The sequence below is a fragment of the Subsaxibacter sp. CAU 1640 genome (genome assembly GCF_023156585.1).
In the GTDB taxonomy this organism is placed as follows: domain Bacteria; phylum Bacteroidota; class Bacteroidia; order Flavobacteriales; family Flavobacteriaceae; genus JBPOFM01.
In genome coordinates, this window is record NZ_JALNMI010000005.1 from 228,935 (window position 1) to 459,620 (window position 230,686).

General features: G+C 37.1%; 226 protein-coding genes and 1 tRNA gene (2 of these 227 cut by a window edge). 113 read left to right on the plus strand and 114 right to left on the minus strand.

Going from position 1 to position 230,686, the window contains the following annotated elements:
- A protein-coding gene (locus M0G43_RS13450) for an RDD family protein (RefSeq protein WP_248027208.1) crosses the window boundary here: on the plus strand, nucleotides 1-498 show its 3' portion. The gene continues 246 nt to the left of window position 1, outside the view; only the last 498 of its 744 coding nucleotides appear in the window; its start codon lies beyond the left edge, outside the window; its stop codon occupies nucleotides 496-498.
- A 208-nt stretch (nucleotides 499-706) separates the two neighbouring features.
- Nucleotides 707-1,312 (plus strand): trimeric intracellular cation channel family protein, encoded by a 606-nt coding sequence (locus M0G43_RS13455; RefSeq protein WP_248027210.1) that lies wholly within the window; start codon nucleotides 707-709, stop codon nucleotides 1,310-1,312.
- Nucleotides 1,313-1,414: 102 nt separating this feature from the next.
- Here the strand turns inward: M0G43_RS13455 and M0G43_RS13460 are convergent, their stop codons facing one another.
- Both M0G43_RS13460 and M0G43_RS13465 read right to left on the minus strand, forming a co-directional pair.
- Nucleotides 1,415-3,577, minus strand: coding sequence for a M3 family metallopeptidase (locus tag M0G43_RS13460; RefSeq protein WP_248027212.1), 2,163 nt, complete (start codon nucleotides 3,575-3,577; stop codon nucleotides 1,415-1,417).
- Between the two features lie 97 nt (nucleotides 3,578-3,674).
- Nucleotides 3,675-4,154 carry a DUF305 domain-containing protein gene (locus tag M0G43_RS13465; protein ID WP_248027214.1) on the minus strand — a complete coding sequence of 160 codons (480 nt, stop codon included), beginning with the start codon at nucleotides 4,152-4,154 and terminating at the stop codon, nucleotides 3,675-3,677.
- 151 nt (nucleotides 4,155-4,305) lie between these two features.
- Between M0G43_RS13465 and M0G43_RS13470 the strand changes: the two genes are divergently transcribed.
- The 10 genes from M0G43_RS13470 to M0G43_RS13515 all read left to right on the plus strand — a co-directional run bounded on the left by M0G43_RS13470 (nucleotide 4,306) and on the right by M0G43_RS13515 (nucleotide 13,131).
- Nucleotides 4,306-4,680 carry an RDD family protein gene (locus M0G43_RS13470; RefSeq protein WP_248027216.1) on the plus strand — a complete coding sequence of 125 codons (375 nt, stop codon included), beginning with the start codon at nucleotides 4,306-4,308 and terminating at the stop codon, nucleotides 4,678-4,680.
- A 254-nt stretch (nucleotides 4,681-4,934) separates the two neighbouring features.
- Complete coding sequence (locus M0G43_RS13475; RefSeq protein WP_248027218.1) at nucleotides 4,935-5,285, plus strand: SdpI family protein; 351 nt, start codon at nucleotides 4,935-4,937, stop codon at nucleotides 5,283-5,285.
- Nucleotides 5,266-6,108, plus strand: a complete 843-nt coding sequence (locus M0G43_RS13480; RefSeq protein WP_248027220.1) for a hypothetical protein — start codon at nucleotides 5,266-5,268, stop codon at nucleotides 6,106-6,108. The genes M0G43_RS13475 and M0G43_RS13480 overlap by 20 nt, the downstream gene beginning before the upstream one ends.
- Nucleotides 6,101-6,655, plus strand: a complete 555-nt coding sequence (locus M0G43_RS13485) for an SdpA family antimicrobial peptide system protein (protein WP_248027222.1) — start codon at nucleotides 6,101-6,103, stop codon at nucleotides 6,653-6,655. The genes M0G43_RS13480 and M0G43_RS13485 overlap by 8 nt, the downstream gene beginning before the upstream one ends.
- Nucleotides 6,648-7,574, plus strand: coding sequence for a sporulation-delaying protein SdpB family protein (locus tag M0G43_RS13490; RefSeq protein ID WP_248027224.1), 927 nt, complete (start codon nucleotides 6,648-6,650; stop codon nucleotides 7,572-7,574). Before M0G43_RS13485 ends, M0G43_RS13490 begins: the two co-directional genes overlap by 8 nt.
- Before the next feature lie 513 nt (nucleotides 7,575-8,087).
- A complete protein-coding gene (locus tag M0G43_RS13495) occupies nucleotides 8,088-8,996 on the plus strand; it encodes a hypothetical protein (protein WP_248027227.1) in 909 nt (302 codons plus the stop codon).
- 416 nt (nucleotides 8,997-9,412) lie between these two features.
- A complete protein-coding gene (locus tag M0G43_RS13500) occupies nucleotides 9,413-11,092 on the plus strand; it encodes an SBBP repeat-containing protein (protein WP_248027229.1) in 1,680 nt (559 codons plus the stop codon).
- A gap of 145 nt (nucleotides 11,093-11,237) precedes the next feature.
- A complete protein-coding gene (locus M0G43_RS13505) occupies nucleotides 11,238-11,954 on the plus strand; it encodes a hypothetical protein (protein ID WP_248027231.1) in 717 nt (238 codons plus the stop codon).
- Nucleotides 11,955-12,092: 138 nt separating this feature from the next.
- Nucleotides 12,093-12,782: an HNH endonuclease gene (locus tag M0G43_RS13510; protein ID WP_248027233.1), complete on the plus strand. Its 690-nt coding sequence runs from the start codon at nucleotides 12,093-12,095 to the stop codon at nucleotides 12,780-12,782.
- A 112-nt stretch (nucleotides 12,783-12,894) separates the two neighbouring features.
- Nucleotides 12,895-13,131 carry a hypothetical protein gene (locus M0G43_RS13515; RefSeq protein ID WP_248027235.1) on the plus strand — a complete coding sequence of 79 codons (237 nt, stop codon included), beginning with the start codon at nucleotides 12,895-12,897 and terminating at the stop codon, nucleotides 13,129-13,131.
- A 32-nt stretch (nucleotides 13,132-13,163) separates the two neighbouring features.
- Here the strand turns inward: M0G43_RS13515 and M0G43_RS13520 are convergent, their stop codons facing one another.
- Nucleotides 13,164-13,868 carry a peptidylprolyl isomerase gene (locus M0G43_RS13520; RefSeq protein ID WP_248027237.1) on the minus strand — a complete coding sequence of 235 codons (705 nt, stop codon included), beginning with the start codon at nucleotides 13,866-13,868 and terminating at the stop codon, nucleotides 13,164-13,166.
- A 4-nt stretch (nucleotides 13,869-13,872) separates the two neighbouring features.
- On the opposite strand from M0G43_RS13520, the gene M0G43_RS13525 reads away from it, so the two are divergent.
- Nucleotides 13,873-14,520, plus strand: a complete 648-nt coding sequence (locus tag M0G43_RS13525; RefSeq protein WP_248027239.1) for an NUDIX hydrolase — start codon at nucleotides 13,873-13,875, stop codon at nucleotides 14,518-14,520.
- 38 nt (nucleotides 14,521-14,558) lie between these two features.
- On the plus strand, nucleotides 14,559-15,368 hold the full coding sequence (locus M0G43_RS13530) for a lysophospholipid acyltransferase family protein (RefSeq protein ID WP_248027241.1): 810 nt from the start codon (nucleotides 14,559-14,561) through the stop codon (nucleotides 15,366-15,368).
- A 51-nt stretch (nucleotides 15,369-15,419) separates the two neighbouring features.
- Here the strand turns inward: M0G43_RS13530 and M0G43_RS13535 are convergent, their stop codons facing one another.
- From M0G43_RS13535 to M0G43_RS13545, 3 genes are all read right to left on the minus strand, one after another.
- Nucleotides 15,420-16,061 (minus strand): hypothetical protein, encoded by a 642-nt coding sequence (locus M0G43_RS13535; protein WP_248027243.1) that lies wholly within the window; start codon nucleotides 16,059-16,061, stop codon nucleotides 15,420-15,422.
- 4 nt (nucleotides 16,062-16,065) lie between these two features.
- Complete coding sequence (locus tag M0G43_RS13540) at nucleotides 16,066-16,560, minus strand: RNA polymerase sigma factor (protein ID WP_248027245.1); 495 nt, start codon at nucleotides 16,558-16,560, stop codon at nucleotides 16,066-16,068.
- A gap of 174 nt (nucleotides 16,561-16,734) precedes the next feature.
- Nucleotides 16,735-17,403, minus strand: a complete 669-nt coding sequence (locus M0G43_RS13545) for a lysoplasmalogenase (protein ID WP_248027247.1) — start codon at nucleotides 17,401-17,403, stop codon at nucleotides 16,735-16,737.
- 165 nt (nucleotides 17,404-17,568) lie between these two features.
- Between M0G43_RS13545 and M0G43_RS13550 the strand changes: the two genes are divergently transcribed.
- Entirely contained in the window at nucleotides 17,569-19,722 is a 2,154-nt protein-coding gene (locus tag M0G43_RS13550) for a TonB-dependent receptor (protein WP_248027250.1), read from the plus strand.
- Between the two features lie 4 nt (nucleotides 19,723-19,726).
- Here the strand turns inward: M0G43_RS13550 and M0G43_RS13555 are convergent, their stop codons facing one another.
- Nucleotides 19,727-20,932 carry an NAD(P)/FAD-dependent oxidoreductase gene (locus M0G43_RS13555; RefSeq protein ID WP_248027252.1) on the minus strand — a complete coding sequence of 402 codons (1,206 nt, stop codon included), beginning with the start codon at nucleotides 20,930-20,932 and terminating at the stop codon, nucleotides 19,727-19,729.
- Between the two features lie 644 nt (nucleotides 20,933-21,576).
- On the opposite strand from M0G43_RS13555, the gene M0G43_RS13560 reads away from it, so the two are divergent.
- A complete protein-coding gene (locus M0G43_RS13560; RefSeq protein WP_248027701.1) occupies nucleotides 21,577-21,702 on the plus strand; it encodes a four-helix bundle copper-binding protein in 126 nt (41 codons plus the stop codon).
- A 111-nt stretch (nucleotides 21,703-21,813) separates the two neighbouring features.
- On the opposite strand, the gene M0G43_RS13565 is transcribed toward M0G43_RS13560, so the two are convergent.
- From M0G43_RS13565 to M0G43_RS13575, 3 genes are all read right to left on the minus strand, one after another.
- Nucleotides 21,814-22,650, minus strand: a complete 837-nt coding sequence (locus M0G43_RS13565; protein ID WP_248027255.1) for a sulfotransferase — start codon at nucleotides 22,648-22,650, stop codon at nucleotides 21,814-21,816.
- Nucleotides 22,651-22,783: 133 nt separating this feature from the next.
- Nucleotides 22,784-24,058, minus strand: coding sequence for a hypothetical protein (locus tag M0G43_RS13570; RefSeq protein ID WP_248027257.1), 1,275 nt, complete (start codon nucleotides 24,056-24,058; stop codon nucleotides 22,784-22,786).
- A 100-nt stretch (nucleotides 24,059-24,158) separates the two neighbouring features.
- Nucleotides 24,159-24,725 (minus strand): thioredoxin family protein, encoded by a 567-nt coding sequence (locus tag M0G43_RS13575; protein ID WP_248027259.1) that lies wholly within the window; start codon nucleotides 24,723-24,725, stop codon nucleotides 24,159-24,161.
- 42 nt (nucleotides 24,726-24,767) lie between these two features.
- Between M0G43_RS13575 and M0G43_RS13580 the strand changes: the two genes are divergently transcribed.
- Nucleotides 24,768-25,103 (plus strand): tRNA-binding protein, encoded by a 336-nt coding sequence (locus M0G43_RS13580; protein ID WP_248027261.1) that lies wholly within the window; start codon nucleotides 24,768-24,770, stop codon nucleotides 25,101-25,103.
- 55 nt (nucleotides 25,104-25,158) lie between these two features.
- Here M0G43_RS13580 and M0G43_RS13585 read toward each other — a convergent pair whose 3' ends face one another.
- Both M0G43_RS13585 and M0G43_RS13590 read right to left on the minus strand, forming a co-directional pair.
- Nucleotides 25,159-25,560: a PUR family DNA/RNA-binding protein gene (locus M0G43_RS13585; RefSeq protein WP_248027263.1), complete on the minus strand. Its 402-nt coding sequence runs from the start codon at nucleotides 25,558-25,560 to the stop codon at nucleotides 25,159-25,161.
- A 122-nt stretch (nucleotides 25,561-25,682) separates the two neighbouring features.
- Complete coding sequence (locus tag M0G43_RS13590) at nucleotides 25,683-27,443, minus strand: ABC transporter ATP-binding protein (protein ID WP_248027265.1); 1,761 nt, start codon at nucleotides 27,441-27,443, stop codon at nucleotides 25,683-25,685.
- Nucleotides 27,444-27,580: 137 nt separating this feature from the next.
- Between M0G43_RS13590 and M0G43_RS13595 the strand changes: the two genes are divergently transcribed.
- The 4 genes from M0G43_RS13595 to yajC all read left to right on the plus strand — a co-directional run bounded on the left by M0G43_RS13595 (nucleotide 27,581) and on the right by yajC (nucleotide 30,657).
- The gene (locus tag M0G43_RS13595) at nucleotides 27,581-28,681 is read left to right on the plus strand and encodes a Glu/Leu/Phe/Val family dehydrogenase (protein ID WP_248027267.1); all 1,101 of its coding nucleotides are present in this window, start codon (nucleotides 27,581-27,583) and stop codon (nucleotides 28,679-28,681) included.
- 106 nt (nucleotides 28,682-28,787) lie between these two features.
- Nucleotides 28,788-29,732, plus strand: a complete 945-nt coding sequence (nusB, locus tag M0G43_RS13600) for a transcription antitermination factor NusB (protein WP_248027268.1) — start codon at nucleotides 28,788-28,790, stop codon at nucleotides 29,730-29,732.
- Between the two features lie 59 nt (nucleotides 29,733-29,791).
- A complete protein-coding gene (locus M0G43_RS13605; protein ID WP_248027270.1) occupies nucleotides 29,792-30,364 on the plus strand; it encodes a DUF1573 domain-containing protein in 573 nt (190 codons plus the stop codon).
- An 8-nt stretch (nucleotides 30,365-30,372) separates the two neighbouring features.
- Nucleotides 30,373-30,657 carry a preprotein translocase subunit YajC gene (gene yajC / locus M0G43_RS13610; protein ID WP_248027272.1) on the plus strand — a complete coding sequence of 95 codons (285 nt, stop codon included), beginning with the start codon at nucleotides 30,373-30,375 and terminating at the stop codon, nucleotides 30,655-30,657.
- 53 nt (nucleotides 30,658-30,710) lie between these two features.
- Here the strand turns inward: yajC and M0G43_RS13615 are convergent, their stop codons facing one another.
- A complete protein-coding gene (locus M0G43_RS13615; RefSeq protein WP_248027274.1) occupies nucleotides 30,711-31,307 on the minus strand; it encodes a YdeI/OmpD-associated family protein in 597 nt (198 codons plus the stop codon).
- A gap of 3 nt (nucleotides 31,308-31,310) precedes the next feature.
- A complete protein-coding gene (pepT, locus tag M0G43_RS13620; RefSeq protein WP_248027276.1) occupies nucleotides 31,311-32,573 on the minus strand; it encodes a peptidase T in 1,263 nt (420 codons plus the stop codon).
- A 134-nt stretch (nucleotides 32,574-32,707) separates the two neighbouring features.
- Here pepT and M0G43_RS13625 point away from each other — a divergent pair, with 134 nt between their 5' ends.
- A complete protein-coding gene (locus tag M0G43_RS13625; protein WP_248027278.1) occupies nucleotides 32,708-33,724 on the plus strand; it encodes a quinone-dependent dihydroorotate dehydrogenase in 1,017 nt (338 codons plus the stop codon).
- 4 nt (nucleotides 33,725-33,728) lie between these two features.
- On the opposite strand, the gene M0G43_RS13630 is transcribed toward M0G43_RS13625, so the two are convergent.
- Nucleotides 33,729-34,220, minus strand: a complete 492-nt coding sequence (locus tag M0G43_RS13630; RefSeq protein ID WP_248027280.1) for a GNAT family N-acetyltransferase — start codon at nucleotides 34,218-34,220, stop codon at nucleotides 33,729-33,731.
- 107 nt (nucleotides 34,221-34,327) lie between these two features.
- Here M0G43_RS13630 and M0G43_RS13635 point away from each other — a divergent pair, with 107 nt between their 5' ends.
- The 7 genes from M0G43_RS13635 to M0G43_RS13665 all read left to right on the plus strand — a co-directional run bounded on the left by M0G43_RS13635 (nucleotide 34,328) and on the right by M0G43_RS13665 (nucleotide 41,078).
- Nucleotides 34,328-35,191 carry a hydroxymethylglutaryl-CoA lyase gene (locus M0G43_RS13635; protein ID WP_248027282.1) on the plus strand — a complete coding sequence of 288 codons (864 nt, stop codon included), beginning with the start codon at nucleotides 34,328-34,330 and terminating at the stop codon, nucleotides 35,189-35,191.
- Between the two features lie 33 nt (nucleotides 35,192-35,224).
- Nucleotides 35,225-35,941, plus strand: a complete 717-nt coding sequence (locus M0G43_RS13640) for an Insecticidal toxin complex protein (RefSeq protein ID WP_248027284.1) — start codon at nucleotides 35,225-35,227, stop codon at nucleotides 35,939-35,941.
- 54 nt (nucleotides 35,942-35,995) lie between these two features.
- Nucleotides 35,996-37,468: an IMP dehydrogenase gene (gene guaB / locus M0G43_RS13645; protein ID WP_248027286.1), complete on the plus strand. Its 1,473-nt coding sequence runs from the start codon at nucleotides 35,996-35,998 to the stop codon at nucleotides 37,466-37,468.
- A 764-nt stretch (nucleotides 37,469-38,232) separates the two neighbouring features.
- The gene (locus M0G43_RS13650; RefSeq protein ID WP_248027288.1) at nucleotides 38,233-39,480 is read left to right on the plus strand and encodes a TlpA disulfide reductase family protein; all 1,248 of its coding nucleotides are present in this window, start codon (nucleotides 38,233-38,235) and stop codon (nucleotides 39,478-39,480) included.
- A gap of 79 nt (nucleotides 39,481-39,559) precedes the next feature.
- The gene (locus M0G43_RS13655) at nucleotides 39,560-39,973 is read left to right on the plus strand and encodes a hypothetical protein (RefSeq protein ID WP_248027290.1); all 414 of its coding nucleotides are present in this window, start codon (nucleotides 39,560-39,562) and stop codon (nucleotides 39,971-39,973) included.
- A gap of 123 nt (nucleotides 39,974-40,096) precedes the next feature.
- Nucleotides 40,097-40,480, plus strand: a complete 384-nt coding sequence (locus tag M0G43_RS13660) for a hypothetical protein (RefSeq protein WP_248027292.1) — start codon at nucleotides 40,097-40,099, stop codon at nucleotides 40,478-40,480.
- A gap of 127 nt (nucleotides 40,481-40,607) precedes the next feature.
- Nucleotides 40,608-41,078 carry an Appr-1-p processing protein gene (locus M0G43_RS13665; RefSeq protein WP_248027294.1) on the plus strand — a complete coding sequence of 157 codons (471 nt, stop codon included), beginning with the start codon at nucleotides 40,608-40,610 and terminating at the stop codon, nucleotides 41,076-41,078.
- A gap of 376 nt (nucleotides 41,079-41,454) precedes the next feature.
- Here M0G43_RS13665 and M0G43_RS13670 read toward each other — a convergent pair whose 3' ends face one another.
- Together M0G43_RS13670 and M0G43_RS13675 are read right to left on the minus strand one after the other, a co-directional pair.
- Nucleotides 41,455-42,114 carry a hypothetical protein gene (locus M0G43_RS13670; protein WP_248027296.1) on the minus strand — a complete coding sequence of 220 codons (660 nt, stop codon included), beginning with the start codon at nucleotides 42,112-42,114 and terminating at the stop codon, nucleotides 41,455-41,457.
- Nucleotides 42,115-42,120: 6 nt separating this feature from the next.
- Nucleotides 42,121-42,990 (minus strand): 3-keto-5-aminohexanoate cleavage protein, encoded by an 870-nt coding sequence (locus M0G43_RS13675; protein WP_248027299.1) that lies wholly within the window; start codon nucleotides 42,988-42,990, stop codon nucleotides 42,121-42,123.
- A gap of 241 nt (nucleotides 42,991-43,231) precedes the next feature.
- On the opposite strand from M0G43_RS13675, the gene M0G43_RS13680 reads away from it, so the two are divergent.
- From M0G43_RS13680 to M0G43_RS13695, 4 genes are all read left to right on the plus strand, one after another.
- The gene (locus tag M0G43_RS13680; protein ID WP_248027301.1) at nucleotides 43,232-43,681 is read left to right on the plus strand and encodes a hypothetical protein; all 450 of its coding nucleotides are present in this window, start codon (nucleotides 43,232-43,234) and stop codon (nucleotides 43,679-43,681) included.
- Nucleotides 43,682-43,944: 263 nt separating this feature from the next.
- On the plus strand, nucleotides 43,945-44,715 hold the full coding sequence (locus tag M0G43_RS13685) for an alpha/beta hydrolase (protein ID WP_248027303.1): 771 nt from the start codon (nucleotides 43,945-43,947) through the stop codon (nucleotides 44,713-44,715).
- A 6-nt stretch (nucleotides 44,716-44,721) separates the two neighbouring features.
- Entirely contained in the window at nucleotides 44,722-46,134 is a 1,413-nt protein-coding gene (locus M0G43_RS13690; protein ID WP_248027304.1) for a leucyl aminopeptidase family protein, read from the plus strand.
- An 84-nt stretch (nucleotides 46,135-46,218) separates the two neighbouring features.
- Nucleotides 46,219-47,421 (plus strand): acetyl-CoA carboxylase biotin carboxylase subunit family protein, encoded by a 1,203-nt coding sequence (locus tag M0G43_RS13695; protein ID WP_248027305.1) that lies wholly within the window; start codon nucleotides 46,219-46,221, stop codon nucleotides 47,419-47,421.
- 4 nt (nucleotides 47,422-47,425) lie between these two features.
- Here M0G43_RS13695 and M0G43_RS13700 read toward each other — a convergent pair whose 3' ends face one another.
- From M0G43_RS13700 to htpG, 8 genes are all read right to left on the minus strand, one after another.
- Nucleotides 47,426-48,586 carry an alpha/beta hydrolase-fold protein gene (locus M0G43_RS13700; protein WP_248027307.1) on the minus strand — a complete coding sequence of 387 codons (1,161 nt, stop codon included), beginning with the start codon at nucleotides 48,584-48,586 and terminating at the stop codon, nucleotides 47,426-47,428.
- A gap of 24 nt (nucleotides 48,587-48,610) precedes the next feature.
- On the minus strand, nucleotides 48,611-49,810 hold the full coding sequence (locus tag M0G43_RS13705; RefSeq protein WP_248027309.1) for a hypothetical protein: 1,200 nt from the start codon (nucleotides 49,808-49,810) through the stop codon (nucleotides 48,611-48,613).
- A gap of 7 nt (nucleotides 49,811-49,817) precedes the next feature.
- Nucleotides 49,818-50,636 (minus strand): type 1 glutamine amidotransferase, encoded by an 819-nt coding sequence (locus M0G43_RS13710; protein WP_248027311.1) that lies wholly within the window; start codon nucleotides 50,634-50,636, stop codon nucleotides 49,818-49,820.
- A gap of 10 nt (nucleotides 50,637-50,646) precedes the next feature.
- Entirely contained in the window at nucleotides 50,647-51,741 is a 1,095-nt protein-coding gene (locus tag M0G43_RS13715) for a carboxylate-amine ligase (protein WP_248027314.1), read from the minus strand.
- An 11-nt stretch (nucleotides 51,742-51,752) separates the two neighbouring features.
- Nucleotides 51,753-52,715 (minus strand): hypothetical protein, encoded by a 963-nt coding sequence (locus M0G43_RS13720; RefSeq protein WP_262917181.1) that lies wholly within the window; start codon nucleotides 52,713-52,715, stop codon nucleotides 51,753-51,755.
- Nucleotides 52,716-52,745: 30 nt separating this feature from the next.
- Nucleotides 52,746-53,450 (minus strand): esterase family protein, encoded by a 705-nt coding sequence (locus M0G43_RS13725; RefSeq protein ID WP_248027316.1) that lies wholly within the window; start codon nucleotides 53,448-53,450, stop codon nucleotides 52,746-52,748.
- 246 nt (nucleotides 53,451-53,696) lie between these two features.
- Nucleotides 53,697-54,869 carry an LETM1-related biofilm-associated protein gene (locus M0G43_RS13730; RefSeq protein ID WP_248027318.1) on the minus strand — a complete coding sequence of 391 codons (1,173 nt, stop codon included), beginning with the start codon at nucleotides 54,867-54,869 and terminating at the stop codon, nucleotides 53,697-53,699.
- A 501-nt stretch (nucleotides 54,870-55,370) separates the two neighbouring features.
- Nucleotides 55,371-57,281, minus strand: coding sequence for a molecular chaperone HtpG (gene htpG / locus M0G43_RS13735; protein ID WP_248027320.1), 1,911 nt, complete (start codon nucleotides 57,279-57,281; stop codon nucleotides 55,371-55,373).
- Between the two features lie 190 nt (nucleotides 57,282-57,471).
- Here htpG and M0G43_RS13740 point away from each other — a divergent pair, with 190 nt between their 5' ends.
- Nucleotides 57,472-58,482: a 3-oxoacyl-ACP synthase III family protein gene (locus tag M0G43_RS13740; protein WP_248027323.1), complete on the plus strand. Its 1,011-nt coding sequence runs from the start codon at nucleotides 57,472-57,474 to the stop codon at nucleotides 58,480-58,482.
- A gap of 584 nt (nucleotides 58,483-59,066) precedes the next feature.
- Here the strand turns inward: M0G43_RS13740 and M0G43_RS13745 are convergent.
- Complete coding sequence (locus tag M0G43_RS13745; protein ID WP_248027325.1) at nucleotides 59,067-61,553, minus strand: outer membrane beta-barrel family protein; 2,487 nt, start codon at nucleotides 61,551-61,553, stop codon at nucleotides 59,067-59,069.
- Between the two features lie 150 nt (nucleotides 61,554-61,703).
- Here M0G43_RS13745 and M0G43_RS13750 point away from each other — a divergent pair, with 150 nt between their 5' ends.
- Nucleotides 61,704-62,066 (plus strand): CoA-binding protein, encoded by a 363-nt coding sequence (locus M0G43_RS13750; RefSeq protein WP_248027327.1) that lies wholly within the window; start codon nucleotides 61,704-61,706, stop codon nucleotides 62,064-62,066.
- Here the strand turns inward: M0G43_RS13750 and M0G43_RS13755 are convergent.
- A complete protein-coding gene (locus M0G43_RS13755; RefSeq protein WP_248027329.1) occupies nucleotides 62,053-63,522 on the minus strand; it encodes a sodium:solute symporter in 1,470 nt (489 codons plus the stop codon). The two genes, M0G43_RS13750 and M0G43_RS13755, sit on opposite strands and share 14 nt — an antisense overlap.
- Before the next feature lie 137 nt (nucleotides 63,523-63,659).
- On the opposite strand from M0G43_RS13755, the gene recR reads away from it, so the two are divergent.
- From recR to ftsY, 11 genes are all read left to right on the plus strand, one after another.
- Nucleotides 63,660-64,277 carry a recombination mediator RecR gene (recR, locus tag M0G43_RS13760; RefSeq protein WP_248027331.1) on the plus strand — a complete coding sequence of 206 codons (618 nt, stop codon included), beginning with the start codon at nucleotides 63,660-63,662 and terminating at the stop codon, nucleotides 64,275-64,277.
- A gap of 6 nt (nucleotides 64,278-64,283) precedes the next feature.
- Nucleotides 64,284-65,381, plus strand: coding sequence for a glycosyltransferase family 2 protein (locus M0G43_RS13765; RefSeq protein WP_248027334.1), 1,098 nt, complete (start codon nucleotides 64,284-64,286; stop codon nucleotides 65,379-65,381).
- Nucleotides 65,382-65,500: 119 nt separating this feature from the next.
- Nucleotides 65,501-66,886, plus strand: coding sequence for a dihydrolipoamide acetyltransferase family protein (locus tag M0G43_RS13770; protein ID WP_248027336.1), 1,386 nt, complete (start codon nucleotides 65,501-65,503; stop codon nucleotides 66,884-66,886).
- Nucleotides 66,887-66,970: 84 nt separating this feature from the next.
- A complete protein-coding gene (locus M0G43_RS13775; RefSeq protein WP_248027705.1) occupies nucleotides 66,971-67,747 on the plus strand; it encodes a 3'-5' exonuclease in 777 nt (258 codons plus the stop codon).
- Nucleotides 67,748-67,782: 35 nt separating this feature from the next.
- Nucleotides 67,783-68,394 carry a fumarylacetoacetate hydrolase family protein gene (locus M0G43_RS13780; protein WP_248027338.1) on the plus strand — a complete coding sequence of 204 codons (612 nt, stop codon included), beginning with the start codon at nucleotides 67,783-67,785 and terminating at the stop codon, nucleotides 68,392-68,394.
- A complete protein-coding gene (locus tag M0G43_RS13785) occupies nucleotides 68,395-68,736 on the plus strand; it encodes an Hpt domain-containing protein (RefSeq protein ID WP_248027340.1) in 342 nt (113 codons plus the stop codon).
- Complete coding sequence (locus M0G43_RS13790; RefSeq protein ID WP_248027342.1) at nucleotides 68,736-69,983, plus strand: competence/damage-inducible protein A; 1,248 nt, start codon at nucleotides 68,736-68,738, stop codon at nucleotides 69,981-69,983. Before M0G43_RS13785 ends, M0G43_RS13790 begins: the two co-directional genes overlap by 1 nt.
- A gap of 79 nt (nucleotides 69,984-70,062) precedes the next feature.
- On the plus strand, nucleotides 70,063-70,299 hold the full coding sequence (gene rpmB / locus M0G43_RS13795; RefSeq protein ID WP_248027344.1) for a 50S ribosomal protein L28: 237 nt from the start codon (nucleotides 70,063-70,065) through the stop codon (nucleotides 70,297-70,299).
- Nucleotides 70,300-70,325: 26 nt separating this feature from the next.
- Entirely contained in the window at nucleotides 70,326-70,508 is a 183-nt protein-coding gene (gene rpmG / locus M0G43_RS13800; protein ID WP_248027346.1) for a 50S ribosomal protein L33, read from the plus strand.
- Nucleotides 70,509-70,515: 7 nt separating this feature from the next.
- Nucleotides 70,516-70,668 carry a DUF4295 domain-containing protein gene (locus tag M0G43_RS13805; RefSeq protein WP_248027348.1) on the plus strand — a complete coding sequence of 51 codons (153 nt, stop codon included), beginning with the start codon at nucleotides 70,516-70,518 and terminating at the stop codon, nucleotides 70,666-70,668.
- Nucleotides 70,669-70,809: 141 nt separating this feature from the next.
- The gene (ftsY, locus tag M0G43_RS13810; RefSeq protein WP_248027350.1) at nucleotides 70,810-71,763 is read left to right on the plus strand and encodes a signal recognition particle-docking protein FtsY; all 954 of its coding nucleotides are present in this window, start codon (nucleotides 70,810-70,812) and stop codon (nucleotides 71,761-71,763) included.
- 11 nt (nucleotides 71,764-71,774) lie between these two features.
- Here the strand turns inward: ftsY and M0G43_RS13815 are convergent, their stop codons facing one another.
- The gene (locus M0G43_RS13815) at nucleotides 71,775-72,854 is read right to left on the minus strand and encodes a serine hydrolase domain-containing protein (protein ID WP_248027352.1); all 1,080 of its coding nucleotides are present in this window, start codon (nucleotides 72,852-72,854) and stop codon (nucleotides 71,775-71,777) included.
- Between the two features lie 155 nt (nucleotides 72,855-73,009).
- On the opposite strand from M0G43_RS13815, the gene rimO reads away from it, so the two are divergent.
- Nucleotides 73,010-74,317: a 30S ribosomal protein S12 methylthiotransferase RimO gene (rimO, locus tag M0G43_RS13820; protein WP_248027355.1), complete on the plus strand. Its 1,308-nt coding sequence runs from the start codon at nucleotides 73,010-73,012 to the stop codon at nucleotides 74,315-74,317.
- 32 nt (nucleotides 74,318-74,349) lie between these two features.
- Here rimO and M0G43_RS13825 read toward each other — a convergent pair whose 3' ends face one another.
- The 9 genes from M0G43_RS13825 to M0G43_RS13865 all read right to left on the minus strand — a co-directional run bounded on the left by M0G43_RS13825 (nucleotide 74,350) and on the right by M0G43_RS13865 (nucleotide 81,378).
- Entirely contained in the window at nucleotides 74,350-74,739 is a 390-nt protein-coding gene (locus M0G43_RS13825) for a helix-turn-helix domain-containing protein (RefSeq protein WP_248027357.1), read from the minus strand.
- 665 nt (nucleotides 74,740-75,404) lie between these two features.
- On the minus strand, nucleotides 75,405-75,866 hold the full coding sequence (locus tag M0G43_RS13830; protein ID WP_248027359.1) for a hypothetical protein: 462 nt from the start codon (nucleotides 75,864-75,866) through the stop codon (nucleotides 75,405-75,407).
- Nucleotides 75,867-75,971: 105 nt separating this feature from the next.
- Nucleotides 75,972-76,637: a hypothetical protein gene (locus M0G43_RS13835; protein WP_248027360.1), complete on the minus strand. Its 666-nt coding sequence runs from the start codon at nucleotides 76,635-76,637 to the stop codon at nucleotides 75,972-75,974.
- Nucleotides 76,638-76,694: 57 nt separating this feature from the next.
- Nucleotides 76,695-77,330 carry a hypothetical protein gene (locus M0G43_RS13840; RefSeq protein WP_248027362.1) on the minus strand — a complete coding sequence of 212 codons (636 nt, stop codon included), beginning with the start codon at nucleotides 77,328-77,330 and terminating at the stop codon, nucleotides 76,695-76,697.
- Nucleotides 77,331-77,425: 95 nt separating this feature from the next.
- Complete coding sequence (locus tag M0G43_RS13845) at nucleotides 77,426-77,860, minus strand: BLUF domain-containing protein (protein WP_248027364.1); 435 nt, start codon at nucleotides 77,858-77,860, stop codon at nucleotides 77,426-77,428.
- 121 nt (nucleotides 77,861-77,981) lie between these two features.
- Entirely contained in the window at nucleotides 77,982-78,407 is a 426-nt protein-coding gene (locus M0G43_RS13850) for a DoxX family protein (RefSeq protein ID WP_248027366.1), read from the minus strand.
- Nucleotides 78,404-79,282 carry a hypothetical protein gene (locus M0G43_RS13855; RefSeq protein ID WP_248027368.1) on the minus strand — a complete coding sequence of 293 codons (879 nt, stop codon included), beginning with the start codon at nucleotides 79,280-79,282 and terminating at the stop codon, nucleotides 78,404-78,406. Before M0G43_RS13855 ends, M0G43_RS13850 begins: the two co-directional genes overlap by 4 nt.
- Nucleotides 79,283-79,284: 2 nt before the next feature.
- Nucleotides 79,285-80,730, minus strand: coding sequence for an MBOAT family O-acyltransferase (locus M0G43_RS13860; RefSeq protein WP_248027370.1), 1,446 nt, complete (start codon nucleotides 80,728-80,730; stop codon nucleotides 79,285-79,287).
- A gap of 84 nt (nucleotides 80,731-80,814) precedes the next feature.
- The gene (locus M0G43_RS13865; RefSeq protein WP_248027372.1) at nucleotides 80,815-81,378 is read right to left on the minus strand and encodes a DUF4256 domain-containing protein; all 564 of its coding nucleotides are present in this window, start codon (nucleotides 81,376-81,378) and stop codon (nucleotides 80,815-80,817) included.
- Between the two features lie 189 nt (nucleotides 81,379-81,567).
- Here M0G43_RS13865 and M0G43_RS13870 point away from each other — a divergent pair, with 189 nt between their 5' ends.
- Both M0G43_RS13870 and yidC read left to right on the plus strand, forming a co-directional pair.
- The gene (locus tag M0G43_RS13870; RefSeq protein ID WP_248027374.1) at nucleotides 81,568-83,211 is read left to right on the plus strand and encodes a CTP synthase; all 1,644 of its coding nucleotides are present in this window, start codon (nucleotides 81,568-81,570) and stop codon (nucleotides 83,209-83,211) included.
- A gap of 96 nt (nucleotides 83,212-83,307) precedes the next feature.
- Complete coding sequence (yidC, locus tag M0G43_RS13875) at nucleotides 83,308-85,218, plus strand: membrane protein insertase YidC (RefSeq protein WP_248027376.1); 1,911 nt, start codon at nucleotides 83,308-83,310, stop codon at nucleotides 85,216-85,218.
- 101 nt (nucleotides 85,219-85,319) lie between these two features.
- Here the strand turns inward: yidC and M0G43_RS13880 are convergent, their stop codons facing one another.
- A complete protein-coding gene (locus M0G43_RS13880; RefSeq protein WP_248027378.1) occupies nucleotides 85,320-86,714 on the minus strand; it encodes a fasciclin domain-containing protein in 1,395 nt (464 codons plus the stop codon).
- A gap of 54 nt (nucleotides 86,715-86,768) precedes the next feature.
- On the opposite strand from M0G43_RS13880, the gene M0G43_RS13885 reads away from it, so the two are divergent.
- The 5 genes from M0G43_RS13885 (at nucleotide 86,769) to M0G43_RS13905 (ending at nucleotide 92,514) form a co-directional block, all read left to right on the plus strand.
- Nucleotides 86,769-87,476, plus strand: a complete 708-nt coding sequence (locus tag M0G43_RS13885) for a toxin-antitoxin system YwqK family antitoxin (protein WP_248027379.1) — start codon at nucleotides 86,769-86,771, stop codon at nucleotides 87,474-87,476.
- Nucleotides 87,477-87,554: 78 nt separating this feature from the next.
- The gene (gene mnmA / locus M0G43_RS13890; RefSeq protein ID WP_248027381.1) at nucleotides 87,555-88,742 is read left to right on the plus strand and encodes a tRNA 2-thiouridine(34) synthase MnmA; all 1,188 of its coding nucleotides are present in this window, start codon (nucleotides 87,555-87,557) and stop codon (nucleotides 88,740-88,742) included.
- 29 nt (nucleotides 88,743-88,771) lie between these two features.
- A complete protein-coding gene (locus M0G43_RS13895; RefSeq protein ID WP_248027384.1) occupies nucleotides 88,772-90,382 on the plus strand; it encodes a S8 family serine peptidase in 1,611 nt (536 codons plus the stop codon).
- The gene (locus M0G43_RS13900; protein WP_248027385.1) at nucleotides 90,383-91,324 is read left to right on the plus strand and encodes an NAD(P)H-dependent flavin oxidoreductase; all 942 of its coding nucleotides are present in this window, start codon (nucleotides 90,383-90,385) and stop codon (nucleotides 91,322-91,324) included.
- An 11-nt stretch (nucleotides 91,325-91,335) separates the two neighbouring features.
- The gene (locus M0G43_RS13905; protein ID WP_248027387.1) at nucleotides 91,336-92,514 is read left to right on the plus strand and encodes an ATP-grasp domain-containing protein; all 1,179 of its coding nucleotides are present in this window, start codon (nucleotides 91,336-91,338) and stop codon (nucleotides 92,512-92,514) included.
- On the opposite strand, the gene M0G43_RS13910 is transcribed toward M0G43_RS13905, so the two are convergent.
- Nucleotides 92,466-93,401 carry a hypothetical protein gene (locus M0G43_RS13910; RefSeq protein ID WP_248027389.1) on the minus strand — a complete coding sequence of 312 codons (936 nt, stop codon included), beginning with the start codon at nucleotides 93,399-93,401 and terminating at the stop codon, nucleotides 92,466-92,468. The two genes, M0G43_RS13905 and M0G43_RS13910, sit on opposite strands and share 49 nt — an antisense overlap.
- Nucleotides 93,402-93,803: 402 nt before the next feature.
- Here M0G43_RS13910 and M0G43_RS13915 point away from each other — a divergent pair, with 402 nt between their 5' ends.
- Genes M0G43_RS13915 through M0G43_RS13925 form a run of 3 tightly spaced genes read left to right on the plus strand, consistent with a single transcriptional unit; the run spans nucleotide 93,804 to nucleotide 95,989 of the window.
- Nucleotides 93,804-95,180 carry an MATE family efflux transporter gene (locus tag M0G43_RS13915; protein WP_248027391.1) on the plus strand — a complete coding sequence of 459 codons (1,377 nt, stop codon included), beginning with the start codon at nucleotides 93,804-93,806 and terminating at the stop codon, nucleotides 95,178-95,180.
- A gap of 6 nt (nucleotides 95,181-95,186) precedes the next feature.
- The gene (locus tag M0G43_RS13920; RefSeq protein ID WP_248027393.1) at nucleotides 95,187-95,414 is read left to right on the plus strand and encodes a hypothetical protein; all 228 of its coding nucleotides are present in this window, start codon (nucleotides 95,187-95,189) and stop codon (nucleotides 95,412-95,414) included.
- Nucleotides 95,414-95,989 (plus strand): phosphatase PAP2 family protein, encoded by a 576-nt coding sequence (locus M0G43_RS13925; protein WP_248027395.1) that lies wholly within the window; start codon nucleotides 95,414-95,416, stop codon nucleotides 95,987-95,989. The genes M0G43_RS13920 and M0G43_RS13925 overlap by 1 nt, the downstream gene beginning before the upstream one ends.
- Here M0G43_RS13925 and M0G43_RS13930 read toward each other — a convergent pair.
- Genes M0G43_RS13930 through M0G43_RS13940 form a run of 3 tightly spaced genes read right to left on the minus strand, consistent with a single transcriptional unit; the run spans nucleotide 95,976 to nucleotide 98,927 of the window.
- The gene (locus M0G43_RS13930) at nucleotides 95,976-97,598 is read right to left on the minus strand and encodes an ArnT family glycosyltransferase (RefSeq protein WP_248027396.1); all 1,623 of its coding nucleotides are present in this window, start codon (nucleotides 97,596-97,598) and stop codon (nucleotides 95,976-95,978) included. The genes M0G43_RS13925 and M0G43_RS13930 overlap by 14 nt on opposite strands.
- Complete coding sequence (locus M0G43_RS13935; protein ID WP_248027399.1) at nucleotides 97,576-98,214, minus strand: lipid-A-disaccharide synthase N-terminal domain-containing protein; 639 nt, start codon at nucleotides 98,212-98,214, stop codon at nucleotides 97,576-97,578. Before M0G43_RS13935 ends, M0G43_RS13930 begins: the two co-directional genes overlap by 23 nt.
- A complete protein-coding gene (locus M0G43_RS13940; RefSeq protein WP_248027401.1) occupies nucleotides 98,211-98,927 on the minus strand; it encodes a glycosyltransferase in 717 nt (238 codons plus the stop codon). Before M0G43_RS13940 ends, M0G43_RS13935 begins: the two co-directional genes overlap by 4 nt.
- Before the next feature lie 116 nt (nucleotides 98,928-99,043).
- Between M0G43_RS13940 and M0G43_RS13945 the strand changes: the two genes are divergently transcribed.
- On the plus strand, nucleotides 99,044-99,985 hold the full coding sequence (locus M0G43_RS13945) for an NAD-dependent epimerase/dehydratase family protein (RefSeq protein ID WP_248027403.1): 942 nt from the start codon (nucleotides 99,044-99,046) through the stop codon (nucleotides 99,983-99,985).
- Here M0G43_RS13945 and meaB read toward each other — a convergent pair.
- On the minus strand, nucleotides 99,980-101,056 hold the full coding sequence (gene meaB, locus M0G43_RS13950) for a methylmalonyl Co-A mutase-associated GTPase MeaB (RefSeq protein WP_248027707.1): 1,077 nt from the start codon (nucleotides 101,054-101,056) through the stop codon (nucleotides 99,980-99,982). The genes M0G43_RS13945 and meaB overlap by 6 nt on opposite strands.
- A 12-nt stretch (nucleotides 101,057-101,068) precedes the next feature.
- Nucleotides 101,069-101,644 (minus strand): DUF2911 domain-containing protein, encoded by a 576-nt coding sequence (locus M0G43_RS13955; protein WP_248027405.1) that lies wholly within the window; start codon nucleotides 101,642-101,644, stop codon nucleotides 101,069-101,071.
- 188 nt (nucleotides 101,645-101,832) lie between these two features.
- On the opposite strand from M0G43_RS13955, the gene M0G43_RS13960 reads away from it, so the two are divergent.
- From M0G43_RS13960 to M0G43_RS13980, 5 genes are all read left to right on the plus strand, one after another.
- Nucleotides 101,833-102,381: an RNA polymerase sigma factor gene (locus M0G43_RS13960; RefSeq protein ID WP_248027407.1), complete on the plus strand. Its 549-nt coding sequence runs from the start codon at nucleotides 101,833-101,835 to the stop codon at nucleotides 102,379-102,381.
- Complete coding sequence (locus M0G43_RS13965) at nucleotides 102,365-102,928, plus strand: hypothetical protein (RefSeq protein ID WP_248027409.1); 564 nt, start codon at nucleotides 102,365-102,367, stop codon at nucleotides 102,926-102,928. The genes M0G43_RS13960 and M0G43_RS13965 overlap by 17 nt, the downstream gene beginning before the upstream one ends.
- An 11-nt stretch (nucleotides 102,929-102,939) precedes the next feature.
- Nucleotides 102,940-104,481: a hypothetical protein gene (locus M0G43_RS13970; RefSeq protein ID WP_248027411.1), complete on the plus strand. Its 1,542-nt coding sequence runs from the start codon at nucleotides 102,940-102,942 to the stop codon at nucleotides 104,479-104,481.
- A 120-nt stretch (nucleotides 104,482-104,601) separates the two neighbouring features.
- Entirely contained in the window at nucleotides 104,602-105,294 is a 693-nt protein-coding gene (locus M0G43_RS13975) for a peptidoglycan DD-metalloendopeptidase family protein (RefSeq protein WP_248027413.1), read from the plus strand.
- A gap of 73 nt (nucleotides 105,295-105,367) precedes the next feature.
- Nucleotides 105,368-108,010 (plus strand): T9SS type A sorting domain-containing protein, encoded by a 2,643-nt coding sequence (locus tag M0G43_RS13980; protein WP_248027415.1) that lies wholly within the window; start codon nucleotides 105,368-105,370, stop codon nucleotides 108,008-108,010.
- A gap of 17 nt (nucleotides 108,011-108,027) precedes the next feature.
- Here M0G43_RS13980 and M0G43_RS13985 read toward each other — a convergent pair whose 3' ends face one another.
- Entirely contained in the window at nucleotides 108,028-111,573 is a 3,546-nt protein-coding gene (locus tag M0G43_RS13985; protein WP_248027418.1) for a T9SS type A sorting domain-containing protein, read from the minus strand.
- Between the two features lie 444 nt (nucleotides 111,574-112,017).
- Between M0G43_RS13985 and M0G43_RS13990 the strand changes: the two genes are divergently transcribed.
- The 11 genes from M0G43_RS13990 (at nucleotide 112,018) to M0G43_RS14040 (ending at nucleotide 121,026) form a co-directional block, all read left to right on the plus strand.
- Nucleotides 112,018-112,476, plus strand: a complete 459-nt coding sequence (locus M0G43_RS13990; protein WP_248027420.1) for a hypothetical protein — start codon at nucleotides 112,018-112,020, stop codon at nucleotides 112,474-112,476.
- Between the two features lie 167 nt (nucleotides 112,477-112,643).
- Nucleotides 112,644-113,369, plus strand: a complete 726-nt coding sequence (locus M0G43_RS13995; protein WP_248027422.1) for a hypothetical protein — start codon at nucleotides 112,644-112,646, stop codon at nucleotides 113,367-113,369.
- 105 nt (nucleotides 113,370-113,474) lie between these two features.
- Nucleotides 113,475-114,200, plus strand: a complete 726-nt coding sequence (locus tag M0G43_RS14000) for a hypothetical protein (RefSeq protein ID WP_248027424.1) — start codon at nucleotides 113,475-113,477, stop codon at nucleotides 114,198-114,200.
- Nucleotides 114,201-114,344: 144 nt separating this feature from the next.
- On the plus strand, nucleotides 114,345-115,004 hold the full coding sequence (locus M0G43_RS14005) for a hypothetical protein (protein WP_248027426.1): 660 nt from the start codon (nucleotides 114,345-114,347) through the stop codon (nucleotides 115,002-115,004).
- Between the two features lie 150 nt (nucleotides 115,005-115,154).
- Nucleotides 115,155-115,523 carry a DUF2255 family protein gene (locus M0G43_RS14010; protein ID WP_248027428.1) on the plus strand — a complete coding sequence of 123 codons (369 nt, stop codon included), beginning with the start codon at nucleotides 115,155-115,157 and terminating at the stop codon, nucleotides 115,521-115,523.
- Between the two features lie 221 nt (nucleotides 115,524-115,744).
- On the plus strand, nucleotides 115,745-116,209 hold the full coding sequence (locus tag M0G43_RS14015) for a (2Fe-2S)-binding protein (protein WP_248027430.1): 465 nt from the start codon (nucleotides 115,745-115,747) through the stop codon (nucleotides 116,207-116,209).
- Between the two features lie 2 nt (nucleotides 116,210-116,211).
- The gene (locus M0G43_RS14020; protein ID WP_248027433.1) at nucleotides 116,212-118,416 is read left to right on the plus strand and encodes a xanthine dehydrogenase family protein molybdopterin-binding subunit; all 2,205 of its coding nucleotides are present in this window, start codon (nucleotides 116,212-116,214) and stop codon (nucleotides 118,414-118,416) included.
- A 173-nt stretch (nucleotides 118,417-118,589) separates the two neighbouring features.
- Nucleotides 118,590-118,952 carry a hypothetical protein gene (locus M0G43_RS14025; protein ID WP_248027435.1) on the plus strand — a complete coding sequence of 121 codons (363 nt, stop codon included), beginning with the start codon at nucleotides 118,590-118,592 and terminating at the stop codon, nucleotides 118,950-118,952.
- Nucleotides 118,953-119,413: 461 nt separating this feature from the next.
- Nucleotides 119,414-119,824: a c-type cytochrome gene (locus tag M0G43_RS14030; RefSeq protein WP_248027436.1), complete on the plus strand. Its 411-nt coding sequence runs from the start codon at nucleotides 119,414-119,416 to the stop codon at nucleotides 119,822-119,824.
- Nucleotides 119,793-120,239 carry a hypothetical protein gene (locus tag M0G43_RS14035; protein WP_248027439.1) on the plus strand — a complete coding sequence of 149 codons (447 nt, stop codon included), beginning with the start codon at nucleotides 119,793-119,795 and terminating at the stop codon, nucleotides 120,237-120,239. Before M0G43_RS14030 ends, M0G43_RS14035 begins: the two co-directional genes overlap by 32 nt.
- A gap of 118 nt (nucleotides 120,240-120,357) precedes the next feature.
- The gene (locus tag M0G43_RS14040; RefSeq protein WP_248027441.1) at nucleotides 120,358-121,026 is read left to right on the plus strand and encodes a hypothetical protein; all 669 of its coding nucleotides are present in this window, start codon (nucleotides 120,358-120,360) and stop codon (nucleotides 121,024-121,026) included.
- Nucleotides 121,027-121,259: 233 nt separating this feature from the next.
- On the opposite strand, the gene M0G43_RS14045 is transcribed toward M0G43_RS14040, so the two are convergent.
- A complete protein-coding gene (locus M0G43_RS14045) occupies nucleotides 121,260-121,508 on the minus strand; it encodes a hypothetical protein (RefSeq protein WP_248027443.1) in 249 nt (82 codons plus the stop codon).
- Nucleotides 121,509-121,598: 90 nt separating this feature from the next.
- On the opposite strand from M0G43_RS14045, the gene M0G43_RS14050 reads away from it, so the two are divergent.
- The gene (locus tag M0G43_RS14050; RefSeq protein WP_248027445.1) at nucleotides 121,599-122,258 is read left to right on the plus strand and encodes a hypothetical protein; all 660 of its coding nucleotides are present in this window, start codon (nucleotides 121,599-121,601) and stop codon (nucleotides 122,256-122,258) included.
- A gap of 68 nt (nucleotides 122,259-122,326) precedes the next feature.
- On the opposite strand, the gene secA is transcribed toward M0G43_RS14050, so the two are convergent.
- The 8 genes from secA to M0G43_RS14090 form a co-directional block, all read right to left on the minus strand.
- Nucleotides 122,327-125,677 carry a preprotein translocase subunit SecA gene (secA, locus tag M0G43_RS14055; RefSeq protein ID WP_248027447.1) on the minus strand — a complete coding sequence of 1,117 codons (3,351 nt, stop codon included), beginning with the start codon at nucleotides 125,675-125,677 and terminating at the stop codon, nucleotides 122,327-122,329.
- Nucleotides 125,678-125,853: 176 nt separating this feature from the next.
- The gene (locus M0G43_RS14060) at nucleotides 125,854-126,075 is read right to left on the minus strand and encodes a DUF2795 domain-containing protein (protein WP_010177336.1); all 222 of its coding nucleotides are present in this window, start codon (nucleotides 126,073-126,075) and stop codon (nucleotides 125,854-125,856) included.
- Nucleotides 126,076-126,241: 166 nt separating this feature from the next.
- Nucleotides 126,242-126,817: a cob(I)yrinic acid a,c-diamide adenosyltransferase gene (locus tag M0G43_RS14065; protein ID WP_248027449.1), complete on the minus strand. Its 576-nt coding sequence runs from the start codon at nucleotides 126,815-126,817 to the stop codon at nucleotides 126,242-126,244.
- 72 nt (nucleotides 126,818-126,889) lie between these two features.
- Nucleotides 126,890-127,303: a hypothetical protein gene (locus M0G43_RS14070; protein ID WP_248027451.1), complete on the minus strand. Its 414-nt coding sequence runs from the start codon at nucleotides 127,301-127,303 to the stop codon at nucleotides 126,890-126,892.
- 6 nt (nucleotides 127,304-127,309) lie between these two features.
- Nucleotides 127,310-127,825 carry a plasmid pRiA4b ORF-3 family protein gene (locus tag M0G43_RS14075; RefSeq protein ID WP_248027453.1) on the minus strand — a complete coding sequence of 172 codons (516 nt, stop codon included), beginning with the start codon at nucleotides 127,823-127,825 and terminating at the stop codon, nucleotides 127,310-127,312.
- Between the two features lie 25 nt (nucleotides 127,826-127,850).
- Nucleotides 127,851-128,867, minus strand: coding sequence for a COX15/CtaA family protein (locus tag M0G43_RS14080; RefSeq protein ID WP_248027455.1), 1,017 nt, complete (start codon nucleotides 128,865-128,867; stop codon nucleotides 127,851-127,853).
- A gap of 1 nt (nucleotide 128,868) precedes the next feature.
- Nucleotides 128,869-130,278 carry a CCA tRNA nucleotidyltransferase gene (locus M0G43_RS14085; RefSeq protein ID WP_248027458.1) on the minus strand — a complete coding sequence of 470 codons (1,410 nt, stop codon included), beginning with the start codon at nucleotides 130,276-130,278 and terminating at the stop codon, nucleotides 128,869-128,871.
- 68 nt (nucleotides 130,279-130,346) lie between these two features.
- Nucleotides 130,347-130,907: an L-threonylcarbamoyladenylate synthase gene (locus tag M0G43_RS14090; protein WP_248027460.1), complete on the minus strand. Its 561-nt coding sequence runs from the start codon at nucleotides 130,905-130,907 to the stop codon at nucleotides 130,347-130,349.
- Nucleotides 130,908-130,984: 77 nt separating this feature from the next.
- Between M0G43_RS14090 and M0G43_RS14095 the strand changes: the two genes are divergently transcribed.
- A complete protein-coding gene (locus M0G43_RS14095) occupies nucleotides 130,985-132,211 on the plus strand; it encodes a polysaccharide pyruvyl transferase family protein (RefSeq protein ID WP_248027462.1) in 1,227 nt (408 codons plus the stop codon).
- 20 nt (nucleotides 132,212-132,231) lie between these two features.
- Entirely contained in the window at nucleotides 132,232-133,443 is a 1,212-nt protein-coding gene (locus M0G43_RS14100; protein WP_248027464.1) for a glycosyltransferase family 4 protein, read from the plus strand.
- Here the strand turns inward: M0G43_RS14100 and M0G43_RS14105 are convergent.
- The 3 genes from M0G43_RS14105 to M0G43_RS14115 are packed head-to-tail and all read right to left on the minus strand — an operon-like array spanning nucleotide 133,440 to nucleotide 136,207.
- A complete protein-coding gene (locus M0G43_RS14105) occupies nucleotides 133,440-134,351 on the minus strand; it encodes a glycosyltransferase family 2 protein (protein WP_248027466.1) in 912 nt (303 codons plus the stop codon). The two genes, M0G43_RS14100 and M0G43_RS14105, sit on opposite strands and share 4 nt — an antisense overlap.
- Before the next feature lie 41 nt (nucleotides 134,352-134,392).
- A complete protein-coding gene (locus tag M0G43_RS14110) occupies nucleotides 134,393-135,460 on the minus strand; it encodes a glycosyltransferase family 4 protein (protein ID WP_248027467.1) in 1,068 nt (355 codons plus the stop codon).
- The gene (locus M0G43_RS14115; protein WP_248027468.1) at nucleotides 135,461-136,207 is read right to left on the minus strand and encodes a glycosyltransferase family 2 protein; all 747 of its coding nucleotides are present in this window, start codon (nucleotides 136,205-136,207) and stop codon (nucleotides 135,461-135,463) included.
- 109 nt (nucleotides 136,208-136,316) lie between these two features.
- Here M0G43_RS14115 and M0G43_RS14120 point away from each other — a divergent pair, with 109 nt between their 5' ends.
- Nucleotides 136,317-137,039 carry a polysaccharide deacetylase family protein gene (locus M0G43_RS14120; RefSeq protein WP_248027470.1) on the plus strand — a complete coding sequence of 241 codons (723 nt, stop codon included), beginning with the start codon at nucleotides 136,317-136,319 and terminating at the stop codon, nucleotides 137,037-137,039.
- Here the strand turns inward: M0G43_RS14120 and M0G43_RS14125 are convergent.
- Entirely contained in the window at nucleotides 137,031-137,768 is a 738-nt protein-coding gene (locus M0G43_RS14125; RefSeq protein ID WP_248027472.1) for a glycosyltransferase family 2 protein, read from the minus strand. The genes M0G43_RS14120 and M0G43_RS14125 overlap by 9 nt on opposite strands.
- Before the next feature lie 111 nt (nucleotides 137,769-137,879).
- Between M0G43_RS14125 and M0G43_RS14130 the strand changes: the two genes are divergently transcribed.
- Complete coding sequence (locus M0G43_RS14130) at nucleotides 137,880-138,701, plus strand: glycosyltransferase family 2 protein (protein WP_248027474.1); 822 nt, start codon at nucleotides 137,880-137,882, stop codon at nucleotides 138,699-138,701.
- A gap of 3 nt (nucleotides 138,702-138,704) precedes the next feature.
- Nucleotides 138,705-139,523, plus strand: a complete 819-nt coding sequence (locus M0G43_RS14135) for a glycosyltransferase family 2 protein (RefSeq protein ID WP_248027476.1) — start codon at nucleotides 138,705-138,707, stop codon at nucleotides 139,521-139,523.
- A gap of 2 nt (nucleotides 139,524-139,525) precedes the next feature.
- On the opposite strand, the gene M0G43_RS14140 is transcribed toward M0G43_RS14135, so the two are convergent.
- Together M0G43_RS14140 and M0G43_RS14145 are read right to left on the minus strand one after the other, a co-directional pair.
- Nucleotides 139,526-140,098 (minus strand): class I SAM-dependent methyltransferase, encoded by a 573-nt coding sequence (locus M0G43_RS14140; RefSeq protein WP_248027478.1) that lies wholly within the window; start codon nucleotides 140,096-140,098, stop codon nucleotides 139,526-139,528.
- Nucleotides 140,085-141,164 carry a glycosyltransferase family 9 protein gene (locus M0G43_RS14145; RefSeq protein ID WP_248027480.1) on the minus strand — a complete coding sequence of 360 codons (1,080 nt, stop codon included), beginning with the start codon at nucleotides 141,162-141,164 and terminating at the stop codon, nucleotides 140,085-140,087. The genes M0G43_RS14140 and M0G43_RS14145 overlap by 14 nt, the downstream gene beginning before the upstream one ends.
- 108 nt (nucleotides 141,165-141,272) lie before the next feature.
- Here M0G43_RS14145 and M0G43_RS14150 point away from each other — a divergent pair, with 108 nt between their 5' ends.
- The gene (locus tag M0G43_RS14150; protein WP_248027482.1) at nucleotides 141,273-142,046 is read left to right on the plus strand and encodes a lipopolysaccharide kinase; all 774 of its coding nucleotides are present in this window, start codon (nucleotides 141,273-141,275) and stop codon (nucleotides 142,044-142,046) included.
- A 95-nt stretch (nucleotides 142,047-142,141) separates the two neighbouring features.
- Here the strand turns inward: M0G43_RS14150 and M0G43_RS14155 are convergent, their stop codons facing one another.
- Nucleotides 142,142-142,957 carry a 2,3,4,5-tetrahydropyridine-2,6-dicarboxylate N-succinyltransferase gene (locus M0G43_RS14155; RefSeq protein WP_248027483.1) on the minus strand — a complete coding sequence of 272 codons (816 nt, stop codon included), beginning with the start codon at nucleotides 142,955-142,957 and terminating at the stop codon, nucleotides 142,142-142,144.
- A 199-nt stretch (nucleotides 142,958-143,156) separates the two neighbouring features.
- Here M0G43_RS14155 and ruvX point away from each other — a divergent pair, with 199 nt between their 5' ends.
- From ruvX to mazG, 4 genes are all read left to right on the plus strand, one after another.
- On the plus strand, nucleotides 143,157-143,570 hold the full coding sequence (gene ruvX, locus M0G43_RS14160; RefSeq protein ID WP_248027485.1) for a Holliday junction resolvase RuvX: 414 nt from the start codon (nucleotides 143,157-143,159) through the stop codon (nucleotides 143,568-143,570).
- Between the two features lie 76 nt (nucleotides 143,571-143,646).
- On the plus strand, nucleotides 143,647-144,237 hold the full coding sequence (gene def, locus M0G43_RS14165) for a peptide deformylase (protein WP_248027487.1): 591 nt from the start codon (nucleotides 143,647-143,649) through the stop codon (nucleotides 144,235-144,237).
- Nucleotides 144,238-144,297: 60 nt separating this feature from the next.
- Nucleotides 144,298-144,735, plus strand: a complete 438-nt coding sequence (locus M0G43_RS14170) for a DUF5606 domain-containing protein (protein WP_248027489.1) — start codon at nucleotides 144,298-144,300, stop codon at nucleotides 144,733-144,735.
- A 97-nt stretch (nucleotides 144,736-144,832) separates the two neighbouring features.
- A complete protein-coding gene (mazG, locus tag M0G43_RS14175; protein WP_248027490.1) occupies nucleotides 144,833-145,609 on the plus strand; it encodes a nucleoside triphosphate pyrophosphohydrolase in 777 nt (258 codons plus the stop codon).
- Nucleotides 145,610-145,947: 338 nt separating this feature from the next.
- Here mazG and M0G43_RS14180 read toward each other — a convergent pair whose 3' ends face one another.
- The 10 genes from M0G43_RS14180 to M0G43_RS14225 all read right to left on the minus strand — a co-directional run bounded on the left by M0G43_RS14180 (nucleotide 145,948) and on the right by M0G43_RS14225 (nucleotide 159,518).
- Complete coding sequence (locus tag M0G43_RS14180; RefSeq protein WP_248027492.1) at nucleotides 145,948-147,999, minus strand: DUF349 domain-containing protein; 2,052 nt, start codon at nucleotides 147,997-147,999, stop codon at nucleotides 145,948-145,950.
- A 90-nt stretch (nucleotides 148,000-148,089) separates the two neighbouring features.
- Nucleotides 148,090-148,827: a shikimate dehydrogenase family protein gene (locus tag M0G43_RS14185; RefSeq protein WP_248027494.1), complete on the minus strand. Its 738-nt coding sequence runs from the start codon at nucleotides 148,825-148,827 to the stop codon at nucleotides 148,090-148,092.
- Nucleotides 148,820-149,839 (minus strand): DUF368 domain-containing protein, encoded by a 1,020-nt coding sequence (locus tag M0G43_RS14190; protein ID WP_248027496.1) that lies wholly within the window; start codon nucleotides 149,837-149,839, stop codon nucleotides 148,820-148,822. Before M0G43_RS14190 ends, M0G43_RS14185 begins: the two co-directional genes overlap by 8 nt.
- A gap of 1 nt (nucleotide 149,840) precedes the next feature.
- Nucleotides 149,841-150,761 carry a DUF368 domain-containing protein gene (locus M0G43_RS14195; RefSeq protein WP_248027498.1) on the minus strand — a complete coding sequence of 307 codons (921 nt, stop codon included), beginning with the start codon at nucleotides 150,759-150,761 and terminating at the stop codon, nucleotides 149,841-149,843.
- A 151-nt stretch (nucleotides 150,762-150,912) separates the two neighbouring features.
- Nucleotides 150,913-152,325, minus strand: a complete 1,413-nt coding sequence (locus tag M0G43_RS14200) for a tetratricopeptide repeat protein (protein ID WP_248027501.1) — start codon at nucleotides 152,323-152,325, stop codon at nucleotides 150,913-150,915.
- Nucleotides 152,326-152,480: 155 nt separating this feature from the next.
- Entirely contained in the window at nucleotides 152,481-153,674 is a 1,194-nt protein-coding gene (locus tag M0G43_RS14205) for an aspartate aminotransferase family protein (RefSeq protein WP_248027502.1), read from the minus strand.
- Entirely contained in the window at nucleotides 153,674-155,422 is a 1,749-nt protein-coding gene (locus M0G43_RS14210) for an OstA-like protein (protein WP_411039893.1), read from the minus strand. The genes M0G43_RS14205 and M0G43_RS14210 overlap by 1 nt, the downstream gene beginning before the upstream one ends.
- Before the next feature lie 128 nt (nucleotides 155,423-155,550).
- Nucleotides 155,551-156,822, minus strand: coding sequence for an adenylosuccinate synthase (locus M0G43_RS14215; protein WP_248027506.1), 1,272 nt, complete (start codon nucleotides 156,820-156,822; stop codon nucleotides 155,551-155,553).
- Nucleotides 156,823-156,831: 9 nt separating this feature from the next.
- Entirely contained in the window at nucleotides 156,832-157,287 is a 456-nt protein-coding gene (locus M0G43_RS14220) for a Fur family transcriptional regulator (RefSeq protein ID WP_248027508.1), read from the minus strand.
- A gap of 26 nt (nucleotides 157,288-157,313) precedes the next feature.
- A complete protein-coding gene (locus tag M0G43_RS14225; protein WP_248027509.1) occupies nucleotides 157,314-159,518 on the minus strand; it encodes a RelA/SpoT family protein in 2,205 nt (734 codons plus the stop codon).
- Between the two features lie 45 nt (nucleotides 159,519-159,563).
- Between M0G43_RS14225 and M0G43_RS14230 the strand changes: the two genes are divergently transcribed.
- The gene (locus tag M0G43_RS14230) at nucleotides 159,564-159,770 is read left to right on the plus strand and encodes a hypothetical protein (protein ID WP_248027512.1); all 207 of its coding nucleotides are present in this window, start codon (nucleotides 159,564-159,566) and stop codon (nucleotides 159,768-159,770) included.
- On the opposite strand, the gene M0G43_RS14235 is transcribed toward M0G43_RS14230, so the two are convergent.
- The 3 genes from M0G43_RS14235 to M0G43_RS14245 all read right to left on the minus strand — a co-directional run bounded on the left by M0G43_RS14235 (nucleotide 159,767) and on the right by M0G43_RS14245 (nucleotide 162,006).
- Nucleotides 159,767-160,786, minus strand: a complete 1,020-nt coding sequence (locus M0G43_RS14235) for an inorganic phosphate transporter (RefSeq protein WP_248027514.1) — start codon at nucleotides 160,784-160,786, stop codon at nucleotides 159,767-159,769. The two genes, M0G43_RS14230 and M0G43_RS14235, sit on opposite strands and share 4 nt — an antisense overlap.
- Nucleotides 160,787-160,788: 2 nt before the next feature.
- The gene (locus M0G43_RS14240; protein WP_248027517.1) at nucleotides 160,789-161,520 is read right to left on the minus strand and encodes a DUF2490 domain-containing protein; all 732 of its coding nucleotides are present in this window, start codon (nucleotides 161,518-161,520) and stop codon (nucleotides 160,789-160,791) included.
- A 75-nt stretch (nucleotides 161,521-161,595) separates the two neighbouring features.
- On the minus strand, nucleotides 161,596-162,006 hold the full coding sequence (locus M0G43_RS14245; protein ID WP_248027519.1) for an RrF2 family transcriptional regulator: 411 nt from the start codon (nucleotides 162,004-162,006) through the stop codon (nucleotides 161,596-161,598).
- 265 nt (nucleotides 162,007-162,271) lie between these two features.
- On the opposite strand from M0G43_RS14245, the gene M0G43_RS14250 reads away from it, so the two are divergent.
- The 3 genes from M0G43_RS14250 (at nucleotide 162,272) to M0G43_RS14260 (ending at nucleotide 165,394) form a co-directional block, all read left to right on the plus strand.
- Nucleotides 162,272-163,531 (plus strand): putative DNA modification/repair radical SAM protein, encoded by a 1,260-nt coding sequence (locus M0G43_RS14250; protein WP_248027710.1) that lies wholly within the window; start codon nucleotides 162,272-162,274, stop codon nucleotides 163,529-163,531.
- Nucleotides 163,531-164,310, plus strand: a complete 780-nt coding sequence (locus M0G43_RS14255; protein ID WP_248027521.1) for a TIGR03915 family putative DNA repair protein — start codon at nucleotides 163,531-163,533, stop codon at nucleotides 164,308-164,310. Before M0G43_RS14250 ends, M0G43_RS14255 begins: the two co-directional genes overlap by 1 nt.
- Nucleotides 164,311-164,446: 136 nt before the next feature.
- Nucleotides 164,447-165,394, plus strand: a complete 948-nt coding sequence (locus tag M0G43_RS14260) for a lipid A deacylase LpxR family protein (protein WP_248027523.1) — start codon at nucleotides 164,447-164,449, stop codon at nucleotides 165,392-165,394.
- 22 nt (nucleotides 165,395-165,416) lie between these two features.
- On the opposite strand, the gene M0G43_RS14265 is transcribed toward M0G43_RS14260, so the two are convergent.
- From M0G43_RS14265 to M0G43_RS14275, 3 genes are read right to left on the minus strand one after another with little or no spacing between them, the layout of a single operon-like run.
- Complete coding sequence (locus tag M0G43_RS14265; RefSeq protein WP_248027525.1) at nucleotides 165,417-165,974, minus strand: DUF5034 domain-containing protein; 558 nt, start codon at nucleotides 165,972-165,974, stop codon at nucleotides 165,417-165,419.
- A 52-nt stretch (nucleotides 165,975-166,026) separates the two neighbouring features.
- Nucleotides 166,027-167,259: a M48 family metallopeptidase gene (locus M0G43_RS14270; protein WP_248027527.1), complete on the minus strand. Its 1,233-nt coding sequence runs from the start codon at nucleotides 167,257-167,259 to the stop codon at nucleotides 166,027-166,029.
- A gap of 9 nt (nucleotides 167,260-167,268) precedes the next feature.
- Nucleotides 167,269-168,060 carry a TrmH family RNA methyltransferase gene (locus M0G43_RS14275; RefSeq protein ID WP_248027529.1) on the minus strand — a complete coding sequence of 264 codons (792 nt, stop codon included), beginning with the start codon at nucleotides 168,058-168,060 and terminating at the stop codon, nucleotides 167,269-167,271.
- 166 nt (nucleotides 168,061-168,226) lie between these two features.
- Here M0G43_RS14275 and M0G43_RS14280 point away from each other — a divergent pair, with 166 nt between their 5' ends.
- A complete protein-coding gene (locus M0G43_RS14280) occupies nucleotides 168,227-170,533 on the plus strand; it encodes a T9SS type A sorting domain-containing protein (protein WP_248027531.1) in 2,307 nt (768 codons plus the stop codon).
- Between the two features lie 105 nt (nucleotides 170,534-170,638).
- Nucleotides 170,639-171,445, plus strand: coding sequence for a DUF6503 family protein (locus M0G43_RS14285; protein WP_248027533.1), 807 nt, complete (start codon nucleotides 170,639-170,641; stop codon nucleotides 171,443-171,445).
- A gap of 40 nt (nucleotides 171,446-171,485) precedes the next feature.
- Here M0G43_RS14285 and M0G43_RS14290 read toward each other — a convergent pair whose 3' ends face one another.
- The 3 genes from M0G43_RS14290 to M0G43_RS14300 form a co-directional block, all read right to left on the minus strand.
- Entirely contained in the window at nucleotides 171,486-172,802 is a 1,317-nt protein-coding gene (locus tag M0G43_RS14290) for an amidohydrolase family protein (protein ID WP_248027535.1), read from the minus strand.
- Nucleotides 172,792-175,788, minus strand: a complete 2,997-nt coding sequence (locus M0G43_RS14295) for an amidohydrolase family protein (protein WP_248027537.1) — start codon at nucleotides 175,786-175,788, stop codon at nucleotides 172,792-172,794. The genes M0G43_RS14290 and M0G43_RS14295 overlap by 11 nt, the downstream gene beginning before the upstream one ends.
- Nucleotides 175,789-175,871: 83 nt before the next feature.
- Entirely contained in the window at nucleotides 175,872-176,939 is a 1,068-nt protein-coding gene (locus M0G43_RS14300; protein ID WP_248027539.1) for a DUF3810 domain-containing protein, read from the minus strand.
- 71 nt (nucleotides 176,940-177,010) lie between these two features.
- Here M0G43_RS14300 and M0G43_RS14305 point away from each other — a divergent pair, with 71 nt between their 5' ends.
- Nucleotides 177,011-178,471: an aminoacyl-histidine dipeptidase gene (locus M0G43_RS14305; protein WP_248027541.1), complete on the plus strand. Its 1,461-nt coding sequence runs from the start codon at nucleotides 177,011-177,013 to the stop codon at nucleotides 178,469-178,471.
- Nucleotides 178,472-178,519: 48 nt separating this feature from the next.
- Here M0G43_RS14305 and M0G43_RS14310 read toward each other — a convergent pair whose 3' ends face one another.
- From M0G43_RS14310 to M0G43_RS14320, 3 genes are read right to left on the minus strand one after another with little or no spacing between them, the layout of a single operon-like run.
- The gene (locus M0G43_RS14310; protein ID WP_317231461.1) at nucleotides 178,520-179,671 is read right to left on the minus strand and encodes a peptidylprolyl isomerase; all 1,152 of its coding nucleotides are present in this window, start codon (nucleotides 179,669-179,671) and stop codon (nucleotides 178,520-178,522) included.
- 14 nt (nucleotides 179,672-179,685) lie between these two features.
- Nucleotides 179,686-180,231: a gliding motility-associated peptidyl-prolyl isomerase GldI gene (gene gldI, locus M0G43_RS14315; protein WP_248027545.1), complete on the minus strand. Its 546-nt coding sequence runs from the start codon at nucleotides 180,229-180,231 to the stop codon at nucleotides 179,686-179,688.
- Entirely contained in the window at nucleotides 180,228-181,244 is a 1,017-nt protein-coding gene (locus M0G43_RS14320; protein WP_248027547.1) for a DHH family phosphoesterase, read from the minus strand. The genes gldI and M0G43_RS14320 overlap by 4 nt, the downstream gene beginning before the upstream one ends.
- A gap of 88 nt (nucleotides 181,245-181,332) precedes the next feature.
- On the opposite strand from M0G43_RS14320, the gene M0G43_RS14325 reads away from it, so the two are divergent.
- The 3 genes from M0G43_RS14325 to M0G43_RS14335 all read left to right on the plus strand — a co-directional run bounded on the left by M0G43_RS14325 (nucleotide 181,333) and on the right by M0G43_RS14335 (nucleotide 188,049).
- Nucleotides 181,333-181,752, plus strand: a complete 420-nt coding sequence (locus M0G43_RS14325) for a nucleoside-diphosphate kinase (RefSeq protein WP_248027549.1) — start codon at nucleotides 181,333-181,335, stop codon at nucleotides 181,750-181,752.
- 125 nt (nucleotides 181,753-181,877) lie between these two features.
- Nucleotides 181,878-184,442: a M4 family metallopeptidase gene (locus tag M0G43_RS14330; RefSeq protein ID WP_248027551.1), complete on the plus strand. Its 2,565-nt coding sequence runs from the start codon at nucleotides 181,878-181,880 to the stop codon at nucleotides 184,440-184,442.
- A 274-nt stretch (nucleotides 184,443-184,716) separates the two neighbouring features.
- Entirely contained in the window at nucleotides 184,717-188,049 is a 3,333-nt protein-coding gene (locus M0G43_RS14335; RefSeq protein WP_248027553.1) for a T9SS type A sorting domain-containing protein, read from the plus strand.
- 133 nt (nucleotides 188,050-188,182) lie between these two features.
- Here M0G43_RS14335 and M0G43_RS14340 read toward each other — a convergent pair whose 3' ends face one another.
- The 4 genes from M0G43_RS14340 to recF all read right to left on the minus strand — a co-directional run bounded on the left by M0G43_RS14340 (nucleotide 188,183) and on the right by recF (nucleotide 190,262).
- Nucleotides 188,183-188,374: a cold-shock protein gene (locus M0G43_RS14340; RefSeq protein WP_248027555.1), complete on the minus strand. Its 192-nt coding sequence runs from the start codon at nucleotides 188,372-188,374 to the stop codon at nucleotides 188,183-188,185.
- A gap of 99 nt (nucleotides 188,375-188,473) precedes the next feature.
- Complete coding sequence (locus M0G43_RS14345) at nucleotides 188,474-188,770, minus strand: DUF721 domain-containing protein (RefSeq protein ID WP_248027558.1); 297 nt, start codon at nucleotides 188,768-188,770, stop codon at nucleotides 188,474-188,476.
- Nucleotides 188,770-189,186 (minus strand): lipocalin family protein, encoded by a 417-nt coding sequence (locus tag M0G43_RS14350; protein ID WP_248027559.1) that lies wholly within the window; start codon nucleotides 189,184-189,186, stop codon nucleotides 188,770-188,772. The genes M0G43_RS14345 and M0G43_RS14350 overlap by 1 nt, the downstream gene beginning before the upstream one ends.
- Entirely contained in the window at nucleotides 189,183-190,262 is a 1,080-nt protein-coding gene (gene recF / locus M0G43_RS14355; RefSeq protein WP_248027561.1) for a DNA replication/repair protein RecF, read from the minus strand. Before recF ends, M0G43_RS14350 begins: the two co-directional genes overlap by 4 nt.
- A gap of 134 nt (nucleotides 190,263-190,396) precedes the next feature.
- On the opposite strand from recF, the gene M0G43_RS14360 reads away from it, so the two are divergent.
- The 8 genes from M0G43_RS14360 (at nucleotide 190,397) to M0G43_RS14395 (ending at nucleotide 196,802) form a co-directional block, all read left to right on the plus strand.
- Nucleotides 190,397-191,161 (plus strand): tetratricopeptide repeat protein, encoded by a 765-nt coding sequence (locus tag M0G43_RS14360; RefSeq protein ID WP_248027563.1) that lies wholly within the window; start codon nucleotides 190,397-190,399, stop codon nucleotides 191,159-191,161.
- A gap of 1 nt (nucleotide 191,162) precedes the next feature.
- A complete protein-coding gene (gene ribH, locus M0G43_RS14365; protein ID WP_248027565.1) occupies nucleotides 191,163-191,645 on the plus strand; it encodes a 6,7-dimethyl-8-ribityllumazine synthase in 483 nt (160 codons plus the stop codon).
- 134 nt (nucleotides 191,646-191,779) lie between these two features.
- Nucleotides 191,780-192,001, plus strand: a complete 222-nt coding sequence (locus tag M0G43_RS14370) for a hypothetical protein (protein WP_248027566.1) — start codon at nucleotides 191,780-191,782, stop codon at nucleotides 191,999-192,001.
- Between the two features lie 5 nt (nucleotides 192,002-192,006).
- Nucleotides 192,007-192,285, plus strand: a complete 279-nt coding sequence (locus M0G43_RS14375; RefSeq protein WP_248027569.1) for a riboflavin synthase subunit beta — start codon at nucleotides 192,007-192,009, stop codon at nucleotides 192,283-192,285.
- The gene (mutL, locus tag M0G43_RS14380) at nucleotides 192,285-194,135 is read left to right on the plus strand and encodes a DNA mismatch repair endonuclease MutL (RefSeq protein WP_248027571.1); all 1,851 of its coding nucleotides are present in this window, start codon (nucleotides 192,285-192,287) and stop codon (nucleotides 194,133-194,135) included. The genes M0G43_RS14375 and mutL overlap by 1 nt, the downstream gene beginning before the upstream one ends.
- A gap of 19 nt (nucleotides 194,136-194,154) precedes the next feature.
- Nucleotides 194,155-194,904 (plus strand): rhomboid family intramembrane serine protease, encoded by a 750-nt coding sequence (locus M0G43_RS14385; protein WP_248027573.1) that lies wholly within the window; start codon nucleotides 194,155-194,157, stop codon nucleotides 194,902-194,904.
- Complete coding sequence (locus M0G43_RS14390; RefSeq protein ID WP_248027575.1) at nucleotides 194,905-195,777, plus strand: rhomboid family intramembrane serine protease; 873 nt, start codon at nucleotides 194,905-194,907, stop codon at nucleotides 195,775-195,777. It abuts the gene before it with no gap.
- A 5-nt stretch (nucleotides 195,778-195,782) separates the two neighbouring features.
- A complete protein-coding gene (locus M0G43_RS14395) occupies nucleotides 195,783-196,802 on the plus strand; it encodes an endonuclease/exonuclease/phosphatase family protein (protein ID WP_248027578.1) in 1,020 nt (339 codons plus the stop codon).
- Between the two features lie 11 nt (nucleotides 196,803-196,813).
- Here the strand turns inward: M0G43_RS14395 and M0G43_RS14400 are convergent, their stop codons facing one another.
- The 11 genes from M0G43_RS14400 to M0G43_RS14450 form a co-directional block, all read right to left on the minus strand.
- Complete coding sequence (locus M0G43_RS14400) at nucleotides 196,814-197,122, minus strand: DUF6122 family protein (protein ID WP_248027581.1); 309 nt, start codon at nucleotides 197,120-197,122, stop codon at nucleotides 196,814-196,816.
- The gene (locus M0G43_RS14405; protein WP_248027583.1) at nucleotides 197,122-197,742 is read right to left on the minus strand and encodes a WbqC family protein; all 621 of its coding nucleotides are present in this window, start codon (nucleotides 197,740-197,742) and stop codon (nucleotides 197,122-197,124) included. Before M0G43_RS14405 ends, M0G43_RS14400 begins: the two co-directional genes overlap by 1 nt.
- A complete protein-coding gene (locus M0G43_RS14410) occupies nucleotides 197,735-198,967 on the minus strand; it encodes a tetratricopeptide repeat protein (RefSeq protein WP_248027585.1) in 1,233 nt (410 codons plus the stop codon). The genes M0G43_RS14405 and M0G43_RS14410 overlap by 8 nt, the downstream gene beginning before the upstream one ends.
- A gap of 1 nt (nucleotide 198,968) precedes the next feature.
- On the minus strand, nucleotides 198,969-200,270 hold the full coding sequence (locus tag M0G43_RS14415) for an ATP-binding protein (protein WP_248027587.1): 1,302 nt from the start codon (nucleotides 200,268-200,270) through the stop codon (nucleotides 198,969-198,971).
- Nucleotides 200,271-200,274: 4 nt separating this feature from the next.
- The gene (gene lepB / locus M0G43_RS14420) at nucleotides 200,275-201,813 is read right to left on the minus strand and encodes a signal peptidase I (protein ID WP_248027589.1); all 1,539 of its coding nucleotides are present in this window, start codon (nucleotides 201,811-201,813) and stop codon (nucleotides 200,275-200,277) included.
- Nucleotides 201,814-201,937: 124 nt separating this feature from the next.
- Nucleotides 201,938-202,639, minus strand: coding sequence for a 4-hydroxy-tetrahydrodipicolinate reductase (gene dapB, locus M0G43_RS14425; RefSeq protein ID WP_248027591.1), 702 nt, complete (start codon nucleotides 202,637-202,639; stop codon nucleotides 201,938-201,940).
- A gap of 3 nt (nucleotides 202,640-202,642) precedes the next feature.
- Complete coding sequence (locus M0G43_RS14430) at nucleotides 202,643-203,224, minus strand: DUF5683 domain-containing protein (protein ID WP_248027593.1); 582 nt, start codon at nucleotides 203,222-203,224, stop codon at nucleotides 202,643-202,645.
- Nucleotides 203,214-204,131 (minus strand): ParB/RepB/Spo0J family partition protein, encoded by a 918-nt coding sequence (locus tag M0G43_RS14435; protein WP_248027595.1) that lies wholly within the window; start codon nucleotides 204,129-204,131, stop codon nucleotides 203,214-203,216. Before M0G43_RS14435 ends, M0G43_RS14430 begins: the two co-directional genes overlap by 11 nt.
- Nucleotides 204,131-204,898 carry a ParA family protein gene (locus M0G43_RS14440; RefSeq protein ID WP_248027597.1) on the minus strand — a complete coding sequence of 256 codons (768 nt, stop codon included), beginning with the start codon at nucleotides 204,896-204,898 and terminating at the stop codon, nucleotides 204,131-204,133. The genes M0G43_RS14435 and M0G43_RS14440 overlap by 1 nt, the downstream gene beginning before the upstream one ends.
- Before the next feature lie 179 nt (nucleotides 204,899-205,077).
- On the minus strand, nucleotides 205,078-207,930 hold the full coding sequence (locus tag M0G43_RS14445; protein WP_248027599.1) for a M16 family metallopeptidase: 2,853 nt from the start codon (nucleotides 207,928-207,930) through the stop codon (nucleotides 205,078-205,080).
- Nucleotides 207,931-208,073: 143 nt separating this feature from the next.
- The gene (locus M0G43_RS14450) at nucleotides 208,074-208,559 is read right to left on the minus strand and encodes a hypothetical protein (RefSeq protein ID WP_248027601.1); all 486 of its coding nucleotides are present in this window, start codon (nucleotides 208,557-208,559) and stop codon (nucleotides 208,074-208,076) included.
- 247 nt (nucleotides 208,560-208,806) lie between these two features.
- Here M0G43_RS14450 and M0G43_RS14455 point away from each other — a divergent pair, with 247 nt between their 5' ends.
- Nucleotides 208,807-211,575, plus strand: coding sequence for a M16 family metallopeptidase (locus M0G43_RS14455; RefSeq protein WP_248027602.1), 2,769 nt, complete (start codon nucleotides 208,807-208,809; stop codon nucleotides 211,573-211,575).
- A 74-nt stretch (nucleotides 211,576-211,649) separates the two neighbouring features.
- Here the strand turns inward: M0G43_RS14455 and M0G43_RS14460 are convergent, their stop codons facing one another.
- The 10 genes from M0G43_RS14460 to M0G43_RS14505 form a co-directional block, all read right to left on the minus strand.
- Entirely contained in the window at nucleotides 211,650-212,492 is an 843-nt protein-coding gene (locus tag M0G43_RS14460; protein WP_248027603.1) for a peptidylprolyl isomerase, read from the minus strand.
- Nucleotides 212,493-212,561: 69 nt separating this feature from the next.
- Nucleotides 212,562-213,380 carry a hypothetical protein gene (locus M0G43_RS14465; protein WP_248027605.1) on the minus strand — a complete coding sequence of 273 codons (819 nt, stop codon included), beginning with the start codon at nucleotides 213,378-213,380 and terminating at the stop codon, nucleotides 212,562-212,564.
- 452 nt (nucleotides 213,381-213,832) lie between these two features.
- The gene (locus M0G43_RS14470) at nucleotides 213,833-214,228 is read right to left on the minus strand and encodes a DUF1801 domain-containing protein (RefSeq protein WP_248027607.1); all 396 of its coding nucleotides are present in this window, start codon (nucleotides 214,226-214,228) and stop codon (nucleotides 213,833-213,835) included.
- A 244-nt stretch (nucleotides 214,229-214,472) separates the two neighbouring features.
- Nucleotides 214,473-216,596: a methylmalonyl-CoA mutase gene (scpA, locus tag M0G43_RS14475; protein WP_248027609.1), complete on the minus strand. Its 2,124-nt coding sequence runs from the start codon at nucleotides 216,594-216,596 to the stop codon at nucleotides 214,473-214,475.
- Nucleotides 216,596-217,240, minus strand: a complete 645-nt coding sequence (locus tag M0G43_RS14480; protein WP_248027611.1) for a hypothetical protein — start codon at nucleotides 217,238-217,240, stop codon at nucleotides 216,596-216,598. Before M0G43_RS14480 ends, scpA begins: the two co-directional genes overlap by 1 nt.
- Nucleotides 217,233-218,609 (minus strand): methylmalonyl-CoA mutase subunit beta, encoded by a 1,377-nt coding sequence (locus M0G43_RS14485; protein WP_248027613.1) that lies wholly within the window; start codon nucleotides 218,607-218,609, stop codon nucleotides 217,233-217,235. The genes M0G43_RS14480 and M0G43_RS14485 overlap by 8 nt, the downstream gene beginning before the upstream one ends.
- On the minus strand, nucleotides 218,596-218,919 hold the full coding sequence (locus M0G43_RS14490; protein WP_248027616.1) for an FtsB family cell division protein: 324 nt from the start codon (nucleotides 218,917-218,919) through the stop codon (nucleotides 218,596-218,598). The genes M0G43_RS14485 and M0G43_RS14490 overlap by 14 nt, the downstream gene beginning before the upstream one ends.
- A complete protein-coding gene (gene udk / locus M0G43_RS14495; protein WP_248027618.1) occupies nucleotides 218,920-219,528 on the minus strand; it encodes a uridine kinase in 609 nt (202 codons plus the stop codon).
- A 48-nt stretch (nucleotides 219,529-219,576) separates the two neighbouring features.
- Complete coding sequence (locus tag M0G43_RS14500) at nucleotides 219,577-219,978, minus strand: c-type cytochrome (protein WP_248027620.1); 402 nt, start codon at nucleotides 219,976-219,978, stop codon at nucleotides 219,577-219,579.
- Nucleotides 219,979-219,989: 11 nt separating this feature from the next.
- A complete protein-coding gene (locus tag M0G43_RS14505; RefSeq protein WP_248027622.1) occupies nucleotides 219,990-221,096 on the minus strand; it encodes a PQQ-dependent sugar dehydrogenase in 1,107 nt (368 codons plus the stop codon).
- Nucleotides 221,097-221,202: 106 nt separating this feature from the next.
- Here M0G43_RS14505 and M0G43_RS14510 point away from each other — a divergent pair.
- Together M0G43_RS14510 and M0G43_RS14515 are read left to right on the plus strand one after the other, a co-directional pair.
- Nucleotides 221,203-221,277 (plus strand) — tRNA-Pro (locus tag M0G43_RS14510).
- A gap of 164 nt (nucleotides 221,278-221,441) precedes the next feature.
- Entirely contained in the window at nucleotides 221,442-221,870 is a 429-nt protein-coding gene (locus tag M0G43_RS14515) for a peptidylprolyl isomerase (protein WP_248027624.1), read from the plus strand.
- A 52-nt stretch (nucleotides 221,871-221,922) separates the two neighbouring features.
- Here M0G43_RS14515 and M0G43_RS14520 read toward each other — a convergent pair whose 3' ends face one another.
- The 3 genes from M0G43_RS14520 to M0G43_RS14530 all read right to left on the minus strand — a co-directional run bounded on the left by M0G43_RS14520 (nucleotide 221,923) and on the right by M0G43_RS14530 (nucleotide 224,008).
- Nucleotides 221,923-222,393 (minus strand): hypothetical protein, encoded by a 471-nt coding sequence (locus M0G43_RS14520; protein WP_248027626.1) that lies wholly within the window; start codon nucleotides 222,391-222,393, stop codon nucleotides 221,923-221,925.
- A 78-nt stretch (nucleotides 222,394-222,471) separates the two neighbouring features.
- Nucleotides 222,472-222,624, minus strand: a complete 153-nt coding sequence (locus tag M0G43_RS14525) for a hypothetical protein (RefSeq protein WP_248027627.1) — start codon at nucleotides 222,622-222,624, stop codon at nucleotides 222,472-222,474.
- A gap of 19 nt (nucleotides 222,625-222,643) precedes the next feature.
- Nucleotides 222,644-224,008, minus strand: coding sequence for an NAD-dependent succinate-semialdehyde dehydrogenase (locus M0G43_RS14530; protein ID WP_248027629.1), 1,365 nt, complete (start codon nucleotides 224,006-224,008; stop codon nucleotides 222,644-222,646).
- Nucleotides 224,009-224,242: 234 nt separating this feature from the next.
- On the opposite strand from M0G43_RS14530, the gene M0G43_RS14535 reads away from it, so the two are divergent.
- From M0G43_RS14535 to M0G43_RS14545, 3 genes are read left to right on the plus strand one after another with little or no spacing between them, the layout of a single operon-like run.
- Nucleotides 224,243-224,629, plus strand: a complete 387-nt coding sequence (locus M0G43_RS14535) for a YtxH domain-containing protein (RefSeq protein ID WP_248027632.1) — start codon at nucleotides 224,243-224,245, stop codon at nucleotides 224,627-224,629.
- A gap of 10 nt (nucleotides 224,630-224,639) precedes the next feature.
- Complete coding sequence (locus M0G43_RS14540; protein ID WP_248027634.1) at nucleotides 224,640-224,993, plus strand: phage holin family protein; 354 nt, start codon at nucleotides 224,640-224,642, stop codon at nucleotides 224,991-224,993.
- Nucleotide 224,994: 1 nt separating this feature from the next.
- On the plus strand, nucleotides 224,995-225,195 hold the full coding sequence (locus M0G43_RS14545) for a hypothetical protein (protein ID WP_248027636.1): 201 nt from the start codon (nucleotides 224,995-224,997) through the stop codon (nucleotides 225,193-225,195).
- Nucleotides 225,196-225,203: 8 nt separating this feature from the next.
- Here M0G43_RS14545 and M0G43_RS14550 read toward each other — a convergent pair whose 3' ends face one another.
- Nucleotides 225,204-226,235, minus strand: a complete 1,032-nt coding sequence (locus tag M0G43_RS14550) for a helix-turn-helix transcriptional regulator (protein ID WP_248027638.1) — start codon at nucleotides 226,233-226,235, stop codon at nucleotides 225,204-225,206.
- Between the two features lie 499 nt (nucleotides 226,236-226,734).
- On the opposite strand from M0G43_RS14550, the gene M0G43_RS14555 reads away from it, so the two are divergent.
- From M0G43_RS14555 to M0G43_RS14565, 3 genes are all read left to right on the plus strand, one after another.
- Complete coding sequence (locus tag M0G43_RS14555; RefSeq protein WP_248027640.1) at nucleotides 226,735-227,436, plus strand: SOS response-associated peptidase family protein; 702 nt, start codon at nucleotides 226,735-226,737, stop codon at nucleotides 227,434-227,436.
- Nucleotides 227,437-227,578: 142 nt separating this feature from the next.
- Nucleotides 227,579-227,740 carry a DUF1328 family protein gene (locus tag M0G43_RS14560; RefSeq protein WP_248027642.1) on the plus strand — a complete coding sequence of 54 codons (162 nt, stop codon included), beginning with the start codon at nucleotides 227,579-227,581 and terminating at the stop codon, nucleotides 227,738-227,740.
- Nucleotides 227,741-228,087: 347 nt separating this feature from the next.
- Nucleotides 228,088-228,255, plus strand: coding sequence for a DUF1328 domain-containing protein (locus tag M0G43_RS14565; protein WP_248027644.1), 168 nt, complete (start codon nucleotides 228,088-228,090; stop codon nucleotides 228,253-228,255).
- A gap of 97 nt (nucleotides 228,256-228,352) precedes the next feature.
- Here M0G43_RS14565 and M0G43_RS14570 read toward each other — a convergent pair whose 3' ends face one another.
- Nucleotides 228,353-228,763, minus strand: a complete 411-nt coding sequence (locus M0G43_RS14570) for an arsenate reductase family protein (protein ID WP_248027646.1) — start codon at nucleotides 228,761-228,763, stop codon at nucleotides 228,353-228,355.
- Nucleotides 228,764-228,906: 143 nt separating this feature from the next.
- Here M0G43_RS14570 and trxB point away from each other — a divergent pair, with 143 nt between their 5' ends.
- Nucleotides 228,907-229,887: a thioredoxin-disulfide reductase gene (gene trxB / locus M0G43_RS14575; RefSeq protein WP_248027648.1), complete on the plus strand. Its 981-nt coding sequence runs from the start codon at nucleotides 228,907-228,909 to the stop codon at nucleotides 229,885-229,887.
- Nucleotides 229,888-229,962: 75 nt separating this feature from the next.
- On the opposite strand, the gene M0G43_RS14580 is transcribed toward trxB, so the two are convergent.
- Nucleotides 229,963-230,686, minus strand: partial view of a M2 family metallopeptidase gene (locus M0G43_RS14580; RefSeq protein WP_248027650.1) — the 3' end only. 1,097 nt of this gene lie beyond the right edge of the window; the window shows 724 of its 1,821 coding nt (coding positions 1,098-1,821); the start codon falls outside the window, past its right edge — the gene reads right to left on this strand; it ends in the stop codon at nucleotides 229,963-229,965.

The following is a 230,686-nucleotide window of genomic DNA, read 5'->3' on the forward strand; positions in this document are numbered from 1 at the left end:
GAAACCTTGCTCGACGGACAAACCCTTGGCAAGCGTATTTTGAGAATCAAGGTGGTTAAGATTGATGGGTATCAAGCCTCGTTGGCAGATTTTGTCATCAGATGGTTTTTCAGGATTGTCGATTTGAATATGATGTCTGGTGTGGTGGCACTGATAGCAATTATTACAAGTCCGCGCAACCAACGCCTTGGTGATATGACTGCAGGAACCTCTGTGATCACTTTAAAGAACAATATAAATATCAGTCATACCATTTTGGAAGAACTGGAAGATACCTATCAACCGAAATATCCTAACGTCATCAAATTATCAGATAATGATGCACGAATTATTAAGGAAACTTTCAACACAGCAAAAGCATCCAGAGATTATGCAACGCTGATTAAATTGCGAGATAAAATTGTTGAAGTCACGGAAATCAAAGTGGTGAATGAAAATGATATGCAGTTTATTGATACCGTTTTAAAGGATTATAATTACTATACGCAAAGTATGTGAGCAGCGAACCGCTTTAGAACCAAGAACCAAGAATCAAGACAGGTGACCGGTGACGAAATAGCTTTGAGCTTTTAGCTATGAGCAGTGAGCTATTAATAGTTAGATATGATGAAAATTGATAATTTTGTACTCACAACTCACAACTCACAACTCACAACTCACAACTCACAACTCACAACTCACAACTAATCCCTAATCACAAATCCCTTTGTTTTTCCAAGTCATAGACATCCTCGCCACTACAGCCTTCGCCATTTCAGGTGCATCGGTTGCTATGAACAAAAAACTTGATGTATTTGGTGTACTGATTATTGCCTTTGTGACTTCGGTAGGCGGTGGAACTGTTAGGGACGTATTGATTGGCCAAACGCCTGTAGCTTGGATGACGAATATGATGTACGTCTACGTCATCGTGGGTGCCACAATTTTCACAATCATCTTTCAAAATAAAATCAACTATCTACGAATGTCCTTGTTTCTGTTTGATACCATTGGTATCGGACTTTACACAGTGGTAGGCGTAGAGAAAGGTTTAATGATAGGTTTGCATCCCATTATTTGTGTTGCTTTGGGTACAATGACTGCCTGCTTTGGTGGTGTCATTAGGGATATTCTTTGTAATGAAATACCAGTTATTTTCAGAAAAGAAATCTATGCCACAGCTTGTATTGCTGGTGGTGTAGTGTATTTCGCCTTAAGACAATTACCTATTGACAACAACCTTATTTTTGTCATTGCAGGTGCAGTCGTCATCACCATTCGATTGATTGCTGTGAAGTTTAAAATCAGTTTGCCGAGTATTTATAGGTCATAAAAAAACCACGCGAATGGCGTGGTTTTAGAATTCTGTCTGGTCGAGCGCAGTCGAGACCTCAAGATGAAAAGTTCTCGACTCCGCTCGAACGGCCAATGATAATTATTCTTTTGTCACAGGAAAACCTCTATCTCGCATCAAAGCTTCGATTTTGGCATCACGTCCTCTAAACAAACGATAGGCTTCCGCTGGGTCCATTGAGTTTCTTGGTGCAAAGAGATACTTGACCAATTTCGCCGCAACGTCTTTATCATAAAATCCGCCTGGTGCATCTCTAAAAGCTTCCGAAGCATCACTCGTCAAGACATCTGCCCACATATAACCATAATAAGCTGTGGCATATCCTTCACCTGAAAACACGTGTCCGAAATGTGGCGTTCTGTGACGCATCACCAATTCTTTTGGCATGCCAAGTTCGGTCAAGGTTTCACGTTCAAATTTATCTACATCTATATTTGCAGGGTCTGCCAAATGAAATTTCATATCCATAATGGCGGATGCCAAATATTCGGTAGTGGAGAATCCTTGGTTAAAGGTTGATGCTTTTTTGATTTTCTCTACCAAAGATGCTGGAATCGGTTCACCTGTTTTGTAGTGTACCAAAAACTGGTTGATGACTTTATCGGTCGATAACCAACGTTCTAACAATTGCGATTGAAATTCAGTATAATCTCTAACGCCACCATTTAAGGTAGGATATTTAACATCCGCAGAAAAGAAATGCAAAGCGTGTCCAAATTCGTGAAAGAAAGTTGTGGCATCATCCCAAGAAACCAAAACCGCTTCGCCTGGTGCAGGTTTTACAAAGTTGGAATTATTTGAAGCCAAGACATTTTTCTCACCTTCAAAAGAATCTGAACTTCTATAAGTCGTTGCCCAAGCGCCTGAACGTTTTCCTTCGCGAGCATAAGGATCCAAATACCAAAGCCCGATGTGTTTGCCAGAATCTTTATCGGTAACTTCCCAAACTTTCACATCTTCATTAAAGACAGGCACAGACCCTTCTGGTACTGGTGTGAATTTATAATTGAACAATTCACCAGCCGTGAAGAACATCGCCTCGGTCAATTTATCCAACTGTAAGTATTGTTTCACTTCCTCGCTGTCCAAATCGTATTTTTTCTGTCTTACTTTTTCAGCATAATATCTGTAATCCCAAGGTTCGATGGTAATGTTGTCACCATTGGCATCAGCCACCGCTTGCATATCTTTCACTTCTTCCTTAACACGAGCTATGGAAGCTGGCCAAACAGCCATCATCAAATCCATAGCATTTTCTGGTGTTTTTGCCATACGGTCTTGCAAACGCCAATCGGCATAATTCTCATAGCCCAACAATTCCACGCGCTCTCTACGCAATTTTAGAATGTCTGCCACTATTTGATTGTTGTCATATTCATCACCGTTATCACCACGAGAATAGTAATTGTTCCAAACCTGCTTGCGAAGTTCGCGCTCTGTAGAGTAGGTGAGGAATGGGTCCATTGAAGAGCGTGTGTTTGTAATAGCGTACTTGCCGTCCTGACCTTTATCAGTAGCAATCTTCGCTGCCGATTTAATAAACCCTTCAGACAATCCGCCTAACTGGTCTTTGGTCAAATATGTCACATAGTTCTCTTCGTCGTGCAATACGTTGTTAGAAAATTTGGTGTAAAGTGTTGACAATTCTTTATTGATGTCAGCATAGCGCTTTTTCTTTTCGGCATCAAGGTTGGCGCCATCCATTTCAAAACGTTTGTAAGTTAAGTCGAGCACACGCTGCTGGTCTGCTTCTAAAGGTTTGCTTTGTGAAGCATCATAAACCGTCTTGATACGCTGAAACAACTTTTCATTCTGCGAAATTTTAGAGCTGTATTCAGAAAGCTTCGGAGCCAACTCCGCCTGAATATCCCTAAACTCTGGCGTAGAGACATTGCTACTCATAATGCCATAGTACGTAAACACGCGATCCAGTTCTTTGCCAGAACTTTCCATCGCAACAATGGTGTTCTCAAAGGTAGGCTCATCAGGATTGTTGGCAATCTCGTCAATCTCGGCAAGGCTCAATTCCATCCCTTTTTCAACTGCTTCCTTAATGTCTTCGACCTTCATTTTGTCAAAGGCAGGCACTCCTTGGTAAGGACCTGTCCATTCCTGCAATAATACATTGTCATACGTCATCGCTGTGTCTTCTTTTTGTTTGGTCTTTTCTTTACAGTTGGTAAAGGCTATCAAACCACATAGCGCAAGGGCTTTCAGCTGTAACGAATAATTTGTTTTTGTCATTGGTTTCTGTTAATTGAGTTAAGAGCCTCAAGATATTATTTTCAGAATGGAAAATTCTTAATTATTTTATAATTTCTATAGAGTGGTAGTTGGGCTTTCACTTCTCATTTTTCAATCGTTTGATCATCGCTTTCATTTCTTCGATCTCTTTACGTTGGGCTTCAATGATACTTTCTGCCAATTCCTTCACTTCAGGGTCTTGTATGTCAGCACGCTCACTGGTAAGAATGGCGATGGAGTGGTGCGGGATCATCGCTTTCATCCACAATACATCACCTATAATGGGTTTTTGCATACGTACTAGGGCAAAAGCTCCAACACACAATATGAGGCTGCCTAAAAGAATGATCATATTCTTCTTTTTATCCTGATACATTTTTCGCATAAAAAACCACATAATGACAGCCATTGTAGAGATGCCAAGACAGGTCATATAAAAACGAGTAAGACTGAAATATACATGATCAATGCTATAGGTGTTGAGATACATAGTAATGTACATTGCCACGAACGAACAGCCGAGCATGGTAAAAAATGTTCTGTAACTTCCTTGATGGTTTTGGTTTGAATGATCCATAATATATGTGTGTATTGTAAGGTTAATCAACCTCAAGTTACGCAATGTCATACAAAGGTTTTAACGCGAATGCGGTAAATACGTGCTGATGATGTACAAGCGCAGAAATAATTTGCTATTTTAGTAACTCTTGTACAACTACACAGCAACCATGAAGGACATTGATAAATCGGTACGCTTGGCCAACTATCTTGTAGATTTATTGGTGATTTTGATATGCTATATGGTATGGATGACCTTGTTTGATTTGTACCGAATGGAAGGTGTAGTCTTTTATGCCATTATGTTTGTATACTACTTGTTGTTTGAAGCCCTATCGGGGCAGACATTGGGAAAAAAGCTCACCAAAACCAAGGTCGTGTTGAGAGATGGCACCAAGCCAAGTTTCTTTCGAATTGTGATGAGGTCTATCTTACGAATCATTCCATTTGATGGTGTTTCCTATCTATTTGGTTATGAAATTGGGCTGCACGATTTGTTGTCTTCTACAAAGTTAAGTAAGGAAGAAAATAGTAGTACAATTTAAAGTTTTTTACCAAAAACACCCCCGCATTTATCTTCTTTTATAATTTTTTAACTCATCAAGCTTTGGGTATATTTTGCATGAATATGGCTCAAATACGGATTACCGTAAAAATCTTACTAAATAAATCTGAAATCAATCATAAAAAAAAATTATCAAATTGAGGATTACCGTAATGATATGTTTTTTTTTGAAGGTAACTTTGAGAATAATCGAAAATTAGCAAGTGTTTACTTTGCAATAATTAAGTTTTTTGAATGGATTATATTATAAAAAACATCATAGCAACGTTAATAATAATCATTTTGGCTATAATAGGTTTTTTATTTACACCAAAATCTAGAAGTTCTTTTGGTTATAAGAGTCCGAGATCCATGCAAAGTGATGAAACATGGAATTACGCAAATAATCTGGCAAAAAGGCTTTTTATTGCTGTCGCTATTCTCTTTATAATTTTGGAGGTGGCCTTTTACAGCTTTTTGGAAAGTGACCTTGCATCATATAAGTATTCTTTTTTGTCACTCACTATATTATCAATATTAATAATACCAATAGTAGAAATAATGTTACACCTTAAATTTTTTAAAAATGAAAAACCTAAAAAGTAAAATTCGTTCAATTATTTTGGTATCAGCAGCCTTGGGATTGCTGATGGTATCTGCATGCTCTAAAGACGTGGCTTTTGTTCAGCCGGAAACTTCAAATTTTAAAACAGATTCAGAATTTGCCAATAGAGTTGGATCTTATTCTGACAAGCAAATTTTCGAAGGTCTATTTTTTGGTACAGGAGAAGTTGCAAGGCTAATACCTTCTATAGACCATGAATATGTAGATTATATTATGGCATTTTTGACTGAAGAAGAAATTCAAACTTTGGAAGAATTCAAAGAAAAAATATTTGCCAATTTGGTAAATAATAAGCCTGAAGAATTTGCCCGTTTTATTCAAGTCATGAAAAGCGGTGATAATGAACTTATTTCAGAGCAGATCATTTCCTTCAGTAATGTATATTATGATGAATTGAAAGCCTCTGAAGATTATGGTGAATATTTTGTCAAAGCCGAAGAGAGATTAAGAATGATCAATAGAGAAGATGTTCTTGATGAAAATGGAGCTTTTGACGAAGATAAATTAGAAGAAATTTTGACTGCTGATGATGAGAATGATAGCGGAGTGATGACCAACGAGGAAGCTATCACTACTTTGGGTGCTGCTCCGGTAATTTGCCTAACATTGATTGTGTGGAATTATGGTGTGATTGTAAACGCTGCTGCTGCTGTAAATGTTGCTATTGGAGTAAATGTTGTTGTATTATGTTTCTTCGGAGTTGGAGATGATTGTTTCAGTAGAATCAGTTCTGATGCCGACAGAGATAGATTGTTGCAAAGAGAAATGTTAATTAATGAAATTAGTGTAAATCTTTATGAGTAATAGATACAAATTGCTTATAACCTTTATACTGACCACAGCATTGTGGTCAGTATTTTTTTATCTGGTTTTAATTTCTCATTTTCAATATTCTCCAGTTAGACTTTCTAAAGTTTATACAAAAGAGATTTTCAACTTATCTCCTCAAGGATGGAGTTTTTTCACAAAAAACCCTAGATATAGTAGGTTAGAACTTTATGCGATTGAACAGGATGAGCTTATAAAAGTTACACATCCTAATTTTTCGTCACCAAACTGGTTTGGTTTTCGAAGAAAGAATAGAGAGATTCTCAATGAAGCTTTTAATGCACTGGGGCCTGTCATATCAAAGGATTCTTTGTGGTTTACTACTAAAGAGGGTAATGTAAAGGCCCTTGAAAGCATTGACGGTTATTATAACCTGAATAATAAATTTAAAGAGCCGGTGCTTTGTGGTCAATTTCTGGTAGAAATGTATGAGCCTGTGCCTTGGGCTTGGAGTGCTAATCCTAGATATAAAAACAATAAAAAATATTTATTAATTCAAATGAATTGCAAGAACGATGATTAATGATCTTATCAAATCACTTACAAAGTTTAGTGCCTATAATAGCCATACTAATGTTTACGGCTTTGCGCGTTCATTTTTTGCATTGAGTACTCTCCTTACGTTTTTGATCAATCCTAACAATGTTCTCTTTCCCGAAACTGACGGTGCTACTTCTTATGATATGGTATATACTTCAATCTTTAAAGAGATTAATCTATTTATTATATTGGGCGAACACATGATTTTGGCAAAGCTCATTGCCATTGTGATACTTGTCCTTGTATTAATAGGTATTTATCCTAGGTATACTGTTATACTCCATTGGTGGGTAGCCTCAAGCTTTTTGTTGTTGAGTCCAGCAGTCGAGGGAGGTGACCAGTTAATAGCTATTATGACGTTGCTGTTTATACCTATTGGGCTTACCGATGGAAGAAAGTGGCATTGGTCTGTCTCTGATCAACAAATCAAAAATCCACATGTGAGGTTTGTAGTTAATTCATTTTATATTGTGGCACGTATTCAGATGTTCATCCTTTATTTGCAGGCCGCCATTGGCAAATTGGCGGTAGATGAATGGACCAACGGTACAGTACTTTACTATTGGTTTGAAGACAATATTTTTGGTCTTAATGAAAATTTTAAATCTGTGTTCTTGCCTCTTATGTCTAACTTTTATGTCGTGTCGCTGCTTACATATTCTGTTCTGCTATTGGAATTCGCATTAGCATTGGCATTTGTGATGGATGAGAAAAAACGAAAGATATTCCTGTATCTTGGCGTATTTTTTCATTTCTGTATTTGGTTTGTACATGGATTGCCAACATTCTTTATTACCATGACGGGAGCGCTGATTCTATACATTATTCCATTCTATAGACATATTGATACAGATAGATTAGCAAAACTGTTTACACGCAAGCCTAAAAAACAATACGTTTAAAGATTAGAAAAAAGGCAAGATGAAATGGATCCGGCGTTGGTATATTTAGGGTTCTAATTAATAATATTCATACTTCAACTTCCTTCGTGTTTTGTCAATAGTGTCTTTTTTAAAAATGAGAAAACTATCACCTTAAAACAAAGCTTATTTTGATATATTTTTAGTAACTACACCCTCACCTCGCGTTTTTCGCGATTTTTCAAACCCAATTTTTCATCACGTTATTGAATTTTAACACTTTTTAATTGGTTTACACAAGGCTTAAATGTTAAAATTTTATGTATTTCAACGATTTTTCTTCATTTCAAACAATTGTGTTAAAAACGTAGATTTCTTAATCCTGACGTGGGTTATACGTCGATTATTTACAGCACTTTAACGATATAATTTTGATATTATCGACATAATGCAAAAAATATCGATGTACAACGTAAGGTAATTCCATATATCTTTGGAAAAAATTGGAGACGAACAACCGATTTAAAAAATAACAAAACCTAAATTTAATTACTTATGAAATCTAAAACCAAAACTCCAAATCAACAAACTGAAGTGAATGGTGAGTTTACAGAACTTGCTAAAAAAATTGAAAACACTAATGCCCTTGCCCAAGAGGTAATGGAAGAGAAACAGGCCGACCAGCCTAAAGAAGAAACCACCAGCACCGAAGCTTCAGAGCAAAAGCCAAAGGGTGTTATTAAGAAAGCAACTAAAAAGATACGTGCGTTTTATGAAACGGGTTTTGTGCCCACCATCGCAGCCATGCGTACCTTCATCGCAACGGCTACACATTTCACACCAGCTTTTGAACCAGTGTACGAACCCATTACAATACCCGAACTCACCACGGCTTCAGATCAGGCACAAGTGCTCTTCGATGCCGTAAAGGAAAAAGAGCAAGCAGAAAATGCAGCTGTAGGTACAAGAAGAATGAATTTTAAGCTGGCGCAAAAAATTGCCACCAGGTTTTTGAGCCAGTTGGCAGCCTGTGGTGCACCGGTAGATATTATTGAAAACGCAAACCACTGGCGCGATGAGCTTCGTGGCAAGCGTCGTGGCAAAAAGGTCGAAGGCAAAAAACACATCAGTAATGCGCATACCTCTTATCCTAATCAGGCACAGAGTTTCGAGAATTTGCTCATGGTAGGTCTATCTTTTGAAGGCTATGGCTCCAATACACCCGAACTGATGCCTGCAGAATTAAAGATATTTAGCAATACGCTTTACAGCAATAATCAAGACGTGAGAGACACAGAAGCGGCAAGCAAAGCAGCCCGTACGGCGCGCAACCATTTCTTTAACGACGCTGGCGGATTCTGCGATAGAGGCGAACTAGCCAAAAAAACAGTAAAAGCCATGTTCGGTGCCACAAGCCCAGAGTACCGTTCCGTAAGCCACCTGGTCTTCAGAAAATTGAAATAATCGCTCTCCTTATTAAATAAAAAAAATCCCTGCTTTTTGCGGGGATTTTTTTTATCCCCACGAAAGTGGAGATCTTTTTTTGTCATTGCGAGGTTACTCGAAAAGAAAGCACTGCTTTCTTGAGGGTATGTAGCGAAGCTGGCGACGAAGACAAACCTTTAGATTCAGCGTAGCTAATCTCTTTATCATTGCGAGAAGCTATAACGATGCGATCTGTCGTGCTAAACTGTCTTCCCAAGCATTATCGAGAAAAAATATAGATGTTGTTTCGAAGATGGCTTATGCTGCAAGCCGAGGGGTAAGATATCAATAAACAACCATAAAAAGTATAGATATTCCGCAAATGAGAGGTAAAAAACACTATTTTAGTTCAGATATAACAAGTTAGCAATTATTAAGATATTATTACCAGGACAATGCGAACTACATTACTTATTTTTTTTACGTTTATCTTGTACATTGATGTCATCGATGCTCAAACCTTTGAATGGGCTAGAGGTTTTGGAGCAAGTGAAAATGATACGAGCCATTCAATTGCCGTAGACGCTTCCGGAAATATTTACACAATTGGTACTTTTGAAGAAACCGTAGACTTTGATAGTAGTGAAATGGTTTTCAATCTCACTTCCGTAGGAGAAAGTGACATTTATATTCAAAAAATGGATCCATCAGGAAATTTTCTTTGGGCAAAATCTTATGGCTCGTCGTTAAATGATATTGGTACCTCGGTTACTGTTGATGGTTCAGGAAATGTTTATGCCACGGGATATTTTCGCAATACGGTAAATTTTAATCCTTCTGGCGAAAATGGGAATTTCACCTCTGCTGGTAGCAACGATATTTTTATACTTAAATTGGACACTTTAGGTAATTTCATATGGGCCAAATCCTTTGGTGATGCAACGTATGATGTTGGTTTGTCAATCGCATTAGATCAGTTAGAGAATATATACATTGCTGGTAGTTTCTCTGGAACTGTTAATTTTAATTCAGGTGGAGCTGATGGTATATTAGTCGCTGGAGAACAACCTGCATTTGTACTAAAGTTAAATACTTTGGGGAATTTTCTTTGGGCTAAATCCTTTGGTGGGAGAATTTGGGATATGGATATTGACATTATGGGAAATGTATATACTATTGGGAGTTTCCAAGATACTGCGGATTTTGATCCAGGGGAGGATAGTTTTTTATTGACTACACCCACCTATATGCCTGATGTTTTTATTCATAAAATGGATTCGTTTGGTAACTTTCTTTGGGCTAAATCATTTGGAGGCAACGATGAAGATTCGGGACGTGCAATAGCAGTTGATGAATTTGGAAATATATATACCACTGGCTATTTCCGTTATGCAGTAGACTTTGATCCTGGAGATGGAATCAGTGTATTGTCGGCTTCAGGCTATCCAGATATATTTGTTCAAAAACTCGACACTTCAGGATCGTTCTTATGGGCAAAATCATTTGGCGGTACATTAGGTATCGACTGGGGTACTGCGATAACCACTGATATTGGTGGAGATTTTTATCTTGCAGGAACTTTCAGTGGTACAGTAAATTTTATCCCAGAGTCAGAAAACGGCACTCTAACTTCGCAAGGTGCTAGTGATATATTTATACAGAAAATGGATGCCTTGGGTAATGGGATCTGGGTAAATTCTGTTGGAGGTTCTTTGGAAGATTCTCCAGCAAGGATTATTGCTGATTCAAACGGTAATATTTATTGCACAGGGAGCTTTAGTACAATAGTTGATTTTGACTTTGGTTCTGAAATGAGTGTGCTAACTTCTTCGGGCTATAGGGATGCTTTCATTCTAAAATTGAATTCAAATCCATTAGGAATTGATCAATTCAATTGGGATTCAAACATTATAGCCTATCCTAATCCGACATATAGTGAACTAAAAATAAAATCTGAAAAAGTTTTACAGCGAGCTCAATTGATCCTGTCTAATATTCAAGGGCAACAATTATTTTGTCAAACATTTGATGTGCTTACAGAGGCTATTATTAAAATGCCTGATGAAGCAGGAATTTATTTTTTATCGGTAGAAGCACAAGAGAATAAACGTACAATTAAAATTGTAAGAAAATAACATTTGCTAACACCGTATATAAGCTAGGACTTGATTAATCCTCATTTAAAAAATCTTTAGGATTTTTTGAAGCTAGTTTTTTATCATAGAAGGTCTGTGTCGATACACGCCACAGCTCATATAAACAAACGTTATAAGCAATACTATGAAAACAGGCAATAGAGACAACTTTAGTTCAAATATTATATCAATATTGAAGCAAAGAGCAGCATTTATTTGTTCAAATCCAGATTGTAAATGTTTGACTATTGCACCTTCTAAAACTGACCCGGAAAAAGTTGAGTTCAATGGGGTTGCATCTCATATTTGCTCTGCTGCACCTGGTGGACCAAGATATAATAGCGAAATGACTCCTGAAGAAAGAAGTGGAATAAAAAACGGAATTTTTCTATGTTCCAATTGTTCTGTTTTAATTGATAAAAACAATGGTATTGATTACTCTGAAAGTACATTAATTAATTGGAAATTAAATCACGAAAATTGGGTGGCTTCAAACCTCAATAAAAAACTTTTAGATAATAAGTCAACAACAATTAACGTTGTTTCTCATAATCAAATTGGAGGAATTACAGCTGGGGTTGTAAATGTTGGTGAACCTCAAAGAAAATTAACACCTCGACTTAAGGCTGAAACAGACAAAATGTTTCCAGACAATAATGAAAATATTTCAGTTTCTTATGTATCAGGTAACACAGAAGCCCTTAATTTTGCGACTGAAATTAAAGATTATTTGATATCTAAAGGATTTACTATAAAGGGATTGGGCTCCTTTCAAAGGTCTCCAGAAGTTTTTGGATTAGCGATCGAAAATTCTAGACACGAAAATGGTCGTTGTATTTTAGTAGGCTATCCTAAAAAATGAAAATGCATATAACACCGTCTATAATTAACCCGATGGCGCGCATTTCGGAATCCGTGCCTAAACTTTAAATCCATAATACCCGATGGCGCAGATTTCCGAATCCGTGCCACAAACCTTTAATCCGAAATCCAATCAAAATTGAGACAAATAAAAACATTTAGTGACAGTAGATTAGACACTCAATGTGCTTATTGTGGAAAATATCCAGACACGAGAGACCACGTTCCGTCTAAAATTCTTCTCGAAAAACCATATCCTGAAAATCTTCCAGTCGTACCCAGTTGTTGGGAATGCAATAATGGATTTTCATTAGACGAGGAATACTTTGCGTGTTTGATTGAATGCCTAATTTCTGGCACAACAGATTTGGAAATGCTTTCTCGACAAAGTATCGTAAAAACTTTAAAACGGAAAACAAAACTAAAAGCTAGATTAGACGATGCTTTTGTTAATGAAAATGGAAAATCGTATTTTAGAATCGAACCTGAAAGAATTGAAAATGTGATATTAAAATTAGCTTATGGACACGTAAAGTTTGAGAATAGCGACCGACAATGGGAAAAACCTGAACACATAGCTTTTGTTCCTATCGACACATTATCAGAGGACGAATTAAATTCATTCTTTGCAGTAGCGGAATTCCAGAAAGCACCAGAAATCGGAAGTCGAGCAATGCAGAATATGTACCTAACTCAAGACGGAATTCCAATTGAGAATTGGAATATAGTTCAAGACGGAATTTATCAATATTCTGTAACACCAACAATCGGAAATGTAAAAGTAAGAATACTGATTTGGAATTATTTAGCTTGCGAAGTAATTTGGTAAAAAAAACCGCACCTGTCAACGCGTAACCACAATCACAGCCTATCGGTCAAATTGAGTTAAGACCACAAAACCTTCAAAAGCCTCCGTCAACCTTTCAAAAGGTCACTCCAACTTGTCAAAAGGTCACTCCAACTTGTCAAAAGGTCACTCCAACTTGTCAGAAGGTCACTCCAACTTGTCAAAAGGCACCACCAACTTGTCAGAAGGCAACTCCAACTCGTCAAAAGCCTCCGTCAACCTTTCAAAAGGCAACTCCTACTTGTCAAAAGGCACTTTCAACTTGTCAGAAGGTAACTCCAATTTGTCAATAGGTAACGTCAACCTTTCAAAAGCCGCCGCTTACCAATAAGCACCCATACACGAAACACCAAACACTAAAAACTACTTTATAATTTCCACCTTCCTAATATAAATATTGTGCAACGGCCACTCGGCATCGTCGGTGGGCTGGTTGGCAATTTCGTCTACCACATCCATACCTGCTATGACCTTGCCAAAGGCGGTGTAATCACCGTCGAGGTGGGGCGCGCCATTGGGGTTTTGGACTATGAAGAACTGATAGGGCGACGCCATCTTGTAGGCATTCTCAATCTCGCTACTGGGCATACTCACCGTGCCGCGGGTGTGCCTAAAGCCTTTTTTGGTGTCGGGCGGCAATAGGTATTTACCAATCTTGTTGCGCTTGTCGTACAGCTCCATCTCGTCGCTGCTGCCACCTTGTATCACAAAATTTTTCACCACACGGTAAAACTGGGTGTTGTCGAAGTAGTGTTGTTTCGTCAAGAAGATAAAATTAGAGCGATGGTACAGCGTCTCTGGGTAGAGCTGTATGTCGATGGTGCCAAAATCGGTGGTGATGCGCACCTTATCTTCCTTATGCTTCTTGTCATATTCCTGAAAAAACAGCAGAGCGTTCTCATCCGTCAGGTACGGAAATTCACGTTCGGGTTCCTGCACGGTATCCTTGGGCACCTCTATTTTTGTTTCGGTGGAATCTATGGCGATGGGCGTGTTTTTTTGTTTGGATTTTTTATCTTCACAATTGAAAAGCATCACACAGAAGCAACACAATATAAGGAGTCTCATAACAATGAATTTTGAAGCATTTGTAACATCGGTATCAAAAATAGGGCAAATTCCGCTGCCGGGACAAGCATCGCAGTTTAAAATGTCGCCTCCCTTTAGAGAGGAACTGATAGCGCAGCAGCGCGAGGTGATGAAGCGCAGCAAACGAGCGGCCGTCACGGCACTGTTTTACCCAGACGAGACACAAGTTACAAAATTGATATTGATTTTAAGGAAGACCTACAAGGGCGTGCACTCTGCCCAAGTGGGATTCCCGGGCGGTAGGCGAGAGGAAGCCGACGAAACCTTGATGCACGCAGCCCTACGCGAAACGTGGGAAGAGGTGGGCGTGCCTGTGGCAGACATTGTGGTGCTCAAAGAACTGACCGAACTGTACATACCGCCCAGCAACTTTACCGTGCATCCTTTCTTGGGGATAACGCACACAACACCCCGTTTTATCAAACAAGACGAGGAGGTGGAAGATTTGATAGAAGTGCTGCTGACGGACCTGCTAGACGATGGGGTGGTGAGCACCGTAAAAGTGATGACCTCGCTCGATGTGGAACTCGAAGTGCCTGCATTTATATTGAACGGTCACGTGGTGTGGGGTGCTACCGCAATGATGTTAAGTGAGTTAAAAGACTTATTAAAAATGGTACTCTCACTTTGATATTTTCTTAAATTTGCAGTTCGATTAAAGATAAATTAATGGGATTATTCAAACGAAACCCTTTCGGACATATACTTTTTGTTAAAAAATGGCTCATCAGGATTCTTGGAGCCCTAACGCACCGAAGATATAGAGGGTTTAACGAATTGCAGATTGATGGCTCGGAAATCATCAGAAACCTTCCGGACAACAATGTGCTTTTTATTTCCAATCACCAAACGTATTTTGCTGATGTGGTGGCGATGTTCCACGTGTTTAATGCCAGTTTGAGCAATCGGGATGATACTATCAAAAACATCGGATATCTATGGAACCCCAAGTTGAATCTGTACTATGTGGCTGCCAAAGAGACGATGAAAGCCGGTCTGCTACCGAAAATCTTGGCCTATGTAGGCAGTATCAGTATTGAACGTACGTGGCGATCTGAAGGTAAAGACGTGAACAGACAAGTGAAGATGAGCGACATCAGTATGATAGGCAAAGCGCTTGATGATGGTTGGGTGATTACCTTTCCGCAGGGCACGACCACGCCTTTTAAACCGATTCGAAAAGGTACAGCACACATTATCAAGAAATACAAACCGATTGTTGTCCCTATCGTGATTGATGGTTTTAGACGCTCGTTTGACAAAAAAGGTCTGCGTGTGAAGAAGAAAAACATCCTTCAATCTATGGAAATCAAAGAACCATTGGTGATTGATTATGACAACGAAAGTATCGACCAAATAGTCGAAAAGATTGAATATGCCATCGAGCAACATCCTAGCTTTTTGAAAGTCATCTCACAGGAAGAATTGGCCGCACAGGAAGAACTTAACAAGATGCGTCAGTGGAAGACTGATGTATAGTGTTCAGTGGGCAGTGTTCAGTAGGCAGTATTTAACTTCCAACTTCTAGTTTCAGACTTCTAACTTTTTCAACTCTTTATAGTTTCTATTGAGTCTTTTCAGAAGGATTCCGTAGATGAGCCAGTAAAAGAACAATAAAATGGCTATGGCGCCCACCAAAAACACAGCGGTAATCAGGATGAACTTGGCGTAAAACACGAATAAGTTGCCATCTGCTGCGGCTTTGTGCGACATTGTGATAAGATCAGGGTTTTGATCAAACTGAACAAACAGCGCCACACCTGTAGCAATGACCAAATACACCAAATTGAAGGCCACGTAGTGTCTGACGGTTCTTCTGGTGTTTAGGATGTTTTCCATTAGGTTTTTGGCGTTGTCCGTCACTGAAATACGCTTGTAATTTCTGAAGAAAAGGTAGAAGAAATACCCTAAAACCAAATACCCCAAAACGGTTAAGGGAATGATGAGATAATCGGCGTGAAAACTATCAAACTCTTTGATGCTCTTACTATCTTTAAACGCAAAGGCTATCACAGTCCAAAAAACGAACTCTAGGATACTGATGATGAAGATCCACTTCACGATGGAGGAGGACTTCTTGAGAATCATCTTATAAATATCATCATAAGATAATTTGGGGAAGTTCGCGTTGTCCTTCTGCCAGTCTTTCTTTAATAATTCTAATTCATCCATAATCTTACGGATTTAATATTGTCTTTAATTTTGTCTTGACCCTGTTCATCTTCACACGTGCATTCACCTCGCTAATCCCTAGGGTTTCACTAATCTCTCTGTAATCTTTGTCTTCCAGATACAAGAACACCAATGCTTTTTCAATGTCATTGAGCTGGTGTACTGCCTGGTATAATAGTTTTAGCTGTTGCTCTTCAGTGTCGTCATAAGGCTCTGCCTTGATCATAAACTGAACAGGTTCAATATCGGATGTGTTGATGCGTCTTTTGGATTTGCGATACAGCGTGATGGCTGTGTTCAATCCGACGCGATACATCCACGTACTGAACTTTGAATCGCCCCTGAATTTTGGAAACGCCTTCCATAACTGGATGGTGATTTCCTGAAATAAATCATTGTGCGCTTCCTGATTGTTGGTGTACAATCGGCAGACTTTATGCACAATATTTTGGTGCTCTTCAAGCTGTTCAACAAAACTATGTTCTAGTTCTTTGTCCAAATCGATTAGTCAGTTTTAGTTGCTATGTTAGTACACATTTTATAGGATTTGTTACAGAATTTTATATATTTATTTTTAGAAATTGACTGCACTTCCTTGGTTTAATTTATTGTTTAATTCGCTTGTAAAAACCATCTGATTAATAGATTTATAACTATTCACTATAGATAAAATCTATGATGCTTTTTTGATGCCAAACACGATAAAATATTGCGCCATCGCATAGGTGAGCATAATTAAAACGTTCGCCATCGGGACAGCTCCGTAAAATTTATTGACGGCCAAAATACTATCCGACATCATAAACAAAATGGCGCCAATCACCACAAAATAATAACTCGCATTTGAAACCTTCCCTTTCCTCAAAAAGGAGGTTGTTGCCATTGTTATAATAACCAACATATACACCATTACCGGAATGAGCATTTCGCCCAAATGATCTTTCAAAAATAGAAAAAGACACAGCCCGAATAGATCTAAAATGAGGATGGTCCAGTTGAATTTCTTTTGAGAATTTCGATGCTGAAGGAACACCAAAATGTACATCACGTGCGCCAAGAGGAAAGCGACCAGTCCGAACATAAAGTAATTGGGTGAACGGTCTACAAACATCAGCAACACATCACCCAACAACGAAAACAACAAAGCCAAAAGCGTCAACACACGAATGGAACTGCTCAACGTGGCAGATTCTTTCCAAAAGAAAATAATCAAGGATGTGACGATGGCAGGTTTGGTAACGTAATGAAACGGCGCGAGGTCTGGATGGCTACCACAGAGCAACTCCAAGAGAACGAGGATTACGAACGGAATGGTAAAGCGCTTTTCGGTTTTGGTTAGCATACGTAGAAATCAATAGCTAAATATAGTGTTTTAATTGTATTGCTATGCTGGAATATCAGTTCATCCCAGTTTTTCAACAGTTCAGTAAAATGGAATTTCAAAGCCGAGCCTGTTGCCGCAACTTTGTCTCATCAATCAAAAATCGAACAGATAAAACCATCCACAATGAAATCATTAATTACAGCACTTTTTCTTTTTGTAAGCCTTATCGCTTCGGCGCAAACCAACATCAATGGGAAAGTTCAAGATGCCAACGGAATGCCAATTATGGGTGCCAATGTCTATCTTGAAGGCACGTATGATGGCAGCAACACCAACGACGATGGCGAGTTTTCATTCACTACTGATGAAACAGGCACAAAAACATTGATTGTGTCGTTTCTATCGTATGAAACCTATCGGCTTACAGTTGATGTTGCACAAATGAAGAATCTTCAGGTAAAACTTCGTGAAGATGTCAACACGCTTGACGCTGTGGTGCTATCTGCTGGAACGTTTTCCGCAGGCGACAATAGCAAAGTTTCTGTTTTGAAACCTTTGGATGTGGTGACTACAGCCTCTGCTTTGGGCGATTTTGTGGGCGCACTACAAACGCTTCCAGGCACCACAACTGTCGCCGAAGACGGACGACTCTTTGTACGAGGTGGTGAAGCCGATGAAACCCAAATCTTCATTGATGGCATTCGTGTGTTTACACCTTATAGTCCAACGACCAACAATACACCGACGCGTGGACGTTATTCGCCATTTTTGTTTGATGGCATTACGTTTTCTACTGGTGGTTATTCCGCTGAATATGGTCAAGCCTTATCGAGTGTGTTGTTGTTGAATACCATTGACGAACCGGATCAAAACAAAACAGACATAGGCATTATGACTGTAGGAGGAACGCTTGGCAACACCCAAAAATGGGAGAAAAGTTCTTTAAGTGTGAATGCTTCTTACATCAATTTGGCACCTTATATCAATTTATTTCCAGATAGAAACGATTGGGAAAAGCCTTATGAAGGTGCTTCTGGCGAGGCAGTTTTCAGACAGAAATTTGATTCGGGGCTTTTGAAGTTATACACTGCTTTTGATTATTCAGATTTTGAATTGACGCAAGAGAACATCAACATTCCAGAAGGTGCTTATTTCAAATTGAACAACAAAAATCTTTATTTCAATGGATCTTACCAAGGTGTGTTGAACAACGATTGGTCAGTTTTCAGCGGGATGAGTTATACCTACGGAAAAACCAATGTCAACATTCTTGACGGCGTCGTGGATGATACAGAAAACTCCTTTCACGGTAAACTGAAGTTCAAAAAACGCTTCAATAACCGATTGAAACTGTATTTTGGTGCAGAGTACTTCGCCACCAAGTTTGTGGAAGGTTATATGGATGATGTGATTGCACCTGTTGAATTGGGCTTCAACAATAACATAGCTTCCGCTTTTGCGGAATCTGATATCATTTTCTCTAAAAAGTTGGCTTTAAAAGCTGGTGTAAGGGTTGATTATAGCGAGTTGTTTAAAGAATTGACCTTGGCACCTCGAGTATCATTCGCTTATAAGACTGGCAGTAATAGTCAGGTGTCATTGGCTTATGGTAATTTTTATCAAAATCCTACCAATGATATCTTGAAGTTTGACCAAGATTTGAAAGCGCAAAGCACATCGCATTACATTTTGAACTATCAGTATAATTCCGAAGGTAAAATATTTAGAGCAGAAGCTTATTTCAAAGATTATCACGATTTGGTGAAGTATGATACCGATTTTGTGAGCTTTGACAGCAACTTTGATAATTCAGGTGATGGCTATGCCAAAGGATTTGATTTGTTTTGGAGAGATAACAAATCTGTGAAGAATGTCGATTATTGGGTTAGCTATTCCTATTTGGATACCGAAAGAGATTACCGCAACTTCCCGACTGCTGCACAGCCTAACTTTGCCAACACACATAATCTGTCATTAGTTGGAAAATATTGGATTGATAGCTGGAAAAGTCAAGTAGGTTTCAGTTACGGATTTGCTTCTGGAAGAACGTATACAGACCCGAATATGGAAGGCTTTTTGAATGCCAAAACCAAATCGTACAATAGTTTGAGTGTCAATTGGGCTTATTTGATTGACCAACAGAAAATCCTTTACTTTTCTGTGAACAATGTGTTGGGTTTTAAAAACGTGAATGGTTATGAATATGCCAATGTACCAGATATGAATGGTAACTTTGCACGAAGAAGTCTGCGCCCTGCAGCTGATCAATTCTTCTTTGTTGGCTTCTTCTGGACCATCAGCGATAAAGGAACCGATAATCAGTTGGATAAGCTATAGATTTTTACCTTCTGAATTTATAATAAGGCTCCAAAGGATGCGTGTTGCCCTTCAGTAAGTTCGCAATAACATTCGCACCAATCACTGAAAAGGTAATACCGTTACCGCCAAAACCAAGCAGGAAGTAAGTGCTGGGAAAATCAGGATGTTCACCAATATAAGGCAAGCCATCTTTGGTTTCTCCAAACGTTCCAGCCCAAGCAAAGTCGGCACGAAACTCATATTCAGGTAAGAGACGTTTCAATTTCTTTTGGAGCGTCTTTTCTTTTTTGCAAATCAATGAGTCACGCTTATCATCGTCTACAAAATCCTCATCTTCACCACCAATCAAGATACGATGGTCGTCAGTAGTGCGCATATACAGGTAAGGGTCAGCTGTATTCCAAAACAAAGTGTCGCACAAGTGTTTTTGCTTTTTGTCGATACGCTCGCCCACAATGGCATAGGTAGATAAAAGTTTGACAAAATCGTCCTTGATGATTTCAGTACTCTCAAAACCATTGCAATAGATAAGCTTTTTAGCCTTGATGGTGTTACCGTAATCAGTTTTGACCTTAACGCCATTTTTGGTATAGTCCATAGATGCTATTTCCGTTTTATCAAACACTTTCAAGCCTTTTTTGCAATTATACTGCAGCGCATCGTGTGCGAACTTAAAAGCGTCCATACTGCCGCCTTGTTGAGAAAGGATGCCAGCATAAGCGTCTTTGAGATGGTATTTTTTCTGAAGTTGTTCCTCTGTCAACCATTTAACGGGTAAACCAGCTTCTTTTCGTGCATCAAATTCCTTTTGAAGCATAGGAACATCCTTTTTGTAAGCTGCAAAGTAGAGCGATTCTTTTTTGTCGAATCCACAGTCAGATTTGATGTGCTTTACAATACTTCCCAGTTCATCAATCGAATCATAACACGCCCAATAATTAGCTTCAGCGGCGTCTTTGCCAATCATTTCCGTTAGTTCAAACAACGGTACGTCAATTTCATATTGCAACATAGAGGTGGTTGCCGAGGTGCTGCCGTTGGCGATTTCACGTCGGTCAATCAATACGGTGTTGTAGTCTTCGCTGATGCATTTGTGCGCCATCAAGCTTCCGGTGATGCCACCACCAACAATTAGAATGTCGATATCCAAATCTTCAGCAAGGGAAGGGTAAGACTCCAAAAGTCCGTTTTTCACCAACCAGAACGGTTCATTCGATGTTAAATCCATAGTTTGATTACAATTAGAATTGAAAATTAAAGGTTATCTATTTCAATAGTTAATTGAAAAACTAAAAAGATTAACACGGTTAGCACTTTGGGTGCTTTTACAAGAGACTTTTATTTCACGGAAAAATTGTTTAAAAATATCATTTATCAAAGGTTTAAATTTCACAAAAAAACTCACCTTTTGTTCGAGTGTTGTTCGACATTTGTTCGGGTATCCTTCGGTAAAAACGCCTTTTTCCGCACAACACCCGAAGGACACCCGAACATCACCCGAACAAGTGTCAGAGGAAACTGTCAGAAATGTTTAATGTATTTGGTCGCATAATTATTTGAAAAATTGTGCTTTGCTTCCTCTTATTTTCCATTGGCATCAAAACAAATAGGATATGAACAAATTTTTACAATAGACTTTTTAGAACTTATGGTTTGAATTGATTTTAAAAATTACTGATTATGAATAATTCTTATCAAAAATGTATTGAAGCGTGTCAAAAGTGCTTGGTCGATTGCCAAAACTGCCTCATAGAAATGGCTGGAATGAAAAGTATGAACGATTGCCCTAAATGCTGCGTGCAGTGTATTGATGCTTGTCTATCAAGTATTAAAATGATGGCTGCCGATAGCAAATATGCATCACAATATTGTATGCTTTGTGCTTTGGTATGCGAATGGTGTGCCGAGCAATGTGGTGAACACGACCACGAACATTGCAAAGTCTGTGCAGAATCTTGCAGAGTATGTGCTGAAGAATGCCGTAAGATGGCAGCTTAATAGGTTATACAATATGTTCGATGTAACGAGACCTAAAGAACATAGTATTACTTATAATCAAAAACTTTTATAGAAGTTTTTTAATTAGCTCTGATGTTCTCATGCCTTTTTTTACGCTGAATATTTGGATTTGACTAAATCGTATTCAAAGAAATTTAACACAGCGAGATTTTTTGAAAAAACTTGATTAATCGCTTTTATATCTTTTTCTGCGAGCTTATTAATTTTATCTGTATTTAAATTTTCAATTCCCATACTTTTCGACATATAATTATGGGCCGAGAATGATTGCAAATGATTTAAGTCATTTAATTCAGGAATAAATTTTTGAATTCGCTGAATTGTTTCTTCAGGTGTATCTACAAGATGCTCATAAGAAACCTGAATATGGTTTGGTAGGTAGAGAATATTTTCCATTTGATATTTCAAGCATTGAATAGCAAATTCAGCAGCATCACTTGCTGTGTAGTTTTCTCTTCTCATTAAGCTCTCGCAATGCGCATAGGGGTTTCTATAAAAAACGATAAAGAAACTTGGGTTAAACACTTTGAGTAAAGATTTTGTTCTTATAATGTTTGGAGGGCTTTTCTCCAATAAAATAGGATGGGTAATATCCCAGTATTTCAGCCATTGACGTTTTATAATTTTCCAATTAAAATCTATATCTTCATTCCAACGGTTATCGTTGAACATAATTTTGCGAACTTTAGGTAGAGTTTGTCCTTCTCTTGTACCAAAGGAATTGTTAACAGAAACAGCTTTTGAAGTTGAGATAAGTTCATTAAACATGGTAGATCCACAATAAGGAGGAGAAAGAATGAACAAAAACTTGTTGTTTTTCTTCACTGCAAAGGTCCTTTTGACTTTATTCCGTGTTAATGTTGGCAAATATTTCCAAGAAGGTGGAACTAACCGTGAAGCAAGAATCAAGTATGTCTTTTTCTGCAAAACTAAAGTACTGTAATTTGAAACATGTTAAGCAACATGACGCCTTGATCGGGTTTAATGGCGAAAGTGAAGCTTAAAAGAGCTGATTAAAGTGCAAATTAACGGTAAATTAATTTATTTGAACGAAAAGATTTTATTTTTTAATCTCAATACATTCAAAACATTTTAAAAGGTAAGAATTTTCATAGTTTAAATCTTCCGAACCTTTCAACGGCTCGGTGAGCAATGGTTTTTTGTCCAACACTTTTTTAAAGCCTTTGGCGTATTCCACCAAGTGGTCTCTGCGACTTTTGAGTTTTGTTGCAATTTTTTCGGCATCGAGGTCGTAGATGTCCTTTGGCCATTGACGTAAGGCATTTTCGATGACTTCGTCAGTCAGTTTATCTTGTAGAATTTTGGCTTGTTTGATATACACATCTTCTGAAATATTCTGAAGAAAATATACATCAAATGGCTGAACCAGTCCAGGTAAATAATCAATGTCATCATCAAAAGGTCGCATTTCGGGTTTGACGTTTTTATTCGAAATGATATTAGGGATGACACCTCCTAGATTGAAAAAGGCATTATCTCTATCGGCAGGCAACGGAATTGCATTTATGTATTTACCTTGTAGTTGCAAAACCCAGCCCCATTGTTTGGCGTGACGGTCCCAATCACCAATGATTATGTCGAAAAGACGTGCTCTGACCAAAGCATTTTGGTCTATCTGCAAATGTTCTCCGTGCTCTTGTTTAAGTTCTTGTAAATCATCAGTGTCTACAATCTCAATGACGTTCTGGTAATTCGTCCAATTGACCTTACTTTCTGTCTCGTACTCAAAAAGAAACAATTTATTGCCGTAATTATCGCTGTAACCTTCCAAAGCGTCTTGTTTTGGAACAAACACAATTTTTGGTTTGGTGTGCAGAATGCCTACAGCATCTGCCAATTGAGATACCACAACGGCACCATAAGGATGCTGTGCAGAAATACCATCGACTACAATATTCTCAAGTCCCAATGTTTTGGCAAACTCTGGTACCAAAGGTGCAGGATTTTTGTTAATGCCTCGTAAGGTATAGTGGATGCCGCTTGGCCCTTCCAATTCCAAAGATTTGGTTTGTTTGCCACCGCCTTCATCTATCACTTTCAACGTATCCAAAAACATCACAGGAGCTTTAATAGGTGTGGACCAAGCCTTGCGATAATGTTCACCCTGCATCAAACGTTTCAACTCATTGCTTTTATATTGCGTAGTGGCAGCAACACTTACCGAATCTAATTTTGTGAAATCAATTTCTTCAATGTCGTCGAAATTGGCTAGAATTGAAGTCTCGGGTTGCTCTGGCGATGAATTTAGAGACCAATACATCAAAATGATGAAAAGTATGAGGAGTGCTGCGATAAGTCCTAAAACTTTTTTCATAAATAGGTTGTTTGGTTTTAAGTCGAATTTAGAGTAAGCTTTTTAAAAACAATACCCTATATAAAACAAAAAATAACTCTATTCCTAGAGTCATTTGTCTTTATCTGTTTTCGGGTTTCCATTTGATATTGCACCCAATGCTTGGCTTTTGCTCTGGGCTGACAGGCTGGTTATTCAGTAAGGCATTTAGTGCATTTCTGATATCCTTTCCGTCTACTGGAACGCCATTGCTAGGGCGCGAATCATCTAATTGTCCTCGGTATATCAATTTCAATTTTTCATCAAACATATAAAAATCAGGAGTGCAAGCGGCTTTATAGGCTTTGGCAACCTGTTGGGACGCATCATAAAGATATGGAAAGATATAACCTTCGGCTTTAGCAGTTTCCTTCATTTTATCAGGAGCATCCTGCGGATAGTTTTCCACATCATTGCTTGAAATGGCGATAAAATTAATTCCTTTTGGTTTATAATCTTTGGCCAAACGTACCAGCTGTGCGTTGATGTGTTTAACGAAAGGGCAGTGGTTGCAAATAAACATAATAACGGTGCCTTTAAGGCCTTTAGCCTCGTCTAGGGAAACATTTTGTTCGGTTACTGTGTCCAACAATTTGAAATCAGGCGCTTTGGTGCCAAGAGGCAGCATATTTGATGGTGTCTGGGCCATTTTAATGTTTTTTATTTAGGGTTAAAATTATAATTTTATGGAATGAATAAGATAATAACTTTTGAAGACTTCTCCAAAGTCGATTTACGAGTAGGAACCATCATTGAAGTCAATGATTTTCCGGAAGCGCGAAACCCAGCGTATCAATTGACCATTGATTTTGGAGGCTTGGGAATCAAGAAATCATCAGCACAAATCACAACGCTTTATACAAAGGAGCAATTGCTCAACCGTCAGATTGTTGCCGTCGTGAATTTCCCAAAAAAACAGATTGCCAAGTTTATGAGTGAATGTTTGGTAGTGGGAGCAGTAGATGGTAAAGATGTCATTTTATTGAATCCGGAACAGAAAGTAAAAAACGGCTCAACCGTAAGCTAAAAAAAACCGTTGTTTGAAAAACAACGGTTTTTATATGGTATGTCAACTTCAGTTATTAAATATCTTCAAAGCTGATATCTGTAAAATTATCAGTGCTTTTTGCAGCTCCACTTGCTACTGCAGCGTCAGAATCATCAGAGGAATCGTAATCATCTTTTTTGTAATCTTTTTGGTGACGCTCGCTGATGACTTCATCTCCTTTTTCATCAACAATGTAATCTGTCATTTCCCTTAAGATATCATTGAACTCTGCAAAGTCTTCTTTGTATAGATAGATTTTGTGTTTTTTGTAATGAAAAGAACCGTCATCATTGGTGAACTTTTTGCTTTCTGTGATGGTTAGGTAATAATCATCTGCTTTTGTAGATCTTACATCAAAAAAATAAGTTCTTCGTCCTGCTCTCAATACTTTGGAGTATATCTCTTCTTTCTCCATCATTCCATTATTATCACTCATAATTTTTTAATTAATTTGATTTAGCGTCTCAAAAATCTAAAAAAAAAGAATAGTAACCAACTAAATATGTCATTTCTTTTGAATGAAACTAATTGAAGAATGCTTCAAGTAGCCTTATTACTTTAATTGGATGATGATTCCGTGAGCTGTTTTAGGTACAGATTCTTGTAGTAGCCATCGGTATTTATCAGGCTGTCGTGCGTACCTTGCTGTATGATATTGCCATCTTCCAGAACAATAATTTTATCAGCATTTTTTGCAGAAGACACTCGGTGACTGACAATGATGGTGGTTTTATCTTCCGTCACCTTGATGAGGTTTTTAAGTATTTTTTCTTCTGTCTCTGTATCAACGGCAGATAAACAATCGTCAAACAATAAAATAGTCGGTTCTTTGATGATGGCTCTGGCTATGGAGATACGCTGCTTTTGTCCTCCAGAAAGTGTAATGCCTCGTTCGCCCAAAACGGTATCATAGCCATTGGTAAACTTCTTGATGTTTTTATGAACGTCCGCATTTTTTGCAGCATTGATGACGTCCTCTTCAGTGGCGTCTTCTTTTCCGAACATAATATTGTTCTTTATGGTGTCGGAAAAAAGGAAGGCATCTTGTGGTACATAGCCAATGCTCTTTCTTAAATCGTTGAGATTTAATTGGTCTATCTGCGTGCCATCAATGGTGATTTGACCTTGCTGAACATCGTAAAGTCTGCCAATCAAATCGAGAATAGTGGACTTCCCAGAGCCCGTTTTTCCAAGAATGGCCAAGGTTTCACCTTTATTCAATTTAAAACTGACATTTTTTAAGGCTTGAATATTGGTGTCGGGATACACGAATGACACATTTTTGAATTCAATTTCGCCTTGAATATTAGAATGAGTTGAGACTTTGTTTTTGATTTCAGGCTCTTGTTTCAAGAACTCGTTGATACGCTTTTGTGACGCTTCAGCTCTTTGAATGACCGAAGTAACCCAGCCAACTGTAGCCACAGGCCAAGTCAACAAATTGACATATATGATGAATTTTGCAATGACACCAAGGCTTGCAATTTCACCATTCATATATTGAACACCACCTATGTAAATCACGATGATGTTACTCAAGCCAATCAGAAAAATCATCAACGGGAAAAACAAGGCTTGAACTTTTACAAGATCGAGGTTCTTTTGTCTGTTCTCTAAAGAAAGTGTTTCAAAATCAGAATTGATTTGTGGCTCAATTCCATACGATTTGATAACCGAAATCCCGCTGAAAGTTTCTTGCGAAAATGTTGAAAGTTTTGATAGCCAAACCTGTACAATAGTACTTTTTTTATGGATTTTTCTGCTCAATACATAAATAAAATAGGAGAGTACCGGAAGAGGAATTATGGTATAAAGTGTCAGTACAGGTGCTTCTCTAAACATCAAATACAATGCAATGATAAAGAGCGTCAGTGTATTGATACTATACATAATGGCAGGACCTACGTACTCACGGACTTTTCCAACGTCTTCGCTGATTCGGTTCATCAAATCTCCTGTACGATTGGATTTATAGAAATTAAGAGATAGGCGTTGGTATTGCTGATAAACTTCATTCTTTAAATCGTATTCCACATATCGAGATACATTTATCAGCGTTTGACGCATCAAGAACGTAAAAATTCCTCCAATGATAGCTGCGCCAACGATGTATAGGATGTTCATCAAGAGCTCTGTCTTTACAATATCAACATCAGTAATGACACCTTTGCGATATTCATCGATGACATCTACAGAAGAACCTACCAATTCAGGTGTAAATAAGAGAAATATTCGTGCAATAATTGTGATAACTATACCAGATAGCATTTGGTATCGATACTTATAGAAATATTTATTGATGTGTTTTAATTCTTTCATTCCAATAACTTGGGGCGCATTAAGTTTTTAACAATATTGCATTTTAACAGCTATATTTTTGCTAATACTCCAATATTGATTTATTTTTGCAGGCTGTTTTTAGATAATCTACAAACGCTAGTTTAAATAATAATGATATGACTTCAGAGATCATAAGCCCTAAAGAGCTATATAAAGTTGATCCAGTCTTTGGTCAAGTTTCGTTTGATGACCACGAGCAAATCGTATTTTGCAACGACAAAGATAATGGTTTAAAAGCAATAATTGGTATTCATAACACAGTTTTAGGGCCTGCCTTGGGAGGTACCAGAATGTGGAGCTACGGCAACGAGTGGGAAGCATTGAATGACGTATTGCGTCTTTCAAGAGGAATGACTTTTAAATCAGCTATTACAGGATTGAATCTCGGTGGTGGAAAGGCAGTTATCATCGGTGATGCCAAGACTCAAAAAACACCAGAATTGATGCGTAAATTCGGTGAGTTTGTTCATTCTTTAAGCGGAAAATACATTACTGCGGAAGATGTTGGGATGACCACCGAAGATATGGACACTGTAAGAGAAGTAACACCTTATGTTACTGGTATTTCTGAAAGCAAAGGAGGCGCTGGAAATCCTTCTCCTATAACGGCTTACGGTGTTTTTATGGGTATGAAAGCGGCAGCCAAATTTAGATTTGGTTCAGATGTGTTGGAAGACAAATCTGTTTTTGTGCAAGGTATAGGCCACGTTGGTGAGGCTTTGGTAGAACATTTGGTCAACGAAGGTGCAAAAGTGACGATAGCAGATATCAGTCAAGAACGTTTGGAGAATGTACGTTCTAAATATAATGTTACCATTTATGGAGGAAATGATATTTATAGTGAAGAAATGGATATCTATGCACCTTGCGCACTTGGTGCAACGATCAATGACCAAACTATTGATAAAATTAAGGCAAAAATCATCGCTGGAGCTGCTAACAATCAGTTGGCAGAAGATAAACACGGTAAAATGCTTCAAGATAAGGGCATTGTTTATGCTCCGGATTTCTTGATCAATGCAGGTGGTATCATCAATGTATATGCCGAGTTGGAAAATTATGGCAAAAGAGAAATCATCCGCAAAACAGAGAATATTTACAATACCACTTTAGAGATATTGGAACGCGCTAAAGCAAATGATGTTACTACTAATACAGCTGCTGTAAATATTGCAAAAGAACGAATTGAAACACGTAGAAAAGAAAATTCAAAATAAATAGATTTCAATCGGATTTGATTTCCTGAATTATAAAATAACACTATTTTTGCAGGGCGAAAGTTTAAAAAACCTTCGCCCTTTTTAACTGTAAAGTTCTTTGCAAATGCTAAATAGAAGACACATACGTATCAAAGTGATGCAAACCCTGTATGCCTTTGACGGTTCTGAAAGTGATGATTTTAAAAAAGAGGAGAAGTTCTTGCTGCAAAGCTTGGAGCATATGTATGACCTTTATTTGATGCAATTATCATTGTTGATAGAAATACAGAAACGCGCTGAAGATCATCAAGAGAAAATCCAAAAAAAGCATCTTGCCACTCAAGAAGAAAAAAATCCGAATAAAAAGTTTGTAAACAATGAGATTCTTCAACTATTGAAGAATAATGAGCCACTTAAAAACGAGCTGGAAAATCGTAAAATCGATTTCTGGTATCTCGATTTTGAGTATATAGAAATCATTTACAAAGCGATACTTGAGAGTGATTTATATAAGGAATATATGTCTACAAGAACTTCAGATGTTAATCAAGATAAAATCTTTATTGTCGATGTGTTTTCAGAAATCATTGCGCCAAATGACAAGCTTTACGAATATATAGAAGACAAAAAACTCACTTGGATTGACGATTTACCAGTTATCAATACAATTCTTCAGAAATTGCTTCGTAAGGTCAAAAAGAGTTCTACTGATTTTCATTTTACACCGAAGCTTTACAAAGATGAGGAAGATAGAGATTTTGCTAGAGACCTTTTCAAGAAAACCTTGCTCAATCGTTCAAAGTTTAATGAGGAAATTTCAAAGAAAACGGTTAATTGGGATTCGGACCGTATTGCAAATTTAGATGCAATCTTGCTTCAAATGGCTATTTGTGAATTCCAAAAATTTCCTTCTATACCCACAAAAGTGACTATCAATGAGTATTTGGAGATAGCGAAAGAATACTCAACACCTAAAAGTAGTATCTTCATTAATGGCATTTTGGACAAAATTGTAAAGGAGTATACAGAAGAAGGGAAGTTAAATAAAATAGGTAGAGGATTGATGTAGTGATAAAAAATCATTACTTTTATGCCCTCAAATTTTAATAATAATTAAATATTCATACCATGAAAAAAGTAATTTTAGGTTTAAGTGCACTTTGTATGGTCGCTTTTACTTCATGTAAAGACAATGCTGAAAACAAGGTTCAATCGGATAACGTAGCAGCTGCTGCTGAAAGAGATGCAAATTCTGGGAAGTTACCAAAAATTGAATTCAATGAAACAGAACATGATTTCGGGACTATTCCTAATGGTATTCCTGTATCTACAGTTTTTAAGTATAAAAATGTTGGATCATCTCCATTGGTCGTAAGTGATATCAAAAGTACTTGTGGATGTACAGTTCCGTCTAATTGGACAAAAGAAGTAATGCCAGGGGAAACAGGTGAATTCACAGTGGAGTTCAATGGAAAAGGAAACGGTAACCAAGTGAGTAAAACTATCACTATGACTACCAATACTGAAAAAGGTTCTGAAGCTGTTACCATCAAAGCATTTGTAGAAGCAGACCCAAATGCTCCTAAAAAAGAAGCTGGTTCTGCTACAATAATGCAGCAACCCAACCCAACTCCTATGGGAGCTGCAGCAACTGTAAAGAGCAGCACGCAACCCGGACACGAAGGACATAACCACGATTAATTAGTAGAATGGGAGATTTAGGTTCTTTTTTACCAATTATCGCAATGTTCGCCGTGGTGTATTTCTTTATGATCGCACCTCAAATGAAACGCGCTAAACAGGAAAAAAAGTTTGCAAGTGAACTAAAGGTTGGTGACAAAGTAGTTACCAAAAGTGGAATGTATGGTAAGATTGCTAGTTTGAATGACAAAGACAATAGTTGTGTCATCGAAACCTTGGCTGGAAAAATTAAATTTGATAGAGCAGCCATCTCAATGGAATCTAGCAAGAAAATCAATTCCTTATCCGAATAAGTTCAAAATAGAATAAAAAAGAAAAGCCACTTTTTAAAGTGGCTTTTTTATTGCTAACAGTTTTTATACTTGTCATTGAGACCAATGCCTTTCAGAATCATTGGTTTTATTTTTTCCAGTCTTGAGAGTTTGGTATCTTCCCTTTTGGCGGTTTCGATATATTCTGCATACTCTCGCTGCTTTCCAGGTGTCAATAATTTGAAAGCATCGTGAAATACGGAGTTTTCTTTTAATGCAGTATTCAGTTCTTTTGGGATGCTCACTTTTTTGCCTTTTCGTTCCGGTTTAAGTTCTTTGCCCAGCTTTTGATTTTCAATAGCTTCTTTGACATAGCTTAAAACCGCGTTCTTGTCAATTTCAGCCATTGAATTAAATCGCATCTGCCGCAATCCTTTGGTTTTTTCTTGTGCTTGCTCAAGAAGGTTTTGTTCGTCTTTTAAGAATACACCATTAAAAAACCAAATACCAAAATGATTCTTGAATGCACCCAATCCCACCACATTTTTTCCATCAAGAGAATAAACAGGAGCGCTCCATTTAAGATTTTCTATCAGTTCTGTGGAATTAATAATGTCTCTCAATAAAGTCAATTCTTCACCAAAATGTGAGTTGACTTCGATATACTCTTCAACGGAACTTACTTTTTTCATAATCTAATGATCTTCTTCTATGGTTTCAAAATTTTCAGTAGCTGTCAATTCAGCAATCTTACAAATAACTTCAGTAGCTTTTATCATACTTTCCACAGGAACATATTCATAACGACCGTGAAAATTATGGCCACCAGCGAAAATATTAGGACAAGGTAATCCCATATAACTCAATTGCGCACCATCTGTACCGCCTCTAATAGGTTTGATGATAGGCTTCACGCCAACTTGCTTCATAGCTTCTTCTGCAATGTCGATGATATGCATCACTGGCTCAACTTTCTCTTTCATATTGAAATATTGATCCTTGATTTCAATCACGATTACCTCACGTTCGTACTGCGAATTGATTTCATCAGCAAGATTCTGCATCATTGCTTTTCGAGCTTCAAAATGCTTTTTGTCGTGATCACGGATGATATAATTTAAAACCGTTTCCTCAACCTTTCCTTCCACACTTGTCAAATGGAAAAAACCTTGATAATCTTCTGTATGTTCAGGTTTCTCTAGTTCAGGCAGTGAATTGATAAATTCAGTAGCGATGTACATAGAGTTCACCATTTTTCCTTTGGCATAACCTGGATGCACAATCTTGCCTTTAACTTTCACTTCTGCGCTGGCAGCATTGAAGTTTTCAAATTCCAATTCGCCTATCTGGCTTCCATCCATTGTGTATGCCCATTCAGCTCCAAACTTTTCAATATCAAATTTATGTGCACCTCTACCAATTTCTTCATCAGGCGTAAAACAAACTCTAATGGTTCCGTGTTTGATTTCCGGATGTTGAATAAGATATTCCATCGCAGAAACGATTTCAGTGATTCCAGCCTTGTCATCTGCACCCAAAAGCGTGGTGCCATCAGTAGTGATAAGTGTTTGCCCTTTATATTGAAGCAAATCATCAAAATAATCGGGAGACAACACAATGTCCAATGCCTCGTTCAGAACAATATCTTTTCCATTGTAATTTTCAACAATTTGCGGGTTGACATTCGCTCCAGTAAAATCTGGTGATGTATCAAAGTGAGACACAAAACCAATGGTAGGCACCTCGTGGTCCACATTGCTCGGTAAGGTCGCCATCACATAGGCATTTGGGTCAATAGTCACATCCTTCATTCCTATGGAAATCAATTCCTTGGTCAAGGCTTGCGCTAAATCCCATTGCTTCGAAGTACTTGGTGTGGTGTCAGATTTTGGATCAGATTCGGTGTCAACCGTTACGTAACTGATGAAACGTTTGATTATATGTTCTTTGGATATCATAATATGATGGTTTTGAGGGTTCGTGTCAGATAATTTGTAAACCCTTTAGAGTTCAAAAGTACCACTATTTTTCAAATTGAAGAATGGGGTTTTTTATGAAATGAATGGTATTTTTGCACAACACTATCAACATTATGTACAAACTCTTCATTAGACCGCTGCTATTTTGTTTCGACCCTGAAAAAGTCCATCATTTCACCTTCGGAATGATTAGAACCTTGTGCAAATTCCCAGGAATGAAGGCTTTGTTTCGAAGTTTGTACCTCGTCGAAGACAAACGTTTGGAGCGACAATTGTTTGGCTTGACTTTCAAAAATCCTGTTGGACTCGCTGCAGGTTTTGATAAGGATGCCAAGCTGTACAATGAATTGAGCAACTTCGGATTCGGCTTTATTGAGATTGGTACGTTGACGCCAAAACCACAAGATGGCAATCCGAAAAAGAGATTGTTTCGCTTAAAAGCAGACCAAGCGATTATCAACAGAATGGGTTTCAACAATGGTGGTGTCGAGCAGGCTGTTTTAAGATTGAAGGAAAACGAGGGTGTACTGATTGGTGGCAACATCGGGAAAAATAAAATCACGCCCAATGATGAAGCTGTTGAAGACTATAAAATATGCTTCCAAGCCTTGTTTGACTATGTCGATTATTTTGTGGTGAATGTGAGTTCGCCAAATACGCCCAATTTGAGAGCGCTTCAGGACAAAGAGCCATTAACCAAGCTTCTCAACGACCTGCAACATCTCAATTCTACCAAAACAGCAAGAAAACCAATTCTCTTAAAAATTGCTCCAGATTTGACAGACGATCAATTGATGGATATTATTGACATTGTTTCAGATACCAAAATAGATGGTGTCATCGCTACGAACACGACCATTTCACGTGAAGGCTTAAAATCTGAAAATAAATCTGAAACAGGCGGATTGAGCGGAAAACCTTTGACCAATCGTTCCACAGAAGTCATTCGGTTTTTGGCGGAAAAAAGCAACAAAGCATTCCCAATTATTGGCGTTGGAGGCATTCATTCAGCCACAGATGCTCTTGAAAAATTGGATGCTGGTGCTGATTTGGTCCAATTGTACACTGGTTTTATTTATGAAGGTCCGAAATTGATAAAAGACATCAACAAAGCATTAATGAAGAAATAAGCGTCTAAATAGGTTTCTCCATCAAATAATCATCCATAATAAAGCCGTTCCCAATATCTATTTGAATGGCTTCCTTGACGTTAAATCCAAGGTATTTATACCATTCAATGGAGTTGGTATTGTATTTATTCACTGTCAACCAAAGTGTTTTCAAGTGTTTTTCTCTGCCTCTTTCAATTGCAAAATCCATCAGTTGCTTACCTAATCCAAGTCCTCTAAAATCAGCATCCACATAGATTTTACTGATCATCAATTTTTCAGCTGCTTCATCAACTACTAAAGCCAAATACCCACAAAAGTCTTCCTCGTGTTGAATCAAAAAATAAAGATACCCTTCGTCGATTTGTTTTGTAAAAGCATTTGTACTCTGGAATTTATCCACCATATAATCCACTTGATCTTGACCGATGATGGCAACATAATGTTGATTCCAAATCTTCTTGGCCAAGGCGGCAGTGATTTCAATCTGTTCGTCGGTGGTAACAGGAATTATCAATGAATGAATGATTTAAGTTGAAAAATGAAATTACTAAAACAGACCACAATTTAAGTAAACTTTGAAAATAGTTTTGCTCATCACATTCTTTATTATCTTTGAAGCATATGAACGACCAAATAAAGATCATCGAATGTCCGCGTGATGCAATGCAAGGCATCAAGGATTTCATTCCGACGGAAAAGAAAGTGCAGTACATTCAGTCCTTGTTGCGCGTGGGTTTCGATACCATCGACTTTGGTAGTTTTGTATCTCCAAAAGCCATTCCGCAAATGGTAGATACGGCTGAAGTACTCTCGCGTCTCGATTTATCAAATACAAAGAGCAAGCTATTGGCAATAATCGCCAACACAAGAGGCGCCGAAGATGCATCAGTGCATCCAGAAATCAACTATTTGGGATATCCGTTCTCGATTTCTGAAAACTTTCAGATGCGTAATACCCACAAAACCATTGCGCAGTCGGTGGAGACGCTTAAAGAAATCCTTGACATTGCCAGCAAGGTCAACAAGGAAGTGGTTGTTTACATTTCTATGGGCTTTGGAAATCCGTATGGCGACCCTTGGAACGTGGACATCGTAGGAGATTGGACGGAACGCTTGGCGCAAATGGGAGTGAAGATTTTATCCTTGAGCGATACCGTTGGTACTTCAAACCCAGAAAATATAGATTATTTGTTTTCTAATTTGATTCCAAAATATCCTCACATCGAGTTCGGCGCACATTTACATACCACGCCTACCACGTGGCACGAAAAGGTTGATGCGGCTTACAAGGCTGGCTGTTTGCGTTTTGATGGAGCGATTCAAGGCTTTGGTGGTTGCCCAATGGCGAAAGATGAATTGACAGGAAATATGCCTACGGAAAAACTCCTATCTTATTTTACGTCGAAAAAGAACAATAATCTGAATGCCTTGAGTTTTGAAAGTGCTTATAACGAAGCCACGAAGATTTTTACGATGTACCATTAGGTAGAAGGCAATCGTAAAAGAGCATGGATGAAAATGAATTCGATAAAACTTGTAGTGTTTGTAGCGGTTTGCTTATCGTCATTCAAGAGCGTGGCAAAAGAATACAAGTCGCTAAAATCATATCAAAAAGAAACAAATAATAGCACATTACAGCCTCAAGATTGGTTGAAATCTGACAGAAAACATAACACTTTAGTTTGGATGAACGCTAATCGACACAACCTGCTCAACAACAATCCTCAAGAATATCAAACCATCAAGCAGCGAAAGGATTTTTTCCTTTGGATGGACACCGAACTCAATTTAAAAGGCCACGAAGTGGTCTGGCCAAGAATGGCATATTTCATTTCCAACAAATTACGACTCTTGGAATCGTTCCCATATCAAACCTTGACCAGCCGTAAAATCAAAGACTATGCAATGGATGGCAGCAATGCAGTATTCTTCAATTCCTTTGTAATGCTGAAAGAATTATATGAATCCGAAGAAATTTTAAAAGGTACCAAGGCTGAAGGATGGGACAAAGAAATCCTGAAAAAGGAGCAGCATTACTGGATTTCCGACGTCTATAAAACCATTGATGACAAGAGTCTCAAGCACATTGAACGCATTGCCAAGGGAAAATCCTTGTACAGTATTTTTGTACCGAAACAGATTCGCTTTGAAGGTGATATTGCCAATGCGGATGACAGATATTCCTACGCATTCCATAAGCTTCGCGACTACTGCAAATACTTAAAAAATAAATAAAGTTGTAATCGCAATTTTAATCGTATATTTGCATGCAATTAAATCCTAATTGCGATGACATCACATCAAAATAAAATTCTGGGAGAAGGGCTTACTTACGACGACGTCCTTTTGGTTCCAGCATTTTCAGAAGTACTTCCAAGAGAGGTCAATATCCAAACTCAATTTACACGCAACATCAAAATCAATATCCCCATTGTGTCCGCTGCTATGGATACGGTCACGGAAAGCGCTATGGCTATCGCCATTGCACGCGAGGGTGGAATAGGTGTGTTGCATAAAAATATGACCATTGCCGACCAAGCTGCCGAAGTCCGAAAGGTAAAGCGTGCCGAAAGCGGTATGATTACCGATCCTGTGACCTTGCCTTTGACAGCCAAGGTTCTGGATGCAAAACAGAATATGGCAGAGCACAGTATCGGTGGCATTCCCATTGTGGACGACAGCGGTATCTTGAAAGGAATTGTCACCAATCGCGATTTGCGCTTCGAAAAAGACAATTCGCGTCCTATTGTCGATGTAATGACCAAAGACAATCTCATCACGGCGCCTATCGGCACCTCCTTGGAAGACGCAGAAGGAATTCTACAACAGAATAAAATCGAAAAACTTCTCATTGTCGACGACAATTACAAGTTGGCTGGATTAATTACCTTCCGTGATATCACAAAGCTGACCACAAAACCTATTTCCAATAAAGACAGCTTCGGTCGTTTAAGAGTGGCTGCCGCGTTGGGCGTCACTGCCGATGCTGTAGAGAGGGCAGAAGCGCTTGTCAATTCGGGTGTCGATGCAGTCATCATCGATACAGCGCACGGACATACCAAAGGTGTGGTATCCATCTTGAAGTCCATCAAAAGTAAATTCCCAAACCTCGAAGTAGTGGTCGGTAACATCGCTACGGGCGAAGCGGCCAAGTATTTGGTAGAAGCAGGTGCCGATGCCGTCAAGGTTGGTATTGGTCCAGGCTCTATTTGTACCACAAGGGTCGTGGCTGGTGTTGGGTTTCCACAGTTTTCTGCAGTATTAGAGGTCGCTGCTGCCATTAAAGGCACTGGTGTGCCGGTCATTGCAGATGGTGGTATCCGTTACACAGGCGATATCCCTAAAGCCATCGCAGCTGGTGCCGATACAGTGATGTTGGGCTCCTTGTTGGCTGGTACTAAAGAATCTCCTGGCGAAACAATTATCTACGAAGGAAGAAAATTCAAGTCCTATCGTGGTATGGGTTCTGTAGAGGCCATGAAACAAGGCAGTAAAGACCGTTACTTTCAGGATGTCGAAGACGATATCAAAAAACTGGTGCCAGAAGGTATCGTAGGTCGCGTACCTTACAAAGGCGATTTGTTCGAGAGCATCCATCAGTTTGTCGGCGGACTCCGTGCAGGTATGGGCTATTGCGGTGCCAAGGACATTGCAACTTTAAAAGAGAAAGGCCAATTCGTAAAGATCACCGCATCAGGTATCAACGAGAGCCATCCTCACGATGTCACCATCACAAAGGAGTCTCCTAACTATTCAAGGTAACAGAGCGTAACCAAGTAGTACCGTCAGTTCATAGCATCCACCATAATGCAATGATGTTCTCGTATGGATATCGTGTGTTATGTCATATCGGGCGTGTGTTCCGTCTATCCATTCATGTGTTGCGGTACATCGGGCGTGTGTTGTCCCTTACCCGACGTGTGTTGCCCTTATCCCGTCATGTGTTGTCCCTTACCCGACGTGTGTTCTCCTTATCCCGTCATGTGTTGCCCCTTACCCGACATGTGTTGTCCTTATCCCGTCATGTGTTGTCACTTACCCGGCGTGTGTTGTCCTTAACCCGACGTGTGTTGTCCTTCATCTGTCATATGTTCCGTCTTCCCAGTCATGTGTTGCGGTACATCTGGCGTGTGTTGTCCTTCACCCGACGTGTGTTGCCCTTATCCCGTCATGTGTTTTAACTTTCCCGACATGCGTTCTCCTTATCCCGTCGTGTGTTTTGACTTTCCCGACGTGTGTTGTCCTTTACCCGACATGTGTTCTCGCTTTCCCGTCGTGCGTTCTCGCTTTCCCGACGTGTGTTCTCCTTATCCCGTCGTTACAGGACAGTTTCCCGTGGTTACGGAACAAGTTCTCTAAACATATGGTTGAAAAAATCTAGAAAATATCACTTCGTCATCCATCACATCTTCATAAAGAACCCTAAAACCACACTAAAAAACATTATATCCCATTAATTAATCCATTAAATGAGTATTTTAGTGTTGATATAATGAGTTTTGCAAAATTTCTAACCGAGATCGAGAATGAAATTTATTACCAAATTTATTTTACTATTTACAATACTATCTTTCTTGAATTGTTTGTCGGAAAAAGAACAACTACTAAGGATAAGTGGAAAAACAGTAGGAACAGATACAAAATCAATCATTTTAGTGAAACCTAATCAAGATACAAGGTTTGATTCAATAATAGAGATTCCAGTTATAGATGGCAAATTTCATTATGAGTCTAAACTTGATCACCCAGAATATGTAACTCTTTTTCTAACTAAAGATTTAGGAAGGTTTATGCCACTATTTTTAGAGAATGAAAAAATTGATTTAACAATTTATCCCGAAGAAGAGTTTGATAAAAACATAGTCGAAGGTGGAAAACTAAATGATGAATACAGAAAATATAAAGAACGTTTTGATGATAAATTTAACAATAGAATAAAGCCGCTTCAAGATATCATCAAAGCACTTTTTAAAAGTGACGAATATAACAGCGATAAAACAAAACTACTTTACACGGAATTAAAAAAAGCCAAAGATCAAGATGAGAAAGTAGTCATTTACAAAAAGCTTAATGATTTAGAAAAATCAGGCGAAAATTTAAGTCCTAAAGCCAAAGAGCTAGACAATAAAATAAAACCAATTTACGAGGAGCAAAAGATGTTTCAGCAGAATTATATTGAAAGCAATCCTAATCTTGTGTCATATTCCTTTTTATTAGACAACTTAATTTTTAATAAAGAAAATCTTGATGTTAATTCTGCTAAAAAAAATTACAAAATATTGTCAGACGCCAACCCGACACATCCATATAATGAACTTGCTTCAAACTTAATTAATGCAATTGAAAACATAAAAATTGGAAAAAAATATACTGACTTTTCCGCACCTGATTTAAATGGAACCGAAATAAAACTTTCTGAAAAAATTAATGGGAAAATAGCGTTATTAGATCTATGGGCTACTTGGTGTGGACCTTGCATAGCCAAAAGTAGAACAATGGTTCCTCTCTACAACGAATACAAAGACAAAGGATTTACAATTATTGGAGTTGCTGGAGAATTTAAAAATACAGATAGACTTGTAAAATTCCTTGAAAAAGAAAAATGGGAATGGACAAACCTTGTTGAGTTGGACAGACAAAATAATATTTGGCAAAAATATGGAGTCGATGGTGGTGGCGGTGGAATATTCCTAATTGACGAAAACGGACTGATTTTGGCAAAAGACCCGACAGCAGAGGAGGTGAGAATTGAATTAGAATCTCGACTGAATTAAAAAAAACTGGTTACAACAATTACAATATATACTTGCTCATTCTCGCATACTTCTGACACAAGCTAAAACTCACTCGAACTTGAAAAAAAAAACACTGATAGGAATTTTAATAATCGCACTTTTGACGATTATTGGATTTTTTGTTTTAATGACAAACTTTGAGATTTTTGACCAACCGTTCGAAACTGAATTGAAAGCCGAATGTGATTTCCAAAAAACGCGTAAAATTAAATTGACTGAAAGGGATGGAAATGCAGTGACAAATAGATCATTGCACATTTACGCGACATATTGTAATAATATTGATGATACAATTTCAGAACCTATTTTCGTGGTGGATGCGCCATTTGTAAATCGAAATGATGTTAGTTTTAAATGGAAAAGCTTTGATACATTGACAATAAAATATGATAAAAGATTAAAAGTAATTGAGCAAAAAACGGAATCGGAATTAATAAATCCAAGAATAGTGATTAAATACACATCTAAATAAAAAACATTTTACCATAACATATATAGCTCATTGCAGCTGATTCCTAATCAGATACGAGCTATGCGAACTGGCGCAGCAAACCATACATTAACCTCTATACAACATTTAAAAAAAACAAAACCAATGAACCTATTTGGAAATATAAAATCTCTATTAAAAAAAGATGAGTTATGGGGAGAATGGAATTCCGATGATGGAAGTGGTTTTATGATGATTATGGGTTCGTGGATGAAAATTAACTCTGACGGAACTGGGAAATATGAAAGTTGGTCAGAAGGAGATGATGAAACAGGAGGTTATAATTACAGTGGGGAATTTGAATGGGAAAGAATCGGGGAAAAGAATATCAGAATTAGAGAAAACGAAACTGAAAAAACAGAGGAGATTGAGTATAAATTGGAAAGGAAAAATGGGCGAATCGAATTGACCAGTCCTCAACCTGAATTAGAGAAATTCGGAATTGATGCTTTTTGGAATTTTGCCCAAAAAATGTTTAAAAAGGAATAAAAACTACTATCGACACCTTATATAAAATATATTTTTATAAGTCCTCAATTGACGAAATCAAAGCTGAGACAATTAGCAACAATTAAAAATCATAAGATAAATACAAAGCAATTACGATAGATAAACAATGCAGATAAACTATTTAAAAGGAGACGCAACGCAACCCGTAGGACAAGGTAATAAGATTATTGTTCATGTCTGCAACGATGTAGGTGGTTGGGGAAAAGGGTTCGTGATGGCAATTTCAAAAAGATGGAAAGAACCTGAAAAAAATTATAGAGAATGGGCTAGTCACGGCAATGATTTTGATTTGGGAGAAGTACAGTTTGTACAGGTTGAACCAACACTTTGGATAGCCAATTTAATTGGGCAACGAAATATCAAAAAAAGTAAGGATGGATTGCCTCCTGTAAGATATAATGCTATTAGAAAAGGACTTTCAAAAGTTAGTGTTTTCGCTAGAGAAATAAATGCATCCGTTCATATGCCTCACATTGGATGTGGACTCGCTGGAGGTAAATGGGATCAAATTGAACCTTCCATAACTCACGAATTAACTGGAGCAGGAGTTCAAACATATGTCTATGATTTTGAGTGAAGTTCAGTTCTGTTTCTTCCTTATGCAACCCACTGAATCTCACTCAATTCTCCGTCATAAAACCTAGTATTCCTAAATCAGGATGCAATTAAAATATGTCAATTGTACAACATTTCCTATAAATTGTGTAAAACGCTGCCAAGCACTCTAACCTATCTTTGAAACACATTATAAGAGAGAACTTATAATACCTAAAATAAACGAAATGAAAATGTCCCTCAGTAGAATCGTAGCCTTATATTTAGCCTTGTGGTTGGTCAGCGTAGTAGTCGTTGACAATTTCCAATTTATCAATATCGCCTTTCTCGTAGTCAGCATCGTCACCTTACTGTTACTTTTTGCAGTAAAAGGAAAAAAGCTATTCGAAGCCTGGTAATTATTTAAACCTCCGCAACATAAAATGCCACTGAAACTTCTTGAATAACTCGATATTCATATACAGTTTCAAGTGTCTAGAGTTCAGCTTTTCCTTAAATCGAATGGCCGATTTATTAAAATAATTGCTGATACTGTATTTCTTATGGATGCCTTTGTCGTTTAGATAACGGTAGCTCAAATATCGCAGATACGGAGCCAAGTTCTTGCCTCTGAAATCATCAAAAGTATACATGTTGAGTAAATAAGCTTCGTCAGAATTGATCCTAAACAGCTTATTCTTAAAGGTCAAGTCATCATATTTTATAAACATATAGGCAGCAACAGTGCCATTTTGGATGAGTCCTATACATTCCTGTCCATCTGCAATACTGATGTTTATTTTCTCTTGATTCAAATGGTCCGAAGCATTCAATAGGCTTTGCACCTGCGCTTCGTTTAAGGAAGTAAACTCAAAGTCGTCAGACTCCGATCTTAAAACAGGTTTGTCAGATGGCCTTACTTCTTCCGCTACCCAATAATAGGGCATAATGTCAATACCAATTTTTGCCAAGGCATGCCGAAGTCCTTGAAAGAACAGACCATGTCGTATAGTGTTCCAAATGACCGACAGGCTGTAGGAAGACTTGTTTTTTCCGTTATGTGCGATTGCTTGTGGCATGGCTACCTATGTAAAGTCTCGACCATAAGATCCATTCCCTGGATTCATGTTCATTTTCTTCCGGAATTCTTCCGGCGTCATAATACCGCGTTCATTGGCTTCGGCAATCACATGAATACGTTCTATCATCTCATAGTTGGTAGCGAGTTTGGTCCTCGACGTGTCATACCAGATATTATCCTCAATGCCCACACGCACACCACCACCTACAGCGACGGCTAGAGAATTCATTTTAAGCTGATTGTTACCGATGCCTGCCAAGCTCCAAAAAGAATTTTTCGGCAAATCGTTGATCATCACACCTGTGTGAAGCAAGTCAGCCTGTGCACAGGCAATATTTCCAAAAAGAAGATTAAAGTAGTAAGGTGGTTGAATCAGTTTTTTCACCTCAAGGTATTTGGCATAGTTGATCATTCCATTGTCAAAAACTTCCAGTTCGGGTACCACACCGTTCTCTTTCATCACCCTTGCTAAATCCTGCACCATTTGAGGGCTATTGATACTCGCTTGCGTATTAAAATTTAGGGAACTCAAGGTCAAGCTACCCATGTCGGGTTTCAAATCGCCTTTGAGCAATACTGCATCGCTGCGTTGTTCCAGTTCACTAAAGTCGCGTCCGCTTAAAGACACGCATAGCACCAGCGTTGGTGCATATTTTCTAATACCCGCCAGTATATCAGCATAGATCTCTTTCTCATAAGCAGGTTTTCCTGTCACGGCATCTCTTGCGTGCAAGTGAGCCATGGTGATGCCTAATTCACTCACCCGATGAACATCTTCCACTATTTCTGATACACTTACGGGAACGTGAGGTGTCATTTCTTTAGTAGGGATCATTCCGGTGGGAGTGAAATTAATGATTAGTTTCTCTTCCAAAATTAGAACGTTTAGGGTGATTATCGCTTCACAAAATAGGGAAACTATTGTTTATTTTAACTTTTTGTTATGATTATTTTTGATTCTATCTAAAAATATGGCCTCTTTTTTTCAATATTCACAACCTTTAAAAATCATCAAATCTTCTTAAATGGAACAACAAAAAGCATTAATGTCCTCAAAAAATATTGTCGTAAATAATTATATTTATGCTAAATCCAACCATTAATAGCAAAATCATTTGGACACTATAAAATTAATTCCAAGAAAACTACCAGGCAATACCAAAGAAAGAATTATTGAACGAAACGTATTTGATATTGTTATAAATGGTAAATCTCTGACTGATAAACTAATTGAAGGTAAATTAGACACCATCCCAGTATTTGGATTCTACGGTCAAACTAACTATGAATTGGAAACCATAATGGAATTTATGCTAGAAAAAGATTCTGATTTGGACTCTGAAAGAATTAAATTATTCATTTGTAGAGAATGCGGAGATGTTGGATGTGGAGCTATCACAGTAGAAATTGAAAAAACCGATAAAACATTTAAGTGGAATTCATTTATGTGGGAAAATGGATTTGAAAAAATGAAAGAGCATGATCGTATTCAAACTGAACCTCTAGAGTTTATGAAATCTCAATATGAAGATGAATTCAATAAATTAAGGGGCTTTTGGTTGTAAGACCTGCTCCTCAAAACCTCCCAACCTCATATCCACTAATACCAAAACAAAACCATTAGTGTATTCGTGGTACTCTTTTCAACCATAAGTCATAAATAGCAAATCGACCATCATCATTATTCATAATTGTTAATTATTAATTATTCATTATTAATTGAGAAAACCAATGTCAACAAATCATCACTCTATTGTTAATATATAATCAATTTTCTGTGGCATTTAAAAGCATAAAAATGTATGTTTGTTTTCTTAAAATAGTTTAAATGACAGTGACGGAGTTCGAACCTATCATAAAGGTCATTGAGGAAGCTTATGAGATACCACACCTCAATGCCACACGCAAAATATCAGCCCTTCTACCACACGATTATTACCAGTCAGATAAAAGATATCCAGTACTCTATCTACAAGACGGACAAAATTTATTCAATCCCTATGCGCCTTTTGGAGATTGGGCGATTGATAAATCATTGGGCAAACTAGCCCAGCAAGGCATGAGCGATATCATCATTATTGCTATAGATCATGGTGAGCAAGAGCGTATCAGTGAGTATTTGCCATATTATCATCCACGTTTTGGTGAAGGAAAAGGCAATTTTTACATTCAGTTTATGATAGAAAAATTGATACCTTACATCAATAACAACTATCGAACGCTGCCCGATTTTCACAACACAGGCATTGGCGGTAGTTCAATGGGAGCGCTGATTAGTCTGCACGCAGGCTTGTCAAATCCAGGCGTGTTCGGTAAAATGATGGTGTTTTCACCGAGTCTCTGGATTTCAAAAAAGATTTTCAAGAACATCAAATCCTTTAAACCTCTTGAAAAATCCAAGATTTACATGTATTCGGGTGGTCAGGAAAGCGCAGAACACCTGCCGAATGCGCGTAAACTTGAGAAAATTATCAATAAAAAAATGGGGAAAGGTCATAATATAGAGTTCCATTTTTCTGTAAATGAACATGGCAATCATTCAGAAATGCATTGGAGGGAAGAATTCCCAAAAGCAGTGGAATGGCTATTTTTTAAATAAAAACCAATGGACTACAAACACATTCAAAACATAGACAAAACCAAGGATTTGATTGTTCCTGTTAAAAAGAATGATTCAAAATCCTTGAAAAAATATACTTCGGTAAAAGACGTGAACTTCAATGGCGACTTCGGCAGCATTTCAACGCTGTATGGCGCCAAAGGAAATAAGATATATCTGTTGGGCATTGGCGAAGACAAAGACAACGTAAAGCTGGTCGAGGCCTTCAGAAAACTGTGTTTTGAAACAAAAAAGTATTGGAGCAAAAGCATTCAGTTGGTAGGTGAGGAGCTGTCTGAAGACGATATCCGTAAGGCGGTGACAGGCTTGGAATTGGGAACCTATGACATAGGCCAATTCAAATCAAAAAAGGAAAAAGCTACCAAATTCACGGTGGAAGTCTCCTCATCAAAAAACATCATATCCCAGTTGCAAGAAGGCAAACTGACAGGCGAAACGGTCAATCGCATCAAAGCCTTGGTCGATGCACCTGCCAATCATAAAACCCCTGAATTCCTTGGTAACTGGGCAAAAGAGTCTTCAAAGGCGTCAAATTACAAATGCACAGTGTTGCATCAAGATGAACTGAAAAAACAAGGCTTCGATGCGGTGATGGCTGTCGGTCAAGGCAGTGCAAATCCGCCTGTGGTCATCATCAATGAGTATATGCCGAAGAAAGGCAAAAAGGTCGATATTGGCTTGGTCGGTAAGGGCATCACCTTCGATACGGGTGGTCTCTCCATCAAATCCTCCACAAATCTGCACTATATGAAAAGTGATATGGGTGGTGCAGCTGTGGTGTTGGGTGTGGTGGAATTGGTCGCCAAACTAAAATTGAATGTCAACATAGTAGGAGTCGTGTGCTCTGCCGAAAATGCGGTAGACAGCAACAGTTACCGTCCTGGTGATGTCATCAATTCGTATTCTGGCAAAACCATCGAAATCATTGATACCGATGCCGAAGGACGTTTGGTCTTGGCAGATGGCTTGAATTACATCATCAAAAAGTTCAAACCAGAACAAGTAATTGACTTGGCAACCTTAACGGGAAGCGTGGTGCAGACCTTGGGCTATTTTGCAGCAGGTATGTTCTCAAACAATACCGAAATGTCCAATCAAATGTCAAAAGTAGGCTATGAAACCAACGAGCGTGTGTGGCCATTGCCATTGTTTGAAGATTACGAAAGCGACCTGCACAGCGATGTGGCCGATTTACGCAACTTCAGTGGCAAACCAATTGCAGGTGCCATCACGGCTGCAAAGTTTTTGGAAGCCTTTACAGAAGAACACAAAAGTTGGATGCACTTGGATATCGCTGGCGTATCCTTTGGCGATTCACCCTATGCAAAGATGAAAAGCGCATCAGGCTATGGCGTACAATTGATTACCAATTATATTAAAACAAAAGTTGCGGAATAACTCGATTTATTTTCCTATTTTTAAATCAATCAAGCTCATCTTGAGTCTAACAGCGTAGCTGTCTAACTTTCTAACAATCTAATTATGTCTAATAACCATCCTCTCAACTTCCTTTGCATTACCACTTACCATAAAGGTCAGGATTTTATGAAAAGCTGTAAAGCTGAAGGCAATAATGTTTATTTATTGACGAAAAAGAAACTCGAAAACGAGATTTGGCCTTGGGAATCGATTGATGATGTGTTTTGGATTGACGACTGGAATCAAAATGACGTCGTAAAGGGAATTGCCTATAAGTTCAGAAACATTAAGTTTGATCGATTTGTGGCATTGGATGATTTTGATGTGGAAAAGGTAGCAATGCTTCGTGAACATTTCCGAATGGCTGGAATGGGTAGGACCACCGCACATTATTTCAGGGACAAGTTGGCGATGCGTATGAAGGCAAAAGAAGAAGGCGTTAATGTGCCTGCATTTACATCTTTATTTCACGATGGAGACATCAATGAGTATGCAGATACGGTAAGTCCACCTTGGCTGTTGAAACCGCGTATGGAAGCCTCGGCAACAGGCATCAAGAAAATTCACAGTAAAGATGAACTGTGGCAAATTGTTCACGGATTGGGCGATGAGCGCGATAATTATTTGGTGGAAAAGTTCGCACCAGGTGATGTCTACCACGTGGATGGATTGACTGTAGATGGAAAAGTAGTATTCTCTCGAGTAAGTAAATATTTAGACACACCGTTTGAAGTGGCACACGGAGGCGGCATTTTTCGTTCGGCAAGTTGCGAGATAGGAAGCAAGGTCGAAAAAGGATTGACCAAGATGAATGCTGACGTGATGAAAGCCTTCGGAATGCAATTTGGCGCGTCGCATACAGAGTTCATTCAAAATAGGGAATCTGGAGAGTTGTTCTTCTTGGAAACATCGTCTAGGGTAGGAGGCGCCAATTTGGCGGAGATGGTAGAGTTTGCCTCTGGCATCAACCTTTGGGGCGAATGGGCAAAAATCGAATCAAAAAACCTTAAAAAGCAAAAATACACACTTCCAAAAGCCAATAACAAATACGCTGGAATCGTAGTGTCCTTAAGCCGTTATGAGCATCCAGATACCTCCAGTTTTATGGATAAGGAAATCGTGTGGCGTATGCAAAAACCTTGGCACATTGGTTTAATCGTAGTATCCGACAGCAGCGAGCGTGTTATGGAATTGCTGGATAATTACACAAAGCGTATTTCAGAAGAATTCCACGCTAGCTTACCTGCACCGCCAAAGTCGTTGTAAAAAATTACTCTTTATCTGCCCAGTAGGAGATTTCAAATTCAAAGGAACTTGTCTTTTCGGGGTTGATGTAGACATTATCAGAGCCACCATTCAATTTTACGCCGCCTTCAGTTTCCCAATTGCCTCGGGTAAATTTAAATTCAGCTGGAGATTTTAAATTGAGTTTAATGCTTCTCTGAAAATCAGATATACGTTGCATTTTAACTTCACTAGGGTTCCAATTCCCTAAAGCCTGTTGATTTCCTGTGATATAAACATCATCTTCCTTATTCAGGACTTTCAAGTTAATTGTGACTTCATAAGATTTTGAAGAAAGATTCGGAAGAAATTCATCACGCATCTTAAAATAGGATTTGAAGCCATACATTAAACTTGGTGCAAAAGTAGGCCAATGGCTTTCTTCTGGAAATTCTTTGATGACGCTAGTCAATTTGTCTGATGGCACTGAATTATTTAAAAATTCATAGACTTTATTTCTTGCAGGCAACCATTCTTTCCAATAATTGATACCTTCATCAGCATTACTTAAATAAACAAAGTTTTTATGAGCTAGTTTTTGATAATCAAATTGTTTAAACTCATCGACCATCCGTTCTTTATCAAATGCAAAATTTGGTGAAATTGCAAAGTAAGCATCAAACAGATTTGGGCTTTTAAACATTGAATATAATATGAATGAGGCACTTAAGGAATGCCCTATAGCGATACGGCTATGTTTGGTTCGATAATGACTATACATATAAGGAATAACTTCTTTTTCTACGTATCCTAAAAAATTGTCAGCATTGCCACTGTATCCGTTATAAAAAGTCTTTGGGTCTTCGTGTAATGGAGCAGGCAACATATCATTGTTTCTGCTATAATCCAAACTTTCAATATAGGTTGACATAATACCAACAACTATAAAATTGCTGGAAGGAGCAGTAAAATTCAACAATGAATGTACCAAATCAAAAAACTCCCTACTTTGAGCATCAAAAACATAGACGACTTCATAATGTGTCAATGAATTATCATCATAATAACTAGGTGTGTAAATCAACATATGCCTTTGTTGATTCAATTGCTTCGAATCAATGGTAATCTCTTCGATGCGAGGCATCTCTTGGCTGAAAACAGAACTGAATGCTAGAAAAAGCATCAAAAAGAAAAAACGGAAATTCATAAGCGATATATTAAAAATGGAAATTTATCCTTCAAAAAACCCAGTACTGCCGCCTACCCAAGTTTTGTCTTTGTTGTATTTGACACCGACCATTTCGCCTTTGCTCAAGCGCATTAGATTACTTACGATTTGGGTTTTGTTGGTTTGAGAATTGTGAAGCAACATCATTCGGATTTCACATTTGGCTGGCACATCCATTGTTTCAATGATAGGAGCGTAAGCCACCTTTTCTTGAAGCAAGTAATTCGATTTGTCTTTGATGTCGTCAATCATTTCCTTGGTAACGTGAATCTGTACACCTGCACCAGCAAAGGAATATAATGGCTTCAAAACATAATTTTCCAAGTCAGAAGGGATGGTTTCGAGTTTGTTGAGGTAATAGGATTTCGGCACATAATCGCCTTTCAAAAGAGGCATCGTGTATTTACTAATACGGAAGAACCAATTGGGATGTCCTACCCATTCAATGTCCACATCATCCTGAAAACTGAATTCCGTCTTTAAATCTTGTCGCTGATTCAGTTCGTCAAAAATGATTCGGTTGTAAACTCTTTTAATTTGAATGTCATTGCCATTATCATCTTTGTAAAACAGATTTTTGCCACGTTTGATTAGTTTGGTAATGCATAACACCTTGATGCCAAGCGCTTTTTCTGTCGCAAAGAAATCGATAGCTGTGGCTTGTTTTTCTGGTTCTATCTCAAGCAATACGACTTGTTTTGGGTCAGCATCGCCTACAATTTCCTGTCGTAATAATTCCACATAATCAGTACTGGTCATTCCATATAAATGCTGTGAAAAATCCTTTGGAATACCATCATAATGCTTGCGGTACATACGTCCCAATAACTCCTGAAAAAAATATAGGGAAGGAAATCCTTGAAGCTCTATCAACTTCGGTGTTGGGTTGCCATCTTCATCAAGGCAGATTCCAAAATCCAGCTGAATAAATTTGGACTGTGCATCTTCATTGGGAACACGCATACTGTCCTCAAAAAAGGCACCTTCGGTCAATTCTTTAAAATTCGGCTGATTGATGACTTTCATAATATCATCACAAGCCGTTACCAGTCGCTCTTTCAATTCCTTCGGAATAAATGCAGGCGTTTCACAAATCTTAAATGCGGGTTTGTAATTGTAAGTCGTTACAATATCATCTTGAAGATTTTGGTATTTTTCTTCAGAAAACTGTGCATTAAACGCTTTGCGAATGGCTGGTATCATCAGTAAATCAAGAAATTAGTTGATGTGTGTTGTGGTGAATGGCTTCGGTGATGAATTTTGGCAAAATCACACTATAAGTTCTGATGATTTTATCCTCATCATCCATTTTGTCCATCATATCATTGTATTTGGCTTCGCCATAATTTGTAATCACTTTTTGGCGATTGACTGCTTCCGAAAAATGGGCATACATACCCACTGGGTCGGCTTCCGGATGGAATTGCGTACCGACAAACTCTTCAGAAAATCGAACAGCCATAATGGCACGTTCATACTCCACGTGTGTTCTTATTTTTTCAAGGCTCAAAATCTTACAGCCTTTTTCCTTAAAAACTTTCAATCGAGGTTGAATCAACTGCCAACTTCTGGAATCTACTGCCCAAAATGGGTCGTCCAGTCCGTCAAGCATTCGGTCTTTAATACCTTCTTTAGTTTTATGTACAGGCATAATTCCGAAAGACGTGCTCTTTCTTGGTTTCATCTCACCCAATTGAAAATAATCACAAACCACTTGGAATGAATAGCAAATCAAGAAGACATATTTTTTCTCTTCGGATGAATTCTTATTGAAATCCCATAGATTTTGAATCAAATCTAGATAAGGCTGCCTCCAAGTGCCTTCTTCTAAAGGGCTTCCTGGTCCACCACTGGAAATATAAATGTCATAAGATAAATCGGGCAATTCATTCTTTGCCCTTACATTGTAGATTTTAAAATCAACTTCCTTGTTGAATGATTTGGCAATATCCGCAATACAACGCAACCCTTGGTTGGGCTCATCGTTGTTCATATCCAAAATTGCCATTTTTACTTTTTGCTTCTGCATCTTCTCTTTTCTATGTTCCCAAAATAGTTTGCTCTACAATGTAGTCAACCACTTTGGTCAAATCTTTTGTCTCTGCAAAGATAGCCAATTGTCGGTCAGCACCTGTACCATTTTTGATCATAGTTTTAACGTGCTCAATCTCTTTTCTGGAACCTAATTCATCTACCACATCATCCACAAAATCAAGAAGTTCTTGCATCAATTCTCGAGTATCAACTTCACATTCCTTACCAAAATCAATCATCCTGCCATCAAGACCATAACGGCTGGCACGCCATTTATTTTCGTTGATAAGTGCTCTGTGGTACAACATAAAATTGAGGTTTTGAGTGCGCAACTTATACAGTTTTGCCACCAATGCCTGTATCAATGCCGAAATGCTCAAAGTTTCTTCAATGGTCATTGGCACATCACAAATTCGAACTTCCAAAGTCGGAAAGAATGGATGCATACGAATGTCCCACCAAATTTTCTTCGGATTATCGATACATTTTGTTTTGACAAGCAAATCTATATAATGATGATATTCTGCAACCGTCTGAAAAACGCCAGGTATACCGGTTCTAGGGAATTTATCAAAAACCTTCGAACGAAAGGACTTGAAACCTGTATTTCGACCTTCCCAAAATGGTGAGTTAGTTGACAATGCATACAAATGGGGTAAAAAGTAACGCATAGCGTTGGTCAAATGCAGGCACATTTGTTTATCCTCAATCCCAACGTGCACGTGCAATCCGAAAATCAAATTGGAACGAGCCGTATCCTGCAATTCATTGACAATCTCGTCATAGCGTGGATTGGGTGTAATGAGCTGTGTCTCCCATTTGGTAAAAGGATGTGTTCCAGCAGCTCCAATGTTGAATCCCAAATCTTTGGCAATGCTCGATATGGATTTGCGAAGATGAGTAATCTCTTGGCGTGCTTCGGTGATGTCGTTGCAAATATTAGTACCTACTTCCACCACAGCTTGGTGCATTTCAGCCTTTACTTGCTCATTCAATACTTTCGCCGCTTCGGTAACAATCTGCTGGTCGTGAGATACTAATTCTCTGGTATTCGGGCAGATGACCTGATACTCTTCTTCAATACCTATTGTGAAGTTCATAGAGAAATCTATTATTTAAAAGTTGTCTTTTTGCCAGTAATTTGGTCTTTTACAAAAGTTCCCCAAGTAAGGTTCATTTTGCCTTTTTTGTACTGTTTTGCTTTTTCAATGGCCATATTGGCTGCATTCTCAACAATCCAATCAAAATTTTCTTGACCTACTGAATTGACATCAGCATCTGGCGCAGGATTACAGAAATCAATCGCATAAGGAATGCCATCTCTTACGGCAAACTCTACGGTATTGAAATCATAACCCAATGCTTTATTTAAGCGAATGCAATACTTTCTAACCGTATCAAGTAATTTCTTTTGAACCGGTGGACCATCAATCACATATCTTAAATGATGCGGATTTCTCGGTTCATACTGCATAATATGTACATTTTCAGTATTTAAAACATAACATCTGAAATATTCGGTAAAGATGATTTCCTCTTGAAGCATCATTACCAAATGTTCAGTTTCGCCGTGTTTTTTCCATAAATCCTCTGGGCTTTCAACTTTATAAACACTTTTCCAACCACCACCATCGTGTGGTTTCATATAGGCAGGAAAACCGATGGTTTCAAACATATGTTCCCAAGCAAAAGGGAATTTCATATTTCTAAATGATGTTTCTTGTGTATTTGGCGGACGATGGGATGTTGGTAAAATAAAGGTTTTCGGTACAGGAACACCAACGGTTTCTGCCAATCCGTTATTAAAGAACTTTTCATCAGCACTCCACCAGAATGGATTATTGATGACAGCAGTTCCTGAAAGTGCAGCATTCTTTAGGTATGCTCTATAAAAAGGCACGTCTTGGGAGATTCTATCAATAATGACTGCATAATCGGTAGGTTTTGCTTGCTCAACCATTTCGATGGAAACAGCTTCTGCCTTTATGTCTTTCAAACCTTTTTCATTGACTCTATCTATAAATGCCTGCGGAAAGGTATTCTCCATTCCGAATAAGATGCCTATTTTTTTCATAATGTATTAAGATGTAATGTTAGTTGATGATTATAATTTTGATAAATAGTGTGGAAACATATCTCTCCAAATGGGCCAGTCGTGTTTGGCCCATTTGCGTTCGTCATACCAGAAAGGAATGTTTTTAGAGCGTAAAATATCGGCCATTTGCTTATTGGCGTCCAAACAAATATCCCATTCGCCTACGCCAAGAATGATTTTCATATTCCAAAGGTCCGGATGGTCATTGCCAGGCATAAAATCAACAGGATTATTAAAGTAAGCATTGGTATCATAATAACCATCCAGAAATGATTTGATGTCAAAAGCACCACTCATACTGAACATATGACTGACACTTTCGGGATGTCGAAATGCGAAATTAGCAGCCTGATAGCCTCCAAAACTTGGTCCTGCCACAGCTACTTTTGGTATTTTTTTCTCCTCACGAATGCGATGTACAAGTTCATTCATAATGAATTCATCATACCACATATGATTTCTTATTCGGTCAGCAGGATGGATATTTTTATTATACCAACTTAACTCGTTGATACTATCTGGGCAATAGATTTGAACAAGACCTTCGTTGAGAAACCACGCAACAGAGTCTATCAATTTCATATCATAACATTCGTTGTGTTTCCCCATTGTGGTAGGGAACAAAATCACTGGATAGCCTGCGTGCCCAAATACAAGCATTTCTATGTCGGTACTCAAGGTTGGTGAATACCATTTAAAATGTTCTTTTTTCAAAAAAAGTGAGTTTTTAGTTAATTAATTTAAAATCAAAGCAAATTTGAAAATGTGCCAGCTTTCTCTTTTCTCTATCAATTTATGATTATTTAGTTTCTAATCAAAATATGTAGAACAATATAGGTTTTTTAACTGAAATTGTAATTGAATGGCAATGCTTTATTTTAGAATTATGAAAAAGAGAATAATCAACTTTAAATAGATTGATTTTTTAGATAGAAATCAATAAATGTGGATATTTCTTCCTTAATCTTCAATTCTGTTTTCGTCAAATGATGATGGCAATAGTTTTGGAATGAACTTTACAAAGAGAGGCAAAAGAATGGCACCACCTGGCAGCATAAATATGGCAAGACTTGGAATGGACTTGATGATGTCTAGCAACTGTTCATTTACCTTTTTTTGTTCTTCAGGAGAAAGCGTCTTGGTTGTGGATTTAGTAAGTAGGTACATCAACTCTTTGCTTTCTCTCAATTCCTTTAAAAGACGTTTACTGTTTCTATTTATTAGTTTTATGACCATTTTACTCGAATTGTCATAAAAACTTTGGGCAAGATTTTTTTTGGTCAACAATGGGATTTGGTCTTTATTACTGATGTAAAATATGTTGATGTCATTAATGGCGTGCAATATGACTTCTTCTTTCAACTCTAAATCGTTTCCTAACTGATTCAAAAACTCAAGTTCTTTGTGGTCAATCTCCTTATCCGTCCACGAAGCCATACAGGCGATGTCTAAAGCATAATATTTTTCTAATGGATTCTGGATATATTTTATTACATCATTATAAGTGGTATTTTCAGCATATTGATAACGAAGCGATGATTCAAAAAGTTTGATGAGACTCTCATCATATTTGGTTTTATTGGTTTTCAGTTCGAATAAAGTAAGAGCAATTGTTTCAATGGTCAATTCCATATCCTTTAAATAAGTGTCAGAAATGGAACTAGAAGATAAATACTTTTGATATGCCAAAATATCTATAAATAACAGAGCATTTGTGATAAAATAGCTGAAGTTTTTGGTCAATAAATTATCGTCAATATGAATCCTTTTATTGATAATGCCCTCCAGCAACATTGATGATTGTTTTTTACCCAATAGCCCTTGGATAAACGATTCTTTATATTCTTCGATGGCATTATAGAATTGGATGACGGATTCTACAAAATTCTTCTCTGAAGATTGTGAATTATGTATATAAAGAAGTGCCAAAATATGATTCACCTTACATAATTCTTCATCGGTCCAATCATTTTTATCAAAAACTTCATGCACAACAGCTACATTATTTCCATAGATGTAACCGCTCAACTTTAGATGATGATAAAAAGTATTGATTGGTAGTTGAAGAAAAGTTTCGTTTTTGGAAACGTCTTTGAGAAGTTTTTTTATCCAGCCGTCAGCAGAAGGATTCATTTTGTTATAAAAAGTTTTGGCAAAGATACTTTTAAAAAGGTTTATGGTGAAAATGCCACATTTATAATTTTAACATTTTTTACAAAACTGCATCGGCATTAAGTACGTAGGTATTTTAAAACTCGAAACTTATAGTTTTGATTTTTGTTTGAATTAGCTGAAAAATAAGGCTTTAGGGGTTTTGATTTGGTAATGAATTCGCATTCAAGGCCTTATTTTTCTTTTAATAAAAAAATATAATGAAAAATCTAGCTGTTAATTTAGAGGGAATTGACTGATTAGTTGCTAACAAAAAGAATTTCGCTTGAATCCTACATTCAGCGACAAGAAACCACGAGTGTGGTGGTAGTTTTTTTAGAGTTTTTTGTTAGTGGAAGGTGTCTAATTGTACTATGCAATTGGGCACTTTCTTTTTTCTAATATTTAAGACTCACAAAATAAGTTTATAAAAAAACCACTTCGGAAGTCCAAAGTGGCTTTTAAATATATAATTGAAGGGGATTATTTGATCATCTCGTAAGAACGTTTTATGAATTCACTCAATTCCTTACCTTTCAATAAACCTTGAGAAAGTCTTGCCAAGTCGAGACTTTGAGAAATCAATCGTTCTTGTTTTTTCTTTGTTTTGGTATTCAAAATTTCGCCCACTAGTTCTGAATTAGTATTCACTACAAGATTGTACATCTCTGGAAAGTTACCCATTCCGAACATTCCACCGCCACCAGTAGCTTGCATTTCTTTCATACGACGCATAAATTCTGGTTGCGTGATGATAAACGGTGAAGCGTTGCTATCCATAGCTTCCAATTGTACCATAAACTTTTCTGATGGAATGACTTCTTTCAAAACGTCTTCAAGCTCTTTTTTCTGCTCATCAGATAGCTTCGAAATCTTGGTGTCTTCTTTTTTGATGAGGTTATCTATATGGTCTGCATCCACACGGGCGAATGAAATGTTCTCTTTGGATGTTTCCAGTTTTTGCATCAAATGGCTCACAATCGGCGAATCGAGCAACAACACCTCATATCCTTTCGCTTTTGCAGCTTCAATGTAGCTGTGTTGTGCATCTTCGTTTGAAGCGTAAAGAATTACGGTTTTGTTATCTTTATCTGTTTGGCTGTCCTTGATTTTTTCAATCAATTCATCCCAAATGTAATGTTTGCCATCAACTGTTGGATACAATGCAAAAGCATCAGCTTTTTCAAAGAATTTATCTTCTGACAACATTCCGTATTCGATAACTATTTTGATATCGTCCCATTTCTTTTCAAAATCTTCGCGATTTTCATTGAAAAGCGATTTCAATTTATCGGCAACTTTACGAGTAATGTAAGATGAAATCTTTTTCACGTTGCCATCAGCCTGAAGGTACGAACGCGAAACGTTCAAAGGAATGTCTGGTGAATCGATAACACCACGTAGCATCGTCAAGAATTCTGGTACAATGCCTTCAACATTGTCAGTAACGAACACTTGATTTTGATACAATTGAATTTTATCCTTTTGAATGTTTAAATCATTCGTCATTTTAGGGAAATATAAAATTCCCGTTAGGTTGAATGGATAATCCACATTTAAATGAATGTTGAATAATGGTTCCTCAAATTGCATAGGATACAATTCTCTGTAGAACTCTTTATAATCTTCATCTTTTAGATCCGTTGGTTGTTTTGTCCAAGCTGGATTTGGATTATTGATGATGTCATCAACAGTGATTTTTTTGTGAGGTTCTTTAGTTTCCTTTCCATCTTTGTCTTGTATGGTTTTTGGTTCAAAGTCTGGGTCGTTGATCTCCTTGGTTCCAAACTTGATTGGAATAGGCATAAACTTATTGTATTTCATCAACAAACCTCTGATTTTTGATTCTTCCAAGAACTCGGTTGAATCATCAGCAATATGAAGGATGATTTCTGTGCCTCTGTCAGTTTTGTCAGAAGGTTCAAGTGTAAATTCTGGAGAACCATCACAAATCCAATGCGCAGCTGGTTCATCTTTGTAAGATTTGGTGATGATTTCAACTTTATTGGCAACCATGAAAGCTGAATAAAAACCTAAACCAAAATGTCCGATGATGCCTGCATCTTTTCCAGCATCTTTGTATTTATCCAAAAACTCTTCTGCTCCAGAAAAAGCGATTTGATTGATATATTTTTCAACCTCTTCTGCAGTCATACCAATACCTTGGTCGATGATGTGAAGTTTTTTACCTTCTTTATCAATTTTAACTTCGATCATTGGCTTGCCATATTCAACTTTAGCTTCGCCAATGCTGGTCAAATGTTTAAGTTTTAAGGTTGCATCAGTCGCATTACTGATAAGCTCGCGCAAGAAAATTTCGTGGTCACTGTAAAGAAATTTTTTAATCAGCGGAAAGATGTTTTCTACCGAAACGTTGATATTTCCTTTTGTCATGATATATATGTTTATATTAAATTTTAATGATTTTTCCTGTAAGGACAAAAAAAGTACCAATGACAAAAATGTGACAAACTGACATTTTTGGGTCAAAATTTTATGAACATTGCATTATTCATTAACTTGAGAAGCTTATTTTTACGTCATTCACAATGAATAAAGCTTATATTTATTAAAACTAATAAGGATGTACAATTCTAAAATAATCGGTTTAGGGCATTATGTGCCTGATAATGTGGTCACCAATGATGATTTATCCAAGCTTATGGATACTAATAATGAATGGATTCAGGAACGAACAGGTATCAAAGAGCGTCGTTGGGTAAAACCAAATTCTGATGATACAACAGCAACCATGGGTGTCAAAGCTGCAAAAGTAGCTATTGAGAAAGCTGGCATCGATAAAGATGATATAGATTTTATTGTGTTCGCTACTTTGAGTCCTGATATGTATTTTCCTGGCCCTGGAGTACAGGTTCAACACGCCTTGGACATAAAAACTGTAGGCGCCATCGATATCAGAAATCAATGTTCCGGATTTGTGTATGGCTTGTCGGTCGCGGACCAATTCATCAAAACTGGCATGTATAAAACCGTTCTGGTTATTGGTAGTGAATTACATTCTCGTGGTTTGGATAAAACTACCAGAGGAAGAGGAGTATCTGTGATTTTTGGTGATGGAGCGGGAGCAGCAATTTTGACCAGAGAGGAAGATACATCCAAAGGGATTTTATCTACACATTTACACTCACAAGGAGAACACGCCGAAGAGTTGGTTGTTAAGGCTCCAGGAATGGGCACACGCTGGGTAACTGATATTTTAGAGGATGATGATGCCAACGATGAAAGCTATTTTCCATATATGAATGGTCAATTTGTGTTCAAAAATGCGGTGGTTCGCTTTAGTGAAGTCATAATGGAGGGTTTGATAAAAAATAATTTGAAGAAGGAAGATATCGATATGTTGATTCCTCATCAAGCCAATTTAAGGATTGCACAATTCATTCAGAATAAATTTGGGTTGAATGATGACCAAGTATTCAACAATATCCAAAAATATGGAAATACCACAGCAGCTTCCATTCCAATCGCTTTAACGGAAGCTTGGGAAGAAGGCAAAATAAAAGATGGTGACAGTGTAGTACTGGCGGCTTTCGGCAGTGGTTTTACTTGGGGAAGTGTGATTATCAAATGGTAAAATGAAAAAAATCCGAAACATAAATGCTTCGGATTTTCCTACTATTAATCAACTTAACTAACACTTAAACTAATTAACTATTAAAACTTATCACTTATTATTAGACGTTGAAATCTTTTATTTATTATACTGATTTTCAACTTTAACTATCAATTAACATAACAATAGAAAACCCGAAGAACTTCTTCGGGTTTTCCTCTTTTGCTATCAATCAACTTTAATCAAATTATTAGGGCATTTATGAAGTTGATAGGTTATTAGTCGGTAGATATAAAATTCGATTACGCTCAAAAATCAACTTTAACACAGTTATAACAAAAGTCCGAAGCAAACGCTTCGGACTTCATATATAAAACACTTTGTAGGACTGAACTTTAATTAAAAAAGAAGGCTAATTCAAATTAATTTAAATTCGTTAGGAGTGCTTATATAAAAGACGGGTCAGAATTAACTTTATTACAGTTGTTTAAAAACTTTAACACTTTTTGATTAAAAACCCGAAACGGTGAAGCTTCGGGTTTTCTATTCGATAACCAAACATTAACACTAACCATCAACTATTATGTTAGCTATCAAATGTAATTTTACATAAAGCCTCCGCCTCCAGAGGCTTCATTGTCATCTCTATTTTTTCGCTGTAAAGCTCTGTATTTGTTGCCTCCAAAACGATACGAGAAACCAATATTCCATGCATTGCTTTCCCAATTAAACTGTCCTACTTGTGGTGTAGGTCTATCGCCTTCAAACTCAAACTTCATAGTGTTGAAAATGTCACTGTAGTTGAAGCTAAATGTTGCTCTCTGGTCTTCCATAAAGGAATAGCGCAGTCCTGTATTGACCATAAACATTGGTTTTCTGTTGAATTGCAGCCCTTCTTCGCGTCCACGATACATTCCAAAAATAGATAGATTGAGTTTTTTAGTGACGCTGAAATTATTGAACATTCTAAAATTATAAACCACATTGTCCGCTTCGACGGTTTGTCTAATGATGTCGTCTGCAGTTGCAACTTCTGTTGGAACGGTCAATACCTCTGCAATACCTTTTTGTTTTCTTGAATAAAGGTCAAAACTTGCATTGAAATTCCACCATTTGGTAGGCCTCATATTTCCACTTAATTCCAATCCAAAAGCAGTGGTATTGTCAAAATTATCATAGGTCAAGATATTCTTATTGACATCCAATCGGTCGATAAACACGGCTCTATTAATTTCATCTTCCACAATTCTGTAAAAAACACCTGCTGTGATGGAACCTTTTTCAAGTTTTCTGGTATAATTCGCCTCCATAGAGTTGGTGAATTGTGGCTGCAATTCTGTATTTCCAAAAGATGAGATAAGCGGTGTGCTCCATTCTCTAATGGGATTCACTTGTTGCAGACCTGGTCTATCGACACGGCGACTGTAGCTTACTTGATATGAATTTTTTTCACTAGGATTATATGTAACAAAAACCGATGGATATACCTGAAAGTAATCATTTTCAAAAGGAACTATATCTGTAGAATTTTCAAGAGTTCTTACGGCATTCGCATCTTCCATAACACTTTCGGCTCTTAAACCTACTTGATAACTCCACTTCTCAAAAGTTTTGCCATATGTGGCATATAATGAATAGATATCTCTTTTATAATCAAAATCAGTTTGAGGCGTTGGGATATATTCGTCTCCGTTGTTTGGAATATTGTCCTGATTTTCGTTTACAGAAAGTCCTGTTGAAGAATAATCGATTTTTGTGTCAAACAATCTAGCTTCTCCACCAAATTCCAATTTCGCTTTTTCAGATAACGGGTTGACATAATCCACATTGATTGTGGTTTGATCTCTCTCTGTATCAACGAAATCTTGATAGTTCGGAGGAAAAGAGAAATTTACAAAGCTGAAATTAGAGTCTTCATTTTGTTCAAACACATTATAGTCAACTTCAACATCTAGTTTTTCGCCTTCTTTCTTGAACTTATGATTGTATACCGCATTATATTGAGACGAAATATTATCTGCGACGTTATCAAACAATTGATATTGCAATGGTTCGTCTACGTATTCTACTGTTGTTAAACCAGTAGCTTTACCATCATAAATATTCTGATTTGTAAAAAACGAAATAGTGTTGTTGTCATTCATATAAAAATCCAATCCAACTTTATATAAGTGCGATTTGTTGTTGTTGAAGAAATTGAAACCTTGCACAGAATTATCATCTAGACGTTCGATAGTACCAAAGTTGTCATATTTACCTGTATTGTTTCCATAGTTACCATAAAGATTGAACTTTCCATTTCGGTAATTTACATCGACAGAACCATTGAATTTTGCATAAATTTCTTTTGTGAGGCCCAAATTTACGTTGCCATTAAATCCAATATTGGTGTTCTTGTGAAGAATGATATTGATGATACCACTCATTCCCTCTGGATTGTATTTGGCTGAAGGATTGGTAATCAATTCAATTTGTTTTATGGAGCTTGATGGTATTTGTTTGAGGAGTTGCGCTACAGGAACATTTGATAGTTTCCCGTCGACCATAACTCTTACATTTTCATTTCCTCGAAGACTGATGTTCCCTGTTTGTTGGTCGACGTTTACAGACGGCAGATTGTTCATAATATCTGAAGCTGATGCACCAGCAGTTGTCAAGTCTTTTCCTATAGTTATAACCTTTCTGTCTACCTTTTGTTGAATAGTACTGACTTCGGCTACAACGGTCACTTCATCTAAACTCGCAACATCTTCTTCCAGAAGAATATCTCCTAAATTGATATCATAACTCTTATTCCCAATTTCAATAGCTTTTGATATAGTTTTAAAACCTATATATTGAATGCTTACAGTAACTTTTCCTTCTGGAATTTTCTTGATTTCAAATGTTCCGTCATCTTTGGTAATTCCTCCAGTAATGGTCTCATTGGAAGAAGATTTAATAATGACATTTACGTAAGGAAGCGGCTCGTTTAAAGAGGCATCCATAACACGTCCAGAAACTGAACCATCTCGAAGGTCTGTTTGAGATGGTGGTTGCGCGTTCATGATAATTGAAAACATAAACGCACACAAAAGAATAATTTTTTTCATTTTTTGATTGATAGTTAGTGCCATGAGGTCGGTCAAAGCAAGTTAATTTTAATACAACTGATTAGGTTGTTACTTCATAGACGCTTAAATTTGAATCGTGTTACTCTTTTTAACAGAACTTAACACGCTTTTAACATAGCTTACTATTTTATGAAAAAGAAAACATTGGTTTTTGGAGCCTCAACAAATCCAAGCAGATATTCTTATTTAGCAATTAATAGATTGGTAAATAACGGTCATGAAGTCGTGGCATTTGGCTTGAAAGAAGGAACGGTTGCAGGGACTTCGATTGATATCTCATTGCAACAATATAATGATGTTGATACCATAACACTTTATATGAATCCGCAACGTCAGAAGGAATTTTATAAGTATTTAGTTTCATTGAAGCCAAATCGGATCATCTTTAATCCAGGAACAGAAAATCCCGAATTCTATAATATATTGAAGGAACATGGTATTGATTACGAAGTGGCTTGTACACTAGTGCTTTTAAGCATTAATCAATATTAATAACTGGTTCTATTTTTGTTTTTATAGAAATTATCAAAAGTCCAATAAAGGTTAGGAAACCATTCAATATAAGTATGAAAAATCCAAATTCGAAGCCAAACCACTTAAGGCTATTCACACTTATGATATAGGATAGGATAGGCGACAAAATTGCAATGATTGGCACAAATACATCTTTTACATTTAGTCTTGTGAAAAGCCCGAAGGCATAAAGGCCCAAAAGAGGTCCATAAGTATATCCAGCAAATACAAATAAACGTTCTATCACTGATGCATCATCTACCAAATATTTGAAACCTACCATAATGATTATAAAAAGTATTGAAAATCCTATATGTATAAGCTTTCTTACTTTTTCCTGAAGCATTTTATCATATTTCTTCTCGATATCAATAATATCAATACAAAAGGATGTAGTCAGTGCTGTCAAGGCACCATCAGCGCTGCTATAAGCTGCCGCAATAAGTCCCAAAATGAAAACGGTTGCCAATCCAATACCTAGATCAGACTGTGTGGCGATTGTAGGGAACAATAAATCCTTCTGTGCATCAATTCCTTGTTGTTTTGCATAAAGGGTCAGCAATAAACCTAGAACCAAAAAGAGCATATTGGCAAGCACTAAAATCCCTGTAAACCAGAACATGTTTTTTTGGGCGTCCTTAAGATTTCTACAAGTTAAATTTTTCTGCATCATATCTTGGTCAAGTCCAGTCATCACGATTGTAATGAAGGCTCCACTCAAAAACTGTTTCCAAAAATAATTAGCGCTTTTGATATCATCAAAAAAGAAAATTTGTGACAATTCACTTTCACTTACATAACTAATCAAATTTGAGCCAGAAACTCCTAAACCGTCAGAAACATAATAAATGGCATAACCAACAGCAGATAACATAAATAATGTTTGAAGTGTGTCTGTCCAAACAATTGTTTTAATCCCACTTCTGAAGGTGTAAAGCCATATTAGGGCAATGGTAATTGAAACCGTCGCCCAAAAAGGAATGTTCATACTGTCAAAAACTAAACTTTGCAATACAATGGCCACCAAATAAAGTCTAAAACTTGCGCCGATGGTTCTTGAAAGTATGAAAAATGAAGCACCTGTTTTATATGAAAACCTACCAAATCGTTCTTCGAGATAGGTATAAATTGTGGTAAGGTTTAAACGATAATATAACGGCAAAAGCACAAGCCCAACAACCAGGTAGCCTAAAATGTAACCCAAAACCACTTGGTAATAACCGAACTTTGATGCTTCAACCCATCCAGGCACTGATATAAAGGTAACTCCAGATAAAGATGCACCTATCATCCCAAAAGCGACAACATACCATGGTGACTGTCTATTTGCCTTAAAAAATGTATCATTGTCTGCGGTTTTACCGGTAAAATAGGATATCAGAATCAGGACTCCGAAGTAAGCGGCAATCAACAATAAAATAAATGTAGGAGACATAGATTTGTGTTTTCAGAAACAATATTAAGTAATTTTAAAAGAAGTTGAACTGCATTTCAACAATTGATTGTGTATTGCACACCAAAACATTCTTGAATTCGTGGAATTATTTTCCTTAAAATCGTAATTTCGCAACCATGGAATTTTCTTCAAAACTTCTCGAAAAAGCAGTCAACGAAATGTCTCAATTGCCAGGAGTTGGTAAGCGTACAGCATTGCGTTTGGTGCTGCATTTATTGCGTCAACCTGCAGATCAAACTAATTTGTTGGCATCTGCGTTACAAACAATGCGTAGTGAGATTAAGTTCTGTAAAAGTTGTCACAATATCAGTGACACAAATCTTTGCGACATTTGTGCCAATCCGCATAGAACAGAAGATATTGTTTGTGTTGTTGAAGATATAAGAGATGTAATGGCCATTGAAAATACTAGCTCTTTCAGAGGATTGTATCACGTGTTAGGTGGAAAAATTTCTCCGATGGATGGCATCGGTCCAAACGATTTGAATATCGCTTCATTGGTCGAAAAAGTAAAACAAGGAAAAATAAAGGAACTTATTTTTGCGTTAAGTTCCACTATGGAAGGTGATACTACAAACTTTTACATATTCAAACAAATTCAAGGGCTTGATGTCGTTACTACCACCATCGCTCGTGGCATTTCTGTTGGCAATGAATTGGAGTATACAGACGAGGTAACACTCGGTCGTAGTATAATGAATCGCATTCCTTTTGAATCTTCACTAAAACTTTGATGTTTCTTGCAGCTTTCGGTTGTCATACTCAATTATAATGTTCGCTACTTTTTGGAGCTATGCCTGAAAAGTGTGGAGGCTGCCATTAAAGATTTGGATGCTGAAATCATTGTGGTTGACAATCATTCGAGCGATGATAGCTGTCAAATGGTGAAAAATCTTTTCCCAAAGGTTGTTTTAATTGAAAACAAAGAAAATTATGGGTTTTCAAAAGGAAATAATCTAGGTGTTGCTAAAGCGACAGGGGACTATGTGTGTATTCTCAATCCTGATACGGTTGTGGCTGAAGATACATTCAAAATTTTGCTGAATTACGCACAGTCCATTCCGAGATTGGGAATTGTTGGTTGCAAACTCATTGATGGTAAAGGTCATTTTCTTCCAGAAAGCAAACGAAATGTTCCAACGCCTTGGGTTTCCATCAAGAAGATTTTGGGAAGCTCAAATTCTTATTACGCAAATCATTTAAATGAAAATGAAACAGGCGAGGTTGATATTCTTGTTGGTGCGTTTATGCTATTAAAGCGAAATGCATACAATGAAATCAATGGTTTTGACGAGGACTATTTTATGTATGGAGACGATATGGATTTGTCTTATCGCGTCAGCAAAGCTGGATATCAAAACTATTATAATCCTTCAACCACAATCATTCATTTTAAGGGTGAAAGTACACTTAAGGATAAAGTGTATGCCAAGCGTTTTAACGAAGCAATGCAGATTTTCTTTAAGAAACATTTCAAGCCAAATACGATTTACAACACCTTAATATGGTTTGGTGTAAAAGTAATAACCCTTTTAAATCTTCAGCCGAAAACAAAGGAAACTATTGTGAATGAATATATGTTGATGAGTGATGTCCCAAACGATGCTCTAAATTCAAAATTGAGGAAACCAATTCGTTTATATTCAAAAGATTCAGAATTAAAAGACAATCAGCAAATCATTTTTGATGCAAATTTTATCTCTTTCAAAGACATCATAGATTTCATTCACACCTCAAGAAAAGAGGCCGAATTAAGTTATAAGATTCTACCTCAAAATGCTCAATTTATTATTGGTAGCAATAGTTCGAAAGGCAGAGGAGAAGTTCTTGAATTTTAAAAAAGTGAAGTTTTTATATGGATTACATCGTTGTAAATTCTGATGAATTTATAAGGAAGTCTGTCATTTTTCATTAATTTTGCAGTGCGATTAAATAAAATTACCATTACAATACATATATGGCAAAATTTGAACTGAAGCTCCCTAAAATGGGAGAGAGTGTTGCAGAAGCAACTATCACATCTTGGTTGAAAAATGTTGGAGATACCATAGAGGCTGATGAGGCTGTGTTGGAAATTGCTACAGATAAAGTTGATAGTGAAGTGCCAAGTGAAGTTGAAGGTATATTGGTGGAAAAACTCTTTAATGTTGATGATGTTGTCCAAGTTGGTCAAACCATCGCCATCATTGAAACTGAAGCTTCTGGAGCAGTTGCTGAATCAGCTCCAAAAGTAGAAAAAACGGAAACGGTTGCAGCAGAATCTGCTTCAGTTGCGCAAGTTGCCCAAACTGTTGAAACTGCAAAGACAGCTGTAGCTGCGGTAACGTCTTCAGAAGACCGTTTTTATTCACCATTGGTAAGAAATATTGCAAAACAAGAAGGAATTTCTCAAGCTGAATTGGATGCTATTTCAGGTACAGGAAAGGATGGACGTGTTACGAAAGATGACATTCTTTCTTACTTAGATAATAAAGACAAGCAGCCAGTTCAAGTTCAACAAGCTGTTCAAACTCCTGCAGCGAAGGCGCCAGAACAAGGACAACCCGCTAAAGTTCAGGATGCTCCAAAAGTGGCTGCTCAACAAGCAAATGGTGCTGAAAAACCAAAAGCTGCGCCAGCGATTGCAAGTGGTGATGACGAAATAATAGAAATGACCAGAATGGGCAAATTGATTGCACATCATATGGTGGAATCGGTTCAAACGTCGGCACACGTACAAAGTTTTATTGAAGCTGATGTAACTGAAATTTGGAATTGGAGAAATAAAGTTAAAGATGAATTCTTGAAGCGTGAAGGTGAAAACCTGACATTTACGCCAATATTTATGGAAGCCGTGGCGAAAGCTTTGAAAAAGTTTCCAATGATGAATATTTCAGTTCAAGGAGATAGCATTATCAAAAGAAAGCATATCAATCTTGGTATGGCTGCAGCCTTGCCAGATGGTAACCTGATTGTTCCTGTCATCAAGGATGCAGACCAACTTAATTTGGTCGGAATGACCAAACGTGTGAATGATTTGGCAAACAGAGCCAGATTGAATCAATTGAAACCAGATGACATTCAAGGCGGCACTTATACCGTGACAAATGTGGGAACCTTCGGAAGCATTATGGGAACTCCAATCATTAACCAGCCTCAAGTGGGTATTTTGGCGCTTGGTGCCATCAGAAAAATGCCTGCTGTAATCGAATCTCCAACAGGAGATTACGTTGGTATTCGATACAAAATGTTCTTGTCGCATTCATACGATCATCGCGTTGTAAATGGTGCGCTTGGTGGGCAATTTGTGAAAGCAGTCAAGGATTATTTGGAAGCTTGGGATGCCAATAGAGAAATATACTAGTTTGATAAACGATTAAATTTTAAAAGCACAGTTTTAAGTCTGTGCTTTTTTATTTCTGCCTATCTTTGCCAAAAATAAAAAATGATGAATCTCAATCTCACAAAACCCATCTGCTTTTTTGACCTCGAAACCACAGGAATCAATATTACAAATGATAGAATTGTAGAGATTGCTGTGTTGAAAGTGTATCCTGATGGAAGAGAGGAGCGAAAAGTTTGGGTGGTCAATCCTACCATTCCTATTCCGAAAGAAGTTAGCGAAATCCACGGAATTTGGGATGCTGATGTGGTGGATAAGCCTACTTTCAAGGAAATCTCCAAAGAGGTTTACAATATGATCAAGGACTCTGATTTGGGCGGATTTAATTCTGATAGATTCGACATTCCATTATTGGCTGAAGAAATGTTGCGTTCCGATGTCGATTTTGATATGAAAAACCGAGTTGCCATCGATGTTCAGACCATTTTCCATAAAATGGAACAACGCACCTTGGCTGCAGCTTACAAATTTTATTGTGACAAAAACCTCGATGATGCTCACAGTGCAGAGGCAGATACAAATGCTACTTATGAAGTACTAAAAGCGCAGTTGGCGAAATATGAAGAACTAGAAAACGATACCAAGTTTTTGGCAGAATTCAGTTCGCGTAAAAAATTCGCCGATTTTGCTGGATTCATCACGTTCAATAAAAAAGGGGAAGAATGTTTCTCCTTCGGAAAGCATAAGGGCAAAAAGGTTGAGGACGTGCTTAATGAAGAACCAGGTTATTTTGGTTGGTTATTGAATGCAGACTTTCCATTGTATACTAAAAAGGTATTGACTGCCATTAAGTTGAGAAATTTTAATAATAAGTTGGGTTAATTCTATTGAGAATTGATAAATCTTTTTTTGATGCTATGAAAATTATTTGTATCGGACGAAATTATACTGAACACATCAAGGAACTGGCCAACGAAAAGCCATCAGATCCTGTGGTCTTTTTAAAGCCTGATACTTCTATTTTGGTCAAAAATCAACCATTTTTTATTCCTGATTTTTCCAATGATGTGCATCACGAAGTTGAACTTTTGGTTAAAATCAGTAAGGTTGGAAAGTATATCGATAAAAAATTTGCCCACAAATATTACGATCAAATAGGTTTAGGAATCGATTTTACAGCACGTGATTTGCAAAACGAATTGAAATCAAAAGGTTTGCCTTGGGAAAAAGCTAAAGGCTTTGATGGTGCCGCAGTAATAGGTGAGTGGTCGCCAAAATCTGATTTCCAGGATTTGAACAACATCAATTTTTCAATGAAAAAGAATGGAGAAGTTGTTCAAAAAGGCAATACTTCGCAGATGCTTTGGAAAATCGATGAACTTATCGAATATATTTCAAAATATTTCACTTTAAAGATAGGAGATATTATCTTTACAGGAACGCCTTCCGGCGTTTCTAGAATAGATCCCGATGATGAGCTAGTTGGTTATATAGAAAACCAAGAAATGTTCAATCTAACAATAAAATAAATGGAAACACACTATAAATTATTCAGAGTCCGTGAGTTGGCTGATGGTGATGAGGATTTCGTTATGGCTCTGGTGTCCGCATTTCTTGAGGAAGTACCCGAGGATGCAGCTCGTCTCAAAAAGGCAGTAGCAGAAAATGATTTCTACACAACGTATCAGGCAGCACATAAAATGAAACCAACAGTCGATTTGTTCGAATTAGGGGTTTTGAATGACTTGATAGAGGTTCAAGATTGGGGGAAATTCGAGAAAAAAGGCGAAGATATTTCGGATAAACTTGATATCGTACTTGCCGCTGTGGAAAACGCTTCCGAAGAAATCAAAACAGACTTCAATATATAATGCAAGCTGAAATTATTACGATTGGCGATGAAATCTTGATTGGCCAAATCGTTGATACCAATTCGGCATTCATCGCAAAACAACTCAATAAAATTGGCTTAGCCGTTTATCAAATCACTTCTGTACAAGATGATAGGGCTCATATTCTAAAATCTTTTAAGGAGGCGGAAGACAATGCAGATATCATCATCATTACTGGTGGTTTGGGTCCTACAAAAGATGATATCACAAAAAAAACCATTGCAGAATATTTTGATGATGAGTTGGTGCGTGACGATTCAGTTACCATAAACATTAAATCTATCTGGAAGAATTACATCAATCAAACGCCTTCACAAGTCAATTTAGACCAAGCACTAGTACCTTCTAAATCAAAAGTGCTGATGAACATTAATGGCAGTGCTCCAGGAATGTGGTTAGAAAGGAATGGTAAAGTGTTTATTTCCTTACCAGGAGTACCTTACGAAATGAAGGCATTAATGGATAATGAAGTCATTCCGAAACTGTGCAAAGCTTATAAGTTTCCTTTTATTCTTCACAAAACAATTTTGACCTATGGTTTGGGTGAAAGTAATCTTGCTGCAAGAATTGAAGATTGGGAAAATAGTCTTCCTAATTTCATCAAACTTGCATATTTACCAAGTTTAGGAAGAGTGAGACTAAGATTGTCTGCAAAATCGATGGACAGGAATTTAGTTGAAACCGAAATGCAAAACCAAATAGATAGTTTGTTGCCACAGATTGAAGATGTCTTTGTAGGATATGAAGAAGATGAATCCTTGGAAGCAATCATTGCCCAACAATTGATTAAATCCAATAAAACGCTTGCAACTGCCGAAAGCTGTACAGGTGGAAAGATTGCAGAATCATTTACCGCTATGGCTGGTGCCTCTAGTTATTTTAAAGGAAGTATTGTAAGCTATGCAACAGAGACAAAAATTGATATTCTCAAAGTAAATGAGTCTATTATAGATGAATATTCCGTGGTAAGTGGTCAAGTGGCTGAAGCTATGGCCAATTCGGTGCTTCAATTGATGAGAGCAGATTTTGCAATAGCAACTACTGGTAATGCAGGTCCTGCAAAAGGAGATTCAGATGCCGAAGTGGGAACAGTTTTTATCGCCATTGCAAGCAAAAAAGGGGTATATTCCCAACAATTTAACTTTGGAAACCATAGAACGAAAGTTATAAATAGAGCCGTTAACAAGGCCTTTGAAATGCTTCAAAAAGAAATTTTAAAAAAGTAACAATATTAGTTTGTTGGTATTACAAAGTTTTATTAAATTTGCAGCCTGTTTTTGAATAACATATTTAAAGTTAAGAAGAATGTCAAGAGTTTGTGAACTTACTGGAAAAAAAGCGATGGTCGGAAACAACGTTTCTCACGCTATGAATAAAACAAAACGTAAATTTGATGCAAATTTGATCAAAAAGCGTTTTTACATTCCTGAAGAGGATAAATGGGTAACTTTAAAAGTTTCTACAGCTGCATTGAAAACTATCAATAAAATTGGTATTTCTGCTGCAATCAAAGAAGCAAAAACCAAAGGATTTTTAAAATAATAGCCACAAGCTAAAAAGTTAAGATAATGGCAAAGAAAGGCAATAGAATACAAGTAATTTTAGAATGTACCGAGCATAAAGAATCTGGTATGCCAGGAACATCTCGTTACGTTACAAAGAAAAACAAAAAGAATACGCCAGACCGTATGGAGTTGAAAAAATTCAACCCTATCCTTAAGCGTATGACAGTTCATAAAGAGATAAAATAATTAAGTCATGGCAAAGAAAACAGTAGCAACCTTACAGACATCTTCAAAAAGATTGACCAAAGCAATCAAAATGGTTAAATCTCCAAAAACAGGAGCCTATATGTTCGTTGAGTCAGTTATGGCACCGGAATTTGTGGACGAGTTTTTAAAGAAAAAATAATTATATCATCATAGATGTATAAGGACTGCCTTTCATTATGAAGGCAGTTTTTTTATGTCTATATTTGACCTCAATCTGACAATACTTCAGCTTCTATGTCTGGCTTAATTGTTGACTAAACATCAAAAAATTAATAACACGATGAGTTTTTTCAAAAAAATATTTTCTTCAGAAAAAAAGGAGACGTTAGATAAAGGTCTTGAGAAGTCGAAGACCACCTTTTTTTCAAAGCTCAATAAAGCCATTGCTGGTAAATCAAAAGTTGATGATGATGTTTTAGATAATCTTGAAGAAATTTTGGTTTCGAGTGATGTAGGTGTGAATACTACATTAAAAATTATTGAACGTATTGAAGCTCGTGTAGCCAAGGACAAATATCTCGGAACGTCAGAATTAAATCAAATACTTCGAGAAGAGATTGCAGGCTTATTGTCTGAAGTTGATAGTGGCAACGCAACCGATTTTACGATTCCTCAAAATAAAAAACCCTATGTAATTATGGTTGTAGGTGTCAATGGCGTTGGAAAAACTACTACCATTGGGAAATTGGCTTCTCAATTTAAAAAACAGGGATTGAAAGTTGTTTTGGGAGCTGCAGATACGTTTAGGGCAGCAGCTATTGATCAATTACAAGTCTGGGCAGACAGAGTTCAAGTGCCAATGGTACGTCAAAATATGGGAAGTGACCCAGCATCTGTAGCCTTTGATACCATTAAAAGTGCGGTCAATCAAGATGCAGATGTGGTGATTATTGATACAGCTGGTCGTTTACACAATAAGGTGAACTTGATGAATGAGTTGACTAAAGTAAAACGTGTGATGCAAAAAGTGGTTGAAGATGCGCCTCACGATGTGTTATTGGTCTTGGACGGTTCCACAGGCCAGAATGCATTTGAGCAGGCAAAACAATTCACAGCGGCAACTGAAGTGACGTCGTTGGCAGTTACAAAACTTGATGGCACAGCCAAAGGTGGAGTTGTTATCGGTATATCTGACCAATTTAAAATTCCTGTAAAATATATTGGAGTAGGCGAAGGAATAGATGACCTTCAAGTGTTCAATAAATTTGAATTTGTAGATTCTTTCTTCAAATAATCTTACTAATTCTAGTCAGTAACTGCATTTATTTTTGTCCATAACTCATTATCAAAACCTGATAATGCGAAATTGGAACCATCTGCCGCGTCACCCATCCTGATGACTACCAATTTTTTGCTTGGTACAACGTAAATCTTTTGGTCATTCTTGCCTAGAGCCGCATACATATCTGCTGGCGCATTCGGAATCAATTCTCCTGGAAATTGAACTTGGGTTTGTGGTAAATGATATGATGGTTTTCCATTCAGCCACCATAAATAGCCATAAGCTTGATTGATATTTTGAGAAGTGTTTGTGGCTCCATTAAGATAAGCTTCAGGTACGATTTGGGTATTTTGCCATTTGCCTTTGGCGTAAATCATCAAACCAAAACGAGCCATACTTCGGGTGTTGCTCCAATACACACTTAAATCATCAAGAGGCAACCAGGCACCTGTCATTCCTATTCTTTCTTTGAGGACTTCATTAAAATAATTGGTCCAAGTGGTGCCGCTGGCTTCGGCTACGACATCTTGCATAAGTACATAAACGTTATGGTAAGCCCAACGATTTCCGGCATCTGCGACATAGTGTAAATTGGATGGTGAAACATCATCGCCAGTAGTGTCGTCCAGTCCAGAGCTCATTGATAATAGATGTTTGCAGGTAATGAGATTTTCTTTATCCAATGGAGCGCTTGTCCAGCCTGTACCTAGATAATCGGAAACTTGATCATTGATATTCAATAAATCTTCTTGTTGTGCAATGCCTGCAACAGTTGATGTCAATGTTTTACCTGCGCTTGCCCAGTACCAAGGAGTAATTGTGTCGTGTCCGTTCATATATTTTTCAACCACAATCTTTCCATCGTGGAGCATTATAAATCCTTTTGTGTTTTTTTCTTCCAAATAATTCATCAAGGGTTGCACTTGGTTTTCATTCCAGCCAGCTTCGGAAGTGGTTTTTGTTTCCCAAACATTTGAATTGATTGGTGGAAAGTAAATCTCTGTAGGCTGTGGTGTTTCATCAGAAGGTGTTGAATCATCTGAAGCGCAATTCAATATACATAAAAAGCTGAAGAAGAGTAAGAAGGATAATTTCGATTTCATAAGGTTGGCTTTTAAATAGGACTATTCAATATACGAAAGGTTTAATCATTTTGGTTGTCAATTAACCATCAGATGTTAAATCATTATGTATCTTTGCAGACTTAATTTTGATTTTAAGATAATTAAAAAGATTCCCGCTTTCGTGGGAAGTTAATATGAGAACAAAATCGCGCAAGAAAAATAGAATCAATGTTGTAACGTTAGGCTGCAGCAAGAATGTGTACGACAGTGAGGTGCTGATGGGGCAGCTGAAGGCCAGTGGCAAGGATGTGGTGCACGAAGAAGAAGGCAACATTGTGGTCATCAATACCTGTGGTTTTATTAATAATGCCAAGGAGGAAAGCATCAACATCATTTTGGAGTTTATGCAGAAAAAGGAGGCAGGTGATGTGGATAAGGTGTTTGTGACTGGCTGTTTGAGTGAACGTTATAAGCCAGACCTTCAGAAGGAAATACCAAATGTGGACCAGTATTTTGGAACCACAGAACTTCCTGGTCTGTTGAAAGCCCTTGGTGCCGACTATAAGCACGAATTGATAGGTGAGCGATTGACCACTACTCCGAAGAATTACGCCTACTTAAAGATTGCCGAAGGATGTGATAGACCTTGCAGTTTCTGTGCGATTCCGTTGATGCGTGGTAAACATAAAAGTACGCCTATTGAAGACTTGGTGATTGAAGCCGAGAAGTTGGCTGCTACTGGTGTGAAAGAGTTGATTTTGATTGCACAAGATTTGACCTATTATGGTCTTGATTTATACAAAAAACGTAACCTTGCCGAGCTTTTGGAGGCTTTGGTGAAAGTAGAAGGTATTGAGTGGATTCGTTTGCATTATGCATTTCCGACAGGTTTCCCGATGGATGTGCTGGAGGTGATGAAGCGTGAGCCGAAAATCTGTAATTATCTTGATATTCCGTTGCAGCACATCAGTGATTCTATTTTGAAGAGTATGCGACGTGGAACTACGAAGGAAAAAACGACGAAGTTGCTTCAGGAATTTAGAAAAGCGGTGCCTGGTATGACGATTAGAACCACATTAATCGTGGGTTATCCTGGTGAAACGGAAGAAGACTATCAAATTTTGAAGCAGTGGGTGGAAGATATGCGTTTTGAGCGACTTGGTTGCTTTACGTACTCGCACGAAGAGAATACGCACGCTTATAATCTTGAGGATGATGTGCCAGAAGCGGTGAAACAGGAGCGTGCCAATGAGATTATGGAGCTGCAATCGCAAATCAGTTGGGAATTAAATCAGGAGAAGATAGGCCAGCGCTTTAAGGTGGTCATCGACCGTAAAGAGGGCAACTATTTTGTGGGCCGAACCGAGTTTGATTCGCCAGATGTGGATAATGAAGTGTTGATTGATGCCTCAAAATGTTATTTGAAGACCGGTGAATTTACAACAGTGGAGATTACCGATGCTGCGGATTTTGATTTGTACGCGACAGTCGTTAGTGAATAGAGGTTAGAGGTTAGACATTACGATATTATATTTTAAGAAAGCTCGGCAGATGTGTCGGGCTTTTGTGTTTTTGGGGTTTTGGCGTCTTCTATGTGCGCGGAAATTTTCATTAGCTCTTTATATGGTAGCGTTCTTAAGGAATTTTTGATGTCTTTATTCTGTGTTTCGTTTTTGATGAGGTTATTCAGTGGATGATTGCTAGGCAATGGGTATTTGTTATCTGGATAAAAGGATACGAGATCGTTTGGGTCGCAGACCAATACGCGGCAAAGACGCTCGATATGATCGAGGCGAAAACTTTTTGTTTTTGAATTTAAAAGATTGTGAGCAGTAAAGTTTGTGAAGCCTGATGTGGTAAGAAAGGTGAAATGATTATCGATACCTCTGGCGTTTAAAATGTGGGCAATCCTGATGGCTAGCATAGTTTGGCAATTGGTTTTAGGTTAGTTGATGTTTGTTTTATGAACGTTATAGCTAATTTGTAGGTGGCTGATGCCTATTTGTTTAGCAATGATGAAAGATAGCAAAAAGATGATTTGATTTTCATATGCGCACCTTAAATTTTTGGTGAGGATTATGACATTTACTTCGTGACACATCGCTGTTTCAGCTTGCAGCATTAAATATCACAAAAGATTGATTAAATAACCCATAAGAACTATTAAATAATGCAAAACAAAGTTTAAATAATACAAAACAAACTTGATAACTCATAAATAAATCATTATATATCACAGAAGGAATATTACATATTCAAGAAGAAACATTATATATCACAAAAGAACTGTTATAGTTCATAAAAGAATTGTCTTTAGTTTAGTTTGTGGTTAATGGTTTACAGTATTTAGTGTTTAGTGTGGAGAGGGTGGGGTGATTGATGTGGTGTTTGATATGATAGAGGGGATGGTTGTATGGGTTGATGGTGGGAAATTCTGGCAATTGCGAAAGCGAAAACTCACTGTTATGTGATGTGCTTCGCCAGTTCGCTGCGCTCGTGTCTCCTTCGTCGATAGGACAAAATGGGATGGTTGTATGAGTTGATGGTGGGAAACAGCAATGATCGAATTAAATGAGCATTGCTCCAGTATTAATTTTTTAAACTTAAGTTTGGCACTTTCGCTGCTTCCTCCAACTCGTCGTCAATGTTGCCGTCATATTGAAAACTATGTGTTCGCCATTGATCATAGGGTTTATAGAACTGAAATGTAAAGCGTATAGGCTGACGATCAAATTTTACAAGATAGCTCATCAGTATAAAACTATCTGAAAGTTTCTTCTCGGTAATTAACTCATAACCGTAGAATTTTCCAACATAATCTTCAGTTAAGGATGAAATCTTTTGCTTTAGATCGGTAACGGCATCTTCTGCCTGCAAAATCCATTGGTTATTTGCATAAAGGTTGTCCAGAGCTATTGCAGCACCTTCAGTTTTATATTCGTTGAAAAATTTAGAAACAATTTCTTTAGGAGTATTTTGGGCAAATCCCATAAAAGAAAAGGATAGAAATGCTAATGTGATAAATGTTTTAAATAGTCTGGTAGTTTTCATTTCTAGTTTGTATTGATTTTCTGATTTATTTTGTGCTGTTTGTGAAAACACCTACAATGGAGGTAGTACTTACAGAGGTATTAAGCATTTAATAGTTATAAGGGCTTATAATAAGTAGTAATCTTTTAGAGCTTGCCATTTTCCGTTGATTTTTTCGAGTATAAGTACATGTTCGCTTTTGCATAAACCAATTTTCCCACAATCTATCCAATAATACAGAGCTGCAAAATCTCCCTTGTACTTTATTTTTGAAAGTCCAAAGGCCATACTGTGCTTGAATTGGCGGTTTATTTTTTTCCATCTTTTATTAAAATATCTTGTGGAATTGTCTAACGACTCCATAAAAACATCTTGATCCATGGTATAGGCTTTCACTGTTTTAGGATTTAGAGAATCGGCATTAATATGTGGATGATTAGTAAACGTTGAGTCTAAATCTGGTAAAGTATCCATAACGTCTTTGTAGATTTTTTCTTTATTACTCATAAGAGTATCTCTGAACAACCAATTCATAAGTTTATTTTTATCGCTAAAGACGGTGTCTTTGTAGCTTTGGAAAATCTGGTGGTCTTTTTTTAATTCGAACTCTAGACTCTCCATGATTACCGCTATTTGAAATGGTTCTGTTGGTTCGTAGTGATTTAATTGATCTTCAATAGTATTGATTCCATAGTCAATGGCTCTTGAATATATTTCATAGTCATCTTGTGTGTTTTGTGCCGAGGAAAGAACACCGCTGAACCAAATTAGACATAGAATTACAGTTCTCATAGAACATTATTATCCGTACAAGTTATGAATAATATCATATATATCTATACAAGTTTTTTAATTGTGATAATTAAAAAGACCTCCCTCCAAAAGCTCCAATTCAGTTTTAAGATTTTCTCTGGCTTGTGCCTCGTATTTGGTTATGAAGGTGTCGGTTTTGAAAATGGTGTCTTGTTGCAAGATGCTGTTCAGGGCTTTTGCCCTGCCTTTTCGGTACATGAAATTGGGGTAGATTTTATATTCTTTGCGGATATTGGCGCTGTAGGTTTGATATTCTTTTGGATCTTTGCCTAGGATGCTCAAGTCTAGATCGAGCAGGAGGTTTGTGTCTGGGTCTGTTGATAGTTTGTGCTCTTTGGTTGCTTCAATTTGTGCCTTGCATTTGTTGATATTGGGGAAGGTGGTTTTTGAGATTCTTTTTTCAAAGAGCAAAGCACTTTGATGTTCGTTGTCGGTCTTGGTGCTTTTATAAAAAATGTCGTGATAATATATTGCGAATAGTAGGGTGTCTAAATCTTGTACTTGGGATTTGACACTTTCCAGTTCGTTTAGCATATGTTCTAAATGCTGGAGGTTGTGGTAATGGCGCGACTTTGAGGTGTAGTTTTTTTTAATTTCCTTCCAACATTCTAGATTGTAGCTTTTATTGTCGGAATAATTAGTAATCAAATCAATGAAAGTTTGTTCTAGCATCGGAATCCTTACTTTTGATTGCTAGACCAATTTAGGGAATTTTGATGTGAATTATTAAAACTTTTCACTAAACATCTCCATGCTCATATCGCATATTAAATAGTTTCAGGAACCGAAGGAGAACCGCCAAGAAGAACCCTACGGACGTTGCCCCAAAAACTATAAAGTGAGCCTGATGATCTGTCAGTGATTTCAGAGAAAATCAATAGGTTATTGATGAATAGCTGTATCCCTTTGTTTTCTGGGTTGTGAAATGCCATGCTCCACTCTTCAAAATATCTGCCATTGACATTGTTTTCCCAAAGAAGGTGCACATCATAATGACGGGGATCGTTTTTTATTTTTTCGTAAACGTCTAGCACGTCTTCTTTTTTTCCTTCAAGTATTTGCACAAAACTGTCGTTGTGGTAGATGAGGCAACCTGTAATGTTTTTTTCTTCATTGACGGTCGTGGCCGTGTTGAGAATATTGTTGATGTCTTCTTGCGTAAGGTTTGGGGCTGCCTTGGAACGGTAATTTAATTGATACATACAGGTGCTGCTGATTAAAGTGTGCAATGTACAATTAATAATTGACGTAAATGCTTAAAGATGTATCGTGAATGCGTGGGGAATGTTCGTTCTATAAAATATAAGTGTCTAATTTTTGTTATTACTTTTTACTCAACATCACATCCACTTCCACATATTTTTCCTTAAAAGCACTTAAGGCAAAGGCAGCAGCAGCGGCTGTGAATACTGAATAGTCTAATGGTGCTTTAATTCCGAGGGAAAAGGTCATCGAAAAAGCAAATAGCAGTAAAAGAATACCACTCACTTTTGCCATGAATTCGGTCTTGAAACCTATGAGCAAACAGATGGCTAAAATAACTTCAACTGCTGTGGCAACTGCTCCTACGGCTGGAATCATCGCTTGGGGAAACCAAGGGTTGATGAGTGCGGTGTAGTCTAAAAAGTTCTGCCAGTTGCCCCAAACGGAGATGTCTTTTGGCCACATGCCAAAACGATCAGCCACCGCTGATAAAAATGCTATGGCGATGGTAAGGCGTAAAAATAGTTTGATGTGTTTAGGTTTCATAGGTTGTTTTTAATGGAATTTATATAGTCATTCAATTCATTGGTAAATCTTTTGGCGCCATATTCGTTTAAATGATCAGCGTTAAGAAGTAGTGAATCGGGATATTTATCAGTTGTTTTGTCAAACATTATGACAGATGTTTTATACTTTTCTTTTAGTTGATCATATCGTTTCATAATTTTTGGTGGTATTTTTTCAAGATATTTTTCATGTACAGGGTTGTTCACCATTACAGTCTTGATTTTTTTCGATTTAGCCAAGCTGACTATAGAGTCTAAATAATTGACAGCAACTTCAGAAACACCAAGGTTATTCCCGTTATAATAAAAATGTCTGTTCGAGGCTATCTCCCAATCTTTTACGTTGCTTTTAGTGTTATTAGTGTAACCGCCAATATAGTTAGCGTGGTTACGTTTGGGATAAAAAGCAGTTTGCTTCCATAGAACTTTATAGAATGTTTTGTAATCTATGAAGATGTTTTTTGGCAGATTCTTAAACTCCTCTATGGAGTAGCACATTTTAAATTGATGAGCAGACCAAAACCCATCGGACAATTTGAAATCATTGAATTCAGAGATGTTATGTGGTGCAAATCCTATTATTAAGGTATCGGGAGTATAGGATTGTGTGATTTTTTTTAATTTCCAAAATGTTATAAAATAGGGTTCCGCTGGTTGCGATATATTTTGGGCACCACTCATATATTCTGGGTTTAGACTTCTTTGCGGATGAGAATCTCCAATAATCAAAATGTGTTTGTTTTTGACCAAATTCTGCTGGCTATTATATATAAAGTAATTGGTAGTCATCATGACTGCAAAATACACTACGGGAATCAACATAAAAAACAACAACTTTACTAGAAATCTTTTCATGCCTAAAATTGAAAATAAATGAATTGTTGCTCTTTACCACCAAACCAAAAGATTGCAATGAGAATGGCGTAGTACATGGCATAGCGAAACGGTCTTTTCCATTTTAAACCCAAATGAGATATAGCATATTGGCCATCCCTGCCTAACCATTCGACTGTAAGAAACATGATGATAAGTACCAAAACAGTTTTGTACTTTAAATATGTTTTGAGCAGTATGAATGAGTTTGGATTTTTAAAGATATCTGAAATGTATTGAAAGGCATGTTCCATGTTTTCTGCTCTGAAGAATATCCATGCCAAAACAGTTAAGCTAAATGTTAAAAGCATTGCCGCAATGTCCCTAAAACTGGGTAAGATTTTGCCTTGCGCTACAATATCAAGATTGTTACGGTTATTGTTGGTCAATAGCAAAGGCAAGAAATAAAAAGCGTTCAAAGCTCCCCATACAATGAATGTCCAATTGGCACCATGCCAAAAGCCACTGACGATAAAGATGATGAATGTATTTCTTATCTTCATCCAGGTGCCACCACGACTGCCTCCCAATGGGATGTAAAGATAATCTCTGAACCATGTAGAAAGTGAGATGTGCCAACGTCTCCAGAACTCGGCAATATCTCTTGAAAAATAAGGGAAATTGAAGTTTCTCATCAAATCGAAACCAAACAATCGAGATGTGCCAATGGCAATGTCAGAATACCCAGAAAAATCGCCATAAATCTGAAAGGTGAAAAACAGTGCGCCGAGTACTAAAGTTCCGCCTGAATAATCGGTAGAATTGTTGAAAATCTCGTTGGCGTATTGAGCGCAATTATCAGCAATGACAATTTTTTTGAAAAGTCCCCAAAGAATTTGGCGCAGGCCATCAACTGCCTTTGTATAATTGAATGTACGTTTTTTATAGAATTGTGGCAGCAAATGAGTGGCTCTTTCTATCGGGCCAGCCACTAATTGAGGAAAGAAACTTATAAATGCTGAAAATGCAATGAAATCATTTGTTGGTTCCAGCTTACGCCTGTACACATCAATGGTGTAGCTTAATGTTTGAAACGTATAAAAGCTGATACCTACGGGTAGAATGATATTGAGAGAATTGGCTTTGATTTCAGAGCCAAAGAAAGAAAATGCTGTGATAAAATTGTCCAGAAAAAAATTATAATATTTAAAAAAGCCTAGAAATCCCAGATTGACTATGATACTGATGCTTAACAACAATTTTCGACGCTTTTGGTTTTCCTCTGATTTTAAACTTCTCCCTATGACATAATCTACAATGGTACTGAAGAATATGAGAGACAGAAATCGATAGTCCCACCAACCATAAAAGACATAGCTTGCGGCCACCACCAAAGCATTTTGCAGTTTGATGTTTTTGTTTGTAACAAACCAATAAAGTATAAATACTATTGGTAGAAAAATTGCAAAATCTATGGAGTTAAAAAGCATTTGATGGTGGGTTGTACTAAATGTTTATAGCAAACATAGGTAATTCAGGTTTATTTAATAGAAATTTAGGTTCATTATCATATATTAAACCTCCAAAACCCCTCTAAACCCTCTGGCAGCATAATAGGAATCAGCGCCATTATGATAGATGAACACGGTGTCGAAGCGATTGTCACCAAAGATGGCACCACCGAGTTTTCTAATGTCATTAGGTGTTTTGAGCCAACTTGATGTTTTTGTGTCAAACTTGCCAAGGTCTTGCAGTTGATGGTATTGCTCTTTGTCTAGAAGCTCGATACCCATTTCATTGGCAACGTCCATTGCATTGTTTTTTGGTTTGTGGGCTTTGCGTTTTTCCCAAGCTTCCAAGTCATAACAAAGGCTGCGGCGTTCATTAGGGCTTTCGGGTGAACAATCAAAAAAGGTATAGGCATCTTTTGATTTGTCATAGGCTACCACATCTGGCTCGCCACCTGTTGCTTCCATTTGGTAAAGCGACCATAGTTTTTTTGGCTGTGCTTTTAGTTTGCTTTCGACCTCATTCCATTCGAGGTCTTTATGTCTGTTGCTGTGTTTTTCAAAACGTGCCTTCAAAGTTTTGAGAAGGTCTTCTTGTTGTTGCGCAGTGAGTTCTTTTTGGGATTCCATATCTGATTGGGTTGAACTTTGCTAATATAGTTAATATCTCGATTGAAATATGTTTTTGGCGTTTGAGCAGATGAAATTTGATAGGTTTTGAATAGAAAAACTCATATATTTTTTACACAAAATAACTAAAAACAATAACGGAAAACTCTATTTAAATTTTGTAAATTTGCCTGCGTTTAACAACGCAACATGACAACTGCCACAAAATATATATTTGTAACAGGAGGTGTAACTTCCTCATTGGGAAAAGGTATCATCGCGGCTTCATTGGCCAAACTACTACAAGCACAAGGTTACCGCACTACCATTCAAAAACTCGACCCTTACATTAACGTAGACCCAGGAACGCTCAATCCATATGAGCATGGTGAATGCTATGTGACGGATGATGGTGCCGAAACTGATTTGGATTTGGGACATTATGAGCGTTTTTTGAATGTGCCTACCAGTCAATCAAACAACGTGACGACTGGTCGTATTTACCAAAGTGTCATTGAAAAGGAGCGTAGAGGTGAGTTTTTGGGGAAAACTGTTCAGGTGATTCCTCATATCACGGATGAAATTAAAAATCGTGTTCAGATACTAGGAAAGTCTGGCGATTATGACATTGTCATCACTGAAATAGGCGGAACGGTTGGTGACATTGAGTCCTTACCTTATATAGAAGCCGTACGTCAGTTGAAATGGGATTTGGGAGAGCACAATGCAATTGTCGTTCACTTGACTTTGGTGCCATTTCTATCGGCTGCAGGTGAGTTGAAAACCAAGCCAACACAGCACAGCGTTAAAACCTTGATGGAAAGTGGAGTGATGGCGGATATTTTGGTATGTCGTACAGAACACGAGTTGCCGGAAGATTTGCGTCGTAAGTTGGCCTTGTTCTGCAATGTGCGCGAGGAAGCGGTTATTCAATCTATCGATGCTTCTACTATATATGATGTTCCGAATTTGATGTTGGAACAAGGTCTGGATAAAGTAGTGCTTAAAAAATTGGATTTAAAAAGCGATACGCCAGACTTAACTCAATGGAATCAATTTTTGCAACGTCATAAAAATCCAACCGGGGAAGTTACCATTGGTTTGATAGGTAAGTATGTAGAACTTCAGGATAGTTATAAATCCATTTTGGAAGCTTTCATTCACGCAGGAGCTGAAAATGAGGTCAAAGTAAAGGTTGAGCCAATTCATTCTGAATATATGACACCAGAAAATGCTCCCAAAAAATTGGCACATCTTCACGGCGTGTTGGTGGCACCAGGATTTGGTGAAAGAGGTATTGAGGGAAAAATTGAGGCAGTACGTTATGTGAGAGAGCAGAACATTCCATTCTTCGGAATTTGTCTAGGGATGCAAATGGCAGTCATAGAATATTCCAGGAATGTATTGGGCTTGAAAGATGCCAACTCTACCGAAATGAATGAAAAGACCTCAAATCCTGTCATCGATTTGATGGAATCACAAAAAAATGTTACTGAAAAAGGTGGCACTATGCGCCTTGGTGCTTGGGATTGCCAATTGACAGATGGCAGTATCGTCAAAGACATCTATGGCAGTGATATGATCAAGGAACGTCACAGACACCGTTATGAGTTCAACAATACTTACAAACAACAGATAGAAGGCGCTGGAATGATTGCCACAGGCTTAAATCCTGATACCAATTTGGTGGAAATCATCGAAATACCAGAACACAATTGGTTTGTGGGCGTGCAATACCACCCAGAATATAAGAGTACGGTTGCCAATCCGCATCCATTATTTGTGGCATTTGTAAAAGCAGCTCTTAAATACAAAAAAGACAGAAAAAGTGTCAGTATGGCACAAAATCAATAACGGTTAGCTTTTTGATAATCAAAAGCAACGAACAAAAACAATAGTAATTAACCAGTTAGTATCTCCATCTTCATAATTCAGGAGACATAAGCACACATGGAAGAAAAAAAATTAGATCTTAATTCCATTATAGGGTTTGTCCTTATTTTCGGAATCTTATTATTCATGCTTTGGCAAAATCAGCCAACACCAGAAGAAATAGAAGCAGAGAAGGCCAAACAAGAGCAATTAGCCAAAGAGCAAAAAGCCAAGCAACAGCAAGAAAACACGTATCAAACCAGTTCTGAAGATTTCTCAAGTGGTACTTCTGCTGACTCAACAAAATTGGCAGAGTTAAAAAGTAAATTGGGAGCATTTGCTTATGCGTCAACTTTGCCTTCAGCCAAAGGTGAAACTACCGAGATAAAAACGGAATTGTTGACCTTGAAGTTCAGCAATAAAGGAGGATTCATTTCCGAAGTGATGCTGAACAAATTTGTGAATTATGATTCGGTGCCAATCTATTTGATAAAAGATAATAACGCGGCTTTCAATATCACTTTTGGAACTACTGATAATCGCATCTTGAATACACAAGATTTATACTTTCAACCGAATGTCACTAAAAATGGCAGCAACACGGTTGTTTCGATGAAGTTGAAGGTGTCTGAAAGTGAATTTTTAGAGTATCGCTATGAAATTCGTCCAGACAATTATATGATGAATTTTGCCATTCGCTCTCAAGGGTTGAACAACGTTATAAATACCTCTAAAGATGTCGAATTGGACTGGAAGATGAAGACCTTCCGTCATGATCAAAGTATTGCTTATGAAAATCGTTATACACGTTTGACGTATAGGCATGATGATGGCGACAAAATAGACAAGCTTTCGCAAGGAGGTGATGATGAAGAGACTGAAACCGATGTGAATTGGTTGTCTTACAGACAGCATTTCTTTAGCTCGATTTTAGTGGCAGACAAACCGTTTAAGTCGGTGAAGTTGACCTCGAAAGATTTAGTAGAGGATGATGAGGTAGATACGTTGTTTACAAAACAGTATACCTCAAAATTGGCCTTGAGCACTACAGGTGGTGAAATCAATGAGCCGATGCAGTTTTATTTCGGTCCGACAGATAGTAAAATCCTTAAGAAATATGATGATCTTCATTTAGAAAAAAGTATTCCTTTAGGTTGGGGAATTTTTGGATGGATCAACAAAGCCTTATTTATACCACTTTTTGGATTTTTAAGTAGCATGATGCCATATGGTATAGCCATTATTGTCATGACTATTTTGATCAAAATATTATTGTCTTTTGTGCAGTATAAACAATTCCTGTCGCAGGCTAAAATGCGTGTGTTGAAACCGGAATTGGACGCCATAAGAGAAAAATATAAAGACAACAAGCTAAAGCAACAACAAGAAACGATGGCTTTGCAAAGTAAAGCTGGAGCCAGTCCGTTAAGTGGTTGTTTACCTGGTTTGATGCAGATTCCTGTGTTTTATGCCTTATTTATGTTCTTCCCGACGGCTTTTGATTTGAGACAGAAAAGCTTCCTTTGGGCAGACGATTTATCGTCTTATGATGTAATTGCAGAATTACCATTTACGATACCATTGTATGGAAGCCATGTGAGTCTTTTCCCTATTTTGGCGGCGATTGCAATTTTCTTCTATATGAAAATGACCACAGGCGACCAAGTGGCCTCTCAACCTACACAAGAAGGGATGCCAGATATGAGTAAAATCATGAAATACATGATTTATTTCTCTCCGCTATTGATGCTGATTTTCTTTAACCAATATGCTTCTGGATTGAGTTTGTATTATTTCATTTCGAACTTAATCAGTATCGGTATTATGTTGGTCATCAAGAATTACATTCTGGATGAAGATAAAATCCATGCACAAATTCAAGTGAATAAAGCGAAGCCGAGAAAACAGAATAAGTTCCAAAAGCGTATGCAAGAAATGATGGAACAAGCGGAACAGCAAAAACAATCGCAGCAACGTAGAAAAAAATAATTTGATCTAATATAAATCAAAAGAGCCACCCATTACAGGTGGCTCTTTCTTCACGAATCTGCTAATTCAATACATAAAAACACAGTATTGTAAATTCAATTTTATTGTTGAGGTAAAATAACCTTGTCAATGGCATGTACGACACCATTGATGGCTTGAATGTCCACAAGCGAGGTTATAATGTTAGAGACCCTTCCATTTGGATCCGTCAATGTAAGGTTAGTAGCATCAAGATTTATAGATCCACCTAAAGTTGGTACAGGGCCAGTCATCAAATCTGTAGATCTAACATTGCCACTAACTACATGGTATAGTAGAATATCCTGTACGGTTGCTGGAGGAACATCTCCTAAAGAAGTGTTTCCAGAAGGATCTAATTCCAATAACAAATCACCAAATGCAGCATCTGTTGGTGCAAACACTGTGAAGGGACCATTGCCAGAAAGCGTTCCAATTAAATCGGGTGATGGTGATTGCGAATCAGCTGACTGCAGCGCTGCCACTAGATTGGTCAATGCCGGATTTGTAGTGGCAAATGTTACAATGGTAGGCAAATCAATCACCTCATCAACTACATGAATTACGCCATTTGATGCAATAATGTCGGCAGTCATTACATTCGACATTCCATTTAAAACTACACCATCGTCCGTGTTCACATAAAGACTAATGGCATCGCCATCACTATTAGTAGCTGCAGTAGACACATAGCTGTTTTCCAAACCATCGGAAGTTGCAGTAGCACCTACAATCACATGGTTCGCTAGGACTGTATTGATATCATAACCATTAGGGTTAGTATAAGCACTAAATGCTGAATTGTTTGGAGCGAAAACTGTAAATTGAGTTGAGCTACTTGACAATAAGTCAGTGAAGGTAGTGTTTCCTCCAGATGTTAACGCGCCTACCAAGCTAGAAAGATTTGGATTTGCAACGGCGTGGGTAACAATATTTGGTAAGCCTATTACTGCATCAACGATATGAATAGTTCCATTGGATGCCATAACATCAGCAGTGGTTACAGAAGACACGCCATTAAACCTTACACCGTTCGATGTATTAAAATAGAGGCTCATTGGATTTCCACCAGCACCCGTGGCATTTGTGGTTGTATAACCAGAGCCCATTCCCATAAGATCGGAAGAGGATATATCTCCAGAAATGACATGATTTAAAAGAATTTGAGATAAAACGTTTGTCGGTACCTCACTTAAACTATTGAATCCATTGTCACTTAAAAAAGTTTCAAAGGCATCATTAGTTGGTGCTAGTACCGTAAATGGACCACTACCATTCAATACATCTACCAAATTACCATCTGCTACCTGTAATGCTGCCACCAAGTTGCTCAAAGAAGATGTTGCCATGGCAGTTTCTACAATGTTTAGTTCTTGAGGTTGGGGAGTTGAGTTGTCATCATCATTGCTACAAGATGAAAATGTCATCACCAAAAATAGGATTGGTATAAACTTTGCTAAATTTGAAATAATTTTCATTGTTTTGAGTTTTAAATAGAGTTAATATTAATTTTTGTTCAACTAAAATACAAAATGATTAAACAAAATATTATTGCCATTTTGACTTTAACATTATTTTTAACAAATGTTAGCGCGCAAACTATCAACCAATTAGACGATAAAGGTGAACGCCATGGCTATTGGAAGAAGAATTTTGATAAAACGGATCAGCCTAAATATGAAGGCACTTTTGAGCATGGCAAAGAAGTGGGAACTTTTAAGTTCTATAAGTTGGTAGAAGGCAAAAGCAAGTTGAGTGCCACACGCGAATTTCTACCTGATAGCGATAAAATTAACGTCAAATTCTTTTCTTCTAAAGGCAAATTGATAAGTGAAGGAATGATGAATGACAAGTTGTTTATAGGAAAATGGATTTATTACCACAATAAGAATAATGGCATTTTGATGACAGAAAACTATAACGACAAGGGTGTTCTTGAAGGGGAAAAGTTGGTCTATTATGAAAATGGACAAATGGCTGAAAAATCAATTTATGTCAATGGTGAGATTGACGGGATATCTACATGGTACTCTGAAAATGGAAAGGTTTTAAAGGAATTTACCTATAAAAATGGTCTATTGCATGGCATGGCCAAATATTATGATAAAGACGGCGTGATGTTGGCTGAAGGTGTCTATAAAAATGATAAAAAACATGGTATTTGGAAGTATTACGAAAATGGAAAATTGACCGAAGAAAAGGATTATACCATTTACAGTAAAAACCCAAAGAAACAATAAGTTTATTCAATTGAACCCATAATAATTTATAATGGCAACTTTAACGAGTTGCTTTTTTTTATTTCTTAATTTTGCGGCATGCAAAGAGTTATCGTAGGACTTTCTGGTGGTGTAGATTCAAGCGTTGCAGCTTATCTGTTAAAGGAGCAAGGCTATGAAGTCATTGGCTTATTTATGAAAAATTGGCATGATGATTCTGTGACAATCAGCAATGAATGCCCTTGGCTTGATGACAGCAATGATGCTATGCTGGTAGCCGATAAGCTAGGCATTCCTTTTCAAACGGTTGATTTAAGTGAACAATACAAAGAACGTATAGTTGACTATATGTTCAACGAATACCAACAAGGACGAACACCTAATCCAGATGTACTATGCAATAGAGAAATCAAGTTTGATGTATTTATGAAAATTGCCCTTGATTTGGACGCTGATTACGTTGCTACAGGCCATTATTGTAGAAAAGGTACTATTAAAAAAGATGGTAAAGAAATATATCAGTTGTTGAAAGGTGTTGATGACAATAAGGATCAATCATACTTTTTATGTCAATTGTCTCAAGAGCAATTATCTAAATCACTGTTTCCAATTGGTGAATTGACCAAACCAGAGGTTAGAGAAATTGCTACAAAACTCGATTTGGTAACTGCTTATAAAAAAGATTCGCAAGGACTTTGTTTTATCGGTAAAGTAAAGCTTCCTGATTTTTTGCAACAACAATTACAACCAAAGGAAGGTATCATTGTGGAAATTCCTGAAGACAACAGTTATTATCAAGAAATTGCTCCAGAGTTTTCAAACGTTCAAGAAAAACTGAAGTATTTGACACGCAAAATTGACTATTCAGTTACTGACGGAAAAGTGGTTGGTAAGCATCAAGGAGCTCATTATTTTACCAAAGGTCAGCGCAAAGGTCTGGCTGTAGGAGGCACAGCAGAACCATTGTTTGTCATTGATACTGACGTAAAAGAAAATGTCATTTATACAGGCCAAGGGAAAGAGCATCCAGGCTTGATGAAAAAAGCTCTTTTTGTCAAAGATCACGAACTACATTGGATTCGTGAAGATATGATGTTAAAAACCGATGAAACTTTATCGGTAAAGGCTAGAATACGTTATCGTCAGCCACTTCAGAAAGCAACTCTTCATAAGGTTGATGGTGGAATGTATGTGGAGTTTGAAGAATTTCAGTCTGCCATTACAGAGGGGCAATTCGTAGCGTGGTATTTAGATGATGAATTAGTTGGTTCGGGAGTAATTTCTTAAATTGCATGTAATTATGCAATTTATTGCTAATGAAAAAGGGATTACTGTTAATTTACTTGGTTTTATGCCAAGTGTATGTTTATGCTCAAGAAGATGCTTGGGTGTACCTTACTGATAAGGATAATACTGGCTTTTCTATATCCAACCCTCCACAATTTTTAACCCAACAAGCAATTGACCGTAAGAATTCACAAGGAATAGCTATTGATAATCGCGACTTACCAGTCAACGAAACCTATATTTCACAACTGAAAAATCAAGCAGGAATTACTGTTATGGCGAAGTCCAAATGGTTCAATGCTGTTCATGTCAGAGGAATTCAAGAAGATATCGATGCGCTGGCAACATTGGAATTTGTGGATTATATCGATTTTGCAAATAGTAGTCTGAATCGATCAGCCAGTAACTCTAATCGTCAAGATAAATTTGAAATAGAGGAGTCACTCATTGATTTCGAATATGGTGGCACTCAAAATCAAGTGGAGATGATCAATCTTGATAATTTGCACTTGTCGGATTATACTGGTAATGAAATCATAATAGCTGTGTTGGACGCTGGTTTTCCAAATGTCAATACAATGAGTTCTTTCCAACGCTTAAGAAACAATAATGATTTGTTGGGAGGCTATGACTTTGTAGATAGAACAGACAATGTTTATGAGTTTGCCGGAAGCAATCATGGAACGAAAGTATTGAGTGTCATGGCAGGATTTGTTCAAGATCAATATGTAGGTACGGCTCCAGATGCTTCTTATTATCTCTTTAGAACAGAAGATGTTGGTAGTGAGAATCCCGTGGAAGAAAGTTATTGGGTGGAAGCTGCTGAAAGAGCGGATAGCCTTGGTGTTCATATCATCAACTCATCATTAGGTTACACGGTTTATGATAATCCAAATTATAGTTATACACCATCACAAATGAATGGTCAGGTGGCATTTATCAGTAAGGGTGCTACAATTGCTTCAGAAAAAGGTATCCTAGTTGTCAATTCCGCTGGAAACTCTGGAAATAACTCGTGGCAAATTGTCGGAGCGCCTGCTGATGCTTCTAAGGTATTTTCTATAGGAGGTGTTGATGCTAGTGGAGCGTATTCCAGTTTTAGTTCGCAAGGAAGCGCTACGCAATCAACTTTAAAGCCAGATGTTGTGGCAAGAGCATCCAGTACTTTTGTCATTGACCAGTTTGATGTGATAGTGAACAACAACGGTACATCCTTCAGTTCGCCCATAATGGCAGGTGCAATGGCCTGTTTAAAGCAGGCTTTACCATCTGTGTCTAATGAACAATTGAAACAGTTTACACGGATGTCGGCATCTCAATATACAACACCAGATTTTATGATGGGTTACGGCATTCCAGATATGCAAATGGCGCTTAATTTGGCCTTATCAGTTCAGGAAGAAACATTCGGAGAACTAAAGATTTTTCCAAACCCTGTGAAAAATGAACTGCATATACAATTACCTTCAGATACGGATACGACATTGATGATTTATGATGTGTTGGGAAAATTAGTTCTTAAAAAGTCGTTCAATTCAACCTATCAAAAGATTAATACGAGTTCAATGATATCTGGAATGTATATTTTGAGAATAGAATCATCATCAGGTTCCAAAACATTCAAATTGATCAAATCTTAAATGGAAAACAAGATTACCTCACTTTTTAATATTCAATATCCAATAGTTCAGGCTGGAATGATATGGGCAAGTGGATGGCGCTTGGCTTCAGCAGCGAGCAATTCAGGAATCCTCGGTTTGATAGGAGCAGGTTCCATGTACCCAGATGTTTTGAGAGAGCATATTCAAAAATGTAAAAAGGCTACCGATAAACCTTTTGGTGTCAATGTTCCTATGTTGTATCCTAATATTGAAGAAATTATGGATATCATTGCTGAAGAAGGTGTCAAAATAGTTTTTACATCCGCAGGAAATCCAAAAACCTGGACAGGTTGGTTAAAAGAGCGCGGAATTACAGTGGTTCATGTGGTGAGCAGTGTCAAATTTGCGTTAAAGGCGCAAGAAGCTGGTGTCGATGCTGTAGTGGCCGAAGGTTTTGAAGCAGGTGGTCATAACGGACGTGAAGAAACTACAACGCTAACGCTAATACCAATGGTCAAAGAACAATTGAATATTCCTTTGATCGCAGCTGGTGGCATTGCAACTGGACAAGCCATGTTGGCAACAATGATTCTCGGAGCTGACGGTGTACAAATCGGAAGCCGTTTTGTTGCCAGCGATGAGGCCTCTTCTCATATCAATTTTAAAAATCTTGTGGTTGATGCCAAAGAAGGTGATACACATTTGACTTTAAAAGAATTGGCTCCAGTCCGAATGATTAAAAATAAATTTTATCATCAAGTCCAGGAGTTGTATCAAAAAGGAGCTACCGTAGATGATCTAAAAATCTTGCTGGGAAGAGCCAGGGCCAAACGTGGTATGTTTGAAGGCGACCTTGAAGATGGCGAATTGGAAATAGGCCAAATTGCTGGATTGATTCATGATATAAAGCCAGTGTCAAAAATTGTAGAAGATTTAATGAACGAATTTAACCAAGCGAAGAATTATGTGAAGAGTTTTTAAAAAAGCATAATATGTCCAAAACTAACCCAACCAACACGCATATATTGATTCCCGATGGTGATAGCACTTGGGCACTTCCAGTTATAAAATGTTTGGCATTTCGTACAGACTATAAAATATTTGTCCTTTCCGCTAAAGAAAATACAGCGGCGAAATTTTCAAAGACTACAAGTTATTATAAATACTATCCAAAATCATATGATAACTCTTGGTTAAACATATTGAACCAAGAAATTGAGTCTAAAAGCATTGATGTTGTGTTGCCAATTGCAGAACCTGAATGTCTATTTCTTATACAAAATAAGCACTTGCTTTCTGATATAGCGAAAGTCATACCTATGGCCTCGATCGACAACTTTGAAACCGCAATTGATAAAAATAAGCTCGGAATTTTTTGTGAACAACACCAAATTGCGTATCCAAAATCACAGGCTTTTAGCAATTCGAAGGACTTTATTTCTAATGGCAATCATCTAACATATCCTTTACTCATAAAACCTTTGCATGACAAAGGCGGAAATGGTATCATTAAATTTGATGATAAGACTAAATTTGAAAAATTTATTCATGAGAACTTTAAAAACAACTCTTTTTTTGCTCAAGAATTTGTAGAAGGATATGACATCGATTGTAGTGTTCTCTGTGACAATGGAAAGGTATTGACACATACTATTCAAAAAGGATTTTTAACGGGTAAAAATCCATACTCACCTTACATTGGGATTGCTTTTTTACAGAATGATGAGGTCTTGGAGCTAACAAAAAAACTGATGGAAGCATTGAATTGGTCTGGTGTTGCACATATAGATTTGCGCTATGACAAGAAACGTGGTGAATATAAAATTTTGGAAGTAAATGCACGTTTTTGGGGCAGTGTGGAGGCATCAAGAATAGCCAATATAAATTTTCCTGTATTGATTTGTGATTATGTTAGTGGAAAAGCAATAACTCATCAATCCTATAATCCTATTAGTTATTTGAGATTCAGAGGGCTCATAAAATATATTAGTAAGCATCCATCATACATTTTCTATCTTCGATCCATTTTAAAATCAACAGAGGCAAAATCGGTTCTAAAAGATCCTTTGCCAACCATTTATAAATTCAGGGAATGGCTTGGGAGAAAATTGTATCGAAAAAATTACTTTTTCAGTTCAGTGACATACAATCTGCTCAAGCCATTTTCATAACTATTGAATGTCTTAAATAAACCTTCAATATCTACTTTAGAAGCAAAAATTGGTTTCAGCGCATTTCTTTTACTGGTGAAATACAGTGTATTCGTGGCTTCATCGACGTATGGACAATAATCCATTTTATCAGAATTGATACTTGCGCCCATATTTTCTGAAGGACTCCATTCACCATTTTCAAGCCTTTTACTGATGTACAAATCGCCACTTCCCAAACCATCATTTCTATTGTAACACGTATAAATGATATAGGATTCGTCACTGGCTACAAAGGCATTAAACTCATAACCATCAGAATTGATGCCGTCTCCCAATCGTTTAGGTTCGGTATAGGATCCATTAATAAATTCACTTACATAAATATCATCTTTTTGCTTAAGTTCCGGATTGTCCAATGTGAAGTACAAATTCTTCGAAGCTGTGATAACGGGATAAAACTCATCCATTTTAGTGTTGATAGATGTTCCCATATTTTTAGGTTCTGACCATTCGGCATCTAATGACGCACGTTCTACATACCAAATATCAAAATCCTTGACCTCATTTGAAGTTTGATCTAAAGGTCTATTTGAAACAAAATAAAGTGTCAATCCATCATTCGAAAAAAATGGTTCCAAATCAAAATATCGCCCAGAAAATGGAAGCACTTCTGGATTGCTCCATTCATTGCTCACTTTTTTTACACTTACAAGTGCCGAAATATCACCCATAGGACTTTGCGCTGAAAATATAACTTCATCATTTTTTGCCGTCAATGCAAGGTCTCTTACATTTGGAAATTTGGACACTATATCCTCCAAAAAGGGTTGTACTATTTTCTCTGTGTGTTGAGAGAATAAGTGTAAACTTGAAGTGATAAGTAGAAAAAGTATTGCATGCTTCATAGGTTGGTTTTTAAGCAATTTACGAAACACTTGAAGTTATGATTTTTAAAATTTTGTTAATTTAAATTTTTGCCAAACAAAAAGGGGAACAAGTCCCCTTTTTTAGTTTGAAACGTTTTAACAACAAATTTTCAAATCCCTCTAAAATAATAGCTAAAATGTTTCTAAATAATCCAAGTAATTGCATTGAAAACCATCAAAGCAATCCATTCTATGGATTATCTATTGTAAAAATAAGATTTTGAATCGTTCATTCAGGATTTAAATGGGTTGACTTATTAACAAATGAAGAATATAAGATTTTAATATTCAATAAATTGTGTTGATGCCAAATAAAATTTTGATGGACTATATTAAATAGAATTCGAATGAACTACCTTTGCACCTCTCAAAATAGAGGTTGTGATTTTAGCTGACTATACCAAGGAATTCAAATATAATTTAAGACTTGCCACACCTGTTATGTTGGGTATGTTAGGTCATACCTTTGTGGGTCTTATCGACAATATTATGGTCGGTCAGCTGGGTTCGGCGGAACTGGCTGCCGTATCGCTAGGCAACAGTTTCATTTTCATTGCGATGTCTCTTGGTATTGGGTTTTCTACTGCACTTACGCCATTAATCGCCGAAGCAGATTCTGAGGGTAATTTTGAAAAAGGCAAGTCAAGTTTTAAACACGGTTTGTTTTTATGCGGTGTGTTGAGTGTGCTTCTGTTTTTGACGTTGTTATTGGCGAAACCTTTGATGCATGTTATGGACCAGCCGGAAGAAGTTGTAAAGCTTGCCATTCCATATTTGGATTTGGTAGGATTATCTCTAATTCCGTTAATTATATTTCAGGCGTTCAAACAGTTTAGTGATGGCTTATCTCTAGTGAAATATCCCATGTATGCGACTATAATTGCGAACGTTCTCAATGTATTTTTTAACTATGTTTTGATTTTTGGAAAATTGGGATTTCCGGAAATGGGAATTGTAGGCGCAGCATTGGGAACTTTATTATCGCGTTTTGCCATGCTGTTGTTTCTGTGGTGGCTTTTAAAAATCAAATCGAAATCCAAATTTTATGTGACCAATGTCAAATTGTTTTCACTAAATACCGAAATGCTTAAAAAAGTGCTCAATCTTGGTTTCCCAAGTGCAATGCAAATGTTTTTTGAGGTGGCAATTTTTACCGCTGCCATTTGGCTGAGTGGAACACTTGGAAAAAATCCACAAGCGGCAAATCAAATCGCCCTGAATTTATCTTCAATGACTTTTATGGTTGCGACAGGTTTAAGTGTAGCTGCCATGATACGTGTTGGTAATCAAAAAGGTCTTCAGAACTATATAGAATTGCGCAGAATCGCAATGTCCATTTTCTTACTGGGTTTCATTTTCGCGTTTATTTTCGCTTTGATGTTTTTGGCATTGCACAATATTTTTCCGAAGATTTATGTGAATCTAGATGACCCAATGAACGCCATTGACAACGCTGAAGTGGTGAGTATTGCGGCAACCTTATTGATTGCTGCCGCGGTGTTTCAAATTAGTGACAGTTTGCAAGTGGTCGCTTTAGGAGCACTGCGTGGGCTTCAAGATGTTAAAATCCCGACAATCATCACTTTCATTTCATATTGGGCCATAGGATTTCCTATTAGCTATTATTTTGGTAAAGAAGATACTTTAGGGAGTTTAGGTATTTGGTTGGGTTTATTGGCAGGCTTAACAAGTGCTGCAATATTATTGTATATTAGGTTTAATTATTTGACGAAAAAATTAATTTTGAACAATCAATAGAATACAATGGAACTACCAAAATTTATATTAGGCGATAACACCGATTTTCCAGATGCGGTTTACATTATACATACCGATTTTCCTCGATTTATATTGAATTTGGAAAATGACGAGGTAGAATGGTTGGAAGAATTTGATGAACATGATGAAAAAGAAATTGCATCAGAAACAGAAAACCTAATCCAGCAAGCAACGGATTTCTACGATAGAGAAATTGCAAGATATAATGAATAATGATTGACCAAATCCTACAATACGATACAGATCTTTTTATATATCTAAACAGTCTGGGAACCGAAACTTGGGACCCATTTTGGTTGGCTTACACTTCAAAATGGAACTGGATTCCTTTTTATGCATTGCTGCTTTATTTAATATTTAGACAAATTGGCAAAAAACCAATGGTGGTAACGATAGTTGTGGTCGCTTTGATGGTTTTGGTGACAGACCAAGTGACTAATTTATTCAAGCATGGATTTCAGCGGATGCGTCCATGTCACCTTGCCGAATTGATTGATGGCATGCGATTGGTGAGAGATGGTTGTGGAGGTCGTTATGGTTTCTTTTCTGGCCATGCATCCAATACCATGGCTGCTGCCATTTTTATTGGAATGACCTTAAAAAACAGATTTAAATATTTAATCTATATTTTGATTTTCTGGGCATTTTTGATGGCATACAGTCGTGTTTACATAGGTGTTCACTACCCATTGGATATCGTCATAGGGATGAGTTTTGGTGCCATTTCTGGATACACTTTTTACAGGCTGAATCTATATCTGATCCAAAGGTTTTTTAGCGTTGTGTAAGAATGTAATAATCGTTGATCAATCGACTGTTGTGACGTTTTGAATCTTTTGGGACCGTATTTAGATCAAAGGTGTCCACTTTTTTAATGGTGTAATTGCTTTCAATAAGTTTCCAATCTTTCTCGCTGATATCATAAGCCAATATTCCAAATTTTGATTCATCAGGAAACTCGTAATTCCCATCTTTAAATTTTATCTCTGGAATTGTCTTGCCATAGTGCCAAATCATCTCTGGCGATACATTGCTAAAGCCATAAATTTTTAGTCCGTCTTTTTCTAAATTATTGATAGGATTATTTTGAATACCTATGATGGGTTTCAATAGAGGTAAACCAAACATGAATGTAATTACGAAGAACCCAATAGTCAATAAAAATACAGCTTGCATATTTTTTTTCTTCAATTGAAGAATTATCAGGACACCAATACTCAACATCAATATAGATGACAATATGAAGAGTGCCCAACGGCCTTCCAGCTGTTCGCCAAGGATGATATAAATCGCAACAGGAAACCCAATTGCAATCAATCCAATCAAACCAAAATTAAAATATACAGGAATGGTTTCGCGTTTGTCCTTTAAGTCTTTGAATCGTCTGAAGAGATATTCAATATAAAACCCAATAGTGATAGCTAAGGGAATTAAAACAGGCATTAAATACCTCGATTTTTTCTCCGGAACCAATGATAGTAAAACTACAGCAACTATCGTCCATAGAAGACTAAATCTGTATGCTTTCAAGTTTGAAACTCTACTTTTTAAATAAGGATAAAGCAAACTTATAAACGCAGGAATGGTCCAAAGACCGCTTTGCGTAAAAAAGCTCCAATAATAATAAAACGGCTTTATGTTGTAGTTGCTCCAGTTGTTGGTTTCGCGCGTGGCAATTGCTTCAAATGTATGTGGATCGTTTAATCTTACATATACAAACCACCAACCGCCAACAATCAAAACAATCACAAGACAGATCATTGATGGAAAAACTTTTTGTTTAAAACCTTTAAATCGATAAGTAAATCCGTAGGCGAGAAGGAATGGCAACATCAAGGCATACATGGAGATGGGACCTTTGCACAAAAAGGAACAACCTATGAAAATACCAGCTAGCAAAGCATGTTTCCAATATTGTTTTTGCTTTTCAAACAGTTGAAATAAATGATAGATGCCAACTAACATAAATCCGTGAGTGAAAATATCCCAAGGCGCTTCAAGCGTAATCCCAATGACGTAGAATGAGGTGATAGCAATCAAAGCATTAATATAGCTATGTTTGGAATCACCAAGTATTTTTTTCGAAAGTAAGAAGGTGAAAACGCCTATCAAAGCCACAAATAGTATGGCTGGAAATCGCAAAGCAATAAGGCTTTTCAATCCGAAAAGCAAACCAAAAAATGCCGTAAGCCATGTTGGTAATGGCGGCTTTTCGTAACGTGCTTCACCATTCATGGTGGTCATAAGCCAATTGCCGTCAACAATCATTTCTCTCGCAGTCACAAAATTTCTAGCTTCCATAATACTCACCGGAATGATGTCAACGCTGAAAGCCAACATCAAAATGGTAATCAGTACTATCGAAATGATAGGTTTAGATTGGAGAACCTTTAGCATTGTTTTTGTGAATTAAGAAAAGATTTCTGGTATAAATCATAGTTCCAAGGCCATGACCTACAAACAAAACAGGGTCTTTTCTGAAGATGGCATAGGTCAATATCAAAAGTGCTCCTACCAAGCTCAAAAGCCAGAATCCAAATGGTAAAGCCGACACTTTTTTGTGTTCGGAATAAAGCCATTGATAGACAAATCGAAAGGTGAAAATAACTTGTGATACAATCCCTAAAACCAATAGCCACAAAGGAATGTCTTCATTCTTGAAAAGGATGTTGACGTCAATTTTATTGTTGTTAAAGTAATAAACCACGATAAGCGAAGGTACCAAAAGCAAAATCCATTGAACAAAGCCTGGGATTTTACGCCATTCTCCTTGCAACTGTAAATTTCTTATATAGATAAAGTAGGTAAGTGCCTGCCCAAGCATGATGGCAAAATCTTGTCTTAAATAGCCGTAAATGAACAACAAAAACGATGCAACAAGACTCAAGGTCCAAAATGTTGTAGGTGTGATGACTTTTTGTTGCTTTTCAGAAGCAATCCATTGAATCACCAGCCTTGATGAAAATAGCAGTTGTGCAATAAAACCTACAGAATAAATCAACCAATGACTCATAAGTGCTTCTTGCTAACGGTGTAATTAATATATTTTTTCTTCATCCACAAATACGCAAAGCAGTCCATCAAGGGGCCTAATAAGCGATTCCAAAGCCCGAAGTTGGCCTTTCCAGCTATTCTCGGGAAATGTCGCACAGGAACTTGTATGATTTTGCCTTCCTGCAGGAGGATCATTGCTGGCAAAAACCTGTGCAGCCCTTTAAACATCGGGATACGTTTTGCATAATCAGATTTTATGACTTTTAAAGGACAACCTGTATCATCCATACCATCTTTAGTGAAAGCACGTCTGATGCCATTGGCTATTTTTGAAGACATATTTTTAACAAATGAATCTTTTCGGTTAGACCTTACGCCTGTCACCAAATCATAGTCTCCAATATAATCCAACAAAATATTGAAATCTTCTGGAGTCGTTTGTAAATCAGAATCAATATAACCTACCAATTCAGTATCTACATAATCAAAACCAGCTTTAATGGCTGCACTCAAACCTCTATTATGTTCAAAACAGATAAATGTAAAAGCTTCGTTTCGTTCACAAATAGCTTCAATAAGTGCTTGGCTCTTGTCTTTAGAGCCATCATTCACAAATAGAATTTTTGTAGGAACTTTTGCAATAGATGTGTAGTGTAAGAGTTCTTTTTCAACACGTTCCAGATTATCTTCTTCGTTATAAACTGGCACTATGATAGTGAACTTATAATTCATTTGGCAAAAGTTAGGTCGTACAAAAATATTCAATTTTAGGTTAAAGGATTAATAATGGCCATATATTATGTAAAAAAGATGTTAACTTGCATATTATTTCGCATTAAAATTTTTCCATGAAGATATTAGTTACAGGGGCGGCAGGTTTTATTGGTTCACATACAGCCGAATGCTTACAGAATCTAGGTCATCAAGTCATTGGAGTGGATAATTTCTGCCCTTATTACAGCGTCGAATTAAAACGCCTGAATGCAAACGCATTGTCAGATGTAGGTGTAAAGATCATTGAAAAAGATTTACGAGATTCAGATTTATATGATACCCTGCCGTTAGATATTGAGTATATTTTTCATTTTGCGGCACAGCCTGGTATCTCATCTACTTCTACATTTGAAGATTACTTTAGCAATAACATTATAGCTACAAAGAATCTAGTGGATTATGCTCTAAATTGCAAAGAACTCAAGCTGTTTGTAAATATTGGAACTTCTTCGATTTATGGTTTAGAAGCCACCTATCCAGAAAGTTTTGCTCCAAAACCTGCTTCGTTTTATGGAGTTACAAAATTAGCCGCTGAGCAATTGGTGCTTCAGAAGAGTAGGGAAGAGCAGTTTAAAGCCTGTTCGTTACGTTTATATTCCGTTATTGGGCCAAGAGAGCGCCCGGAAAAAATGTATACGAAGTTGATTGATTTAGGTTTAAAAGATGAAGCATTTCCGCTTTATGAAGGAAGTGATACACATTTAAGAAGCTTTACGTACGTTGGAGATATAGTAGATGGTGTGGTAAGTGTCATTGGAAATGAAGATAAGGTCAATGGTGAAATTTTTAATTTGGGAACAGAAGTTGAGCATACAACCCAAGAAGGAATTGAAGCTGTAGAGCAGGTATTGGGTAAAAAGATTAAATTGAATGTTATACCTAAACGTGCTGGCGATCAATTACGAACCAAAGCAAATATTGACAAAGCACGTCGTCTATTGAATTACAATCCTCAAACCACTTTGTTGGAATCTGTGAAATCGCAGGTAGATTGGTTTAAGGCTAATTTCTTATAAATTCAGCAAAAGCTCTGCGGCTGCAAAAGGCGTTGTTTTGCCTTCTTCTATAAGTTTTAACTGCTGCTGCAATTCTTTCTTGATAGTCGGATTGTTATAGAAATCAGATTTCAAACGGTCCTCAATGGTTTGGAGTAACCAGAATTTGTTCTGCTCGTGCCGTTTGTGTTCGAAAAAGCCATTCTTTTGAGAGTGATTCAAATAGTCTTCAATCAAACTCCAAACTTCTGCAATACCTTCACTTCTCAAACCGCTTGCCAACAAAACCTTTGGTTGCCATCCTGAATCTTTCGCAGGATACAAATGAAGCGCTCTATTGAATTCAACCTTGGCAGTTCTGGCATTCTTAAGATTATCGCCATCCGCTTTATTGATGACGATGGCATCAGCCATTTCCATAATACCTCTTTTGATACCTTGCAACTCATCACCAGCACCTGCCAATTTCAATAGCAAAAAGAAATCAACCATACTATGTACGGCAGTCTCACTTTGACCAACACCCACAGTCTCAATCAAAATGGTATCAAAACCTGCAGCCTCGCATAAAATTATAGTTTCTCTACTTTTTCTAGCCACACCACCCAATGAAGTTCCGGAAGGTGAGGGACGTATAAACGCATTGTGATCCTTGACCAAATCCTCCATTCTCGTCTTATCTCCAAGGATGGAACCCTTGCTCAAAGTACTGCTTGGATCTACCGCCAGTACAGCAACTTTTTTCCCATTAGTGGTTAAGTGCGTTCCAAAAGACTCAATAAAGGTGCTCTTGCCTACGCCTGGAACTCCGGTAATACCAATTCTTACGGATTTGTTGCTATGAGGTAAACAAAGTTGGATAACTTCGTTTGCTTTCTTGAGGTGTTCGGCATTGGTGCTTTCAACCAAGGTAATGGCTCTGCTCAAGGCAGTCATATTGCCTTTGATAATATCGTCGAATAATTCTTTGGTAGTAGGTTGCGCTTGTCGCTTTTTTTTAATAGAACTTAAAGCATCCTTATTGGTAGTTCCTGGGTCTGTAACTCCTTTGGTTTCGTGTAAGGCAGATGATGGTTTTTTGTCGTTCAAAATATGAGGTTTCGCCTACTGTTCCTGACTTTCCATAATTTCCATTGGCACTTCAATCTTGGTCTTGTCCCAAACTAGCGTCATCTTTAAGTCATCAGTAGTATTATCAAATGCAATGGTAAACTGCTCCACAGGTTTATCAAGTTTTTGCACAGGCTCTTCAATATCCATATAATCAAACTGTGGCTCGCGCATTGGTCGCATCTGCTCATCGACTCCCCAAGGATATTGTTTTGTATTAAAAATAACGGTCCAAGTGGAATCCTTCGGTACAGTCCATAAAGTGTAAGTTCCTTTATTTAAAATAATATCTTCGATCATCAAATCCTTGTTAGTAGCAAAGGTAGTAGCTTCGTTAGCTCCTGTTCGCCATACTTCATTAAATGGCACGAGTGCTCCAAAAATCTCACGGCCTTTTTTGTATGGTCTATTATAAAACACTTCAAGCTTTGTATCATTCAACTCAAACTTTACTGTGTCTTTCGGGCTTAAACGTTTGCTGAAAATGTCTTCAACTGCAATGGCATAAATAAATAACCCTAGGGCAATGACCGACAGAACAATAATGGTCCATTTCAAAAAGCTGTTCATATAAGATGTGAATTATAATAGAATTTGAGTATAAATATAATTGAAATTAACCTGATACTTAAAGCACTTAACGTTGTTTTATTACTTTTTGATATTTTTTTCGTCTAATTTTCATAAATTCTGCAACATCTTATTTTTTGTCTCGTCCTTAAGATGAACTAAACCATTAACCAAAAGTACAACCCGGCATGTTTCAAACCGATATCATTGAAAAATGCAGACAAAACGATAGAAAGGCGCAGTTGCAACTGTATGCCCAATATTGTGATGGGATGTATGTGGTGGCAAATAGGTTTGTAAAGAATTCTATGGAAGCTGAAGATATCGTACAGGAATCCTTTATCAAAGCCTTTAACAAACTGCATCAATACAAAGCAGAAGTCACTTTTGGGGCGTGGTTAAAACGTATCGTCATCAATAAAAGCATCGATTTGCTAAAATCCAAGAAAAAGCATTTGCAGGACTTGGAAGAGGTGCACCTCAAGGTAGTCGATGATTCAAACGACGAATGGTTGGTAGAAGACAATATTACAATTGAAGACGTTAAGCAAGCGATAGAGCAGTTGCCCGAAAAATACAAATATGTGGTAATGCTCTATTTAATTGAAGGGTATGACCATCAGGAAATTTCAGATATTTTGAATATCACCGAGATTGCTTCACGGACACAATTATCAAGAGGAAAAGTAAAATTGCAAGAACTGTTAACACCTATGTACAATGGCACAAGATCTTAAAAAAATGTTCAGTGAGGATCGTCAAAAGATCCATAATGTGATGCCAACAGGCCACGAAGCCCGATTTTTGAAAAAATTGGAGGAAGAACTTCCAGCAACATCAATCAAAAAACGATTCAGTATTTGGAATATCGCGGCAAGCGCAGTGGTGCTTTTAGGTTTGAGTTTTGGAGCTTATCAATATTTTAAAACACCATCTGTCATTCCAGATGACAAGGAACAGGTAGTTACATTAAAATCACTTGGTGATGTATCACCCGATTTGAAAAAAGTGGAAGACTATTATGTAGCCAATATCAATTTGGAACTGGCAAATGTGAAGCTCACGCCAGAAAACAAGGAATTGTTCGACAGTTACATTGTGCGTTTGGAAGAATTGAACAAAGAGTACAATCGTCTGTCGGTAGAGTTGACTGAAAATGGTCCCAACGAACTGACGGTAAGCGCTCTGATTGATAATCTAAAGTTACGTCTCAATTTATTGTATCGTCTTAAAGAACAATTGAATGAGTTAAACACTTCTGAAGAAATTCAGAATATTAGTTAAAAAACAATAAGATGAAAACACTTAAAAATAGCATTCTTCTTTTACTTTTTGTAGCGACGTTCAGTGCAACGGCACAGCAAAAGCTACAGAAGTTCAAGAATACGGTCAATACCACAAAAGAGGTAAAGATCAATCTCAATACAAGCTATACCAATATCGAAGTAGATACCTGGAACAAAGACCAAGTGGAGGTCGAAGCTTATATTGAAGGTGAAAAACTCTCCAAAGAAGAACTGGAAAGAGAGTTGAAAAACTGGAACATTACCGTGAGCGGTTCTGGTGATGAGGTGACCATTGAAGCCAAAGGATCGGGAAGGTCGTGGACTGTGGTCAATGGCGATTTCGATTTTGATTTCGATTTTGACGCTATGAAGGATTTGGAGATGGAATTGGCAGATTTGCCTCCTATCCCAGAAATTCCTCAAATGCCGCCGATGCCAGAAATGGCACAGATGCCACCGATGCCAGAAATGCCTAAAATGCCCGCCTTACCAGAATTGCCAGAGGGAATAGGAGCGGTCAATTTTGACTATGACGAGTATAAAAAGGATGGTGAAAAGTACTTGGAAAGATGGAGTAAGGAATATGAAACCAAATACGGCAAGGAATATAAGGAGAAAATGAAAGAATGGGGACGCAAATTTGGCAAGACCGATTTTGATGCCTATTCGAAACAAATGGAAGAATGGGGCGAAAAATACGGAAAAGAATTCGGTGAGAAATTCGGTAAGGATTATGAAAAGAAAATGGAAGAATGGGGTAAACGATTTGAAGAAAAATGGGGCAAGGAATATGAAGAACGAATGGAAGCCTGGGGTGAACGCTATGGTAAGCAAATAGAAGCGCGTGCCAAAGCGATGGAAGAGCGTCAGGAAGCCATGGTTGATAGACAGCGCGCCATGTCTGAAAGACAAGAACATTTGGCAGAGCGTCGTGCAGAAATAGCCAAGCGCATCGAGAATAAAGTCAACACAAAGGTCAAAAAAACAATCAAAATCAAAATGCCTAAAAAGGCAAAATTGAATATGAATGTTCGTCACGGTGAGCTTAAATTTGCCTCGGTCATTTACAACCTGCGCGGCAATATTTCACACTCGGCATTGACAGCTAATAGCATTGATGGAAGCAAGACTTCCATCAATGTTTCCTATTCACCAGTGTTGATTACCAATTGGAACCTTGGAGAATTGAAACTCAATTTCGTAGACAAAGCGCAGATAGAAAATGTCAACAGACTGGTGTTGGGCTCCAATTCATCAAACATCGCTATTGCCACACTCAATGGCAATGCCGTGATTGATGGAAGTTTTGGCGAACTTGCCATAAGTACGGTTGCGCCTTCCTTTTCAAATCTAAATATAGTATTGGAAAACAGCGAGGCCTTTTTGGTATTGCCTAAAACCGACTATAACTTGCAGTACAAGGGCAGCCGTTCCAAATTAAAGCATCCAAAAAATAAAACCAGCACTATTACTTCCTTCTCCACAGGCGATATGATGAGCAGCAAAAGCATTGTCGTCAATGCCAAATTCAGCGAGGTCACCATGCAGTAACATAACTTCCTGCGAAAGCAGGAATCTCATAAATTTGTATCAAATGATACATGCAAAGCTGATTTTTTCTACGTAACTTTTCCTTTCAAAATGCTATATTTATAGTTCATTTTGAAACCAATGAATCCAACCCAGTTTTCTTCATTCCTAGAAGCCATTAGCAAGTATCCACTTCCAGTTTTAGATACTGCCATTCCATTGGCGTCTTATATTCCTTTAGATCTTTCTGTATGTAATCCCGATTTGATGGGGATAGATGTGGGCGTGTGTGCTAATCTAGAACGTTATGTCAACACACATCTTACGGTACGGAATGCAGCAGTGGGCTATGGTGGTTATTTAGAAACCCGCGACATCTATAAGCGCAGTGAACATTTCAATAAAAATAATGTAGACACACAGCGCAATATTCATCTGGGTATGGATTTATGGACCTGTGCCGGAGCACCCGTCGTAGCGCCGTTGACTGGCGTGGTTCATAGTTTTAAAAACAATACCAACCTTGGCGATTATGGCCCGACCATCATACTAAAGCATAGGGTGGATGATGTGGTTTTTTATACCCTGTATGGCCATTTGAGTCTAGCATCTATAGAACATCTTCGCGATGGCCAACTTTTTAAGCAGGGCGAACAACTTGCAACTTTAGGTGATGCATCCGTTAATGGTGACTATCCACCGCATCTGCATTTCCAGATCATCAAAGACCTAGAAGATTGGGTAGGCGATTACCCAGGCGTTTGCAACACATCAGACCTTGAATTCTTCAAAGCCAACTGCCCAGATCCGAATTTGTTATTGAAGTTGGGATAATCTCAACTTTACACAATATTAATTTGTCGATTTCAGAATTTTGATGCTAATTGCATGGCATAAAGCTAAACATATGAAATACTTCTACTTACTTTGTGCATTTCTTGTTTTTTCAATTACACAAGCTCAAATTGTCAATATACCAGATGCTAATTTTAAAAATGCGCTGGTAAACACAAATTGTGTGGATACCGATGGTTTCGGAGGTTTTGATAGTGATGCGGATTTGAATAATGATGGCGAAATTCAAGTGTCGGAAGCTGAAGCCGTGATTCGATTGAATGTGTCTGATCAAAACGTTGCATCATTAGAAGGGATTCTTGCCTTTGCAAACCTTGAAAGTGTTTATTTTAATGATAATGTGATTTCTGGATCGCTTGATTTTACATCTTTGACCAATCTTGTTGAGATGGAAGGAGGTTCCAATCAATTGACAAGTATAAATGTCAGCAATCTTAACAATTTAACCTATCTGCAATTAACAGGAAACAATCTTTCATCCATCAATTTCGTAGGGAGCACTAACCTTGTGAATTTTTTAGCAGAAGAAAATGAACTCACTTCTCTTGATTTTCAAGGCTACAACGATTTGGTGAATATCTCATTGGGCAACAATCAACTGACATCATTGAATGTTCCTGGGTTGGTCAATTTAGTGTCTTTACGTTGTTTCAATAATATGCTCATCAGCTTAGATTTAAGTGACACAATGATGTTAGCGACGTTAGATTGCCGTAATAACTTACTTAACAATGTCAATCTCACAAATTTAAATAATCTAACTTCAGTTGATGTTAGCCAGAATAATTTGAGCGAATTGAATTTGGAAGTAAATCCTAATATGGACGCTCTTGATTGTAGTGATAATCAACTTACAAGTTTGGATGTGAGTGCACAAACTGGTCTTGTCATTTTTCAGTGCAGGTCAAACAATCTATCGAATTTAACGTTGGGAAATTTACCGAATTTGGAGAGTTTCAATTGTGCTTTTAACCAATTGACAACGATAGAAATAGGTGAACTATCTAATCTTGAAATTTTAAACTGTACCGGTAACTTTTTGACGGAGTTGAACTTTGAAGGGGCAAACAATTTGATAAATGTGCAAACTAGCAGTAATCCACTTTCGTTTTTGGATTGTAGCAGTTTGAAGGATTTACAAATTTTACAATGTCAGGATAACCAATTAGAATATCTAATTATCAAAAACGGCACGATAGAAACTAACATAGATATAAGTCTCAATCCAAACCTCTTGTACGTTTGTGCAGATGAAGAACAGTTTGATAGTGTTCAAGCAGTGTTAGATGTTAATGGCTACACCAACTGTGTTTTGAATTCCTATTGTTCTTTCGTTCCTGGGGGTGAATACTACACAGTGTCTGGTCAAACGCGATTTGACCTGAATGCAAATGGATGCGATGCAGCAGATGCCGTATATCCATCAATAAAAGTGAACCTCACGACAGATAATGGGTTTTCAACATTTATATCCAATGCTTCCGGTGAGTACGCAATTCCGCTTCAAACAGGTAATTATACCTTGAGTCCAATACTCGAAAATTTTGAATATTACACCATCGCACCAAGTAGCGTATCTGTAGAAGTCATCAATACCGATATAACTCAAGATTTTTGTGTTGTTGCCGATGGCCAAAGAAATGATTTGGAAGTCATTGTGAGTCCAACCAATCAAGCGAGACCTGGTTTTGTTGCCGATTATGTATTGATTTATAAAAACAAAGGGAATTTACCTGCCACAGGAACCATCAACCTTAACTTTAATGATGCTGTTATGGATTTCGTTTCAGCGACGCCTACAATTGATTCTCAAACCGAAGGAAATTTAACTTGGTACTTTACTGATGCATTACCATTTGAAACAAGAACCATTACAATAAAAATGAATCTAAATACACCCACAGATCCAAATTTTCCTTTAAACGGTGGAGATGTATTGATGTTTGTAGCAAATATTAATCCAGTTGCATCAGACGAAACTCCAGAAGACAACACATTTACCCTCAACCAAACCGTCGTCAACTCTTTTGACCCTAACGACAAAACCTGTCTCGAGGGTGAAACCATTACACCAGACATGGTAGGTGAGTATGTGCATTACCTTATCCGTTTTGAGAATACAGGCACGGCAAGTGCTGTAAATATTGTAGTTAAGGATGTCATAGATACTGATAAATTCGATATCTCCACTTTGATACCACTGCATGCCAGTCATAGTTTTGTGACACGCATTCAAAATAGCAACGAAGTCGAATTCATTTTTGAAGGTATCCAATTGCCTTTTGATGATGCCAATAATGATGGTTTCGTAACGTTTAAAATCAAGACATTGCCAGGCCTTGTCTTGGGCGATACATTTGCCAATGATGCCGAAATTTATTTCGATTACAATGCACCCATTATCACGAATGATTATTTGACCACCGTGGCAGAGCCATTGTCCGTTAGCGAATCATCATCAAATGAATTCAAATTGCATCCAAACCCTGCGACAGATTTACTTCACATTGATTCTCAAGTGGGCATCCAATCCATTACCATCTATGACCTGAATGGAAGGTTGCTCAATAGGGTAGGCTTGACAGGGCAAACTATGCAATATCAACTAAACATGAGTAATCTCTCAAAAGGGGTGTATTTTGTTAAGGTCGCTTCAGTTTCTGGCGAGATGATTCAAAAAATACTTAAGGACTAGTATAAGTTCTCTAAATATTACCTTTTCACCACCTTCTTGCTCACTCGTCTACCATTAGCATCGGTTAATGTAAGTACATAAACTCCTGCATTCAACCCAGAAATATCAACACTTGTGGTGTCTTTTGCCGAAAGCACCAATTGCCCCAAGTGATTATACATCGTAATGGTCTCAATTGCTGTGCTCGAAACAACGTTAAGGATACCGGTAGTCGGGTTAGGGTACACGGTAAATGTATCTGCCTCAAATTCAGTGACAGAAAGGGTTTCAACAAATTCCGTAGACGCTGTATTGGTAATGATCGGCGGATTGAAATCAAAATAGATGTCCGCAGTGGCATTGACCACATCGCCCACCACCACTTCATCCATCGGCTTTATTTTAAAAGCAATAAATCCATGCGAGTTAGGTTCATCGCTGGTGCTATCGGGCAAATTGATATTATCAAACGTAAACGTGACGTCACTGCTATTGTGAATGCTAACGCGCCCTGTATGGCTCATGCTTTCTACTTGCATACTCGACCAGTCTAGTTTGGCATCAAGCGTATGTTCTACACGTACATTGATGGCACTGGCGGTTCCGGTATTTTGAAATCGGATGACATAATGCAAATACTTATCAGCATCACCTATCAACACTTCGTCACCTTCCATACAGGTAATGTCATTCGGATCGTAAGAACCTACGACAATCTGACTAATGGTACGTGTATTGTTTTCTGGTGCAAAATCGCCCGCCACAGGGTCAATGCTTACGGTTGTCAATAACACGTCATCAATATTAGTGGTAGGAGGTGCAAAGACGTTCATAAATACATCTATATAACGTACTTCAAATGGATTCAAACCAACAAAATCAAAAGTCAAGGCATTGGTGGTTTGTGAGGCTACGGTTTCACTCGCATTCAGAAAATTCAATTTGGAACCGTCAAATTCATATGAAACAGTACCATCCAATTGTACGGTACCTTGGTTTTTATAAGTGATGCGGTAACTAGTATCAAAACCTGATCGAGGTGAAGGGCCTGTTCTGTAGATGCCAATTACCAAATCATTGATATCTCCAATTGGCTCCACGCAAAAATCTACAGTGTCGCTATTCCCAAGTCCTGTAAAGTTGGATTCATAACTTGATGGGCTTGCGGTATAATACGTTGGCAATTGAGAGATCAGTTGGGTAAGCACCTGTCCTTCATCAGTCGTATAAATTTGAAACTGTCCATTCTCTTGTGTAAAGGTAGCATCGGTAGAGGTAGTACCTTCAGAAACAATGAGCATGCCAGTCAATAAATTATCAGTTGGTGTACAGCCATCGCCTAGCAAATCAAAACGCACCGTACCTGTAATGCTATTGGTCATAGGTGTACCCATATTTCGGAACCAAGAGATACTGTCAGCTTCGGAAATCGAAACGATGTCCATCGTATTGTTGCCATCAATGTCTGCGGCGAAAATATCATTTCCGCCAACGTACGTCTGTGATATAATCTGTTGGGTATTAGAAAAGTTGCCCAACCCATCGGTGTTTTCATACCATGCAATCACACCACCATTGCCTTGTGCCAAAGAAGCAATGTCCAAATCACCATCATTGTCGAAGTCTGCAACTATCACACTTGTTGGTGTGGCAACCAGTGTGCTCACGGTTTGCATCGGACCAAAAGTTCCCAGACCATCGGTGTTTTCAAACCAAGCTAAATAATTGCTCGAGGAAGACGTACCAATATATCCAAGGTACACAAGGTCCATATCACCATCATTGTCTATATCAGCTGCTTCTGTAGAAACACCTTTGGTATTACTGGTCTCAAGCAATTGTCTTGGACCAAAAGTACCCTGCCCATCAAGGTTATAAAACTGCATCAATCCATAGGTGCCTGCCACAGATAAGTCCAAGTCGCCATCGCCATCCAAGTCAGCAAAGGCAATATCGTGCATTCTAAAGTTTGAAATTAGTTCTATGGTCTGCACAGTACCAAAAGTTCCTTGACCATCCAGATTTTCATACCAAGCCACTCTGGTACTGCCCAAAGCAAAGACATCCATATCGCCATCAGCGTCGATGTCAGAGAGGTAAACTCTGCCTGCATTATAGAGATTGTCATCAATGATGTTTGCTTCACCAAAAGTGCCTAAACCATCCAGGTTTTTGTACCACACCACTTCATAATCAAGGTAGGAGGTAGCCAATACATCATTAAAACCATCACCATCTACATCGCCTACATGCACCGAGGTAGCACCATTAAGCGTACTGGCAATGATTTTTTGGGTGTTGTAAAAATTCCCTTGGCCATCTAGATTTTCATACCAGGAGATTTTATCATCCCAATACGATGCCGCCACAATGTCCTTATCACCATCACCATCAATGTCATCAGCATAGACGATGCGTCCACCATCTATATGCTTTGTCAATATCGAAGGCTCAAAGCTGCCGGTATTGCCATTGTTATGGTATAAAATAATGTTATTACCTATATTGGCTATAAAGTCAAGGTCGCCGTCAGCATCCATATCTACAATATGCAGTTCGCGCGAGGTTCCATCAACAGCATCAATCACCAGCTCGCTACTAAAACCACCAGCACCATCTAGGTTTTCAAACCAACCCAGGGTAAAATCGTCGGTTTTACTATAAAGAATGTCCATATCGCCATCACCATCCATATCTGCGGTGCGCACTTTACCTACTTCGCTTGCCGTAGAAATAACCTGCTCTGGGCCAAAGGCACCCAGGCCATCCACATTCTCAAACCAAGCTATTTTATTGTCATTTGTTGATGATGCTACCACATCCATGTCACCATCACCATCAAAATCAGCCGTATCCATAGAATAGATATACCCAAAAGCTGATGAAATATTGATGCGATTACTAAAAGTACCATTGGTGTTGCGATACCAAGACAATCCTTGCGCAGAGTTAACCGCAAAAGCAGACACCACATCCATATCACCATCACCATCTATATCTACAGCGTGCAAATCGCGAATACTGGTGGCATTATTCTCGATAGTGAAGGTAGAGCCAAATGTTCCCAAGCCATTCGTGTTGGGTATCCATCTAATCTTTCCATCGCCCGATGAAGACCACACCACATCCAGGTCGCCATCATTATCCATATCCACAGCCTCCAGTCGGTTAGCTTGGTAAGCCGAACCAGAGCCCTTGTAAACAAAGGTGCCAGCGCCATCGGTATTTTCGTATAATATAACACTGCCGCCACTATAGGCAGTCACCATCGCATCTAGGTCGCCATCACCGTCCATATCAGCGGCAGTAACGCCCCAAGGGGTAGACAAGCCAGTGGCAATAGTATGCCTCTGCACATCAGTGCCTGCACCATCCAGATTTTCATACCATACCACCTGTCCACCAAAGTAGGAAGCCGTTAGCACGTCAAGATCGCCATCGCCATCAAAGTCGCCCGTAAACACAGAATTGGGCGATTGCACGTACCGCGAATCATCAATGACCACCTGTTCCTCAAATTCCACCTGGGCATGAGCAAACACACTAAAAAGAAGTACAAAAGCGAGGGTAATTTTTGATGTCATAAAATTCTGAATTTAGAAGCGCAAATCTAACTAATTATCAATGAGTAACAAATCATAAATGAGTGAAATCATCAAAACACGAAATATGCCTATGGTTTGATTGAGTCAACGGAAAAAGAATGAAGTACAAAGAACAAATATTGATCAATTGCGATGTGCTAAAAGAGTTAGTAAAGGGTAGGGGTGAAATCTGGGTATTTTGACGATAACAGGAAACGGAAAAGAATACAAAAAGTTCCTCATATCCCGTAAATATAATGAGATATAGAGTATATTTATCCTCATATAACAAGTTGTGGTGCATTTAAGAAAAACATTGTGAGTTTAAACAAAATTCTTTTTATTCCGATTTTAATTCTGCTGATTAGTTGTAATCAAGAGCAGAAAAAAATTAACACGTGGAGTAATCCAATTGAAGAATATGATGAAAAAACCAACTCGGAATTGAAAACACATAACTTCGAAAAAATCGCAACGGAATTCGCTCAACAATACGCACCAAATCGTACCGAGCATTTGGACTCTATCCCAAATGAAATTGTAAATGCATACACAAAATTGCGAACTATTGACAAAGACGCTCACGAAAGAAATATTACGCTGATTTTTACGAAACTTTACGCTGAACATCTTGAGTGCTGTCATCAATCCTATCTCATCGCTACTTTCGGAAACTCACGTGGGAATTTTGATTTTAACAAACCATCAATGGTCAATGAATTTGCATTTATGTCAGGATATTTGGACAAAGAGAATTTACCTGAATTTTGGACATCGGGAATAATTGAAAAATGGTTGACTGAAAATCCAAGATTGTTAAAAAACGACTCAATCAACAAATATTATCAAAACATAAAAGTAATTTCCCAAAAGATTGCGAACGGAGATTATAAAGAAAATTAGGAACAAAAACGACACCACAACACCGTATATAAGCTATGGCTTGGTCAATCCACACATGGAAAATCCTGCGGATTTCCCAAAGCCAGTTTATATTTGGAGAGGTTCGTGCCGAAACACGCCACAGCTCATATACAAACACGTTAACTGCAAGCTGAAAAAACGAACGAATGAACATTTTACAGAAAATAGCAAGAACAATAATCAAGATTTCATTTGATACTTCTGTTTCGACAATTGAGTATTTCAGTAAAATGGACAGATTCTACCAACAAGTTGACGAATTAAGAAAACTTGAAAACGGAACATTAGGAAAAGAAATAGCTGAATGTCTTGACAAGCATAATCTGACTTTAGTGCCAAAATACGAAAGCCACGATTTGAAACACGTTTTGCTTAATTACCAAATGACTGCTGAAGATGAAATCCGAATGCAAGCCTTTATGATTGGTAATGGAAATTATTCAATTCCTTCATTTGCAATCTTATTTTTTGGAGCAATTTTACTTCCCGATTTATGGCTGACTTTTTACTCGGACTTTAAAAAAGGAAAAAAATCAATCGGAATTTCGGAATGGACAATCGAAAAGTATGCTACTCGAAATCTGACTGAATTGAGGGCTGAATTATTAAAACCAGAATTTGAACAAAAAACAATATTTGATATGAAACGAGTAACCAAATTCGGAGCTTTTGCTTCAATAACAGCTGGGATTTTTGGAATGTTATTCTGTTTACCATTTTTATTTTCGTCAAATATGGCTGATTTAGTTGGTGCAGGATTTCCTTTTGTTGGAGGAGCAATATTAGCTGTTGGTGGACTTTTAGCTTTATCGAATTTATCTCGACCGAATAAAAGCCAGCAGGTAACAACGGCTATAATTCAGCGTGGCTGAATTGATAGCTCGAAACTAAATACTAATTAACCAAGGTCAGTGCTACTGCGGAAAATTCTACCGAATTTTCCACGCCGAAATCATAGCCAAACCGTTACCCAACATTTGAAAAAAACCTTTGAACATAACAACAAACTTCTGAAAATCCTCTTGAGGGAGAATATCTATTTTGTTATTGGTTTGATAATTATAACGCCTATTTATTATTATCTAAAAAAAGGAGAGCAATTTGTTTTAGACTTTTTATTTGTCAAAATAATGTCGGTGATTTTCTTAATCTATAATCTACCGAATTTTATTATTTATTTTAACTATTACAAAGAAAATAAGAATACGAAAATTAAGATTGATACAAAAAACAATAGCATCGGAATTGTCAAAAACGGAGTATCAAAACAATACGAAATAACAGAAATAAAATCTTCAATTTATCATTTAGGAATTTATTACAAAAATCGGATTGACAATGCAATGCGCTGGAAAATGATAAATTCTGACCTTGCATACTGGGATTTGGAATTTAATAATGGAGATAGGTATTATATTTCAAACTTAATTGTGGACTTTCTGCACGACGAACCAATAGTGGAAAATACAAAGTATAGATTTAGAATGTTTCAGTACATAAACAAATCCGACTCTAAAGAAGCTTTGACTTTAAAACAAGAATTAGAAAGGAAAGAAGAAATAAGTTTAACGGAAAAGTTTGTGGAAAAATTTAAAACAAAATCTAAAACGGAATTGAACGAAATTTTGGCTAACAAATCAAAATATCAGAAAGAAGCTGTCAAAGCAGTTGAAATAATAATGGGAAATAAAAACGTTGGGTAACAACGTGTATAGCTCATTGCGGCTGAATTCCTAATCGGAATTCATTGCAATTTGCTATCTTTCGGTTACGGCGGAAAATCCTCGCGGATTTCCCGCAACGAGCCATACACAAAGCCGTTGTACGCAAGTTAAAAAACATCGAGATTGAAAGAAAAATATCTATTTATAATAACAATTTTGTTTTTAAGTTGTAAATCTGAAAATAAGAAATCGGATTTGTCTCAAGAGAAAATACATACAAAAGACTCAATTGCCGAAATTGAAAAACCTTCATATTTCCAATACGAAGAATATAAAGTTGGACACGTAAATGATGGCGATGGAAAAAGACTTTATATTGATTCTCTTCATTACAATATTGTCAAAAGATATTACAAAGCAGACAGTACGAAATTATGGTTTGAACATTATGACGATTTTGTAAATGACACAATCTTTAACCGAGAATATTATAAAAACGGAAATTTAAAAGAAGTAAAAAAATACACTTACCGAAATAGAATTCCAATCCGAAAATGGTTTTTTTATAAATCCGATGGTACAATACAAAAAACTGTTGACCATTCTGAAAAATATAAAATATCGTTCGATAAAGCAATGCAAATAGCAATCGAAAACGGAATTGTCAAACCATACGAAACCGAATTAAGTCCTGACAGTTTAAAATGGAGATTTCTAAATTGGAAAGTTATTGAATATGACAGCATCGAAAATCAAACAAAAGAATTAGGAAAAGGAATATTAATAAACCGAACTAACGGAGAAATAGAAAAAACCGAAACAACAAGAACATACGTGAATTAAAAACCTGCGTACAACACAGTATATAAGCTATGGCTTGGTCAGTCCTCACTTGGAAAATCCTGCGGATTTTCCAAAGCCAGTTTTTATCAGGAGAGGTCTGTGCCGAGACACGCCACAGCTCATATACAAACACGTTATATAATTGAGCTCATGTTTCCAATTGAACTTTACAATTATTTGAATAAAAATACTCTTATCGAAATTAAGGGAGGAACTTCTCGTGAAAAGTTTCTAGAAATCTGGATGGTGGAAGTAGACAAAAGAATATTCGCCAGAAGTTGGAATAAGAGTCATAAAAGTTGGTTTACTGAATTTGAAAAATCAGGAATTGGTCAAATAAAGTATTCTGATAATATAATTGATGTTAAAGGGAAAAAAGTAGATCCTTCGGACTCAATTAATAAAGAAATTAGTGAGGCATATATTAAAAAATATACTCAAAAAGAGAACTTGAAATACGCCAAGGGAATTGCACAGCCCGATTATTATAATCATACCATGGAGTTTAAAAAGATTTAAATAATTCGTATTACAACACATAACAATTGCAATAATTCATTGCTTCTGACTTTCCTATCGGACACGAGCACGAAGTGCGAGCTGGAGAATTTAAATCGAAGATTCAGCGAAGCTAAACTATAGCCAAGACCGTTGGCAATAATTTGAAAAAATACTAGCTCTTATTGAAAAAATATCACTAAATTGTTGATTGTCAATATTCCATAACCAAAAACTATATTATGAAAAATTTTACGATTAAGGTAAATGGAACTAATAAAAATATAGAATCCACTTCAGATAAACCACTCTTGTGGGTTTTGAGAGAAGATCTACATTTAACTGGAACCAAGTATGGCTGCGGATTTGGAGTCTGTGGTGCATGTGTAATTCATCTTAACGGAAGTCCAGAGCGTTCTTGCCAGATAACAATTGAAGAATGTCATGAAAAAGAAATTACAACCATTGAAGGTCTTTCAAACAATAGCCCTCATTATGTACAGCAAGCTTGGATTGAAGAGAATGTCCCACAATGTGGCTATTGTCAATGTGGACAGATTATGTCAGCTACTGCATTGTTAGATAAAAGTCCTAATCCTACAGATGAAGAGATAGATGAAGTAATGGGTGATAACTATTGCCGATGTGGCACTTATCCAAGGATTAAAAAAGCAATTCACAGAGCCATACAATTCAAAAAACAGTAATTATGGAACGAAGAGATTTTATAAAACTTTCTGCTATATATAGCTCAGGCCTGTTAATTCTTCAATCTGTACCATTATATGCATTGGATGCAGACACAGATACCCCAATTTGTTTTCAGCCACATCCTCTGTTGAAATTATGCGATGATGGTTCTATCATAATTTATGTCAGAAAACAAGAATTTGGTCAAGGGCTTCATACTTCTTTGCCAATGTTAGTTGCAGAAGAATTGGATGCTCGCTGGAAAAACATTAGAGTTGAAAAAGCCGAATTTGACTATGAACACGAAAAGGAATATGTTACTTGGGCGAGTAGGGCAATAAAAGATTTATACAAACCCATGAGGGAGGCAGGTGCGCTAGCTCGTGAAATGTTGGTGCAAGCCGCTGCCAATAAATGGAATATTGATCCATCAATGTGTAAGACTGAAAAAAGTAAAGTTATCAATATGGCTAGTGAAGAATCCATTGCTTACAAAGATTTGATATCAGATGCTTCAGAACTGCCTATTCCCAAGACTCCAAAACTTAAAAATTACAAGGATTTCAAGATTATTGGAAAGAGTAAGAAAAGTTTAGAAATTGATAATATCCTGTCAGGTAAAACCATATTTAGTTATGACTTTAGTCTACCTGATATGGCTTATGCTTTAGTGCTTCGTTGCCCTGTGCATGATGGAACTATTATAAACTATAATGCTACAAAAGCAAAAAATTTGGAAGGTGTTATAGATGTGGTTGAGATACAACCTATGAGAAAAGCAAATGTAGAACAAGGTGTTGCAGTCGTAGCAGATTCATTTTGGACAGCGCAGAAAGCAATCGATTTAATTGATGTTGAATGGGATTACGGGCCATTTAAAGGTGTAACTTCCGAAAGTTTTATGCAAACCCTAAAAGAGAATGTAAAAACTAAAGAGTTATTTGTTATAGACGAATATGGAAATGTTGAGGCTAATTATAATGAATCTAACATTAAAACCGAGCTCCATTTTGAATACCCGTTTTTAGCCCATGCACCAATTGAACCACCAAGTTGCACTGCAACGTACAAGAATGGAAAATATGAAATATGGGGAGGTTATCAAAACCCTGGGTTAGCTTCTAACGGGTTATGTGAGTCGTTCGGAATTGAAAGGGAGTCTTTGCAAATTAATCTTTTACATATTGGAGGAGGATTTGGAAGAAGAATAAACTTTGATAATGCTGCTGAAGCCATGCAATTAGCAAAAGCAATAGACAGGCCTATAAAATTGTATTGGAGTCGGACGGATGATATGAAAAAAGGAGCATATCGCCCTGCTGAGGCTGTAACATTAAGAGCTTCTATTGATAATTATAACAATTTAAGTTCTTGGGAGTTTAGATCTTCAGGAAGCAGTTGGTTTGTAGATACATTTGGGTTAATTGAAATACCAAATTCGGCTCATACAGGTTATGGAGGATTTGGTGAAGAAGGAAATCTCTACTATCCAGTCGGACATTATAAAAGTGCTGGCTTTCATGAACCTGCTCCAGTTAATACAAGTCCTTGGCGTTCTATTGGTAATTCTAGGAGCGTCAACTCTGTAGAATGTGCTATAGATGATTTGGCTCATAAGGCACAAACTGATCCATTAGAATTTAGATTAAACCTATTGCAGGAAAATGGTTGGAAATCTCCTCAAAAGAGGAAAGATTATCAGCCCAACCGTCTGGTAAATGTACTAAATCAAGTTGCTGAAGGCATTGGTTGGTTCAAACCAAAAAAAGCAGACCATTATTATGGCATAGCCTGTTGTCCATATTTGGGAAAACTCAGCTACGCAGCCCATGCTTTTGATATTTCGGTTTCAAAAGACAAAAAGATAACCATTAATCGCGTAGTAGCAGCCATTGATTGTGGCATGGTAATCAATCCAGACGGTGTACTTGCTCAAATGGAGGGTGCTTTTATTTGGGCATTGAGTGCGGCACTGCGAGGAGAAATCACCCTAAAAGATGGGGTTGTTCAAGAGTCTACCTTTAAGGAGTATGGGATTCTTCGGTTTGATGAAATGCCTCCTTTAGAAATCATTATTACTGATAGTAAAGAAGACCCTGGAAGTGTTGGAGAAATGGGTGTTCCATCTGTTGCTCCTGCACTATGTAATGCCATTTTTGCAGCTACTGGTGACCGAATAACCACTTTACCAATAAGTAAAAGTGGCTATGAATTGATAAAATAACTATTGCCAACACAGGTTATAATCCATTGCGGCAGAAATTCCTATCGGACACGAGCACGTAGCGCGAACTGGCATAACAACCTCATTTGTCATTTTCCCACAATAAGTAATATACAAAACCCCTTAATGATTATCTTTAATTAATGAATAATCCATTTTAAACCAACTCGCCCATGCATTTCAACAGATTAGTCCCCAATGTTTACTATAAGAATATCAACGACGGTCTCAAGATGTTTGTCGATTGTCTTGGTTTTAAAATGGGCCACGAAGAATTAAAATCAAAAGAACCTTTTTGTGTCATTGAGGGTAACGAGTTCCATCTAATGCTTTTTCAGCACGAAAAATTGGCAAAGGAACATCAACCTGAGTTCAGGCTCGTGACAAAAAACATAGAAGACGTCTATCAAAAGGTCAGCACATCTCACCCAGAATATTTACACCCCAATCTCAATAAAGTCACACTGCGCCCATGGGGAGCTAAAGAATTTGCCCTGAGAGATGGACAAGTCTGCCTTATCATTCAACAATGGTAAATACTATAAACCCAAATTAACAATCCGTGCTCCAAACCCCTAACTTCAATCTCCCCCTAAAAACCCTATGTCGCCACAGGCGACAAACCGAAGATTTACAGAACTAGATGCAACTCAAATGTAAGTGCGTTTGCCGAAGGCAACTGCGAAGCACATCATGAGTTCAATTACAAATTAATGTGGACGAATAAAAAGAGCATGAAATGAAGAGTTGTCAGCGGTTTTCACAAAGTGAAAAAGTTCCTTAAATCTTCTTGATCTTTTTTGTTTCGTTTTTTGTATCAAGACAAAAAATGAAAGTAGAGTAAAAATACCTCTCGATTGGGAAGGTCTTTTTTGTAACTTTTTTGGACCAAAAAAAGTTAATAATTGATAGACAAACCCAATAGTGCAGATTTACAATCTGAACTTCTCAAACCCACAACTTTTCAATAACTTTGTAAGATCTCAAAACAATAGCAATGAGACAATTAACAAATCGTATTTTGATTCTCTCAAGTATCGTTTTGATATCCGCAATCGGTGTATCCTTTTTCCTTTACAGTTTTTATCCATCAAAAAGAATGGTCTGTGGAACAGTGATGCCAGAAGCATTTTGTGGTACAGAAAATCTGTCAGAAGAAGCTAGGGAAGGAAGACAAGTTTTCAATGCCAATTGCGCTGCTTGTCACAAATTGGACAATGATATGACAGGACCAGCCCTGGCATATACAGACTCTACACTATTATGGAACTGGATGACAATGGGCAAGCATAAGATAGACACATCAAGAACTAAAGAAATGGGTGTCGACTGGCATAAATACCAATGGAGCCAAGTGTTAACTGAACAGGAAATTAATGAGCTTTACGATTACCTTATTGCGCGATAATATGAGAAAAATCATCAAGAACCCAGTTTTATTAATGATCTGTAGTATAGCCTTGTTCATCTCTTGTGCTTCAGAGTCTGAAAAGATTTTAAATGAAAAAATGAATAATGGAGCATTCGATTTTAGCAATCTACGAACCAATGGAAATATTCAGTATACATTAAATGACGATATTCAGTATGGACTAATTGATATGGAAAATGGAGAACAAATAAAATTTTGGTTTCTATCACACCACCATACATCCGACATAGGCGGAACCATATACGAATACCCTAATGGTGAACGACAGTTTTGTGGCGGAAATCATTGCTGCGAAGTTCAGTTCTATGACAACGGCAAACTTGGGCGTACATTTAAAAACAGTTCAGAATTTAAGACGTTTGTCACAGAACGCAACGGGATAAGTCCTTAAATAATTCTTTATGAAATACATCCTCCTTATTGTAATGCTTGCGTTTACATTCAATGGCTTTACTCAAAGCAATGATGCAAAAGTTAAAACAACGTATTCAGAATTTAAATATCCACAATTGATTGCAGATTTCACCTCAACAGACTGGGGGAAAGTCTACAAAGCAAAAGACAGTTTGTTACAAATAGGAGCATCCGCCATTCCTGACTTGATCAAATTATTTGATAACCCCAAAAGTTTTGCCAAATTAGAGGGCACTGCCGATTTAATTTACCCTGGGGCAACAGAATTCTGGGGTCACGGTTGGATTGTTGATTATGATATAGATTGGATTGCTATCCGAGTAGGTTGGGCTTTAGAAGATTTGACCTTTCAAAATTTTGGTTTTTCAGAAAATGTGATAACTGAAAGGGAACTGATGAATTTGCACAAAAAAGATTATGCCAAATACATAGAAACAGGAAAACATGATATAAGTTTTCAAAAGCAAAAATTTAACGAATTAGATCAAATTATTGAAAAGGCAAAAAGATGGTGGAGAAAAAATCAAAAGCATTGGACACCGTTACAAGCATTGAAAGATGCGGTTTTCAGTAATGATTTAGAGCGTCAAATGAATGCAATTCATCAAATGCGCTTCCCAAATTATACAATAAAAGATTTAACACAAGAATGGTTTGACAAAAACTTAAAAAAAAGAATAGAAGAATTAAATAAATCTCGTAACGAAGATTTGGTACTACAAATTGAGTACCTTTTGAGAGACGGGGTAAGCAGTGAAAAATGACAGAATTCCCCCCGCTGGCGCGCGATTGCATCGCGTGTCCCCACAACAAACGTCTCACAATCTCCCAGCTTCAAACCACCCATCCTCACAATCAATAACACCCTCTGCGCCTTTGCGCCTTCGCGAGAACACCATACCCTTCAAGGTCCTCAAGCCATCCCTTGCAGTCCTCTAGCAATCACTCGATATCCCTAAGCAATCCCTCGGTATCCTCAAGCATTCACTCGCAGTCCTCAAGCAATCCCTCGGTGTCCTCGAGCAATCACTCGCAGTTCTCGTGCAATCACTCGCAGTCCTTGAGCAATCACTCGCAGTCCTCGAGCAATCCCTCGCAGTTCTTGAGCAATCCCTCGCAGTTCTTGAGCAATCCCTCGCAGTCCTCGAGCAATCACTCGCAGTCCTCGAGCAATCACTCGCAGTCCTCGAGCAATCACTCGCAGTTCTCGAGCAATCACTCGCAGTCCTCGAGCAATCACTCGCATCCATTTTGAGACCCACCACATTTAAAAACCAACCGCACTACAACTACCAATTAAATTCTTCACTATCTTTAATTCCAAATCGTTAAAAAAGTGAATGCAAAAGCATTTTGGGAGTGGTTCATCGCCAATGAGTCCTATCTCCGCCACGCCATAGACCACAGCAAAGACGACCCGCCACCGCGCATCTTTTCAGACGTTTTCCTCGAGATGGAAAACTACCATTCCGGCATCGGCTACGTCCTTTCACGTCACCCACGCAATAGGGACATTTTTCGTTTTACGGCCACCACCTTTGGAGAGCGTTCCCTTTTGATGCCCATCAAAAACCTCTTTAGTAAAGCGCCGCAACTGCCGCAGTGGTCGTTCAAGGCACTCTTCGGCCCAGAAGATTCCGAAGACATCAACTATGACATTTACGAAACGCCCTATACCTTCGATCAATTCACATTCGATCCAAAAGAAATTCAGGTGGCCGCCATACAGCTCAATCCAGAAAACAACAAGACGCATTTACAGTTCCTCCTGCCATTCCGTTACAAAACCTATGATTTGGAAGAGCTCTATATCGAGTTTGAATACTTTTTAAAAGAGTTGATTGGCGAAATGCAAGTTTATAACCGCATCGATTTTTGCACCATTTCTTTCCACAATGATTTTCCTTATGTACCGTTGGAATGCATCGAACTCATCCTAGAGGCTTCGGAAGATGGCTCAATGTACAGTGATAAAGACAACATAAAACCGCAATAAAAAATCCTGACATCTTAAGACATCAGGATTATTTTTTATAAACTTCCTTTTTAGAAAGGAAGTTGGAATTACTCTTCGGTCAGCACCCAATCGCCTTTAGCCAATAAAGGTTCTGCCTGTTTGTACTTCACGGTTCTATTTTCACCACTCATCACGTGTTTGATGGTGACTTTATCATTACGTCCTATTTTCGGTTTATCTCTAACGATGGTTTCCACAACCTCTTGGCGCTGCGTGTTTCCAGCAGCTCTAGCTTGTGCAGAACGCTCATCCATATTCGGGATTTCCTCTTTCTGGGTTTCCAGTTTTTCTTGCTTACGTGCTTTTGCTTCCTGAATTGTGTTTTGGGTTTCGCTTGGCAATTCACCTTTAAATAAAAATGAAATCACATCTTTATTCACTTGGTCAATCATCTGCTTGAACAATTCAAACGCTTCAAACTTATAAATCAACAACGGGTCTTTCTGTTCGTGTACCGCCAACTGAACCGATTGTTTCAATTCATCCATTTTACGCAAATGGGTTTTCCACGCGTCATCTACAATCGCAAGGGTAATATTCTTCTCAAAATCATTGATGAGTTGTTTACCATTGGTATTGTAGGACTTCTCAAGATCGGTAACCACTTGAAGTGTTTTCACACCATCAGTAAATGGTACGACAATGCGTTTGAATTTATCACCTTGATTTTCATACACATTTTTGATCACAGGAAACGCCATATCTGCATTGCGTTGCATCTTTTCTCTGTAATGCTCAAATGCCGCTTTGTAGATTTTTCCTGCCAAATCTTTTTCAGACAGTTTATTGAATTCTTGCTCTGAAACAGGCGAACTCATCGAGAAATAACGAATCAATTCAAATTCGAAATTTTTGTAATCATTGGCTGCTTTGTTGGTTTCCGCAATGATTTCAGAGGTGTCAAAAATCATATTCGCCAAATCCACACGAAGTCGTTCTCCGTGAAGTGCGTGACGACGACGCTTGTAAACCACCTCACGTTGTGCATTCATCACATCATCATATTCCAACAAACGTTTACGAACGCCAAAGTTGTTTTCCTCAACTTTCTTCTGTGCACGTTCAATCGATTTTGAAATCATAGAGTGCTGAATCACTTCGCCTTCCTTCAAGCCCATTCGGTCCATCATTTTTGCGATTCGCTCACTACCGAACAAACGCATCAAGTTGTCTTCCAAGGATACATAAAACTGCGAACTTCCAGGGTCCCCTTGACGACCAGCACGACCACGTAACTGTCTATCAACACGACGCGAATCGTGACGCTCTGTACCAACAATCGCAAGTCCGCCAGCTTTTTTCACAGCTTCTGTCAATTTAATATCCGTACCACGACCAGCCATATTGGTAGCGATGGTTACTTGTCCTGGTTGGCCAGCTTCCGCTACAATGTCAGCCTCTTTTTTATGGAGTTTTGCGTTCAATATGTTATGCGGAATCTTACGAAGCGTTAACATTTTTCCTAACAACTCACTGATTTCAACCGACGTTGTACCAATCAAGACTGGACGTCCTTCTTGAGACAATTTCGTCACTTCATCAATGACCGCATTATATTTTTCACGTTTGGTCTTGTACACCAAATCTTCTCTATCATCACGAGCAATTGGCTTATTGGTAGGAATTTCGACCACATCCAATTTATAGATTTCCCAGAATTCGCCAGCTTCCGTCACCGCAGTACCAGTCATACCAGCTAGCTTACGATACATTCTGAAATAATTCTGAAGCGTCACTGTTGCAAACGTTTGGGTAACGGCTTCAATTTTTACGTTTTCTTTCGCCTCAATCGCTTGGTGCAAACCGTCGCTATAACGACGACCATCCATAATACGACCTGTTTGTTCATCAACAATCATTACTTTATTGTCGATGACGACATATTGAACGTCTTTTTCAAATAGGGCGTAAGCTTTCAATAATTGGTTCAGCGTATGGATACGTTCAGATTTGATTCCGAAGTCACGGAACAACTCTTCTTTAGCTTCAGCTTCGTCTTCTTTTGAAAGATTTTGAGCTTCTATTTTAGCGATTTCAGTACCAATTTCTGGCATCACGAAGAAAGATGGGTCGTCCTTCCCGGAAAGATATTCAACACCCTTGTCTGACAACTCCACCTGATTGTTTTTCTCGTCAATCACGTAGTACAATTCCGCGTCCACCTTTGGCATTTCGCGGTTGTTGTCTTGCATATATTGGTTTTCAGTTTTTTGAAGCAATTGCTTAACGCCTTCTTCACTCAAAAACTTAATAAGTGCTTTATTTTTCGGCATACCACGATACACTCGCAATAATTTGAAGCCACCTTCTTTAGCATCACCTTCCTGAATCAATTTTTTTGCTTCCGCCAATACACCAGTTAGATACTTACGCTGTACTTCAACGATGCTATCAACTTTTGGTTTCAATTCGGTAAACTCGTGTCTGTCTCCTTGAGGTACAGGTCCTGAAATAATCAATGGCGTACGTGCATCATCTACCAAGACAGAATCCACCTCATCGACGATGGCATAATGATGAGGACGTTGCACCAAATCATCTGGTGAATGTGCCATATTATCACGCAAATAATCAAAACCAAATTCATTGTTGGTTCCGTAGGTGATATCAGCTAAATAGGCTTTTTTACGCGCTGCGGAATTCGGCTGGTGATAATCGATACAATCCACGCTCAAACCGTGGAATTCAAACAATGGCGCCATCCAAGCGCTATCACGTTTTGCCAAATAATCGTTCACAGTGACCAAATGCACACCGTTACCTGCAAGTGCATTTAAGTAAACCGGAAGTGATGCCACTAATGTTTTACCTTCACCCGTTTGCATTTCGGCAATTTTCCCTTGATGTAAGGCCACACCACCTATCAACTGAACGTCATAGTGAATCATATCCCAAGTGATGGGTTTTCCGGCAGCATCCCAAGAGTTTGCCCAAACCGCTTTATCATCTTCTAGAGATACATAGTCTTTACTGCCTGAAATTTCTCTGTCGAAAACATTTGCGGTAACAGTAATGGAAGTATTGTTTACAAAACGTTTTGCCGTTTCTTTAACCACAGCAAACGCTTCTGGAAGAATGTCGGTAAGAACATCTTCGGTAACCTTATAAATGTCATCCTTGATACGGTCGATTTCTTGATAGATATCTTCGCGAGCATCTATATCTTCAGTTTCTTCAGCCTCTTTTTGGAGTTTTTCGATGGTTTCGTTAAAAGGTTGGCGTGCTTCTGCAATTTTTGATTTGAAGTAAGCGGTTTTAGCTCGCAATTCGTCGTGCGACAATGCTTCTAAAGGCTTTTCAAAGGTTTTGATTTGGTTGACAATAGGTGTGATGGCTTTGACATCCTGTTTGGATTTATCGCCGACAAAAACCTTTAATACTGAATCTAAAAAACTCATAAGGTTGTAATATTTTAAGTTTCGAACCGTTTGTGACCGATTCTATATTCTAGTGAACGTGTTTGTGTCGCTTTTTTAAGGCTCACAAAGATACGGTTTGTGTTGTGTTTAATAAAAAATAGCGCACAAAAAAAAGTCTCGGATTGAGACTTTTTAACTATTCTTTTTGAATTTATTTAATATTCGTCCTCGTTCCAGAGGTAATCTTCATCTGTTGGATAATCTGACCAGATTTCTTCAATTGAATCGTAAGAATCACCTTCGTCTTCAATAGCTTGTAAATTTTCAACCACTTCAAGAGGCGCTCCTGTACGGATAGCGTAGTCGATTAATTCGTCTTTTGTGGCTGGCCAAGGTGCATCACTTAAATAAGATGCCAATTCTAATGTCCAATACATTTTAGTGCGTTTTAAATTTCTGCAAAAATAATTTTTTTGTTCAAAAAGTCAAGAAAAAAATGAATTATTTCAAAGTTAATTTACCATTAATAAAAAGAGCGTTCATTCTTCCTTAAATTCTTGATATCTAAAGGATAGTCAAAAAAATCGGAATAGCCTAATTTGTCTAGGACTCTTTTTGCGGAATCCACTTGATTTCTTCGGCTTGCAAGTCTTTAGACAACTTCCGTGCCAATACAAATAGATAGTCAGAAAGGCGGTTGAGATAGGTGAGTGCCTCTGGTAAAAAAGGCTCCAATTCATTAAGAGCAGAGGCTAAACGTTCAGCTCTACGGCAGACACAGCGCGCAATATGACAGAATGACACAGTTTGATGTCCGCCAGGTAGTACGAAATGCGTCATAGGAGGTAAGGCATTTTCCATTTCGTCCATTTCATCTTCCAACTTTTTGATATCGGCTTCCGAAATTTTAGGAATGTTCAAGCGTTCTTTTCCGCTTTTGAGAATAGCTTTTTCTGGGTCTGTGGCCAAAATGGCGCCTATCGTAAATAATTTATCCTGAATAAGCATCAGCATTTCTTTGTAACGAACATCGATTTGCTGGTCACGAATCAAGCCGAGATGCGAATTGAGTTCGTCAACAGTACCGTAACTTTCAATGCGAATATGATGTTTTGGAACACGAGTGCCGCCAAATAATGCTGTGGTACCTTTGTCACCTGTTTTTGTATAGATTTTCATTGTGAAAAGTTCAAGGTTTGAAGTTCAGAATTCAAAGTTAATTGATTTTAGCCACTAATGCACGAATTGAGTTTATAGAGGGTTGTCTAATTTTTCTCTGTATTCTGAATAAATCAAATTGAACTTACTAGAAATTTTTATAAAATCTTTTTCCCAAAAATTATTTATAGCAAGTTCGCTAAAAGTGCCTCTTGGATGAAATTCAAAAGGTAATTTTAAAGTTTTTTCTCTATCAGCATTTTTAATTCCAAATGAATAAGATTGGATTAGGTTTTTTAAATCTTCAAAATTGTCCAAATCAGTATTTATGAAATTCGATTGGGCGGTGTGTTTTAAAAGGATTAACTCAAGAATATTAATAAGTTCTTCTTGAAGTTGCGTCTTGTTTAAACTTGTATAAAAGTTAATTTGAAATTTTTTGCGATTATTGTAATAGACTAAAATTCCTCCAAAAATCAATGCAATTATTAACCAAGGAATTTTCATTAACAACTAATTCCAGTTTTCATCAAAATTCAACTCATCATAATCGTCGATGTCTAAATCATCTTCAAACTCATTGAATTCATCAAAATCTTCTGCAAGAAATGATTTTTCTGGTGCTTCGTCTGGAATTTGTCCGTGGGCAAACATCAAGTTTGGATAATCGACACTATCGGTTTCATCAACAATCTCTGCCAATTCCACAAAGAATGTCCACATATTCAAGAAGTCATAGACATAAATAAGTTTCGTGGCTGCTTCGTGAACGACATCGTTTATGGATGTTTCTTCCATCAAATTTACATTATCGTCGCCTTCACTCATATCAAAAAGGGAAAATTCTTCTCCTTGGTTCCAATCGTCATCGCTTCTGTAAAAAGAAGCCATTTCAGAGCCATCAAACCCGAAAGATTGTGCAATGACATTATGTAAATCTTCAAGTGTGTCCGTTTCACGAATTTCCAAATCGCGAAATACATTGTCTTCTGTATCGTTATCAAGGATAACTCTAAATCGATATATCATACTCAAATATAATTTTTTTTATTGACTATTTGCTGAATCTGTGCAAGGTAAATGTCATAGCCGACAGTAAAAAGAAAGCTCCAACTTGATGCAGTACGCCCAGCCAAACAGGAACTGCCAAGATAATGGTCAACACACCAAGCAAAAATTGTACACCAACCAAAATGAATAAAGAATTCACAGCGTTATGTTGGTGTTTGGTCAAATTCAATCGCTTTGCTTTGTACCAAATGACTAAAATGAAAACTACGATAACATATGCCAAGGTTCGGTGGGCAAATTGCACACCGCTTTTCCCTTCAATAAAATTTAAAAGGACAGGCTCTAATTCAGTATACACCGTTTCGTGCATCAATTTTCCTTCACTCATAAAAGGCCAGTGATTATGGATAAAACCAGCATCCAAGCCTGCTACGAAGGCTCCATAAATAATCTGGAGCAATAACACTGCCATTCCCCAGCGGATAAGGTTTCTGAACTTTTTATCGATATCTTTTTTATTTGGGAACATCAAATCCAGAGCCACCCAAAAGGTGTAGGCAAATGTGATAAATGCCGTCGTTAAATGTGCTGCCAATCGAAAATGACTGACGTCAGGTCTGTCCACCAAGCCGCTTTTGACCATCCACCAGCCCAAAAAGCCTTGAAATCCACCTAAAACCATCAGAATAATTGATTTTTTGATAGTGGGTCTGGTAAGTTGTTTAGTAATCAAGAAGTAGCAAAAAGGTATGAAAAACACTAATCCAATCATTCGACCTATAAAGCGATGCAACCATTCCCAAAAGTAAATGTCCTTGAAATCTTCCAACTCAAAATGGTTGTTTAATTTTTGGTATTCAGGATATTGTTTGTAAAGTTCGAAGGCTTCGTGCCATTCCGCCTCGTTCATTGGCGGCAACGTACCTGAAATCAATTTGTAATTTGAAATTGATAAGCCTGAATGTGTCAGTCTCGTGATGCCACCAACTATGACCATAATGAAGATGAGCACACAACCTGTGAGCAACCAATAGATGACTTTTTTGTTGTCTTTTTTCATATTATTGTTTCTTCAAACCAAGACGTTCACCTTCTTTTAACATCAATTCATAAGCGGCTTCATACTCATTGGGAATATCGCCTTCAAGAATCGCTTCTTTGATGGTTTCCTTGATGATGCCTATTTCCTTTGAAGGTTTCAAATTGAAAGTTTTCATTATGTCCTCGCCAGAAATCGGTGGTTGAAAATTACGAATATGGTCACGCTCTTCAACTTCGACAATCTTTTGCCTGACCAATTTGAAATTGTTATGATATTTGTTGAATTTTTTCGGGTTTTTTGTAGTGATATCAGCTTCGCATAGCGTCATCAAATCTTCAACATAATCGCCAGCATCAAACACCAATCGACGTACTGCTGAATCCGTGACATCATCATCCGACAAGGCAATAGGTCGAGAACTCATAAACACCATTTTTTGGACAAATTTCATTTTGTCATTCAATGGCATTTTCAATCGTTTGAACAGGTGATAGACCATTTTGGCACCTTCAAATTCGTGCGCGTGAAACGTCCAGCCCACTTTTTTACTGAATTTTTTTGTTGGTGCTTTCCCAATATCGTGGAGCAATGCGGCCCAACGCAACCAGACATCATCAGTATGTTGCGAAATATTATCAACGACTTCAAGCGTGTGGTAAAAATTGTCCTTATGCGTTTGACCTTCCACTTCATCAATTCCTTTCAAAGCGGTCAATTCTGGTAGGATGTATTGAAGCAATCCTGTTTTTTCCAACAACAAGAATCCAATGGAAGGCTTATTACTTTTCAAAATTTTGTTTAATTCCACTACAATGCGTTCGTTGGTAATGATGTTGATGCGGTCTTTGTTTCTGGCGATTGCTTTCAGCGATTCATCTTCAATTTTGAAATCCAACTGTGTGGCAAATCTGATAGCGCGCATCATTCGTAATGGGTCGTCGGAATAGGTAATGTCAGGATTTAAAGGTGTACGAATAATTTTCTCATCCAAATCCTTGATGCCATTAAATGGGTCTAGAAGTTTTCCGAAGTTAGCTTCACTTAAATCCAAAGCCAACGCATTGATGGTAAAGTCGCGACGGTTTTGGTCGTCTTCCAGCGTCCCATTTTCTACAATTGGGTTTCTGCTATCTTCATTATAGGATTCCTTTCTTGCGCCAACGAATTCAATTTCAATATCATCGTGTCGCAACATTGCGGTGCCATACGTTTTGAACACCTGAACTTTTGGTTTATTTGGAAGATTTTTGGCAACCTTTTTGGCGAGCTCAATACCACTTCCAATGGCGACAATATCAATATCCTTGTGCTTTCCACGTTTCAAAATAAAATCGCGCACAAAGCCACCAATGACGTAACTATCAACATTCAGTTCTTTAGCAGATTTTGAAATGATTTGGAAGATAGGATGTTGTAAGGCTTCTTTCATAAAATTCCAAAAATCAAATCGCAAATTCCAATTGTTGCAGTTGGAATTTGGTACTTGAAATTTGAGCTTTAACTTCTGATTATTTTCACTTGACCATCATTGCTCAATTTGATAATTGACGATGGTTTTGTGTTTATTTTTTCTCGGTGCAAATTTACGACATAGTCCACACCTTTTAAAATGTCTTGGTCTATTTCTTTGAAGGATTTTGGTGTAGGTTGGCCACTGATGTTTGCAGAGGTCGAAACAATGGCGCCATTGAAGCGTCGCAATAATTGAAAGCAAAAGTCATCATTAGGAATTCGTATGGCAATGGTATTATCTGAAGCAATTAAATTTTGGGCCAAATTTTGTGGTTCATCATAAATGATGGTGATGGGTTCTTCCGAGATATCGATGATATCGAAAGCCGCATCAGGAATTTTCTTGATGTATTTTTTGAGCATTCGGTCATCTGCCACCAAACATATCAGTGCCTTGCTATCTTCGCGCTGTTTCAGTTTGAAGACTTTTGATACAGCCTCTTCATTTGAGGCGTCACAACCTATGCCCCAAACCGTATCGGTCGGGTAGAGAATGAGGCCGCCTTCTTTCAGTATTTGTAGGCATTTGTTTATTTCTGACTGCATTTTTTAGCTATTTTTGCAAAGCGCAAATTTAATGTAAAATTAAATAGGTCGTGCCAATCATTCATACAATAAGGACAATGGAATTTAAAAAAAGCAGTGACGATTTTAGAACCAGAAAGCGGTACTTTTTTATTAACTTAAGATGTACGGTTCAGAATATTTTAAATCGTCTGTTGAGTTTTTTTGAGAAAAAAGAAGATGGTGTTCTGTTGCTTCTACCTGCCACATTGGATGGTTCGTTTGGTGATGAATTAATGGCTGTTACTTTTGTCAATAACGTTGATGGCAATGTTCCAATAACCTTGTATGAACGAAAATGGCATGAGCGTCCAGATTTATTTGGAAACTACAAGAATGTCAATTATTTGCAATACAAATTTGCTCCAAAATTTCATAAGTTTAAAAAAGGTGCTTATGTCATAGGAGCAGATAATTTAACGCCTTCTTATGGAACGGCCGTAACTTCCTATAAGTGTAGAACGCTTCGTAATGCTAATAAGTACAAGCTTCCAACAGCAATCCTCGGTTTTAGTATCAACACGGGAATATTGAATTCTTCTTTGAAAGATGATTTTGCAAGTTTGATTCCTAATACAAGATTTAATTTACGCGATCCTGATTCTTATGAAGTAGCCGATAAATTCTTGCCGACTGAAAACCTTTATCAAGTAGCGGACTTGGCATTTTTATGTCCTTATGATAAAAATGAAGATGCACAATATTTAAATTGGATTTCAGAAAGGCGACAGGAGGGCAATATCATTTGTGGTGTGTGTCCTAACTGGATGCAAGCAAATAAGATAGGAGTTGAGGCTTACATAGGTCATTTTATAGATGTCTTTGAAAAATTACATCATGAAAAAAATGTATCTTATGTAATGCTTTACCACGATATCAGAGGAGAAATGAGTGATCGTGATTTGGCTGAGGCAATCTATTTGAAACTCAAGGAGAGAAACATAGATGCTTTCTTCAAAAGTGATATAAAAAATGGTCTTGAGCTGAAATCCTATTTGGAATATATTGATTTTACCATTTCTGCCAGAATGCATTTTGGGATTTCGGGATATTCATTTGCAAAGCCTTTGTTCGGTATTTCTTATGAAGATAAATTTTCAGGATTGCAGAAACTCTTTGGTGTGGACCCTAAAAAGAGCTTGGTCAGCTACACCGAGATGACGAAGTTTTATGATGTTTTGACAACATTTGTGGATCATCTCCCACAATTTTCGGAATCGACAAAAGCCAATCTGCCCAAAGTTAAAGAGCTTTCAAGAAAGAACTTTGACCAATTGAATAAGTAGACTTCCTAAAATTTCTATCCATGTCCTTATATAAAGACTTCAGATTAAATTATAAGAATAAGCAGCTCAAAAATAAGCTGATGAAGGAGGGCAAGATTCTGGATTTCAATACAATTGATTTTTCAAAAAAGAATGTATTAGTGGTAGATTCCATCATCCCTGAATATGATAGAGATTCTGGGTCTCGACGTCTCCATGAACTGATTAAACTGATGCTAAAAAATGGCTTTAGAGTGTTCTTGGTTGCGGACAAAAAAGAATATAAATATAAAACTGACTACGTTTCCTATTATAATGAAATGGGAGTGGTAACATATGAACCTTGCATTGATGAAGATGGAAATTTTGTAACGCGAGACGTATTTATCGAAAGAATTTTGCAAAATATCCAGTTCGCTTGGCTGCATAGGGCAGATATGTTTTATAAATACCATGACCAAGTCTCAAAGCACAGGCATATCAAACTCATTTACGATATGGTCGATTTTCATTATCTACGATTGGATAGAGAATGGCAATTGAACAAAAATCCGAAGGTCAAAAAGGAAGCGGACAAATATTTGAACATTGAAACCGAAAACTGTAAAAATGCTGATGCCATCATTGCTATTTCTGATGCTGATAAACAAGCTTTGAAGACATTTTATTCAGATGACAGAAAAGTAATCACCATCAGTAATGTCCATCAATATAGAGGAGAAGCTGCAAGTTTTTACAATCGGGAAGGATTGTTGTTCGTAGGAGGTTTTTCTCATACGCCTAATCAGGATGCCGTGCTATTTCTGCACGAACACATCGTGCCATTGCTATGGGAACGGCAACCAGATTTGGTTGTCAACATCATAGGAAGCTATCCTACCAAAGAAGTTTTGGCACTGAATGCAAAAAGATTTAAAGTGCATGGTTTTGTTGATGATATTTCGGGCTATTTCAGAACTTCAAAAGTTTTTGTGGCGCCATTGCGTTATGGTGCAGGCGTCAAAGGTAAAATTGGCCAAAGTTTGGAGTTTGGTTTGCCAGTAGTAACCACATTTATTGGAGCTGAAGGTTTTGATTTTGGCGACAATGAAAATCATTGTGTTGACAATACGCCACAAGGTATGGCTGACAAGATTTTGAAACTTTACAATGAGGACAGCTTATGGCAACGAGTCAGTGATGCTTCCGAAGATATTTTGGAACCATTTTCTTTGAAAGAAATTGAAAGTCGTGTTTTGAAATTATTGAGTTAATCGTTTTCAAAAACAATCTTCTGCTGCTGTTTTAAAGACTCCGAAAGATGAGTGCCTTTCAAAACTAAAGGCAGCATAAACCATTTTTTTGGTTTGATCAAGAATGTCAAGCAATAATAAATCCTAATAAAAAGATACTTCCAATAAGGACTGTTTTTCTTGATGACGTAAAAGTAGGAAATCAATCCTTCTTTGCTGATGGGTTTTGAAGTTCCTGTACTTGCACCTTGATAATGTGTTATTTTGGCTGTAGGAAGCAATACGCTGTCAAATCCGATTTTTCGCATTCTGTAGCAGATGTCCATTTCTTCGAAGTACAGAAAAATATTGGTATCAAAACCTCCAACTTCAGCAAAAACATCGCTTCTAAAAAACATAAAAGCTCCATTTACGTAATTAACTGTTACAGGTTCAGTGTATTCTTTTTTACGTTTTGGGAAGGTGGTAGAAAAATTCTTTTCCAAAAAACTTCGTCCGAAAATCAATTTTCTAATGCCTTTATCGTGATCAAAAGAAACAACATGTTGGCCGTTTTGGTCAAAATTTTGAGCTGTACTGACACCAACTTTTGGATGCTTTTCCATGAACTGATATAAAATAGAAAGACAATCATTTTGCAAAAAAGCATCGTTGTTTAAAAACAGTAAATATTTTGCATTGGCGAATTGAGTTCCGAACATATTTCCTCCGCCAAAACCAGTATTGATGACACTTCTTTGTAGCGATATGTTGTCAGCTTTCGGGAAATTTTGCTTCAGAATCTGATAATCATCGAGTCTAGAATTGTTATCAACCACAACAATATCGTAATTGATATTGACGTCTGTATGATCAATAACCGATTGAATGCAATCTAACGTGTAAGTTGCAGTGTTGTAATTGATAATGATAACAGAAATATCTCTCATTGTTGGTTTTCTAACTGTAAAACTACATAAAGTTGCACGGTTTACAACAGGCTCCTGTAAACTTCCGCGTACTGTTTGGCAGCTTCATTCCAATTAAAACTTTTTGCGTGCTCAATATATTTTTGGGATAAAATGTCTTTATTCTTACTAAATTCATTCAAACCGTCTTCAACAATTTTAGCCATGTATTCTGGTTCGTAATGATTCCAAAAAAACGCATCTTTTCCTCCGATTTCAGGCAAAGACGTATTATTCGATAAAAAAACAGGCTTTCCAAAACGCATTGCTTCAATAGGTGGAATTCCGAAGCCTTCACGCAGTGATGGAAATACAAACGCCGTGCAATTCTGTAAATAATATTGCTTTGCCAAATCACCAATTTTTCCAGTGATATGAACACGATTCTCTAAATTGAGTTTTTTTATGATTGGTAAAAGTTTTGAGTTGGTGTAGTCGGTCTCATGATTTCCAGATAAAATAAGGTCAAATTCGGGTAAATGAGTCAGCATTTCCAGCAACGTATGAAAGTTCTTTCGCTCGGTAAATTCTCCAATGCTGAACAAATAAGGACGTTCTGTTGTCAACGTAGGGATAAAATTTTCAGAAAGATTGATGTCTATAATCGGGTTGCCATTGTAAATAACATATTCGGGAACATCAGGAACTTTAAAATACTGATGTGTGGATACCTTTGCATATTCCGAAATGTAAGTTATGGCATTACTTCGGTTCAATTTATTCTGAAATCGAACGTTGACGTCGTGATTTAAATCATTCGAAACCTCGTCAATAAAATTTACATCGTGAACGGTTAACACATAAGGAATCGAATGGTGAGGTTCAATTTTGATATTTTGATTCATTGAGTGCCAAACCGCGTATTTTTTTCGAATTTGAAAAAATGGATAGCGCCTGAAAGAATAGTATTTTTTGTAGTTAAAATAGTCGCCAAATTCTTTCCTCAACGAGCTTGAATCTTTAACGTGTAGGGTCATTTTGAAATCTTCAATATTGGCATTATAAAGTCCCTTTACCAGATGATAATTGAATTGCCCAAACCCGAAATGCGGATTTTTGATATTATGAGATTCTAAAAAAACCTGCTTCATTTAGTCGATATGTCTATACTTGGTCCACAAAAACAAATAGCGCTTAAACACGGCAAATGCACTCAAATAAGCCAATATAAAACCTTCCTTCCCATCCAAAAAACCCAATTTAATTACATATTGATGCTTGAAACGCCACAACGGCCGAATAAAAAAGTGAAATAAGCTTGGTCTTTTGTTTTTTCGATAAAGCATTTCTGCCTGTAGTTTGGCATAGTGCGTTAATTTCTCATTGTAAGCATCAAATGATTTGTACGAATAGTGGTCAGATGTATTTTTAAGTGTTGCAGTTTTTCCTTTAACGTTTAAAATTTCGTGTACCAAATTTTCACCGTAAGACGCTTCCGATTTTTTAAAAACCCGAATGACAGCATCATTTTGGAAGCCACTGTACTTGATGCGTTTACCCATAAAATGAAAATTCCGTTTTACTTTATAAGCTGAAATGTTAGTATTCGATGCGATTTTGCTTTGAATTTCAGATGCCAATTCTTCAGAAATCATTTCATCCAAATCAAAAAAAACAATCCATTCGTGCGTAGCTTTTTCCAGGGTAAAATTCTTCTGCGTCGAAAAATTGTCAAAAGTCCGATGGTAAACGGTCGCATTCAATTGTTTGGCGATTGCAACGGTTTTATCGGTACTGCCAGAATCTACAATGATGATTTCATCAGCAAATGAAAGACTTTTGATAAAACGCTCTATGTGTTCTTCTTCATTGTATGTGATGGCAAGCGCACTGATCATTCAATCGAAATAAAATTATGTAGATTTGTGAACAAAAGTAGTGAAACTCATTTTTTAAAGCTTCAAAAGCTGGCAAAAAATGCATTTGCTTTGATGATAACCTTTACAGATGGCGCGTTTACCCATTTTAATGTATCACAGTATCTGTCAACATCTCAATGACAGCAAGGGTCTTACGTTAGCTGTTGATATGTTTGAAGCACAATTGGCTTACCTTTCAAAAGAAGGGTATCAAACCTTTCATTTTTCTGAATTGTCACAGTTTGACGGTAAAAATAAACTTCCAAAAAAGTCAGTGATAATCACATTTGATGACGTCTATATCAATCAATTGGAATTGGCTTACCCATTGCTGAAAAAGTACAATTTTAAGGCATCTTTTTTTGTGCCTTTTAAATATGTTGGTGGCCTGGATTCTTGGAATACTAATTCGGAGCAAGTTATGTCAGTGGAGCAATTAAGAAGCCTAGATAAATCGATCATTGAATTGGGTTGGCATTCTTTTGGTCATAACAACTATAAAGAAATGTCTATTGACGAAACTAAAGTTGATTTGGAAGCGTGTCAATCCTATTTGAAGCAGCACCAGTTATCTGTAAAGCCTGTTTTAGCCTATCCTTTTGGAAAATATCCTCGCACAAATCCGAAGCAAGATGAATTCTTCAAATCCCTTGAAGACCATCAAATAACTTATGGATTACGAATCGGCAACAGAGTGAATTCTTTTCCTTTCAAAAATAAGTATGAAGTACAACGCATTGACATCAAAGGAGAAGACTCTTTGGCGAAATTCAAACTGAAATTGCGTTTTGGAAAACTAAAACTATTTTAAGTTTTTTTGAAGGAGCATCAACTTCGCATATCTTGAAAATACGCCGTAAGCGTTGATTCCGGAAATTGCCAAGCCTGGAATGCCATCCATAAAGCCTCGTTTGAGAATATAGCTGCTGAAAAACCTGAAAAAGGGTCTAAAAATTAAGTGCGAATAAGTCACTTTTTTACCTTTTTCCTGTAACTGCTCTGCTTGAAACCACGCATATACATCTCGTTTTTTGATATAATGTTCCAAGCCTTTGTAGGTGTAATGCAAAACAGGATTTTTCAGTTTTCCGATGCTTCCATCAACGATCAATTTTTCGTGAACATTGCCTTCATAACGACATTTTTCCCTTACAACCAAACGAGTGACGTTGCTGCTGTGATGAAACAAAAATCGATTCATAAAAAAATGCGGAAAATTCAACTTGTAAGCGGTGTGCTTTCCGTGGTTTATCGCTTTAATGATTTCCTGTTGCAAGTTGTAAGTGATGCGTTCATCGGCATCAAGAAAAAGCACCCAATCGCAGGTGGCATATTGCAAGGCATAATTCTTTTGACTCGAAAAATTGTCAAATTTTCGATTGACGACTTTGCAATTGAATTGTTTGGCTATGTCGACCGTTTTGTCAGAGCTAAAAGAATCGACGACGATAATCTCATCTGCAAATTTTACAGAATACAGAGCTCTGTAGAGATAATGCTCTTCATTAAAAGTGGGAATGATGACGCTTAAAGTTTTCATCTGAACGGTTTGCAACACAAAATTACATAAATCTAGCTATCTACTGACGACGAAATTAAACTCTTATTTGTATTTATATGCTTAAATTTGCAGTCGCAACAACTTTTGAAAATGACTAATTTACAGATTTCCGTTATCGTCAGTACCTATAATTCCGAAGAATGGCTCCGTAAGGTGCTTGAAGGCTACAAACATCAAACGTATGATAACTTTGAAGTGATAGTGGCGGATGATGGTTCGCGCGACACTACTAGAGAACTTATTGAATCCTATCAAAAGGATTATCCTGTGCCATTGCGACATATTTGGCACGAGGATGAAGGTTATAGAAGACAACGCATCTTAAATATTGCCATTACAGAATGTGCTTTTGATTACGTATTGTTTACGGATGGTGATTGCATTCCTCGTAAGGATTTTGTAGCTGTTCATGCCAAATTTGCTGAAGAAGGTTATTTTTTGTCTGGTGGCTATTGCAAATTGAATATGCCTTTAAGCCAAAAAATAGGCGTTGATGATATTGCAAATGAAAACTGTTTTGATGTTAAATGGTTGAAGCAACAGGATAAGTTAGGTGCAAAGCAATCCATAAAATTATCCGCAGGAACAACCTTGGCGACTGTTTTGGATTTTGTGACACCTACAGGCGCAACGTTCAACAATTGCAATTCTTCCGCTTGGAAAAAAGACCTTATTGCCATAAACGGTTATGACGAACGTATGCAGTATGGAGGACCAGATAGGGAGTTGGGTGAGCGTTTGGAAAACTTCGGAATCAAAACAAAACAAATTCGTCATCAAGCTATCTGTTTGCATCTGGATCACAAAAGAGGTTACAAGACGAAAGAATCGCTTGAAAGAAATCTTCAAATACGGAAGGACGTCAAAACAGAGAAAAAAGTCTGGACAGATTATGGCATCGTAAAAAAATAATTAGTGCCAACAACTTCTACATCAGTCATCATAAGCACATATAATCAGCCAGAATGGTTGCGCAAGGTTTTGATTGGTTATGAACAGCAAACTTTAAAAGATTTTGAAATTGTAATAGCAGATGATGGCTCTACAGTTGAAACAAAAAATCTGATTGAGGCGTTTGAACACGATTCAGAATTGAAAATAAAACATATTTGGCAGGAAGATGATGGGTTTCAGAAAACGAAAATCCTTAATAAAGCCATTCTAGCTTCCGAAGGTGAGTATCTCATTTTTACCGATGGCGATTGCATTCCTCGCAATGATTTTGTTTATAAACATAATTCCTTAAAAAAAGCGAACCACTTTTTATCAGGAGGTTATTTTAAGTTGCCATTGTCCATTTCGCAAGAAATCACCAAAGAAGATATCGTTCAACAGTTCTGTTTTGATAAGAATTGGTTGGTTCAAAAAGGGATGAAACCATCTTTTAAAATGAACAAGTTAACTTCAACAGGTTTGAAGGAATGGGCTTTAAATATATTTACACCAACCAAAGCCACATGGGATGGTATGAATGCTTCCGGGTTTAAAAAGGATATATTATCAGTAAACGGGTTTGATGAGCGAATGCAGTATGGAGGTGAAGATAGAGAAATGGGTGAACGCTTGATGAACAAAGGTGTTAATGCCACGCAAATTAGATACAGCGCTGTTTGCATACATCTTCATCATGAAAGAGGATATGCAACGGAAGAACAAAAATCAAGGAATCAAGACATCCGCAAGCAGACCAAACTTCAAAAGAAGGTTTGGACAGAATTTGGTATTGACAAATAAGATTAATTTTTATAAACGCCTATTTTCCAATAGGTTTTTTCGTTTTGCGTAGTTATGGTTGTGAATTTTAGCTGTTTCATTTTATCATCAAAATGATTCCAACATCCCAAACCTTCTCTATAAATCGAAGTTATAATGATACCATTTTCATTTAAATTATCCATCATTCTGTTCAGGACATTTTGCTTTTCTGTATCATGAATGTAGTAAAACACTTCGTTGAAGACAATTACATCAAATTTTTGTTGAGGCGTATACGAATGAATGTCGGCACATATAAATTCTGAATTGGGCAAATTCAATTGTTGCGCACTTTTGATCGATACAGATGAAAAATCCATTCCAACAAAGTGAGCATATTGAGAAGTATTCATCCGTTCGCACAAAATACCTTCGCCACAACCCAAATCTAAAACCGTCGGATTTTCTACTGCAAATTCAGATATTAAATCAATAATGGTTTGATATCTCACCTTTTCAATATCGCCTTTGAGATTGTTCCAGCGTCCCCGTCTATACTGCTTGTTCCAGCGTAATTTTCGTCGCCAATTGTGAAATTTATCAATGATGTTCATTTTTCTTTTCTTTAAGATGATAGTTGAGGAACGACGATAGTTTGGGAATAATCAGTTCTGGCGTAAGCTTATTATACATAAAACTTGGGTCTTCTTCTATTTTTCTTCTGACCTCTCTATCTTCTGAATACAAATCTGGATGTTCATCCAGTAGGTGAATTGAAGTATGCATTTTGCCATCTTCAAAACTCGCCCAAGAATCTTTCATAACGTACGGCGAAAAAATAGTAAAAGTTGGTTTGTCCAATGCTTTTGAAATATGAACGATACCACCTTCATTTCCAACCAACAACGTGCATTTATTCATCAATTGGATAAAACCTCTGATGCTATTTTCATAAATATCCATTATGATGCTCGACTGGTTTTTGCATTGATTATAAATTTCCAATGCATCACTTTTTTGGTCTGGTGCATAATTGAAAAGCACGTAGCAATCATAAGTTTCTGTAATGAAATCCACTAATTGAGTGATGTAACTGTAAGGCATTGATTTTTGAGGTGTACTACCAAGAACACCAAACATAATCACGGGTTTGTGATAAGTTGAGAGTTTACTGTATTGCTTTTCCTTTTCAGAAAGATAGATTTTGGGCTCATAAACCGGGTTTTCAACATCAAAAATAGATGTTACTAAATGAACTCTATCTTCAATGGCTTTTCCACAAGGTTTACTCTTCTCTTTTAGAAATCCCACGGAATGCGTGTAGAAATCTAGAATTGGGTCTTTTTCTCTTTTCTTAAAACCTACACGAATTTTTGCTTTGGAAAATAGACAAATCAAACGACTTTGAAGCTTGGCGTAAGGGTCAAAAATAATATCGTATCTGTCTTTTCTGATTTTCAGAATCAACTTTATAAGATTCGGAATTTTTTTTAATTCCTTTTCGTTGATGATGATGATATTCTGAATATTCGGATTATTTTCAATGACACCTGTCGTGTAATCATATACCATATAGTCAATTACAGAATTCGGGTAAACCTGTTTGATGTTTGAAGCAATCAGCGAAGCCAATAGCACATCTCCAATACGTTTATTCTGAATGACCAGTATTTTTTTCATAACAGTTCCCGCATAAGCGGGAATCAAATTTTTAAGGTTGAATCTAACTGCAAAGTATTATAATTTCTACTTTTATTAAAATATCAATTGATATATCTTTGAAAATATATGAGTCAAACAAAACAAGTAATGCATTTTCATCCAGATTACGAGTCAAAGAAGGCGAAAGTCTTGGAATGTATTGCTCATTTTGAACGCCAAGGACAAGACGTCTTGCAAGGCGACCGCAATACCATCAAAAGTTTCAAAATTGATGGGGAGAAAATCAACATAAAATCCTTTAAAATCCCGAATGGTTTCAATGCTTTTGTCTATAAATTTATCAGAAAGTCAAAGGCAAAACGTTCATTTAAATATGCTGAAAAATTGTTGGATGCAAACATTCTTACGCCATTTCCCATTGCTTATATTGAAGTGTTTTCAACGGTCGGTTTGACAGAAAGTTATTATATAAGCAAGCATATTGACTATGATTTTGATTTTAGGGATTTGATACATCAGCCGAAATTCCCAGATAGAGTCAACATTTTGTGGCAATTCACCGAATTCACATTTAGGTTACACGAAAATAATGTCAACTTTTATGATCATTCTCCAGGAAATACCTTGATTGTTAAAAAAGGAGACCATAAGTATGATTTTTATCTGATAGATTTAAATCGGATGAGCTTTGGGCCGATGGATTTTGATAAACGAATGCATAATTTTAGGCGTTTGTGGCTTTCAAAAACGATGGTTAAGATTATGTCTGAAAAATACGCCGCACTTTACAATAAAACCTATGACGAAACGCATGCGCTCATGCTGAAATACAGTAGGCAATTCCAGAGAAAGATTGACCGAAAAAAAATCAGAAGGGCGGGACGGAAGCTTCGCCTTTAGTCAGCAGTCAGCAATATTCAGTTAGTTTCTTTCAATATTGCATTGTTAACAAAAACCTGTAGACTTCAAATGGAATACTGACCACCAACAACTTATCAAACAGCTACATTATATTCCCTTAAAGCATCATTTAACGATGTCTTCTTATTGGTGCTTTCTTTGCGAGTTCCAATAATCAAGGCACAAGGCACTTGATATTCTCCAGCATTGAATTTTTTGGTGTAACTACCTGGAATCACAACCGAACGGGCTGGTACAACACCTTTCATTTCCTTTGGTTCATCACCAGTAACATCTATAATTTTTGTGGAAGCTGTGAGGACCACATTTGCTCCCAAAACCGCTTCTTTTTCAACTCGTACACCTTCAACTACTATGCAACGACTTCCTATAAATGCGTTATCTTCAATGATAACTGGAGCGGCTTGTAGTGGCTCCAAAACGCCACCTATGCCAACACCTCCCGATAAATGAACATTCTTGCCAATTTGCGCACAACTACCAACAGTTGCCCAAGTATCAACCATTGTGCCTTCATCAACATAAGCGCCAATGTTCACATAGCTAGGCATCATAATGACTCCTTTTGAAATGTAAGCACCATGACGCGCCACGGCATTTGGTACCACACGGATTCCTTTATTGGCATAATCCTTTTTTAATGGAATTTTATCGTGATATTCAAAAATCCCAGCTTCCCAAGTTTCCATTTTTTGGATAGGAAAATACATTACCACAGCTTTTTTGACCCATTCATTCACTTGCCAGCCATTTTCAGTTGGCTCTGCAACACGAAGTGTTCCAGCGTCTAGTAAATCGATAACGTTTCTGATGCTTTCTATGGTTACTTCATTAGTCAAAAGGGAACGGTCTTCCCATGCATTTTCTATGTTTTGGATAAGTTGTTTCATCGTGATTTTTCAATTTTCACAAAGATAGTCTGATAATCTATTTTTTTGTGTGACTTGGGAGAAAAAAAGGTGTCTGAATGCATAAAAGGTGGTTTTACATTTAATTAAGAGGGATAATTAAAATCATTGTAATATATTTTTGACTCCTTTCGACACTTCTCGAGAGGAGTTTTTTTATAGTATCTTTGAAAAAAAATGAATGGCAAGATTACTCGCTATAGATTACGGACTAAAACGTACAGGAATTGCAATAACTGATGAACTCCAAATCATCGCATCTGGCTTAACAACTGTAGATACAAAAGACCTATTGACTTTTTTGAAAGCCTATGTTTCTAAAGAAAATGTGGAGCTTTTTGTTATTGGCGAACCAAAACAAATGAACAATAAGGTTTCTGAAAGCGAGCCAGCCATTCTAGCATTTATGGAAAAACTTTCTAAATCGATTCCAGAGATTCCCATTGCAAGGGTCGATGAACGTTTTACTTCTAAAATGGCATTTCAAACTATGATAGACAGCGGTTTGAAAAAGCAGCAACGACGCAACAAAGCGTTGGTTGATGAAATCAGTGCAACCATCATTCTTCAAAGTTATATGGCTTCACAAAGCTGATTTCTCAATCTTTTCTATGGAGTGAGCCAAAATCCTTGCAAGATTTGTATTTTTGCAACTCAAAATTTCAATGTTTATGATTTTACCTATTGTCGCTTATGGCGATGCTGTTTTAAGGAAAAAAGCCCAAGATATATCTGAAGATTATCCGAAATTGGAGGAGTTGATTGCCAATATGTATGAAACGATGTATGGCGCTTATGGTGTTGGCTTGGCTGCTCCACAAATTGGCTTGCCTATTCGTTTATTTTTGGTCGATACAAGCCCTTTTGCTGAAGATGAAGACTTGACGGAAGATGAACAAAATAAACTAAAAGACTTTAAGCGTACATTCATAAATGCCAAAATTCTTGAAGAATCTGGTGATGAGTGGGCTTTTAATGAAGGCTGCTTGAGTATTCCTGATGTTCGTGAAGATGTTTTTAGAAAGCCGGTCATTACAATACAATATCAAGATGAGAATTTTGTAACGCATACTGAAACCTTCGACGGACTCATAGCTCGCGTCATTCAGCATGAATACGATCATATTGAAGGAATTTTATTCACCGATAAACTTTCAGCCTTTAAAAAGCGATTGATCAAGGGACGATTGGGAAATATTTCAAAAGGTAAAATAGATGTCGATTACAGAATGCGTTTTCCCGACATGAAAAAGAAACGTTAAAAATTAATCACAATTGAAGCAAACAATTATATTTGCTCACTTCAAACAAAAAAATATTTTATGAGTTTAGACAAAATTCTTTCCATTTCTGGTAAACCAGGACTTTATAAAGTGGTTACACCTACACGCAGTGGTTTCGTTGCCGAATCTTTATTGGACAACAAACGTATAACAGTAAATGCACACAGCAATGTGAGCGTTTTGAGCGAAATTGCCGTGTACACTTTGAAGGAAGAATTGCCTTTGCGCGAAGTTTTCAAGAAAATCAAAACCAAAGAAAACGGTGAAGCCACGTCTATCAGCCATAAAGATGATAAAAGCGTACTGGAAGAATACTTCTTTGAAGTATTGCCAGATTACGACGAAGACCGCGTCTATCCAAGTGACATCAAAAAAATTGTACAGTGGTACAACTTGCTGCAAAAGCACAACTTATTGAACGCTTTAGAAGAAGGTGCCGAAAATCAGGAAACTGAAGCTTCTTCTGAAGAAGAATAATCTATCTTTTTTATTGATAAATTGTTTACAGAAACATCACAGTATGTCTTTCTGAACTCTTTCATTAGTCGTATTTTTGGAGTCTTGAACCAAGAATATGACTGATAAAACACAACAACTTAAGGCATTTGAGAGATTGCTCATTATTATGGATGAGCTTCGTGCACAGTGTCCGTGGGACAAAAAACAGACCATAGAAACACTTCGACATTTAACGATTGAAGAGGTGTATGAATTGGGTGATGCTATTTTGGACAATGATTTAGATGAGGTCAAGAAAGAGCTTGGTGATCTACTGTTGCATATTGTGTTCTACTCCAAAATAGGAAGTGAAACCAATGCTTTCGATATGGCTGATGTTTGTAACACCATTTCTGATAAATTAATTGAACGCCATCCTCATATTTATGGAGATGTGAGCGTGAATGATGAAGAAGACGTCAAACGGAATTGGGAACAAATTAAGCTCAAAGAGAAAGGAAAAAAAAGCGTGTTACAAGGAGTGCCGAAAAGTCTGCCAGCAATGGTGAAGGCGAATCGTATTCAGGACAAAGCCGCTGGTGTTGGTTTTGATTGGGAAGCACCGAATCAAGTTTGGGAAAAAGTGGAGGAGGAGTTGCAGGAATTTAAAGAAGAGGCTGATGCCCAAAACCGTGATAGGATGGAAAGCGAATTTGGCGATGTGCTATTTTCGCTGATTAATTATGCTCGGTTTTTAAAGATAAATCCAGAAAATGCTTTGGAACGTACCAATAAAAAATTCATAAAGAGATTTCAATATCTTGAATCAAAAGCAAAGGAGTTAGATAAGAAATTATCGGATATGACGTTGACCGAGATGGATGTCTTCTGGAATGAAGCAAAAAACATTTAAAATTTTATTTTTGAACAAATTGAATTTCAGTGCTTTGATTTGTTTGAATAAAAAAAATGAAGATTTTTTTATAGTTGGTAATCCAAACTTGTAAGACGATACGTATATAAGATATAATGAAACTAGCTTTAGTTTCATAATCATAAGTAGGTAATCTTAATTTTATTTTAAGCGGTAATAGTTAAGATTAAAAATTTAGTTTAGTTAGGGGTCAAAATCCCATTCACCAATGGTGGATGGGATTTGATTTTATAGCTATTTCATAATTGAATACAGCAAAAAAAGAAGCTGCTTTGTTGGCAACTTCTCTTCATAATAAGGTATAAAAATCTTGTGTCTTATTCGTAAAGCTCTTTAACTTTCTTTAGCTTTTCTTCCCAAACAGCTAGATTTTCTTTGTGAGATTCAATGCTCTTCAACACATTTTTTACAAGTGGATTTGTTTCATCCACATTTGAAAAGAATTGAAGATTGTTTTCCAATTGATTGATTTCGCTTTTTGCCTCATCAATTTTCTTACGGATGAAATTGTGCTCATTGTCTAACAATCGTGTATCATCAGGCTGGGCAAGATGCTCTAGTTTGTTTTCAAATTTGATCATTTCAACTTCAGACTTGTCCATTTTTAAACTACTGAATAGATTATCCAAAGTTTTATTGAATTTGCCTTCTATAAAGCGTTTGTTAAAAGGCACTTGCCCGAGAGATTTCCACTCTTCGATTTTAGATTTGATGGTTTCAACATCTGCTTCAGCATTTCCTGATAATTTCAAGTCCTTCAATGAATCCAAAAGCTTATTCTTCTTATCAAAGGCGTCATATTGCTCCTGATTTTCCGCTTTTCTTTCGGCGTGAACTTGGTCAAAATAATGATTACAAGCGGCCTTAAAACGGTTCCAAATCTTGTCGCTATCTTTTCTAGGAACATGACCAATCGTTTTCCAATCAGCCTGAATTTTCTTCATCAAAGGTGTGACAGTTTCAAAATCTTTACTGTCTTTGTTGTCTTCAGCAATTTTGATGAGGTCTAGTTTCTTTTGTAAATTATCGTATTGATCTTTCTTTAAGTTTTTGTAGAAACCATTTTTCTTTCTATTGAAAGTTCTAACAGCAGTCTTGAATTTAGACCAAGTTTCTTCATTGACTTTTATCGGAACTTTTCCAGCCTTGAAGAAATCTTGACGCAACTCTTCAATTTTTCTAATTTTCTTTTGCCATGCTTGGTGTGAGTTGGCATCGTCTTTTGCAATGTCATCAATCTTGGCAATGATTTCTTCTTTCTTCACCAAATTCTCTTCATGGATTTGGTCAATATTTGCAAAATATGCCTGACGCTTGTCATGTATCGCCTTGGTCGCATTGCTGAATCGTTCCCAGATATCCTCACGATGCTCTCTGTCCACGGGACCTAAATCCTCTTTCCACATTTTGTGCAAAACTTGCAACTCTCTGAAAGCTCTATTGGTATTGTCATCTTGGGCCAACTCTTCAGCTCGCTCAATGATTTTAAGCTTTTGCTCTAGATTGTGCTTGAAATCCATATCGCGCAAATCGCGATTAAGATGTAAAAAGTCATAGAAAATCTCTACATGATGATGGTACGAATTCCAAGCATTGTTATACTTATCTCTTGGAATAGGCCCAGCATTTCTCCATCGTTCCTGTAAATCCTTGAAGTGTTTATAGGTGGTATTTATGTTCTCTTCGACATTTATCAAACCTTTGATTTCTTCAATGATTTCGAGCCTATTTTCAAGATTTAACTTGAGGTTAGATTCCAATGCTTTGTAATAAGCATTCAGGTTTTTTCTATAGTCGTTGTAAAGTGAATTAAAGCGTTTTTTGACAGGGCTGGTAAAATAGAAATCGATTTCATTGCCACCATCTGCCAAAAAATCTTCTTTTTTCTCTTCCAGAATTTCAGAAAACTTGGCATTAAATTCTGATTTTATTTCATCTACATGAGATTTAATGGTTTGAACCTTTTTGTTTTTCAATAGACCTTCAAATTCATCAGCCAATTGCTCCAAAGACATTGAATGGTAATCTTTATCTTCCAAAGCATGTCTATCTACATTGTCTGTATCTTCAGCGTCTTCTGCGTTGGCTTCATCAATCTCATCAACATGATTTTTTACCTTTTTTGGAGTGTCTTCAGCGTCATTAGATGAGCTTTCAGATGCGTCAACTACCGATTCTTTGGCTTCATCGTTAGATTCAGTTTCATCTACAACTGGAGATTCTTCTGAATTTTGTTGAGCTTCTTGCTCATTTAATGTTGCTTTATTTTTGTGATCAACATTTAAGGGTTCAGAAGGTTGTAAGATCTTTTCAGAAGAGTCATCATTCTGCTTTCCGTCTGCATTCTGCAGGTTATCATTCTCTGACATTTTTGCAATGTTTTGGTTCAAATTTTCATTAAAGGCTAAAGATACTAACAACTCATTAGATTACAAAGCGAAAACCATATTTGAAGGCGTTCAGGCCATGCTCCATATCTCCCAAGCCTTATCAGCTTGTAGTTCAAGCATCTTGAAGCCATTGGTGATGGTTGCTCCTTTTATTTCGCCACAGATTAGAAATTTTGTTTGTATCGGATTGTAAATTAAGTCATAAAGAATATGTTCTTTCGTAACGGCATCATAAGGGATGTCTGGACACTCATTGACATTAGGATGTGTGCCAACTGGTGTACAATTGATGATTATTTGGTGAGATTTAATAATGTCTTCGTTAAGGTCTTTATAAGTGAATTTAGTTTCACTATTTGCATTCCTTGAAACGAAATCAAATGGAATCTTAAGTTGTTTTAGAGCATATGCTACACCTTTTGAAGCTCCACCAGTTCCAAGAATCAATGCTTTTCGATGATGGTGATTAATTAAAGGTTGTAATGATTTTTCAAAGCCATAACAATCGGTGTTATAGCCTTTCAGTTTTCCTGATGAATCAATTTTTATTGTGTTTACAGCGCCTATTTCTTTAGCAACATCATTCAGTTCATCTAGATAAGGAATGATACTTTCTTTATATGGAATTGTAACATTCAATCCTAACAAATTTGGATTGTTTTTTAGGATCGATGGGAATTGTGAAACGTCCTGAATGTCAAAATTTTCATAGGAATAATCGAGCTCATCATTTTCAAATTTGGCCGTAAAGTGGGTTTTTGAAAATGAATACGAAATGTTTTTGCCTATCAATCCGAAGTTAGGCATTCAATTTTCTAGTTTTTTGACCATACCATTCCAAAGCTAACACTATCAGAATTCCTAATGCAATATAAGCAATTGCATAATAGGTTTCACTATTCAGTTGAGGAATAAATCTTTCGTAATTAGAAACAATTTTAGAGCCAGTTGAATCATATTGAAAATCTCCACTTTCTGAAAGCTTATAAATGGTCTTTTTCCATGGCCAAACAACACCAAGACTGCCAACGATAAAACCGATGATGGCAGAAATAGTGACATTTTTGTGATGTTTGAGAATATAGCTCAATATATGTGAGAAGGAAACCAAACCGGTAACAGAACCAAGTGTGAAAACCACTAACACCTTAAGCAATCTTATCCTGACAGGATTATGAATGAACTCAAAATTTCCAACCATAATTTCATAGAATGTATCCGAAAGTGCATTGACAGAATCTACCAACAGCAACACGTAGTTACCAAGCAAAATTAGAATGAAAGAACCTGAAAAACCTGGTAAAGTCATCCCAGAAACGCTGATAATACCGCAAAAAAACACGAACCATAAATTGTCATTTTCTTTTGCTGGATCTAGAAAACTGATTCCGATTCCAATAAGCACACCAATAATAAGCGAGCAAACAGTCTTGTAATTCCATACTTTAAAATCTTTGTTGATGTAGTAAATAGAGCCAATAATCATCCCAAAAAACATACTCCAAACATAGAGTTCATTGGTCTTCAGAAAATAATCGAGAATTTTTGAAACACTGAAATAGCTTACAACCATTCCAAAAAACAAAAGACCCAAGAAACGTCCATTGATATAATTGACAAAGGATTTAAAACGTCCGTTGAAAAGTAGTTTAAAAGCAGTTTTATTGACTTTCTGAAGAGAATAGATAAATTCTTCATAAAAGCCTGCTACAAATGCCACCACACCACCAGATACACCTGGAACTTTATTTGCGGCACCCATTCCAAGTCCTTTAATGACTAGAAAAAATCTGTCCGCAAATGTTCTTGTGCTTTGCATTTTAGTTCTTTTTGGCTCCTAATTTCTCGAGTATGAAAATAGTCAAAAAACCAGCCAACATCAAGCAAATGGCAAAAGTTAGTTGCGGGTCGCCTTTATAGTTAAAAGGAGCGATACTTTTCTCAACCAATGGAATATCTATACCTGCTGAATCTTTTCTCCAGGTCAAAACACGTTTCCATGGCCAAATTTTATTGAGAGAACCAAAAATAAATCCAGTCAATAAAGCTAGGGTAATATTATGGTAATTTTTAAATAGCCATTTTAAAATATGGCTGAAGCTTAAAATGCCAACCAAAGCGCCAGTTGCAAAAATGAGGATTTTCTTAAAATCAAAATCATGAAGTGCATCGCTCAAAGTTTTGTACGCACCAAGAATAACAAGGATGAAAGCTCCGGAAATTCCGGGTAATATCATCGCACAAATGGCCAAAGCTCCCGCAAAAAACAAAAACAGAGAACTATCACTGTCTGCCATAGATGGTAGTTGAGAAATGTAATAAGCGGCTATGGTCCCAAACAAAAACATTATGATGGTGGCGATATTCCATTTTGTTATTTGCTTACCTACAAAATAAACACTGGCTACTATCAATCCAAAAAAGAACGACCATATCAAAACGGGATGATTTTCAATCAGATATTTTGCCAATCGCATAAAAGACACAAAACTTATGAGAATTCCAGTAACAAGAGCCAACAGAAAATTAGCGTTCAGTTGTGTCCAAAAAGCCTTGACACCATGAATTTTTAAAGTTTTGAAAAGTGATAAATTGATACCACTTATTGTGGAAATTAATTCTTCATAAATACCAGAAATGAAAGCAATCGTACCTCCGGAAACACCAGGAACGGCATCCGCAGCTCCCATAGCAATGCCTTTGAGGGAAATAATTGCATAATCTGTAAAACGTCTTTGCATTGTTATAAAATAAGAACGCTAAAGGTATGTAATTTTGTGAGATTTATTTGATGAGATAGCTGTATTGTTTCCTAAAGCAATCTACTTATAGAAAGCATAACACAATACAATAAAATTTGTTGCGAGTTTGAAACACAAAAATTATGATGAGTTAGTTCGAAGATTTTTTTGCCGTCATAATAATTGCTCGTACCGAAATATTTTTCGAAACATTTGGAAACAACTCTTCAATTATAAAATGAAATTCCGGATTCAACAATAAACCGTTTTTCAAATGATAGGAGCCTTTTTCTGATTCTAAAAGTGAATAATAAATCCCAGCAAGACGATATTCGATTTCAGCAGTTTCGGGATAAAATTCGGCTCCTTGAATTAAATTTAATGCAGATGCCTCGTATTCTCCCAATTGTATCAAAATATCAGCACGAGATAACCACGTGTCCAATTCATAATTACCAAGATCTAATGTTTTTTTATAGCCTCTTTCAGCTTCCTCCAGAAAATTTAACCGATGATTTATTTGTGCATATAATTTCCAATATAGCACATTTTCACAGTCAATATTGATTGCTTTATTGATATAATACAGCGCTTTTTGATAATCATGCTGTTTGTTATAAAATTTTGTTATAGCAATCCAACCTTTGTCTAAAAGAGGGTCTTCCTGAACAGTTTTATAATAATATTGCACTGCTAAATCAAAATTTTCCAACTTATCATAGCAATTTCCTATGCGTAGCAATGCAAAAGATGTAGGTTCATCCAAAGCCAAAGTGATTTTGTAATTTTCTATGGCCTCATGATATTTTCTTTGTTTTTCAAGAACTTTTCCTTTCTCTAAATATGCACCCACGAAAGTGTCATCTGAAATAATCGCAAAATCAAATGCAGCTGATGCTCTTTTATAATCTTTTAGAGTACAATACTGTTTTCCAAGTTGATGCCAAGCTACTTCACTATAAGGGTTATTATCTAAATATTGATTTAGAAATTCTATTGCTTCGGAATTTAAACAAAGGAAATCGAAGCAATAAATAATATTGTACAAAGCAGAATAATCCTCATTGTCAAGATCCAAACATTTTATAAAATAATCTTTGGCATTTTCGAATTGGTCCATAAAGAGATATTCCATCCCAATGAGTGCGTAGATATCTGCTTCATCGTCTTCACTGTCTATCAATCGAAGGGCAATCATCAGCGTATCAATAGCCTTTTGGTGCTCGTCACGTTTTGATAGAATACTTGCCTTTTGAATATAAATCTCTTCGTTTGCTGGTTCTAGTAAATACAACATATCCAACAATTTGTCAGCTTGCTGCAATTTATCTTCCAAAACATAAATTTCTACCTGAAACAATTTCAAGGTAACAGACGTCGGATGTTGACCCAGTCCCATCTTAATGGCCTTTTTAGCTAAAGCTATTTTGCCAATTTCGAGATAGTGATAAATAATGTTTTCAAATTCTCCAGAGTCAAAAAACAGAACATTGTTTGTTTTTAACATTGACTCAAATTTTGTCAGGGAAAGATTGTTGTGGTCGTCACTTTGACTGAACTCCATAAGCAGATGTAAAGTTTAGTTGAAATAAATTTAATGTTATCATCAGGAAATTCGGGGATATAGGGCTAATGTTTTCAACAAATTAATTAACAGACATTTAATACAAATGATTTTTAAGGTTTTACAATTTGATTTACAATGATTTAAAAGTAATATTATTTTTTAATTTTCTTTGAAATTTTATCCAGAACAGATAGGATAATGTCGCATCCATCTATAATTTCTTCATTTGATATGGTTAAGGGAGGTGTAATTCGGATGGCTTTTGGCTCAAAAAGTAGCCAAAATAGAATTAATCCTTCGCTTTGACAGGTCAGAATTATCTCATTCACAAGTTCTGCCGATGGCAATATGGCTGCAAGCATCAATCCTTTTCCTCTGATGTCTTCAATCAAAGGATGCACCAAATGTTGACGGAATAATTTTTCTTTTTCGAGTACTTTCTCCATCAAATCACTTTCGGTCACTTCTTTAAGGGTTGCCAATGCTGCGGCTGCAATCACAGGATGTCCTCCAAAAGTAGTAATATGACCAAGTTTTGGATGATCTTTTAAAGTGGACATCATTCCTCTTGATGCTGTGAACGCACCAATTGGCATACCACCACCTAGTCCTTTTCCCGTTACTAAAATATCTGGCACACAATTATAATGTTCGAATCCGAAAAGTTTACCTGTACGACCCACTCCAGGCTGAATTTCATCTAAAATCAATAAAGCACCTACTTCATCACAGCGTGTTCTTACTTTGGCAAGATAATTCCCTTTGGGTTCGATAAATCCGGCACCTCCTTGAATGGTTTCGAGAATTACTGCAGCTGTTTTACGAGTGATATTTTGTATTTGATCACAATCATTATAATCAATGAAATGTACATCTGGTACTAATGGTCTAAAAGCTTGTTTCCGCTCTTCGTAACCCATTACGCTCATAGAACCCATCGTGTTGCCGTGATAGGCGTATTTGGCAGCAATGATTTCACTTCTTCCAGTGGCTCTTCTGGCCAATTTTAAGGCGCCTTCAATGGCTTCGGTTCCCGAATTAGTGAGATAAGTAGTTTCCAACGAGTCTGGCAACTGTTTTGCCAAGAATTTTGTCAATTCTACAGCAGATTCTTGGATATACTCGCCATAAACCATTACGTGAAGATATTTATCCAATTGTTTTTTGATAGCTTTAACAACCTTTGGATGTCTATGCCCTAGAGTACACGCCGAAACACCTGCCACAAAATCGAGATGAGGTTTATTATTGGTGTCATATATATAAGAGCCTTCCGCATACGAAATTTCCATTGCCAATGGATGTGGCGTGGTTTGTGCTTGATATTTCAAAAAATCTTCTGACATTATTTCTCCTTTTTAAGCACTTTTTTAGACGGAAGTTTATTGGCTGACTTTATCGAGTCATTCTTTTTGATGGCTTCCTCCGGAATATTTCTGGAAGCTTTGGAGACTTCATCTTCTTTTGCGTCTTTCGGTTTTGCGTCTTCAACACGTTGCATCAATTCTTCATCAAAAAATTCTTCTTGAGGAATATATTCACCAAGCCCCTTAATTATTGGTAAATTTAAAGGTGGGTCGTCTACGAATAAATCTTCAACGCTTTTAGGTCGTTCTTCTTCACGCCATACAAAACCCCTCAATTTTCTGGCGTTTTCCGGGAATTCAGATTCAGGATAGATGTCACCATCTACCTGATTGATGAAGCGCGTTTCGACAATCTCATTGTTCTCAATCTGCATATTGATACTGGCAGATTTTGATTTGTTGATTCCAATGAGTTCATTTTTATCATCACGCATAAAATAGATGACTTCTGCATTTTTGATGACATCAATATTGTAAAGCTCATTGTCTTTGAACAATCCTATAAGTCGCTGCCCTTTTGTTTGGCTATAACCATCTCCAAGAGTGTCCTTGCTGATGACGAAGGCGTCATTGAAAACGAGAAGTGAATCCAATTGTTCGGTTTTTGGATTGGCAATGAGGTGAATGGTGTCGCCTGTCATTTGATTTCCCATATTCCACAATACTGGATTGCGCTTGCCACTGAAGGCATCTGTAGATGAAAAACGCGCTAGATTGATCAATCGTGTCAAACCGGTTTTATGGTCTGCGTGAATGGAATCAGCTTTTCCACTTAAATCACTTTTATAAAGTTTTGCATTGTAATAGGCGCGTGTAATTCGGCTTTCTGGAGGACCGTTGACACGAATAGTATCGCTATGCATATACAACGAATCTTTTTCTTGAACCGAGATTAGAAGTGCGCGTTTAGTAATGAAGACCGAATCTTTTGCCTTCCAAACTTCGGCATAATGACCTTTTGCCACACTATTATTGATGGTGTCGGTAATTTTGATATTGTTGGTAGCTGATGCAAAATCAATCTTTCTATCAAAATACATACTGTCGCCTTCAATGATGCGACTGTCATAATCGATTCTTGATTTTTTTACGAAATAACCTGTATCATTTTCTGTATCATAAAATCCTCTTTCACAATAGATGGTGCTTGTTTCACCCACAATGGTTGAAGGACCATAAAGATAAGCATGGCCATTTTCAGAATAGAAATCAAGACGATCTGTGTTCAAGGTGTATTGAGGGTTGACCAAAACCACCTCATTTACAAATTGGTACTTTTTATTGCTCATATAATAACGACCAATTCTGCTGGTAATCGTTCCTGAAGAATCACGCACTACTTTTCCACCTGTATTGTAATAGGCTTGTTGCTTCACTTTATCGAAATGAAGCGTATCGGTTGTTAATGTAGATTTTGGTTCGGTCAAAATGACGTTGCCACCTGCGAAGGCCAATTGGGTTTTTCCACTATACTCAACATATTTGGCATTCATATTTACAGTGTCGCCTTGCTTCATAACCACATTGCTGTAGGCTTCTATGAAATCTTCCTTTTCATAATATACAGCTCTGTCGCACCACATATCGATACCTTCGTGCGCAAAATGAACTTGCTGCATATTATCTCTTGTGAAGACAGTTACACCGGGACCTCTTAAAGAATCAGAGTTTGCAAATGGTGCATACTCAATGCGGATTTTTTTTGAAGTTTGAGAGAACGAAGTCATTGTGAAACTCAAACCAAACACAAGAAGTAAAACGAACCGAAATGCTTTCAAAATGTTGTTAATTTGTTTCAAAAATAACTTTAATTATTCTGTGGTATTGTTAGTTAACAAAAGTTTTAACAATCGTGTTATCTAACGATCGTCTGTTTTCTGTCTGGACCAACAGATACAATGGTTATTGGCAACTCCAGTTCTTTTTCTAGGAATTGGATATACTCCAACAAGGCCTGTGGCATTTGCGAAGCTTCAGTCATTTCAGTCAAATCGGCATTCCAGCCTTTCATTTCGGTATAAATAGGAGTGACGTTTTCCTCATCAATATTAAATGGGAAATGATGGATGGTTTCGCCTTTGTATTTATAAGCTGTACAAACTTTAAGTGTCTTAAAACCTGATAGTACGTCACCTTTCATCATAATCAATTGCGTTACGCCATTAACTTGACAAGCATATTTAAGCGCCACTAAATCTAGCCAACCACAACGACGTGCACGACCTGTAGTTGCGCCAAATTCATTTCCAACACGTCCCATCGTTGCGCCATCTTCATCAAATAATTCTGTTGGGAAAGGTCCTGACCCAACACGTGTGGTGTAGGCTTTAAAAATTCCGAATACTTCTCCTATTTTATTGGGAGCAATGCCTAAACCTGTACAGGCTCCAGCAGCCGTAGTGTTAGACGAGGTTACAAACGGATAGGTTCCAAAGTCAATATCCAATAAAGAACCTTGCGCACCTTCGGCAAGTATTGATTTTCCATCTTTTTGAGCTTGGTGCAAATATTCTTCAGAATCAATGAATTTTAATGATTGCAAGGTTTCAATAGCCTCAAAGAAATCAGTTTCCAATTCTTTCAAATCATATTGAATATCCACATTGTAGAAAGCTATCATTGCCTCGTGCTTATCTGCCAAGACCCTGTATTTTTCCTTCCAATCCGATAATTCAATGTCACCAACTCTGATACCGTTTCTACCGGTTTTGTCCATATACGTTGGACCAATACCTTTTAACGTAGACCCAATTTTTGCCTTACCTTTTGAAGCTTCACTCGCAGCATCCAGTAAGCGATGTGTAGGTAAAATAATATGTGCCTTACGCGAAATGTAGAGGGAGGTTTTATAGTCAACATTCTGTTCAGCTAATTTGTCTAATTCTTTTTTGAAAATGACAGGGTCGATAACCACGCCGTTACCCACAAGGTTTATTTTGTCTTCGTGAAAAATCCCGGATGGAATGGTATGAAGAACGTGTTTTTTGCCATTGAAAACCAAAGTGTGTCCTGCATTTGGTCCACCTTGAAATCGAGCAATAATGTTGTATTTGGAGGTTAATACATCGACAATTTTTCCTTTGCCTTCATCTCCCCATTGTAGTCCTAGTAGTAAATCTACTGCCATTTTATGAAATTAGTTTGTTGGTTTGTTTTTGGTTCCGTAAAAATACAGAGAATGATTGCTGATTGAGATATCAAAAACTTCTTCAATCGTTTTTTTTATGGTTTGGATTCTCGGGTCGCAAAACTCAATCACCTCACCAGTATCGGTCAAAATAACGTGGTCGTGCTGTTTGTCAAAATAAGATTTTTCATAATGCGCCTGATTCTGACCAAATTGATGCTTTCTAACCAAAGCACATTCTAAAAGAAGTTCTATCGTATTATATAGTGTAGCACGGCTTACACGATAGTTTTTGTTTTTCATTTTGATATAAAGCGATTCAATATCAAAATGCTCATCGCTATCATAAATTTCTTGAAGGATAGCGTAACGCTCTGGAGTTTTTCTGTGACCTTTTTCTTCAAGATATGCCGTAAAGACGTTCTTTACGATTTCTTGATTAGTATGTTCTGTTTTTACACTCATAATTTGACGCTGCAAATTTACGCTTTTTAAACTCTTGTTACCTTATCAATTCCGTTAATTTTTTTAAGGTTGTCCATTAGCTTTTTAAGCATCGTACTATTTTTGACTACCACGTTTATTTTTCCAGTGAAAATGCCGTCGTCACTTTCAAAGCTGATACTCTTCATATTAACGTGCATATGCGAAGAAATAACATTGGTAATATGATTTACCAATCCTAGATTGTCAATACCAGACAAAGTAATTTGCGCTGTGAATTCCTGTTGAGATGAATCAATCCATTTGGCTTGCATAATGCGGTATGCATAGTTGGATTGCAGACTCAACGCATTCGGACAATTTTTCTTATGGACTTTAATGCCTTCGTTTATGGTCAAAAAGCCAAATACTTCATCACCTGGAATAGGGTTACAGCACGTTGAAAGCTTGTAATCAAGTTTTTCTTCCTCTTTTCCAAATACAAGCATATCATACTTGGCTGTGATTTCATCCTTGTCGATATCTGGTGCAACGGTAGGTTTGCGAATTTTGCTTTTGATGTAGCTCATAAACGCATTGCTTCTGGAATTTGCGAAATCCTTCAGCATACTATTGTCTATAGTACCAACACCAACTCTGTAAAACAAATCGAGACTGGTTTTCAGCTTGAAATAAACCACCATATCATTCACAGACTTCTCATCGAGGGTGATTTTGAGCTGTTTTAGCTTTCTGCGGAGTATTTCTTTGCCTTCTTCAGCAACTTCTTTTTTCTCGTCTTTTAATGAAGATTTGATTTTGCTGCGAGCCCTTGCGGTAGTTGCATAATCTAACCAGTTTGGGTTCGGTCTTATGTTTTCAGAAGTTAAGATTTCAACTTGGTCTCCACTTTGCAACTCGTGGCTTAAAGGCACAAGCTTTCCATTGACCTTTGCACCTCTAGTTTTCATACCTACTTCGGTATGGATGCTAAAAGCAAAATCGAGCGGAGTAGCACCTTTGGGCAGTTTCTTTAAATCTCCTTTTGGTGAAAAGATAAAGATTTCTTTGGAATAAAGGTTGAGTTTGAACTGCTCCACAAAATCCACCGCATTGGTCTCATTACTTTCCAAGGCTTCCTGTAACTTGTCAATCCAAGTGTCCAAAGCGTCTTCGGCATTGCCTTGTTTGTATTTGTAGTGCGCTGCATAGCCTTTTTCGGCAATTTCATTCATACGTTCACTACGAATCTGCACTTCAACCCAACGGCCTTTGGGTCCCATAACAGTGATGTGGAGTGCTTCATAACCGGTTGATTTAGGCGATGAAATCCAATCACGGAGACGGATAGGGTTTGGGATAAAATGGTCAGTTACGATGGAATAAATTTTCCAGGCGAGGAATTTCTCGTTGGCTAAATCGGATTTATAGATGATTCTGACGGCAAACTTATCATACACTTCATCAAACGAAACACCTTGCTTCAACATCTTTCTTCTGATGGAATAAATGGATTTTGGTCTTCCTTTAATATCGTAGCTTAAGCCTTCATTATTTAAAGAATCGACAATAACTTTGGAAAACGCCTTGATGTAGGCATCTTGCTCTTCTTTACTTTCCTTAATCTTATTGTGAATGTCATTATAAACATCAGGCTCGGTGTACTTAAGGCCGAGGTCTTCAAGTTCGGTTTTGATATTATATAAACCAATTCGATGTGCTAAAGGTGCGTAGATGTATAATGTTTCCGAAGCAATCTTTACCTGCTTGTCAGCACGCATCGAATCCATCGTTTGCATATTGTGCAGACGGTCGGCAATTTTGATAATAATGACACGCACGTCGTCATTTAAAGTCAACAACATTTTCCTGAAATTCTCCGCTTGCGTAGAAACATCCGCTTCTTTACTCAAAGAAGATATTTTGGTCAAACCATCAACAATACGAGCCACGGTTTTTCCGAAGAGTCGTTCGATGTCCTCAAGAGAATAATCCGGACAATCTTCCACCACATCGTGGAGGAGGGCAGCGGCAATACTGGTAGCGTCCAATCCAATTTCTGAAGCGACAATCGTTGCCACAGCGATGGGATGGAATATGTAGGCCTCGCCCGATTTTCGGCGTTGGTCTTTGTGTGCATCTACGGCAACATCAAAAGCGCTTCTAATGAGTTTTTTATCGTCGTCGGTAAGGGTTTGATAGCTTACTTTGAGGAGCTTTTTGTATGCTTTGGCGATGTCTGCATTCTCTTTTTCTAACTCTACATCTGTCATAAATTAAATGTAAGATAAAGAAATGTAATTGGCAATAGTTTTTTGTTGGAAAATATAATAGCCTCCCTCATCCCCACCAAAGGAGGGGAGAAGACCTTTTACTTTAAAAGAAGTGTAGGTTTTGGCAACGACATTGCCTTTTCTATCAGCGACATAGCGTTTTCTATCAGCGACAGAGGCCATTTGATGAACGACCAAGCCTTTCCCATCAGTGCAGAAGCCTATTTCTTCACTACATCATATTATGTTTAAACACAAAGACTAATAAGGATGTAGGTAAGAATGAAGGAGAACACAGGTGCAATGGCCCAGACTACAAAGAAGCGTTTTACGGTTTTGTTGGAGAATGTGTTCTTAAATCCTTTTTTGCTGATGCTCAAGGCGATGAATCCAGCGGCATTCAATTGTACCAATGAGGTTGGGATGCCTTTTACTACGGATGCAAAAATCAAGAGACTGGCTACGATGAATGCAATGATGGTGGCATTTAATGGATTCACTTCTACAATATCATCACCATTGGGTTTTGTGACTTTGTGCCCGAACAGCGAGCTTCCAATGGCAAAGCAAGGTGCGACAATCAATACTGATAAGATTATAATCGGCAGAAAATTTTCGGTGGAGGTGTACCCAAGTTCATTGGCTGTCAACGAAGCGATAGGTGCTGCGGCATTGGCAACGTTATTGGCTCCGATAGAAAACGCCACGTAGAGCGACGATAGTATCAGAAGGACTTTAAAACCTTTGTGATGCGTGATATTTTCTGAATTGCTTTTGAAAAATTGACGTTTAACGGCTGGCAGTATCCATTTTGAAAGGATGAAAACGATGATGAACGAGATGCAGGGCAGAATGACCCACGTAGGAATGATGTCTATAAATAAGGTGCGTTTGTTGAGGCTGTCCAACGCCGTTGCTGCGCCCGCAATTGCCAATACGGTGGACTGACTGGTGGATTGTGGCACACCCAAAAGAATGGCAAACAAGATGGAAAGCCCGATGGACAATAATATGAGCGATGTCGTCAACGGTGTAAAAAAAGCGCTGTCCAAAAGATTGTCGCCCAGTGTCAGGGAGACTTCCTTGCCAGCCAATAAAGCACCTAACACGACCATAATTCCGAAAAGTCCGGGAATGAGTGATTTTTTGATGACACGTGCGCCATACGCCGCGGAGAATGCTGGGGCTGTACCGCTGCCACCCATTACCATTGCCAAAAACATTGCCAACAAAAACGGAATTGTCAAAAGGTTAAAAATTGAGGACATAGTTATTTGGATTTTTTAGACACATCAATGGTGTGATGCACGGTTACTCTTACGATGTTGCGGTTATAAAAATCAACGCCAGAAGGTCGCTGCTGAAACCAATTGATGTAACCCAACTCCAATCCGAAGTTTTTGATGGGCATATATTGAATGCTTGCGCCATAACGATTTTGGTCGAAGGTGTTATTGACAATGTTTTCGCCCAGATTGATAAAAATTTCATCAAATGCCCTGAAGGTTAGGCTCGCACTGTGTTTATATTGCAATTCGAGCCTATAACGCAGTCGCATATTTCCGTATTCATAATCTTGTCCTTCTTCTTTAAAATAGCGCAACTCATTCCAATAGCGATGGTTCATTGACAGTTTTTCAGACAGCGAATGCGTATAGGTGAGCTCAAATTCAGAGCGCAATTCCGGTTGGGTATAATTGACGTTAACCTCTGGGTCTTGAGGCAGCGACTGACGGAAATAGGCAAAACCAGCTCCAACGCCGAAGCCATTTTTAAAATTATATCTACCCATGGTGCGTGTTACAAATTGATGCTGGCGCCACGGAAACCAGTAGGTGCGCTCTTCAATTTCTTGGGACACCGACCAACTGTCGTTGATTTTCAATTTTAGGGCATAGCGTGTCCAGAGAAGATTTTGATGGTCTACATTTTTTTGTGCGTTCGAGATTGTGGTGCCAAGAAGCACCATCATTATGATCATTATTCGTATTTGAACATTCATAACCACCAATTCTCAACCAAATATAGTAAAACATACTATTCATACCAATTAAGTATGATATAAAAATAAAAAAAATCACATACGCGCTAAATCCGTGATTGATTTTTCAAGAGTAGGGAGCATATCCGTACGCAATTCCGCAAAAAGTTTTCGGATCTGGCAGGTTTCTTCGTCTATACATTCATTGCATTTTTCGTAGAAATTTTCAGAAACGCAGGGAATTAGCGCGATTGGGCCATCGACAATACGCACCACATCAGCCACTGTTATGTCGGCTGGTTCCATCAAGAATTTATAGCCGCCTTCCGCACCACGTTCGCTTGTGAGCAGTTTATTTTGGCGCAGTTCCCTCAAAATATTTTCCAAGAATTTATAGGGAATGCGTTCTTGCTCCGCAATAATTTTAGCCGAAATAGGCGTTGCTTCACGGTTTTGGTGAAGAAAAATCAATGTTTTGATGGCGTATTTGGCTCGTTTGGAAAGCATTTTGATATGTTAGAAAACGAAGGTCGTCATTTTTTTTGAAGCACCAAATTTAGTTCATAGTATCGAGTTCAATTTCGTTAAAAGTTTATTCTAATTCGTTCAAAAAAAGCTTACAAATTCTGTAATTTAGTGACGGTTATTGAGACCAAAATCTGCTGTTGCCCCAAACACATTTCTTCTAACCAATCATCAGGGTGTATCAGATAATTAATTAATTGAATTTCAATAGGATTGATGCCTTTTGAAGAAAGGCTCGTGTGTATATATGTCGTTTGAACGGATAAAAGAAAAATTGGAAATACTGGCCGATGCAGCCAAATACGATGTCTCTTGCGCATCGAGCGGCAGTACGCGTAAGAATACCACGAAAGGGCTTGGGAATTCCACGGGAATGGGCATCTGTCATTCGTATACCGAAGATGGGCGTTGTGTGTCGCTGTTGAAAATCCTGCTCACCAATTATTGCATTTTTGATTGTGCCTATTGCGTGACCCGAAAGAGCAACGACATCAAGCGTGCGGCGTTTCAAGTGCAGGAAGTAGTGGATTTGACCATCAATTTTTACCGTCGGAATTATATAGAAGGTCTGTTTTTGAGTTCGGGTATTTTCAAAAGTCCCGATTATACGATGGAGCGTCTGGTGGCAGTTGCCAAAAAATTACGTCTCGAAGAAAATTTTCACGGGTATATCCACTTAAAATCTATTCCAGGTTGTTCGGATGAATTGATGCGCGAGGCTGGGCTATATGCCGACCGTTTGAGTGTGAATATTGAAATCCCGACGGAAACCGGTTTGAAGTTGTTGGCTCCCGATAAAAAACGGGAAGACTTCATCAAGCCGATGACCAAGGTGAAGAATGAAATCATTCAATATAAATCCGAAAAAAAACTCATCAAAAGTACGCCGAAGTACGCGCCAGCTGGGCAAAGTTCGCAGATGATTATCGGTGCCAGTGGCGAGAGCGACCAGCAGATTATGTGGACGGCGAATTACCTGTATGATAAATTTGATTTAAGGCGTGTGTACTATTCCGGTTATATCCCTATCAGTTATGATGACCGCCTGCCGCATATCGGGACCGCTGTGCCGATGCTGCGTGAAAACCGCTTGTATCAAACCGATTGGTTGATGCGGTTTTATGGGTTTAAAGTGAATGAGATTGTGAATAATGAGCATCCGAATTTGGATTTGGACGTCGACCCGAAATTGGGCTGGGCTCTTCGAAACCTGCAATTATTTCCTGTGGATGTTAATACTGCCGATAAACTGATGTTGGCGCGTGTACCAGGTTTGGGAATGAAATCTGTACATAAAATTTTGCACGCTAGGCGTTACAGACGTCTGAATTGGGAACATTTGAAACGATTGGGAGTCGCTTTGAATCGCGCGAAATACTTCTTGGTTTGTGAATCCCGTGATTTTGAACGTCGTGATTTGAGTGCCATTCAGTTGAAGTCATTGATCCTCCAAAACAGCACCTCAAAATATCAGCCCTTGTTGAGTCCGCAATTAAGTTTGTTTTGATGTTGGAAGTAAACGCATTACAGATATTGAGCTATGATGGCACCTTTGAAGGGTTTTTGACCTGCGTTTTCCATGTGTATGAACGGCGATTGACGCATGTGGACATTCAGCCAAGTCACGTGGCGATCGATAGTTTGTTTGATGCGCGAGAGGAGATTATCACCGATTTTGAGAAATCAAAACGCGTTTGGACTGGATTGAAATCGAAGACTTCCAGTAATGGTAGATTGCGACTGATGTATGCTTTTTTGAGTGAGCAAGCAGGGATTGAAAGGCACCTTTTGGAGTTTATTCGCTATGTGTTTGACAGCAAAAGCATTGTGGATGATGACTATTCGCACGAGGCTGTGTTGAAAGTGACACAGGTTGCCAAAAGTGTGGGACGCGAGAAGCATCGGATGGAAGCCTTTGTGCGTTTTCGGTTGACGAAGGACGACTTGTATTTTGCCACCATTGAACCCGATTTTAATGTGCTGCCCTTGATTCAAAAGCATTTTAAAAGTAGATATGCCGACCAAAAGTGGTTGATTTATGACCTCAAACGTAAGTATGGTATTCACTACGATTTGAAGAATGTAGAGATGGTGACGATGGAATTGCCTGCTGATTTTGACCCAGTAAATACGTCTGAAGATTTCTTTGCGGAAGAAGAATTGAAGTTTCAGTTGTTGTGGCAGAATTACTTCAAGAGTACCAATATCGAATCGCGCAAGAATATGAAGCTGCACGTGCGGCACGTTCCAAAGCGGTATTGGAAGTATTTGAGTGAGAAACGTTGACAATTAATAATTAAAAATTAACGATTAATAATTATCGATTGGTGATATATCACTCATTACTAATTGTTCATCACTCATTATTCATTGTTAATTGAGAATATAAATCCTTGGGCGGTTTATTATCGTAGGTTTCTGTATGAAGTATGGACTGTTTTTCTTTTTGTTTTTCCCTTCTATTTTATTTGCCCAAAAGATAGACCATTTGGTGTCGTATCGTGACATTTCCAGTGAGCGCTACTTTCGATTCAATTATGAGAATGATTATTTTGCGGCGACCGATGAAAACTATACACAGGGTTACAATTTTGAATTGGCGCTGCAAGTATTTGAAAAGAATCCTATCAACCATTTGTTTATCATTCCGAAGGATACTCATCGTACATATGGACTTGCGATAGAACATATTGGTTATACGCCCAATCATTACGAGCGACCCAACATACAATTTGGTGACCGTCCGTTTGCGGCTGCCATTATGTTGAAAAGTTTTGTGGTTTCGACCGACACGATTAAAAATTCGCAATGGATTGGTGCGTTGAGTTTGGGGATTATTGGTCCGGGTGCTTTTGGTGAAGAAATGCAGGTGGGCATTCACAACGCCACTGGAAATAAAGAGCCCCTTGGTTGGCGCCATCAAATCAAAAACGATGTGGTGTTCAATTATCAATTGGGTTACGAGAAGCAACTGTTACGATGGGATGATTGGTTTTCCTTGCAGGCACAAACTCGGATGCAGTTGGGTACTTTGTTTACCAATGCCTCTATCGGTTTTAATACCACCTTGGGGTGGGTTGACTCTCCTTTCTCAAAAGGAACCAGAAGATTTCAACTTTACTTTTATGCGAATCCTATGGCAAACGTGGTAGGTTATGATGGCACATTGCAAGGAGGATTGTTCAATAAAAGCAGTCCTTATACCATCGCTTCAAGAGATATTGAACGATTGACTGCCCAACTCGATTATGGACTCATCCTTAAAACCCGTACGCTTTACTTTGAGTTTTCGAGGAGTTTGATTACAAGAGAAATCAGTACTTTGGGTTCGGCTGGTTGGGGCGGTGTTAAGTTTGGATTTACCTTTTAAAATTTAAAAAGAATAAAATTAATTATTCCCAAGTTATTTCTTCGGAGAATCCGTTTACAATTTCTCCATTAACTTTTTCGAAACGTACTTCGAAGCGGTGTGTCATATCAATTTGAGGGCGGGATTCCATCACATAAGAGGTTCCAGTTAAGTAAGCTGGGTCTAATAGATTAATAAAATCATAATCAGTTGGTGTTAAAGTTCCATTATACTCATATAATCCGTACGCTTTGAATATGTCACTTAAATCTGTACCTGCTGGATGTTCAGAATCAAAATCTGAATCACTAAATACGGATACATTAACAATTGGATATTTGAGTCCATCCCTTCCTTTTTCACAAACTGTAGTCGCATTTGCAATGTAATTTAAATTCGAAAATGAATTGACAGAGGTAGTGTAATATAAATCTTCAATTGATACGTAAAGATTTAAAAACTCACCTTCAGAAACAATATTAAAATCAGGTAGAAGTGAAATTTCTGAAAAATCAACATAATTCTCATCGGGACAACCGCATGATATTAAGAATCCCTGAATATTAAACACTAGCACAATAAACAAAATTATTTTTTTCATTCAATGTTTTATTGTCAGATGATAAAACAGTTTAAGGGTTGCGTCAATAATTTTATTTTTTCAAATTACGAACCCGTTGCAACAAGGTTGGATGTGAATAATGTACCCACACATAAGCAGGATGTGGTGTGAGGTTGCTTAAGCTGTTTTTAGATAATTTTTTTAATGATGTGATTAGCGGTTGGGCAGCATAAGTGCCTTTAGCATAATCATCTGCTTGGTATTCAAATTTTCTTGAGAAATGATTCATAATGAAACCCGTCACTTCCGAAATAGGCGAGTAGAGGAGTCCAAAGGCAATCAATCCGACGTGAAAACTTGGGATGTCGACGCCAAGCGCTTGCGACAATAAGGGATTTGAAATGAAAATCGATAGAATGTAAAGTGTCAATCCTGTGAGTAGGATCGAGGCAATCAAGTTAAAGATGATGTGCTTCTTTTTGTAATGACCCGCTTCGTGCGCCAAAACTGCTACAATTTCCTCTTCGTCCAAATCATTTACCAGAGTGTCATAGAGGGTTACGCGCTTTTCAATTCCAAACCCAGAAAAATAGGCATTCGCTTTTGTGCTTCTTTTAGAGCCATCAATCACAAAAATCTTGTCCAATTGAAATCCCACCGACTGTGCATACTCCGAAATTTTATCTCTTAAACTGCCCTCTTCGAGAGGTTTTTGCTTGTTGAAAATTGGCACAATCAATTTGGCATAAAACATATTCATAAACACTGTGAAGACGGTTACCAATCCCCAAGCGTAGAGCCAAAACTGGTTTCCAGTAAGGTTATAGAACCAGATAATCAATGCCAAAATGCCGCCACCTACAATGGCCATCATCAGCAAGCCTTTCAATTTGTCGAGCCAAAAGGTTTTTTTGGTGGTTTTGTTAAATCCGAAGCGTTCCTCAATGACAAAGGTTTTGTAATAAGAAAAGGGTGTCGAAATGATATCGCTTCCGAGCATAATAATTCCAAAGAATATCAAAGCAATCACAATGGAATTGTCGCTAAAACTTCGAGCGATATTGTCCACAAACTCAAAGCCGTCAAATATTAAAAACCCAAGCGTCAAGGCAATTGAAAATGTTGAGGTCAATAATCCGAATTTGTAATTTGTTGCTTTATAGGCCTGTGATTTTTTGTATTCATCTTCATCATAAACATCCTGCAATTCACCAGGAATTGGGTCATTGTAACGTTTCGCATTAAGAGCATCTAGGATTTTGTCCACTACGAAATTTAGGATGATTATTGCGATTATGATATAAAAAAGGACAGTTGAATTCATCTTTAATTATTAGTTGATTCGTCTTTGGCGAACGGCTTCAAAAATAAGAATTCCCGCAGCGACTGACACATTCATACTATCAATTTCACCTTGCATTGGGATGATGATGTTTTGGGTGGAATGTTTTAGCCATTCGTCGCTTAAACCTGTAGCTTCCGTTCCCACAACGATAGCCGACGGTTTGTTGTAATCTTGCGTGTGGTATTCCTGTGATGCCTGTAAGGCTGCACAATAGATGTTGATGTTGTTTTTCTTTAAAAATGAGATGATTTCGGAGGTGGAGCCCGTTGCAATTTGATTGGTAAATACACAGCCCACGCTGCTTCGGATGATGTTTGGATTGTACAAATCTGTTTTTGGGTTGGCAATGATGACCGCATCGACGTTGGCAGCATCCGCAGTGCGCAACAAGGCGCCAATGTTGCCAGGTTTTTCGGGTGCTTCTGCCACCAAAATCAACGGATTTTTATATTTGAAAGAGATGTCCTCTAACTGATGTGATTTGCTTTGAGCCACCGCTAGAATCCCTTCAGTGGTATCGCGATGTGCCAGTTTTTGATATACCTCTTTGGAGATTTGAATGACTTCATCAGCATTCAAATTCTCAAGTTGTGATGCAGAAAATAATTCAGGAAAATATAAGATGGTCTCAATGTTGTAACCACCTTTAAGTGCCAATTGCAACTCTCGATGTCCTTCAATCAAGAAGCGTCCTGATTTCTTTCTGTCTCGGGATTTTTCCTTTAGTTGAAACAATTCCTTAATGAAGGCGTTTTGAACACTCGTAATTTCCTTATTCACTTATTTGTTCTATTTTGTGGGCTTAAAAGTACTGTTTTGTCATATAACCATCAATTTGTTTTGTAAAATCAACTATTGATGGTAGGAAATTCCTTAACAAAACTGTTACCTTACTAAAGGGTTTGCTTAAAATTAAACCCAATCACACATTCAAAATATCAATCAAATGAAACAAAAACTACTTTCTACATTTTTATTCATCTTTTTAATTACTATCACTACCTATTCACAAGTAGCCAATCAGCCATCACCACTGGAAGTTTGTGACAATTTTGGTGCGAACGATGGCATTGCAATGTTCGATTTGACCTTTGTTGAGCAGGAAGTTTTTGGTGCTCAAAATCCAAGTGATTTTACCATTACCTACCACATTTCCCAGACAAACGCTGAAGCTAACGTCAATGCGATTTCAAATCCGAATTCTTATATGAATGTTTCGAATCCGCAGATAATTTATATAAGGCTTACTGAAAACAGCTCTGGTAATTATGATACCACTACCTTGTCTCTGCGTGTGTTACCTTTGCCAAATATAAACCAACCCTCACTTTTTGTGGTTTGCGATGAGAATAATGATGGCACGGAAATAGTAGATTTTACGCAAATGATTCCAGAACTACTCAATGGTCAAAATCCTGATGATTTTTTAGTTCAATTTTTCTTAAATGGAATAATTATTTCAGACCCATCAAATTTTTTGATCACTCCAAATACTACAACTTTTGATGTCGCTGTAACCGCTTTATCTGGATGTGGTACAGTGCAAACTTCTTTTGATTTGATATTTGAGCCCTTGCCAGCTGCAACACAGCCAACTCCTTTGGTAGCTTGTGATGTTAATGGTGATGGTTTTGCAGAGTTCAATCTATTTGACAAGGATAGTGAAATTTTGGGAGGTTTAGACCCTGTAACTTTTATGGTCGTTTATCACGAAACCCAAATGGATGCTGAAACTGGGACCAATGCGCTTGCGACCCCTTATATTAATGTCACAAATCCGCAAACGGTGTATGCTAGAGTAGAGAATGTGCAGACGGGTTGCTACACGATTGTCGAGTTAGTATTGCAGGCTATAGACTGTTCAGATTTTGGACAAATAGTAGTAGATGCCTATTATGATGAAAACGAAAACTCTGATTTTGATACAGACGAAATCAATTTTACGAATGGGTATTTTACCTATGAAATCAATAATGACGGACTTGTGTATACGGTTGCCTCTTCGAGTGGTCATTTAGTACTGTTTAGTGAGAATGAAACAGACAGTTATGATATCACCTTTAATCTTTATGGTGATGAGCAAAATTGTTATTCACTGCCAGTAACTTCATTTGAAAATATTACCGTAAGTGCTGGAAACTCTGTCGCGGTTGAGTTTCCCGCGGTGGCTGTTGAGAATTGTGAAGATTTAGCAGTGTTTCTTTTGAATCCATCAGCGCTTCCAAGACTAGGCTTTAACTTTGAAAATCGAATAGTTCTAAAAAATCTTGGAAATACAACTATTGCCGCTGGAACAGTTGAGTTTACATTAGATGCTGCCTTGGTGTTTAATTCGATCGTTGAAATCAATTCAAATTATGTGGTCAATACGACAACCAACGGATTTACAGTCGATTTCAATGATTTGGAGCCAGGAGATGTTGAAACCATACGAGTATCCTTAAACTGCCCAAATACGGTAAGTTTGGGAACATTAGTTACAAATACAGCCACTTATACAACCACACAAAATGATAACGTGGCGTCTAACAATACCTCTACGTTGTCACAAACTGTCATCGGCAGTTACGATCCAAATGACATCAATGAATCGCACGGCCCAGAGATTGTTTATGATGATTTTGTGGCATCTGATGGATACCTTTATTACACCATTAGATTTCAGAATATCGGAACAGCCGAAGCCATTAATGTAAGAATAGAAGATGCGCTGGATACTCAACTGGATGAATCTACTTTTAAAATGCTACAATCAAGCCACGACTATGTGGTGACGAGAACCAATCATCAATTGGTATGGCAATTTGATGACATCAACTTGCCGAGCGAAAGTATGGACGCGGAAGGCAGCAATGGTTTTGTCTATTTCAAAATCAAGCCTCAATCTGGTTACGCCGTTGGAGATATCATCCCGAATTTTGCCGATATTTATTTTGATTTCAATCCGCCTATTACTACGAATACGTTTACTACGGAATTTGTCGAAACACTTTCTGTGGATGAGCAATTACTTTCGTCATTTTCAATCTATCCAAACCCTGCAAACGACATCGTCAACATCAAATTGAACAATGCCACCAATGGCAATTTTAAGGTTGAGGTTTTTGATGTTCAGGGAAAGAGAATTTTGTCGCAAACAACAACAGATGCTGTTCAAATGAACTTAAATGTTTCAGAATTTGAAAGTGGGTTGTATTTCATCAAAATAGCTAATCAATCTCGTGAATCCGTTCACAAACTTATTATTAATTAATATCACCACAACGATCATAACAAAAAGGCTTCACTAAATGTGAAGCTTTTTTTATGTAATTTTATGAAGTATCATACGACAACCGAATAAACCAAAAACGTTATTATGAAAAAACTCTTTTATCTCGTTTGCACTTTAACGCTTATTGTTTCTTGCAAGGACAAGACCTCTACTAACACTACTAATGATAAAGAAACCGTCAAAGATTCTGCCGTAGAGGTTGAAAAGCCAAAATATCCAGAAAATCTGGTCAAGGTATTTGATGCACACGGCGGCTTGGATACTTGGAAAACGATGCGGACCTTGGAATTTTCAATGCAAAAACCTGATGGTTATGAAATCACAACCACCGATTTAAAAGAGCGTTATTCTTTGGTAGAAATGCCAAAACACACCATTGGTTTCGATGGTGAATCTGTATGGATGAAAAGCACCAAAGGTGCCAAATATGAAGGCAATCCAGCGTTTTATTATAATTTAATGTTTTATTTCTACGCTATGCCATTTGTATTGGCTGATGCTGGCATCAACTATTCGGAAGCCGAAGCGTTGACAGTGGAAGGTAAAACCTATCCAGGCATCAAGATTGCTTATAATGCCGGAGTAGGCGCTTCATCTGATGATGAGTATGTGTTATATTATGACAAAGATACTTATCATATGACTTGGTTAGCGTATACCGTTACTTTTGGGAAGAACGAAAAAAGCAACGACTGGAATTTTATCAAATATGCAGAATGGCAGGAAGTGGATAATTTGTTGCTCCCTAAAAGCATCACATGGTACAATGTGGACAACAACCAACCTACAACGGTTAAAAATGAAGTAGAATTTTCCAACATCAGTTTGTCCACAGATAAGATGGATTTGAGGATGTATATGATGCCGGAAGGTGCAGAAGAAATTTTATAGTCAAAACAAAAAAAAGGCGAACCGCATGGTTCGCCTTTTTTTATGGCTGTTTTTGTGATTTATACTTCTCATCATAACGATGCCAAAGTTCTGTTTGGTGTGTTTCTAGGCTTATGGAACGCCCATCAATAAACGCGTGGGTCAATTGATTGGTTCTCATATCCAGCGCGTCACCTTCGCTGATAAACAGCGTAGCACTCTTTCCAACTTCCAGAGTTCCGTAGTCTTTATCGATTCCAAGGATTTTAGCAGTGTTTGATGTTATCAATTTCAGTGCTTCTTCTTTTTTCAAACCGTGAGCGACTGTCGTTCCTGCATAAAAAGGAAGGTTACGAGCATTCATACGTTCCATATCTCCACTGTTTTCAAGCGCGACCAACACTCCATCATCTACGAGCATCTTTGCAGCTTTATAAGGTTGGTCATAATCATCATCTTCACTACTTGGTCTTGAATGCACTCTTTGCAACAGCACTGCAACATTGTTTTGTTTCAATAAACCAGCAACTTTATAGGCTTCAGAACCACCAACGATGACCATTGATTTCACATTGTTATCTTTCGCAAATTGCACAGCATCAGTAATGCCTTTTTCGTCATCGACGTGAATAAATAGTTTTTTACTTCCGTCAAAAAGCCCTTTAGTTGCTTGGTATGGTAAATGTGTTTGCTTTTTGTCACCACTTTCATAAGCTTTCGACTCATTAAAAAACGAGGTTACTTGTGCTACTTGTTCGCTGTACTTGTCATTCAACTTTAAACCCGGGTCTTCTCCAAGCCACCAGCGACCACGAGTAAAACTGCTTGGCCAATTCATATGGATACCATCATCTACCTTTACGGCTGCATCTTCCCAGTTCCAGGCATCAAACTGAACAACGGAAGAAGTTCCTGAAATACGGCCTCCTCGAGGTGTGATTTGTCCCATCAACACACCGTTAGGTCTCATAGATTCGACAACTTTGGATTCTGCATTGTAGGCAATAAGGCTTCTTACGTGTGGAATCATTCCACCGATTTCAGCATCGTCATCTGTAGCTCTCACAGCATCGATTTCAACCAATCCTAAAGTGGAGTTTGGGATGATAAATCCTGGATAGACGTGTTTTCCATCCGCATAAATAATGTCGACATCACTGCCAATTTTTATTTTTATTTCATCAGCATTGACAAGCGTAGTGATTTTGCCATCCGCAAAAAGAATGGTGCTATTTTGAATAATTTCACCATTGCCAAGATGTGCCGTTGCGCCAACGATGGCAACTGTTTTGGATTGTTTAGGAGCAGGTGTCTGCTGTGCGAAACCTAGTGTAACGCACAGTAATACTATAAGTGTAAATGTGATTTTAGTGTTCATGTCTTTCGTGTTGGTTGTCTTCAGTGTCACAGTGCATTAATTCTTTTTCTTTCTTTTTGATAGGTTGTGTTTTTAAACCTTCGTTTTTGGCTTTCAACATATCGTTGATAAGGTCGCTTTTTTCAATTTTAATAGCATTTTGCATTTGTTCATCACGCTTCAAATCAAAGTAAGTGGCACCTTCAATAATTGTTTTTTCAGCTTTTGCATAAATAGACAACGGATGGTCGGTCCAAAGTACGATATCTGCATCTTTTCCAACTTTGATACTTCCCACTCGGTCATCAATGTGCAAAAGTTTCGCAGGATTTAAGGTTACAAACTTCATCGCATCCTCTTCACTTACGCCACCATATTTGATGGTTTTTGCAGCTTCCTGATTCAAACGTCTTGACATTTCTGCATCGTCACTATTGATGGCTACGGTTACGCCAGCATTGTGCATAATGGCTGCGTTGTAAGGAATGGCATCATTCACTTCATATTTGTAAGCCCACCAATCGCTAAACGTGGAACCGCCTACACCGTGTTCAGCCATTTTATCGGCCACTTTATAACCTTCTAAAATATGTGTAAACGTGTTGATGTTGAAGTTGAATTGTTCAGCAACCTTCATCAACATATTGATTTCACTTTGAACGTAAGAGTGGCAGCTGATAAAACGTTCCTTATTCAAAATTTCGGCAAGCGTCTCCATTTCGATGTCCTTGCGATATGGTTTTCCGCTTTTTTTCAGAGCATCGTATTCTTTCGCTCGCGTGAAATAATCTACATATACTTGCTCAACACCCATTCTGGTCTGTGGAAAACGATTGGTTTCGGTATCGCCCCAATTGCTCTGCTTTACATTTTCACCCAACGCAAATTTGATAAACTTCGGAGTGTTTTTGTAAATCATATTGCTGCCAGATTCTCCCCATTTCAGTTTGATGATGGCCGAGCGTCCACCAATAGGGTTAGCCGAGCCGTGTAATATTTGGATGGATGTGACACCACCGGCAAGGTTTCTATAAATATCGATATCACTTTCGTCAATTACATCTTCAATGCTCACTTCTGCAGATGAATTTTGCCCTGCTTCATTAATGGAAGAAGCCGCAATATGAGAGTGTTCATCAATTACTCCAGCTGTGATATGTTTACCGGTAGCATCGATGGTCTTTGCACTTCCGTCAGAAAGGTTTTTACCGATTTGGGCTATTTTTCCGTTTTTGATTAGGATGTCGGTATTTTCTAAAATTCCGTCTTTTTCGTTGGTCCAAACAGTAGCGTTCTTAAATAGAAGTGTTTCAGGTTTTGGAAGTTCTTTAAAACCAAATGCTTTATTCGGATAGGTTACAGCAGAAACTTTTTCGGGTTTGGTTTCGCTATCCTTGCCTTCTTCCGATTTTTTATCTGTTGGTTCAGATGATTTATAGTTAGCAAAGAATGATGTTTCCATACCATCTGGAAGAATGGCTTTTCCGTTGAGGTTTTTGCTGTTATCCACACTCGCCACAACTCTGATGAATTCCTGTTTTGTGGAATCTTGTGTTGTGAAAGAAAGATTTATCCAATCATCTGTATATGAAAGTTTCGAGCCACGGGTTTTTTCGTTTGAAGTGACTTCAGATTTTAATTTACTTAATTCGCCTTTCACAGTCATTTCATAAGTTTCACCACCAATTGAAAAATCATAAGTTCCTCTAATGTCCTTTTTGTTCATATCCTCAAGGACATTTTTGGAACCTTGCACCCAGTTTTCGTAAACAATTGTTTTCTCATCAAAAATGTCTCCAGAAACAATCAAGAAATTGGCCTGGCTACCATTTGTCAATGAGCCGATCATATCTGATTTTCCAAGAATTTTAGCAGGATTTATGGTTAATGCTTCCAATGCTTTTTCTTTTGACAATCCAAATTTGATGGCTCTCATTAAATTGGATTTGAAGTCTTTAGGCGATTTTAAATCGTGCGTCGTCAAAGCAAAAGTGATGTTATTGTCTGCCAAAACTTTTGGATTGGTAGGTTTTTGGTTCCAACCTCTTAAGTCATCTAATGAAAGGCTTTCAGCCAAAAAGGCGTTTTCGACATCATAGGCATCAGGGAAATTGATGGGAATAATCATCGAGGCGTTCATTGCTTTGATATCATTTATGCGCTCATATTCGTCGCCACCTCCCAAAATCACATATTGCACATTGAACAAATCACCCACTTTATCAGCTCTTAAATCGTTTAATCGACTGCCAGCTTCAAAAATCTGAACCAAATTTTTATTGTTATTCAAAGCTTCAAGTGATAAATCTTTCGTTTTGACATTGCCTTTGGCATACCAATCAGCGTCATAATAAATTTGGCGCAGTAACGCCATACTTCCCATTACTGAAGTAGGATAGGATTGATTTGAGGTATTGCTTTTACTGAATGACAAATACTGACCCGATTTTGCAGTCAATATTCTGGTGTCGTTGCCGCCATCATTGTTAAGTGCAACCAAAGCACCAGCTCCTCTCACGATGCCATCTTGAATATGTGTGTTTACCACACCAAAACCAGCTTTGATAAGTTCGTCTGCTTTTTTTGTGTCATAGCTGAACTTTTCAATGGCATTTTTTTCTGGCATCACGTGGTCGTTCCAGTAGTATCCACTTCGCGTTGGTTCGTATTGTCCACTTCTGCCACCTCCTTGGCGTTTTGGTTTTTCCACACCGAAATCAGAAAAAATATCAATAAATGAAGGATAGATACTTTTGCCCGAGACGTCAATAACCGTAGTGTTTTTAGGAATGCTTACAGAAGTTCCAGCAGCAACAACTTTACCGTCTTTAATAAGTAAAGTTCCATTTTCGATAACCTGTGTGGGTGTTACATAAATTTTCGCCTTGGTAAAGGCAGTGTAGTTAGTGTTTTTTGCAATGACACCATCATTTTTGGGAAAATAATCCTGTGCGAAAAGTGTCAAACTGCATAAAACCGTCAGAATAGTTAAACAGTGTTTGATCATTAGTATTGGATAGTTGAAAAATTAGAGTTCTAAAGATAAAAATTAACTTTAGAGTTGAAAGTATAAAACGTGGTTTTTAACTTTTAAAGAGGATTGCGCTCGTAGTAGTTGACCAACAATGCCACAACATAATTATAACTTTCGATGCCTCCTATTTGATTGTTCGCTTTTAAGAAATTATTATAGGTGCCCTTAAAAAATACTTCAGAAGGATTTTCATACGATTGCCAAAATTGCCGCATTTCTTCGTAATTTTTTAAAATACCAATATTTATTAATTTAAATAGTTCTTTATGTTTTTCTGGATCGCGTAGATATAAATCGTTCAAACAATGCGAGAGTGCAAAAGTATATCCTGAATATTGGAAGTAGATATCAGGATGATGCATTGCAGCCATAGAGCCGATAAAATTGGCCTCATTTTCCGCAGCATAGCCCAATTGGTGGGCCACCTCGTGACTACAAGTGGTTGGATATTTGTATTTAGGAATCAATCCATCGATTTGTGCTTCGTTGGTAAACGGATTTAGATAGCCACTAAATCCCATATAAGTTAATGGTAGACTATAAATGGAACGTTTCAAACTCTTTTGTTCATATTTTAAATGAGGAAATTCTTCCGACAATTTATCATAGCCTAGGGGCGTCATTGCAATCAATTCTTTTTTAGAATAGGGCACGACCACCATCAAAGAATCATTTGAAGTGATTTGATGATGGATTGCATTCGATTTATAGATAAGTTTTCTAGTAAAATTAATCAGCTGTTCTGTGGCATAATCGTGCTCAATGGATAGCGATTTGTGCAAAGGCAATCGATAATAATTAAATGCCCAAAGTAGGTGGAATGCAAAATATCCCATTGAAAAAGCACAAAGAACATCTATTGACCAATTTTTCAGATCCTTGACCATTCTTTTTCTATTCACAATGAGCCATCTGATAATGTATATTCCAGCCAACGTATAGAGTACATCTCCAACAGAAAAGGGAATCCATCCGAATGTATAATGCATCAATTTTGCAATGAATTGATAGATGCCATTTGAATAATAGCGTTCAACGACATCGGGAAACTTTGAAAGAATCTTAATCAGCACAATCTGTAGTATCAATGATAGCGCTATGAATAATTTGAGGCGTTTTCCCATAACTCAAAAATAGAAAATTGTTTTATAAAACTTCGATGAATACTTACCTTTGTGAAACTTAAATTGAGATTATGAATTCAGAAATAAGAGAACTAGAGCCGAAGGGACTTTGGAACAAATTTGCAGATTTAAATGCTGTGCCAAGACCATCAAAAAAGGAAGAAAGAGTCATTGCTTTTATGAAAGATTTTGGAAAACAATTAGGTCTTGAAACCATTGAAGATAAGGTAGGCAATGTGATTATCAGAAAACCAGCTACCAAAGGAATGGAAGATCGAAAAGCCATTGTTATGCAGTCGCATCTTGATATGGTTCACCAAAAAAATAACGATACCAAGTTTGACTTTGATACGCAAGGTATCGAAATGTATGTGGATGGTGATTGGGTCAGAGCAAAAGGTACCACGTTGGGTGCTGATAACGGCCTAGGTGTGGCAACCATTATGGCCATTTTAGAAAGTAAAGATATACAGCATCCAGCAATAGAAGCGCTTTTCACGATTGATGAAGAAACTGGAATGACAGGAGCAATGGGTCTTGAAGGCGGAATTTTGAATGGAGATATTCTTCTGAATCTAGACACGGAAGAAGATGATGAAATAGGCGTGGGCTGTGCAGGAGGAATCGACGTGACTGCCACCAGATCTTATAAAGAAGAAGAAACGCCAGAATTTAAAATTGGCTATAAAATCACAGTCAAAGGTCTCCAAGGAGGTCATTCTGGGATGGATATCCATAAAGGTTTGGGCAATGCCAATAAATTGATGAACCGTTTGTTATTTGATGGTTTTGAGAATTTTGGACTTCGTATTTCTGAAATTGATGGTGGAAGTTTGCGAAATGCAATTCCTAGAGAAAGTAACGCCATTGTGGCCATCGATGTCATTCATAGTGACGCTTTTGAGTTGGAAATGAAAGAATTGGCCGATACTATCAAGACCGAATTAAAAACGATGGAGCCAAAACTGGTGATTGAAGTTAGTAAATCAGAAACTCCTAAACATATTATGGATTTGGGTGTTCAAGAAGGTTTGACACGTGCTATCTATGCAGCCTGCAACGGTGTTTATAGAATGAGTGCCGATATTCCTGATTTGGTGGAAACTTCAAATAACATCGCGAGGGTTTTGGTAAAAGAAGGTAACATTACTATTCTCTGTTTGACGCGCTCTTCTGTTGAAAGTTCAAAATTGGATTTGGCAAACAGTTTAAGGGCAACATTTGAACTGACTGGTTGTGAGGTGGAATTTTCTGGAGATTATCCTGGTTGGACACCCAATATGCAATCACCAATTTTAAAAGTAATGACCAAAATTTACAAAGAATTGAATAATAGTGAACCGCACGTTGCAGCTTGTCACGCAGGATTAGAATGTGGAATTCTGGGGCAAAACTATCCAAATATGGATATGATCAGTTTTGGGCCTAACATCAAAGGGGCTCATTCGCCTGATGAACGTACACAGATTTCATCCGTTCAAAAATATTGGGAATTTGTTCTAGAAATTTTAAAGAACATTCCAAAGCATTAAAAGCAAAATAAAAGCCTTTCAGATTTGAAAGGCTTTTTTGATTTGGTCCTATTGTTGTTTTCCTTGAATACCAGCAATTTCGATGTCGAAAATAAGATTGGTATTTGGTGGAATCATTCCTCTTCCAGTTTCACCATAACCTAAAAATGATGGGATGAATACTCTTGCTTTATCTCCGACCTTCATATTGAGCATTGCTTCTCTAAAGCCAGGAACTAGGCTAGCACTTTCATTATACGGCATTGTAAATGGTTGATAGGCATTTTGTTGAACCATTTGTTCATCCAATTTCCCATTTTTTTCTGCAACATCTTTCCACGTAGTCCAAAATAGTTCGCCATTTTCAAAATATCCGGCACAATCAATCAATACTCTGTCAGTTGCTGCAGGCTTTTCACCGTTGCTTTCATTTGTAAAAATCATTGACACACCAGAAGGAAGATTCAATACACGTCCATCCAATTTTTCATTTTCCTTTAAAAAAGCTGCTTGAGCTTCTTTGGCCTTTTCTTGCGCCACTTTTTTCTGATTATCCTTTATTTCTTGTTGTCTTTGAGCAATTAAAGGCAATTCTTCTTCAAATACTTTTGGAGCGTCGAATGCCTTTGCCGCTTTTCCTTTTCTGATGATATTAACTTCGGTCATCACAACATCTTCTACTGGTTTGTTTCCTGCACCAACCTTAACATTTGAGATGGAGTCTTGAATTTCTAATCCTTTGACTAATTCGCCGAACACCGCATGTCTATTATTAAGACTCGGATAAGGAACTTCTGTGATAAAAAATTGGCTGCCATTAGAGCCAGGACCTGAATTGGCCATTGATAAAATCCCTGGTCTATCGTGTTTTAGGTCAGGATGAAATTCATCAGGGAATTTAAATCCAGGATCTCCCATACCAGTAGCTGTTGGGTCTCCACCTTGAATCATAAATTGGTCCATCACACGATGAAAAGTTAAGCCATTGAAATATTTCTTTCCTTTGTACTCGTCTTTCACCATAGGATGGTTTCCTTCTGCCAATGCAACAAAATTTGCAACTGTAACAGGCGTTTTCTCGTATTCGAGTTTGGCAACCATGGTGCCTTTGTTCGTTACAAATTCAGCATATAAACCATCTGGTAAGTCGGGATATTTGTCTTGGCATGCTGCTGCGGTAAGTAATACGAACAGCGTTAAAAATTGAATTGTTCTTGTCATCAATTTCATAGTAATTAATCGTTTTGTGTTTGAGTTATAGAGTTTACGGTTACTTTGCACATTAAAGGAACATTGGTGCCTATTCTATCGGTATCACCATAATAGCCATAGGCCTTTTGTGAAGGAAACAAAAAGGTAACAGTTTCACCCGGTTTCATGAGCTTCAAACCTTCACGAAGTCCTGTGAACAATTCTTCTTTGTCCATAATATAGTTGCGAGGTTGAATGTCCTCTTCAGAATATATTGTTTGTCCGTTTAAGGTTTTGACATCGTAATCAAAATTGACTACATCACCAAAATTTGGCATAATGGTATCTTGTTCAACTCTTGTTTCATAAGTGTACCAAAAACCACTTTCTGAAGCAATGTAATCACTGTCAGAATCAGCTTTGATTACCTGTTCTATTTTTGCTTTTTCCTTATTGTTAAGTTTGATATTTCGTTCAACGGATGCGTTAATGAATGAACCTGTTTTATGAGAAACAGGCTGTCTTGCTTCGGGTGATTTACAGCTCATTGCACTGGCGAAGAGAAGTAATATGATTATAGGTCGTATCATGAATTTAAGGCATTTTTATAACGAGGCAATATACTAATAAATTTTTCAACTGTATCCTTTAAATTCAAATCGCTTTTTCCTCCAGCAGCATTGGTGTGGCCTCCACCGTCAAAATGCGCTCTTGCAAACTCATTGACCGAAAAATCGCCTTTGCTACGAAGTGATATTTTTACAATCCCTTCCTGTTTGTGTTCAATGAATATGGCCGCGAAAAGGATGTTTTCAATAGACAGACCATAATTTACAAACCCTTCTGTATCACCTTTTTTAAAGTTAAATTGATTCAATTCATCTTGGGATAAAGTGATATAAGCTGTCCTTAATTCTGGAATTACCTTCAGATTTTTTAAGGCACAGCCCAATAGTTGCAAACGCTCTGGACTGTTTGTATCATAAATGGCGTTGTGAATTTCGGCATTGTTGGCGCCTCTATCCATAAGATTGGCAATGACATGATGTGTCTTACTCGTCGTTGATGGATACCTGAACGAACCAGTATCAGTCATTATTCCTGTATAAAGACATGTTGCAATCTCTTCATCGATTGAATCATCATCACCTAACATCTCGATAAAATTATAGATCATTTCGCATGTTGATGACATGGATGTGTCAGAATACCTGTATTTAGCATAATCTTCAGGTTGTTGATGATGGTCAATCATAATTTTTATAGCAGAAGATGCTTCCAGAGGAGTTGCCATCTCATCAACCCTTTTCAAGGCATTGAAGTCTAATGTAAAGATAATTTGAGCTTGTGCAATCAGATCATTTGCCATACTTTTATCTTGTTCATACTTTAAAACAGAAGTTTCTTGAGGCATCCATTTTAGAAAGTCTGGATAATCATTGGGAGCAATGACATGTACATTGTGATTAAGTTTGGTGAGATATAGATACAATCCTAAACTAGAACCTATGGCATCACCATCTGGATTTTTATGAGGTACTATTACAATGCATTTTGGAGTGGCTAGCAGTTGTTCAATTTCTGTAATATCTTCTTTAATCATAGAAGGCGAAGATACAATTTTTTAATATTGGATAGGTTTGTTTTTGTTAATAAATGAATTACTTTTGCGCAGAATTTAAAACAATAAAATGGCAACGAACAGAACATTTACAATGCTTAAGCCAGATGCTGTCGAAAAAGGACACATAGGCGCAATATTAGAAAAAATCAATGCTTCAGGATTTAGAATTGTCGCATTAAAACTAACACAAATGACAACTGCTGATGCAAAGGCTTTCTACGCTATACACAGTGAGAGACCTTTCTTCGGAGAGTTGGTTGAATACATGACACGTGGACCGATTGTTGCTGCAATTTTGGAAAAAGAAAATGCTGTCGAAGATTTTAGAACTTTGATAGGCGCTACAAATCCTGCTGATGCTGCTGAAGGAACCATTCGTAAATTATACGCTGCTTCTATTGGCGAAAATGCTGTACATGGAAGTGATAGCGATGAGAATGCTGCAATTGAAAGCGCTTTCCATTTTTCAGGTAGAGAGCAATTTTAAATATCACATATTAATTGAAATTGAAGCCTGCAATGAACGTTGTGGGCTTTTTTATTTTCGAGAATTTCAATCATTATGTTGATACAAAGATTTTTATTTACATTTACGACCTTTAAATATTACCTATGAAAATATCTACTTGGATACTATCCTTCGTTTTGACAATTAGTTCTTTTGCTCAAGCTCAAAATAGCCAATCAAAAATTACTGAATTAAAGCGTGAACATCATGCCATTGTTACGCAAAATTCAGTCACAGGTTTGGCTGAATTTGTCAGATTTCCTATTGGTAACGCAATGACACTGAACGGTGCCACTTTAAAGCAGAAGGCACTTTATTTTCTTCAAAACTTCAAGGAGATTTATAATATCGATTCAGTTGAAGAGACGTTAGTCTTTGATAAAATTCAAATAGACAATTACGGTTTAGAGAATGTAATTTTTAAACAAGTTTATCAAGGTGTCCCGGTTTTTGATGGTCAATTGCGTTTTCATTTCAATTCAAATAAAAAGTTAACTGCCATTAATGGAAATTATATTCCTGGAATTTCTAAATTAAAGCATGAACCATATTTGAGTCATATGCAAGCTCAAACTATTGCGCTGGAAACGATATCAAATCAAGGGTTGAATATTTCTGGACAGCCTCTACTACTAGGAACGCCATTATTATATGTTTTTCCGAAAGGTCTGTTGCAAGGGCATGTAGAATCAATTTATCTAACATATGAAATTGAAGTTTACAACAAGTTAGATGTTAGAGAATTTATATATATCAATGCTCACTCTGGTGAGCTAGTAGAGCAATTTACAGGCATGGCACATGCTCTTGACAGAAAAATTTATGAAAATAATACGAACAATTTAATATGGCAAGAAGGAAGCCCGTTTCCAGGTACACTAACCATCTGGCAACGTAATGAGGTTGAAGCCTCTGGGCACGTCTATAATTTCTTTAAAAATGCTTTTGGATATGTGTCTTACAATGGCGCTGATATTACAATGAGGACTATTAACAATAATCCAAATATATTTTGTCCAAATGCAAATTGGAACGGTTATACAGCAAACTATTGTGACGGTACAGCTTCTGATGATGTTATTGCTCATGAATGGGGCCATGCATATACACAATATACAAGTGGTTTGATTTATGCCTATCAATCTGGCGCTATCAACGAATCTTACTCTGATATTTGGGGAGAAACTATTGACTTGCTTAATAATTATGAAGATGTTGGGGAAAACCTAAATATACGGACAACAACTGCATGTAATTCTGCAAGATGGAAAATTGGAGAAGATGCCTCGGCATTTGGCAGTCCAATTAGAGATATGTGGTATCCACCATGTAAAGGAGATCCTGGTAAGGTCACTGATGGTCAATACAGTTGTGGTGACTTTGATTCGGGTGGTGTGCATATCAATTCAGGTATTCCTAATCATGCTTATGCGCTATTGGTGGATGGAGGCTTTTATAACGGGCAAACTATTAATGGAATTGGATTTGTTAAGGCAGCACATATTTTTTGGAGAGCTCAAAATGTATATTTAACGCCTACCAGTGATTTTGCCGCTTTGGCGGATGCTTTAGAGGCGGCGTGCACGGATTTAATAGGGATAAATCTACAAGGTTTGTCTACAACTGGCACCGCTGCAGGTCTTTCAGGTCAAATTATCAATGCTTCGGACCTCCAAAGTCTGGTCAATGCTCTTTTGGCTGTCGAGTTAAGAATAAATCCAGATGCCTGTGGTTATGCACCAATATTGGCAGCAACCCCTCCTTTGTGTGAAGCAGCAAATACCAACCCAATATTTTTTGAAAATTGGGAGTCAGGGACAGACGTTTGGACTGTCACTCAATTGCCATCTAATGCGAATACCTGGCAACCTAGAGATTGGACTGTTACATCGTCTTTACCACAAAATAGAACGGGCAATGCTATGTTTGGTCCAGATCCAATAAATGGAAATTGCACTTCAGATCTAGAAAATGGCATCATCAGGTTGGAAAGCCCCTTGATTTCGATTCCGAATGTTACAACAGGTAATTTTGAGCTTGCGTTCAACCATTACGTTGCCACCGAGAACCAATGGGATGGTGGTAATTTAAAAATTCGGGTAAACAATGGGCAGTGGACTTTGGTTCCAAGTAATGTGTTTATACAAAACCCCTATAACAGTTACATCAACACTGCCGCACAAGGAAATGATAATCCTATGCAGGGAGAACTTGCTTTTACGGGCACCGATGGTGGCTCTTTAACAAGTACCTGGGGACAAAGTGTTGTTAATTTGTCACTGTTGGGAGTAGGGCCGAATTCTACTGTTCAATTTAGATTTGAATTAGGTACTGATGGTTGTAATGGGAATGATGGTTGGTACATTGATGAAATCATTGTTTACAATTGTACATCAACACTTTCTGTGACGGATTATGATAATTTGTCCAATGCGATAAAAGTTTTTCCAAATCCTTCAAATGGAAAGATTGTTTTGAAAAAAGTTCAAAATATCAATTTATCAACAGCTAAAATTTTTGATATCAACGGCAGATTGATCTCTACTTTAGATTTGACATCCTTAAGTGACGAGTTGGAAGTTGATATTACCAAATATAATTCTGGAATGTATTTTATGAGAATAAATACCGTCAATGGACAAATCACAATAAAGCTGATAAAAAACTGACGTTGAATAAATCATGAAAATCCCACATCAAACCTGTGGGATTTTTTTTGTCTTTATACATAGATAAATAAATAGACAAATAAAAATAGTCTTTTTTGTCATTTTTTATGTCGTTCATCGAATTTTTTATCAAAATCATAAGGTAATGTTAAAATATTTATATATTTATCCGTTCCCAAGGCATCTACAATAGATTATCTCTTGAATATGTTATGGCTGTCCCTAAATTTAAGGACTTACCTACAGCTATTAACTAATTATTAAATCTTTTCTTATGAAAAAAGCTTACAAATTCTTTAGGGGGATGATGCTTTTACTGTGTTGTTTCGGCACTATTTCGGTATTTTCCCAAACCTTTAATGGTACGGGAGGTGCTATACCAGACAATGGTTGCGCAACCCCATCTGAATTTTCTATCACTGTGAGTGGAGTTGCTTCAGGAGCTTCACTTGTTGATGTAGGAATTAATATTCAGCACTTGTTTACGGGTGATTTGGATATTTATTTAGTGGCTCCCAATGGAGCTGTATTAGAGCTGTCTACTGATAACGGTGGAGGTGGAGACAACTATGTGGGTACTCATTTTACACCTACTGCCTCTCAAAATATCACGGCCGGCTCTGCACCTTTCACTGGTAATTATTTGCCTGAAGGTAACTTCTCTACAGTCGCAGGACAAACTAATGGTTTATGGAAGTTAAGGGTATGTGATGATGACGCTCTTATCAGTGGTACAATGGGAGCATGGTCACTGACTTTTGGAGCTCCGCCTCCTCCATCTTACTGTTCTTCTGTACCATCGTCAAATGATGGAGCGGGAATCACAAATTTAACTTTAGGTACAACGGCTTTTACTATCCCAGATGTTACTTATCGAGATTTAACAGCATCGCCTGTAACCTTACAGCAAGGTCAAAATGTTAATGTTCAAATTAGATTTGCAACTGGTTATACATATGATTCACACATTTGGATTGACTTTAATGACAATTTTACATTTGAAGCTTCTGAACGTGTTTATTCTGGTACTTCAGCCAGTACCAATCCAACTATTTTAAACGCTTCTTTTCCTTTGTCTGCTACTGCGACAGTAGGCGCACATAGGATGCGTATCGGAACAGCTGATAGCGGTCAGGCAACTCCAAACCCTTGTTATAGCGGCACGTATGGTGTTACTATCGATGCTACGGTCAATATAATTGCACCTTTGTGTACAAGTGCCACTGTTGGTGCTTCCGCATTAAGCCCAGATTGTAGTAACAACCGTTTTTATGTCAATGTGAACGTTACTGCGGTAAATGATGCAACAGGTTTCTCGGATGGTACGAACACCTTTCCTATTACGAGTGGTGTAAATCAAGTAGGACCTTTCACTAATGGTTCTTCTTTCACATTGTCAGTAGTTCATGCAGAAGCAGCTTGTAACTTTAACGTTGGCTCGTTTTCTTATAATTGTCCACCAGCTAATGATGTTTGTAGTACTGCTGCTCAAGTTACTTGTGGCTCAAGTGTGTCTGGTTCTACTCAATATGCAAATAATGAAACTTCCATTCCTTTCTGTGGTGCTTCATCAACAACAGCTAAAGGCGTTTGGTATACAATGGAAGGTACTGGGGGAGATATTGTTGTTTCCACAGCGGGCTCTGCTTATGACACAAAATTATTTGTTTATGATGGAAGTTGTGGAGCATTAAATTGCGTTGGGGGTAATGACGATGTAGCTACTGGAATATTGTACTCGGAGGTAACATTTGAATCTGTTGCGGGTCAAAGATATTACATTTATGTAACTGGTTTTAGTTCTGCAAATGGTAACTATAATCTATCTGTAAACTGTGTTTGTGAAGCTGAATTTAATGATGATTGTGCAACAGTTTATAGTGGTTATGCACCTTCTTCATCAACTACTTTAACTGCGGTTGGACAATTCGGTATAGCTCCTTACACTTATGCTTTGAGTGATGGGCAATCCAACAATACAGGTGTCTTTACAGTATCTCCTACAGCTACAACGACATATGAAGTAACCATTACCGATGCTGCAGGTTGTATGTCTACAGCAGAAACTACAGTGGTTGTGGTAGATGTTCAGTGTGCATCCGGTAATGGCAACAATGAGGCTAAAGTTACTATATGTCATGGCGGCAATGAAATTTGCGTATCACCAAATGCAGTGCAAGCGCATTTAAATCATGGTGATGCATTAGGAAGTTGTGGAACTCCAACTTGTGAAACTACACCGCTGTGTGATGCTCAATTAAAAGTTCCTGCTCCTGGCGCCACTAATGTCAGTACGGATGTTGTGCTTGCATGGGGTGCAGCAACTGGTTATGTTAATGGTTATTATCTTTCTATAGGTACAACGCCTGGAGGTACTGACATACTAAATAATCTAGATGTCGGAAATACTTTAACATATGATCCTGAATTAGAATTTGGTACGGTTTATTATGTAACTGTGACAGCTTATAATAATAATGGAAATGCGGTAGATGGTTGTCAAGAATCAAGTTTTACAACAGAGCAATCTCCTTGGTGTGCATCTGCGACAGAGATAGCTTGCGGCGATACTGTTAATGGTAATGTTTTTGACGGTATGGTAAACGAGTATTTATCAGCTTGTGGCCCTACTATAAATGATATGCCTGGTGTTTGGTATAAAGTTCAGGGTACTGGATATAGTATAATTGCAAGTACCTGTGAAGGGACTAATTTTGACACAGTAATAGCTGTTTTTTCTGGGGATTGTGGGTCTATATCATGTTATGCTAATGATGATGATTCATGTGACGGTGGTGTTGGAAGCACCCTTGCTTCTGAAGTTGAATTTGAGACTCAATTAGGTTCGACATATTATATCTTTGTCACACCTTTCTCCAGTTTTACTTCTAACCCTGGACCATTTACACTATCATTAACATGTGCTGGTCCTCCACCACCAAATCAAGCCTGTTTGGATGCAGTAGGGATTTCTTGTGGGCAGTCTACAACAGGTAGCACGGTTGGATATGAGATCAATGATTTTGATACTTGTGTAACTTCTCTTAACACTGCGCCAGGCAGATTTTATAAAGTTGAAGGTACAGGTAGCGATATTACTGTAAATACTTGTGGCTCTAGTTATGATACCAAATTAGGTATATTTAGAGGCGATTGTGCTGGTTTGATTTGTGTAGCAGGCAATGATGACGCTCCTTCAAGTGCTTACTGCGGAGGTAGTTTTACAACGCAATCTTCAGTGACATTCTCTTCGCAAGCAGGAACAGTTTACTACATATATGTGACGGGTTACTCTTCAAATGCAGGAAATTTTGTTCTTAATGTTAATTGCGGTGCTCCTCGTGTTGCTGATCCATTGGCTTGGACAATGTATCCAAACCCTGCAACTAGAGGTGAAGTTCAATTGGATTTGACAAGTTACTTGAACCAAGATTTGGGCATCCAATTGATGGACTTCTCTGGTAAAGTGTTGAGTAATGAGTCTATCATGAATCTTCAAAACCCACGTTACAACATTAAAACAGGAAACATGTCTAATGGTATGTATTTCGTGCGTATTGCAAATGAAAATGGTGTATCCACCAAAAAATTGATTATTGCTAATTAGATTAAAATAATTAATTAAAACCCAGCAGTTTTTGCTGGGTTTTTTTATTTAGTCTTTTACAATTATGCATAAAAAAAGCCTGCAAAATAATTTTGCAGGCTTTTTGATTTTTAAAAAAATTAATGCGTATATGTTAAATTACTTTTACGTTTACTGCGTTTAATCCTTTTTTTCCTTCTTTAAGTTCGAATTCGACTTCATCTCCTTGACGAATTTCATCAATCAATCCAGAAATGTGTACAAAATGTTCCTTTTTAGAACCTTCTTCAACGATAAAACCAAAACCTTTAGTTTCGTTGAAAAACTTTACTGTGCCTTTGCCCATTGTAATGATAAGTTGTTAAATTAATTATAGAATCTTAAGCAAATATAACTCCATAAAAATTAACAATATATTATTTTGATGAATTTATTTTAAACTGGTTTAGCGAAGTACTAATTTTTTAATGACGTCCTTACCAATAGATTCATTCAGCATAGAAATAATTTTTTCTTTTCCATAGCTCAATTCTTCCCGAAGTACACTTGAGCTCAACTGAACATACAGGGTGTCGCGTTCCAATTGAACAGCTGTAGTGTAATTATTTACACCATTTCCCATCATTTTGGCCCAAGCATCTTGCACGTTCACTTTGTCCAAACCGTTTTGAAGCCGATTGGCATCAACAAATTCTTTGATAATATCGCTGATAGGTAAGTGGTCGTTATTTCTTTTTGCCATTAGTTAAGTTCTAAAGGTTCGTATCTTTTGTAGGTATAACGTAATTTTGCCTGATTTTGTATTACTATTTGGTCTTCGGAAACATCGAGGATAGTCTCTTTCCATTTGGAATACGGCGTGGAGTAGTAGATATTCAAACTGTCGTTTTCAATCTTAATTTGTAGCGCTTCGGCATTTTCTGATGTGGAAAACGTTCCGTCAAAATTAGGCTTCATTTTCTTTCTAAAGCCAATCAAACTGTCATTCACTTCAAAAAAATCGATAGTCTCACTAAAGGTATATTCTCGCTTCGAACAGTCAGCAAGTGTTACTTCCTTGATTTCCCAATAACCATTCATATAGCTTATATTGTCTTCAAGATTATCAGCACACCCAAAAACTACCATCAATAACAAAAGGGCAATTATTTTTTTCAAAGTTTGAATATTTTATAGGATTGATGAATCTGCTTTACCACATCTTCTGTACGTTCTGCGTGCGTGTCGCTGATAAACAATTGCCCAAAATGCTCATTATCTACCAGTTCAATGATTTGCGCCACACGGTTTTCATCCAATTTATCAAAAATATCATCCAAAAGCAAAATAGGAGGAACTCCACTTTGCTGTTTGATAAAGTCAAATTGTGCCAATTTCAAGGCTACTAAAAACGATTTTTGTTGTCCTTGACTTCCAAATTTCTTGATAGGGAATTCTTCAATTTCAAAATTCAAATCATCTTTATGTATGCCGACACTTGTGTATTGTAATGCTTTGTCTTTATTGATGTTTTCTTTCAGAAGATCATTTAATTCACCATCAAACAAATCACTTTTATAACTCAAGTTAACCACTTCATTTTTATTGCTGATGGCGTTGTATCTCGATTTAAAAATAGGAATGAAGGTTTCCAAAAAATCATTTCTGGTCTTGAAAATTTCGGTTCCGTAGGTGTGCAACTGTTCATTATAAACCTGAAGCGTCTGCGCATTGAACGTATTGTTTAGAGCAAAATATTTTAAAAGTGCGTTGCGCTGCGCCAATACTTTATTGTAATTGATAAGGTTGTTGAGGTACTGTTTGTCGCTTTGCGAAATGACACTGTCAATAAATTTTCGTCTCGTTTCACTTCCTTCAATAATTAAATCTCTATCAGAAGGAGAAATGATTACCAACGGAATAAAACCGATATGGTCGCTAAATTTCTCGTAAGGCTTTCCGTTGCGTTTGATAAGTTTTTTCTGCCCTTTTTTAAGAGAAACGATGATTTTTTCGACGCGCTCTTCTTTTTCAAAAACACCATCAATCACAAAAAAATCTTCATTGTGTTTGATGTTTTGTGTTGCAACTGGATTAAAATAACTTTTTCCAAAGGCTAGATGGTAAATGGCATCCAACACATTGGTTTTTCCCACACCATTGGCACCAACAAGACAGTTGATTTTTGAATCAAACTTAAAGGATTGGCTCTCAAAATTCTTATAATTGACCAATGAAAGCGTATTTAAAACCATAGAAAATGAATCTGACGAAGATGTGTTATTGACTTTTACGTAAAAAGAACTGCAAATTATTGAAAAATAACAAATAATTTGCCTTTTAAATACCAATAAAAATTTTATTTTTGCGGCGCACAAAATGAGAATACATGGCAACTTATAAGAAGAGAGGTTACAAACCAAAAACCAAAGAAGAAAAAGAAGAAGTTTTAGAACAACACTCAACTACTGCTGAAGTTTTCAACACGTTAGATGACAAAGCTTCAAAAACTGAAGAGTGGGCGGTTAGAAATCAAAACTACATCATGATTGCTGTAGGAGCCATAGCTGTTGTAGTTTTGGGGTATTTGGGTTATAACAAATTTGTGGCAGAGCCAAAAGCAAGTGAGGCCATGAATGAAATGTTTCAAGCACAAAAGTATTTTGACCAAGCTGTGAATGGTACTGCAAAAGATTCTTTATACACGTTGGCATTAAATGGTGGTGAAGGAAAGTTTGGCTTTTTGGATATTACAAATGAATATAGTGGAACTCCAGCGGCAAATTTGGCAAATTACTATGCAGGTATGGCTTATTTGAATCTTAAGGATTATAAAAATGCTATAAAATATTTAAGTGAGTTTTCAAGTGATGATGTGATGTTAGGACCGATTGCTAAAGGTGGTATTGGAGATGCGTTTGTGCAATTGAATCAGCCAGAAGATGCTTTAGGATATTATGAAGAGGCTGCAAATATGAACACCAATGACTACACGACACCTATGTATTTATTTAAAGCTGCAAACGTGGCAATGAAATTGGGCAAGACAGAAAAGGCATTGGAAAACTATAAAAGAATCAAAGATGAATTCTCTACTTCTAGTGAAGCGTCAAACATCGATGTGTTTATAGGAAGAGCAGAGGCAAGCTTATAAGATGGCTACAAAAAATCAAAATTTATCGTCTTACGATAAAGCTACAATCCCAAATGCGAAGGACTTTCGGTTTGGGATTGTTGTTTCAGAGTGGAACAGTAATATTACCGATAATCTTTTTAAAGGTGCTTTTGATACCTTGATAGAACATGGCGTTCAAAAGGATAACATTTTGCATTGGAGTGTTCCAGGGAGCTATGAGCTTATCTATGGAAGTAAAAAAATGCAGTATAAGGTTGATTGTGTCATTGCCATAGGAAGTGTCATCCAAGGCGATACCAAACATTTTGATTTTGTTTGTGAAGCCGTCTCTCAAGGCATCAAAGATTTAAACGTCCTGCACGATACACCTGTAATTTTTTGTGTATTGACAGATAACACCATGCAGCAAGCTATTGACCGTTCTGGTGGTACGCATGGTAACAAAGGTGTTGAAGCTGCAGTTGCGGCCATCAAAATGGCTACGCTTCGTAAGAATTCTTAATTTTAGTCTACAGTCGTCAATCTACACCATCCTGTCATTCGACTTCGGTCTTTCTTTGTTAACAATTTTTAGGAGTTCAAAGATGGGTTTTTCCTTGTATTTTAAGTAAATTTGAGAAGTTTAAGATTTTATTAGTGAGTCTATTCAAACAGCACAGAAATAAACGTTTCAGTTATACGCCTAAACATCTTAAAGATGAGGACATTCAAATTAGGCAACAGTTGCAAACCAATAGACAAAAAACCAAACATCTGTCAAAATATCGCAGTAAATCATCATCTTCATTGTTGTTGTGGCTGCTTATTTTGGGTATGATAGTTGTGTTATGGTTTGTGTTAGACAACTATAAAAATTAGAAATCATGGGAATTTTCAAAACACGCGCCAACAAAAAATTTAGTTATACACCACGTTATTTTGAAGGAGAAGGTAATCCTTATGAAATAAAGCATAAGTTTGATGACTTCAGAAAGACTGTTGGAAAGACAAATCTTAAAGGGAAGTTTAACAATGCGATGGATGATTATAAAAACCAAGATCCTACGGTCAATCGTCGAATATTTATCATTGCTGGTGTTTTGATTTTAATTTTTCTGTTGATTATCGGTTTTGATTTGTCAATTTTCTTTCCAAAAGGCTAATGGCTGACATCATTCAACTTTTACCCGATCATGTTGCCAACCAAATTGCAGCAGGCGAAGTCGTTCAGCGTCCTGCCTCTGTGGTCAAGGAATTGTTGGAGAATGCTATCGATGCTGATGCTACAGTCATCAAATTAATCATTAAAGATGCTGGTAAAACTCTGATTCAGGTCATTGATAATGGCAAAGGAATGAGTGCTACTGATGCACGATTGAGTTTTGAACGCCACGCTACTTCAAAGATTCGAGCAGCTGAAGATTTGTTTAGCCTTCACACCAAAGGTTTTCGAGGTGAAGCACTTGCTAGTATTGCTGCCATTGCTCACGTCGAACTCAAAACCAAACAAGAAAAAGACGAACTTGGAACACAAATAACCATCGAAGGAAGTGAGGTAACGTCCCAAGAAGTTGTAGTAACACCTAAAGGCTCATCCATTTCTGTTAAGAATCTATTCTTTAATATACCTGCTAGACGAAATTTTTTGAAATCAAATACGGTTGAAACTCGACATATCATTGACGAATTTCATCGTGTGGCTTTGGCGCATCCTGCTATTGCTTTTTCAATGTATCACAATGGGAGTGAGGTGTTTCATCTTCCCGTGAGTAAATCGCGTCAACGGATTGTCAATATTTTTGGTGGTAAAACCAATGAAAAATTGGTGCCAGTAGAGGAAGCTACCGAAGTGGTAAAAATCTCTGGATTTGTAGGGAAACCTGAATTTTCAAAAAAATCAAAGTCAGAGCAATTCTTTTTTGTGAATGACAGATTTATTAAGAGTCCGTATCTCAACCATGCGGTCAATGCGGCTTATGAAGGCCTATTGCGGGATGGCAATCAGCCAGCTTATTTTCTTCATTTGAGTGTGGACCCAAAATCCATCGATATCAATATTCATCCTACTAAAACCGAAATAAAATTTGATGATGAACACACCTTATATGCGATTTTGCGTTCATCCATCAAGCATAGTTTAGGTCAGTTCAACATTGCGCCCGTTTTGGATTTTGAATACGATGGCAACCTCGATACGCCTTATGATTACAAGGATAAAGGGATTACGAATCCGACAGTCGAAGTCGACCGGAATTTTAATCCTTTTGTGGAACAGAAATCTTCTGGCAAGCAAATAACAGCTTTTAGAAAGCAGACTCCTAATAATTGGGACAGTCTGTACGTCGGTTTGGAATCGAAAGGAACACGAGTTGAAAGCGATTTTAGCCAAATTGAATTTGAAAGCGAGGAACGAACTGGTTCAATTTTTAAGGATGATTCTAGCGTTGATGAAGTTCAGAAAACCTATCAACTTCACAACAAATATGTGATTAGCACTGTAAAATCTGGAATGTTGGTGATAGATCAGCATAGAGCACACCAACGGATTTTGTACGAAGGTTTGTTGAAGAGTATGACTGTGAAAGAAGCCGTGAGTCAGCAGTTGTTATTTCCGTTGCAGCTTCATTTTTCTTCAAATGAAATGACCATTTTGAAGCAATTGAAGGATGACCTGGAAGCCACAGGATTTGTATTTTCAAAATTCAATAGTGAAAGCATAGATGTCATCGGTGTTCCCGTAAATGTGCCTGATAGTGAAGTATCCATCATTTTGGAACAATTGATTAGCGATGTCGAACAGGAAGTGCCTGATAGTCATTTTAGTGCTACTGATTTATTGGCAAAGTCGATGGCAAAAAGTTTGGCGATAAAAACTGGTCAATCGTTGAACAATACAGAACAGGAACATCTGGTCAATAGCCTATTTGCCTGTAAAGAACCTTCGGTATCACCTACCAACCGACCTACATTTGTCACCTTAACAGTTGATGAATTGGATAAAAAATTTATGTAATTTAGATAAAAAATCAATTATGAGAGGCATTACGGATACTGTTAAGCACCTTTTAATCATCAATGTTTTGATGTTCATTGGGACGATGACTATTGGCAATGGTGAATTATTCTATAAATGGTTTGCGCTGTATTTTCCAAAAAATGAAATGTTCCAACCTTGGCAGTTAGTGACTCATATGTTTATGCACGGAGGATTGACACATATTCTATTTAATATGTTTGCATTGTGGATGTTTGGAACTGCCGTTGAGCAAGTTTTTGGTGCTAAAAAATTTATTATATTTTATCTGTTTTCAGGGTTAGGAGCTGCTTTGATAATGCTAGGTTTTTATTATTTTAAGTATCTTCCTTCAGAAGGCGCTCTTTTGGAATCAGGTATGTCATTAAATGAAATTCATCAGGCGTTAAGCACAAACAAAGTAAGTGAAGCTGTGAGTGAAATGCAGCGTATGGAACTTCAAAAAATGTTTCCGATATTCAATTCGACTATGGTTGGTGCTTCTGGAGCTATAATGGGAGTGTTGGTGGCTTTTGGAATGCTTTTCCCAGAATCTAAATTGATGCTGATATTTCTGCCGATACCTATAAAAGCTAAATATTTTATTCCTGGAATTATTGCTTTGGATTTGTTTTCAGCTATCACTGGACAATCTATTTTCAGTCCTAGTAATACAGCATTTGCCGCACACGTAGGAGGTGCACTTACAGGATTTATTTTGATGTGGTTTTGGAAAAAGAACGAATCGGATAAATATCGCTGGAACTAAATGAGTCTATCTCAAGACATACAATTTAAATTGAAACGTCTTAACGCACTTGAATTGATTATCTTAATCAATGTTGTGGTGTTTGTGATTGGGTTTTTAATGGATCGAGTATTTGGTGTCGATGACAGTCTGCATTGGTTAAAATTACCGAGCGATTTTTTTGATTTTCTTTATAAACCGTGGACCATTATCACCTACGGTTTCGCGCATTATGGATTTTTCCACATTTTGTTCAATTTGTTGGTACTCTATTTCGTTTCTCGAATTGTTTTGAATCTGTTCAAGCCAAAAATGGCATTGAGCATTTATTTTCTGGGAATTATCTTCGGGGGTTTGACGTTTTTGCTTGTTTACAATGTATTTCCAAAAAGCATTTTAAACCCCGCAATAGGCTTGGTAGGAGCTTCAGCGGGCGTTAGGGCTTTATTGATTTTTATTTGTGCCTATATGCCGAATACTGAAGTGAGATTGGCATTTTGGAATATTAAACTGATGTATATAGGAACTGCTTTAGTAGTTATTGATGTTATAGGACTTTTTAGCACCAATCAAGGTGGAAGTGTGGCGCATTTGGGCGGTAGTTTGCTTGGTTATGTTTACGCGATGCAATTGGCAAAAGGAACTGATATAGGTACAGGTTTTCAAAAGTTGATGGATTGGATGGAAAATTTATTTACATTCAAGAAACAATCACCTCTAAAAACAGTCTATAAAGGAAAGTCAAGCACAGTAGTGGGTCATACTAAAACTGAATTTAAAGAGTTTAATAAGCAAAAACAGATTGACCTTATTCTGGACAAAATAAGTAAAAGTGGTTACGAGAGTTTGACAAAAGAAGAAAAGGAATTTCTGTTTAAAGTAGGAAAAGAATAAACACTATGAAGAACCTGAAGCTATTTGATAAATTGGTATTCTTCGTCAATAGCATTGCAGCGGTCTTATTATTCCTTTCCTATATTCTGCCTTATTTCGAACCTAAAAAGTTTGCATTTCTATCCGTTTTGAGCTTAACGGTTCCGTTTTTGATTCTTTTGAATATATTGTTTGTAGTTTACTGGCTTCTCAAGGTGAAAAAACAACTGTTGCTTTCGCTTATTGTCATTTTGATCGGCTACAAATACATCACCTCACTATATAAATTCTCTTCGTCTAAAAATGTGGATGATTCAGAGAATATTTCCATTATGAACTATAACGTTCGACTATTTAATGTTTTTAAATGGATTCCGAATGAAGGTATTGACAAACAGATTGTTGAATTTATAAATGATAAACAACCAGACATTTTAAGTATTCAGGAATATAGACGTGATGATGACATCAGTTTTTCTGGTTATCACAAATTTGAAGAGATTGCTGGTGACAAAGTGAAAAATGGACAGGCAATTTTATCCAAGTTTCCGATTGTGAATTCCGGTTCCATTGAATTTCCTGAATCTTATAACAATGCGATTTTTATTGATGTTGTCAAAGGAAAGGATACCATCCGAGTTTATAATGTACATCTTCAGTCGATGAAAATCGATGCCAATGCTGATGCTCTTGTAAAGGAAACCTCCGAAAATCTATTCAAAAGCGTGAGCAAAACGTTTACAATGCAGCAGTTTCAGACGGAATTGTTTTTGATGCATAAAAAGCAATGTAAGTATAAAATGATTATCTGCGGAGACTTTAACAATACGGCATATTCATACGTTTATAAGGAAATTAAAGGTGATTTGCAGGATGCCTTTGTCGAAGCAGGAAACGGTTTCGGAAGAACCTTTGATTTTAAGTTTTTTCCTGTTAGAATTGATTTTATTTTGGTGGATGAAGCCTTTGAGATCAATAGTTTTAAGACATTTGATGTGTCGCTATCTGACCATTACCCGATTATGAGTCGAATAAAATTGAAATAGTTTTATGGGCTCTACATCATAGCGCAGTCTGTAATATCTGCGATGATATGAATGCATAATCCCAGGCCAATCAATCGTGTTTTTTTAAAAAGAGTTAGAATCACGTACACGATCATCGCATAATAGGTGTGTAGCGGATGAAAATTAATGCTGCAACGTTCTGGGTCAAATAAAGGTGTTGCCAAAAGATGATCTAAATCTATGAGCATTCCCAAAATCATAATAAGATATGCCTTTTTCCAATTGCTCTTGAATAACAGCAGGGCTACAACCAGAGGCAAGCCAAAATGAATTCCGTAATGTACAATGGGTTGAAACATTATAACAACGATTGTGCTTCCAAGTATAGTGTCGCATTCGGACCTTCATTGCAAATCAAATCCAAAATGCTCAAATTGGGAATAAAACCGTGCTTGTCATCAAATACCTGAACGTAAGGTTTAAAATCCTGGACAATCTCTTTTCGGTTATCCGCCAAATATCTATAATCTTGAAAATTTTGAGGTTTTTTTTCGAAAGATTTGGTGGTTTCAAATTCAATCGGAAGCTCCAGGCTATCATAGATTGTCTCTAAACATTTGAAATTGAAATCCAATAGGTATTTGTACTTTTCAGTGAACAAAGGCAAAAAATCATACTCGTAAAATTCAAAAAAAGGAGAACTGCTATAAGCTGATTGAATCGATTTCCAATGAAGATCTTGCCAATTCTCATCATTGGAAATGACGATATCTTTATAAAGTTGTCGGTTTTTTTGCGAGTACACTACAGGTATGGTCAATGGCAACTTTCCATTGGCATCATAGATAAACATTCGGTTTCTATAGGTCTGCTTTTGATAATTGTCACAGACTTCAAACGTTACGTTTTTAGCATTGACAATGGCTACAAATGTGGCAATACTTGGAAAATAGGTAGGGTGTACTAATACTCTATACATTGGAAATAAAATTACCAATCCACGTATAAGCAATGAACATAATACCAACTACAATTCCTGTTGATGCCATGGGATATCCCATCAAAAACCCGCCGAAACAAATGATAAACATGATACTTCCATAAGTCATATTCAAGAATCTACTTCTTTTAATTAGTGTAGAAGTTGCCCTGGTAAAAGGTAATATAACTGCCAAAAAAGTCAAACTAAAGAGAATTAAGTAGTCTTCAGATATGAAAAGTGAACATAAAAAAGTAATTAAAGAGAGACATAGAAGAGCAAAAAGAAGCTGCCCCGTAAGTTTTTCTTGTTCATCCAAGAGATATTTTCCGAACTTGTCAAACATTAAAATCATATTTGACAATGGATCCATAATCCATGTGCCTAGTGCGAACAAAAGATATAAGATGATCAAAGGAAACGCAAGATATGTGAGTCCACTGGCTGTAAGTACTTTTAATGAAAATCTATATACCAAGTAAATACCTATAATAACCAGCCATTGATTTTTAGTCGATTTATTACTGATCCAAAAAGCATATCTCAAATACAGATTATAAACCCAATTTTTTGATTTTACCGCTTGAGACATACCGCTTCGTGCATAATCTAGATTGGGATTTAGGGAAAGAGCTTCCTTAAAATGCTCGAATGCTTTTTTCCGATTGTTATTTTCTAAATAGCTCCAGCCAGCATTGGCGTGAGAGTATGCATTGTCAGGGTTGTCATGTAAAAGAGAATTAATGGTTTCGCTCACTTCCGACTTTCTATTAAGTTTTGTCAGGGCAGTAGTTCTAGCATTCAGACAAAAGGTAGACTTGGAATCTATTTTTAGGCCTTCATTGGCATACTCAAGTGCCTGTTCATATTTTTTCTTGTTAATCAAGACATATGCTTTTTGTCCAAAATGATTTTCTTCATAAGGATTTAATTCAATTGCCTTATCAATCATTAATTCTGCTTCTTTGCTATTATCTTTATGAAGATATATTTGGGATAGTAGGAGGTATATGCCATCATGGTTTGGTTCCTCAGAACGCAGGTCAATTGACTGTTGAAGTGCTTTATCAATATCATTATTCTGAAAATGACATTGAGCTAAAAGATACTTGGCTAAATAATTATCATTGTCATCAGATATAGCTGCCAACAGGTAAGGGATAGAATCTTTATATCTACCCATTTCGAAAAATTGAATTCCTCTTTCTAGGTTAGAATTCTCCATATTATTTTTTAATCTTTAAATAATATAGAATATCATCATAGAGACCTGAATCATTGGCGTAAAGAGCGTAGTTTTTAGCAGAATTGAACCATTCTTTTGTTGAGGGCTTCATTTTTGAAAAAGATTTTATCAAATCTTTTGTAGTCAGCGGCTTCGGAATCCCCTCTTTGAAAGATTCCATAAGTTTATCTTCAATAGCCAAATCTATACTTGCCTTAATATCAGCACCAGAATAATCATTTGTCTTTTTTGCCAATGTTTTTAGATCAATATCATGAATAGGTTTTTCCTTTAGCTGTATTTGGAAAATTGATTTTCTCGCCTCTTCATCTGGGGGTGATACGAAAATAATTCTGTCAAAGCGTCCAGGTCGTCTAAAAGCCGGATCAATAAACCAAGGCGCGTTAGTTGCGCCCAAAACTAGAATACCGTCATTGTCAGAATCAATACCATCTAATTCCGATAAAAACTGATTTATGACGGTTCGACCAGCAGTTTTATTGATGTCGTTTCTATTGGCGCCTAAAGCGTCTATTTCGTCTATGAAAATAACACATGGTTTATTCTTTCTGGCGGTTTCGAATATTTCGTGTAAATTTTTTTCAGAATTGCCAAGCCACATATCCAGTATATCATTGATACCGACATTAATAAAGTTTGCATTGATTTCGCCAGCAGTTGCTCGAGCAATATGGGTTTTACCACAGCCTGGTGGTCCATATAAAAGTATACCTCCACCAATTTTTTTACCGTAAGCCTTGTATAAATCTTTGTGAGTTAATGGTTTTATGATTTTTAAATCAATTTCTTCTTTTATTTTTTCCATACCTCCAACATCTGAAAAATTGATATTTGGTTTTTTCAAAAAACCCTGAACATCTTCATCATAATCTGGTTGCTTGTTTGTAAGAGGTACTTTGAATGTAGTGTCAAATTCAGGATTCAAATAATTGCTGTCTTTTTCAAGAATCGATTTGTAAATTTCCAATGCTTGGGAATTTTGGTTTAGCTTCAATAAACAAGAACAATATAGTTCCATATATAAAATGTCTTGAGTTTTTTCAACTAGTTCTTCAAGAATTACTTCTGTTAGGTTAAATTTCGATTGCTCAAAATAGCATTTTGCGAGAAGATATTTGTTCTGATTACTATCGTCTTTTTCAATTACCTTGATTAAGTGTTTTTCAGCTTCTGTAAAGTTTAAATTATTCATATATAACTTTGCGATCTGCAATCTCAATGGAACATTTTCGGGTGAAAATTCCAAAGCAGTCAAAAGACTTCCTAATAAAGAATCATCCATAATTTTAAGCTTTTTTACGCTTCTTTCTGTATGTACTCCATCCAAATAATAAAAACCCAACAATCACAGCAGGAATCAGATAAGAAACTGGTTTTCCGCTACCTCCAACAGTAGTGAAGAATCGTTCCCAACGTGGTTTTCCATTTGCCCAACTCATCCAGATAAACACAGGCTTACCGACCACGTGGTCAAAAGGTACAAATCCCCAATATCTAGAGTCTTGCGAGTTGTGACGATTGTCACCCATCATCCAATAATAATCTTTTGTAAAGGTAAAAGTCGTTGCTACTTTTCCATCAATGCTGATTTGATTGCCATTGACCGAAAGTTCATGACCTTCATATTCAGTGATGGCGCGTTTATATAACGGCAACACTTCAGGGGTTAAGTTGATGGTGGCACCAGCTTTAGGAATGTATAATGGTCCAAAGAAATCGTTGTTCCAAGAATAACCAGGATCTTTCGGGAATATCTGTGAATTTGCCTCACCCAAAGAGTCTTTTCTCACTGTGATGCTCTCTACATTTGGATGGTTTTTCAAACGGCTAACGGCTTCATCTGAAGCAGCAAACACGAATAACTTTTGAGTTTCAGGGTCTAATCCCATTCCATCCGTAATATCGTATCTATTCAACAAATCATAAGCCTGTTCATTCGTGGAGATACCTTTAAACTGTATGTCATATGAAAATTGAATTTTTGATCTATCTGGCAACACATTCTTCTTCCCATTGATGTAGACATAACCATCTTTAATCGATAGCGAATCGCCAGGAAGACCAACGCAGCGTTTGACATAGTTTGTTTTCTTGTCAATTGGTTTGTAATAATATTTGTCGGTATGATACATATCTAACATAGTATCAACAGGCCAGTTGAAAACTACGATGTCGTTTTGTTTTATTTTTTGAAAACCAGGAAGCCTCATATACGGCAATTGCGGATAAGGTAGATATGATTTTACTTTCGCTACAGGAATGGTGTCGTGAACCATTGGCGCTGCAACAGTCGTCATCGGTAACCTTGCTCCATAATGCATTTTGCTCACAAACAAAAAGTCACCAACCAATAATGTTTTTTCCAATGATGATGTAGGAATGGTAAATGGCTGAATAAAATAGGTGTGAACAATAGTTGCAGCCACAATTGCAAACAAAATGGAACTTACCCAATCACCAGCGGCTGATTTAGGATGAAGACTTCTATCTTTGATATGATGCACATCCAAAGCATAGTTGATATAATAGATGTAAAAGCCAAGTGTTACTACAGCCAAAAGTGTATCTAATCCAGAGTTTCTGCCAAAACTACGAGCTGTTTCGACCCAAACCACAGGAAACATAATCAAGTTAACGATTGGCACAAAAAGCAAAACGGTCCACCACCAAGGTCGATTGATGATTTTCATTAGAACCACAGCATTATAAACTGGCACAAATGCTTCCCAAGCCTGTCTTCCGGCTTTTTGATAAAGTTTCCAAGTGCCTAGTCCGTGAAGAACCTGAACTACCAAGAAAAATAGTAACCATTGTGTAAGTGTCATCGTATAGTGTTTAGTTTATGTTGATTAGTTGGTTGAAATATAGTGCAAAACACTCATTCCAAAAGGTCGAAACCTGACAAATATATTGTAATTCTGAAATTGAAGATTGAAATCCATCGATAAGTTAACCAATGTTTAACACATCTTTCATTGTAAAAATACCCTTTTTACCGAAAATCCATTCGGCAGCAATGACAGCGCCAAGTGCAAAACCTTCTCTGCTATGAGCAGTATGTTTAATTTGTATGCTGTCTATGGTGGAATCATAAGAGATTTCGTGAGTTCCGGGAACGTTCTCGATGCGTTTTGCAACAATTCCCAGCTCTTTCTCATTCGGTTTGTCCAGTGTCCAAGAATTATAATCAGAATTGTTGATGATATCCTTGGCAACGGAAATTGCAGTTCCGCTAGGAGCGTCCAGTTTTTGTGTATGATGAATTTCTTCAATACTCGCAGTATATTCTGGCAATCGGTTCATCAATTTTGCAAGTGTTTTATTCAATTCAAAGAAGATGTTCACGCCAAGACTGAAATTCGAAGCATACAAAAATGTTCCTTGTTGCTTTTTGCATAATTCAACAATGGAATCGTAGTGTTCCAGCCAACCAGTTGTTCCTGAAATGACAGGTACATCTTGTTTCAAACATTGAGAAATATTTTCAACGGCTGATGTCGGCACACTAAAATCTATGGCAACATCCACATTAGAAAGGTTATAGTTTTTGTCTTTGCTTGTGGTTTTTAAGACAATGGTGTGTCCTCTTTGAATAGCTATCTTTTCGATGGCCTGTCCCATCTTACCATATCCAAGTAAGGCGATATTCACTGGCTAAAATTTAAAATTTAAGGTAAGGCCCAAATCTGTTGCATTTTCTTGCTCGTTGTATTGAAAATGAGGTTTGAGAGCCAAGTTCTCATCTACGTTATATTGCAACAAATGTGCATCTACATTGGCATCAATTATATTCAAGGCGTAAATACCAAATGTGATTAGTAACGATAATTCTTTATTCTGTTTTAAAGTCTTCTGGGCTCGTTGAAGTCCATCAGTTGTGACCCGACCGTAGAATTCATCGTCTGTATATCCTGCCAACCTTCGCTTGTAGGCATCTCTGTAACGATTGTATTGTTTGTCGTTTCTTTTATAAAAATAAATGCCAGTAGCAATTCCTCCAACAGCAATAGGTATTTTCCAATATTTTTTGTTGTAAGCTTGCCCTAATCCAGGCAGTATGGCGGAATAAAAGGCAGCTTTAGAAGGAGAAAGAACATCCAGTGGTTCTCTTACAATATCTTCTGTAACCACCAATTCTTCAGGCATAGCATTGGGAATACTATCATTTTCAACTTGCGAAAAGCTGAAAAAAGTGATGAGACAAAAAAAGATGCTATGGACAAATCTATTTAGCACTTTGAACTAATTTTTTAATACGATTAAAATCTTCTTCCGAATGAAAAGGAATGGTTATGCTTCCTTTGCCATTCTTACCGACTTTAACGTTGATTTTGTGTCCAAAGTATTCAGAAAATTCTTTAATGCCCTTTTTAATGTATTTAGGCAACTCTTCTTTTTCAGAAGGTTCAGCTTTAAGTTCAACACTAACTTTGCTCGTAGCGTGATAATTTTTCACCAAAGCCTCCGTGTCTCTTACCGATAATTGGTTAGTGATAATTTTTTCATAAATATCCAATTGACTGCTTTGGTCTTCAATATTGATAATCGCACGACCGTGTCCCATTGAGATAAATCCATCTCTCATTCCTGTTTGGATGATTGGGTCCAATTTTAGCAATCGCAGATAATTGGAAATGGTGGAGCGTTTTTTGCCCACGCGCTCACTCATTTGTTCTTGGGTAAGGTTGATCTCATCAATCAGACGTTGATACGAAAGTGCAATCTCAATTGGGTCTAAATCCTGGCGCTGAATGTTTTCAACCAATGCCATTTCAAGAGACTCCTGGTCGTTTGCGATTCTGATGTATGCAGGAATGGTTTCAAGGCCAATTAATTTTGAAGCTCTAAAACGGCGTTCTCCAGAAACCAATTGGTATTTATTGAAATCTAATTTTCTTACAGTAATAGGCTGAATAACACCCAATTCTTTAATGGAAGATGCCAATTCTCGCAAGGTTTCTTCATTAAAATTGGTACGAGGCTGAAATGGATTGATTTCGATGGCTCCCAATTCCAATTCCACGATATTGCCAATAACCTTGTCGGCGTTTTTGTCTTGAACAGATTTTATATCATTGGATGGGTCCTTTAAAAGAGCCGACAGTCCTCTTCCAAGTGCCTGCTTTTGTGTTGCCTTCGCCATTAGTTCGCCTGTTTTTTGATAATTTCCTTTGCTAAATTTAAGTAATTTGAAGCACCTTTGCTGCTTACATCATAATTGATGATACTTTCTCCATAACTTGGTGCTTCACTTAAACGCACATTTCGCTGAATGATTGTTTCAAAAACCATATCACTGAAGTGTTTTTGGACTTCTTCAACAACTTGGTTGGAAAGTCTTAAACGCGAATCATACATCGTCAGTAACATTCCTTCTATATCCAAATTTGAATTGTGAATGCGTTGTACACTTTTGACGGTATTAAGCAACTTTCCAAGACCTTCAAGCGCAAAATACTCACATTGAATAGGAATAATCACAGAATCGGCAGCTGTCAAAGCATTCAAGGTCAATAAACCCAATGAAGGTGCGCAATCGATAAGAATAAAATCATAAGAAGATTTCAAGTGTTCCATTGCTTTTTTAAGCATATATTCTCGTTCTTCTTTATCTACCAATTCAATCTCAATAGCTACTAAATCAATATGTGCAGGAATGATGTCGACATTCGGTGCATTGGTTTTTTGAATGCATTCTTCTGCTGATGCAGAATGTTCAATCAATTGGTAAGAGCCCAATTCTACATTTTCAACATCTATACCCAATCCGGAAGAAGCGTTAGCTTGAGGATCAGCATCAATAAGCAATACTTTTTTCTCTAAAACACCCAAGGAAGCAGCAAGGTTTACAGATGTAGTAGTCTTTCCTACACCTCCTTTTTGATTTGCGATTGCAATGATTTTACCCATTAAATAGTTTGGTTTTTTACGACCGTAAAAGTACGATTATTTGTGAGTTTAAAAAATGTTACTTGTTAACAAATCAGGTTGAAATGCGATATAAAAAATAGGTGATGACGATGCATATGTAACAAAATAAAAAAACAGTGCCTTAACCAGACACTGTTTTATATTAAGAAATGATATGGTTATTGTTTTTCAGGCAATTGAATACCTACAATGTAACCATTGGTTAAATATTTTTTGGCAACCTTTTGAAGTCCTTCAACAGTCATGCTATTGACATTTTTTTCAAAGTCAAAAACTTTAGTGGCATCCATATCTTGATAATCAGCATTTTTCAACGTGCTCAACCAAAAACGATTTTCCTTTAAATCTTCTTTGTAATCTAAAATTTGAGATTCTTTAACTTTAGCAAGGTCTTTTTCCGTTGGACCTTCTTTTACCAATTTATCAACTTCGGCAAGTGCAGCAGCTTTTAACTTTTCAACATTTTCTGGACCACAAGGAAAACTGATGGTGAAAGTGTACCAACCATACGGCATTTTATTGATGTTTCCACTTGCGCCAGCACCATACACGCCACCTTCTTCTTCACGTAATTTTTCTATGAGTTTGATAGATAAAACTTCTCCCAAACTTTTCAATTCGTGGTCTTCCTTTTCGTTGTATTCTGTAGGTCCGTGGAAAGTGATTCTGACCATACTTTTCTCATCTTTACCTATTTCAACTATTTTTTCATGTTGACCTGTCAATGGTCTGAAATCGTCCACTTTATAAGACTCTTTAGAATTGGTCGATGGTAAATTGGCCAAATATTTTTCGCTGAATTCCACGAGTTTTTTCTCATCGATATTACCTACAAAATAAAATTTGAAATCGCCTGCATCAGCAAAACGCTCTTTGTATTTTTCGTATGCCAAATTATAATCTGCTTTATCCATTTCTTCTGGAGTAGGGAAGCCCATATATCTAGGACTGTCACCATACATAAACTTGCCCATTTCTACAGAAAAGAATGTTTGAGGATTGGAAAGCAAGTTGCCCATAAACGCTTTTTGCTTTTCGATGTATGATTTATACGCTTCTTCATCTTTGTTCAAAGCTGTGAAGTACAAGTGTGTCAATTGAAACAATTCCTCCAAGTCTTTTGGCGAGGCGTTACCAGAGATACCTTCACTATAAGTACTGATACTTGGTCTTACATTTACAATTTTACCAGACAATACTTTATTCAACTCGATTTTACCTATTCCATTCACACCAGCTTCAGCAAGTCCACCATTGGCATATGCTGTAGCTCTGTAATCATCAACTGAATACAGCGAATTTCCTCCATAACTGAACGCATCAAATAGTATTTCATCATTTTTAAAGTCGGTTACTTTGTAGGTCACAGTGGCTCCATTGCTTAATGTCAATGTTGTGGTGCCAAGCTTTTCGTCGGTTTTATAGTCTACAATGCTTCCTTTCGCAGGCAAGTCTGTAATTAGCGATGACGCGACGGCTTTATCTTCATATGGTTGAAGTTCGGTATTCTTAACACTTTCCAAAAGACTTCTTACTTCAGCTTCGGTAACTTTGGCAAGTCCTTCTTTTTCAGGTCCTGTTAACACGACTACACGATTATCCTCTTTTATGTAATCTTTTATCAATGCATTAACTTCATCCAAGGTAATTCCTGGCATGTTTTCTCTTTGAAAATTGTATTCCCACTCTATACCAGGCATTGGTACTTGCTCCAAATAATGACTTACAAATTCGCCGATAATTCTGTTGGATTCCGTTTTATCTTTGTCTTTATAAGCTTTTTCGTAATTAGCTAGGATGTCTTTTTTGGCACGCTCGAATTCACCTTGATAGAAGCCAAACTTGCGCACGCGCTCATTTTCTTCAAATAAGGTTTTCAATGCGTTGAGCTGACCACTTTCACTGGTCATAGCAAAAGATTGATAAGCTTCTTTGCTACGAGCATAGGTGCCACCATGATAGCTGAACCCATAAACAAAAGGAGGATTGGCGCTGTTGCGCAATTCGTCCAATCGGTTATTGATCATTTGAGAAAACAAAGACTCAACCATAGATTGTCTGTAGTCTTTTAAGGTTACTTCGGGTTTTGCATCTTCTTTATCTTTGAATAGCACCTGAACTTGTGCAAAAGATGCTTCTTTGTCAGATTCAATGGCAACAAAGGTTTCATTGTGATTAGGCATGTCAAAAACAGGTCTTGGTCTTGGATTTTTGACAGCTGGAATCTTCTCAAAATGAGCTTTGATTTTAGCTTCCAATGTTGCTACATCAATGTCGCCTACAGCCATCACAGCCATTAAATCCGGACGATACCAATCTTTGTAAAAACGTTTAAGACTTTCATATTTGAAACCTTCGAGTACCTCTTTTTTTCCAATTGGCAAACGGTCAGCATATTTAGAGCCATACAATACTTTCGGTAAGTAATTTTGACGCATACGTTCATCTGCTCCTTTTCCTAATCTATATTCTTCTAAAACTACGCCACGCTCGTTATCAATATCTTCATCTGTTAACAACGCATTGTGCGCCCAATCTTCGATAATTTGAAAACCTTTTTCAAGTTTTTCAGGATCGTCACTTGGAATTGGTAAAATATACACTGTTTCATCAAAACTGGTATAGGCATTTAAATGTGCTCCAAACTTGACACCAATGCTTTGAAGATAATCGACCAATTCATTTTTCTTGAAATTTTTGGTGCCGTTGAAGTTCATGTGCTCCATAAAATGAGCCAAGCCTTGCTGGTCATCATCTTCAAGAATGGAACCTGCATTTACTACCAAACGTAACTCTACTTTGTTTTCAGGTTTGCCGTTGTTTTGAATGTAATAAGTGATACCGTTTTTTAATTTTCCCATTTTAACATCAGGATTAAACGGAATATTTTCAGCGGCAACAGTAGTGGATGCTGTCTTAACGCTCTTGGTTTTCTGGCTAAAACCAATAAAACTAACCAACATGAAAGCCACAGATAGGCTCAATGTTGATTTTAAGGGATTTGAAATCATGTTTTTTTGAGTTTTTAAGTTAGAAATGACTGTTTTGCTAAAAATAGACAATTAAATAGTCACAACAAGTTAAAAATGTCATATTTTTCCTTAACAAACTTAAAAAATAACAAGATTATCAGGAGGTTATAAATGTAAGGGTTTCAATCGCAGACAGCTTTTTTCCAAGGTGTTGTGGTGTTGTAAGACAGGTTCGTTGTATCCTTAAATCGAGTACCACCTTCATCTACATCACCAAAACCCTCGACAATTTGGTCTTTTTCAATTTTAAATGCCACATCTCTAACGCTTTCAACACCTTCAGACATAAATGTATACTGTCCAAAAAGTTTGTCTCCATTTATTTTGCCAAGTAATGTACCTTCGTTTTTATCTTTTTCGGCATAACTGTAGTAAAGATTCGCCCTAACATTACCATTACTTATGTTCGTGACTTCCATTTTTACCTCGGTACCATCAGCCTTGTAAACATAGCAACCTACTTCCAGTTTATTCATTGCATCAGATTCCTTTTCTTTATTGGTTTCTTCGGAATTAGGTTGTGCCAGGTTTTCATCTTGCTGTTTTTCGTTGTTTTTACATCCTATAAAGATGGTTAGAAGTGAAAACAGAATAATTGAATTTTTCATAATTTTTGATTTTAGATTGAATAAGAATCAGTTAAGTCAAAATTTGATATTATAAAAGTACCGAATTTTAATAGGTAAAAATATCTTAAATAGAGGTAGTCGTAACTCATATGAAAGCAGTCAGTCAATATTCATTGCATCAAACAGGTGTCTTTTTACTTAAATTTCCGTTAAAAATTGTTTAAAACTCTTTATTCTTCTATTTATGAAAGCTTATCTTTATTGGCAATCAATTAAATATGAATTTATGAGAAAAATTAATCAATCAGTAAAACTAGTATTTTCTCTTTTGTTCTTGGTGGCTGTAAATTTCAATACAGATGCGCAAGTAACTCAAGGAGCAAGTGTAGAAGGAATCACTGAATATTCCTTAAAAAATGGACTCAAAATTTTATTGTTTCCAGACAATTCAGCACAAACCATAACTGTAAACATTACCTATATGGTAGGTTCTCGTCACGAAGGTTATGGAGAAAAGGGGATGGCTCACTTGCTTGAGCATATGGTGTTCAAAGGTACGCCTAACCATCCTAATATTCCTGAAGAGTTATCTTCTCACGGAGCAAGACCGAATGGTACCACTTGGTACGACCGAACCAATTATTTCGAAACTTTTAATGCTACAGATGAAAATCTAGAGTGGGCTTTGGACCTGGAGGCGGACCGTATGGTCAACTCTTACATTGCCAAAAAAGATTTGGAGTCTGAATTTTCGGTTGTACGCAACGAGTTTGAAAGTGGTGAAAACTCTCCGACAGGTGTGTTGATGGAAAAAGTGATTAGCTCTGCCTATTTATGGCACAATTACGGAAATTCAACCATTGGTAATCGTTCGGATATCGAGCGTGTTCCAATCGAAAATCTTCAAGCGTTTTATAAAAAATATTACAGACCAGACAATGCTATCTTGATGGTGACAGGTAAGTTTGACAAAGACAAAACCCTAGAGCTCATTGAAAAGAAGTTCTCTGGCATCAAAAATCCTGATACTCCATTAAGAGATATTCCTACCATTGAGCCTGCCCAAGATGGTGAAAAGAGGGTATCGTTGAGCAGAGTAGGCGATTTGCAAATTGTATCAGCATTATACCATACTCCAGCAGGTTCGCACGAAGACGCAGCGGCTCTTGCTATTGCCGAAGAAATTTTGACCAATGAACCCTCTGGAAGATTGTACAAAGCATTAGTGGATGGTAAAAAATCTTCTGGTATCTGGTCCTTTACCCCATTTACTAAAGAACCTTCTTTTTTCTACATCAATGTAGATGTTCCATCTGATAAGTCATTGGCAGAAGCTGAAAAGACCTTATTGGGAACGTTGGATGGTTTGGCCAAAAATCCTGTAACTGCTGAAGAAGTGAATCGTGCAAAAGCGAATATTGGCAAACAGATAGATCAAATTTTTAGAAATTCCTCATATTTGGGAACTTATATGAGCGAATTTATTGGTGCAGGCGATTGGAGATTGGCTTTTATTTTCCGAGACAGAATTGAAAACATGACTGCCGATAAAGTCAATGCAGCCATTCAACGATATTTAATCAATACCAATAGGACAGTTGGCAATTTCGTACCAAGTAAGAAACCTATTCGTGTGGAGATAGAGCATACTGAAAATATTGGTGATTTGGTGGCTAACTATAAGGGTAAAGAGGCGTTGGATGCTGGTGAGGTATTTGACGTATCTTATGAGAACATTCAAAATAGATTACAAACGGGAACCTTGAGCAAAAGTAATATTGAATATGGTTTCATCAATAAAGATAATCGTGGAAAAACAGTTAGAGTGAACTTCACAATGAGAACTGGTAATGTTGACCAATTGATGAATAAAGGTCGCTTGGCAAACTACACGGCTAGAATGTTGAACAAGGGTACAAAAACAAACTCAAGACAAGATATAGAAGACAAGTTAAGCGCCTTAAAATCATCTGTATATTTTAGCGGAAACAATGGTCGTGTCTACGCCTATGTTACTAGTACTGAAGACGACTTAATGGCAACGTTAGCATTAATGACAGATATGCTAAAAAATCCAACATTTGATGCCACTGAACTTGAAAAATTGAAAACACAAGATTTGGCAAGCTTGGAAGAAAGCAAAAATGAGCCACAGTCTGTGGTGTCTCGTCAAATAGGATTGTTGAACAATAATTTCCCTAAAGGTCATCCAAATTATACAATGACTTATGATGAAGAAGTGGCAGCCATCAAAGCCGTTACTGTTGATGCTGTTAAGGCATATTACAAAGATTTTTATGGTATTTCCGATAACGCATCTGTTGTTGCTATTGGTAACTTGGATGAGCAAAAATTGAAAGATTATTTCGAAAAGGAATATGGTAGTTTTAAAAATAATAAGCCATATACAGAAATTGCTAATCCATATAAAGCTAATAAACCAGCTAATGAACAAATCTTGACACCAGACAAAAAGAATGCGTTTACACTTGGAATTTTGTCATTTGAAGCTAGTCAATACGATGACGATTACGCAGCGCTTCAGGTGGCTGGTGAAATTTTTGGTGGTGGTTTCTTGAACTCGCGTATCGCCACTCGTCTACGTCAGCAAGATGGTGTCAGCTATGGTGCTGGTGGTAACGTAGGTGTGGATGGTGATCCGAAGGACAAGAATTCTTCAATGTATGTATATGCAATTTATAATCCGGAAAATGCTGCTAAAGTTCAGCAAGGATTTAGAGAGGAAATCGCTCGTTTCATAAAAGACGGTATTACACAGGAGGAGTTGACCAACGTGGTAAATGGTTGGGTACAAGAACAAAATGTCTCTCGTGCTAAAGACAATGAGTTGGCAACTACTGTGGGAAACAATATGTACTATGACAGAGATATGAACTTCCAAAAAGACATCGAGGCAAAAGTTAAAGCTTTGACTGTGGATGATGTAAACAAAGTCATCAAGCAGTATTTCAAGGAATTTGATAAATGGTCTGTGGTGAATGGTGGAGATTTCGAAAACCCAGAAATTAAAAACAAGAGCGAAAAAGTAGATTGATAAAGTCTCGAGATAGATTGAAAAACTCATCAGTTTTGTGCTGATGGGTTTTTTTATAATTTGAAATGAGAAGGCTATTCTCTGTCAAGTAATCTAACCGAAAGAATCCTGACGTTTTGGATAGGCCTGTCATTGGCATCGGTCTTGACGGCAGCTATCGAGTCTACCACTTTAATACCTTTGATTACTTGTCCAAATACAGTATAGTTTTGGTCTAATGTAGGTGTGCCACCTTGAGTTTTGTAAACCATTCGTTGTGTTTCTGGTATCTTGTAAGTTTGAACACTCTTGTATGTTTTTACGATCGAATCCAATCGATCATTATAACGTTCATAAACAACTTCATTCTCGTCTTTAATAGCTTTCTGCAGAGAATCCCAAAGCGATTTATAGCGTTCGTCGTTAATAACATAATATCTTGCCAAGCGTTCATTGATAGTTTGTTCTGCCTTGTCCAAGAGGCTGTCGTTATAAACCTTGCCTTGTACAACATAGAACTGAATGGCACTTGAGCCTCTATCTCTGTTGTCTTCTCTAGCAGTGGCCAAAGCACCCTTTTGATGAAACAAATTAGGATGGAATTCTGCCTTTACCGTATAGCCTAAATCACCATTTCCCAATAATGAATCGGAAGGTGCATTTTTACTTTCTGGGTCGCCACCTTGAATCATAAATCCTTCGATTACTCTATGGAACAACAAACTGTCATATGCTTTTTCGTTGACCAATTTGATAAAATTATCTCTGTGCAAAGGCGTTTCATCATAAAGCTCGAACACCATAGTGCCATAATTGGTCACCATTTCCACGGCTGTGCGTGGTTTGTATTCATCTTCTGGTGCTTTAGGCTCATCTTTGCAACTTACAAAAGAAAGCAACAGGATTACAAAAAGATAAAAGTGCGATTTATTTCTCATCTGAATAAATATAAAAGTGTTATGGTTTTGAATTTCAAATCAATAGCGTCTAAAATACTAGATAATTAATTATGGTTTAAAATTCTTGTCTTCATCTTTTGAAGCTCTTTCGTTGTCATTTCCACTTATCGAGGTTAATAATAGCTTCAACATTTCTGAAGGTTTAAAATCCAACTCCTTTAAGTTCGATAGCAATCGCTCCAAGGCAAGAAACGTAATGAATGATTGCAAAACGGCTCGGTCCATCAAAGGGCTAGAGTAGAGGGTATGCTCTTCAAATGTAAATAGATTGAAAATTAATAAATAAATAAAATATGAAAAATAGATGACGAATTTTATGGTGTGTTCTGACAAGAAATAATCGGTCAAATGATGAAACTCAAAACGATTGGAAATATGATTGCTATATAGCTGCATCGGTGAAAAACGGTACGTTAATTCTTTCATTTGCTTGTTCATCAAGGTTGCTGTAATAACACTAAATGTGACAATGAGATAAATGTGTGTGGTTATTTTTAAATCCAATAGCCCTGTAAATCGGTCCAATCGGTATAACAAAATTGGCACTATGGAAGAAAAGAATAAGTACACAAACAGATGAATCTGAAGCACAAAATAGGGCATGGCTACCGAAAGAAAGCCTAGAAACAATGTAAATGGCAACACAGCAATACGATGTATTTTGGTGGCCAAATCACTCTTGTAGCGACGTCCCAAAACATAAAGAGTAATACAGAGAAATAGATAAAAGGCAAGATACCAAACGCCAAAACGCATTTCCAACAATGAATCTACACAATACACAATACCCACTGCAAGCCCCAAAATAAGGATGCCAGAGGTCACAATCAATATCAACGAAAACAGTTCTTTGTTGATGTTTTTCATGCTGCAATATGATGTTAGAAAATGGAGAAAGCAAAGATATAACCTTTGTGTATAGGTCTAACACAAGTTGAGAAAATAAACATTAATGGCACTAATAAAAAAGCAACAACCCAAAGAGAAGCTCTATGGGTTGTCTATACGACGCATGGTTAGCATAATGTTACGGATTGTGTTAAATCCACACGTCTTTCTGTTAATGCAAAAATACATTGGAGCAACAAGAATAGGTTCCTTTAACTACACCATTTATTGCATTTTAATGTCACAAGCAAATACAATAACACTATATAGAAAGTTAGGGTAAAGGTAAATAAGGGAAGCCTAAAATAAAACATAGGCATAAGCTATCCTAAACATTAAGTAAATTTTTACAAAAAAAATGTTTTTAGGTTACATTTGTTCGATAAAGTGAATATTGAAGGTTAATGATTTTTTTAATGTATATAGTACATTTATTTTAACCGGATCAATTTGCCTTTACGTTTTACGATATTCTTATAGTCCCATTGAATGTCTTTCGACTTTTGAAGCCAACGTTGAAGGTCTTCAGTATAAATTTCTGCAACCGATGTGTAAAATATGGAAGCATCCTTAAACTTTTCTCCACGTTTATGAAGTGTAGGTTCCTCAAAATCTGCACCACTCCAAAACATTAATCGCAAGCCTGCTTTTTGCTTACTATAGCCTACTATGGGATTGCCATCCAAAAACCAAACAGGATGTCCATGCCATATTTTATGCTCCGCTTCGGGTAGTCCTTTGCAAATTTCAAGGTATAGAAGTTCGCAAATAGTCTTGTCATCTTTGGAGACAAGTGACTGATGATAGTTTTCAATGTTCTCGTCCATGGTTTAAATTTGCGTTTGGTAGAAAGTTATAAATTTAATATAGATTTTGTTGAAAAAATAAAACCATTCAAAATTGTTTTACGTATAAATGGTTGGGATTTGCAAGTTATGCAAATGACACTGCTATATAATCAATAAAAAAGGCTATCAATTAGGGTGATAGCCTTTTGCTTTACGTATGAAGACATCTTGGGTCTTATATAATTCAATCTTTTTAAATCGAAGATGTTAATTGATTTCAATTTCAATCCACCAAAATTTCCAAAATCTGAATGGCGGCATCACTGATTTTGGTGCCTGGACCAAAGACAGCAATGGCTCCAGCATCAAATAGATATTGGTAATCCTGCTTGGGAATAACCCCTCCAACAATAACCATTATGTCATCTCTACCATAGCTTTTAAGCTCTTCAATGACTTGAGGAACCAATGTTTTATGTCCAGCGGCTAAAGATGATACGCCTAGAATATGCACATCATTCTCTACTGCTTGTTTTGCCGCTTCTTTAGGTGTTTGGAATAACGGTCCAATGTCCACATCAAAACCCACATCAGCGTATCCAGTAGCGACTACTTTGGCTCCTCTGTCGTGCCCATCTTGTCCCATTTTGGCAATCATAATGCGAGGACGACGTCCTTCCTGTTCGGCAAATTTATCTGCCAATTCCCTGGCTTTTTGAAACGAACTATCGTTTTTAATCTCTTTACTATACACGCCTGAAAATGATTTAATTTGTGCTTTATAACGTCCGAAAGCTACTTCGAGCGCATCACTGATTTCACCCAATGTGCCTCTTTCTCGGGCAGCTTCTACAGCTAAAGCTAACAAATTCCCTTCACCTGTACGAGCAACTTCCGTTAATTTTGAAAGCGTATTAGTGACCTTTTCTGTATTTCGTTCTGATTTGATACGATTAAGACACTCTATTTGTGCATTTCTAACCGTTTGGTTGTCCACCTCAAGGGTTGAAATCGGATCTTCTTGTGCCAATCGATATTTGTTGACGCCCACAATGATATCTTGACCAGAATCGATACGAGCCTGTTTGCGCGCGGCAGCTTCCTCTATTCGTAATTTAGGAATACCTGCTTCAATAGCTTTCGTCATACCACCTAATTCCTCTACTTCCTCAATCAATTCCCAAGCCTTTTGGGAAATGTCATAGGTTAACTTTTCTACATAATAACTTCCTGCCCATGGATCAACCGTTTTTGTAATATGTGTTTCCTCTTGCAAGAATATTTGCGTGTTGCGGGCAATTCTTGCTGAAAAATCCGTTGGTAAAGCAATAGCTTCATCCAAAGCATTGGTGTGCAAACTCTGTGTGCCTCCAAAAGCAGCTGCAGCCGCTTCTATAGTGGTACGAGCCACATTGTTGAAAGGATCTTGCTCCGTAAGGCTCCATCCAGAGGTTTGACAATGAGTTCTTAAAGAAAGTGATTTTTCATCTTTAGGATTGAATTGTTTGACCAATTTTGCCCAGAGCATTCTAGCAGCACGCATCTTTGCGATTTCCATAAAATGATTCATACCAATAGCCCAAAAGAAGGACAGACGAGGTGCAAACGTATCAATGTCCATACCTGCATCAAGTCCTTTTCGTATATATTCCAATCCGTCAGCCAAGGTGTATGCCAACTCAATATCGCAAGTGGCACCCGCTTCTTGCATATGGTAGCCCGAAATACTAATACTGTTAAATTTTGGCATATGCCTGCTTGTATATTCAAAAATGTCAGAAATAATCTTCATAGATGGTGTAGGAGGGTAGATGTAGGTATTCCTAACCATAAATTCCTTCAAAATATCATTTTGAATGGTTCCAGACAGCTGTTTTGGTTGAACTCCTTGCTCTTCAGCAGCTACTATGTAAAACGCCATAATAGGCAGCACAGCTCCGTTCATAGTCATAGAGACACTCATTTGATCCAAAGGAATTTGGTCAAAAAGAATTTTCATGTCCTCCACACTATCAATGGCAACGCCTGCCTTGCCAACATCACCAACAACACGTTCATGGTCAGAATCGTAACCTCGATGTGTCGCCAAATCAAAGGCTACCGACAGGCCTTTTTGACCTGCTGCCAGATTTCTTCTGTAAAAAGCGTTGCTCTCTTCAGCCGTAGAAAAACCTGCATACTGACGAATGGTCCAAGGCCTACGAACGTACATCGTGGAGTAAGGTCCGCGAAGGTTGGGAGCAATTCCAGCGATGAAATTTAAGTGTTCAATATCCTTCAGATCATTTTTGGAATAGGTAGATTTGACATCGATACCTTCAGCAGTCTTGAAAACTTCAGTGTCTTGGCTTTTTGCGCTTGATTGCTGATTGTTTAAAGTAATATGTTGGAGGTTTTTTCTTGACATTAGAGTATCATTTTTTGAATGAACATATCAAAATCTACTTCAAAAGGGGTGGTGATTTGTATCCAGACTGTTTTGCTTTTTGACGAAATGATATAGCTTGAATTAAATACTTGAATATTAGTCTTTTGGTTGTCAATGCGATATATACTCCTAAAAATATTTTGACTACCAGAGTCATTGTACTTCGCTGTCAATTTGGTATAGGATAAATCACTATCATGAGAACTACGCTTATAGGACGCATTGATCATACTTAATAAATACTGGGCATCTTCTCTTCTCAACGGCGTGTATGGCAACGTATTGATGGTGTAGGTGGCGCCTGTTTCTTTGTCAAAATAAATGTAGAAACTACCTTCAATATCCCTCAATGCCTTCAACCGTTTCTTCTCAAACTCAACTTCTTTTTTTGTACCAAAAGAATCAAGCAATTGCTGATAGCCAACAGAAGAATACCGTTCAAATACTTCAGGTAAGTAAATTTTGATGCCATCATTTTCCAGATAATGGTAATTGCCTTCAATTTCTTCAACAGAGGTTGCTTCCATCCAGTTTTTAACTTCAACGATGGTATTTAGGCAAGATACTGTGAAAAAACAGGCAAATAGTATAAAACTTGATATGATGATTCTAGATTTATTCATCATTTAGTCTTTGCTGCTCAACACTTTCAGCCAAACGTTTTTCAATGATTGGTTCTATTAACGTTTTGACTGGATTTGTTTTAACGAATGGATACAGTTCCATCTCATCTTTCATTCGGTCTTGCTTGTTAGGATGTTTGTTGGTTCCCAATAACACCAATTGGCCATTGTTGAACTGTTCCTGTTCCTTGGCAGCACTTTCCTTCAACTTCTTCTGAATAATACCTTCTTTAAGTTGGTGCAAAAAGCCACCATTTGCCTCGATATCCTTAAACAACGTTAAAGCTTTTTCAGATAACTGTTCGGTCAAACTTTCAATATAATAAGCACCATCCGATGGATTGTCCACCTTATCAAAATAACTTTCGTGCTTTAAAATCAAGAGTTGATTGCGAGCGATACGTTCTCCGAATTCATTGTCTTTATGATAAATGGCATCATAAGCCAAGTTGCAAATTGTATTTGCTCCACCCAAAACCGCACTCATACATTCGGTAGTGGTTCGAAGCATATTGGTATTATAATCGTACAAGGTTTTGTTATGTTTGGTAGGTGTAGCAACGATTTGACATTCAGTATTGAAACCATATTCTGAAGCCAAGGTGCTCCAAAGAATCCTCAACGCGCGTAGTTTTGCTATTTCGAAAAAGTAATTTGTACCTACTGAAACATTGAGCACAATTTCAAAACATTTTTTAGATTCTTCGCTCAATAACGCGTCGAAATGATTTAGATATTCGTTCGCATGCGCTAAACTATACGCTAACTGCTGCACCATTGTCGCACCAGCGTTTTGATAAAGAGATAGGTTAATGCTGAACGAATTGGTATCGCTTACAATAGTTTCAAAAGTTTTATGGTCATCGTTGAGGTTTTTGAACCAATTGCCAGATTTTGCAAGGTTGCCGATGATGTCAGTTTGAATATAAATATTCTTTTTTGAAGGAATAAAATTGAATTGATGAACAAATTCAGAAGATAGAAACAGGCAATCAAAGTAAATAATAGTATCCATCAGATTGATGTTCACCAGTAAATCTTTGATTGTAATGTCTTCAGAAGGTAGAATAAACTTGATGCTTTCCGCTCCACGTTCCAAAGCATCTACAGCTTTTTCATTCGACTTTTCAACATTGGCAACATAAATGGTTTGGCAAATTTTCCAATTGCTTGCTTCAGTATTTGAAACATCTGGAAAAGATTCAAATTCATCGCTATGATAAAATGGTTTTACACTGATGCCTTCATTTGATTGCCAAATAAGGGTTTCGTTATAATCAGCACCTTTTAAATCATACTGAATTAGTTGCTTCCATTGTTTTGATGATACTTCCGAAAAATCCTTGAATAATGGTTTACTCGTCTTCATTGTTCTTTTTTAAACTATCCTCATATTCGATAATATAGATATCTTCGTTTTCCTTCTTCATGTAATATTTTTCGCGAGCTAATTTTTCTACACCTTCTTCAGTGCTCAATTCTTTGATGGCCTTATTGTCTTTCTCAATTTCCTTTTGATAATATTGTTTTTCATTTTCTAGGTCATCCATATCTGCGTTCAACTCACGATGAATCAACCAAGAATTGGCATCAAAAAAAAGCATCCATACTACAAATACAACAAAAATTAGAATATAAATATTCTTAAATGGTTTGAGATATTTTGAATTAAGGTTCATCTACAGTAAACGCTGATTAATAATAGTTTTAACGATATCTATGGCAACAGTATTATACTTATTGTTTGGGATGATAATATCGGCAAACTCTTTTGTTGGTTCTATAAATTGCTGATGCATCGGTTTTAAGGTGTTTTGATAGCGAGAGAGCACTTCATCCAGGTCGCGACCACGTTCCGTAATGTCGCGTTTGAGACGTCTTATTAAACGCTCATCACTGTCGGCATGCACGAAGATTTTAATATCGAACAATTCGCGCAATTCTGGGTGTGTCAAAATCAAAATACCTTCCACAATCATAACCTTGCGAGGGTGGGTGAGAATGGTATCGCCTGTGCGATTGTGTTTGATGAATGAATAGACTGGTTGATGGATGTCTTTGCCTTCACGCAAATCTTTTAAATGCTGTTCCAACAGTTCAAAATCTATCGAGCGAGGATGGTCAAAATTGATTTTTACACGTTCTTCATAACTCAAGTGAGACGTATCCCTGTAATAGGAATCTTGAGAAATGACACCCACTTCACCTTCGGGCAACTCGTTTAATATTTGATTGACCACAGTGGTTTTTCCACAGCCTGTACCTCCGGCGATTCCTATAATCAGCATATGTATTCTTTGAATTTTACGGCAAATTTAACCATTTATAAAAGAAGTTTAAGGCTGAATTTTTGAAACTTCCTCAATGGTAATCATTTTATTGTTTTTATTACTCCAAGAGTTTGTGATGTAATTCATAACATCTGCCACTTCTTCATCAGTCAATCCCAATGGCGCCATGGCGGTATTATAGGTTTCGCCATTGACAACAATTTCACCAGACAGACCGTATTTGATTGCTTTGATACTTTCTTTACGTTTAGTCATCAGAAAATCGGCATTGTCCAGAGGTGGAAAGGCTTTTGGTACACCTTTACCATCTGGTAAATGACATTGCATGCAAAAGTCTTCATAGACAATGGCCCCTCTTTCTATACTCTTTGAAAGCTCTGGATTTTTCTGGCTTTTAGAATCGTTGCAAGACAACAATGAGATTATTGAAATGAATACAAGTAGCATATATGGTTTCATTATTTTTTCTGAAGAAGTTTGACAATTCCGAGGTTTTCAATACCAACATAGATATAACCATCAGGCCCTTGATTTACCGTTCTTACACGTCCAAGGCCATCTAACATTCGTTCTTCTTTGATGACTTTACCATCTTTAAGAACACATTTATCAAGATATTCAAACTTCAAAGAGCCCACCAATAAATCGCCTTTCCAACCAGGATACTTGTCACTAGATATAAATGCCATGCCACTTGGTGCGATGGATGGATCCCAATAATGTAATGGCTGTTCCATACCTTCCTGTGCAGTTTTGTCGGTAAACTTCGTTCCAGAATAATTAATTCCATAACTGATAACTGGCCAACCATAATTGGCGCCCTTTTTTACAATGTTGATCTCGTCACCACCACGCGGTCCGTGTTCGTGCGCCCAAACTTCTCCAGTGGTAGGGTTTAGAGCCATGCCTTGAGGATTTCTGTTACCATAAGTATAAACTGCTTTTTTGGCATTTGGCTTATCAATAAAGGGATTATCATTAGGAATAGTACCATCATCATTTATACGATATATTTTACCACCATCGCGAGTGATGTCTTGGGGATTTACATCTCTTTCTCCACGTTCACCAATAGTAAAGTATAGGTAACCTTCATTATCAAAAACAATCCGGGAACCGAAATGTTGACCCCTTGTAGTGTTTGGTGTTGCTTTATAAAGCAATTGTTTGTCAATTAGTTTTGTACCACTTAATTTGGCACGCATTAGAGCCGTATTTCCGCCACTACCTTCACCTTCTGATGAAGCATAAGTGAAGTATAGCCAACCATTATTTTCATAATTGGGATGTAAAGCAATGTCCAATAGACCACCTTGTCCTCGATTATAAACCTCTGGCAAGCCCTCTATATTTGTTTTTTTTCCATCTTTGAACAGAATCATTTCGCCTTTTTTCTCATTTATCAGAATAGAGCTATCTGGTAAAAAGACAAATCCCCAAGGAATATTTAAATCGGGAACAATTACTTCATAATCATGTTTTGTGTTGACTGGATTTTTGTCTTGAGCGCAAGAGACAAAGCCCAAAAAAATAATTGGGAAAATTCGGAAAAGTCTTGAAATCATAGCAAATAGGGTTTATTCTTTAAAATTAGAAAAAAAAATATCACTATTTAAAGAAAAGACATATATTTGCACCTCGATTTTTACAATCTATACTTATAAGTAGTATCGGGGTGTAGCGTAGCCCGGTTATCGCGCCACGTTTGGGACGTGGAGGCCGCAGGTTCGAATCCTGCCACCCCGACTGAAAAAAGCTGAACATGTTGTTCAGCTTTTTTGTTTATAGGCATATTCAATTTTAAGAACGTTAAGCTTTTCTTAATTGAAACAACTTATAGCTAAAATATCTTGGTGTTCCTTTCTATTAATGATAGTTTTGCATTGAATTAGTAATATAAAAAACAGAAAATGAATCAAGTAAAAGAGAATGATACTGTAAAAGTGCATTACACTGGAAAGTTAACCAACGGTCAAATTTTTGATAGTTCTTTGGAGCGTGAAGCTTTGGAGGTGACTATAGGAAAAGGAATGTTAATTCCAGGTTTTGAGAATGCTCTTGTGGACATGAAAGTGAACGAGAAAAAAACTGTTGAGATATCCAAAGAGGATGCTTATGGCGAAATTAGAAAAGAGTTGTTTCACGAAGTGAGCAATGAGCAGTTGCCACCAGACATAAAGCCTGAAATAGGAATGGGGCTGTCCTCAAAAAGCTCGGATGGTAGAGAACATAATTTTAGAATTGTGGATGTAAAAGAAGACCACATTATTGTTGATGGAAACCATCCATTGGCGGGTCAAAATTTGGTGTTTGATTTGGAAGTTGTTGAAATCAAATAATCATTAATATCTTAACGTCACATAAGAAATCCGAACCTAGGTTCGGATTTTTTTATTCTATGCGTTGATAATTTTCTGAATATATTCGATTTCCATCTTCATCAATTTCGATTTGACTGAACCTATTTTCTTTCAGATGTAATTCGTAAATAAATTCTTTTCTTTCTTGAATGATTTTACTCATCATTTCCGAACCGTAATCCAAAACTTCAGTTAGGTGTCCATCTTCAACCTTATAGCTTCCATAACCAAACCATTCCGTTGAATCTGTTGGAACATGTTTGCTCCACATGACTTTAGTAGGTGTATACATTTTCACTTGCCTGTACCCATCCCTGGTTTTAAAAGAGTCAGCTACTTTGTTATCTATATAATTGTAAAAGCCAATAAGTTCCCAAGTTCCTTCCAACGAAGTACTGTCGGTTTCACTGTGATTGGTTACAGGATAGGCACCCTCCTGTTTATCATCTTTACATGAAATTAGTAAAAATATAACACAACAAGCAATAAGTGAAGATTTCATAAGATTAAGTATTTGTGTTAAAAAGACTACTCTAATTTACGAAAAATTCACAACATACTTTTTTAAATACACAAATAATTAAAACCATTCAAAATAAAGTCCAGATATGACAACGCCGATTATGAGTACAATCAGCACAATGACAACAAACGTTGTGGTACTCAAAGTTTTGGTGTCTTTTTGAAAGATATAGTTTTTTGTTTTTTCGTTTTCTTCTTTTATAAATGGCATATTTTTAAATTTATTGTGTCTATTTTTTGATAAAAATGGTTTTCTTGTTGACAAACTCATGGATACCTTCTTTTGACAATTCACGTCCGTAGCCTGAATCTTTCGTGCCTCCAAATGGAAGTCTTGCATCTGATTTGACCAGTTCATTAACAAAAAATGCCCCGTCTTGAATGTCATCAATGAAACCTTGTATTTTTTCAAAATCTTGCGTAAAAATCATAGTACCTAAACCGAATTTAGAGTCTTGAGCCAATTCAAAAGCTTCTTGAGTATCTTTAGCTTTTGTAATAGCAGCCACAGGGCCAAATGTTTCTTCATCAAAAACTGGCATTCCCGCTTTGACATTTTCTAAAATCGTAGGTTCGAAATAGGCATTTTTTCTGGTGTTGCCGTAGGTTAGGTCAGCTCCTTTTTCAATCGATTCGTCAACCTGTTTCTTTAGTATGTCAGCTAAATCTATTCTTGCCAAGGTACTAATAGTTGTGTCTGTCTCCATAGGATCGCCAAATTTCAGAGCTTTAATTTTTAACTTAAATCGCTTCATAAACTTTTCATAGATTCCTTTTGTAACAATAAAACGTTTGGCAGCAATGCAGCTCTGGCCAGTATTTTGCATTCTTGCATTGAACATTACTTCAAAATAGCTATCTAAATCAGCATCATCCAAAACGATACAGGCGTTATTGCCTCCAAGTTCTAATACACATTTTTTGAGATTTTTTCCAGCAATGGCAGCAATGCTTCTACCCGCTTTTTCACTTCCTGTTAGAGAAACCGCTTTGACTGCATCGTGTGTTATAATTTTTTCTATTTGTTCATGATTAGCTAAAACCACTTGAAAACATCCTTTGGGAAATCCAGCTTTTTCAAATAATTCTTCTATTAAGACGGAACAGCCTGTGACGTTACTTGCATGCTTTAAAATAGCAGTATTTCCCGCGGTTAAAGTTGGTATGGCAAATCTCATCACTTGCCAAAAAGGATAATTCCAAGGCATTATTCCTAAAATACATCCTAACGGATCATAACTTATAAAACTTTCATCGGCATCTGTTTCAATCAATTCGTCAGAAAGAAAATTGTCCGCATTTGTTGCATAAAAGTCACACAATGTTACACATTTTTCAATTTCTGAGATGCTTTGGCTAATAGGCTTACCCATCTCTAGAGTAATTGTTTCTGCATATAATTTCTTATTAGCTTCTAGAAGTTCAGCAACATTATTCAAGAGTTCGGTTCTAACTGATATAGACGACTTTCTCCATTTTTGAAAGCACTCCGCAGAAGATTTTAAAATAGTTTCAATCTCTGTTGAAGAATGAAAAACATATTCCTTAATCACTTTATTATCATATGGATTTATGGTTTGAAAACTCTTGGACATGATGTATCTTTAGAAATGTTAAATTAGTTGTAAAACCCCTAATTATCTTGATTTATACAAGTAAATTTACTATTATAAAATAGGTTAAATTAATTCAATCCAAAATTATATTGACTTATATCTTTTAACATTGAAACAGTTAAACATTTAATCAATAGAGGTATAGTCTTTTTTTCGACTGAACTAATTTTGAGGAAAATGAAAACAATCTGTTTAATTTAATAAATAAATATCATGGGAAATAATAGTAGTAATACAATCATTGGAATTTTAGCAGGAACAGCAATTGGAGCGACACTAGGAGTGTTATTTGCTCCAGACAAAGGTGCGAATACGAGACAAAGAATTTCTGACGAGGCACTCGCCGCAAGAGATAGAATTGCAGAAGGAGCATTGGCGGCAAGAGATAATATTGCAAACAAAGCTGTTAACCTAAAAGATAGAGTGGTTGAAACAGTATCTGCAAAAAAAATGACTTTAGATGAGCAGGTAGAAACGTTAGTTTCTGATACAAGTCATAAAGCTGAAGATGTTATCACAACTTTGGAAAAAAAGTTGGCTGAATTGAAAGAGAAGAACAAACAATTCCAAAAGTCGACGCCAAACTCCAAAACAGCTTAAGCACTTAATTATGCCAAACATTTTCGAATCTATAAATAATACTTCCGACAAAGCAGTAGATATTGGCGAAAAGTACATCGACGACACTCGCGAGTACTATAAATTAAAGATTTTTCAACAATTAACCGTCTCTATAAGCCTTGTTGCAAAGGCTTTGCTCATTGGTGGAATATTATTTATAGGTTTGATATTTTTAGCAGTTGCAGCCGCCATCGCAATTGGTAATTGGATGGATAATATGGCTTTAGGCTATGTAGTTGTAGCTGCAATATTATTGATAACGGGGGGAATAGTATATCTAAAACGAGCGTTCATCAATAGAAAAATTATAAAAGTATTATCTCTCAAATTTTTTAATTCCTAATATGAAAGTATATAAATCATTTGACGAAATTGAATATGACCTCAAAAGATTAAAACTTGAACGTCAGATAGGTATGGAGCAGCTTAAAGGAATCAAGGGTGAATTTGCTGAAGATCTCAAACCATTAAATTGGGTAGGAACGGTAGCTGGCATTGCAGGTAAATATGGACTTTTCGTATTGTTTAAGAAGTTGTTCAGATAGTATTTCTTCTATAATTCTTCCTCAATAGTGTAAACAATCTGCTTTTTAAATTCATGGGGTGTAATTCCATATTTTTCTTTAAATATCTTTGAAAAATAGCTTCTGCTGGTAAATCCTATCGTATACACGATCTGTGAGATATTCAAATCAGAATTACCCATTAAATCACGCGCCGCTTCCAACCTTACATGTCTTATATATTCGGTGACGGTTCGGGCATATAAAAATTTAAAACCTTCCTGTAATTTGGCTTGTGACAACCCGGAATTTTTAGAAAGCTGTTCCAATGAATAATTTATCGAAGGGTCATCTAGTATTCTTTTAGATTGACGTTTAATTATTTTGAGCTCTTTTGATGTTAGAGAGCTCGGCAAATCATCATTTTGATGATGTCTATCATGTCTAGATATATGCATGGATAATAATTGATAAACTTCTCCTTCGATTTGAAGAATTCGGGTCATCCCTTCAGTTTCAATATCTCGAAGTGCTTTGACATGATCTTCCATTTTTAAATGAATTGGACTGAAATATGCGAACTCCTTTTCATTTTTGTCCACAAAAACTTCGTGAAGCTTTTCATTCAATTGTTCAACATTGTTCAAACGCTTTTTTAGAAACTCTTGCCTTACAATTCTGATATTATTCATTTCTAAATGTACACCGTTAGGGATCAGTGTGAAATGGTCTAATCCATCACGCGAAACTATAATGGCCGCATGATATTGTTCTATCACATTGAATTCAGACTGATTGGAAAATCTATGTTCAAAATAACCTTTGGAACAATATGAAAAATGAATCGGATTAAAGTTTTTTACCTTGTTTATGAGTAAGATGTCATCAAAAAAAATCGCATTGAACTCTACTAAACTTACACCCCAATCAAAGGAAATGAACTTAATGCAGCCTTTTCCAATCTCATTATCGAACTCGAGCACATGTTCTCCCCATCTTTCGGTTATGGAACCTCCAAAATGATCTTGCATTTGATTGATTCCTTCTTCTGTGCTTTTTGCAAAAATGTTTATTTCCTTCATAGATTTTTAAGGAATTTTCAAATTGATAACAAATGGATTTATTTAACTAATGGCCTAATTTGATGAATAATATTTAAATAAATTTACTACTTATTCACATATCAAATGTATATGGTAGATTTTTTTTTTTAGACAGATCATTAAAATCAATGTCAGAAACAATCAAAACTGTCATTACAGTCAACTTTAATATCGATTAAGTACATTCAATAAGAAATATAGCTTTAATTTTGTATATACAAATAAGGGTCAATAATGACTCTTTATACACTGGTTGGTTAGTTAGTTAAAAAGGTTTCAGCAATCTTCAAAAGCTGAAACCTTTTTCTTTTGATTTTCTAAAATAACAACTTCTCATTTGCTTTGTAAAAACGGGTTTACTTATGATCTGTATATTACAATGTTAAAGTTTGATTGACAAGTTATATGCGTTATGAATTTCATCATTTACGATAAAAGGATGTCGTATATATACCTTAATTAGCTTTGAATTAAGATTATGTTTTACAGGCTTTCAAATACTGCTCAAAGAGAGGATATCGAAAAAGAATTTGATGTCAAATTTGAATTTCCTAAACTTTATAAACCAGCGACAGTAATCAATGGTCTAGAAGAATCCACACTTTCCATTATTACTATGGACAATCCTCAAAAGGTAAGTTATGCTATTTGGGGTTTGCTCCCTCAAACATTGGAAGAGAACTGGGATGTTTTTCAAAAGCTCACAAATACATTGAATATTAATTTTGAAGGATTAAATTTTGACGACAATTTGTATTCTGATGCTCTTGACAATAGAAGATGTTTGATTATTACGACGGGCTTTTTTACTTCGGCACTCCATCACGGAAAGATGTATCCATTTCATGTGTACTTAAAAAACCATAGACCTTTTTGCATTGCTGGCGTTTACAATCGGTTAAGTGATGGCTTTCTTACATGCTCAATCTTAATAAAGAAAACAACCAATGAACTAGATGAAATTCCTAATTTACTTTCCTATAAACCTGTTATCTTTGATGAAGAAAATTCTCATTTTTGGCTAAACAGAAAATTTAACTTTGATAGTTTAAGAGAATTGATTGTATCACATCAAAAGTTAAGATATGAATCTCATCCTGTCTCAAAGGAATTTTATAATAATGACAAGTTTTTTGATAAAATCATTAAAAGTGAAGCTTTTGACGATTTCATTGATTGATTGTAATTTACTTATTATTTGAGGTAACTTCAAATTTGATACAGTTAAGGACAATGCTATATTGTTGATTATCTTTACAGTAATGAGATTCTCTAAATATTTCGAATCTCCGTAAAACGAATTTTAACTTAAAACTTTTATTATGTTACGTTGGACTATCACATTTGTTGTAATAGCAATTATTGCAGCTATATTAGGTTTTGGCGGTATCGCCGGTGCGGCTGCAGGAATTGCAAAAATTATATTTTTTATATTTATAGTGCTCTTTGTTCTTTCTCTATTACGAGGAGGATTAAAGCGATAATTTAGTAAACCTTGAAACTTTAAAAACCAATATTATGAAAAAAATCATGTTAACTTTTGCAGTTCTTTTCACACTGGGAACAGCAATGACAACTTTTACTAGTTGTAGAGATACAGAATCTACTGGAGATAAAATCGAAGATGCTGCAGATGATGTAGGAGATGCAGTGGAAGATGCTGTTGATTAATTACATTAAAGAAACTGTTTGATATAAAGGATTGGCAAGCCAATCCTTTTTGTTTATACATATGTTAAATTTGTTTTGAAGTATTTTATAAAGCGATACAGTCAATTAAGACTCTACTTAAAAAGTAAATTTACAATCGAACAAATTAAAATTGACGATTATGATTCTATGGGCTAGGTTTTTTATTGTGGTAGCGATGGTATTTGCAGTCATAGGTTATGGTGAAATGGTCGGAATAGCGTCATTATTTGCCAAAATTTTGTTTTTTATTTTTACTGCTCTTTATGTCATATTATTGCTGAAAATAGGTGTCGTAAGAAAAGTGTAATTTTGATTTCATCGAGTTGAGCTAATGGCTAGTGTAATCTCACTATTCTTAAAAGCTAACTTCTTCAAAGTAAAATTTCAATAGACATATTTAATTATCAAATATGTCGTTTTTCATCAATTCCCTTACTGTCAGGTTCAATATATTTTACAAAATCAGCAGGACCTTTTAACTGAACATAATTCTGGCCAATAATAGCAATCGGGTAAGTCAATACGATGGGCATCTTATCTAACACTTTTAACCAATCTTCTTCCTCCATATTAGCATTTTCATCATAATTTTGAGAAAAATCAGGATGTTTTTTGTCTATTAATTTTTCAACATTGATGCCGAGACCACGTGCAAGTTCAATCCATTGTGTCCCAGTTACTTTTGTTTGAGAGATATCTATGGAAAGAATCTTCTTATCCGTAGATTGAACATAGGCATGTGTCTGCTTTCCTAGAGAGTTTTGAGAATGGTAGTATAGTTTTATTTCGTTATTGTCTGTTGATATCACACCCATAAAGTTTTAATTGAATTTTATATTTAAAGATAAAAAAATATGGATAATAAAAAGCAATAGATAGATAATAACTTTTGATAACTTGCAAGTAAGGTTTTTATCAAAAATCCTACTTTTGTACCATCAAATATCAATAAAGAATTATGTCAGATACAATAGAGAAAGTAAAATGTTTGATTATAGGCTCTGGTCCAGCTGGATACACAGCAGCCATCTATGCTGCTCGCGCAAATATGAAACCTGTTCTATATCAAGGAACACAACCTGGAGGTCAATTAACTACTACAAATGAAGTTGAAAATTTCCCAGGATATCCAGATGGAATTACAGGTCCTGAAATGATGATTGAGTTACAAAAGCAAGCTGAACGTTTCGAGACAGACGTTAGAGACGGCTGGGTAACAAAGGTTGATTTTTCTGGCGAGATTCATAAAGTTTGGGTAAATGACACCAAAGAAATCCATTGTGATACTGTAATCATTTCTACAGGTGCATCTGCCAAATATTTAGGCTTGGATTCTGAACAAAAATATCTAAAACTAGGCGGTGGTGTTTCAGCCTGTGCGGTTTGTGACGGTTTTTTCTACAGAAATCAAGAAGTTGTAATCGTTGGAGCAGGAGATAGTGCTTGTGAGGAAGCTCATTATCTATCAAAACTATGCAAAAAAGTGACTATGTTAGTTAGACGTGATGAGTTTAGGGCTTCAAAAATTATGGCTGAACGTGTCAAAAAAACTCCTAACATCGACATCTTGTTCAACACGGAAACCGAAGAAGTATTGGGCGACGGTCAAGTTGTAACTGGTGTTAGAGTGAAGAATAATGTCAATGGTGAGGTTAAGGAAATTCCAGCAACAGGATTTTTTGTGGCGATCGGACATAAACCTAATACAGACATTTTCAAAGATTATTTGGAACTTGATGAAACAGGATATATCATCAATAAACCAGGAACTGCAAAAACAAATATTGAGGGTGTTTTTGTATCAGGAGATGCAGCCGATCACGTGTATAGACAAGCCATAACTGCGGCAGGAACTGGATGTATGGCTGCTTTAGATGCCGAGCGCTATTTGGCCGCTAAAGATTCAACATTCGAAGTTAGTACATCTACTTATAACTAAACAGTTCAATAGAATTCAAAAAAAAAGAGCCAAAATTCAACTTTAGGCTCTTTTCTTTTTTTGATGAATGACTATTTATAAATTTTCAGGTAAGGTGTAAGTCCTACCTTTATTTTGTTCCTTTAAATATGCCATCAAAGGTTGAAAATAATCAAGCATTGGTTTCGCACTCATTCCACTTCCCACACTTTCTTTCAACAGTTCTCTCCAGTCATTATTAGCTCCTGTTTTCAAAACATCTTTTAAAAATGTTCCCACTTCTTTACTTCCATAATAATTGGTAGCGTGAGGATCTTGTTTCAGAATGTTTTTTGAAATATGGTCGTGAATCTGGAACAGTAGAATGTATGAAATAGCATAATCATAGTATTGAGCTGCATCATTGTTAATATGTGTTTTTGAAGCAGCATCATTGAATTCCTCACCTCTATCAGTTGGTGGAACCATACCTTGATATTTTTTCGCAAGCTCCCACCATTTTTTATTGAACTGGTCTTTGGGTAAATTTTCAGCGTACAACGAATTTTCAAATTCTGTCATCACACCTGCAGAAAAAGGTAAAAACACAACATAATTCAATGCTTCTTTTAATAAATTCTGTGTTTCATCAATTTTGACATTGGCATCTACCAATCCTTTTTCAGCCAAAAATGGTTTTTGCATTGCTGCAAGACCAAGCAAGCTTCCTATGGCTTCGTGGAAACCTCTGTTGGCACCACCTCTCAACAATGGCGGAACATTTGGGTTTGTATAAGCTTGGTAATAATAGATATGACCCAATTCGTGGTGGATGGTTTCG

Coding starts and splice junctions, on each gene's coding strand:
- M0G43_RS13460 (WP_248027212.1), bottom strand. CDS start 3,577: ATGACAAAAACAAATTATTCGTTACAGCTGAAAGCCCTTGCGCTATGT.
- M0G43_RS13465 (WP_248027214.1), bottom strand. CDS start 4,154: ATGGATCATTCAAACCAAAACCATCAAGGAAGTTACAGAACATTTTTT.
- M0G43_RS13470 (WP_248027216.1), top strand. CDS start 4,306: ATGAAGGACATTGATAAATCGGTACGCTTGGCCAACTATCTTGTAGAT.
- M0G43_RS13475 (WP_248027218.1), top strand. CDS start 4,935: ATGGATTATATTATAAAAAACATCATAGCAACGTTAATAATAATCATT.
- M0G43_RS13480 (WP_248027220.1), top strand. CDS start 5,266: ATGAAAAACCTAAAAAGTAAAATTCGTTCAATTATTTTGGTATCAGCA.
- M0G43_RS13485 (WP_248027222.1), top strand. CDS start 6,101: ATGAGTAATAGATACAAATTGCTTATAACCTTTATACTGACCACAGCA.
- M0G43_RS13490 (WP_248027224.1), top strand. CDS start 6,648: ATGATTAATGATCTTATCAAATCACTTACAAAGTTTAGTGCCTATAAT.
- M0G43_RS13495 (WP_248027227.1), top strand. CDS start 8,088: ATGAAATCTAAAACCAAAACTCCAAATCAACAAACTGAAGTGAATGGT.
- M0G43_RS13500 (WP_248027229.1), top strand. CDS start 9,413: ATGCGAACTACATTACTTATTTTTTTTACGTTTATCTTGTACATTGAT.
- M0G43_RS13505 (WP_248027231.1), top strand. CDS start 11,238: ATGAAAACAGGCAATAGAGACAACTTTAGTTCAAATATTATATCAATA.
- M0G43_RS13520 (WP_248027237.1), bottom strand. CDS start 13,868: ATGAGACTCCTTATATTGTGTTGCTTCTGTGTGATGCTTTTCAATTGT.
- M0G43_RS13525 (WP_248027239.1), top strand. CDS start 13,873: ATGAATTTTGAAGCATTTGTAACATCGGTATCAAAAATAGGGCAAATT.
- M0G43_RS13530 (WP_248027241.1), top strand. CDS start 14,559: ATGGGATTATTCAAACGAAACCCTTTCGGACATATACTTTTTGTTAAA.
- M0G43_RS13535 (WP_248027243.1), bottom strand. CDS start 16,061: ATGGATGAATTAGAATTATTAAAGAAAGACTGGCAGAAGGACAACGCG.
- M0G43_RS13545 (WP_248027247.1), bottom strand. CDS start 17,403: ATGCTAACCAAAACCGAAAAGCGCTTTACCATTCCGTTCGTAATCCTC.
- M0G43_RS13550 (WP_248027250.1), top strand. CDS start 17,569: ATGAAATCATTAATTACAGCACTTTTTCTTTTTGTAAGCCTTATCGCT.
- M0G43_RS13555 (WP_248027252.1), bottom strand. CDS start 20,932: ATGGATTTAACATCGAATGAACCGTTCTGGTTGGTGAAAAACGGACTT.
- M0G43_RS13560 (WP_248027701.1), top strand. CDS start 21,577: ATGCTTTGTGCTTTGGTATGCGAATGGTGTGCCGAGCAATGTGGTGAA.
- M0G43_RS13570 (WP_248027257.1), bottom strand. CDS start 24,058: ATGAAAAAAGTTTTAGGACTTATCGCAGCACTCCTCATACTTTTCATC.
- M0G43_RS13575 (WP_248027259.1), bottom strand. CDS start 24,725: ATGGCCCAGACACCATCAAATATGCTGCCTCTTGGCACCAAAGCGCCT.
- M0G43_RS13580 (WP_248027261.1), top strand. CDS start 24,768: ATGAATAAGATAATAACTTTTGAAGACTTCTCCAAAGTCGATTTACGA.
- M0G43_RS13585 (WP_248027263.1), bottom strand. CDS start 25,560: ATGAGTGATAATAATGGAATGATGGAGAAAGAAGAGATATACTCCAAA.
- M0G43_RS13590 (WP_248027265.1), bottom strand. CDS start 27,443: ATGAAAGAATTAAAACACATCAATAAATATTTCTATAAGTATCGATAC.
- M0G43_RS13595 (WP_248027267.1), top strand. CDS start 27,581: ATGACTTCAGAGATCATAAGCCCTAAAGAGCTATATAAAGTTGATCCA.
- nusB (WP_248027268.1), top strand. CDS start 28,788: ATGCTAAATAGAAGACACATACGTATCAAAGTGATGCAAACCCTGTAT.
- M0G43_RS13605 (WP_248027270.1), top strand. CDS start 29,792: ATGAAAAAAGTAATTTTAGGTTTAAGTGCACTTTGTATGGTCGCTTTT.
- yajC (WP_248027272.1), top strand. CDS start 30,373: ATGGGAGATTTAGGTTCTTTTTTACCAATTATCGCAATGTTCGCCGTG.
- M0G43_RS13615 (WP_248027274.1), bottom strand. CDS start 31,307: ATGAAAAAAGTAAGTTCCGTTGAAGAGTATATCGAAGTCAACTCACAT.
- pepT (WP_248027276.1), bottom strand. CDS start 32,573: ATGATATCCAAAGAACATATAATCAAACGTTTCATCAGTTACGTAACG.
- M0G43_RS13625 (WP_248027278.1), top strand. CDS start 32,708: ATGTACAAACTCTTCATTAGACCGCTGCTATTTTGTTTCGACCCTGAA.
- M0G43_RS13635 (WP_248027282.1), top strand. CDS start 34,328: ATGAACGACCAAATAAAGATCATCGAATGTCCGCGTGATGCAATGCAA.
- M0G43_RS13640 (WP_248027284.1), top strand. CDS start 35,225: ATGAATTCGATAAAACTTGTAGTGTTTGTAGCGGTTTGCTTATCGTCA.
- guaB (WP_248027286.1), top strand. CDS start 35,996: ATGACATCACATCAAAATAAAATTCTGGGAGAAGGGCTTACTTACGAC.
- M0G43_RS13650 (WP_248027288.1), top strand. CDS start 38,233: ATGAAATTTATTACCAAATTTATTTTACTATTTACAATACTATCTTTC.
- M0G43_RS13660 (WP_248027292.1), top strand. CDS start 40,097: ATGAACCTATTTGGAAATATAAAATCTCTATTAAAAAAAGATGAGTTA.
- M0G43_RS13665 (WP_248027294.1), top strand. CDS start 40,608: ATGCAGATAAACTATTTAAAAGGAGACGCAACGCAACCCGTAGGACAA.
- M0G43_RS13670 (WP_248027296.1), bottom strand. CDS start 42,114: ATGCCACAAGCAATCGCACATAACGGAAAAAACAAGTCTTCCTACAGC.
- M0G43_RS13685 (WP_248027303.1), top strand. CDS start 43,945: ATGACAGTGACGGAGTTCGAACCTATCATAAAGGTCATTGAGGAAGCT.
- M0G43_RS13690 (WP_248027304.1), top strand. CDS start 44,722: ATGGACTACAAACACATTCAAAACATAGACAAAACCAAGGATTTGATT.
- M0G43_RS13695 (WP_248027305.1), top strand. CDS start 46,219: ATGTCTAATAACCATCCTCTCAACTTCCTTTGCATTACCACTTACCAT.
- M0G43_RS13700 (WP_248027307.1), bottom strand. CDS start 48,586: ATGAATTTCCGTTTTTTCTTTTTGATGCTTTTTCTAGCATTCAGTTCT.
- M0G43_RS13705 (WP_248027309.1), bottom strand. CDS start 49,810: ATGATACCAGCCATTCGCAAAGCGTTTAATGCACAGTTTTCTGAAGAA.
- M0G43_RS13710 (WP_248027311.1), bottom strand. CDS start 50,636: ATGCAGAAGCAAAAAGTAAAAATGGCAATTTTGGATATGAACAACGAT.
- M0G43_RS13715 (WP_248027314.1), bottom strand. CDS start 51,741: ATGAACTTCACAATAGGTATTGAAGAAGAGTATCAGGTCATCTGCCCG.
- M0G43_RS13720 (WP_262917181.1), bottom strand. CDS start 52,715: ATGAAAAAAATAGGCATCTTATTCGGAATGGAGAATACCTTTCCGCAG.
- M0G43_RS13730 (WP_248027318.1), bottom strand. CDS start 54,869: ATGAATCCTTCTGCTGACGGCTGGATAAAAAAACTTCTCAAAGACGTT.
- htpG (WP_248027320.1), bottom strand. CDS start 57,281: ATGACAAAAGGAAATATCAACGTTTCGGTAGAAAACATCTTTCCGCTG.
- M0G43_RS13740 (WP_248027323.1), top strand. CDS start 57,472: ATGTACAATTCTAAAATAATCGGTTTAGGGCATTATGTGCCTGATAAT.
- M0G43_RS13745 (WP_248027325.1), bottom strand. CDS start 61,553: ATGAAAAAAATTATTCTTTTGTGTGCGTTTATGTTTTCAATTATCATG.
- M0G43_RS13750 (WP_248027327.1), top strand. CDS start 61,704: ATGAAAAAGAAAACATTGGTTTTTGGAGCCTCAACAAATCCAAGCAGA.
- M0G43_RS13755 (WP_248027329.1), bottom strand. CDS start 63,522: ATGTCTCCTACATTTATTTTATTGTTGATTGCCGCTTACTTCGGAGTC.
- recR (WP_248027331.1), top strand. CDS start 63,660: ATGGAATTTTCTTCAAAACTTCTCGAAAAAGCAGTCAACGAAATGTCT.
- M0G43_RS13770 (WP_248027336.1), top strand. CDS start 65,501: ATGGCAAAATTTGAACTGAAGCTCCCTAAAATGGGAGAGAGTGTTGCA.
- M0G43_RS13775 (WP_248027705.1), top strand. CDS start 66,971: ATGAATCTCAATCTCACAAAACCCATCTGCTTTTTTGACCTCGAAACC.
- M0G43_RS13780 (WP_248027338.1), top strand. CDS start 67,783: ATGAAAATTATTTGTATCGGACGAAATTATACTGAACACATCAAGGAA.
- M0G43_RS13785 (WP_248027340.1), top strand. CDS start 68,395: ATGGAAACACACTATAAATTATTCAGAGTCCGTGAGTTGGCTGATGGT.
- M0G43_RS13790 (WP_248027342.1), top strand. CDS start 68,736: ATGCAAGCTGAAATTATTACGATTGGCGATGAAATCTTGATTGGCCAA.
- rpmB (WP_248027344.1), top strand. CDS start 70,063: ATGTCAAGAGTTTGTGAACTTACTGGAAAAAAAGCGATGGTCGGAAAC.
- rpmG (WP_248027346.1), top strand. CDS start 70,326: ATGGCAAAGAAAGGCAATAGAATACAAGTAATTTTAGAATGTACCGAG.
- M0G43_RS13805 (WP_248027348.1), top strand. CDS start 70,516: ATGGCAAAGAAAACAGTAGCAACCTTACAGACATCTTCAAAAAGATTG.
- ftsY (WP_248027350.1), top strand. CDS start 70,810: ATGAGTTTTTTCAAAAAAATATTTTCTTCAGAAAAAAAGGAGACGTTA.
- M0G43_RS13815 (WP_248027352.1), bottom strand. CDS start 72,854: ATGAAATCGAAATTATCCTTCTTACTCTTCTTCAGCTTTTTATGTATA.
- rimO (WP_248027355.1), top strand. CDS start 73,010: ATGAGAACAAAATCGCGCAAGAAAAATAGAATCAATGTTGTAACGTTA.
- M0G43_RS13825 (WP_248027357.1), bottom strand. CDS start 74,739: ATGCTAGCCATCAGGATTGCCCACATTTTAAACGCCAGAGGTATCGAT.
- M0G43_RS13830 (WP_248027359.1), bottom strand. CDS start 75,866: ATGAAAACTACCAGACTATTTAAAACATTTATCACATTAGCATTTCTA.
- M0G43_RS13835 (WP_248027360.1), bottom strand. CDS start 76,637: ATGAGAACTGTAATTCTATGTCTAATTTGGTTCAGCGGTGTTCTTTCC.
- M0G43_RS13840 (WP_248027362.1), bottom strand. CDS start 77,330: ATGCTAGAACAAACTTTCATTGATTTGATTACTAATTATTCCGACAAT.
- M0G43_RS13845 (WP_248027364.1), bottom strand. CDS start 77,860: ATGTATCAATTAAATTACCGTTCCAAGGCAGCCCCAAACCTTACGCAA.
- M0G43_RS13850 (WP_248027366.1), bottom strand. CDS start 78,407: ATGAAACCTAAACACATCAAACTATTTTTACGCCTTACCATCGCCATA.
- M0G43_RS13855 (WP_248027368.1), bottom strand. CDS start 79,282: ATGAAAAGATTTCTAGTAAAGTTGTTGTTTTTTATGTTGATTCCCGTA.
- M0G43_RS13860 (WP_248027370.1), bottom strand. CDS start 80,730: ATGCTTTTTAACTCCATAGATTTTGCAATTTTTCTACCAATAGTATTT.
- M0G43_RS13865 (WP_248027372.1), bottom strand. CDS start 81,378: ATGGAATCCCAAAAAGAACTCACTGCGCAACAACAAGAAGACCTTCTC.
- M0G43_RS13870 (WP_248027374.1), top strand. CDS start 81,568: ATGACAACTGCCACAAAATATATATTTGTAACAGGAGGTGTAACTTCC.
- yidC (WP_248027376.1), top strand. CDS start 83,308: ATGGAAGAAAAAAAATTAGATCTTAATTCCATTATAGGGTTTGTCCTT.
- M0G43_RS13880 (WP_248027378.1), bottom strand. CDS start 86,714: ATGAAAATTATTTCAAATTTAGCAAAGTTTATACCAATCCTATTTTTG.
- M0G43_RS13885 (WP_248027379.1), top strand. CDS start 86,769: ATGATTAAACAAAATATTATTGCCATTTTGACTTTAACATTATTTTTA.
- mnmA (WP_248027381.1), top strand. CDS start 87,555: ATGCAAAGAGTTATCGTAGGACTTTCTGGTGGTGTAGATTCAAGCGTT.
- M0G43_RS13895 (WP_248027384.1), top strand. CDS start 88,772: ATGAAAAAGGGATTACTGTTAATTTACTTGGTTTTATGCCAAGTGTAT.
- M0G43_RS13900 (WP_248027385.1), top strand. CDS start 90,383: ATGGAAAACAAGATTACCTCACTTTTTAATATTCAATATCCAATAGTT.
- M0G43_RS13905 (WP_248027387.1), top strand. CDS start 91,336: ATGTCCAAAACTAACCCAACCAACACGCATATATTGATTCCCGATGGT.
- M0G43_RS13910 (WP_248027389.1), bottom strand. CDS start 93,401: ATGAAGCATGCAATACTTTTTCTACTTATCACTTCAAGTTTACACTTA.
- M0G43_RS13920 (WP_248027393.1), top strand. CDS start 95,187: ATGGAACTACCAAAATTTATATTAGGCGATAACACCGATTTTCCAGAT.
- M0G43_RS13925 (WP_248027395.1), top strand. CDS start 95,414: ATGATTGACCAAATCCTACAATACGATACAGATCTTTTTATATATCTA.
- M0G43_RS13930 (WP_248027396.1), bottom strand. CDS start 97,598: ATGCTAAAGGTTCTCCAATCTAAACCTATCATTTCGATAGTACTGATT.
- M0G43_RS13935 (WP_248027399.1), bottom strand. CDS start 98,214: ATGAGTCATTGGTTGATTTATTCTGTAGGTTTTATTGCACAACTGCTA.
- M0G43_RS13940 (WP_248027401.1), bottom strand. CDS start 98,927: ATGAATTATAAGTTCACTATCATAGTGCCAGTTTATAACGAAGAAGAT.
- M0G43_RS13945 (WP_248027403.1), top strand. CDS start 99,044: ATGAAGATATTAGTTACAGGGGCGGCAGGTTTTATTGGTTCACATACA.
- M0G43_RS13955 (WP_248027405.1), bottom strand. CDS start 101,644: ATGAACAGCTTTTTGAAATGGACCATTATTGTTCTGTCGGTCATTGCC.
- M0G43_RS13960 (WP_248027407.1), top strand. CDS start 101,833: ATGTTTCAAACCGATATCATTGAAAAATGCAGACAAAACGATAGAAAG.
- M0G43_RS13965 (WP_248027409.1), top strand. CDS start 102,365: ATGGCACAAGATCTTAAAAAAATGTTCAGTGAGGATCGTCAAAAGATC.
- M0G43_RS13970 (WP_248027411.1), top strand. CDS start 102,940: ATGAAAACACTTAAAAATAGCATTCTTCTTTTACTTTTTGTAGCGACG.
- M0G43_RS13975 (WP_248027413.1), top strand. CDS start 104,602: ATGAATCCAACCCAGTTTTCTTCATTCCTAGAAGCCATTAGCAAGTAT.
- M0G43_RS13980 (WP_248027415.1), top strand. CDS start 105,368: ATGAAATACTTCTACTTACTTTGTGCATTTCTTGTTTTTTCAATTACA.
- M0G43_RS13985 (WP_248027418.1), bottom strand. CDS start 111,573: ATGACATCAAAAATTACCCTCGCTTTTGTACTTCTTTTTAGTGTGTTT.
- M0G43_RS13995 (WP_248027422.1), top strand. CDS start 112,644: ATGAACATTTTACAGAAAATAGCAAGAACAATAATCAAGATTTCATTT.
- M0G43_RS14010 (WP_248027428.1), top strand. CDS start 115,155: ATGTTTCCAATTGAACTTTACAATTATTTGAATAAAAATACTCTTATC.
- M0G43_RS14015 (WP_248027430.1), top strand. CDS start 115,745: ATGAAAAATTTTACGATTAAGGTAAATGGAACTAATAAAAATATAGAA.
- M0G43_RS14020 (WP_248027433.1), top strand. CDS start 116,212: ATGGAACGAAGAGATTTTATAAAACTTTCTGCTATATATAGCTCAGGC.
- M0G43_RS14025 (WP_248027435.1), top strand. CDS start 118,590: ATGCATTTCAACAGATTAGTCCCCAATGTTTACTATAAGAATATCAAC.
- M0G43_RS14030 (WP_248027436.1), top strand. CDS start 119,414: ATGAGACAATTAACAAATCGTATTTTGATTCTCTCAAGTATCGTTTTG.
- M0G43_RS14035 (WP_248027439.1), top strand. CDS start 119,793: ATGAGCTTTACGATTACCTTATTGCGCGATAATATGAGAAAAATCATC.
- M0G43_RS14045 (WP_248027443.1), bottom strand. CDS start 121,508: ATGCGAGTGATTGCTCGAGGACTGCGAGTGATTGCTCGAGAACTGCGA.
- secA (WP_248027447.1), bottom strand. CDS start 125,677: ATGAGTTTTTTAGATTCAGTATTAAAGGTTTTTGTCGGCGATAAATCC.
- M0G43_RS14060 (WP_010177336.1), bottom strand. CDS start 126,075: ATGTATTGGACATTAGAATTGGCATCTTATTTAAGTGATGCACCTTGG.
- M0G43_RS14065 (WP_248027449.1), bottom strand. CDS start 126,817: ATGAAAATCTATACAAAAACAGGTGACAAAGGTACCACAGCATTATTT.
- M0G43_RS14070 (WP_248027451.1), bottom strand. CDS start 127,303: ATGAAAATTCCTTGGTTAATAATTGCATTGATTTTTGGAGGAATTTTA.
- M0G43_RS14075 (WP_248027453.1), bottom strand. CDS start 127,825: ATGATATATCGATTTAGAGTTATCCTTGATAACGATACAGAAGACAAT.
- M0G43_RS14080 (WP_248027455.1), bottom strand. CDS start 128,867: ATGAAAAAAGACAACAAAAAAGTCATCTATTGGTTGCTCACAGGTTGT.
- M0G43_RS14085 (WP_248027458.1), bottom strand. CDS start 130,278: ATGAAAGAAGCCTTACAACATCCTATCTTCCAAATCATTTCAAAATCT.
- M0G43_RS14090 (WP_248027460.1), bottom strand. CDS start 130,907: ATGCAGTCAGAAATAAACAAATGCCTACAAATACTGAAAGAAGGCGGC.
- M0G43_RS14095 (WP_248027462.1), top strand. CDS start 130,985: ATGGAATTTAAAAAAAGCAGTGACGATTTTAGAACCAGAAAGCGGTAC.
- M0G43_RS14100 (WP_248027464.1), top strand. CDS start 132,232: ATGTCCTTATATAAAGACTTCAGATTAAATTATAAGAATAAGCAGCTC.
- M0G43_RS14105 (WP_248027466.1), bottom strand. CDS start 134,351: ATGAGAGATATTTCTGTTATCATTATCAATTACAACACTGCAACTTAC.
- M0G43_RS14110 (WP_248027467.1), bottom strand. CDS start 135,460: ATGAAGCAGGTTTTTTTAGAATCTCATAATATCAAAAATCCGCATTTC.
- M0G43_RS14115 (WP_248027468.1), bottom strand. CDS start 136,207: ATGATCAGTGCGCTTGCCATCACATACAATGAAGAAGAACACATAGAG.
- M0G43_RS14120 (WP_248027470.1), top strand. CDS start 136,317: ATGGCGCGTTTACCCATTTTAATGTATCACAGTATCTGTCAACATCTC.
- M0G43_RS14125 (WP_248027472.1), bottom strand. CDS start 137,768: ATGAAAACTTTAAGCGTCATCATTCCCACTTTTAATGAAGAGCATTAT.
- M0G43_RS14130 (WP_248027474.1), top strand. CDS start 137,880: ATGACTAATTTACAGATTTCCGTTATCGTCAGTACCTATAATTCCGAA.
- M0G43_RS14140 (WP_248027478.1), bottom strand. CDS start 140,098: ATGAACATCATTGATAAATTTCACAATTGGCGACGAAAATTACGCTGG.
- M0G43_RS14145 (WP_248027480.1), bottom strand. CDS start 141,164: ATGAAAAAAATACTGGTCATTCAGAATAAACGTATTGGAGATGTGCTA.
- M0G43_RS14150 (WP_248027482.1), top strand. CDS start 141,273: ATGAGTCAAACAAAACAAGTAATGCATTTTCATCCAGATTACGAGTCA.
- M0G43_RS14155 (WP_248027483.1), bottom strand. CDS start 142,957: ATGAAACAACTTATCCAAAACATAGAAAATGCATGGGAAGACCGTTCC.
- ruvX (WP_248027485.1), top strand. CDS start 143,157: ATGGCAAGATTACTCGCTATAGATTACGGACTAAAACGTACAGGAATT.
- def (WP_248027487.1), top strand. CDS start 143,647: ATGATTTTACCTATTGTCGCTTATGGCGATGCTGTTTTAAGGAAAAAA.
- M0G43_RS14170 (WP_248027489.1), top strand. CDS start 144,298: ATGAGTTTAGACAAAATTCTTTCCATTTCTGGTAAACCAGGACTTTAT.
- mazG (WP_248027490.1), top strand. CDS start 144,833: ATGACTGATAAAACACAACAACTTAAGGCATTTGAGAGATTGCTCATT.
- M0G43_RS14180 (WP_248027492.1), bottom strand. CDS start 147,999: ATGTCAGAGAATGATAACCTGCAGAATGCAGACGGAAAGCAGAATGAT.
- M0G43_RS14185 (WP_248027494.1), bottom strand. CDS start 148,827: ATGCCTAACTTCGGATTGATAGGCAAAAACATTTCGTATTCATTTTCA.
- M0G43_RS14190 (WP_248027496.1), bottom strand. CDS start 149,839: ATGCAAAGCACAAGAACATTTGCGGACAGATTTTTTCTAGTCATTAAA.
- M0G43_RS14195 (WP_248027498.1), bottom strand. CDS start 150,761: ATGCAAAGACGTTTTACAGATTATGCAATTATTTCCCTCAAAGGCATT.
- M0G43_RS14200 (WP_248027501.1), bottom strand. CDS start 152,325: ATGGAGTTCAGTCAAAGTGACGACCACAACAATCTTTCCCTGACAAAA.
- M0G43_RS14205 (WP_248027502.1), bottom strand. CDS start 153,674: ATGTCAGAAGATTTTTTGAAATATCAAGCACAAACCACGCCACATCCA.
- M0G43_RS14210 (WP_411039893.1), bottom strand. CDS start 155,422: ATGACTTCGTTCTCTCAAACTTCAAAAAAAATCCGCATTGAGTATGCA.
- M0G43_RS14215 (WP_248027506.1), bottom strand. CDS start 156,822: ATGGCAGTAGATTTACTACTAGGACTACAATGGGGAGATGAAGGCAAA.
- M0G43_RS14220 (WP_248027508.1), bottom strand. CDS start 157,287: ATGAGTGTAAAAACAGAACATACTAATCAAGAAATCGTAAAGAACGTC.
- M0G43_RS14225 (WP_248027509.1), bottom strand. CDS start 159,518: ATGACAGATGTAGAGTTAGAAAAAGAGAATGCAGACATCGCCAAAGCA.
- M0G43_RS14235 (WP_248027514.1), bottom strand. CDS start 160,786: ATGTCCTCAATTTTTAACCTTTTGACAATTCCGTTTTTGTTGGCAATG.
- M0G43_RS14240 (WP_248027517.1), bottom strand. CDS start 161,520: ATGAATGTTCAAATACGAATAATGATCATAATGATGGTGCTTCTTGGC.
- M0G43_RS14245 (WP_248027519.1), bottom strand. CDS start 162,006: ATGCTTTCCAAACGAGCCAAATACGCCATCAAAACATTGATTTTTCTT.
- M0G43_RS14250 (WP_248027710.1), top strand. CDS start 162,272: ATGTCGTTTGAACGGATAAAAGAAAAATTGGAAATACTGGCCGATGCA.
- M0G43_RS14255 (WP_248027521.1), top strand. CDS start 163,531: ATGTTGGAAGTAAACGCATTACAGATATTGAGCTATGATGGCACCTTT.
- M0G43_RS14260 (WP_248027523.1), top strand. CDS start 164,447: ATGAAGTATGGACTGTTTTTCTTTTTGTTTTTCCCTTCTATTTTATTT.
- M0G43_RS14265 (WP_248027525.1), bottom strand. CDS start 165,974: ATGAAAAAAATAATTTTGTTTATTGTGCTAGTGTTTAATATTCAGGGA.
- M0G43_RS14270 (WP_248027527.1), bottom strand. CDS start 167,259: ATGAATTCAACTGTCCTTTTTTATATCATAATCGCAATAATCATCCTA.
- M0G43_RS14280 (WP_248027531.1), top strand. CDS start 168,227: ATGAAACAAAAACTACTTTCTACATTTTTATTCATCTTTTTAATTACT.
- M0G43_RS14285 (WP_248027533.1), top strand. CDS start 170,639: ATGAAAAAACTCTTTTATCTCGTTTGCACTTTAACGCTTATTGTTTCT.
- M0G43_RS14290 (WP_248027535.1), bottom strand. CDS start 172,802: ATGAACACTAAAATCACATTTACACTTATAGTATTACTGTGCGTTACA.
- M0G43_RS14295 (WP_248027537.1), bottom strand. CDS start 175,788: ATGATCAAACACTGTTTAACTATTCTGACGGTTTTATGCAGTTTGACA.
- M0G43_RS14300 (WP_248027539.1), bottom strand. CDS start 176,939: ATGGGAAAACGCCTCAAATTATTCATAGCGCTATCATTGATACTACAG.
- M0G43_RS14305 (WP_248027541.1), top strand. CDS start 177,011: ATGAATTCAGAAATAAGAGAACTAGAGCCGAAGGGACTTTGGAACAAA.
- M0G43_RS14310 (WP_317231461.1), bottom strand. CDS start 179,671: ATGACAAGAACAATTCAATTTTTAACGCTGTTCGTATTACTTACCGCA.
- gldI (WP_248027545.1), bottom strand. CDS start 180,231: ATGATACGACCTATAATCATATTACTTCTCTTCGCCAGTGCAATGAGC.
- M0G43_RS14320 (WP_248027547.1), bottom strand. CDS start 181,244: ATGATTAAAGAAGATATTACAGAAATTGAACAACTGCTAGCCACTCCA.
- M0G43_RS14325 (WP_248027549.1), top strand. CDS start 181,333: ATGGCAACGAACAGAACATTTACAATGCTTAAGCCAGATGCTGTCGAA.
- M0G43_RS14330 (WP_248027551.1), top strand. CDS start 181,878: ATGAAAATATCTACTTGGATACTATCCTTCGTTTTGACAATTAGTTCT.
- M0G43_RS14335 (WP_248027553.1), top strand. CDS start 184,717: ATGAAAAAAGCTTACAAATTCTTTAGGGGGATGATGCTTTTACTGTGT.
- M0G43_RS14340 (WP_248027555.1), bottom strand. CDS start 188,374: ATGGGCAAAGGCACAGTAAAGTTTTTCAACGAAACTAAAGGTTTTGGT.
- M0G43_RS14345 (WP_248027558.1), bottom strand. CDS start 188,770: ATGGCAAAAAGAAATAACGACCACTTACCTATCAGCGATATTATCAAA.
- recF (WP_248027561.1), bottom strand. CDS start 190,262: ATGGTTTTAAATACGCTTTCATTGGTCAATTATAAGAATTTTGAGAGC.
- M0G43_RS14360 (WP_248027563.1), top strand. CDS start 190,397: ATGGCAACTTATAAGAAGAGAGGTTACAAACCAAAAACCAAAGAAGAA.
- ribH (WP_248027565.1), top strand. CDS start 191,163: ATGGCTACAAAAAATCAAAATTTATCGTCTTACGATAAAGCTACAATC.
- M0G43_RS14375 (WP_248027569.1), top strand. CDS start 192,007: ATGGGAATTTTCAAAACACGCGCCAACAAAAAATTTAGTTATACACCA.
- mutL (WP_248027571.1), top strand. CDS start 192,285: ATGGCTGACATCATTCAACTTTTACCCGATCATGTTGCCAACCAAATT.
- M0G43_RS14385 (WP_248027573.1), top strand. CDS start 194,155: ATGAGAGGCATTACGGATACTGTTAAGCACCTTTTAATCATCAATGTT.
- M0G43_RS14390 (WP_248027575.1), top strand. CDS start 194,905: ATGAGTCTATCTCAAGACATACAATTTAAATTGAAACGTCTTAACGCA.
- M0G43_RS14395 (WP_248027578.1), top strand. CDS start 195,783: ATGAAGAACCTGAAGCTATTTGATAAATTGGTATTCTTCGTCAATAGC.
- M0G43_RS14400 (WP_248027581.1), bottom strand. CDS start 197,122: ATGTTTCAACCCATTGTACATTACGGAATTCATTTTGGCTTGCCTCTG.
- M0G43_RS14405 (WP_248027583.1), bottom strand. CDS start 197,742: ATGTATAGAGTATTAGTACACCCTACCTATTTTCCAAGTATTGCCACA.
- M0G43_RS14410 (WP_248027585.1), bottom strand. CDS start 198,967: ATGGAGAATTCTAACCTAGAAAGAGGAATTCAATTTTTCGAAATGGGT.
- M0G43_RS14415 (WP_248027587.1), bottom strand. CDS start 200,270: ATGGATGATTCTTTATTAGGAAGTCTTTTGACTGCTTTGGAATTTTCA.
- lepB (WP_248027589.1), bottom strand. CDS start 201,813: ATGACACTTACACAATGGTTACTATTTTTCTTGGTAGTTCAGGTTCTT.
- M0G43_RS14435 (WP_248027595.1), bottom strand. CDS start 204,131: ATGGCGAAGGCAACACAAAAGCAGGCACTTGGAAGAGGACTGTCGGCT.
- M0G43_RS14440 (WP_248027597.1), bottom strand. CDS start 204,898: ATGGGTAAAATCATTGCAATCGCAAATCAAAAAGGAGGTGTAGGAAAG.
- M0G43_RS14445 (WP_248027599.1), bottom strand. CDS start 207,930: ATGATTTCAAATCCCTTAAAATCAACATTGAGCCTATCTGTGGCTTTC.
- M0G43_RS14450 (WP_248027601.1), bottom strand. CDS start 208,559: ATGAAAAATTCAATTATTCTGTTTTCACTTCTAACCATCTTTATAGGA.
- M0G43_RS14455 (WP_248027602.1), top strand. CDS start 208,807: ATGAGAAAAATTAATCAATCAGTAAAACTAGTATTTTCTCTTTTGTTC.
- M0G43_RS14460 (WP_248027603.1), bottom strand. CDS start 212,492: ATGAGAAATAAATCGCACTTTTATCTTTTTGTAATCCTGTTGCTTTCT.
- M0G43_RS14465 (WP_248027605.1), bottom strand. CDS start 213,380: ATGAAAAACATCAACAAAGAACTGTTTTCGTTGATATTGATTGTGACC.
- M0G43_RS14470 (WP_248027607.1), bottom strand. CDS start 214,228: ATGGACGAGAACATTGAAAACTATCATCAGTCACTTGTCTCCAAAGAT.
- scpA (WP_248027609.1), bottom strand. CDS start 216,596: ATGTCAAGAAAAAACCTCCAACATATTACTTTAAACAATCAGCAATCA.
- M0G43_RS14480 (WP_248027611.1), bottom strand. CDS start 217,240: ATGAATAAATCTAGAATCATCATATCAAGTTTTATACTATTTGCCTGT.
- M0G43_RS14485 (WP_248027613.1), bottom strand. CDS start 218,609: ATGAAGACGAGTAAACCATTATTCAAGGATTTTTCGGAAGTATCATCA.
- M0G43_RS14490 (WP_248027616.1), bottom strand. CDS start 218,919: ATGAACCTTAATTCAAAATATCTCAAACCATTTAAGAATATTTATATT.
- udk (WP_248027618.1), bottom strand. CDS start 219,528: ATGCTGATTATAGGAATCGCCGGAGGTACAGGCTGTGGAAAAACCACT.
- M0G43_RS14500 (WP_248027620.1), bottom strand. CDS start 219,978: ATGCTACTTGTATTCATTTCAATAATCTCATTGTTGTCTTGCAACGAT.
- M0G43_RS14505 (WP_248027622.1), bottom strand. CDS start 221,096: ATGATTTCAAGACTTTTCCGAATTTTCCCAATTATTTTTTTGGGCTTT.
- M0G43_RS14515 (WP_248027624.1), top strand. CDS start 221,442: ATGAATCAAGTAAAAGAGAATGATACTGTAAAAGTGCATTACACTGGA.
- M0G43_RS14520 (WP_248027626.1), bottom strand. CDS start 222,393: ATGAAATCTTCACTTATTGCTTGTTGTGTTATATTTTTACTAATTTCA.
- M0G43_RS14525 (WP_248027627.1), bottom strand. CDS start 222,624: ATGCCATTTATAAAAGAAGAAAACGAAAAAACAAAAAACTATATCTTT.
- M0G43_RS14530 (WP_248027629.1), bottom strand. CDS start 224,008: ATGTCCAAGAGTTTTCAAACCATAAATCCATATGATAATAAAGTGATT.
- M0G43_RS14535 (WP_248027632.1), top strand. CDS start 224,243: ATGGGAAATAATAGTAGTAATACAATCATTGGAATTTTAGCAGGAACA.
- M0G43_RS14540 (WP_248027634.1), top strand. CDS start 224,640: ATGCCAAACATTTTCGAATCTATAAATAATACTTCCGACAAAGCAGTA.
- M0G43_RS14545 (WP_248027636.1), top strand. CDS start 224,995: ATGAAAGTATATAAATCATTTGACGAAATTGAATATGACCTCAAAAGA.
- M0G43_RS14550 (WP_248027638.1), bottom strand. CDS start 226,235: ATGAAGGAAATAAACATTTTTGCAAAAAGCACAGAAGAAGGAATCAAT.
- M0G43_RS14555 (WP_248027640.1), top strand. CDS start 226,735: ATGTTTTACAGGCTTTCAAATACTGCTCAAAGAGAGGATATCGAAAAA.
- M0G43_RS14560 (WP_248027642.1), top strand. CDS start 227,579: ATGTTACGTTGGACTATCACATTTGTTGTAATAGCAATTATTGCAGCT.
- M0G43_RS14565 (WP_248027644.1), top strand. CDS start 228,088: ATGATTCTATGGGCTAGGTTTTTTATTGTGGTAGCGATGGTATTTGCA.
- M0G43_RS14570 (WP_248027646.1), bottom strand. CDS start 228,763: ATGGGTGTGATATCAACAGACAATAACGAAATAAAACTATACTACCAT.
- trxB (WP_248027648.1), top strand. CDS start 228,907: ATGTCAGATACAATAGAGAAAGTAAAATGTTTGATTATAGGCTCTGGT.